Below are 230,686 nucleotides of genomic sequence, written 5' to 3'. Positions count from 1 at the left end.
AAATCGGCTTCATTCCGCTGACCGATTGCGCCTCGGTAGTCATCGCCAGCGTGATGGGTTTCGACAAAAAATACGGCATCAAAATCACCCCCAGCAAGGAAGCCTCCTGGGCCGCCGTGCGCGACAAGCTGGTGAACGGCGAACTGGATGGAGCGCACGTGTTGTATGGCCTGATTTACGGCGTGCAAATGGGTATCGGCGGACCCAAGAAAGACATGGCCAACCTGATGACGCTGAACAACAACGGCCAGGCAATTACGCTATCCGACCAGCTCAAGAGCAAAGGCGCGGTGGACGGCGTCAGCCTCGCCAGACTGATCAAGGCCGAGCCGCGCGAATACACTTTCGCCCAGACATTTCCGACCGGCACACACGCCATGTGGCTGTATTACTGGCTGGCGACCTACGGCGTCAACCCGTTCACCGAAGCCAAGGTGATTACCGTGCCGCCGCCGCAAATGGTAGCCAACATGCGCGTGGACAACATGGACGGGTTTTGCGTGGGCGAGCCGTGGAACGCCCGCGCCATCCATGACAAGATCGGTTTTACCGCCGTCACCACTCAGGAAATCTGGAAAGACCACCCGGAGAAAATTCTCGGCACCAGCGCCGAGTGGGTCGCCAAACACCCGAATACGGCGCGCGCCCTGATCATGGCTGTGCTGGATGCCTCACGCTACATCGACACCATGAGCAACCGCACCCAGGTCGCCAAAATCATCGCCGACAAAGCCTACGTCAACACCGATTTCGACTCCATTGAAGGCCGCATGCATGGCCAGTACGAAAACGGCCTGGGCAAAAAATGGCAAGATCCGAACTACATGAAATTCTTCAACGACGGCAAGGTGAACTTCCCCTATCTCTCCGATGGCATGTGGTTCCTTACCCAGCACAAGCGTTGGGGCCTGCTGAAGACCGACCCGGACTATCTGGCCGAGGCGCAAAAGGTCAACCAGATCAAGCTCTATACCGAGGCCGCCACCCAGCTCAAGATTGCCGTGCCGAAGAGCCCGATGCGCTCCGCCAAGCTGATCGACGGCGTGGTGTGGGACGGCACGGATCCGAAGAAATACGCCAACGGTTTCAAGATCAAGGCTTAGTCCCACAAACATTCAAGGAAATAATCATGACACCCGAGCAAATCACGCTGGTCAAATCCAGCTGGCAACAGGTTCTGCCCATCAAGGACACCGCCGCAGGCCTGTTTTACACCCGGCTGTTTGAACTGGACCCCTCCTTGCGCAGCCTGTTCAAAGGCGACATGGCCGAGCAGGGGCGCAAGCTGATGACCATGATCAACACGGTGGTCAACAGCCTCGACCAGCTGGGACCGATTCTGGGTGCCGTTGGAGACCTGGGACGACGCCATGTCGGTTACGGGGTGAAAGACCATCACTACGACACCGTGGGAGAGGCATTGATCTGGACGCTCGGCCAAGGCCTGGGCGAGGGCTTCACGCCGGCCGTAAAGCTGGCCTGGGTCAACGCCTACACCACACTGGCCACCGCCATGAAGCAGGCTGCGTGCGCTACGACATGACGCCCGTTATTGCCCCGGCTGATCACTCTGACAACCGTCATATGCGCGCGGCAAACAGCAATTAAGGAGATTCACCATGAGTGCTATATACGGAACCCTTCAACACAGTCCGACCGCTGAGGAAAACTCAGCACCGACTGTGCTTCAACCTACACAACCCGAACCCAGCGTGACCAAACCTGCGTTCAACGCCAGGGAAAAGCTCGGCGCCGTGTTGCGCGTCTTGATCCCACCCTTGTTGGGCATAGCAGCCTTTCTTGGCATCTGGGCACTGATCGCACAGGAAACAAGCAACCTGCCCGGCCCCTACAAAACCTGGATTTCGGCGCAGGCATTATTCGCCCATCCGTTTTATAACAATGGCCCCAACGACCAGGGTATCGGCTGGAACATCCTGTATTCGCTCTATCGGGTGGGCCTGGGCTTTGGCATAGCCGCCTTGGTCGGTATACCGCTGGGCTTCATGATCGGCCGTTTCAAATTCCTTGCAGCGATGACCGCACCCATCATCAGCCTGCTGCGGCCAGTATCCCCGCTGGCATGGCTACCCATAGGCCTGCTGGTATTCCACCGCGCCGAGCCGGCCTCGATCTGGGTTATTTTCATCTCCAGCATCTGGCCGATGGTACTCAACACTGCAGTCGGCGTGCGTCAGATACCGCAGGATTATCTCAACGTCGCTCGCGTGCTGAATTTGTCCGAGTGGAAGATATTCAGCCGCATCCTGTTCCCCGCCGTGGTACCCCACGTACTTACCGGAGTGCGCCTGTCGATCGGCATTGCCTGGCTGGTGATCGTCGCGGCTGAAATGCTCACCGGCGGCGTGGGCATCGGCTTCTGGGTATGGGACGAGTGGAACAACCTCAACGTCGCACACATCATCATTGCCATCTTCGTGGTCGGCATTGTCGGCCTGCTGCTGGAACAGATACTGGTACTGATTGCCAAGCGCTTTAGCTACGAATAAGGAAACCGTCATGGAAAAATTTGTACAGCTGGAAAAAGTGGACGTCACGTTCCCCACCAAAAAAGGCGCATTTCACGCGTTGCACAATATCAATCTGAACATCGCTCAGGGACAATTTTTTACCCTCATCGGCCACTCCGGCTGCGGCAAATCGACCCTGCTCAACGTGGTGGCCGGTCTGCAGGATGCCAGCAGCGGCATGGCGCTCTGTGCCGGACGCGAGATCAAGGGACCGGGGCCGGAACGCGGCGTGGTATTCCAGAATCATTCGCTGTTGCCCTGGCTCACTTGCCACGACAACATCTACCTCGCTGTGGAGCGCGTGTTTGGTCGCCAGGAAAGCAAAGCCAGACTCAAACAGCGTACCGTTGACGCGCTGGCTCTGGTCGGGCTTGCCCATGCCGCGCACAAACGCCCGCATGAAATCTCCGGCGGCATGAAGCAACGCGTCGGCATTGCCCGCGCGCTGGCGATGGAACCAAAAATACTGCTGATGGACGAACCGTTCGGTGCGCTCGACGCGCTGACCCGCGCACATCTGCAGGACGAGTTGATGAAAATCGTTGCCGCCACTCAAAGCACCGTCATCATGGTGACCCATGACGTCGACGAAGCGGTGCTGCTGTCCGACCGCATTGTGATGATGACCAACGGTCCGGCTGCCACCATCGGCGAAATCCTCACGGTGGACTTGCCACAGCCGCGCGACCGCCTGGAGCTGGCCAACAACGCGCATTACCATCACTTGCGCGCGCGCGTGCTGGAGTTCCTGTACCAGCGCCAGATGCGGCCTGCAGCCTGAATCTAGCCGGGTGCTGTCGATGCTTCGAGCAACGCCATAACCAGTACCTGCCGCGCATGGCGTGCATCACGGCGCGACGACGCGTTGTGCCTGTCGCATCAGCAGCGGCATTGCCATGCGGTTGATAAAGCCAGGCAGGCGCATCGGTTTGAGCAGCATTTTCACCGTCATTTCGTAAGGGTAGTCGGCGCGCGCCCAATGTCCGGCGGTGTGTTGGAAGTGCTGAAAATCTTTGGGGCTGAATTTCTGTCCCGGGTTGCGTACCTCAAATGCGTTTTTTACTGCCAGGTAGGCATCTTCCTGACCGATCTCGCCCAATCGCTCCCGCAGTACACGTGCCACTTGCCAGCGTGACGGACGCTCTATCTCGCGATAGCGCAGGAAAAAATGGTAAAAATATTTGAAATGTCCCACTTCGTCGCTGCGAATATGCCCTACCAGTGCGGTCAGCACGGGTTCCGGACTGATCTTGTGCAATAAGCCATACAGGCCCGAGGTGCCGGTTTCCACAACACAGCGCGCCACCATTTCCAGCGCCCGCGTGGGCTCCAGCAGTTCGGGTTTGCAGAACGGACGATAATCCGCGCAGAAACCATCGAACGCAGCCTGCCAGTCAAACGCAGGCCATACCGTTTCCACATAGCGGCGCAAGGCACGGCCATGCTGCAGTTCCTCCGGTTCCCAGCGCTCGCTCAACCATTGGGTGACTTCGGTATCGCCCTCCATATGGCCCAGCAGATTGTGGGTGAATAAATCAGAAAAACTCTCCACAAATGATGCGCCCGCCAATACATAAAACCACGTCTCTTCGTTGACAATGTTCTCGTGCGCGATGCGATCATATGCAATCTGGTCTAACGACCATGGATGGGGTGCGCCAAAGGGTAGATGTGTATCCGGGTCTGGCATATTAAACTCACCTGTTTGTTGTTTATTGTATGAGGTCTGACCAAAACGGGTGTCTGAGGTTCTATTGTCTAACAATAGCCAATGCTACGGCCTCAGCAACTTTGATGCCATCTACGGCAGCAGACAAAATCCCGCCTGCGTATCCGGCGCCCTCGCCTGCCGGATACAGGCCCTGCGTATTGAGGCTCTGATAGCCTTCGTTGCGGGTGATGCGTATGGGTGACGAGGTGCGCGTTTCCACGCCGGTGAGTACCGCATCATGCATGGCAAAACCGCGGATTTGCTTGTCGAACGCCGGTAGTGCCTCTCGTATTGCCGCAATAACATAATCCGGCAAGCTGCTGTCCAGCGTACCCAGCTTCACGCCCGGCGTGTAGGACGGCAACACCGTACTGAATTCGTTTGACGCGCGCCCGGCAATAAAATCGCCCACCAATTGCCCCGGCGCACAGTAATCACGGCCGCCCAGCTCAAACGCTTGCGTTTCCCAATGGCGCTGAAAAGCAATCCCGGCCAGCGGATGACCAGGATAGTCGTCGGGGGTGACGCCCACCACGATACCCGCATTGGCGTTGCGCTCGTTGCGCGAATACTGGCTCATGCCATTGGTGACCACGCGCCCCGGTTCGGAAGCCGCCGCCACCACAGTGCCGCCCGGGCACATGCAAAAGCTGTATACCGCACGGCCATTTTGCGCATGATGGACCAGCTTGTAGTCGGCGGCTCCCAGTTCAGGATGGCCGGCGCGATCGCCAAAACGACAGTGATCTATCAGCGACTGCGGATGCTCGATGCGAAATCCCACCGAAAACGGTTTGGCCTCGATATGCACACCGCGCTGGTACAGCATTTCAAAGGTATCGCGAGCACTGTGTCCCACCGCCAGCACCACATGGCGTGCAGCGATGTGCTCGCCGCTGGCCAGCGTCACGCCGCGCACCTTGCCATCTTCGATGTCCAGATTATCCACGCGGCATTGAAAGCGTATTTCGCCCCCCAGCGATTCAATCGTGGCGCGAATTTTTTCTACCATGCCGACCAGCCGGAACGTGCCGATATGCGGCTTGCTGACAAATGCAATCTCCGGCGGCGCACCCGCCTTGATGAATTCGGCGATCACCTTGCGTCCCAAATGTTTGGGGTCCTTGATCTGGCTGTAGAGCTTGCCGTCCGAAAACGTGCCCGCGCCGCCCTCGCCGAACTGCACATTGGATTCCGGATTCAGCACCCCATTGCGCCACAAGCCCCAGGTATCCTTGGTGCGCTCGCGCACCGCCTTGCCGCGTTCCAGGATGATGGGGCGAAACCCCATCTGCGCCAGAATCAGCCCGGCAAACATGCCGCACGGCCCGGTGCCGATAACCACCGGACGCTGAGTTGGATGCGCCGCAGCCTGGGCGACAAAATGGTAGCTGGTGTCCGGCGCGCGCGCGATCTGCCGGTCATTTTTCAGGCGGCGCAGCACCGCCTCTTCGTCTTTGACCTCGACATCCAGCGTATAGGTAAAGGTAATCAGCGGGCGCTTGCGCGCATCATGCCCGCGTCGAAATATCGTGTAGCCGAGCAGCGCTTCGTCTGCGATGCCCAAGCGGCGCAGTATTTCCGCCCTGAGGGCGGCTTCAGGATGGTCGAGCGGGAGCTTGAGTTCGGTGATACGCAGCATGTGTTGCCTTCAATCAGGAGCCAATAGGCCATTTTACCGTGCAACGGCAGACGGCACGCAGGCCTTGCCTGGGGTAAAATAAGCTTTTGATTAGATTGTAAATTACGCATGGCCATCCAATGGTATCCCGGACACATGACCGCGGCGCGCAAAAAGGCCGCCGAAACCATGGCGCAGACCGACATGGTGATCGAGGTCGTCGACGCACGCCTGCCCGAAGCCAGCAGCAATCCGATGATTGCCGAATTGCGCCTCGCACGTCAACGCCCATGTCTGAAAATCCTCAACAAGGCCGATCTGGCCGACCCGGCAGCGACGCAAGCCTGGCTCAAATTCTACAACGCCCAAAAGGGCGTCAAGGCGGTGGCACTGTCATGCAAAAAAGCTGCCGATGTCGCCAAAATCCCTGCGCTTTGCCTGGCCCTGGCACCGCACCGCGGCACGCCGATCAAACCGCTGCGCATGATGATCATGGGCATCCCCAACGTCGGCAAATCCACCTTGATGAACGCATTGCTCAAACGCCGTGTAGCCAAGGTGGGCGATGAACCCGCGGTGACCAAAAGCCAGCAGCGGCTGGTACTCAACGACAGCATGACGCTGATAGACACCCCCGGCATGCTGTGGCCGAAAATCGAACACGAACGCGACGGCCTGATGCTGGCAGCCAGTCATGCAGTGGGGCGCAACGCGGTGATCGACGAAGAAGTGGCTACGTTCCTTGCCGACAGCCTGGTTGCAAATTACCCGGCCCTGTTGCAGGCGCGTTATGGCTTTACGCTGGATGAAATGGATGGCGTCGGCGTCATCGAGGCCATCGCCAAACGCCGCGGTTACCGTTTGAAGGGCGGCGAAGCCGACCTGGAAAAAGCTGCGTTGACACTGTTGCAGGATTATCGTGACGGCTCGCTGGGACGCGTCAGCCTGGAAACCCCGGAGCAGCGCAAAGCCATGCTGCTGACTGGCACAGAGCCAGAACAGGTCGATGAAGATGAACTTGGACGAAATGCGGACTGAAACCGCTGCCGCCGTGGACAGAGAGGGTACTGAGCAAATTCAAGGCAGTGCTGTTTGCCTGCGCTGGTAAAACTGGCGGCGCTCTTCTCCTCCACAAACCCAAAATAGGCACCAAAAATATGGATATTAAAAAAACGGCTATTCTAATTATTGTGGCATCAGCGGCTTTAATATCCTGTTCAAAAACAGCAGATCATCAGCCTAAAAATGAAGATTCAAAAGCGGTGCATGCAAAACAAATTCTTGAGGACATTACCCGCTTTGAAAACGCTTATAACGCCGCAGATGTCAATGCAATCTCAAATGAACTAAACGCCGTCCTTAATAAACCAATAGCCTCTGATATTGCCCTACCGGATAAGGCATTAAAAATTGCCTCAAGAGTTAGGGCTATAGAAAAAACCTTGGGGAAATTCAAGCCTGAAACACCTGAAGTAATGGATATTCATCTTAATGCACTAGAATCGCTGAACAAAATAGCCATTATTCATGATCGACTTGCAGGTTTGCTGGCTTCTATGAATAGCGATTTGGCACAGGCTAATAGCATATTACGCCTGGATAAAGACGAAATTAGCAACCACCGTAATCAGCTCATTAATATTCGACAAGATTTATCCAGGCTTGAAACTGATCTGCATAACAATATGGAAGATCTTAAAAGCGCAACAATAGTATTCGATGCAACATTTTCACAGATTGCGTACTTGACCAAACAACAGCAACAAAATATTAGCGCCGCAGAGTTGCCTACAAACAATGATTGAATGTAATGGATGCGGTCATCTGCCACGGGGGTTGAACTACCAACCAGCGTCAAGACTCAACCAGTCCAGTGTTTTATGCCCAATGCAACCCACGAAATTATTAGTATCAGGAATTTGACGTCATTCAAGATCGGGGGAAAAAATCCTCACCGGCATGATTTTCGAAGCATTCCCACCATCCTGCAAGACTCCAGTGACGACGCATAGGAGCACTGCGGCCTGAAAATTCCGGAATCGAAACACGCCATGTTGCAAGGGTTATTAGCCTTTCCGCCGGATGCGGCGGCCGATCATTACTCTGCCCGACGCTTGAAATTTTTCAGCGCAGCCAAATCTACGATGTGGGAAGGCAGTCCATTGACTGCCTGATGATCAACCTGAAAAGAAGGAGTTTTGAAATGGCAAATATTTCCCGTTACGGCCCTTTTGATTTCACTGTCGAACCATTCGATGACCTGTTCCGTGGCTTTTTCCGCCCGGTGCGCGCTACCAATAGCGAGGCCGTCGTACAAATCAAGATGGATGTGAAAGAAGATGAACAGGGCTACACCGTGCATGCCGATGTACCCGGCGTGAAAAAGGAAGACATTCACGTCACCATCGATGGCAACCAGGTCTCGCTCAGTGCTGAAGTCAAGCGCGAAACCGGGAACAAGGATGGTGAAAAACTGTTGCGCTCGGAACGCTACTTCGGCAAAGCCTATCGCAGCTTTACCTTGGGCAACGACATCGACGATGCGGCCGCAGAGGCGAAGTACCATGATGGCGTGCTGGAGCTACGCTTGCCGAAAAAGGCAGCAGCCTCCGCAAAACGGCTGGAAATCCATTAAAGCATTTTCATTTTCCAGGCGGCGTTAGCCGCCTTTTTTATGGATATGGGGTTTCGCCTCACGAACATAGTTCGGATTTAATCTTGTCTTTGTGGCTATCGCTCCCATGTCGAACGCATGATCCCCTTTTCCATCCTCGATCTATCTCCAATCACCGAAGGCGGCAACGCTGCCCAGTCGTTTCGCAACACGCTTGATCTTGCCAGGCACGCAGAGCGCTGGGGTTACCAGCGCTTCTGGCTGGCCGAGCATCATGGTATGCCCGGCATTGCCAGCGCCGCGACCGCTGTCCTGATCGGGCATGTCGCGGGCGGCACCTCGACCATCCGCGTCGGTGCCGGCGGGATCATGTTGCCCAACCATTCGCCTCTGGTGATCGCCGAACAGTTCGGAACGCTGGAATCGCTTTCCCCGGGACGTCGTCGAACTGATGGATTTCTTCGCGGCGACGCAACGGCACGCGGTTCGTGCCGTTCCGGGCGCGGGGCTCAATGTACCGATATGGATTTTGGGCTCCAGTCTTTTTGGCGCACAGCTGGCTGCTGAGCTGGGTCTGCCCTATGCATTCGCGTCGCATTTTGCGCCCGCACAAATGATGCAGGCGCTTGCCTTGTATCGCGCCAATTTCAAGCCGTCTGCCCATCTGGAGAAACCGTATGTGATGCTCGGCTTCAACGTGTTTGCGGCAGATTCGGAAGAGGACGCGCAATTTCTCGCCACATCAATGCAGCAAGCATTTGTCAGCCTGCGCAGCGGCCATCCCAAGCGTCTGCCGCCACCCGAGAACGGCTATATGAATCGCATCGGTCCCCCGGAACGGGCCCTGCTGGACCAGGTTCTGTCATGCTCGGCAATTGGCTCCAGCGACACAGTAAAGCTTAAACTGGAAGCGTTCATCGAACAAACCGGGGCGGATGAATTGATGATCACGTCGCAGATCTTCGATCATTCTGCGCGTCTCAGGTCATATGAAATCACCGCCAAGCTCCGCGCAATGCTGCGGTGACAACCCTCCCTCAACCTGGGCTCCCGCTTCTCACTATCAGAGGGCATACGCGAAACACTGGATGCTGGACTTTTGTGCCCAACATGACATTGTCTCGGATATCGAACTCATCAACATGGCGAATTTATAAAAAACACTGATCTGCTTTTTGGAGAAGAATGATGAAAACAGGATTTATCGGACTGGGGAAAATGGGCGCAGGCATGGCCTCCCGCCTGTGTCAGGCAGGATACGAGCTGACCGTCTACAACCGATCTGCAGAACGGATGCAGCCGCTGATTGCGGCAGGGGCCAGGGCCGCGAAAAATATTGCGGAAGTTTGCGATGCCGATGTGGTATTCACCATGCTGGCCAATGATGCCGCGCTGAGTGAAGTGACGCTGGGCCCTTCCGGCATTCTGGAGCATCTCAAGCCCGGCGCCATACACGTTTCCTGCAGCACCGTAAGCGTCGCCTTGTCCGCACAGCTTGCCGAGGCGCACCGTGAAAAACAGCAGGGTTTTATTGCGGCGCCTGTATTCGGCAGGCCGGATGCCGCCGCAGCCGGTAAGCTTTTCATGGTCGCGGCGGGCAAACCCGAGCTCATCGCAAAGATCCAACCATTGCTGGACATTCTGGGTCAGCGTACTTTCATCGTGTCAGATGATCCTGAAAAGGCGAATCTGGTGAAGTTGAGTGGCAATTTCCTGATTGCAACGGTGATCGAGTCGCTGGGCGAGGCCATGGCGCTGGTGGAAAAAGGCGGCGTAGATCGGCATCAGTATCTTGATCTGCTCACCTCCAGCATATTCAATGTACCTCTGTACAAGAACTACGGTGGCATGATTGCCGATCGCCATTTTGAACCTGCCGGGTTTGCCGCTCACCTGGGCCAAAAAGATATGCGACTGGTTCTGGCCGCAGCCGAGGATTTGAAAGTGCCGCTGCCTTTTGCCAGTATCTTGCGCGATCGTTTTCTGGATTTGGCGGCTCATGGCGGTGATAATCTCGACTGGTCAGCCGTAGGCAGTCTTGCTGCGAAAGATGCGGCGATCATTTCTGGTTGAGTGTGTTGCGAAATTTTTAATGAATTTTCACCATGGCGCCAACACTTCGACTGCTTTTTTAATGTTCGTGGGGAGTATTTGCGTTGCACCAGATTCTGCAATACCTTAAAAAACACGGCGAGAAACTAGACTCGGAGATCGCCCATGACACAGGCATCTCACTGGCGAACGTGCGCCTCTCCGTATCAAAACTAACAGCCAGTGGGGCGGTGATCGCGTGCCATTCGATTCGGTTTGAAAAAGGCAAGAAGAGTGAGGCGACGCTCTGTCGAGTGGCGGGATATATTCCGCCTGCAGCCCCTGGAAGAAAACCGAAAGCGTAGAACAAAGCGGTGGGCGTGGAATAGACCGTTTACCAGTCATAATGCCTTTCGAGGAAATCGCCCCGTCTGCTTTGGTCGAGTTTCTGTCGATGAATCACTGCCATTGAATAGCGGCTTCTATCAACAGCAGGCGCGCATCGGTTGTGATTTTTTACCTCGCCAATGACGCTTCATGGCAAGGTGCAACCCTTGGTGATTGCATCAAATCGAGCCGTTACGGTCAGTCAGGCCAACCACTTCACATAATCGAGGACTGTGCATAATCGGCCTAAGCGGTCAGATGCGCTGAACTCAAGAACCGCCATGGCGAGCGTCCGCTTTCCTGATCTACGAATGCGTACTGTCGACCCGGAACTGTGCCTGTCACGGTCTACAGGCCCACCGTCCGTTTCGGAGCGTAAGTAGGCTTGAATCCACAAAGAGAGTGTCCTAAAAAATCACCCCGAGACTTTTGGAATCACTGTGGTCCCTAAATCTGCCAAATCATTTTGATCATCGATTAGCTCGATTTCCGGCTCGGAGATTTCTGCGCCAGAAACGAAAAAGTGATGATCTCCGACTTCTGACAGGTACTTACCAAGAAATACACGCGCATCAGCGATGGACGTGTAGTACTGCCGGAAAGCGTATGAAGCGGCATCCGCAACCCCCCGGTTAGGTGGGATCGGAATTTCTATCTCGAGATAGCGAGATCCAACATCCTCCCGGTTCGTTTGCATGAAGACAACCCGCTTCCATTGATCCCGAACCACTTTTAGGGTCATCGCCCATAGCAGGTAAAAGGCATCAAAATCTGCATTGGACCCGGGTCTTAGCACAATCACTTCTTTCGTCGTAACGACTTGCTCCTGGCCGGGCATTAACATGCAAAAGTCACCGATATTCTTAGAGGTTCGTTCTGGGCAAATAAGATCAAATGCCCGGAGTCCTGATGAGGGACCCCGCCAAAAAGCTTCGGCAACAGATTTCGGGACACGGTTCGTTGGATTGATGTTCACCATCCCAGCCCGTAAGTCCGATACTTTAATATACGGAACTTTGCCCACACGTTGATCATGAGAGGGAGAGCCGTGTCCGTTCCTGATTTCGATGATCCCTTTCTTTGCAAGTTCGCCGATGGTAGCGGAGCTGAATCCAGCAAAACGTTCTTCCTGCATGGCTTCCCGGAATCGTTCGATGTGTCGGGATTCGTAGTACGCAGGTACCGCTAGTCGCATACTTACATCTGCTCGAGGGACAAAACGTAGCGTTTCCGTGATCTTTCCAGTCACAAGTGCTTCGACATCTTCGAGAAGCTGATCGTTAATTGCATCTATTGAGGCTCCCGTCTCGGGGTCAATTGTTTGGATTCGCTTACCGGTAGCTGGGTCGATCTTCGGCAGTAGCCGTCCCCCCTTGGTCAGTCCGCAAGTGGGGGCAGTTGAAACCATAATTTTGTCGTCAGAGAACCAAGATGGGCGGTGGGTGGGCATCATGCCTCCTTTATTGGGTTTATGTTATCAGCGTCACAAACTTCCTCGGCCCCATGGCCGACTTTTTCAAATATGTAGAAGTTGGTCTTGGCTCGGCAGAATTCCTCAAATGCTTCCATTGGGATGTTTATCATTCCGCGTAGCTCGAAGCGATTTTTGAGCCACCCAGGCAACCACCGATAAGAGAAGCTGAAAAAGTATGTTTCGGGAAGCACAATCCCTACACGACCACCAAGCTGCAGAAGTCGGTGCGCTAGCTCCAAATAGACTAGCCCGATTTCGAGATCGCAGTAGTCCGTCGGGCCTTTCATTGCAGCGGCGACCGAGATTGTGTATTTCGACGCGCGGCAGTCCGCACCCTTAACTTTCAGGTTTTCACCAAACGGTGGATTGGTAATTACTACAGTGAATTGTTCATAAACGTCGGGGGTATCGTTACCAGTGTTGTCTGGTTGACTTAGTTCCTGAGCAAGTTTCGGGTATTTTGTCGCCCAGTGATGTACTCGCACAGCGTCTCCAAGGAGTGCGTGTGTGGAGCCATCGCGCATCGCAACCATGATGGCTCGAGTCAGCTTAATGCCGATATCATCTTTATCCACTGCATACAGGTTGTCGTTGGCCCATTTCACCATGTTCCAAGCTTCTGCCTCACTAGGAAATTCACGGTCTGTTACTTGGCGCAAGGTTTCTACAATGAATCCGCCAGTGCCGCATGCCGGGTCAATAACTTTGTCTTCGGAGGTGATATCCATTGCCATGACAGCGGGACGGACGATACGAAGCGGGGTTAGAAACTGACCTTCCGCGCTCTTTAAAGCTTGCGTCCTGAAAATTTGGAAGGCTTTGGCAAGAAGATCCACGTGATCACCGAGGATGCGAAAAGGTGCTAATTCAGCAACAACAGCAAATATCGTTTCACTGCTCAATAGAATTACGTCTCTATCGCTTGGCAGGAAGATTCTGGTTCTCTGCTTATCAAAATACGCCTTAAATTGGTCCCGGATTTCCTTCGCAGTTAAGGCGACCTTAGTTAGATTGTCCCCGTAGATTCGGAAGCTGACTGGTTTGTCCTGATTTGCAGAACGGCTGGAAATAGCGTCACTTTCGAGTTTCGTTAGAATGATGTGAAGGAGTTCCCGAAGCTGCTCTTCTCTGCGATTTACGTTGGCATCGCTCACTACCGTGGTTGCTACAAGTCTTTTTAATGCCCCTGTCAGCTCTGCTTCGGTAGGGATTCGTAATGTGTTCCATGTCGGGGGAGTTGTTGGGGGTTGAGTAAGGTCGTCACTAGGGTGAGGCAGCGCGGCGCCTTGTTCAAAAACCCATTCACAAGTATGTCGCTTATAAATCGCAAGGCTTTGGGATCCATTGGTCCAGTACCCCATTTTTGCCATTGGTTCCGCGCTGAGGTAGCGGACAAGTTGTGAGCGTCCAGCATCGATATTTGGAGCCTTGAACTCAAAGATAATTTGAAGTGCGTGCCATTCGCCACTATCGTCCGCAAACGCTACCAAGTCAGTGCTACCGCATATTTCAAATTTTTGACCGCGTTCGCGTTTGGTTAGGTCGTGCGGCGTTGCCGGAACTGGCCATTCCGGCTTCCAGCGGAGGCGCGTCTCAGCCCACCCCAATTGCCGAAGATCGCGGATTACCCTCTGACGAACGGATTCCTCGGGCTTGAGCCCGGCATCGGTAGCTGCTCCAGATAGTACTTTTTTCTTCGCCATATATAATCCATCAATAAACTAATGAGCAGCTCATTATTGCATATTTTTGCCGGAATCATCAACAAACGAGTTACCCATTTTTAATGATCTCAGCTGAAATGGCTTGCAGTACTGATTCCTCATACCAGAAATATGGCGCACCTGTTTTCACTACTGAAATTTTCGGTGTCACAGCGGTGGCCGTATTGGGTCGATTTACGTCAATCCCCTTGCCACCACTGTATGGCCGCTCGAAGTCAGCAAGAACAGTCGAACTGGATTGCTTGACCGTCTCTTGCTGGCCGATAGCGCCAGTTGGGCCATGGTTCCACAAGCGGACACAGGAAGACTACCGGTGTCTCTCTGCAACCGTCAGAAATGGCCGAAAAGCAGAATTCACTGCGGCCACGATGACTGATCACCCCTGACGCCAAGCGAGCCAACATCCGAGCAACGCTGAGTTCCGATTTACACAATCGGAGCCGACGGTTTCTATCGGGGCGTTTTCAATACCGGCTACCGAATACCTTTTTATTCAGCGCGCAAAACTTCCCGCAACAGCGGCACCGTAATCGGCCGTTTGGTTGCCAGTGAATAGTGGTCGAGCGTATCCAGCGCCGCCAGTAATGACGGGAGGTCGCGCCGCCAGTGGCGCAGCAGGTAGTCCGCTACGCCGGGTTGCAGGTCGAAACCGCGCCCGGCTGCGTGGGTGGTCAACGCCTGGACTTTTTCCGCATCGGTCAGCGCCTGCACCTGATACACCAGTCCCCAGCCCAGACGCGTAGTCAGGTCGATGCGTAACTCAAGTTGAGCGGGCGCAGCGTTGCCCGCGACCAGGATTCGCCCATGGCCTTCGCGCACCGCATTGATACGGTTGAACAGGTCGATCTGGGCGTTGGCGTCGAGGGTGTCGACATCATCCACCGCCAGGAAATCGGCCGGGGTATCTGCCGCATCGGCAAACGCTGACGCAGGGAGGTAGTTCGCCTCCAGCCCGCATGTTACTGCGGTAGCCACTGCCGCCTGCAACAGGTGCGTCCTGCCGCTGCCGGGTGCGCCCCAGAGATAGAGTTGGCGCTCATTGCCCTGCCCCGCCGCCTGCTCGCTTACGGCATGCAGCAATTCCGCATTGCAGCCCATGACAAAATTGCCGAGGCTGGGGGCGGGTGGGGCAACGATGTCGAGCAGCAATTGTTTCATGCGCCGCATTTTAACAGGCATCGCGCGGGGTTCTGGCATGGCCGTGCAAAATCTGCTTGACATAGTGTCTGTGCAACACTATCTTGTCGGTGTATTTTGTACACCATGGCCAATCATCCAATGAAACCGTTTTGCTATGACTATCCACACCCGGCGGTCACCACCGACATCGCGCTGTTCACGATTCGTGAAGAGCGCCTGGCGGTATTGTTGATCCGGCGTCGTGCCGCGCCTTTCCAGGGCTGCTGGGCGCTGCCGGGCGGCTTTGTCGAGATGGACGAGTGCCTGGAAGACTGCGCCCTGCGTGAACTGGCCGAAGAAACCGGGGTGACGGGCGTATATCTGGAGCAGCTCTACACCTTCGGCAAACCCGACCGCGACCCGCGCGAGCGCATCATCAGCGTGACCTATTACGCGCTGGCGCCCAGCGAAATTCTCTCGCCGGTGGCGGGATCGGATGCGGCGGAAGTCGCCTGGTTTGCGATGGATGCACTGCCGGAACTGGCTTTCGACCATCGCGAGGTGATCGCGCTGGCCCAGCAAAGGCTGCGCGCCAAGCTGGATTATTCCACTGTGGCATTTGGATTCATGCAAGAGGAGTTTACTCTGGGCGAATTGCAAAAAGTCTACGAAACCATACGCGGCGAGGCGCTGGACAAGCGCAATTTCCGCAAGCACATCCTGGCGCTTGATTTAATCGGCGAAACCGGCACCAGCCGCCGGGTCGGTAACCACCGCCCGGCAAAACTCTACCGCGTGCAGCACCCCGGCGCGGTGCTTTATATCAAGTGAGGCCGACCATGAAGATCATGCCCCTGATCCAGATGCCCAAAGCGCCCAATATCATTGCGCCTCCGATGGTGGAAGAGCAGCTTACCGACAGCGTGCGCGCAACACTCATCGCGCGCATCAAGCAGCTGATGCTGCAGCAAAACGCGGTGCTGGTGGCGCATTACTATACGTCTGCAGACATACAGGATCTGGCTGAAGAGACCGGCGGCTGTGTTTCGGATTCGCTGGAAATGGCGCGTTTCGGTCACGCCCATGCCGCCCGCACGCTGATTGTCGCGGGGGTCAAATTCATGGGCGAAACCGCGAAAATCCTTAACCCGGAGAAGCGTGTGTTGATGCCGGATCTGCAAGCCAACTGTTCGCTCGATCTGGCCTGCCCTGCCGATGAGTTTTCTGCATTCTGCGATCAGCACCCGGAACGTGTCGTGGTGGTGTATGCCAACACTTCGGCTGCGGTAAAAGCACGCGCCGACTGGGTGGTGACCTCAGGCACGGCGGTCAAGATCGTCGAGCATTTGCATAAACAGGGTAAAAAAATCCTGTGGGCGCCGGACAAATATCTCGGTGATTATGTGCAAAAAACCACCGGCGCCGACATGCTGTTGTGGCAGGGTGCGTGTGTCGTGCACGAGGCATTCAAGGCCGAAGCGCTGCAAAAAATGAAGCTTGCTCACCCGGACGCCGCGGTGCTGGTACACCCGGAGTCGCCCGCCGCAGTGATTGCGCTGGCCGATGTGGTGGGCTCCACGACGCAGTTGATCCACGCTGCGCAAACCCTGCCCAACCAGACCTTTATCGTTGCCACCGATAATGGCATTTTTCACAAAATGCAGGCGGTTGCATCCGGCAAAATCTTCCTCGAAGCTCCAACTGCGGGAACAGGCGCGACCTGTATCAGTTGCGCACATTGCCCATGGATGGCGATGAACGGACTGCAAAAACTGGCACAGGTGCTGGAATCCGGGGATAACGAAATCCATATTACCGAGCCGGTTCGCAGCCGTGCCGTGCGCTCTATCCAGCGTATGCTGGATTTTGCCGCGGAGCAGCAGATTGCGCCTCGGATGCGCGGGGCGGCTTGATTTGGCACATCCTCTGCGTGTTCCGCGCTGGCATTTCATCGCCGCGCCGCTGCTGGGTGCGGTCAGCGTATTCGGCTTTGCGCCGTTTTATGCGTTTGTCATTCCCCTGTTCAGCTTGGCCGGACTGATCTGGCTATGGCGACACCAACATAGCGCGCGTCAGGCAACGCTCAGCGGATTTTTATTCGGACTGGGCTATTTCGGCAGCGGCGTGTCCTGGATATACATCAGCCTGCATACCTACGGGGGCATGTCAATGCCGCTGGCAGTGCTGGCGACGACCCTGTTCTGTGCGTTTCTGGCCTTGTTTCCCGCCGCTGTAGGCGGCTTGCAGCACGGTTTGCGCAATGCCGGCGTTGCGCGCTGGCTATTGGCTGTACCCGCACTATGGGTAGTCGGGGAATGGGTGCGCGGCTGGATTTTTACCGGTTTTCCCTGGCTCGCCATCGGTTATTCGCAAGTACCGGCCAGCCCGCTGACGGGTTTCGCCCCGTTGCTGGGTGTGTATGGCGTATCGCTGATACTGGCGCTCAGCGCAGCGGTATTGGCGCTGGGGCGCTTGCGCTATGTGCTGATGGCCGCAGCGCTGTGGCTGGCGGGTTGGGGTTTGGGTCAGATTCACTGGACACAGCCTGTTGGTGCGCCAGTCGCAGTGAGTCTGTTGCAGGGCAATATTGCCCAGGATATGAAATGGCAACCGGAAAAGGTGGTCAGCACACTGCGTGATTACCGCGAAATGGTGGCTGCCAGTCCGGGCCGGCTTATCATCCTGCCGGAAACCGCCATTCCGGTATTTTACGACCAGGTACCGGCCAGCTATCTGAATGATTTGGCAGAAACTGCGCGCGCCCATGGTGGCGACGTGCTGGTAGGAATGCCGGAACAATTCCCGGATGGCCGCTACTTCAACAGCGTGCTGAGCTTTGGTACCGCATCCACGCACACTTACCGTAAATTTCATTTGGTGCCATTCGGCGAATACATCCCGATGAAATGGCTATTCGGATGGATTATCAATGTGCTGCATATCCCGCTTTCTGATTTCGCACGCGGCGATGCCTATCAGGTACCGATGCCGGTGGCGGGCCAGCACGTGGCCATGAATATCTGTTACGAGGACGTGTTCGGCGAAGAAATCATCCACCAACTGCCGCGCGCCACGTTGCTGGTGAACGTCAGCAATGATGCATGGTTCGGCGATTCGGTGGCGCCATGGCAACATATGCAGAGTTCCCAGATGCGCGCACTGGAAACCGGGCGCTACATGCTGCGCGCCACCAATACCGGCGCGACGGCCATCATTGATACACGGGGACGAGTGTTGCAGGAGCTGCCGCTGTTCACCCGCGCTACGCTGAATGGTTCAGCTCAGGGGTATCAGGGCGCAACGCCATTTGTGGATTGGGGTAATCATGCCGCGTTGCTGCTATGCGCTTTGATGCTGGGAGCGGCGGGGATAATAATGTGGCGCAAAGCTGCGCAACGGTAAGCCTACGCGACTGGCTTGATCCGCGTGGTGTTGCGTCCGCCGCGCTTGGCTTCCAGCAGAGCGCCGTCCGCGCGGATAAGCGCCTGGTTTTCCGCGGAATCTTTGGGGCTGTATTCACTCATGCCGCCACTCCAGTTAAGGCGGTGCAATACACCCGGAGTCAGTTCCAGTACGGCAGGCAAATTGCCGCGCAGACGTTCCGCCAGCTCTATCGCACGGGGCAGGGGCGTATTCGGAAAAATCACGCAGAACTCATCTCCGCCCAGGCGCGCCACGAAATCACTGGCGCGCAGATGTAGCTTGAGCACCTTGCCAAACTGGACGATAAGTTGATCCCCCGCATCGTGGCCGTAGGTATCGTTTACATATTTAAAGTTGTCGATGTCGATAATCAATAGGCTATGTACCTGGCCTTGCGACAGGGTTTTGAATAGCTCGCTTTGACGGGTTTCGAAGCTGCGCCGGTTATATACCTGCGACAGGTGATCCAGGCTGGCTTGGGATTCCGTCTCTTTTTGCTTGCCCACGGTGAGCTGTGCCAGTTTGACCAGCATCGCCAGCGGTTTCTCAAATTCGATCAGATTGACCTGGTATGCAGAACGCACTCGTTGCCTGCGGATATCTGTCATCAGATTGACAATAGTGTTGAGATCTTCGCTGACCCAGTTACGTAAACGCAGGTACACCAGCCACACCATGGCTGTCAGCAGCACGGACAATACCAGCCATACGGTAAAGTAAGTCAGGAGTTCGACCAGAGGCTGAGGACTGGCTTTCCATAACTCGAGCTTCCACGGCGTTCCGGCCAGGGTAATTTCCCGCATCGCTGGCCCGTTCTTGAGGCTCTCGTCACCACGCCGCCGCACAACGGTATAGGTGTCTGGATGGGTGTACTGGCGCAATTCCAGATAACCTCCAGGCAATGGCAAGTTATCGAACAGGTCTTGCAGATGTGGCGCATCCTGAGTCAGGATGACGTGGCCCAACAGCGTCGTGCCTTCTAGCACCGGCTCGGAGACTGTCAGGCTCATGCTGGCGGCGGTGGCAGGTTGCGCTTCCGGGCCCGCCACAAAACGCGTGTAGGCTTCCGGCAACACCAACGCATCTCCGGTCTGGCTTACCACTCCCGGTTCTGGCACCAAAAAGATTTGTGCACCTGGGTGGAGGGCATAAAGATTGGCCGCTTGATTTCGGCAAAGATCCTCTGCACCGCTCTTTAAACAGGCTACGGTCTGCGGATGTCTGGCAATCAGTTTCGCAGCCTGGTGAACATCCTTGGCCAAGCCCTCAATCTGCTGGGCAATCACCAAGCCTTCTGCCTGCGCGGATTCTGCGTGACGTGCCGGGCTCGAAACCCAATACACTGACAGCATCGTCAATATCAGGGTTATCTCGAGCGCAGCAAAAAGCGCAATGCTGAATCGCGCTAAAGAGGGTTTCATAGTAAGGGGTCTGCTATCCATCCGGGTTAATGCCAACTTGTTATTGGCCTGCATTAGCGGCCAGCTGTTAATTTGTTCTGGAACTTAACAGCAATTAACGTGCCTGGCGTTTTGGTTGCCGATGATCAATATATTCCCACGCCCCTCAACGTGAGAATCAGCTCGTCGCCTTAGTGCCGTCCGGTACTACCAAAACCTCCCGCTCCGCGTTCGGATGCAGAAAACTCTTCCACAATATTAAATGCAACTTGCACCACCGGCACCATCACCAGTTGGGCGATCCGTTCCAGCGGGTTGACAATAAAAGGCTGATGACCACGATTCCACATGGAAACAAACAGTTGTCCCTGGTAATCCGAGTCAATGAGCCCTACCAGATTGCCGAGTACGATGCCATGTTTATGGCCCAGACCGGAACGCGGCAGGATCATCGCAGCCATGTCTGCTCGACCAATATGGATTGCCATACCAGTTGGGACCAACTCGGTTTGGCCTGGGGCCAGTTCCAGTGCCGCATCGATACAGGCGCGCAGATCTATGCCGGCGGCACCGGGCGTTGCATAGCCGGGTAAGTCATTGTTTAGTCGTGTGTCGAGAATCTTGACATCAATTTGGTGTGGCATGGCTTCCCTTGGTTTTGTGTAAATACAGACGGGCTATATGGGCGATGAGTTGGCGTGCCAGCGTCAGTTTGTCGGCATGTGGCAGCAAATGCTTACCCTCATCGTCCAGCAGCAACAATTCGTTGTCGTCGCTGCCGAGCGCATCCTGGGCGCGGTTGACGACTAAAAGAGGCAAGTTTTTGCGGTGGCGTTTGGCTTCGCCATTTTCCGGCAGATTTTCGGTTTCAGCTGCAAAACCGACGCAAAATGGGGCGTCCGCACGGTTCGCGATCTGCAGCAGAATATCGTCATTGGGTATTAAATCGAGCGTAAGAGTTTGCTCGCTTTTTTTTATTTTCTGGGTCGCGCAGATGGCCGGGCGGTAATCCGCCACCGCGGCCACGCTAATAAAAATATCCGCAAGACCTGCCGTGTTCATCAATGCCTGCCCCATTTCTTCGGTGCTGGTTACCGACAGGCGGGTGACGCCCAGCGGCGCTTCCCGGCATGTGGGACCACTTACCAGCGTCACTGTAGCCCCGGCTTCATACGCTGCGCGTGCGACCGCATAGCCCATTTTGCCGGAGCTAAGGTTGGTGAGCGCTCGCACAGGATCGATCATTTCCAGCGTGGGCCCTGCACTCACCAGCACGCGCAGGCCGGCCAGCAGCTTGGGCTGGAAATACGCGCTGAGCCCTGCCAGCAATTCAGCCGGCTCCAGCATCCGTCCCGGACCGGTTTCTCCACACGCCTGTTCGCCTGCAGTTGGCCCCAGCAAGGTGACGCCATCCGCTTGCAACTGATGAATATTCCGCTGAGTTGCCGGGTTTTCCCACATTTGCCGGTTCATCGCGGGCGCCACCAGGAGTGGGCAAGCGCGCGCCAGGCACAGCGTTGACAGCAGGTCATCTGCCAGACCATGTACCAGCTTGGCGATAAAATCGGCACTGGCCGGGGCAATCAGCACGGCGTCTACTGCCCGCGTGAATTCGATGTGCGCCATGCCGTTATCCACGCCCGTTTCCCACAATTGGGTGAGTACCGGCTTGCCGGACAGCGCCTGGAAGGTTAGCGGGGTTACAAACTGCGTGGCAGCGGTGCTCATTACCACGCGCACGTCTGCGCCCGCCTTGACCAGCAGGCGCGTCAATTCGGCTGCTTTATACGCGGCCACACCGCCGGTGATGCCCAACAGAATGCGTTTGTGTTGCAAATCCGGCATGATAGCTTTGCGCCTATGCGCTGATGGTTTGAACAATAAGCACATTTTACGGGATTAGGGGGATGAATGGCGATTCGCGACTGGCCGGAGGATGACCGGCCCCGGGAAAAACTCTTGCAGCGCGGCGCGCAGGCGCTAAGCGATGCCGAATTGCTGGCCATTTTCCTGCGCACCGGCGTGTCGGGCAAAAGCGCGGTGGACATGGCGCGCGACCTGGTGCATCAGTTCGGTAGTCTGACCCGCCTGTTTGCGGCCAGCCGTGGCGAATTCTGTGCCGTCCACGGCCTGGGTGACGCCAAATATGCTCAACTGCAGGCGGTATTGGAAATGGCAAGGCGCGCACTGGGTGAATCCATGCGTCAAACCGATGCGCTCGCCTCTCCTGGCGCGGTGCGCGATTACCTGCGGCTAGCTCTGGCGGGCAAATCCTACGAAGTTTTTTGCGTGGTGTTTCTGGATACGCAAAACCGCGTGCTTGCCGTCGAAGAGCTGTTTCGAGGCACTCTCACTCAAACCAGCGTATATCCACGCGAAGTGGTCAAGCGCGCATTGGCACACAACGCTGCCGCGTTGATCCTGGCACATAACCATCCTTCCGGCGTTGCCGAACCCAGCCGGGCCGACGAGAGCCTGACCCAAGCGCTCAAAGCCGCGCTGGCACTGGTGGATGTAAGGGTTATTGACCACTTTGTAGTGGGCAGCGGCAGCGCTGTATCATTTGCAGAACGCGGATTGCTTTGACGTTGACGATCTAAATGTGGTATAAATCGCGTTTTTCCGAATTCCGTAGGGAGGTCATTATGGCCCGTGTATGTCAGGTTACCGGCAAGGCGCCGATGTCGGGAAACAACGTTTCCCACGCCAACAACAAGACCAAGCGTCGTTTTCTGCCCAATTTGCAGTCACGCCGCTTCTGGCTTGAAGAAGAAAACCGTTTTGTACGCCTGCGCGTTTCGACCGCTGCGCTGCGTACTATCGACAAAAAGGGCATTGAAGTCGTGCTCGAAGAAATGCGCGCCAAAGGCGAGAAGGTTTAAGGAGTAAAACATGGCCAGCAAAATCCGCGAAAAAATCAAACTCGAGTCCACCGCAGGGACCGGACATTTTTACACCACCAGCAAGAACAAGCGCACCACGCCGGAAAAGCTCGAATTCATGAAATTCGACCCCAAGGCACGCAAGCATGTGCTGTACAAGGAAATCAAGCTGAAATAAAACCAGCCTGCTCCATAAAAAACCCGCTCTGGTAGCGGGTTTTTTATGGTCTGTGCGCGCACTTACTCAGGAACAAAGCCCCAACAAAAAGCCCGCCATAATACTATGGCGGGCTTTTTGTTGGGGCAGGAATACTGGAGTGAATAAGCTGCTCAGGCGTAGCAGCGCAGTTTACGCGAGAACTTTTGCAACGACTCAATACCACTGGACTCGGCACGATGGCACCAGTCCTGCAATTGGGCCAGGAGCTGTTCCTTGGTGGCGCTGGAACGCGCCCACAGTGCTGCCAGATCCTGACGCATGGCATATACCGTGGCCAGCTCCTTGCTCTGGTTCAATACTTCCGACAGGCTCGCCTTATCCTGCTCGCGCATATCCGCTGCATCAAGATGCAGCCAATGCTTGACCTTCTTCGCCATGCTGCCGTCATTAAGTTGCGGCAGTGAAGCTTTGAGTTTGAGCACCTCATCCGCGTACACGGTTTTTACTGAACGGGTAAACCGCGTCAATACATCGTAGCGATGGGTGATGATGGCCTGCAGCGTATCCAGGTCGCAGACTGCCTTGCCTTTGGTCATGCGCACACGAGGTGCAACCTTCTTGACTTTGGCCAAACCAAAAATTTCCATGATGCGGATATACATCCAGCCGATGTCAAACTCATACCATTTGTTGGACAGTTTGGCCGAGCTGCCGTAGGCATGGTGATTGTTGTGCAACTCCTCGCCGCCAATCAGGATGCCCCAGGGCAGAATGTTGGTGCTGGCGTCTTCACAAGTGAAGTTGCGATAGCCCCAGAAGTGTCCAATGCCGTTGATAATGCCGGCGGCAGTTACCGGGATCCAGGCCATTTGCACCGCCCAGATGGTCAACCCGATTGGGCCGAACAACGCCAGGTTAATCAACAGCATCAGTACGATGCCTTTGCCGCTGTAACGCGAATAGACATTGTGTTCTAGCCAGTCGTCGGGTGTGCCGGACCCGTATTTGTCCATTGTTTCCTGATTTTTCGATTCGGCGCGATAGAGTTCGGCGCCTTCAAAAAACACTTTTTTCAGGCCGAGCACTTGCGGACTGTGGGGATCTTCAGGGGTTTCACACTTGGCGTGGTGTTTGCGGTGAATTGCAGCCCATTGCTTGGTGACCATGCCAGTACTCAACCACAGCCAGAAACGGAAAAAGTGACTGACAATAGGGTGCAGCTCCAGGGCGCGATGCGCCTGATGGCGGTGCAGATAGATCGTGACGCCGGCGATGGTGACATGGGTCAGCGCCAAGGCGACCAAAACATAACACCACCAAGGGAGATGCCCCACCAGACCGTTTGCTAATAAATCCATAGTTTCACTTACCTCAAATGAATGACTGCGTGCCGCAGCGAGGAAGACATAAATTCAAGTCAAGGTAATCTTATCCTGATATATATCATCCACTGCGTAATATAACAGAAATACTCCTATCACATTAGGCCTTTTGTTTCTCGTGCTTAATGATGTTAATGTCGCGGCGCGGATACGGGATTTCAATCCCGCCAGCCCGGAAATTCTTCCATATTTCCATATACAGCTCGGAACGCAGATTGGCCTGCCCTCCTTCCGGGTCAGAAATCCATATACCCAGCTCCAGATCAATGCCACTCTCGCCAAAGTTTTTTATCAGAACCCTGGGGGCCTCCTTGCTATCCCCTTGCAGCACGCGGGGATGATTTGCCGCCGCCGCTGTCAATATTTCTATTGCCCGCTCCAGCGGGCTCTCATAGCTGATCTGGATGGGGATCGCCATGCGAATATCGCGCTTGCTGAGCGAATGGTTGACTATGGTTGAGATAATCAGCGTTTCATTGGGGATCAGGATTTCAGTGCCATCCAGCGCTTTGAGCAAGGTATAGCGCGTGTTGATCTGGCTCACCTCTCCATAACCCGTGCCCACCGTGAGCATGTCGCCCGGGCGAATCGAGCGATCCAGCAGAATGATGAACCCGGATACATAGTTACTGGCGATTTTCTGCAGACCCAGACCGAGTCCTACACCCAGAGCCCCGCCAAACACCGACAGCACGGTGATATCAATGCCCACCACCGGCAATGCAATCAACACGCCAGTAATAATCAGCAGGGTACGGGTCGCCTTGATCAACGCCAGGCGCAGATTGAGGTCCAGACGGCTCACGCGCATCAGACGAGTCTCGACGAACTGCGCCAGCCACAGTGCGCCAACCACCGCGAGCACAATGAGAATAATCGCCTCAAGCAGCAGCAGCAGCGAGAAATGGTGGGCACCTGCGTCAAAGGAAACGCTATCCAGCCCATGCAGGATGCGCGGCAGCAGGCCGGTGATATGCAGCGCCAGTCCAATCCAGATAAGCCAGGCGATCAAGCGCTCCCAGGTCTTGATGGCTTCGTTGCTGCGCAATGCATAGCGCAGCATATACACCAGGGTGCGCACCAATACCAAGGCCCCCAGCAGCGGCACGGCAATATTCAACACATGCACCGGCTGCCATGTCTCAAGAATCTCTCGCCCGATCAGTATCAGCACCAGCATAAGCAGCGGCGAACCAATCCGTTTCAACCCTTCCAGACCGAGGCGCCAAGATCCGTGGGCGTGCGTCAGCCGCGGGAAAATCCAGCGCATCGCGCCCCAGCCCAGCAAACCACATGCGGCGAGAACAGCGAACTGCCAACCCAGTTCGTTGCGGTGGGTTTCGTTGAGCAGCTGGAATAACAGGTTTTCGAGCGGTGCGGGTCGGGTCATGGATTTAACGCTGTTGCGTGTTCGCGGTGGTAACGCCAATTAACGGCATAAGCCTGTGCCAGCGCCGGGTTTCCGCGCAATATGAGCAGGTTTTCTGCGTTGCGGTACTGCGCCGCATGGGTAAAATTATAACTGCCGGTAATGACCACCGGCGCGCTATTCGCGTCGATAATCATGATCTTGTTGTGGGCACTGGCATGCCCGGCATCCAGATAAACCGGCACACCGGCCGCAGCCATATGCCTCACCACACTGGTGGAAATTCTATCGGTTTGCTCGCTATCGGCGATCAGCGCCACGTCCACACCGCGCCGATGCGCCGCAATCAGCGCATCGGCAATGGCGCGATGGGTAAAACTGAACGCCTGGATCCGAATCTGCCGACGCGCATCACGTATCGCGGCAATCACCAGCGCCGACGCGTCGTCGCCCGGCGTAAACGCTACCTGCACCGTGCCCACTGCAGGCAGCACAGGCGGCGTGCGATTATCCTGAAACGCCCAACTGGCATGGCTGCATGACCATAGCGCTAGCCAGACGATGGCTTTACACATGTCAGCTCGCTTCCAGTACCGCTGCAAAAAAGCCATCGGTGCCGTGCTCTGCCGGGTTAAGCCGCAAATAGTCGCCGGTGTCGAGCGCTATGTGTTGCTGCTGCAGAATTTCCGCTGCATTTTTCAGCACAAACCGCGGATTGGCCGCAATAAACGCTTCGACCACCTGTTCGTTTTCTTCCGGCAGCAAACTGCAGGTGGCATACACCAGCCGCCCGCCCGATTTCACCAGGCGCGAAGCAGCAGCCAAAATTGCTGCCTGCTTGGCAGACAGCTCGGCTACGCTATCCGGCGACTGACGCCATTTCAGATCGGGGTTGCGGCGCAGCGTACCCATGCCGCTGCACGGTGCATCCACCAGCACGCGGTCAATCTTGCCGGCCAGGCGCTTGATGCGGGTGTCGTTTTCACTGGTAATCAGTTGCGGCGTGAGGTTGGACAAACCGGAACGCTTGAGCCGCGGTTTGAGCTTGGCCAGGCGCTTTTCCGACACGTCGAACGCATACAATCTCCCCGAGGAATGCATCAGCGCGCCCAGCAGCAGCGTTTTTCCCCCCGCCCCGGCACAAAAATCCACCACCATCTCGCCACGGCGCGGAGCAACCAGATAGCCCAGCAGCTGGCTGCCTTCATCCTGGATCTCGAATTTTCCTTCCAGAAACGGTTTGTATTTGGCCAGTACCGGCTTGTCGGCCAGCCGGATGCCGATCGGGGAGTATGGCGTGGCGGTTGCAGTGATGCCGGCCGCGTTGAGCACGTCAATCATTTCGTCGCGCTTTGCAAGCAGCGTGTTGACGCGCAAATCCAGCGGTGCCGGTCGCAACAGCGCCTGGGCCAGGCGCGTCGCCGCCGCTTCGCCATAGACTGCCAACAAGCGCTCCGCCAGCCAATCCGGCATATCCCATTGCACCGCCAGCGGTTGCGTCGCCAGGTCCAGCGCCTTGATCTGCGGCACCATGTCCAGCTCCGGACCGCGCAGATGCGGCTCCAGCTGGCGCATGTTCATGCCCTGCACGCGCACCAGCCAGGCCAGCGCCAACTGCCGGGGCGTGCCTTTGCCAGTCGCAGTCTCCAGCGAGCGCTTGCGGCGCAGCACGCCAAACACCAGTTCCGCGATAAAGGCGCGATCCTTGTTGCCCAGCATCGGGTTTTCGCGAAAATAACGGCTCAATACCGCGTCAGCTGGCGCATCCAGAGGCAACACCGCACGTAGTGCGGTAATGGCTTGTTCAAGAGGGAGATGGGGATAAGACATGGGTTTTACGGGTTCGACATTGCCCTGCAGTTTAGCGGAAACGGCTGGCGTCGACCACGCCAAGCGAGACACGCAGTTTGCCGCAAGGGGTTAAATATCAGATAATTCCGCTGTTTATCCCTGCCTCGCTCTTTTTAAAGCGACTTACGACTCTGAGGTGCACCTTGAAAGACCTGCTCGCCTGCAATCTGTGGCTGTATAAAGTTTTCCCATTTCTGCGCTGGTGGCCGATAGTCAACCGCAATACTACCAAGACAGACCTGACAGCGGGCCTGACCGGGGCAATGATCGTGCTGCCGCAAGGCGTGGCGTTTGCCACCATTGCCGGCCTACCACCAGAGTATGGTTTGTATGCGGCAATGGTCCCTGCGGTAATTGCCGCGCTGTTCGGGTCCAGCTGGCACCTGGTGTCGGGTCCGACCACTGCCATTTCGATAGCCGTGTTTGCCTCGATCAGTCCTTTGGCCGAACCCGGATCGGCACAGTTCATCAGCCTGGTACTTACCCTTACCTTCCTCACCGGAATCTTCCAGCTCATCATGGGCCTGGCGCGCATGGGCGCATTGGTCAACTTCATTTCGCACACCGTGGTGATCGGCTTTACCGCGGGTGCAGCGGTGCTGATCGCAGCCAGCCAGATCAAGCACTTCCTTGGGCTCAACATGGCCCGGGGCTTGCCTTTCCACGAGATTCTGCATCAGGTGTTTCTGCAACTGGACAAAATCAATCCTTACGTCACCGCTGTGGGTGTCATCACCCTGCTCACCGGCATCGTGGCGCGCAAACTGATGCCCAAGCTGTACATGATTATTGCCATGGTGGTGGGTAGCGTGGCCGCTATCATCATCAACAACCTGGCAGGCGGTGCCGAAGCCACCCACATCAAAACTGTCGGCGCGCTGGCTGCCCACCTGCCACCGTTCACTCTGCCGGATTTTTCGCCCACAGCCATCAGCCAGGTGATTTTCCCGGCGCTGATTGTGACCATGCTGGCGCTGACTGAAGCGGTATCGATCTCGCGCGCCATCGCGGTGAAATCCGAGCAACGCATTGACGGAAATCAGGAATTCATCGGCCAGGGCTTATCCAACATTTTCGGCAGTTTCTTTTCCAGCTATGCTTCCAGTGGCTCGTTCAATCGCAGCGGCGTGAACTATGCTGCAGGCGCAAGAACCCCGTTGGCTGCGGTGTATTCTGCACTGTTCCTGATCCTGATCCTGATGCTGGTGGCATCACTCGCCGCCTACCTGCCGACGGCGGCGATGGCCGGTATTCTGTTCCTGGTGGCATGGGCGCTGATTGACTTCCACCATATCCATTCCATTTTCCATACCAGCAAACAGGAAACGGCGGTGCTGGCGGTGACGATCATCGGTACGCTGATTGATCTGGAAAAAGGCATTTTCTTCGGCATCATGTTGTCGCTGATGCTCTATCTGTACCGCACCTCACGTCCGGCGCTGGTGGATGTGATGCCAGATCCGGAACCGGACAGCTACCATTTTGTCGCTGCGGATAGCCGCCCAGAATGCCCGCAACTCAAAATGATCCGCCTGCAAGGCTCGATTTTCTTTGGCGCGGTTAACCACGTGCAGCAGGCCTTGCAACGGATTGACGAGATTAACCCACAGCAGAAACACGCATTGATTGCTGCCGGCGGCATGAATTTCGTAGACGTGGCCGGCGCAGAAATGCTGGCGCAAGAAGCCAAGCGCCGCAACAAAATTGGGGGCGGACTGTATTTCTACCGGATGCAAAATGGAGTGCGCGATCTACTGGTAAAAGGTCATTATTTGAACGACATCGGCGAAGACCATATTTTCCCCACCAAATCGCGCCCGATCGACGCGATCTATTCCAAGCTCGACCCGGAAATCTGTCGCGCCTGTACTGCACGCATTTTCACGCAATGTAATATTGCGCTACCCAATGGAGAGCCACGCACATGATCCGCAAAAATCCCAGCGGTGATCTTCCCGTCATTCACGAATCCGCGTTTGTCGACCCCACCGCGATTATTTGCGGCAAGGTGCACATCGGCGAAAATGTATTTATCGGCCCCTATGTAGTCATTCGTGCCGACGAGGTGGATGACAGCGGCAATATGGAACCGATCTCCATCGGCGCCAATTCCAACATCCAGGACGGCGTCGTGATCCACTCCAAATCCGGCGCGCGGGTGCAGATCGGCGAACACACCTCCATCGCCCACCGTTCCATCGTGCATGGCCCATGCGTGGTCGGCGACAACGTCTTCATCGGCTTCAACTCGGTGTTGTTCAACTGTGTAGTGGGCAAGCGCTGCGTAGTGCGCCACAATTCAGTAGTGGAAGGCTGCGAACTGCCCGACGGTTTCCACATCCCCTCCACCACCAACATCCATGCCGATTCTGATCTCAGCAAAATCGAACAGGTCGGGTTCCGCGAAGAAGACTTTTCCGAAGATGTGGCGCAGACCAACATCAACCTGGTGAAGGGTTACAAAAAGCTGCAGAACGAATTCTGATCAGCCCCGGTTACGGTCTGCGAATCGACACGCAGATAGTCTGGTTGGCTGTATTCCTTGTCAGTCTACTTGGCTAGCCCCTGCGCGTTGCTGATCCCCGTCAGGATGCCTTGCATGAGCGCAGAAGGGCTGGGCGGACAACCTGGGACGGCAATATCCACCGGGATCACGTTGGACACGCGCCCGCAACTCGCATAACTTTCTCCGAATACCCCCCCGGTACAGCCGCAATCACCGATTGCCACCACCAGTTTCGGCTCCGGCATGGCTGCATAGGTGCGCTGCAGGGCCGTTTCCATATGCCGCGAAACCGGGCCGGTAACGAGCAGCATGTCTGCATGCCGCGGGCTGGCGACAAAATGAATGCCGAGCCCTTCCAGGTTGTAATACGGGTTGCTGAGAGCGTGGATTTCGAGTTCGCAACCGTTGCACGAACCGGCATCCACGTGACGAATCGCCAGCGCGCCGCCAAAGCGCCTGAGGATTTCATCCTGCAAGCGCTGGGCAGTGCAGCGCAATGCGTCGTTACTCTCCGGCGGCGTCTCGGTTTTTATGCCCGACCGTAATATCTGTCTAATGATCTTGTGCATGATTCCTCATAAATCGTGCCCGCTATAACTCAAGTTGAACGATTTATTGATGAGCGGAAAATCCGGAACGATATTGCCCATCACCGCGTGCTCGATCAGCGGCCAGTTCTGCCACGACGGGTCATGCGGATGCAGGCGGCGGATGCGATTGTCTGCTCCTGTTTCGAGCGCGACAAAGACCTCGCCGCGCCAGCCTTCCACCCAGCCCACGCCAATCGCGTTGTCGGGGGCTTTTGGCAGCGCCGTGAAAATCGCGCCGCTCGGCAACCCCTTCAGAATCAGACGGCAAAGGCGTATTGCCTCGTTCACCTCGTCAAAGCGAACCGTCACCCGCGCCGCGACATCGCCGTTGCGGTGTGTCGCCATCTGCACATCCAGCCTGTCATAAGGCACCGCCGGAAACTGCGCACGCAGATCCCAGGCCTGTGCGCTCGCACGCCCCGCCAGTCCGCACAGCCCTAGGCCGACGGCCAGTTCCGGGGCAACCCGGCCGGCCCCGATAAAGCGATCCTGCAGCCCCGCGTGGTCGTCGTAGATGTTGTGCAAACGGCTGACGGCCTGATCGAGCACGTCGAGCTCGGCCATCAGTCGAGCGCCACCGCTTTCATCCAGATCGCTTATCACGCCACCGGGAACAATGCTGTCCATCAGGTAGCGGTGTCCGAACAGCGCCGCGTTGCTGCGCAGCAGGTCTTCCTTGAGACAGGAGAACTGTGCCAGGCCAAAGGCCAGACCGGCATCGTTGCCCAGTGCGCCCAGGTCTCCCAGGTGGTTGGCCAGCCGCTCGCGTTCCAGCAGCAGGGCACGCAGCCACAGCGCCCGCTCGGGCGGCGTCCTATCCACCGCGCTTTCCGCCGCCATCGCGTAGGCCCATGCGTAGGCGACGGTGGAATCGCCACTGATCCGCCCCGCGAGCCGCGCCCCGCTCTCCAGCGTCATCGCCTCAAACAGCTTTTCTACGCCCTTGTGGGTGTAGCCCAGGCGCGGTTCCAGGCGCAGGATTTTTTCGCCTATCACCGAAAAGCGGAAATGGCCGGGCTCAATCGTCCCGGCGTGCACCGGCCCGACTGCAATCTCGTGCACGCCGTCGCCTTCCACAGTGACAAACGGGTAATCCTGCGCTGTGGCAGGGTGCACGGTGCTGCCGTCGAAATCCTTGCGCAACGGATACTGGTCTGCTGGCCAGGCGCTGTGCCGCAGCCACGGACGCGCATCCTGCGGGTTGTGCGGATAAATGCCGAGCAAGTCGCCGAGCGCGCGCTGCATGCGGCTCGCCACCGGGAAAATATCGTCAATGCCAGGATACGCTTCATGGTCGGCGGACAGCGTCAGCCACACCAGCCCGGAACGGATGACCAACGCCGCGTGCACGACAAAGCCACGCCGCAGTTCGCGTCGATCGCTTCCCCACAGCGCGACCAGACGCCCGCCCTTGTCATGCACCTGCTGGCAGACCTGACGCCATGCTGCGGCATCCACATCGCCGTGCCACACCGGTGCCGCACCGGGAAGCGGAGACAATGCAAGGTCAAAATCTTCGATACGCATGTGGCTCCTTCAACCAATCAACCGCGCTGCCTGGCGGTACCAGTCGGCAAGATACGGCGGGATATACAGCCCGAGCAGCAACACCAGGGCAAGATGCACAAATACCGGAATCAGCGCGGGCGGATGCGGCAAACGCTGGCCCGTCGTTTCACCGAACACCATTTCCTGCACCCGGGTGAAAATGGCCGCGAAGGCGACCCCCAGCGCGACCAGCAGGAACGGCGTGGCCCAGGGATGCTCATGCATGGCAGTGGTAATAATCAGGAATTCACTGGCGAATACGCCGAACGGCGGCATGCCGAGGATGGCCAGGCTGCCCAGCATCAAGCCCCAGCCGATGGTGGGATTGGTATCGATCAGGCCGCGGATGTTTTCGATCAGCTGCGAACCCATTTTCTGTGCCGCATGCCCCACTGTAAAGAAGATGGCGGACTTGGTGAGCGAGTGCACCGTCATGTGCAGCAACGCGGCGAAAGTGGCGACCGCGCCACCCATGCCGAACGCGAAGGTCATCAGGCCCATGTGCTCGATCGAGGAATAGGCGAACATGCGCTTGACGTCTTTTTGCCGCGACAGGAAAAACGCCGCAACCACCACGCTGAACAGGCCGAACCCCATCATCAGGTTGCCGGCCAGGTGCGATCCGAGCGCCCCATCCACCAGCACCTTGCTGCGCACCACCGCGTACAGCGCGACGTTGAGCAGCAAACCGGAAAGCACTGCGGACACCGGCGTCGGACCTTCGGCATGGGCATCCGGCAGCCAGTTGTGCAGCGGCGCCAGCCCGACTTTGGTGCCGTAGCCCACCAGCAGAAAGACAAATGCCAGCGACAGCACGGTAGGTTCCAGATGGCCTTTCACCTCGTTGAGGTGGGTCCACAGCAGCGCGTTGCCGCCGGCGCCGAGTAGTTTTTCCGCCGCGAAATACAGCAGGATGGTGCCGAACAGCGCCTGCGCGATACCCACGCCGCACAGGATGAAGTATTTCCACGCCGCTTCCAGGCTGGCCGGGGTGCGGTACAGGCTGACCAGCAGCACGGTGGTGAGGGTGGCCGCTTCCATCGCCACCCACAGGATGCCCATGTTGTTGGTGGTCAGCGCCAGCAGCATGGTAAAGGTGAACAGCTGGTACATGCTGTGGTAGAGGCGCAGCATGTTCGCCGACAGCTTGCCGTGGTGCTGTTCGATGCGCATGTATGCGCGCGAAAACAGCGCAGTGGTGAATCCCACGAAGGCAGTCAGTGCAACCAGGAAAACGTTGAACGAGTCGATGAAGAACTGTTCGCTGAACGCCGTCATTGGCCCGCCGTTGACGATGCGGACGGTGAGAACGACAGCGGCAATGAAGGTGGCCAGACTCATCAGCGTATTGAGTTCATGCGCCCAGTGCTTGTGGCCGAACAGGGCCAGCAATATCCCGCCGCACAGAGGAACTCCCAATAGCCAAAGAATTTCCACCTCAATCCTCTTTCAGTTTTTCCAGATTTTTAATATCCAGACTGTCGAAAGTTTCCCGGATCTGGAAGAAGAAAATGCCGAAAATGAAGGTTCCCACCAGCACGTCAAGCGCGATGCCCAGCTCGACCACCATCGGCATGCCGTAAGTGGCACTGGTGGCGGCAAAGAACAGCCCGTTTTCCATCGCCAGGAAGCCGACCACCTGAGCCACGGCCTTGTGCCGGGTAATCATCATCAGGAACGACAACAGTACGCTGGCCATGGCGATGCCCAGGGTGCTGCGGGTAATGGTGTCGGCCAGTTGCGAAATGGGCGCCGCCAGGTTGAAGGCGAAGATCACCAGGGCGATGCCGACCAGCATGGTCGTCGGGACGTTGATCATGGTTTCCACGTCCCACTTGATATTGAGGCGGATAATCAACCGGTGCAGTATCCAGGGTAGCAGGAACGCCTTCAGTACCAGGGTTAAAAAGGCCGAATAATACAAATGCGGCTGGTGGGTAGAGTACGCCACTACCGTGGTACTCAGCGCCAGTATGAACCCCTGCCAGGCGAACAAGTGGATCAGGGAAAGAATACGCCGCTGCGACAGCATGGCGAAGGCGATCAACAGCAGCAGTGCCGCCAGAAAATTAATCAGTTGTCCGGTAAATGTAGCCATCGTTTACAGCTCCAGCATCAGCATCCCCAGAACCGCAAGCAGAAAGGCGGTTCCCAGGAATTCCGGTGCGCGAAAAATGCGCAGCTTGGCCGACAGGGTCTCCAGCAGGGCGAGCCCGGCGCCACCCAGCAGCAGCTTAACGAACAGCACCGCCAATGCCAGCGGTACGGCGTTCCAGTCACCCGCACTGGCGATACCCCACGGCAGAAACAAGGCGATCCCGATTGCACTGTAATTGCTCAGTTTGATTGCGCTTGCCCATTCGATCAGCGCCAGGTGACGCGCCGAATATTCGAGAATCATGGCCTCGTGGATCATGGTCAGTTCCAGATGGGTGGCGGGATTATCGACCGGGATGCGGGCGTTTTCGGCCAGCGCCACCATCGCAAAAGCCACGGCGGCGAAGGCGAGACTGGGATAAAGCACGAATTCCCGGTGTGCGAGCGCCTCGACGATGGTGGTGAGCGAGGTGGAATGGGCGATCAGCGCAGGCGTGAAAAGTATCATCAGCAGAGCCGGTTCCGCCAGACTGGCCACCAGCATCTCGCGCCGCGCACCCATACTGCCGAACGCGGTGCCGATGTCCATGGCCGCGAGCGCCGCGAACAGCCGCGCCAGCGCGAACAATCCCACCAGCGCGATGACGTCGGCAGCCGCGGCAAATGGCAGGTCCGTCGCCACCATCGGAACAATGCTCGCGACCAGCACCATGCAAGCGAACTGGATATACGGGGCGGTGCGGAACAGGGACGATGCATTGTCCGCCAGTACCGCGTCTTTATGGAACAGCTTGTGCAAAACCCGGTACGGCTGCAACACCCCGGCACCGCGCTTGTTCTGTAGCCAGGCGCGGCATTGATTGACCCAGCCCAGCAGCAGCGGTGCCAGCACCACGATGAGCAGGGTTTGGAATAGCTGGGAGAAAATGGAAGAGATCATCGGGTAAACAGCAGCAGGAACAGCAGCGTGACAAGGCTGTACAGCAGATAAATGTGGATGCGGCCATGCTGTAATGTGCTCATCTTCAGGGAGATGCGCTCGACCAGCCGCGCGATGGGCAGGTAGAGCGCGTACCACAGCTTGTCCTCCGCCTTGCCCTGATAATGGGGGTGCGCATCGAACGGACTCGGCATCTGGCGCTCAATGCGGAAAAACGGCTCGAAGATCTGTTTGATCGGCTGCCCGAAGCCTTCCGCCGTATCCTGCATGCGCGCCGTTTGCTGCGGATAACCGCAATCCCAGGCCGGACCGCGCCGCATGCGCCCATGGTAGAGTTTGCGCACCAGCACGAAAGTCAGCAGCAGCAAGGCCAAGATGCCGAGCAGAAACAGCAGCGGACTGTAGCTCGCGTGTTCAGGGGTCGTCGCTACGACGAACAGCCAGCCGGACTGGGCCGCCGTAGCGCCTACTGTATGTCCGGTCAGCAGCCGGGTAACCTGATCCAGCTGCAGCAGCACGAACACCGGCGCCAGGCCGAGCGCAATGCAACCCAGCGCAAGCCAGCCGAGGCCAATCCGCTCCAGCCAATTGGCATCGTGCGCGGTGGCCAGCCTTGCCTCGCGCGGCTGGCCGAGAAAGATCACGCCGTAGAACTTGACCATGACATAGCCCGCCAGTGCGATGGCGAGCACCACCGCCGCTGCCTCCACCGGCACCAGCATGCTCAGGTAGGAACTGGGCAGGCTCGGGGTCGCCAGAAACGCCTGCAGCAACAGCCATTCCGAGACAAAACCATTGAGCGGCGGCAGCCCGGCCATGGCAAGGGTGCCGATCAACGCCAGCCATGCGACCCAGGGCATGCTGCGGATCAGGCCGCCCAACTTGCCCAGACTGCGTTCCCTGGTCGAGTGCAGCACCGTGCCGGTGACCAGGAACAGGAGGCTTTTGAAAAACGCATGGTTGAGGCAGTGATACAGGGTCGCCGCCAGCGCGAGGGCGGCAAGCGCGCCCAGCGCATAGACATGGAAAATCAGCGTCAGCCCGATGCCCACCAGAATGATGCCGATGTTCTCGATCGAAGAATACGCGAGCAGGCGTTTCATGTCGGTCTGCACCGCCGCGAACATCACGCCGAACAGCGCAGTCAGCAGGCCCAGCAACAGCGCCAGCACGCCCCACCACAACAGTTGCGTCTGCAACAGGTCGAAAGTCACACGCAGCAATCCATAGATCGCCGTCTTCAGCATCACGCCGCTCATCAGCGCGGACACTGGCGACGGCGCGGCTGGGTGGGCCTCCGGCAGCCAGACATGGAGCGGCAAAATTCCCGCCTTGGCGCCGAAACCGAACAGCGCCAGAAGAAATGTCGCGCTTGCCCAGAATTCGCTCAGATGGCTGGTGCGCATAGTCGCGAAAGTATAGTCGCCATGCCCACCTTGCATGACGCCAAAACTCAACAGAATGCCAATGGCACCGAGATGGGCGATCAACAGGTAAAGAAAACCCGCGCGGCGGATTTCGGGAACCTTGTGGTTGCTGGTGACCAGGAAGTACGAAGACAGCGCCATCGTTTCCCACGCCACCATGAACAGATACGCATCGTCGGCAAGCATCACCAAAGCCATCGCGGCGAGGAAAAAGTGATACAGGAGGCCGTGCATGCCGGGTGACGTGCCCTCGTCTTTACGGAAATAGCCGGCCGAATAAATCGAAATCCCGGCTGACACGGCTCCGAGCAGCACCAGGAAAAATGCCGACAGGGCGTCCAGCCGCAGGTGAAAAGGCAAGCCGGGCAGCCCCAGCACCAGGACGGCCGTCTCCGGCCGCGCCGCCATGCCGATCAGGCCTGCACCTGCCAGGATCAGCCCGCCCACTGCACCCAGCGGAAACAGGACGTGCCCTACAAAACGCAGACTCAGCGGGGCGAACAGACCGAGCACTCCCAGCGCGATCCAGAGCACGATGACGCCGAGCATCACATCTATCGGCAAGGGACTAAACAGGATCGCTGTAAGACTGTCCATAATCGGCTTCGACAATAGCACCATCTGCGTGCCCCTGTCACCCAACGCATGGCGATCAGGTCACGGCAGTACGCCACACCCCGGCTAGGCGCCGGTCGCTTTCAGCGCGTCCGGATGCCAGCCCAGCAGCGCCAGCAGCACGAAGAACCCCAGCACATAGCCTACCGGCACAAACCAGCCCTGCCTGATCCATTGCCAGGTGTTTTTGGCCTCAGGAAAGCCGTTGCAGATGGCCACCCCTGCGGAGGAACCGAACCAGATCATCGAACCGCCATAACCCACGGCGAACGCCAGCATGCCCCAGTCGTAGCCGCCCTGCTTCAATGCCAGCGCGGTGAGCGGAATGTTGTCGAACACGGCGCTGACGAAGCCCAGGCCCAGCGTGGTATGCCAACTGGGCAGCGGCAGTGCGGCCACCGGCATGAGTGACGCGGCCAGCACCAGCGCGATCAGGAACAGCGTTCCCTTCCAGGCGTTTTTCGCCTCGGCCCAGGGGATGGGATGGAACAGGCCACCGATCAGCACTGCGATCCATGCCCCCAGCGCGGGGAAATCCACCAGCACATTGCCCGCCACCGCACCGCCGATAATCAGCCCTGCCACCAGCACCCGCGTCAGCACCACGACACTCAGAATCCCAAGTTCTTCAGCATCCACATGCACACCGCTGCGCGGGTCGGCCTGGATCGGCTGATAACGATGCTGGGCGCGGCTGGCAAACACGCCCACCACCAGCAGCGCCACGCTCGACGCAATAAATGCATCGGCAACGTGCAGCGCAGGCACCCCCGCAATCCACATCATGGTGGTGGTGGTATCGCCCACCACCGAACCTGCGCCGCCGGCATTGCTGGCCGCGACGATCGCCGCCAGATAGCCCACGCTGACGCGACCGTTGAAAACCTTGCGCGCCACCACGCCGCCCAGGATGGCGGCAGCGATGTTGTCGAGAAAAGTCGACATCAGCGCCACCAGGATCAGCAACACAAAGCCGCCCTTCCAGTCATCGGGCAGGATGCGCGGCATCAGGTCGGGCACACCGGAATCTTCGAAATGCTTCGCCAGGATCGCAAAGCCCAGCAGCAGGCCGAGCAGATTCAGCACCAGCTTCCATTCGTGCAGGAAATGCAGCGCCAGCGCATAGTCCTGCGCCAGCCATTTATACGCGCCAATCGCTGCCAGCCCGGCCAGCGCGATGGGCAGATTGTGGCGGTGCAACACCGCCACGCCCAGCAGGGTAAGCGCGAACAGGATGAATTCGACGGGAATGCCGGCAATCATGTTTGGTTAATGCGGCTGGATGTTGCCGTTAATGCCATGCCCTTACTTGGCGGGCGTGGACTGGTACAGGAATGCATCGGCAAAAAATTCGTCTTCCGGCAGGCCGTGCTGGAGAAAGGTTTTATGCGCAGCATCCACCATCCCCGGTGCGCCGCAGGCATAGACCTGGTAGCCGGACAAATCCGGGAAATCCTGCAGGATGGCGTCGGCGACCAGCCCGGTACGGCCAGGCCAGGCATCCTCCGGAACGGGCTCGGACAGTACCGGAATGAAGGTGAAGTTGGGGTATTCCTGCTGCCACTGGCCGGGCAGCTGCGGCATGTATAAATCGCGTAACTGGCGTGCCCCCCAGTACAACACCATCTCGCGGTCAACGTGGTGATGGAAGGCATGTTCGAGCATGGCTTTGACTGGGGCAAAGCCGGTACCTCCGGCCATGAAGATAATGGGTTTGCCACTGTCTTCGCGCAGGAAAAAGCTGCCTAGCGGCCCTTCGAAGCGCAGGATGTCCTTCTCTTTCATGCGCGTAAAAATATGCTCGGAGAACTCGCCGCCCGGGATATGGCGCACATGCAGTTGCAGGTAGTCGTCGTTATGCGGCGCATTGGCGAGCGAGAAACTGCGGCGCTTGCCGTCCTTGAGCAAAATATCGATATATTGTCCGGCGAGGAATTGCAGGCGCTCGTTGGCGGGCAGTTTGAGGTGCAGCGCCATCACATCATGGCCAAGCCGCTCGAGCTTGTGTACCCGGCACGGCAGGGTTTTAATCTGGATGTCCTTGGCTGCGCCGACTTCGCGGCACTCGATGCTGATGTTGCTGAGCGGACGCGCTACGCAGAACAACGCCTTGCCTGCGTCGATATCGGCGTCGGACAGCGCGCCGGACTGGTATTCGCCATAATCGATCTCGCCCGCCACCAGCTTGCCCTTGCAGGTACCGCAAGCGCCGTTGCGACAGCCGTAGGGCAGCATATAGCCTTCGCGCAGCGCGGCGGCGAGTATGGTTTCGTCGTCATCCGCATGAACAATGTGACCGCTGGGTTGAATGGTAATCTGGTAAGGCATGTACTTCCTCTAAAATACGCTAATGGCAAATATACTGATCATCGGCTGCGGCGATGTGGGCTTGCGCACCGCACGATTGCTGGCGCCCCAGCACCGGCTGTACGCGCTGGCGCGAACGCCGCAATCGGCGCAGCACCTGCGTGAAGCGGGCATTACCCCTATCCCCGGCGATCTCGACGATCGTGCCAGCCTGACGCGTCTGGCGGGTATCGCGGACTGGGTGCTGCACTTCGCCCCGCCGCCCGCACACGGCGTGCACGATATGCGCACGCGCAAGCTGTTGTCGATGCTGGGGAAAAGCCGAATTTTACCACGCCGACTGGTGTACATCAGCACCAGCGGTGTATATGGCGACTGCGCTGGGGCATTGATTGACGAGACGCGCCCACCCCGTCCGCAAAATGTGCGTGCGCGACGGCGCCTTGATGCCGAGCAGCAGGTGCGCCGCTGGGGACGACGCAATGGGGTAGCCACCAGCATTCTGCGGGTACCGGGAATCTATGCTGGCGGGCGACTACCGATCGAACGCCTGCAACGCGGCACACCCGTGCTGTGTGCCGAAGACGATGTATTCACTAACCACATCCATGCCGATGACCTGGCACAGATTGCGGTTCACGCATTATTTCGAGCACGCGCCGGGCGTGTCTTTCATGCCAGCGATGATAGCCAGCTGTGTATGGGGGATTATTTCGTACGGGTAGCGGCGGCCTTCGACCTGCCTGCGCCGCCACGTGTCACCCGCGCCGAGGCCGAGTCCACACTGCCCGCGCAACTGCTGTCTTTCATGCGCGAATCCCGGCGTATGGCGAACAGGCGTATCAAGTCCGAGCTGAACGTCCACCTGGCTTACCCGGATATTGACGCCTTCCTAAAAACACAACGCCCCGCCGGTTAAACCGGGCGGGGCGTTACTGGATGTTACCGTTTATTTTTGCAGACTGTCACGGATTTCGCGCAGCAATAATATCTCCTCTGGAGGAGCTGCTGGCGCGGCAGGCGGTGCCGCTTTTTGCAATTTGCTCATCGCCTTGATTGCTACAAAAATAGCCAGCGCAATGATGACGAAATTGACGACAGCATTGATAAATAATCCGTATTTAATCAGTGGAGCGCCTGCTTTTTCTGCCAGTTCCAGGGTGGTGTATGCGGTATTGCCCAAGTTGATGTAGAGCTCCTTGAAGTCTACGCCGCCGACCAATTGGCCGATGATCGGCATGACAATATCTTTGACCAACGATTCCACTATCTTGCCGAAGGCGCCGCCAATAATGACAGCAACCGCCAAATCAACCACATTGCCTTTCATGGCAAATGCTTTGAACTCGTTGATAAAACTCATAGTCATCCCCCCTCGTTTAATTATTTTGGTGACCTATCGGATTCCTGCCAGTAATCCTAGCAGTATTTTGCTCATTGTGTGAAATTTCAGGTCCATCATGTACTTCCTGAATAAACAAAAAGGCAACCCGCAGGTTGCCTTTTTGTCCGCATTAACGCACGTATCAACTATGCTTGCGCAATTTCTGGATAGCCGCAATCTGCGCAACCGCTTCGGCCAACTCTACCTGTGCCTTGGCGTAATCCATTTCCGAAGCGCGGTTACGCATGGCTTCTTCAGCATGGCGCTTGGCTTCCAGCGCTTTGGCCTCATCCAGATCGTGGCCGCGAATAGCGGTATCGGACAGGATGGTCACCACGTTAGGCTGCACTTCCAGCATACCGCCGGAAACATAAATAACTTCTTCCTCTGCAACGTCAGGCTTTTTGATGCGCACCGTTCCGGGCTTGATGCGTGTCAGCATCTGGGTATGTCGTGGGTAAATCCCCACTTCACCCATTTCTGCCGGTACCACCACGTATTCCGCGGTGCCGGAGAACAATTCAGCTTCTGCGCTGACGATGTCTACATGAATGGTCATGGCCATAAATCTCGCTTCCCTGTGTTCGCTCATCCGGCGCAGACGATGCCTGCGCCGTGGCCGGTATTACTAGATGGTCTTGGCTTTCTCGACCGCCTCTTCAATGGTACCAACCATATAGAACGCCTGCTCGGGCAGGTGATCGTATTCACCGTTGACAATGGCCTTGAAGCCGCTGATGGTGTCTTTCAGCGACACATACTTGCCGGGTGCCCCGGTAAACACTTCAGCCACGAAAAACGGCTGCGACAGGAAACGCTGGATCTTGCGCGCACGCGCCACGGCCAGCTTGTCTTCGGGGGCCAGCTCGTCCATACCCAGAATCGCGATAATGTCGCGCAATTCTTTGTAACGCTGCAGCACCGACTGCACGCCGCGCGCTACGCTGTAGTGCTCTTCACCCACCACCAGCGGGTCCAGCTGGCGCGAGGTGGAGTCGAGCGGATCCACGGCCGGGTAGATACCCAGTTCGGCAACCTGGCGCGACAACACGACGGTGGCATCGAGGTGGGCGAAGGTGGTCGCCGGCGACGGGTCGGTCAGGTCGTCCGCCGGCACGTACACCGCCTGGATCGAGGTGATGGAACCCTTCTTGGTGGAGGTGATGCGCTCCTGCAGGCGACCCATTTCTTCCGCCAGAGTGGGCTGATAACCCACCGCAGACGGCATACGGCCCAGCAGTGCGGATACTTCGGTACCGGCCAGGGTGTAGCGGTAGATGTTGTCGACGAACAGCAGCACGTCGCGGCCTTCGTCACGGAAGTATTCGGCCATGGTCAGGCCGGTCAGGGCGACGCGCAGACGGTTACCAGGCGGCTCGTTCATCTGGCCGTAGACCAGTGCTACCTTGTCCAGCACGCCGCCGTCTTTCATCTCGTGGTAGAAGTCGTTACCTTCTCGGGTGCGCTCGCCCACGCCGGCGAACACCGAGTAACCGCTGTGCTCCACCGCGATGTTGCGGATCAGCTCCATCATGTTCACGGTCTTGCCCACGCCGGCGCCGCCGAACAGGCCGACCTTGCCGCCTTTGGCGAACGGGCAGATCAGGTCGATCACCTTGATACCGGTTTCCAACAGCTCGTTGGATGCGGCCAGCTCGTCGAAAGCCGGTGCCTTGCGATGGATGCCCCAACTGGTTTCGTTGCCGATCGGACCCATGTCGTCGATGGGGTTGCCCAGCACGTCCATGATGCGGCCCAGGGTTTTAATCCCGACCGGCACCGAAATTGCGGCGCCGGTACCGCTCACCAGCATACCGCGGCGCAGGCCGTCGGTAGTACCCATGGCGATGGCGCGCACGATGCCGTCACCCAGCTGTTGCTGGACTTCCAGCGTCAGCTCGGGGGTGTCCATTTTCAGTGCGTCATAGACCTTGGGCAAGCTGTCGCGCGGGAATTCCACGTCAACCACCGGGCCAATGATTTGTACGATTTTGCCTTGACTCATCGTCGTTCCTTGAAATAACAAAATTGCTTAAACGGCCGCGGCACCAGCCACGATCTCGGAGAGTTCTTTGGTGATCGCGGCCTGACGGGTCTTGTTGTAGACCAGCTTGAGCTCTTCGATCACGTTTTTGGCGTTGTCTGAGGCGGCCTTCATCGCCACCATGCGCGCACTTTGCTCGCTCGCCATGTTTTCAGCCACCGCCTGATAAATCAGCGCCTCAATGTAACGCGTCAACAGGCCATCCACTACCGATTTGGCATCCGGTTCATAGATGTAGTCCCAGTGGTGCACCGGCTTGTCACTTGGTTCGGCAGCCAGCGGCAACAACTGGGTAAGCGTCGGTTCCTGTTTCATGGTGTTGACGAAGCGGTTGTACACCACATAAAGGGCATCAATCCTGCCTTCCATGTAGGCATCCAGCATCACCTTGACCGGGCCGATCAGCCGTTCCATATGCGGCGTATCGCCCAGCGCAATCATGTGTGACACCACGTTGGCCCCGGTACGCTGCATGAAGCCCAACCCCTTGTTGCCAATTGCGGTGACATCCACACCCAGCTTGGCCACATCCCACTGCTTCATCTTGTTCACTACCAGACGCAGCACGTTGGTGTTGAGGCCGCCGCACAGGCCTTTGTCGGTGGTGACCACGATCAGGCCGACGCGCTTTTCGTTCTCGCGCTTGACCACGAACGGGTGCTTATACTCCGGGTTGGCTTGGGACAGGTGGGCAGCCACGTTGCCGATTTTCTCGGCGTACGGGCGCGCAGCGCGCATGCGTTCCTGAGCCTTGCGCATTTTTGCAGCCGCCACCATTTCCATGGCGCGGGTGATCTTGCGCGTGTTTTCCACGCTCTTGATCTTGGTGCGTATCTCTTTTCCGGCAGCCATGATTGCTTCCCGATCAGTAGACGGCGGAGGACTTGAATGCCTCGATAGCCTTGGTCAACGCCGCTTCCGTGTCGGCTGTCATGTCGCCGCTGCTCTGGATTTTTTCCAGCAGGTCGCCATGCTTGCCTTTGACGTAGGAGGCCAGCGCAGCTTCAAATGCCAGCGTTTTCTTCACGTCCACGTCATCCATGTAGCCTTTGTTCACGGCAAACAGGGTGAGCGCCATTTCTGCAACGTTCATCGGCGCGTACTGGTTCTGCTTCATCAGCTCGGTCACCAGCTTGCCGCGTTCCAGTTGTTTGCGAGTCGCTTCATCAAGGTCCGATGCGAACTGTGCGAACGCCGCAAGTTCGCGGTATTGGGCCAGCGCCAGGCGCGTACCGCCGCCCAGCTTCTTGATCACCTTGGTCTGCGCGGCGCCACCGACGCGTGACACCGACAGGCCGGCGTTAATTGCAGGACGGATACCGGCGTTGAACAGGTCGGTTTCCAGGAAGATCTGGCCGTCGGTAATCGAGATCACGTTGGTCGGCACGAACGCGGACACGTCGCCGGCTTGCGTCTCGATCACCGGCAATGCGGTCAGCGAACCGGTTTTGCCTTTGACGGCGCCGCCGGTGGCTTTTTCCACATAATCGGCGTTGACGCGTGCGGCGCGTTCCAGCAGGCGCGAGTGCAGGTAGAACACGTCGCCGGGGTACGCCTCACGACCTGGCGGACGGCGCAGCAACAGGGAAATCTGGCGGTACGCCCAGGCTTGCTTGGTCAGGTCGTCATATACGATCAGCGCATCTTCGCCGCGATCGCGGAAGTATTCGCCCATGGTGCAGCCCGCATAGGGCGCAATGTATTGCATCGCAGCAGAGTCGGAAGCCGTCGCCGCGACGACGATGGTGTGACCCATGGCGCCGTGCTCTTCCAGCTTGCGCACGACGTTGGCAACCGATGACGCCTTTTGTCCCACGGCGACATAAATACAGGTTACGCCGGTGCCTTTCTGGTTGATGATGGCATCCACCGCGACGGCTGTTTTGCCGGTCTGGCGGTCGCCGATGATCAGTTCGCGCTGACCACGCCCGATGGGCACCATCGCGTCGACCGATTTCAGACCGGTTTGCAGCGGCTGGGTCACCGATTGACGCGCAATCACGCCGGGCGCGATTTTTTCGATGGAAGCACTGAGCTTGGTATTGATCGGGCCTTTGCCGTCGATTGGCTGGCCCAGTGAATTCACTACGCGCCCGATCAGCTCGGGGCCGATGGGCACTTCCAGAATACGGCCGGTGCACTTGACCGTGTCGCCTTCTGTAATGTGTTCGTATTCACCCAGCACCACGGCACCAACGGAGTCGCGCTCCAGGTTCAGTGCCATGCCGAAGGTGTTGCCGGGAAATTCCAGCATCTCGCCCTGCATCACGTCGGACAAACCGTGAACGCGGACGATACCGTCTGTAACTGAAACGACGGTGCCCTGGGTACGCAGCTCGGAAGCTGTAGCCAGGTTCTGGATTTTGCTCTTGATGAGATCGCTGATCTCGGTGGGATTGAGTTGCATTGTGGCTCCTAGACGGAATCTCTTAACGTGTTAGCGCGTATGCCATGCCTTGCAGCTTGCCGCGTACCGAAGCGTCATACACTTCGTCACCCACGGCAACAACAACGCCGCCAATGAGCGCGGGGTCAACATTTACGCTGGCGTTGATCTTGCACTTGAAACGGCTCTCCAGGCGGGCAGACAATTCGGCTAACTGGGTTTCGCTCATGGCAAACGCGCTGGTGACTGTCGCATCCAGCACGCCTCCCTCGCTGGCTTTAAGCGCCTCAAACTGGGCAACGACTTCGGGCAACACACTGATGCGGCCATTGTCGACCAGCAACCGGATAAAATTGCCGGCTTCTGCTCCCAGCCTGTCTCCACACACAGCGAGAAATAGCCCGCTGAACTGCTCTGCGCTGACTTTGGGGTCGGCTGCCAAGCGGCTCATTTCAGGATCTGTGGCCACTGCGCTGGCCAGTGCCATTTGTTCGGACCAGGCGTCCAGCGCGCCAGCCTGTTTGGCCAGACTGAAAACAGCTTCAGCATAAGGACGTGCGATGGTTGCGATTTCAGCCATGGCTACAGCTCGTTCTTGATTGCATCGAGCAAATCGGCGTGGGCTTTGGCGTCGATTTCACGGCGCAGGATTTTCTCTGCGCCGGCAACTGCCAGCCCCGCCACTTGTCCGCGCAACGCTTCTTTGGCGCGCACGGTTTCTTGCGCGATGCTGGCTTGTGCGCCAGCAATCATACGGTCAGCCTCAAGCTTGGCTGCGCCTTTGGCTTCTTCGACCAACTGTGCTGCACGCTTGTCTGCCTGGGCAATAATTTCTGCCGCTTTTTGCTTGGCTTCATGCAGGTTTTCGACAGCGCGTTTGGAGGCCAGCTCCAGCTCGTGCTTGCCGCGTTCACCTGCAGCAAGCCCGTCGGCAATCTGTTTCCTGCGCTCGGCCAACGCATTCATGATAGGCGGCCACACAAATTTCATGCAAAACCATACAAACACGAAAAATGTGATGGATTGCCCGATCAGGGTAGCATTGATATTCATGCCAGAACCTTTCTACGGTTAGTATCCAGCTTAGCCAGCCACTGCAAACAGCACATACATGGCCAGACCAACAGCGATCATCGGCACCGCGTCAACCAGACCCATGACGATGAAGAACTGGGTGCGCAACATGGGGATCAGTTCGGGCTGACGGGCAGCACCTTCCAGGAAACGGCCGCCCAGAATACCGATGCCGATCGAGGCACCCAGAGCGCCCAGGCCCATCATCAGGGCACCGGCGATGTACAGCACTGCGTGGATCATGTCCATTTGTTACTCCTCCGACTAAAGTTAAAGTGATTAAAGCGAAACTGGTGATTAATGGTGCTCTTGATGCGCCATGTCCAGATAGACGATGGTCAACGTCATGAAAATGAATGCCTGCAAGGTAACAATCAGGATGTGGAACACGGCCCAACCCCACTGTAGCGCGCCACCGAACAGGCCGATGCCGAGCCCGCCTCCAAACATCAGCGCGATTAGAATAAAGATCATCTCGCCTGCATACATATTGCCGAATAACCGCAACGCCAGTGACACCGGCTTGGCGATCAGGTTGACGCCCTCGAGGAAAATATTGGCAGGCAGCCCCAGCTTGCCGAAGGGCTGCAGGGTCAACTCGCCCACAAAACCACCCACGCCCTTCATCTTGATGCTGTAGTAGATCACCAGGAAAAACACCGCGATGGCCATGCCGAATGTCGCATTGGGATCGGTACTGGGCACCACCTTGAAAAACGGCAAGCCCGCAAGATGTGCAAGCTGCGGCACCCAGTCGACCGGTATCAAATCCATCAGATTCATTAACAGAATCCAGACGAAAATGGTTAATGCCAGGGGTGCCACCAGCGGGTTTTTGCCCGAGAAGGAGCCGCGTACACTGGTGTCGATGAATTCAACTATCCATTCGACAAAATTCTGCAAACCATCCGGCACACCTTTGCTGGCACACTTCGCCACCAGCCGGAACAGGAACAGGAAGAACACACCCAGCACCAGCGATACGCCCAGCGTATCCAGATTGAACGCCCAAAACCCCATGGCTTTGGCTTCCTGCGCGCTGTGTGCCAGGTGCCAGTGCTCTTCGCCAGGCAACTTGCCATACGTCAGGTTCTGCAGGTGATGCTTGATATATTCCGAAGAAGTGAGTGCTTCAGTCGACATAGCGCTACTCTAAAAATTAATCTTCAATGTGTCCGTCCTAGTCTGATCGTAACGCCGACCAGCCAGGCCAGTTGTCCCAGCACGAATCCTGCAATCATGACCGGAGGGTCAAGCTTCAGAACACCCATGCCGAGTGCTAAAAAAAACACTACCAATGCAAATCGTTCCAGGCCGGTGCGATACAGCATGCGCAAATCCTGCTGCGCATCCGTGTCAACACGCCGTTCCGCGCCCCGCATGCGCCAAGCCAGCAAGCCGCTGTTTGCCAATGCAACCAAACCGCCGGACGCCACAGCCATGGCGCTTGCTTGTCCGTACACCAAGTAAACCAGTATCGCTGCCACCAGCAGCACCCCGCCTTGCACCAGCAAGGCCAGGCGAATGTCAGAATCAGGCTTTTGGTGTTGCGGAATTATTGTGCGCATTCAAGCCACAGGTAAGCATGCCAACCTGTAAATAGACGCGGATGATACCTTAATTAGCATACCTAATGCAACGATTAGGTGGTTTGATGTTGTGGCGAAGAAGTATGTTGCATATTTACAAATCGTCTACAAATTTTCCTGTCGCCCAGGCGCGGTTGGCTAGAGCTTGCTGAGTATGCCTTCCAGCTGTTCATGGCTGGCGTATTCTATTGTCAGCTTGCCTGCACCGCCCTTGCGCGACTGGATATTGACTCGCGTACCCAGACGATCCGACAAATTTTCTTCGAGACGCTGGATGTCCCGGTCTATTTTCTTGATGGCCGTGATGGGCGGATTGAGCAATTGTCCTACCAGGCGTTCCGTTTCTCGTACCGAGAGTTGCTTTTGCACAATCATGTGCGCGGCTTCATTCTGCTTGGGGTGAGTAAGCGCCAATAATGCCCGTGCATGCCCCATATCCAGTTGCTGCTCCAGCACCATGGCCTGAACCGGTTTGGCCAAATTGAGCAAACGCAGCAGGTTGGTTACTGCGCTACGCGAGCGCCCTACCGCTTCTGCCGCGGCCTGGTGGGTCATATTGAACTCATCGATCAGACGCTGAATGCCTGTAGCCTCCTCCATCGGATTAAGGTCTTCGCGCTGGATATTTTCTATCAATGCCATCGCCAGCGCGGCTTCGTCCGGTACCACCTTCACGACCACTGGCACCGTGCTCATGCCGGCCAATTGCGCCGCACGCCACCGCCGTTCGCCCGCAATGATTTCATAACGCTCTGCACCCACTGCCCGTACCAGAATCGGCTGCATCAGACCCTGGGACTTGATCGAGTCCGCCAGCTCGCGTAACGAAGCCTCGTCCATTCTAGTGCGCGGCTGATACTTTCCTGGCTGCAGTTGGGTTACCGTCAAATTGCGCAACTCGCCCGGCAGAGCCGGGGCATCTTCCCCTCCCAGCAGCGCATCCAGCCCGCGTCCTAAGCCTTTTAATCTCGCCATTTATTCAACCCCATCTCAAGTTAGTGTGCGCTTACTTAGTCTCAAGGCTGCGCTGCAGCATTTCTTCTGCAAGATTTTGGTACGCTAGCGCGCCCTTGGAATTGCGGTCATACGATAATACCGGGCAGCCATGGCTGGGCGCTTCCGCCAACCGGATGTTGCGCGGGATCACTGTATCGTAAACCTTGCCCCCAAAATGCTGTTTGAGCTGATCAGAAACCTGTTGGGCAAGGGTGTTGCGCGGATCGAACATGGTGCGCAGTAAACCCTCTATTTCCAGCTGCGGATTCAGGCTGGCGCGTACTTTTTTAATCGTATTGACCAGATCGGACAGCCCTTCCAGAGCATAATATTCACACTGCATGGGAATCATCACTGCATCAGCGGCAGTCAGCCCATTCACGGTAAGCAGGTTAAGTGCCGGCGGGCAATCTATCAATATATAGTCATATTCCGCCACCACCGTGGACAGCGCTTTTTTAAGCCGGGTTTCGCGGTGTGGCTGATCAACCAGCTCTACCTCCGCCCCCGCCAGTTCGCGGTTGGCCGGCAGCAAGTCAAACTTGCCGCTTTCCGAATGCTGGCGCACTTCCGGCAACGACGCCAGCTCCAGCAGTACATGGTATACGGTATGCCGCAAGCTGCGCTTATCCACGCCGCTGCCCATGGTGGCGTTGCCCTGCGGATCAAGGTCTATCAGCAAGACGCGTTGCCCCAGGGCGGCCAGGCTTGCCGCCAGATTTACCGCCGAGGTGGTTTTTCCGACACCGCCTTTTTGATTGGTTATTGCCAGAATTTTTGCCATTACACCGCTTTCAGGATAATCAGATGACGTTGCGCACCCAGCCCGGGGACGGTCAATGGCACGACCCGCTCCACTTCGACTCCGGCCGGCAATTGCGCCAGTTCCTCGTCCGGGCACACCCCCTTCATGGCATACCAGCGCCCGTTCGTAGCCAACAAGTGGCATGTACACGCAATGAAATCCGCAATCTCGGAGAATGCCCTGGAGATCACGCCATCAAATTTTTGCTCCAGACGGATATCTTCCACACGCCCTGGGGCCACGCGTACGTTGCTCAAACCCAGCTCTATTACCGCCTGTTGCTGAAAGCTGGATTTTTTGTGGTTGCTGTCAGACAGCGTGATTTCCCAGTCTGGGCGAGCAATTGCCAAGGGAATTCCGGGCAAACCCGCGCCACTCCCTACATCCAGCAAGCGATCTGCGCAAAGGTGTGGCAACACGGCAAGACTGTCCAGCAAATGGTGGGTCAGCATTTTTTGAGGATCGCGTAACGCCGTCAGATTATGCACACGGTTCCATTTCTGGATCAGGCTCAAGTACTGCATCAGCCAGGATAACTGCTTTTCGTCCAGCGCCAACCCTAGCGAACGCGCGCCCGTTTCCAGTTGCTGATACGGGGTCATGCGTAATTTTTATGTTTTATGGAGGCGCCGGTCCGCTTCAAGTGCACCAGCAATACAGAAACCGCCGCAGGGGTTATCCCGGAAATACGTGAGGCATGTCCTATGGTTTCGGGCTTGTGGCGATTCAGCTTTTGCTGTGCCTCGACCGACAAACCGTGCACCGTGCTGTAATCCAGATCGGGAGGCAATGGCCGCCCCTCCAAGGCACGACCACGCTCGATCTCGTCATGCTGGCGTTCAATATAGCCCTGATATTTGGCCTGGATTTCTACTTGTTCAATCACTTGCGGGTCATTTGTAACCGCGCTCGTGTCGGACAAGCTTAATATTCCTGCATAGTCCACATCCGGGCGACGCAATAACTCATAGAGACTGTATTCATGTTCTATCGGCTTGCCGAGCACACGCAGCGCATCTGCCTCGGCCAACGTTTCCGGGCGCACCCACACGCTGCGCAGGCGCGCCAGTTCGGCCTCAATGGCGTCGCGCTTGCGCATGAATGCGTCCCAGCGCAAATCATCAACCACACCCAGCCTGCGCCCCGCCTCCGTCAAGCGCAGGTCGGCATTGTCTTCGCGCAGAGACAAACGATATTCCGCGCGGCTGGTAAACATCCGGTACGGCTCGGTGACACCCCGGGTGATCAGGTCATCCACCAACACACCCAGATAAGCTTCGTTGCGCTGCGGGCACCACGCCGTGCGCTCCTGTACGTACAATCCGGCATTGATACCGGCCAGCAAGCCCTGCGCGGCAGCCTCTTCGTAACCTGTCGTGCCATTGATCTGCCCGGCAAAAAACAAGCCTTGAATAGCCCTGGTTTCGAGAGAGCTTTTCAGTCCGGTTGGATCGAAATAATCATATTCAATGGCATACCCTGGTCGCGTCACATGCGCTTTTTCGAAGCCCTTGATCGAACGCACCAACGCCATTTGCACATCGAACGGCAAACTGGTCGAAATGCCGTTCGGATATACCTCATGGGTCGTCAAGCCTTCCGGCTCAACGAATATCTGGTGCGATAGCTTTTCCGCAAATCGCACCACCTTGTCTTCAATAGACGGGCAATAGCGCGGTCCAACCCCGGCAATAACGCCTGTGTATAACGGGGATCGATCCAGCCCGTTGCGAATAATTTCGTGCGTCTCTTCCGAGGTATGAGTAATCCAGCACGGCAATTGGTGCGGATGTTGACTGGCATTGCCCAGAAACGAAAACACTGGCGCCGGGTCGTCGCCGGGCTGTATTTCCATAACCGAATAATCCAGGCTGCGCCCGTCCAGGCGCGGCGGCGTGCCGGTCTTGAGGCGCCCCACCGGCAACTTCAGCTCGCGCAGACGATGCGCCAGGCTGATTGCGGGCGGGTCGCCTGCACGCCCTGCCTGATAATTGGATTGCCCGACATGCACCAAGCCCGCCAGGAACGTTCCCGCCGTCAGCACCACAGCGCGCGCATGAAATATCAGCCCTAACTGGGTTTTTACTCCATCAACGCGATCGCCGGTCACCAGCAAATCGTCCACTGCCTGCTGAAACAGCCACAAATTCTGCTGATTTTCCAAACGCCTACGTATCGCCTGCCGGTACAGCACCCGGTCGGCCTGGGCGCGCGTCGCGCGCACCGCTGGGCCTTTGGATGAATTCAGGATACGGAACTGGATGCCGCTCTCATCCGTCGCTGCTGCCATGGCGCCGCCCAGGGCGTCCACCTCTTTTACCAAATGACCCTTACCGATACCGCCGATTGACGGGTTACACGACATTTGCCCGAGCGTCTCGATATTATGTGTAAGCAGCAGTGTTTTTTGGCCCATGCGCGCCGACGCGAGCGCCGCCTCGGTGCCCGCGTGACCACCACCAATTACAATTACATCGTACCGTTCTGGGAAATTCATGGATTTGTTCTGCTTGACGCAAGTACACAAGACTCGGAATGATACGCCGAACCCGCATAAAGGTTAAGTTTGTTTCACGTGAAACATTGGGGGGTTTGGGTTTTTGAAAGCCTCAGCCAAAAACCGGGCCGCCATATCGAGCCTCGCTGCACAATATTCAGCCGCCCGATGCTAAGCCCTTGGGGGCTCAATGATCGCCCAATGCGGCGCATTATGGTCGGTTCTGGGGATTTCCCCCTATTTTCCGATGCAGAAACGGCTAAAAATTTCTCCCAGCAAATCATCGGCGCTGAATTCTCCGGTTATGGCGGATAGGGCATTCTGTGCCAGCCGCAATTCTTCAGCTAAAAATTCCAGCCTATCGCCAGACTGACTGGCTTGTTCGATATGCCGGGCTGCCTGGGCCAGAGCATCCAGATGTCGATCACGCGCCATAAACAAGCCTTCGCCTTCCGGTTGCCATCCGGCAATTTTAAGGAGCTCTGTGCGCAAAGCTTCCACCCCCTCGCCGGTCTTGGCCGACAGATACAGATCGTTACCCTGCTTGCGGTGGTGTTCCTGGTTAAGATCGATTTTGTTATGAATGGTTAAAAGCGGCAATGTGTTTGGCAGCGCAACGATAATCTCTTGCTCTGCCGCAGTAATGCCGTGTTGTGCGTCCACCAGCAACAAAGCTACGGACGCTTGGCGTATCGCTTCCCAAGTACGTGCTATACCGATGCGTTCGATTTCATCCTCGGTTTCACGCAACCCGGCCGTGTCGATAATATGTAGCGGTACGCCCTGTATCTGTATGGTTTCGCGCACGGTATCCCGCGTCGTGCCGGCGACTGGCGTGACAATCGCCACATCCTGCCCCGCAAGCTGATTGAGCAAACTGGATTTGCCTACATTGGGCTGCCCGATCAAAACCGCCTGAACTCCCTCGCGCAATAAACTGCCCTGGCGTGCTTCCTTGCGGGTTTTTTCCAGTGCGGTTTGTATTGCAGTCAATTTGCCAAAGGCGTCTGCCGCCTTCAAAAAATCGACATCTTCTTCGGGAAAGTCCAGTGTGGCTTCTACTAACATGCGCAAATTGATCAGCGCCTCCACCAATTCATGAATGCGTCGCGAAAACTCTCCGGTCAACGAACGCAAGGCACAGCGCGCCGCTTCTGTAGATGCCGCGTCAATCAGATCCGCCACGCTCTCGGCCTGGGCCAAATCAAGCTTGTCGTTTAGATAAGCGCGCCGGGTAAACTCCCCAGCCTGCGCCGGGCGTGCCCCCAATTCGAAACAACGTGACATGATGAGCTGCAATACGGCCGGGCCGCCATGTCCCTGCAACTCGAGAACATCTTCGCCAGTAAATGAATGGGGTGCAGGAAAATACAGGGCAATGCCCTCATCCAGGACATCCCCCTGGTTGCCGCGAAAGCGACATAGCTGGGCTATGCGCGGTCGTGGTTCTTGCCCCAGAATGGCTTTTGCAAGCGGTGCGAGTTGGCTTCCGGAAACACGCACTACGCCTATGCCACCGCGACCGGGCGCGGTGGCAACCGCAGCAATGGTGTCGTTATCCTTGCTTGCCATGGCCGGCTTTGGCGGCCTCGACACGACGGGTGATGTACCACTGCTGGGAAATGGATATCAGGTTATTCACCAGCCAATACAACACCAGTCCTGCAGGGAAGAAGAAGAAAAATATGCTGAACGCCACCGGCATAATCATCATGACCTTGGCCTGAATCGGATCCGGCGGGGTGGGGTTCAGGCGCGTCTGGATCAGCATGGTAATTCCCATGATAATCGGTAGTACATAGTAGGGGTCCGGTGCAGACAGGTCATGTATCCACAACACGAATGGCGCCTGGCGCATTTCCACGCTTCCCAACAGCGTCCAGTACAGTGATATAAATACGGGTATCTGTACCACCACCGGCAGACAGCCGCCGAGCGGATTGATTTTCTCGGTTTTGTACAAGTCCATCATGGCTTGGTGCAGCTTTTGGCGATCATCGCCATACTGCTCCTTGAGCCGTTGCAAACGCGGCGCCAACCCGCGCATCTGCGCCATGGATTTGTAGCTCTTCGCAGAAAGCGGGAAGAACATTATTTTGATCAGTATGGTCAGAATAACGATCGACCAGCCCCAGTTGCCAACATATTGGTGGATCTTCTGCAAGGTCCAGAATATGGGGGCCGCGATAGGCGTAAGCAGGCCGTAATCCACCACATAATCCAGGCCGGGCGCCAAGGCGGTCAAGGTTTTCTGTATCTGAGGGCCTGCGTATAACGGCGTTGAGAAACTCAAACTGGCACCCGGTTGCACACTACCCTCGGGCATGATGACGCCGGCACTGTATAATCCATCGCCGGCCGGCTTGGTGTAGAACTCGCGTTTAGGCCCGTTCTTGGGCAGCCATGCGGAGACGAAGTGGTGCTGAACCATGCCGATCCAGCCGTCATTGGAATAGCGGGGGTAGTCCTGCTCCCCCTTGTCTATTTGTTTGAACTCCACCTTTTTGAATTTACTTTGCTCGGTATATAACGCCGGGCCCGTGTAGGTGTGAATAAAATGTGATTCGCCTTCCGGCGCTTTGCCATCGCGCAGAAGCTGGAAATAGGCATAAACAGGTATGACAAGTTTGCTCGGGTTGGCTATTTGATAACCCACATCGATTTCGTAACTGTCTCGATGAAACGTGTAGGTTTTGGTAACCTTTACGCCCGTGGCAGGGTCAACCCAGGTCATCGGCACCTGGACTTTGTCTTGTCCAGGCGCCAAGGTGTAATTACCCGGGGTCAGCTGGAACAGGGTTTTATGGGTCGGCAAGTCGCTCCCGATCAACCCGGATTGTGCAATGTATTCATGCCCGGGCGTTTGTTCCAGCAACCGCAAAGTCTTGTTTTTGTCTACTGCGTCCTGGTATCTCGTCAAATCCAGACTGCGTAAATCCCCGCCATTTGCGTCTATTTCTGCGCGCAATACATCCGTGGTCACCACCGCCCGGGGACCATTGACCAAGCCGGGTGCCGCCGCAGAGGGTGTTGGCGCCGGCGTCACATGCTGTTGATCCAGGGTCGGCACCGGCGCTACGCTGGCAGTAGTTGCCTGTGTCGGTGCGCTAACCGTAGCCACGGGTTGGTCGTGCTTCTGCCAGTTCTCCCATAACATCAACAAAGAGAAGGAAAATACAACAAACAGAATTAGTCTTTGGGTATCCATTTTGGCTTTGATAGTTTAAGGGACAGGATCATAACCACCCGGATGACGCGGATGGCAACGGGATATTCGGCGCATCGATAACCAAAATCCCTTGGCCACTCCATGCTTGGTGAGCGCCTCGACGGCATACTGGGAACAGGTTGGCGTGAAACGGCAATGCGAGCCTAATAGCGGGCTGATCGCATATTGGTAAATCTTGACCAGGTATATCAGGAGCCGAGACATCGTTTGGATTTATGCAGCAATTGAAGTAATTCTTCGCGTACTAGCAAGACATTGGACCTGTCGAACGGTTTCATGATGCGCACAATAATATCCATGGCCGGGATGTCTTGCTGATTCGTGCGAAAGACTTCGCGTACCGTGCGCTTGGCTAGATTGCGCGCTACGGCCGTACGCAATTCTTTTTTTCCAACAACGATTCCCAAGCGCGCATGGGTCAATTGATTGGGCTTGGCATAAACACGAACAAAATTACCGCTCTGTCCGCAACGGAAATTAAAAACGGATGAATATTCATCCGTTTTCAACAGCCTTGATTGCCTAGGAAAACGCCAATCTTGCCTTTCGGCTATTTCTGCATTATTGGCTATAATTCCGGACTTAAACAGCGAGGCGGGCACGGCCTTTGGCGCGACGAGCGCGGATGACCGCGCGCCCACCTTTGGTTCTCATGCGAACCAGAAAGCCGTGTGTGCGCTTGCGGCGGATTACGGACGGTTGATAAGTACGTTTCATGACAAATCCTAGGTAAAATGATTCTGTAAAACACGTGATTAGACTATTTTATTGCGCCTCCTGTCAACCTGTAATTATCTAGACTACCTGTGGATAAGTTTCCCCCTCGGGGTTAGAATCTGCGTTCAGTGTTTTTCAGGCAAGCGCCCCCGCAAGCACCAAAGCTTCTATGCACCATCAATTACCCCCCATTTATATTTATGAATGAGTTTTGGCAGAGCTGCCTAAACCATCTTGCCGAAGACCTGCCGCCGCAGCAATTCAATACATGGATCAAGCCCCTCAAACCGGCGCTGGACGAGGACTCCTTTCGGCTGCTGGCCCCCAACCGGTTTGTGCTCGACTGGGTAAAGGAAAAGTTTCTGGCTCGAATAGAGGCTTTAGCGCTCGCTTACTTTGGTGAACCTACAGAAATTAATCTCGGTCTTGGTGAGCCGACGTTTTCCATGCCAAGATCTGTGCCTTCCGCAGTCGCTGCGGTAATTGCGCCCAACACGAGCCCACCCGAATCACCCAAACGCCTCAACCCAACGTTCACGTTCGATAGTTTCGTTACTGGAAAGGCTAACCAGCTTGCCCGCGCAGCGGCGATTCAGGTCGCTGAAAATCCCGGTACTGCCTATAACCCGCTATTTATTTATGGCGGGGTGGGTCTTGGTAAAACTCACCTGATCCAGGCCATCGGCAATGTGGTGCATACTTACAACCCCGCTGCCCGTATTAGCTATATCCATGCGGAAAATTATGTATCCGATGTAGTGCGCGCCTATCGGCATAAAACATTTGATGATTTCAAGCGCCATTATCATTCGCTGGATTTGTTGCTGATTGATGATATTCAATTTTTTAGTGGCAAAGGCCGGACGCAGGAAGAGTTTTTCTATGCGTTCAACGCACTCATCGAAGCACGTAAACAGGTCATCATTACCTGTGATACCTATCCCAAGGAAATCGCAGGTATGGAAGATCGCCTGAAATCCAGATTTGGCTGGGGTTTGACTGTTGCTATCGAACCCCCTGAATTGGAAATGCGCGTGGCAATCCTTCTTAAGAAAGCTTTGGCTGAAGGCGTCGTGCTAGAAGAAAATATTGCGTTTTTCATCGCCAAGCAAGTCCGTTCAAATGTGCGCGAATTGGAGGGCGCACTTAAACGCGTGTTTGCCTATGCCAGGTTTTCGGCCCGCGGCATCTCTCTGGATTTGGTGAAAGAGTCACTGAAAGATTTGCTGGCGGTACAAAGTCGTCAGGTTTCCATTGAAAATATCCAGAAAACCGTGGCCGATTTCTACAAAATAAAAGTAGTGGAAATGTATTCCAAAAAACGTACCCGGTCCTTGGTTCGCCCTCGACAGATGGCAATGTCTCTGGCAAAAGAATTGACATCGCTGAGCCTCCCGGACATTGGTGATGCCTTTGGCGGGCGTGATCACACCACGGTTTTGCATGCGTGCCGTAAAATTGTAGAACTCAAAGAACAAGATGCTGCCATGAGCAGGGAATATGCATTGCTGCTACAGGTGTTAACAAGTTAGTGGGCAAGTTGTGCACAAATTGTGAATAAGTCGATAAATATCCTTTTAGGAAAACTTATCCACAATTTGCCTATGCGTCATACTGGGTTTAGCCGCATATTAAATAGTTATCTATCTTATTGATAGAACAACATAAATGTATCTTATACAGAATTTACGCAACCTTTAACTATTACTATTAAGGTTATATATGTTATTACTAGAAGCAGAACGCGATACTTTGCTTTTTCCCCTACAGATAGTGACCGGAGTAGTGGAAAAACGCCATACACTCCCGATACTGTCGAATGTTTTAATTGAAAAAAATGCAGGTGTGTTGGCCATGACGGCCACAGACCTGGAAATCCAGATACGTACCTCGACCCAGGCAATCGCAACGGAAGATAATTTTGCTATTACCGTATCCGCAAAGAAACTTCTGGATATTTGCCGTGCACTTCCCGACAAAGCCAATCTTCGTCTTGAGGTCAATGAAGGACAAATACAAATCAAGGCAGGCAAGAGCCGATTTAATTTGCAAACATTGCCTGCCGTTGATTTTCCGGTAATTGAATCAAACGGAGAAACAGAAAGCCGCGCCAGTCTTCCACAAAAAACACTAAAACACCTGATCTCCAGAGTTCAGTATGCGATGGCACAACAGGATATTCGTTATTATCTGAATGGTATGCTGCTGGTTTTAAATGGAAAAACGATTATGGTGATTGCCACGGACGGCCATCGCTTGAGCTTTGCTTCCGCAGAAATGGAGCAAGAAAGCCCACCCCAGGAGATTATCGTTCCACGCAAAACCGTGCAGGAATTAGGCAAACAGTTAGCGGATAGTGATGATCTGATTCAAATAGAAGTCCGTAAAAACCAGGTCGCATTCAGTTTTGCTCGCATAGAACTGGTTTCCAAAGTAATTGAAGGAAAGTTTCCAGACTACAACCGCGTGATTCCAAACAATCACACGAACGTGCTCAAGGTATCGAGACTGGCGCTATTGCAGGCGTTACAGCGAGTAGCCATTCTCTCCAACGAAAAATTCAGGGGCGTGCGCCTGGTATTAAATCCAAACGAATTGCGCATTATCTGTAATAACAATGAGCAGGAAGAGGCACAAGAAGAGTTGGAGGTAGAATATCAGGGTGCGGCTATAGACATCGGTTTCAATGTTTCCTATTTGCTGGACGCGTTGAATAATTTGTCTTGCGACGCGGTTCAATGCCTGTTTGGAGACGCAAACAGCAGCATGCTGCTGGTACAACCGGACGATGCCAGCTTTAAATATGTCGTAATGCCAATGCGCATTTAATGTTGATGTTCCACGTGAAACACCGACCAACGCAAAGAAAGTACCTGTCATGAGCAATGAGTATGATTCCAGCAGCATCAAAATCCTGAAAGGATTGGATGCAGTACGTAAACGCCCGGGAATGTATATCGGTGACACTTCTGATGGGACGGGTTTGCATCACATGGTGTTTGAAGTGCTTGATAACGCTATCGACGAAGCGTTGGGCGGGTATTGTGATGACATCAAAGTCATTATCCATACGGACAATTCTGTTTCTGTGGCGGACAATGGTCGCGGCATACCCACAGACATTAAACAGGATGATGAATTCAAGCGATCCGCGGCCGAAATAGTAATGACGGAATTGCATGCGGGCGGAAAATTTGACCAGAACTCCTACAAGGTTTCGGGCGGGTTGCATGGCGTAGGCGTTTCTGTCGTCAACGCGCTATCCGACTGGCTCAAGTTGCGCATCTGGCGCAATGGCAAGGCGCACCAGATGGAGTTTCATCATGGCGTGGCCGTTGCTCCTTTGGTAGAGGTAGGTCCGTCGGAGCGCCACGGTACTGAAGTGCATTTTATGGCTTCGATAGAAACATTTGGATTGGTTGAGTATCACTACGATATTCTCGCCAAGCGTATTCGTGAGTTATCTTTCCTGAACAATGGGGTCAAGATCGAACTTGTTGATCAGCGAGACGGGAAAAGTGAAAATTTCGCCTTTTCTGGCGGCGTGATGGGATTTGTGCAGTACATGAACCGCTCCAAGAGCGTGCTGCACCCCCATATTTTCCATGCGGTGGGCGAAAAGGACGGCATGATCGTAGAGGTCTCCATGCAATGGAATGACTCCTACGCGGAAACCGTGCAATGTTTTACCAACAATATTCCTCAACGTGACGGTGGTAGTCATCTGACCGGCCTGCGTACCGCGATGACGCGTACACTTAACCAGTACATTGAGCAGAGTGAACAGGCGAAAAAGGCCAAGGTAGAAACCGGCGGTGACGACATGCGCGAAGGTCTGACTTGCGTGCTTTCGGTAAAAATACCCGAACCCAAGTTTTCGTCGCAAACCAAGGACAAGTTGGTCTCATCCGAAGTGCAGCCAGTGGTGTCGGAGATAGTCAGTCAGAAATTGAACGAGTTTCTGCTGGAAAACCCGATCGATGCGAAAATCATCTGCGGAAAAATTGTGGATGCCGCCCGTGCGCGCGAGGCCGCCAGAAAGGCGCGCGAAATGACGCGCCGCAAGGGTATTCTGGATGGCATGGGTCTGCCGGGTAAGCTTGCTGATTGCCAGGAAAAAGATCCCGCTCAATCAGAAATCTATCTGGTCGAGGGGGATTCCGCCGGCGGTTCCGCCAAACAAGGACGCGACCGCAAGTTCCAGGCAATCCTGCCGCTCAAAGGCAAGATACTTAACGTCGAGAAAGCCCGTTTCGATAAACTTATTTCCAGCCAGGAAATTGCCACCCTGATCACCGCACTCGGCACAGGTATCGGCAAGGATGAATATAATGCCGACAAGTTACGTTATCACCGCATCATCATCATGACCGATGCGGATGTGGACGGCTCGCACATCCGTACATTGTTGCTGACTTTTTTCTACCGCCAGATGCCGGAACTGGTGGAGCGCGGCCACATTTACATTGCTCAGCCGCCTCTATACAAGGTCAAGCACGGCAAGACCGAGCGCTACCTCAAGGACGAGCATGAGCTGAAGGAGTTCTTGCTTGCGGAGGCGATCAAGGACGCACGTCTGATTACCGCCGAACAGAACGGCACTGAAATCCACGGCGAAGCACTGGAAAACATTGCCAAATCTTACCTGCTGGCGGAAGCGGTCATTGAGCGCATGAGCCGCCTGATTGATGGTGCAGTCATGCACGCGTTGATGGAGATTGCTCCGGTCAGCCTCAGCAATGCAGACGATGCACAGCGCGCGGCCGTAGCATTAACCGCCGCAGTGGGTGATTCGGCAGTCGAAATTAACGCGGAATACGATAGCGAATCCGAGCAGCATACGCTCAAAATACTGCGTCGCCATCATGGCAACATTCAGGCCACGCGTCTGGATGCCGATTTCGTAGCCAGCGGAGACTATGCGCAGATACGCGATACCAGCCAGGTGTTACAACATCTGCTGGGAGTGGGCGCCCGGGCCATGCGGGGCGAAAAGGCGCAACCGGTATCCAGTTTCAAGCAAGCGTTGGAATGGCTGCTTAATGAAGTGAAACGCGGCTTGGCAATTCAGCGCTATAAAGGCTTGGGCGAGATGAATCCGGGCCAGCTATGGGAAACCACCATGGATCCTACCGTACGTCGACTGATGCGCGTGCAGATTGAAGATGCGATCACCGCCGACGAGATTTTCATTACGCTGATGGGAGATCAGGTGGAGCCACGCCGTGCCTTCATCGAGACCAACGCACTGGGCGTCCGCAATCTGGATGTCTGAAAGTGCACATTGGCAGCCAAGCTTAACGCCTAGCCGTGTTCGTTAATCCAGGTCCAGATGTCATCAAGGCGCTATTGCAGCGCGCAAAGAGTATTGCCATGGTGGGTTTGTCGCCCCAGCCAAGGCGGCCCAGCCACGGCGTGGCGCGCCACATGCAGCAATTTGGTTATCGCGTGGTGCCGGTGCGGCCGATGGTGCAGGAGGTCTTGGGCGAAAAAGCCTATTCCAGCCTGACCGAGCTGCCTTTTCCGGTGGATATCGTCAACGTGTTTCGTGCTGCAGAACATATACCCCAACTCGTTGAAGAGTGTATTCAAATTGAATGTCCGGTAATCTGGATACAACAGGGCATTATCCATGAGCAAGCTGCGCGGCGGGCTAATCAAGCAGGCCTGATCGTGGTCATGGATCGCTGTATTTACCGAGATTACCTTGAGCTGATGATCTGAGACAAAAACGGGATGAAACTTCGCTTTAGTAAAATGCACGGTGCGGGCAATGATTTTGTCGTATTCGATGCAATCCACCAACAGGTCGAACTGAACGCCGAGCAGGTGCGATTCATAGCTGACCGTCATTTTGGCGTGGGTTGTGACCAATTGTTGCTGGTGGAACGTCCGACACGCAAAGACGCTGATTTTCGTTATCGCATCTTTAATGCCGATGGCGGAGAGGTAGAACAATGCGGCAATGGCGCGCGTTGTTTTATGCGCTTTGTGCATGATAAAGGCCTGTCCCAGGAAGGCGAAATCCGCGTTGAGACCGCCTCCGGAATTATCCGCCCGCGTCTCGAAGTGGATGGGCAGGTTACCGTCAATATGGGCGAGCCGCGTTTCGATCCAGACCAGATACCGTTTATAGCCAGTAAGCAAGCGCTAACTTACGAGCTTGTGCTCGAAGATGAGGTGGTGGAGATTAGCGCCTTGTCCATGGGCAATCCGCACGCCATACAATACGTAGAGGATATCGAGACGGCAGCGGTTGCAAGACAGGGAGCACAGATCGAGGCGCATCCAGGTTTCCCCAATAAAGTGAATGCAGGCTTCATGCAGATCGTGGATCGCCAGAATATCCGTCTGCGAGTGTATGAGCGTGGTGCAGGCGAAACCCTCTCATGTGGCACGGGCGCGTGTGCTGCGGTGGTCGCTGGCATCAGCCGAGATTTGCTGGATCCTACGGTGCAAGTTGCTACGCGCGGCGGGGTGCTCACTATTCACTGGGCAGGCGGGGGTATGCCCGTCTGGATGACAGGCCCCGCAGAGAATGTATTCGAAGGCGAAATTGATTTAGGATAAACCTATGCAGACTGAAGACATCGCCCGCTATCTTGCGGGCCATCCCGAATTTTTTGATCAACATCCGCATTTGCTGACGGACATCCGCGTGAGCCATCCGTTTGATGGGCGCGCGGTATCCATCGCCGAACGGCAGATACTCAATTTGCGGGAAAAATACAAGCTGCTGGAAACAAAGTTGGCGGAGTTGATTAAATTCGGCGAAGAGAACGACGCGATTGCTGAAAAAATGCACCATTTGTCACGGGCATTAATGACGGTACGCGAATTGCCGACCCTGCTGCAAGTACTCAAGCTCAATTTGCATGAGGATTTTGGCATTCCCCATGTAGCATTACGTATTTGGCATGGCTCGGCATCGCTAGCGGAATTCGCCGCCGTCTCCGAAGCGGTTAAAAACTGGTCGGCACAAACCAGCCAACCACATTGTGGTACCGTGCCCATGGACGAGATGGCAGACTGGTTTGCCGGCGCCAGCCTGCTGCGCTCGTTTGCAGCGGTACCCTTGCAGGCTGAACACAGTATGGGTGTTCTGGTGCTGGCTTCGGAAGATGCGCAGCGGTTTTACCCGCAAATGGGCACGCTCTATCTGCAGCGCTTGGGTGAACTGCTCGCTGCGGCCTTACAGCGCCTTTTGCCGTGACACCAGCAGCCCTGCTCGAAGCTTACTTGATGTATCTAAGCAGCGAGCGCGGGCTGTCCCGCAACACACTCGAAAACTATGCGCGCGATATGCGCGTATTGTTCGCAAAAATGGGTACAGTCGACCTGGACGCGTTACAAACCCAGGATATCCGTCGCATGCTCGCAGGACTGCATGCGCAAGGCCTGTCCGGCAAAAGCCTGGCGCGCACACTTTCTGCCTGGCGAGGTTTTTATCATTATCTGGTAAAGCGCCACGGGTACACCCACAACCCTTGCGAAAGCTTGCGTGCGCCGAAATCGCCAAGGGCATTACCCAAAGCGCTATCTCCCGATCAGACCAGGCAACTGCTTGAGACGCAACCGGACACAACGCTCCTTACACGCGACCGGGCAATATTGGAACTGTTTTATTCCTCCGGCCTGCGTCTTTCAGAGCTGGCCGAACTCAAGCTCACCCAGCTTGATTTGACCAGTGGTGAAGTAACGGTTACCGGCAAGGGCAACAAAACCCGTATCGTGCCAGTGGGCACCCGCGCAACGCAGGCGCTGGTCGAATGGCTGGAACAGCGGCCGACAGGCACGGACTATGTTTTCCCGGGTCGCGGAGGCGCGCATCTGGGTCAGCGCGCCATAGAATTAAGGATGAAGCAGTGGGCAAGCCGCGCTGGGCTGGAGGCCAACCTTCATCCCCACGTTCTGCGTCATTCTTTCGCGTCGCACCTGTTGCAATCTTCCGGCGATCTGCGCGCGGTTCAGGAAATGCTCGGCCATGCCAGCATTAGTACCACGCAGATATATACCCGCCTGGATTTTCAGCATCTCGCCAAAGCCTATGATGCCGCCCATCCCCGCGCCAAACGTAAAAGCTGAGCGTGCAGATACCCCCCGGTAAATCAGGAAATCAACTTTCATGTTCCCCACGCCCATACCAGTAAGCTTACTGACCGGATTCCTCGGCAGCGGCAAGACTACGCTGCTTAACCAGCTGATCCGGCAGTTGCCGCGCAGCGCCATCATCATGAACGAATTCGGCGAAATTGGCCTGGACCACCAGCTTTTGCAAAAAACCGACGGCCCGTTGGCGCTGTTATCAGGCGGCTGCATCTGCTGTACCGTGGTGGGCTCGCTATCGCCGACGCTTAAAAACCTGTTCATGGCATCCAGCCGGGGCGAAATTCCACAATTCGAGCGTGTCATCATCGAAACCACCGGGATAGCCGACCCGGCGCCGATACTTGATACCCTGATCAACGAGCGCTGGATAGCCGCGCGCTTCCAGCTCAACAGTGTAGTTACCACGGTGGACGCAGTACTGGGTGAGCAACAGCTGGACAGTTACTTCGAGGCAGTCAAACAAGTGGCGGTGGCGGATCGTTTGCTGCTTACCAAAACCGATCTGGCTGACCAAGCTGCCTGCACTGCATTGCAAATGCGTCTGGCCACACTCAATCCAGGCGCACCCATTATCACCGTGCAGCACGGGCAGGTTGATGCGGCGCTGATTCTCAACGCCGGTCTATACGACCCGTCCAGCAAAACCAGCGACGTCAACAAATGGCTGAATGCAAGCCACTATCGGCCGGCCGCGGCTACCACGCTGATCGGCAGGCCGCGCGCGGAGGAAGCGGTACACGATAACCGTATCCGCTCATTCAGCGTAACCTTCGCTGAGCCGCTGGAGTGGATGGGAATTTACGCCGCGCTGCAAATGCTCCTCAGTTTCCGCGCCAAATCGCTGCTGCGCATGAAGGCGATTGTGAATCTGAAGGGCAAGGACAAACCCACCGTATTGCATGCGGTGCAGCATGTGCTTTATCCTCCCGCAGAACTGCCGGAGTGGCCGGACGAAAGCCGCCAGAGCCGCTTCGTATTCATCGTGGCGGATATGGACGCCGATATGGTTCAGCACATGCTGAGTGAATTCCACAGCGCCTACGCCAGCGGGCAGCTTCCGATTCCGGCTGACCCGGCTTCCTGAACGCGTGTGCTGCCATCGTTACCTGGCAGCTGGTGGCAGCTGGATATGTCGACAGAATAAGCTAAAACGCATTCGATTCTATTTGAGATTCGCCATCCTGATTGTTCCGGCGCTGGCCGTGTCGGGCTTAGCCGTGGGCGCGGTTGACTTGTCCTTGGGAGCAGTGATTGGGTGGGCCACTGCATAGGCGCGTACGACTGCAAGACCGTTGCAGGTGAGTTCGCACGCTTGATATTTGTTATGCTTAGCGCCTATCATTAATATATGGTTCAAATACATGCCGGTCATCATCTCCCGAGACATGCCTCACGGCAGCAGCGCGTGCGTTAGCAAGGTACTTTAAAATTGGATTTTTCGTTTTTTCGCAAAGACAAGAGTAAGCCGGCCCCTGCCAAAAAATCAGGCAAAGCCGAAGCGATTGAGGCTATTAATCAAGCGCCGCTGACAGAGGAGCACTTTAATTCCGCGCCCCTGCAAGGTGGTATTGATGTGGTAGAAACCGGTGCCAAGCTTGCCCCCGGCATCGAAGAAGCCGCAATGCTTTATGCCAGTGATCGTGCCGATGAGGCCATCGTCCTCCTCAAAACCCATCTTGCCGGCGCCGATGCCGGCGATGCGCAATGGCGCATGTTGTTTGACCTGTACCGCATGACCCGGCAGCGAGAGGCGTTTGATCAATTGGCGCTTGATTACGCGGTAAAACGCGAAACCTCCCCGCCGGTGTGGGTAGATGAGGCAACGACAAGACCGCAAGGAAAAAACATTTCCGCAGAAGCGACGAAATCCAGCGGTCAGCTATTCAGCCTTAAAGGTGCCCTTGACGAAACCAGTGCCGACCGCATCACTCTGCTGCAGAGCGCTGCAGGGCAAGGTGCGATTCAGCTGGACCTGTCGGGTATCAGTTCAGTTACCCCAGCCGGTAGCCAGCTACTCAAGGATGCGTTGGCGCAGCTGCAAAAAAAACGTGCTCAGCTACAAATAGCCAGCGGCGCACTGATCAGCCTTCTTCAGCAACATACCGGGGATGTTGCCCAGCACGAACCCGCGCACTGGCTGCTTTTGTTACAGCTATATCAGGTGCAGGGAAAACAGGATGAATTTGAAGACCTCGCAGTTGACTATGCGGTGCGTTTCGAAGTTTCCCCGCCATCCTGGGAAACCCCTGCCGAAGTGGCGCAAAGTATTGCTCCGGTAGCGGCTGAAGCCGCCGAAAGTGCCTCGGCTAACGCGTTCGCGATGCATGGCGTAATCAACGGCGGTAGTACCGCGCTGTTTGAGGAGTTTCGTGCATTCAGTACTGCACGCAAAGAAGTAGAGCTGGATCTGGCAGATGTGCAACGCGTCGAATTCGCCAGCGTCAATTTGTTCATGGAAGCGTTAATGCATCTGCTCCAGGCCGGCAAACGTGTGCGCATCATTGGCGGCAATGAAATGGTCAACGTCGTCCTGATCGTCATGGGTGTGGACGAGATGGCTGAAGTCATGCGACGTAAGGCCGGTTAAATATAAACGCAGGATAATGACCGCGCGGGGTTGAGAAACCAGCCATCGGCCCCAACTAAGTTCCTGTCATGTTCCACCCATCGCAAGAAAATTCACTGTTCATCGCAGAAAGCTAACTTATGGAGCAATATCGCGGCACGACCATCCTATCGGTTCGGCGCGGCAATCAGGTCGCACTGGGTGGAGACGGCCAGGTTACCCTTGGCAATATCGTTATCAAATCCACCGCGCGTAAGGTGCGCCGCCTGTACCAGGAAAAAATTCTGGCGGGATTTGCCGGCGGCACCGCCGATGCATTTACCCTGTTCGAGCGTTTCGAAGCCAAGCTTGACCAGCACCAGGGCAATTTATTGCGCTCGGCAGTGGAACTGGCCAAGGACTGGCGTACCGACAGAATCCTGCGGCGTCTGGAAGCCATGCTGGCGGTGGCCGATAGCGAACACTCACTCATCATTACCGGAAACGGCGATGTGCTGGAACCTGAATATGGCATTCTCGCCATCGGTAGCGGCGGCGCCTATGCCCAGGCTGCCGCACGCGGATTGCTGGAAAATACCGATCTGCATGCGCGCGATATTGTAGCCAAGTCTCTGGCGATTGCCGGTGATCTGTGCATTTATACCAACCAGAATCATGTGATCGAAGTGCTTGAATAAACCATGTCCCAGATGACCCCGCAAGAAATTGTCCACGAACTCGACAAACACATCATCGGTCAGGATGCGGCCAAGCGTGCTGTAGCCGTAGCGTTGCGCAACCGCTGGCGGCGCGCCCAGGTGGAAGAACCGTTGCGCCATGAGATTACTCCCAAAAACATCCTGATGATCGGCCCCACCGGCGTCGGCAAGACTGAAATCGCGCGGCGCCTGGCACGGCTGGCCGATGCCCCGTTTATCAAGATAGAGGCGACTAAATTTACCGAGGTGGGCTATGTCGGGCGCGATGTCGATTCCATTATTCGCGACCTGATGGAAACCGCGATCAAAGACCTGCGCGAACTGGACATGGCCAAGCACAAAATGCGCGCTGAAGATGCCGCCGAGGAACGTATACTCGATGCCTTGCTGCCGCCGGCCCGAGACGTCGCTTACCATCTCGATGCCGAAACCAGCGCCAAACCCGAAGATTCCGCCACGCGCCAGAAATTTCGCAAGATGCTGCGCGAAGGGGCGCTGAATGACAAGGAGGTCGAGATCGAGGTTGCCGCCATGCAGGCGAGTGCGCAGATATTCGCGCCGCCCGGGATGGAAGACCTGACCAGCCAGATTCAGGGCATGTTCCAGAATATGGGCGGCGGGCGACGCAAAACCCGCAAGCTGAAAATTGCCGAGGCGATGAAGCTCATCACCGAAGAGGAAGCTGCGCAAATGGTGAATGAGGAAGACATCAAGCAGCGCGCGCTCGCCAGTGTCGAGCAAAACGGCATTGTGTTCCTCGACGAGATCGACAAAATCACCAGCCGAAATGAAGGCAGCGGTGGCGAAGTCTCGCGTCAGGGCGTGCAGCGCGATTTGTTGCCGCTGGTGGAAGGCACCACGGTTACCACCAAATATGGCATGGTCAATACCGACCACATTCTGTTCATCGCCAGCGGTGCTTTCCATCTGGCCAAACCGTCGGATCTCATTCCGGAGTTGCAGGGGCGCTTCCCTATCCGGGTTGAGCTCGACTCGCTGTCGGTTGGCGATTTTGAAGCGATCCTCACGGCCACCGATGCGTGTTTGACACGTCAGTACCAGGCGCTGCTTGCCACCGAAGGCATGCAGGTCAGCTTCACTCCGGATGGCATTCGCCGCCTCGCAGAAATCGCTTTTCAGGTCAACGAAACCACAGAAAACATCGGCGCACGACGCCTGCACACGGTGATGGAGCGCTTGCTGGAAGAGGTTTCGTTCGATGCCGGAAAATATACGGGTCAATTGGTCAACGTGGACGCTGACTTTGTGGATGCGCGCCTGAAAAACCTGGCGGTGAGCGAAGATCTGGTGCGCTACATTCTATAAAAGCTTGATTCGGGTTTTTGCCGGTCTATCCGGGGGCGGCACCGTACCAAAACTCATCGCATCAACGCGACAGACTTGACTTGCACCCATACCGATTTGCCGGGGGCCAAACCCAGCGTTTCAGCGGAGAGTTTGGTGACACGGGCCAGTAGCGGCGTGTCCCCAACCTGTATGCGAACCAGGGCAAGGCTGGGATGGGCATCGTCGGCCAACGCGACAATGTTGCCGGGCAGCTGGTTGAGAATGCTGGTGTGGTCTGGGCGCACCAATGCCAGGCTCACGTCGCGCGCCAATATTCTTACCCGTACTGGTTCCCCTATCGCGCCACCCGTATCCCGCACCCACAAGCTGCCGCCGGCAAAATCTGCGCGTAGCAGATGCCACGCTTCGTCGCGTGCTCCCACATTGGCGTCGATCACCACGCCGGCATCTTCACCCAGGCGAATCGGCAAATCGAGACGTGCCAGGGTTTCGCTCAACGGGCCATTTGCAAGGGCACGGCCGCCGTCCATGACGACGATATGATTGGCCAGTCGGGCGACTTCGTCTGGCGCATGGCTGACATACAGGATCGGTATTTCCAGTTCGTCGTGCAGACGTTCCAGAAACGGCAGTATCTCCTGCTTGCGCGCCAGATCGAGTGCGGCAAGCGGTTCGTCCATGAGCAATATTTTTGGGCTTACGCTCAATGCACGGGCGATGCCTACCCGCTGACGTTCGCCGCCGGAAAGCGTATCGGGTTTTTGCGCCAATAACGCACCGATGCCCAGTAATTCGATGGCCTGCTCCAGCGAAACGCGCCGTTCTGATGCCGGCACCCGTTTCATGCCGTATTCCAGATTGCGGCGTACATCGAGGTGGGGAAAAAGGCTGGCTTCCTGAAATACATAACCCAAAGGGCGCTGGTATGTGGGAAGGAAAATCCGCTTGGCGTCGTCTTGCCAGACCGTGCCCTTGACTTGTAAAAAACCATCCGGGGCGCGCTCAAGTCCGGCAATGCAGCGCAACAGTGTTGTCTTGCCGGAACCAGAAGGCCCGAACAGCGCAGTGACGCCGCGCCCGGGCAGCTCAACATCGACATCCAGAGAAAATCCGCTGTAATCGAGCTTGAAGCGGGCGCGAATAGCCGAATTCATTTGCGTCGCCCGGTAGGATTAAGCGTGTACAGGCCCAACAAGACGAGGAAGGAAAAGATCACCATGCCCGCAGCCAGGCCGTGCGCGCGGCCATATTCCATCGCCTCCACCTGGTCGTATATTTGCACCGATACCACGCGGGTTTTGTCCGGGATATTGCCGCCTATCATCAGCACGACGCCAAATTCTCCCACCGTGTGCGCGAACCCCATCACTGTGGCGGTAAGGTAGCCGGGTTTGGCCAGGGGCAATACTATAGTGAAGAAAGTATCCAGCGGCGAGGCGCGTAACGTAGCGGCCGCTTCGGCATGACGTTCATTGACGGCCTCGAACGCATTCTGTATCGGCTGCACCACAAAAGGCAGCGAGTAAAAAACCGAGGCGACCACCAATCCCCAAAAAGTAAAAGGGAGTAGTCCCAGCCCAAGGAATCGGGTGAAATGACCGACCGGGCCGTCAGGGCCCATCGCAACCAGCAGATAAAAACCCAGCACGGTGGGCGGCAGCACAATCGGCAAAGCGACCAGCGCCCCGGCTGGACCTTTCCACCACGAGCGTGTGTGCGCCAGCCACCATGCAATGGGTGTGCCGATAACGATCAGGATTGAAGTGGTGAGCGCGGCAAGTTTGACGGTTAACCAAACAGCGGCGAGATCCGGATTATCAAAATTCATAAATCAGGCCGAAATATATTTGAACGCACAATTCTATAGCGTGTAACCGTATGACCTGATCACGTCCTGGGCTTGCTTGGATTTGAGGAATTTAACCAAGTCACGCGCAGCCGGGTTGATCTTGCCTCTGGTTAAAATGACTGCGTCCTGACGAATGGGGTGATACAGGTCTGTCGGGACCACCCATACAGAACCGCTGGTCAGCTTGCCGTTCGCATACACCTGCGACAATGCGACAAATCCAAGTTCGGCATTACCGGTACTGACAAACTGATAAGCTTGGGCAATATTTTCCCCTTGCACGAACTTGGGTGAAAGCGTACTCATCAGACCGATCTTGCTTAAGGTTTCCATTGCGGCCGCGCCGTAGGGCGCCAGTTTTGGTGCCGCCAGCGCAAGATGAGCGAAAGCGCCTTTTTTCAGTACGGCGCCTTCATTATCGACAAATCCGGGTTTGGCCGACCATAGCACCAACGCCCCAATAGCATACGTAAAACGGCTCGCAGGCACAGCGAGCCCTTCTTTTACCAACTTGGCAGGCGTTTCATCGTCTGCAGCAAGGAGCACGTCGAAAGGCGCACCGTTGCGGATTTGGGTGTACAGTTTTCCGGTAGAACCAAACGACAATTCTGCTTGGTGGCCAGTGGCTTTTTCAAAAGCGGTGGCGATGATTTTCATTGGAGCGGTGAAGTTGGCAGCCACGGCGACCAGAACTTCATCTGCATGCGATATGGCAGGCAAACCAAGAGCCACCAGGCCGGCAAGCAGTGCGTAATTAAAACGACGGGTAATCATCCTGGAATCCCAAATGCTCAATTAAGCCTTGTACGATTATGCGAAAAATACCGATATATATTTCATGATATAGCGCCACCATTTACGGGTCAAACTCGGAGTATGCCCCGGATCGTGCCTGTTCCATCGGCATCTTATAAATCATCGATATGGCGCCATAAAAAGCGCCGCTAAACTTGTGTGACACATATCGGTAGAATATTGCGATAGCTTATATAAACTCAGGAGACCAGCATGGCCACCCGCGATACCCTTAGTGCTAAAGAGGCATCCTGCAACAGCCCGGAAGACTGGGCCGCTTTGGCGCATGAGGCGCTGACCGAACCCGCCGACGCTGAATACGCGAAGAAGCTGGTGGATGACATTGCCGGGGATTGTCAGTTCACCAAAGATCTGGTGGCGGTAGCCACGGTATACAAGGCCCTGGGAGACGATGCACAAGCAGCCGAGCTCATCCAGCAGGCCGAGGACTACTGCATGAGCGGCGAGGAACAAATCGCGCTGGCCGAAGGCAAGTTCAAGGTACTGGGCGACAAGGCCGGAGCAATAGCCGCCTACGAACAGGCGCTGAAGGAGACCGCCAATGTTGCGCCACTGCTGGGGTTGGCGAAAACGATGCTGGCTGTGATCGGCGATAAGGACTTTGCCAAAAAAATCTATGCCAAGGCTGAAGCGAAAGTGGAAACGGTCGCCGCAAGGGCAGCCGAATACGTCAAGCTGGCGCAGGCTGCTACCGCAGACCTGGGCGATGCGGACTATGTTACTGAGCTGTACGCGCGTGCCGCGACCAAGCTCAGCGCGCCCGCCGACCTGCTATTGCTAGCCAATTCCATGAACGATCCGGCGCGCGCCAAACCGCTCTACACCAAGGTACTGGAAGGCAGCGGCGATGTGCAAAGCCTCGCCAAATTGCTGGAAGCCGCACAAGCCGCCAACGATGCGGATTTCGTCAAACTTATCCTGGAAAAAATGGCCGGGCTGGCCACCACTACACCCGAGTTGCTTTCTCTCACGGACGGTTTCATGGCAGTCGGAGACAAAGCTAACGCCAGCAAGACACTGGATGCCGCCGAGGACAAGGTAACCAGCGCAGATGAAATGCAGAAGGTGGTGGACGCCACGGGACGTCATTTCCCCGAAGATACGGCACGCCTGGAGCGTGGCAAACAAAAACTGGAAAAACGCATCGCCAATCAGGCGCGCTATGTCGAATTCCAGACGCTGGAAAATGCCTTATCCAGCGTCAAAGCCACCTTGCATCTAGCCGACCGGGTAGCCGTCGAACTGGCGGATCCTTCCTATGCTGCCAAACTGCTCGACCGTGCAGAAAAAATGCTGGCGGAAGAGCCGTTCCAGTTCAGCCGCACCCAGCCGCTCATCGTCGCAGTGGATAAGCACACTGACGACACTGCCTGGCTGACGCGCCTGCTGGACGAATCGGCTGCCAAAACGACCGATTTCATCTGGTTCAAGGAAGTCGCACACACCGCAGCGCATCTGCCCCATCACACGGAGCTGGGTCGTGAAAAGGCGCGCGCTTATTTAAAAGACTGGGAAGCCAGACTCAAGAGCGGCCAAGCCGGTGTGTACGACTACACCAAGCTGGCGCAAGCCGTGATCACAGACCTAGGTGATGCCGCGTGGGGGAATGCGTTGCTAAATGACGCGCGCGCCTGTGCCAAAGATCACTATGCCCTCGCCCACATCGGTCATCTTACGGCTCAGGCAGGCGACGCTGCGGGCGCGGAAGCCCTCTACCTGCAAGCCGCTGCGCTGTGCACCTCCGGTGAGGCCGCTCTGCAATTGCTTGATCGCCTTAAATCCTACGAACTTCCTGAAGCGCAATTGCGCAAGATTTATGAAGCCTGCGGTAAAGCGCTTACTTCCCCCGCCGACAAGCTGCGCTGGGTGGAAGGCATCACCGAATGCTTCCGTGACAAAGCCTGGGCTGCGCAAGCATACGGCGCGATAGAGAGCCAGTTTACGGGTGCAGACAAAATGCGTTTCCATCAATCACGCATGAGCCGCGTGGGCGATGAGTTTTATCCTTACCGTCGACATGCTGCATAAATTGACACATCCAGTGCGCGCAGGTAATTTGCAACCATGACAGCAAACCTTCAATACTGCGCTGCACTGTGCACCCCCCAACGACTGTGGCTGTGGAAACATTCCACTGCTGCGGTCGCTTTCTATTGATTTAACTCAGAAAACAATCGCAGGTCTTTGCTGCGATTGTATTGCCCGCCTGGACCTGCGTTTACCGAAAGGGTCTATGTGGAAAACTCAATAAAGCATGTTGCGATACAACACCATGCAATAACTGGCGGGCTGCTCGCCTTGCTGGCAGCAATAGGATTCTCGGCCAAGGCCATTTTAGTCAAGCTGGCGTACGCGGCCCATGTGGATGCGATCACCTTGCTGGCGGTGCGCATGGCCTTCTCGGTGCCGGTATTTCTGGCCGTCGCCGTATGGACAAATACCCGCAAGCAACAGACTGCATTGACTGTGCGTGACTGGTTCGCAGTGGTTGCGCTCGGGCTTATCGGCTACTACCTCGCCAGTTATCTGGATTTTCTTGGTTTGCAGTATATTTCGGCGGGATTGGAGCGCCTGATCCTGTTCCTCTACCCGACCATGGTCGTGGTGCTGAGCGCATGGCTGTACCGGCAATCCATCAAGCCACGCGAGCAGTTCGCTTTGCTATTAAGTTATGCCGGTATCGCGCTAGTCTTCGTACACGATGCGGGAATGCGCGGGAACGGCATATCGACTGGCGCCCTGCTGGTATTTGGCAGCGCATTGGCCTACGCAATTTACCTGATCGGCGCGAACCACACCATTGCACGTATTGGCGCTACCCGCTTCACAGCCTATGCAATGACCGTAGCCAGCGGCGCCAGCATCGCGCAATTTGCGGTGACGCATCCGCTGAATGATTTGATACTTAACGAACGAGTCTATTATCTGGGGCTGGCAATGGCAGTCTTTTCTACCGTGCTGCCTGCATTTTTGATTTCCGCCGCCATGCGCCGCATCGGCGCCGGCAAAACGGCGCTGATTGGGGCAATCGGGCCCGTGTCCACGATCTATTTGGCCTGGGTGTTTCTGGGCGAGAGGGTGTCTCTCACGCAAATTGCCGGCTCGGCACTGGTGCTGGCGGGCGTGCTGGCAATCAGTATCCAGCGCAGCGGGCGTTGAAACGAGGCAGGTTTACCGGCGCACCGGGCGCTTCGCCAGCTTGCGTTGCAACGTGCGTCGGTGCATGTTCAGCGCACGTGCGGTAGCAGAGATGTTGTTGTCGTTTTCACCCAGCACGCGCTGGATGTGTTCCCATTCCAGGCGTTCCACCGAGGGGGGGTGCGGGTTCAATGCCACATGGGCATCGCCCCCGCCACGCTGCAGGGCAGCCACGATTTCGTCGACTTCTGCGGGTTTGGCGAGGTAGTGCGTGGCGCCGAGCTTGATTGCTTCGATGGCGGTGGCAATGCTGGCGTAGCCGGTAAGCATGACGATGCGGGTGTGCTCATCTAGCTGCTTCAGGCGAGCCACCAATTGCAGACCGGATTCACCGGGCATTTTCAAGTCGACCACGGCGTATTCGGGCGGGTTTTGTTCGGCCAATTGCAGCGCATCTGCAACACTGGCAGCGCCGCTAACCGTGAAGCCGCGCCGGTTCAGTGCCTGCGTCAATACCTCGCGAAAGGTGGCGTCGTCGTCGACCAGCAACAGGCTGGGGCAATCTGCGGTCATGGTGTGCGCGGCTGATGCAGAGGCAGACATACTACGATGTGCGCGCCGCCGCCTGCGCGCGGCAGCATGCGCACGCTGCCACCCAGGCGCTCGATGCTGGCGTTGGCCAGGAACAAGCCCAGGCCGACCCCCCCCTGCTCCTGTTTGGTGGTAAAAAAAACTTCGCCGGCACGGGCCGCCGCCTCCTGGTTAAAGCCTTGCCCGCGGTCAAGGATGTCGAGTGTCAATTCCTGGTTATCCCAGCGCGCTTCCAGTTCCACCGCAAAGGGCGCGGCGTCTGCAGCGTTGTTGAACAGGCTGAGCAGCGCCTGGCCAAGCGTTGCCTCGGCCAGGATATTGGGTGCAGGACGCACACCTTCCCAGCGAGTTTGCAGGCCGATCGCCGGGCGCACCAGTTGCCATTGCGCCACCAGCTCATCGAGATAAACGTCTACCGCCAGCAGGCGCGCGTCTTCGGCACGCCCGGCGCCACCGGTGGCCGTGAGCCGGGTGAGAATCGCTTTGCAGGCTGCGACCTGGTTGCGCAGGATGTGCAGGTTGGCGGCCAATGCCGGATCACCGCCGTGCTCGTATTGCAACTCCCCGGCAACCACTGCCATGGTGGCCAGCGGAGTGGACAATTCGTGTGCAGCGCCCGCCGCCAGGCAGCCCAGCGCCACGATTTGTTCGTTGCGCAAACCGGTTTCGCGCGCCTCGGCCAGCTCCCGCTCCCGGCCGCGGATCGAGGCGGCCATGCGGCCAATGAAGAAGGTGATCAATACCGCGCTGGCAATGAAATTGAGCCACATGCCCGCCACATGCAATGCAAAGGCCGCAGCGTCGTGCGGCATGTTCAGGGACAGATAGAAAAACATCAGAAAGCTGTATGCGGCCACGCAAATCGTGGTCAGCACCCATGCATAAAGCACTGGCAGGGTAATGGCCGCGACGATGATGGGCAACAGATACAGTGAAACAAACGGATTGGTCGAACCGCCGCTATAGAATAACAGCGTGGTCAGCGCAGTTACATCCACCAGCAGTTGCGCGAAAAACTCCATGGCGGTGACCGGCCAGGGCTGTTCCAGGCGCACCCAGGTGGCCAGGTTGAGCAACGCAAGCAGGACGACCACCATCAGCATTGGCAGCAGCGGAAGCCGGATGTCGAGACCAAAGTTGACGCCGGTTATTGCCAGCGTCTGCCCGGCAATGGCATACAGCCGCAGCACAAACAGGCGGCGCAACATGCCGGCGACGGGAACGGTGCGAAAACGGTTGGTAAATGTCATGGCGTGCCATTGTACGCCGCCAGCGTGCTGGATCGCAGCGACAATTGGTCGCAGGCAAGGGGTGCGCCATGCCGGGTAAACTGGCTTTAATATGAGCTGACAAAGGAGGAATCATGCAATATCTGGCAGGCATTATTCTGGCAGGAGTGCTGGCCTTAGCAGGTGCGCCTCCGGTGTTGGCGGACAGTTTGCGAACGGGCGCGGCAGCACCGGCGTTCACCGTGACGACGCTGGATGGTCGCGTCCTTAGTTTGGCCAGCCTGCAAGGCAAAGTGGTATTGCTGCACTTCTGGGCGACCTGGTGTCCGCCCTGCCAGGTGGAAATGCCTGCGCTGGAGCGGTTCTACAAGCAGCACCACGATGAGGGTCTGGAGATTATTGCTGTCAGTGTTGAAGACCGCAGCGATGAAGCCAAAGTACGTGCGGCAGCGGCAGCCTACACTTACCCGCTGGCCTTGATCTCCAACGCCACAGTGTCAGGCTATGGGCGTATCTGGCGTTTGCCGCTGACCTTTGTGATTGACCGCGCTGGCGTACTGCGCAAAAGCGACTGGTCAGGCGAGCAACCCATCACCGCAACCAGCCTGGACGAATATGTCCTGCCCTACCTGAAAACGCCGCTCACAAACTGAAGTTCAGTCCTACTGAAGCGTTCCAGCGCGGAGCCAGTTGCAGACCTTCAACATATTGATACAGCGGCACCTGGATGAAGCCGTAAATTTTGGTGGACTTGCTGATGGCGGCAGTAAAGCCAGGGCTCAGGTAAACCAGCTTGCCGCCGGTATTGTCAGGATCCGCATTCAAGCCGGTATCGCGTTGGCGCGTCTGCGCATTGATTTGCAATTGCGGCACGATATTGCCGAACTCCATGTAACGCACCCCCGCATTCAGGTTGAGTGCATTGCCCGGGCGGTAATCATCCAAGGTTTTGATCGGCGCCTGAAAAATGCCCTGCGCAAACCAGTCCCAGCTTTTATTCAGCGAGCCATAGCGATAGACGCCGAGGATAATATCTGTGCTGCCGCTGCCCGGTTGCAGGCTGCGATCCAGTGGCGTGCCGGCGCCAGGACCGCTGGAGAAGTTGTAATCATGCTTGCCGGTGGGTAATTTCAGCCCGAACTGGATGCCGGTATCGCCCTCCGGAAAAAAGCCCTGATAACGCGCAATCAGCTTGATGTCGCCCACGCTTTGGGTATGCGAGTAGGTGTTGTCGGTATCGCCCGCGCCCAGCGTGCTGTGGTTGCGATCGATGTAGGGAACCTGCAGGTTGAATCCCCATGCGCGGCTGGGCGAATAATCAAGCCCCAGCGTGTAGTAATGATTGGTGGTTATTCGCTCGGTCTCCCCCACGGTGCCGTTGGCCAGCGCTGCTGCCACGTCGGCACTGCTGGCCGTGCCGCTGCCGTGACGGAGCTGATTCTGGTTGATATAGTCGTAACGCAAGTCCACCCGCACCCCCGGTGTGCTAGCTAGCCCCTGATTTTCCCAATCCGAACTCAAGGTGCACCCACAACTGGAACACGCCAGTGCCGATGCAGGTGTGAGCAGCGTGGCACAGATGATCAGGCTGCGGATTTTGCTGGATTGGGTGGCCATCATGGAGTACTCCCTGTGTTGTTAGAATGGAATCTTTGATGGCTGGATATTAACTTGTCGGGCCGTGTGCATGATATGTGACACGGTGTCGCACCTGCTTGATATGCGACAATTAGCCACACTCCAGCGTCTTTCCTTGCTCTGCACTATGCGCGTATTTTATTGAGTGTTTACGAGGCTACAATCCGAAGCTTGAATTTCAATTGAGGATATCAATCATGAAACAATTTGCAATGCTGGGCTTGGCGCTACTGGCGCAGAGTGCAATGGCTGCTGACGTGAAAGTGGAGAATATCTGGATGCGTGCCACGGTACCGGGCCAACAGGTGGCCGGCGCTTACATGGACATTACCAGCCCGGAAAATGCCAGGCTGATTGGCGCCCAGAGCCCGGCGGCCGGCAATATGGAAATACACCTCATGCGCATGAATCATGGCGTGATGGAAATGCGCGAAGTCAAGACACTGGCATTGCCTAAGGGCAAGACAGTGAAATTGGCTCCAGGCGGTTTTCACCTGATGCTGTTTGATTTAAAACAGCCATTCAAAACCGGAGAGGCGGTGCCGATCAAGCTCACCATCGAAACGGCGAACAAAAAGCGTGAAATTGTGGAGGTCACCGCCCAGGTGCGTGACCCGAGCGGCCAGATGATGCATTGAGGCTCAGCGCGGCACCACCGCCGAACCCATGCGCGCCTGGATGATGGCAGCCCGGTGCAATAACCCTCGTGCATTGCGATGGGTATCGTAGTAGCGCGGATTAGGCACCATGGCGGCGAGCTTGGCAGCCTGCGCTGGAGTCAGCGCTGCTGCCGAAGTGCGATAATAATAATGCGCGGCTGCCTGCGCACCGAATACGCCATTGCCCCACTCGATGACATTCATGTATATCTCCAGGATGCGGCGTTTGGGCATCATTTTTTCCAGCATTACCGTGATGATGGCTTCCTCCAGTTTGCGCCACGGCGTGCGGCTGCCCGACAGAAACAGATTCTTGGCGAGTTGCTGGCTGATGGTGGATCCACCGGCAACGATCCGGCCTTTTTTCAGGTTTTTTTCAGCCGCGTACTGGATACCTTCCCAGTCAAAGCCATCGTGGCTGAGGAAACGCGCATCTTCCGCCGCGACCAAGGCGCGCTTGAGATTGCCGGATATTTTTGCATACGGTACCCATTTGTGGCGCAGTTCCGCATCCGGGTTGTTCTGCTGCAGGATGTCGAGGCGTTCATCCATGAATGCGCTGTTGGCTGGATTGTGATCCACCCACCACCACACATGGGCAAAAATCCACAACTGATAGCCCAGCACTAGCAATAGCAGCCCAAGCAGCCCACGTCGTAGCCATTTTCCCATTATGAGTGCTGACGCAGCATTGCTATGACCGGCGCAGTTGTCGGACGCACCTTGCGCCAGACATAAAAGGCTTCCGCGGCCTGCTCGACCAGCATCCCCAGGCCATCCGAGTACTGGCCCGCGCCGTGACTGCGGGCATGGGCGAGAAACGGGGTTTCACCGATGCCGTACATGATGTCGTAGGCCAGGCTGTCCAAAGCATAGAGATCGGCGGGCAATGGCACCTGTTCGCCCGACAGGCTGGCCGAAGTGGCATTGATGACCAGATCAAACTGCCTGCCTGGCAGAGCGGCAAAATCGCAAGTCTCCACCACACCATAGGGTGAAAATTGATGCTGCAGTATTTGCGCTTTATTCAGGTTGCGGTTGGCAAAGACCAGGAGCGCCGGAGATTCGGCTAGGAGCGGCAAGGCGATACCGCGTGCCGCGCCACCTGCGCCTATGATCAGAATCCGTTTCCGCGCAATGTTAAAGCCGAGATTGCGTGTGATGTCTGTCACCAGCCCGGCACCGTCGGTATTGTCGCCCTCGATACGCGCGTCGGTAAATTTCAGGGTGTTGACCGCGCCCGCAAGCCGCGCGCGTTCGGAGATCTCGTCAGCCAACGCAAAAGCCTGTTCCTTGAACGGCACGGTCACGTTCGCCCCGGCACCGCCCGAACGACGGAATGCATTGACCGTTTCAGCGAAGCCGTCCAGTGGCGCCAGGAGCCGCTCGTAGACGATATCCTGGCAGGTTTCACGGGCAAAAGCGGCGTGAATGAGTGGTGATTTTGAATGCTCGACCGGGTTGCCGATCACGGCATAAAGCTGGGGCATGGCGGATTACTGAAATTAAACTGGGCAGATTCTAGCGGGATAATGACCGATTAGCGATGTTTCCATGGCAAATCGGCAGTTTTCCAGCCGCTATCCTGTCCGCGTTTGCCGTCCGTGCTCTTGCAGCCTTCGAAACCTTCCAGCACATTGTAAACTTCAGTGTAGCCTGCGTTGAGGGCAACCAAGGCAGCTTGATGAGAACGCTCTCCGCTACGGCAGATAAACATGACCAACGCTTCCATATCCACCTGCTGTTTGAGTTGCTGCAAGAAGTACGGGTTCTGTACCCAACCCGGATAAGCTTGCCACTCCAACTGCACGGAACCGGGAATTTCGCCGACCAGATCCCATTCCGCATGCGAGCGCACGTCCACCAGACGGGCGCCGGGGGCCTGGTGCCAGATCAAATTGGCCTCGACCGGGGTCAGCGCACCTGCGTAGGGCAGCCCGGCCAGTTTGCCGCGTTGTTGGGCGTGTTTGAGAATATGGCTAATGGTGGGCATGGCGAGGTCCTTGTTGTGTTGTTGGATTTTGATTTCAGTATAGTCAGAATCGTGCGGACAGGACTCGCCGGCGCTGTATGCACTAACATTGGGCATTTAGATAAGGATTTGCTCCAAAACAGGGCGTATTTTTTGTTTCAGAGATGAAAGCGCTTGTGGCACAATTGCCAATCTTGGGCGGCTGTTCTATGCAGACGTCCGGCACATGGCAATGTCAGCTACTTTGTTTCACCTGCTGAATAGACGATGGCAGGGATTTATTTTGCTGGCATGTTTTCTGCTCAAATATTGCCCCAGCAGAAAAGTGCACCCGGTTTTTATGCAAACGCAACTCAATGAGGAGATTTAAATGGCGGTCGCCGATGTAATGAAAATGGTCAAAGAAAATGATGTGAAATTCGTTGACTTTCGTTTTACCGATACCCGTGGCAAAGAGCAGCATGTAAGCGTGCCAGTGAAACAGCTCAACGAAGAAAAATTCACCGACGGCCACGCTTTCGACGGTTCTTCCATCGCCGGCTGGAAAGGCATCCAGGCTTCCGACATGATCCTGATGCCGGATCCGGACAGTGCCCGCATGGATCCTTTCATGGACGAATCAACGTTGCTTCTGACCTGCGACGTGATTGAGCCGACCGATATGAAAGGCTATGACCGTGACCCGCGTTCCATCGCCAAGCGCGGCGAAGCCTACCTAAAATCCACGGGGATTGGCGACACTGCTTATTTTGGCCCAGAGCCCGAATTCTTCATTTTTGATTCCGTGAACTGGCATACCGACATGTCCGGCACCTCAGTCAAAATCAATTCCGAAGAGGCGGCCTGGAGTTCTGGCGAAAAGTACGAGGGCGGCAACATGGGCCATCGTCCAGGCGTAAAGGGTGGTTACTTCCCGGTTCCTCCTGTGGATAGCCTGCAGGATATCCGTTCCGCCATGTGCCTGGCGCTCGAAGACATGGGCGTGCCGGTAGAAGTGCATCACCATGAAGTTGCTACCGCCGGCCAGTGCGAAATTGGCACCATGTTCAGCACCCTGACCAAGCGTGCCGACTGGACTCAGATACTCAAATACGTGGTGCAAAACGTTGCCCACGCCTACGGCAAAACCGCGACTTTTATGCCCAAGCCTATCGTTGGCGACAACGGTTCCGGCATGCACGTGCACCAATCCATCTGGAAAGACGGTAAAAACCTGTTTGCCGGTAATGGTTATGCCGGGCTGTCCGAAACCGCCCTGTACTATATTGGCGGCATTATCAAACATGCCAAGGCGCTGAACGCCATTACCAACCCGGGCACCAACTCATACAAGCGTTTGGTACCTGGCTTCGAGGCTCCGGTAATGCTGGCCTACTCTGCCAAAAACCGTTCTGCCTCGATTCGCATTCCGCATGTCGCCAGCGAAAAAGCACGCCGCATCGAGGTGCGCTTCCCGGATCCTTCCGCTAATCCTTACCTGGCCTTTACTGCGCTGATGATGGCGGGTCTGGATGGCATCCAGAACAAGATTCACCCAGGCGACGCTTCCGACAAAAATCTGTACGACTTGCCGCCGGAAGAAGAAGCCAAGATTCCGAAGGTATGTCACTCTCTGGAGATGGCGCTGGAAAATCTGGACAAGGACCGCGAGTTCCTGACGCGCGGTGGCGTATTCTCCAATGAGATGATCGATGCCTACATCGAACTGAAAATGGAGGAGGTCACGCGTTTCCGCATGACTACCCATCCGGTCGAGTTTGAAATGTACTACTCCCTGTAAATCGGGGCCGTTGCGTTAAAAAGGGCGGGTAAACCCCGCCCTTTTTTTGTGCATCAATTGTTTGCGGCCTTCATTTGCCATAAACTCTCCGTTGTCCTGGCCGTTATAGTGTGTATGTCTTTTACCTGTTCTGGATATGAAAGCCGCCCTACTCATCATTGGTCTGATCGTCAGTCTTCCCGTCCACGCAGAAATTTACAAATATGTGGATGAATCTGGTCAAGTCACCTATACCAACCTGCCCAGGCGAGGTGCCAAACGACTGAATCTGGAGCCCGCGGAAACCACTGCAGCGCCTGCGCGCAAAAAGGAAGCCAGCACGCCGGCCAATTTCCCGCGCGTGGATAGCAATACGCAACGTAAGCGCGATGATTTGCGGCGTAGTGTATTGCAGGATGAGTTGCTCACCGAAGAACGCAATCTTGCAGAAGCGACCGCCGCGCAAAAGGCGGGTGAAGCGCTGCGCAGCGGCGAACAGGCTGGCAGTGCAAGCTGGCGCGCACGCACAGATAAATTGCGCGATATCGTCAAGCGCCATGAAGACAATATTCGCGCATTGAAAAAAGAGCTGGCCAGCATAAAATAATTGCGCGTTGCATTCCTGGCGCGTTAGTTGCTTGTTAAGGTGAATGCATTCACTCAAACTACCCCAACCCAGCCCTTCACGATGCATGTCATAGACAGTCAGTTAATGGGTCTGGAGTACTTGGCCACTGCCGTGCTGGCACTGGATGCGGCACGCCAGGCATGTTATTTGAACCCCGCTGCAGAAAATTTGCTCGGGCTTTCCGCCAGTCAGGCGGGCGGCCTGTCGCTGGATACCTTGTTCAACTCGCCGAAGCAGTTACACACGGCGCTCGATTACGCGCTTTCACACAATGCCAGTTTTACCGAGCATGAGCTGGTCCTGGAAGTGAACACCAATCGCCTGCAGGTGAGCTGCACGGTGACCCCGCTGGAAAATGCGCCGGTGGCATTCATGATCGAGTTCCACCCCATGGATCAGCAACTTAAAATTGCTCGCGATGAACGCATGCTGCTGCAACAGCAGGCCAATCGCGAACTGATCCGCAACCTCGCGCACGAGATCAAAAATCCACTGGGTGGCATCCGCGGTGCGGCGCAGTTGCTGGAGCATGAGCTGCCCAAGGAAACCCGGGAATATACGCAGGTTATCATCCAGGAGTCCGACCGCCTGCAATCCCTGATGGATCGCTTGCTTACGCCACATCGTTTGCCTCAAATCAGCGCGGTAAACATTCTGGAAGTATTGGAACGGGTACGCAGCCTGGTGTTGGCGGAAACGCAGAGCGGGCTCACTATCCGGCGCGACTACGACACAAGCATTCCTGACATTACCGGCGACCGTGAGCAGCTGATCCAGGCCACGCTCAATATTGTGCGCAACGCAGTTCAGGCATTGCGCGGGAAAGGCGAGATTGTGCTGCGTACGCGCATTGCACGGCAGGTGACCCTGACCATGAAGCGTCATCCGCTGGCGGTGCAAATCCAGATTATCGACAACGGTCCGGGAATCCCGGAATCGATACGCGAACGCATTTTTTATCCACTGGTGTCGGCCCGCGAAGGCGGCAGTGGTCTTGGCCTGACGCTGGCGCAAACGTTTGTGCACCAGCATCAAGGCACCATCGAGGCGGATAGCCGCCCTGGCTATACCTGCTTTACCCTGCTGTTGCCACTGGGGCAACAGCAGCAAAGTTAACTGACTATAAATTATGATGAAACCTGTCTGGATTATCGACGACGACCGCTCCATTCGCTGGGTGTTTGAAAAAGCGCTCAAGCGAGAGGAGATCCCTTTCCTCAGCTTTTCTTCGGTGCAGGAAGCCGAGGCTGCACTGGAAAAAGACTCGCCGCAAGTGGTGGTGAGCGACATCCGAATGCCTGGCGCTTCCGGGCTTGATTTGCTGCAGCAGCTCAAAACACGCTATCCGCGCCTCCCGGTTATTATCATGACCGCCTACTCGGATCTCGAATCCGCCGTCGCGGCTTTTCAGGGCGGCGCATTCGAATATCTGCCCAAGCCATTCGATGTGGATCACGCTATCGAGCTGATTCGTCGCGCCATCGACGAGAGCCAGCGCGAAGATGAAACTGCCGCGCCCAGCGAGGCGGTGCCGGAGATACTCGGTCAGGCGCCCGCCATGCAGGAGGTATTTCGCGCCATTGGCCGACTCTCGCAATCGCACACCACGGTGCTGATTACCGGCGAATCCGGCAGCGGCAAGGAGCTGGTCGCGTCGGCCCTGCACCGTCACAGCCCGCGTGCAGCCAAGCCCTTCATTGCGCTGAATACCGCAGCGATCCCCAGGGATTTGCTGGAATCCGAATTATTCGGCCACGAGCGCGGCGCCTTTACCGGTGCACAAGCCCAGCGTCGTGGCCGGTTTGAGCAGGCTGACGGCGGTACACTGTTCCTGGATGAAATCGGCGACATGCCCCCCGAGTTGCAAACCCGTCTGCTGCGGGTGCTGGCGGATGGACAGTTTTATCGCGTGGGTGGCCATCAACCGATCAAGGTGAATGTACGGGTGATTGCTGCCACCCACCAGGATCTGGATAACCGGGTAAAAGAAGGCCTGTTCCGGGAAGATCTCTACCATCGCCTGAATGTAATCCGGCTGCGGTTGCCCGCGCTGCGCGAACGCAGTGAGGACATTCCCATTCTGGCGCGGCATTTTTTGCAAAAAACGGCACGCGAACAAGGCGTGGAACCCAAAAAGCTCTCTGATGCGGCACTCAAGCATCTGAGTCACCTGGCGTGGAGCGGCAACGTACGCCAACTGGAAAATGTCTGCCATTGGCTCACCGTGATGGCACCCGGGCAGAATATTGATGTGGCTGATTTGCCGCCCGAGTTGCTTGGCTCAGGGGGTCAGGCGCCAGCTGGAGGCAACTGGGCGCAGTCGCTAGCGCGCGAGGCGGATGCTGCCCTGGGGCGTGGTGAAGTGGGGATTATCGAGGGGCTCACCCAGGAATTTGAAAAAACCCTGATCACCGTTGCGCTCAAGCACACCGGCGGTCGGCGCATCGAGGCGGCCAATCTGTTGGGTCTGGGGCGCAATACCCTGACACGAAAGATTCAGGACTTGGGTCTGGAAGGCAAAGACACGCCCGGGGAATAATCCGGCCGCACAACCTGAAGAATATGTTCAGTAAGGGTTTCAGGAAATACGGCCCAGCGCATCGGGTTTGAGCACGACGACAGTTTCAGCATTGACCTCGATCAAGCCTTCGTCACGTAGCTTGGACAGGATGCGCGACAGTGTCTCCGGCTGGATACCGAGTAGCGAGGCGATGGTTTGTTTGGATGCCGGCAGTCGAATCGTGCGGGTATCGGCACTTTTTTGCGCCGGTTGCGCCAGCAGGTACTGAGCAAAGCGTTGCACGCCGGTTTGCAGCGTGAGGCGATCGATTTCCGTCACCAGGCCGTGCACGCGTCGACTCATTGCAGCCAGAAGCGCCAGGCATAAATCCGTATTGCCGCGCAGCAGACCCATGAAAAAACCGGCATCGAAGGCAATCAGCCGCGTCGGTTCCAGAGCCGCTGCGTGGACCGGGTAGCGCCCGCCCATGAACATCACCGCCTCGGCGAACAGATGCTCGCGTCCGATCAGTTCCATGACGTGTTCCTGCCCATCTTCCGCAAGCAGAAACAACTTCATCGTCCCTGTTTTGACCAGATAAAACCGGTTGCCCGGATCATTTTTTGCGAACAGCGGTGCGCCGGCGTCCAGCTCGCGCCAGCACGCACGCTCCGCGATTTGTGCAAGCAGCTCTCGATCCAGATCGCGGAACAGGTAGGCGAGGCGGAAATCCTTGATATCGGGTGTAGTCGGCATGGGCGTTTGATCTAGATCAAGGTGTTAACAAAACAAACCCGCTACGCTGATCTCAAGTTGGATTGGAGTACCACTATGCATAAGCGCAATCGCTGGTTTGTAACTATTTCTCTCATGTATGGCCTGCTCGGCGGCTTGGTTGCGCTGATCCATTTGAGTTTCCCGGGACTGATCCCCGGCAACGTGGCGCGCATGCACGGCCACATCATGCTGCTCGGCTTCATCCTGATGATGATCTACGGCGTCGCCCTGCATGTGCTGCCGCGCTTTTCCGGTAATGCACTGTATTCCGAGCGCATGGCGAACTGGCAGCTCTATCTCGCCAACGCCGGATTGCCGCTCATGATAGCCGGATGGCTGACCATGCTCAATTGGCTGGTGCTGGTGGGCGGCGCGATTGTTTATTCCGCCATTGTACTGTTCGGCGTCAATATGCTGTTCACCGTCAAGCCTCATGGGCCCTGGAGGTAAATCATGTCCGAACACCGTGGCTGCGAACTGCCGGAAGACCTCTACTACGATCTGGATTACGTCTGGGTGCGGCCGGAAGAAGACGGCACCTACACCATCGGTCTCACCGACCCGTCGCAGACCATGTCGGGCAAGGTCCAGTATGTATGGATCAAGGACGTCGGCACCCATCGCGAATGGAAAAAACCCTTGGCACGGATCGAGTCTGGAAAATGGGCGGGCGGTATTCCAGCGCCATTCCCCGGCGTGATCGTGGCGCGCAACGAGACGGTATTGGCCAACCCCAACCTGATCAACATCGATCCCTACCACGACGCCTGGCTGGTGCGCATGAAGCCGGACGACCCGAGCACCGCGTTGACCCATCTCACCACCGGCAACGCCGCACAGGAAGCGCTCAAGGCGTGGATAGAGCGTTATGACGTGCAGTGCATGCGCTGCCAGGATTAGGAACAAACATGAAAGTCGAATTGCTGGTTTCGGAATGGTGCGCTTCCTGCCATCAGTCAGAAAAAATCTGGCGCGAGGTGGCCGAAGAAAAGGATATCGAATTCGCGGTGCTGGATATGGGCCAGCCAGAGGGGCGCGCCCTGGTGAGCCGGCTGCGCCTGAAAACCATCCCGGCGGTGGTGATCGACGGCGAATTGAAGGGCATCGGCGTACAAACCTTTGCCGAAGCGCGTGCCTGGGTGGCGGCCGCACCCGCCAAGCAGAAAACCGATATGCAGCACGCTGGCCTCACGCTGTCGCTGGATAATCGCCTGTTCATGCTGGGGGCCATGGTCTATCTGATGCTGGGCGGGCTGGGGCTGGCCATTAATGGCACCCTGCTGACCGACGGTCCGGCGCGCCCGGTGGCGCTGCATCTGATCACGGTGGGCTTCATGCTGATGCTGATATATGGACTGGCCGCGCATATGCTGCCGCGGTTTACCGGCAATCCTATCCTGATGGGGGTGTGGCCCTGGCTACAGATGGGGCTGGTGCATGCCGGGTTGCTGGCTTACAGCGCTGGTTTCCTGTTGGGTGTTTATCCGGTGGTCATCGCCGGCGGTGCGCTGATCTGGCTGTCGCTGCTGGTTTTTTCGGTGCGCATCTGGCCGGTGCTATGGCCCAAGCCGCGCAAGAACGGCATGGTCATCCCGCTACATATTCAACCGGGGGAGTAGCAAGCCATGCAACTTATGCCCAAACCAGCGCCAGGATTCGATGACCCGTTAGGCCTGCTGCGCGCCTGTCATGAGCGCATCCTCGGCCATTGCGATACGCTGGAACGGCTGGTATCGCATTTGCGACAACACGGCACGGATCAGGATGCGCAGCTGGCAGCGGCACGCATTCTGCGCTATTTCCAAGTGGGAGCACCGCTGCATCACGAAGATGAAGAGCGCGATCTGTTTCCGGTACTGCGCGCTCATTCCGCTTTTCCGGCCATCCAGCACCGGACGCTGGAAAACCTGATGGCCCAGCATCGCGAACTGGACAAACTATGGATACAGCTGGAGGCCGCTTTGCAGGTCATTTCCGCAGGCGCACCAGCCGACCTCACTGTGCAGCCCTTCGTGTCACTGACGCGCGCGCATATTGTCGTGGAAGAGCACGAAGTCTTTCCGCTGGCCGAGCGTTATCTGGATGCGGCGGCGCTGGCCGCTCTGAGCCACTCGATGCAAGCGCGCAGGCAAACGTAACGCAATACGGCTATCCGCTATCCAGCCAGTTCTGCCACTACCGGCGCATGGTCGGAGGGGCGTTCCAGCTTGCGCAGGTCCTTGTCCACGACGCATCCGGTACAACTGGGCGCCAGGGTGTCGGAGAGCAGGATATGGTCAATGCGCAGCCCCATGTTGCGTCGGAACGCCGCCATGCGGTAATCCCACCAGCTGAAGGTCTGTTCCGGCTGATCGAACAAGCGAAAGCTGTCTTTCAGCCCCAGCGCCAGCAGTTCGCGCCAGGCCGCGCGCTCCGGTTCGGAGACCAGTACCGAACCCGCCCATGCCGCCGGGTCGTGCACGTCACGGTCTTCAGGGGCGATGTTGTAATCGCCCAGCACGATCAGTTTCGGGTAGCGCGTCAGCTCGTCCCGGAGCAGCCTGGTGAGTGCCTGCAGCCAGGCCAGCTTGTATTGATACTTATCTGAATCTACGCTTTGACCATTGGGTACATACACGCAGATTACCCGCATGCCATCCACTGTGGCAGCAAGGACGCGTTGCTGCAGATCATCGTAACCCGCAATGCCTGCGGCCACGTCCAGCAAGGGTTGCTTACTGAGAATGGCTACCCCATTGTAGGTTTTTTGTCCTGCATACACGACCTGATATCCGGCGGCCGCGATTTCGGCGCAGGGAAATTTTCCATCCTCCAGCTTGGTTTCCTGCAGGCATACCACGTCGGGCTGACGCGCAGCCAGCCAGTCAAGCAAATGCGGCAGACGAACCTTGAGGGAGTTGACGTTCCAGGTGGCTATTTTCATAAATGGCGTAAATTATTTTCCCTGCCTCAAACCGCGCTTTTCCGAGGCTATTTTTTAGGCGCTGGTGTCTGGGATGGGCCTGTGGCAGAAGCGGGATTGTTTACTGCTTTGTCGGGAGTCGCAGTATCGGTTTTGCGTTCGCGCAACGGCAGGTTCGACTTGGGGTAGCCGCCCTCGTCCAGTGCCGTATTCCAGCGATTGGGATCGAAGCCTTTAACGTGCTGATTGCCAACCTTGAGCACCGGCACCTCCATCACGCCAACCAGCTTCATCAATTCGTCGGCATCGGTTTTTTGATTCTGCGGATCTTTGGCGGCGTAGGGAATGCCGCGTTTGTCGAGCAGCTTGCGCGCCTCGTCGCAGAGCGGGCCACACTGGCCCGCATAGAGGACAACAGGGTTTTTCGCCATGGCCTGCTGGAGCGGGTAAGATGCCTGCCCGTCGATCACGTTGCTGCCGATGGTGCGTTGCTCGGATTTTTTCACGCCTGCGGGAGGCGGCTGGTCGCTGTATTGAACCTGGCCGTTTTTATCCACCCAGCGATAAACCTGGCTGGCATAAACGCTGGTGGCGCACAGTAGCAAAACCATTGAAGCCGCAAGTTTACGCATTGCTTGTCCCCCTTTATGTATTCAAACCATGCCGTTGTGGCGCAGCAAGGCGTCGATGGCTGGTTCGCGCCCACGGAAGGCAACGAACGATTCCAGCGCCGGGCGCGAGCCGCCCACACCGAGAATTTCGCTCCAGAAGCGGTGGCCGACGCTTTCCGACAGCACGCCGTTTTCCTCGAACAGGCTGTAGGCGTCGGCGGACAGCACCTCCGCCCATTTGTAACTATAGTAACCCGCCGCATAGCCGCCCGCGAAGATGTGCGAAAAGTTGTTGGGAAAGCGGTTGTAATCGGGTGGTATCAGTACCGCCACCTGCGCGCGGATTTCCTGCAGCAATTGCAGCGCGGTCTTGCCGGTTGCGGGGTCGAAGTCGTCGTGCAGACGCATATCGAATAATGAAAACTCGATTTGGCGCAAGGTCTGCAAGCCGCTCTGGAAATTCTTCGCGGCGGTCATTTTATCGAACAGCTCGCGTGGCAGCGGCGCCTTGCTGTCCACATGCCGGGTCAGGTGTTTCAATACCTCCCATTCCCAGCAGAAATTTTCCATGAATTGCGACGGCAGCTCCACTGCGTCCCATTCCACGCCATTGATGCCGGACACGCCGAGGTCTTCGATTTTGGTCAGCAGGTGGTGCAGGCCGTGGCCGAATTCGTGGAACAGGGTAATCACTTCGTCGTGGGTGAATAGCGCCGGTTTGCCGCCGACCGGAGCAGAGAAATTGCAGGTGAGATACGCCACGGGGGTCTGGATGGCGTCGTTTTTGCGGCGCCGGGTCAGCGCATCGTCCATCCACGCGCCGCCGCGTTTATGCTCGCGTGCGTACAGGTCGAGGTAGAACTGCCCGATCAGGCTGCCGCTGCGGTCGCGAATGTCGAAAAATTTCACATCCGGGTGCCAGGTTTCGGTCTGGGAAGGACGGATGTCCAGGCCGTATAGCGTTTCCACCAGTTTGAACATGCCGGGCAGCACCTGGGTTTCCGGGAAATACTGCTTTACCTCCTGGTCGGAAAACGCGTAGCGCGCCACGCGCAGCTTTTCGCTGGCGTAGGTCGCATCCCAGGCCTGCAAATCGGCCAGCCCCAGTTCGGCGCGGGCGAATTCGCGCAGTTCGTCCATGTCGCGCTGGGCGTGGGGTTTGGCACGGGCGCCCAACTCGCTCAGAAACTCTTTGACCTGCTGCGGCGTTTCCGCCATCTTGGTGGCCAGCGACTCTTCCGCATAACTGGCGAAGCCCAGCATGGTGGCGTCTTCGCGGCGCAAGCTGACGATCCGGTTGATCAGATCGGTGTTGTCCAGGTCGGGCGGGCCGAACTCGGACGCGCGGGTGACGTAAGCCCGGTAAATCTGCTCGCGCAGCGCGCGATTGTCCGCGTACTGCATCACCGGCATGTAGGAAGGGGCATGCAGGGTGAGCTTCCAGCCCGGCTTGCCGTCGTGCTCCGCCGCCTCGCGCGCTGCCTGTTTCACGTCGTCGGGCAGGCCGGAGAGCGTGGCTTCATCGTCGATGAACAGGCTGAACGCATTGGTGGCGTCGAGCAGGTTTTCCTCGAATTTGGCTGACAGCTTGGCCAGCGCTTCCTGAATCTCCAGAAAGCGTGGTTTCTGGTCTTCGGGCAGTTCGGCGCCGCCCAGACGGAAACCGCGCAGTTCATTCTCGATGATTTTTTTCTGCGCCGGGTTCAGGGTCATATAGCCCGCGCTGTCCTTGAGCGCCTTGAACTTGGCAAACAGCGCCAGATTCTGCGACATTTCAGCGTAATACTGAGTAAGTTTGGGCAGATTGGCGTTATACACCTCGCGCAATGCGGGGCTGTTCATCACGCTATTGAGATGCGATACCGGCCCCCATGCCCGCGACAGACGCTCGTTGGCGTCCTCCATCGGCTGCACGAAAGTCTTCCAGGTCGGCGCCTCGGCAGCGTTGGCGAGCTGTTCTACCAGCGCCTTATTCTCGGCCAGCAGCGCATCCACGGCGGGCGTGACGTGTTCGGGTTTGATTTGCGAAAAACGCGGCAGAGCGGAAAAATCGAGCAAAGGATTCATGGCGCAACCTGTAAGAAATTCAGCACAATATAATAACCGTTTTCAAATGCGAGATAACACTATGTCAGGACAGCTCCCAGCACAGAATGTTCAAGCCTTTCGCGGCATGCTGCCGCGCGTTGGACGCGGCAGCTGGATTCACGACAGCGCGCGCGTCATCGGCGACGTCGTCCTCGGCGACAACGTCTCGATATGGTGCGGCGCCGTCATCCGCGGCGACGTGAACAGCATCCGCATCGGGGCCGGCACCAACATCCAGGACAACAGCGTGCTGCACGTCTCCCACAAGACCGAGCGCGACCCCATGGGCGCCCCGCTGATGATCGGCGCCAATGTCACCGTCGGCCACAGCGTCATCCTGCATGGCTGCACGATAAGCGATGAATGCCTGATCGGCATGGGCTCCATCGTCATGGACAAAGTGATGATCGAGCCGCGCGTGCTGCTCGGTGCGGGGAGTCTGGTACCGGAGGGCAAGGTGCTGTCAGGCGGCCACCTCTACATCGGCCGCCCCGCCAAACTGATACGGCCGCTGACCGATGAGGAACTGGCCTACTTCAGCTACTCTGCGGAACATTACGTGAAGCTGGCGCGGGATTATCAGCAAGGCTGACATTGCGGCGTGCCCGGCGCCTCAGGCCATATTCAGGTTTGCGGAATTTCGATTTTGACTTCGAGAACCTCGAGATTGTCCTGGCGTTCCAGGCTGACCTTGATATCGTCGGCGCCGATCTTCACGTATTTGGAAATCACCGCCACCAGTTCCTTTTGCAGCGCCGGCAGATAATCGGCGGGCGCATGTCCGCCGGCACGTTCGTGCGCGATGATCAGTTGCAGGCGCTCCTTGGCGACCGACGCGGTTTTCTTTTTTTCCCCAAGCAGGAACGAGAGTATAGACATCATGATTACCCCCTTATTTATTGCCGAAGAGGCGTTTGAGCAAGCCCGGCTTCTGGTAGTCGGTAAAGCGTAACGGCTTGTCTTCACCGAGGAAGCGGGCAACCACGTCCTGATACGCCATGGCAACATCGGTACCTTCCAGATGCACCGCCGGCACGCCCTGGTTCGAACCGTGCAGCACCGATTCCGATTCGGGCACAACGCCGATCAGTTCAATGCGTAAAATTTCCTGGATATCAGTCAGCGACAGCATTTCGCCTTCACTGACGCGTTTCGGGTTGTAACGCGTGATCAGCAAATGCTCCTTGACCGGATCCTTGCCTTCGATCGCGCGTTTGGTTTTGGACGACAGCATGCCGAGAATCCGGTCCGAATCGCGCACCGACGACACTTCCGGGTTGGTGACGATCAGCGCTTCGTCGGCGAAATGCATGGCCAGCAATGCGCCTGATTCAATACCCGCGGGCGAATCGCAAACGATGTATTCGAAGCCCATCCCCTGCAGATCGGTGATCACTTTTTCGACACCTTCATGCGTCAGCGCGTCCTTGTCGCGTGTCTGCGACGCCGGCAGGATGAACAGGTTTTCGCACTTCTTGTCCTTGATCAACGCCTGGTTGAGGTTGGCTTCCTCCTGGATCACGTTGATCAGGTCATACACCACGCGGCGCTCGCAGCCCATGATCAGATCGAGATTGCGCAGGCCGACGTCGAAGTCTATGACCGCTGTCTTGTGACCGCGCAATGCCAAACCCGCAGCGAAGCTGGCGCTGGTGGTGGTCTTGCCGACGCCGCCTTTGCCTGAGGTCACCACAATGATTTTTGTCATACCTTGCCCTTGTTAAATGGTTGGATTGGAGACGTGAGCCGTTGCATGCTCAGGTGAGGCGCAACGGCTCAATGATTAATTTTTCCTGATTCAGTCTGACCTGAACCGGTTTGCCCAGCACATTGTCGGGCAAAGGGTTTTCTGCTGTTCGGTAGATTCCTGCGACGGCAATCAGTTCGGGCTCAAAGCAGGTACAGAAAATACGCGCCTCATGGTCGCCGTGCACCCCGGCCAGAGCGCGGCCGCGCAATGGCGCGTAGATGTGGATACTGCCTGCCGCGATGACCTCGGCGCCGAAACTGACCAGGCCGAGCACCACCAGATCGCCGGGGGCATAAATCTGTTGACCGGAACGCAACGGTTTGTCGATCACCATGGTGGTGGCGGCTACCTTGGCAGTGCTTTCGCTTACGGGAGGCGGAGATGGCGGTGTTGCGGGTGGCGCGTCAGGTGCATCGGGCGCAGCGGCCGGTTTGCTGGCATCGCGACGCTCGCGCAATTCAACGAAGGGCAGGTTGCCCTTCCCCGCCCATTCCTGCTGCGCTTCGGTGGCGACGATGCCGATCGGGCGCAAGCGGAATTCGTTTAATAGCGCGGCGACGTCGTCGACCGGTATCCGCTCGTTTTCAAGACGTCGCAGATCGATGGCGACCACATCGTTGGCGAAAAATCCGGGCGTCGCCTCATAGCGGCGCGCCAACTCGGCGCGAAGCTCCGAGAGATCGGTTGATTTGACGATGAAAAGAAGGGTATCGACGGTGCTGTTGCGCAGTTCAAAATAAGGCAGTTTTTTGTGCGACATAAGCTGTATGCAGTAAGTTTTGCGTATTTTACCGCGTTCAGGGTGCCCTTGTTAGCCACATTTACATCCCCGTTCCACTTGCCGGGGCAAGTGTAAAAAATTATTCGCCGTGAATGTCGGGACGATTTACCAGGGATCGAATAATGTCTCGGGCGCATCCAGCTGCCCGCCATTGGCTTGATGAAGGCGGGCTACGCAGATTTCCTGCCCTACTTTCGGTTGGCAAAGAGCTCATCATAGGCCGACGGCGAGAAGCCCTGAACGTGCTGGCCGGATGCGACCAGCAACGGTATGCCCTTGCCGCCGCCAGCCTGGACGTAAGCAGTCATGCCTTCGCGGGTATCAATGTCGAAATCCTGGTACGCGATATTTTTGCTTGCCAGGTAGGCCTTGGCTTGCTTGCAGTATCCGCACCATTTTGCCGAGTACAAAACAACGCCGGCCGATGCAGCAGTCGCTGGCGAAGCTTGCGTCCGGCGTAACTGCTCGGCATAGGAGGAGGCCGAAGCCGGCAATGCCGTGCTCGGCAGGTTGGTGAACTGCATGGTCTTTTCGATTCGAGCCCCGACCGGCGGGTGATCGCTGTAGACAACCTTCCCGTCAGGCCCGATGGATTTGTACAGACTCTGTGCGACAGAAGATGTCGTCACCGCAATAGCACAAAGGAGAAGAAAAGTGATCTGGGAGATATATCTCATGAGCCGGGCCTATGGTTGGGGTTGAATTAAGTGACCTGTTAAGTTTGACGTGCCCGATTGATTCGCTAGCTTGCGCATTACAGACGCATCCAGCGAGCCCATGAATGACTCGACTGAGTCGGTATAGCCCCCTGCGGCGCCTAACTGTTGATTGATTTCCTTGTGTGATAAATCCTGCTCCAAAATACTGGCACGCACCTTTAAAGATGCGGCCTTGGCGGCGAATTCGTGCGCCTGCTGGCATGAGTCGCTACGGCGAGTTGAGCACACCGTCAGAAATGGGAACGCATTCGCAGCGAGCGCATGATAGGGTGACACTTTTTCCCAATAGCTGGCATCGCTACCAAAGGCTTGGTCATAAAGGCGAAGGTGCCGCGCTTCCATGGTCTGTACAACATCGAGGGCGGCACTGTCGAGAGAGATCGTGCCTAACCAGGGGCGCGCGCCCATGCGCAAGGCCATTGTTGGCGATGCGGCCAGGAGGGCGACAAGATGCGCCCCAGCTGAATGGCCCATCAGAATAAACTTCGTGGGATCGCCTCCCCAGCTAGCCGCCTTGTCTTGGGCTGTGGCCAGTGCGTGCGCGATATCCTGCGCTTGTTGCAAAGGATCGGCCTTGGGAAGCAGACGGTAATTGGTCGAGATGAAAATAAATCCCCTGGATACCCAGCGGGTCATCTTGTTTTCCACTACGGTTTTTGAGCTTTTGTCGCCGCGGTGCCAGCCACCTCCGTGAACCATGAAAATCACCGGAGCGCCTGCCGCCTGTCTGGGTAGATAAACGTCCATACGCTGTTGTTCATCTTTGCCGTAGGGCACATCTCGCAACAGTTGCATCCCAGCGGGTAGAGGCACACTGCCGGAAGCATCGTCATGCTCAATGTTTCCTGAGTGTTCAGCTAAATAGCGTTCCATGATGCGGTCACGTATCGACCCCGCATATGCCAGTTGTCCCATGAGTACCAGTGCGATCGCCAATGAGAAGGCGCGAAACAATCTGTGCGGTTCGTCAACTGGCAGCATTCTTTTCCCCTTCCCTGAATCAAACTTGCTGAGGCGTTCGTTTAGCTGACTGACCCCTGCGAACTAACGTTGGAATGTGTCGTTATGCGTCATGGTCGCTTGGGCCGACCCAAAAAAGGGGATTGTGCGCTACCTCAAATTTTATCGCGGCGCCAAGATCGCGAACATCCAGGGTAATCATGCCAATGCGAGGTTTCATGATACCGACTCCTTTGATATGTATTACCAGCTCAGTCGCGGTGTGATGATCGTGCGATGTGGGTCAGGCGCAGGATGATGAGTTGCCCCGCATTTTTTCGCCCAGCTTCGCAGCAAACCGTTCCCTGTTGATTACGAACCGTTCGTGCCGTCCTTTAGAAATTATATCCACCCCGTCGTGAGCCTCCACGGCAAAAATAAGTTTTCTTCCCTCGACAGCGGTCAACTCTACGGTAGCGGTGACCTCAAGGCCCGGTGGCGTGGCGGCTTCATGGCTTACGTCAATGTGCGTCCCGACTGTTTGTTCGTCTGGCCAATCAATATGCGGGTTGATCGCCTTGATACAGGCCCATTCGAGCAAACCCACCAGGAAACCGGTGGCAAAGACTTCAGGCATCGCCACAAACTCTGCGGATTCCGGATACAGCGCCGGTACGGTTTTCGATATCGGCACGATGAACTTGTGTTCGTAGCGGATGCCGGGTTGCAGGGTGTCTTTCAATGGAACCTCCTGTCGCGCATCAGTCAGATGGCGTTTTGTTTTTCAAGAATGACCAGAACGATTCCGCCGAGAATAGCCAGCGAGGCCAATACCAGGCGCAAGGATAGGGGCTCGCCAAGCAACATGATGCCTCCCAACGCCGCAATGACCGGGACACTCAGTTGCACGGTGGCGGCACTCGTGGCTTTCAGTGCCGGCAATACTGTATACCAGATGGCATATCCTATTCCGGAAGCCAGCGCGCCTGAAGAAACCGCGTACCAAAATCCGGCAATATCCCATGAGGCGCCGTTGAGCATGAGTGCGCTCAGTATTACCGAGATAAGTGCAGCGCGCAGGAAATTACCCGCTGTTACGCTGGCGGGATCACCCGCACCTTTCCCGCGCAAGGAATAGACGCCCCACGCCACCCCGGCACCCAACATCAATATGGAACCATACAGGGGCGGTGCCGAAAGACCCGGCAGCAACAGGCCAACAATTCCTCCGAAAGCGAGCACCAATCCGACGAGTTGCAGTCTGCGCAGGCGTTCCCCGGCCCAGATGCCATGGCCGATCATCATCGCCTGCACTGCACCAAACAGCAGTAGTGCACCGGTCGCCGCAGGCAGGCTCACATAGGCAAAAGAAAAGCCGGCGGCATAAATAAACAACGCAACAGCCGACAGCCAGTTACCCTCGCCGCCAGGCGTGATGCGCCGCATTTTCACCAGCAGCCAGAGCATCACGGCGCCGGAGATCAGACGAATGGTCGTGAAGCTGGCCGCATCGATACTGGTGTGTTTGAGGGCCGCCCGGCATAGCAGCGAATTGCCGGCAAACGCGATCATGGCGAGTACGGTCAGGGCAATTGTGCGTGTAGGCGGCATGGGAAGTTTTAAAGTCATAAATCGACAGTAGGGGTATTCAGTTCACCTGGACTCAATATTGAGGATTCTGCCATTTCTAACCAGACCATGGTTTTCTTCCGACATTTTTGCGGCTCTAAGCATTGGCTGTGTTGGCAGGGGCGTTTATGCCAACTCTGGCACCTCAGTGCGATTGACTGAACCCGTGCGAACTACGCAAGCGCCTGTACTCGAGCCAAGTGAGAATGATCACGAAGAGATCAAGGAATGAAAGCACCAGGAGCCAGACTGAATGGGTGAGAGAATAGCGATAGACCTGATAGATCAGGAACAGCCCAAACGCCACTATCGCAATCGGATAAGCCCAAAATTTCTTTTGCCACAGGGCCCACACCACGCCGATCTTGACCGCTCCGTGCCATAACAGAAACACCGCAGCGAAGGCCTCGGTACCCATGGAGAGGTGCTGAACAGAACGCATGATCAAGCCGGCAATCAAATCATGCGGATCCTCGCTCAACTCATGTTGGGTAAGCGCCCGCAACAGCCCGTGGATCTGGGCGGGATTAACGAAGAACAGAAGGATGCCGCCGATAATTTCGAGCACGCCATCCACGGCTTTGCTTATCACGCCGATATCAAAGAGGGTATGGACTATCTGGTTTCTGCTGCGTACGGTCATAACGGCTCCGGGTTGGGTCTGGTGACGCCACGCGGTATCGATGTGTCATCGATAGTTGTTCGCGCAATCAGGTTTCTCAACATAGCATTCTTCAGCCCTACGCTGAATCTTCATACGCCTTGACCAGCCGGCTCACCGTCGAGTAGTGAACACCGAAGTGCCGGGCGATCGCTGCCATGGTGTGCTGACCTGACCGGTACGCGCGTGCCATTGCCTCGTTGCGGTCATAGCGCCGCTCGAAATCCGCCAGGGGCTGGGTCAGCCCGCGCCGCTGCGCACGCGGTATTTCATCCAGCGCCGGTTTCTTTTCGATTTGCATCTGCATCTTTTCCACGAAGGCGTCCGAGCCCAGATAAATCTGACCCCGCAACTGTGACCATATGCTCGGCAGCCGCGCACCTTCATGCACGAAGGCCACGTATTTCCGGATCGCGCGGCTGCGCTGCCGCCCGAATTGCGCTAGGATCCAGTCGGTTTGCAACCACTCCGGCGCAGGCGCCTGAGCGCAGGTGGCGAGGTAGCTGCTCCACGGCCAGGCTTCAAGCCGCTTCACCATCCCGGCGCGCAGCGGATTGAGCACGACGTAGCGCGCCAGTTCCAGCAGGTAGCTGTCGCGTTCCACCAGGATGGCTTTGTACCGGCCCTGAAACACATGCCCCACCCGTCCGTGCAGGCGGTTGAAGCGTTGCGTATACACCCCGTTGAGCTGGCGCATCCCCTGTGCCAGGTTGGCTTCCGGCGTTTCAATCAGCAGATGATAGTGATTGCTCATCTGGCACCAGGCGTGGCACACCCAGTTGAAGCGCATGCAGATCTGCCCCAATACTGCCAGCCAGGCTTCCCGGTCAGCGTCCGACAGGTAAATATCCTCCCGGCCGTCACCGCGCGAGGTCACGTGGTAAAGACTGCCTGCCAGTTCGAGTCGTAAGGGGCGTGCCATGGGAGGAGTATGGCAGAGGGGGATGTGTTAATGCAAGACCTGACCCCGGCTCCTGACCCCGGCTCCTTCACTAAACTAAGAGTATTGAGACCTGACCCTGATATTCCTCGGGCATTATTTTTTGAACTCCATTTTGAACGTATATCCTTTGGAGTTCAGACATGAGCTAAATGCGGTATTGCGATTATTTGAGTTTGCGTCCTCAGTTACTGTGGCAGGTGGAACATAGTTCCCGCCAGTTGTAGTGCAGTTCGTATTGTATCCGTAAGAGGTGCAGTTTGTTTGAGCCGAAGTCTGATAGCCAACGCCAATAGTTCTTTGAACCATCATGACAGGATACATTTGCGCGGCTTGTTGCTGGCATTCGTAACGATCCTGATTAAACTCAGATTCAGTAGTGTTGGGGCGTGTCCACCCAACAGCACAACCGGCAAGTAATATGACGCAAAGGCCAACGGGAAGGAATGCAATTCTCGATATTTTTAGCATTAAGGACTCTCCTATGGATAAACATAACGTAGTAACAAGCGCTGCGCGGCTTAATCGCGCAGCGTCCGTGTTGACTGCCGGGTTAGCCCGGTTTTTGAACAAGATATAGGCCCTCGACGACGTCAACTACGGTCTTCACTGCGTCCTTCGCCGCAGATTTGCATTGGAACAAAGTCTCCTTGCTCATCTGGGACTTTTTTGGATGCATGTAATCATTTCCATAGTCTCGAAGCTTGTCCATTCCTTTCGAGAGGGCCGGAACATGCGGAGTTAGATCCTCGATTAGATCAGCCAGCTTCTTCGTCCTTCCTTTTGGATCTCGCCCCACGGCTGGCCAAGTTGGAGCGATGTCGAATTTGTGAATGTTATCGAGGACTGCATATTCCAAAATTGCGCGGGAGAGCGCAAGCACGGACAGCCAGCAACCGAAGACGTATGCGCGATTGAGTTCTTCGATGCGGAGCCGAACATGGCTAGGTAGCAGGACATCTTTTTTGTGTGTGCGAATCGGAGCCAATTCACGTGCGCGATCCAGCCATGAGTCAGGATCGAAGGAAATCAATGACGAGTCAATAACCTCGCAAGCAGTGTCAGGGTTGAGCCAGCTATCAAAGTCCCTATCGGGATTTCGATCAATTAGCTCTCGAACTTGTTCGATGCCAGTTTCAAATGTTTGATTCACGGGGCAGGTAACGTGATCAAGTTCATCAAGTAGCTGGCGAACAAAGGCTCCATCTGGGTCAAGGCGATCTAAGGCTTCTTTCAGTGCACTTACACGTGGGTCTACTTGGTCACGGATATAAAAGAGAATTGAATGCGGGACGTACTCCTGAGGTTGCCCTTCCTGTAACAGTTTTCGTCTTTCGAGGTTTCGCACTCTGTCTATTGCTCTGAGCACACGTTCCGCGAGTGGAACGTAGGCAAGGCGTTGACTTTCGCTAGGACGCCAATCGCACGCCGAATTAGGGTCACACAACGTGAGGAGTTGCTCGAAGTTCTGTTTTATCAGAGCAAGTTCAGCGTGATAGTTCATTTCGACTCCCGGAAGGGCTAACGTAATATATGGGCTCTCTAAAAAGCGCCGGCAGAGCACCACAATTCAGCCTCCCCGGTTGCTTGACAAGGTGCGAGACAGGTTGCGGGGCGGGCCAGTGCGGGGCCGACCTGGATTCTACCTCCGCCTCTGCCCATTCTCCTCCCCCTCAAACACCACATGCCCCTCCACCAACGTGGCGTGCACCCGCCCCTGCATTTCATAACCCAAAAACGGTGTGTTCTTGCCCTGACTTTTGAGTATGCTGGAGGCGACTATCCACGTAGCTTCAGGGTCGAACACGCAGATGTCCGCGGCATGGCCGATGGCCAGGTGCCCGGCGTCGAGGCCGAGGATATGGGCGGGTTGATGGGTGATGCGCGCCAGTGCCTGGCTGAGCGGAATGCCGTTTTCGCGTGCCCATTTCAGCGTCAGTGGCAGCAACAGTTCCAGCCCGGTGGCGCCGGGTTCGGATTCGCCGAAGGGCATTTGCTTGCCGTCTTCGTCCACCGGGGTGTGGTCGGAGCACAGCGCGTCCACGGTGCCGTCGGCGAGTGCGGCGCGGATCGCGTCGCGGTCGCGCAGGCCGCGCAGCGGGGGCACGAGATGGTGGTTGGTGTCGAAATAGCCGATGTCCATTTCACTGAGGTGGACGTGGTTGATGCCGACGTCGCAGCTTACGTTGAGGCCTTCGGCCTTGGCGGTGCGCACCATCGCCAGGCTCTCGGCGGCGGAAAGACGGCACAGGTGCACGCGCGCGCCGGTTTCCCTGGCCAGCAGCAGGATGGTGGCGAGCGCCACGGTCTCCGCACTGGTGGGGATGGCGGGCAAACCCAGGCGCGTGGCGACGAAGCCGTCGTGCGCCACACCGCCTTTGGCGAGGTAGGCGTCCTGCGGGCGCAGCCATACGGTGAAGCCGAAGGTGGCGGCGTATTCCAGCGCGCGCACCAGCACCTGGGTGTCGGTGATCGGGGCGTCGGCCTGGGAGAAGCCCACGCAGCCGGCGTCGCGCAGCTCGGCCATTTCGGTAAGGCGCGCTCCTTCCAATTTCTGGGTCAGCGCGCCGATCGGATAGACGCGTGCCTGGTTGAGATTCTGGGCGCGGAACTTGAGCATCTCCACCAGGCCGGGTTCGTCCAGCGGCGGGTCGGTGTCGGGCGGGCAGGCCAGGCTGGTGATGCCGCCGGCGCACGCGGCATCCATTTCCGATTCGAGCGTGGCCTTGTACTCGAAGCCCGGTTCGCGCAGGCGCGCGGCGAGATCGACCAGGCCGGGGCAGACGATGCAGTGGCTGGCGTCGATCACGCGGTTGGCGTGGAAGTCCCTGGGTGCGCTGCCGATGGCAGCGATTTTGCCGGCTGCGATATAGAGGTCGGCGTGGGTGTCGAGGCCGTGCTTGGGGTCGATCAGGCGACCGTTCTTGATGTGGATTTTCATGATTTTTTCAGCTTATTCATTAACGAGCCTTTGGTATCCGAACCCCAAAAATTGGAACATGGTAGGGCAATAACCAACGGGCATTGCGCCGAATGCATGCGGTGCAATGCGCTGCGCTTATTGCACCCTACCAGGCGGCGCTCAACCAGCCCCCAGCGCAGTGCTGAATTATTCAGGGACAATCTCAATTCCCCGCCAGAATGCTCATTACCGCCATGCGCACGGCGATGCCGTAAGTTACCTGCGGCAGGATGACCGATTGCTTGCCGTCGGCCACGGCCGAGTCGATCTCGACGCCGCGGTTCATCGGGCCGGGGTGCATGACGATGGCGTCGGGCCGGGCCAGCGTCAGCTTGTCCGGGGTCAGGCCGTAATATTTGAAATATTCCTGCGCACTGGGCAGCAGTGCGCCGCGCATGCGCTCGTTTTGCAGGCGCAGCATGATGACCACGTCGACGTCTTTCAGCCCCTTCGCCATTTCGTGGTAGACATGCACGCCCAACTGCTCGACGCCGGTGGGCAGCAGCGTCTTGGGGGCGATCACGCGCACTTCGGGCACGCCCAGCGTGGTCAGCGCGTGGATTTGCGAGCGCGCCACGCGCGAGTGCAGCACGTCACCGACGATGGCGACGCGCAGGTTGTGGAATTCACCCTTGTATTTGCGGATGGTGAACATATCCAGCAAGCCTTGGGTGGGGTGGGCATGGCGGCCATCGCCGGCATTGACGACATGGATGTGCGGCGCCACGTGGCGCGCAATCATGTGCGCGGCGCCGCTCTGCGCGTGGCGCACCACGAACATGTCGGCCTGCATGGCGGCGAGGTTGTCCACGGTGTCGAGCAGGGTTTCGCCCTTGCTCTGGCTGGAGGCGTTGATGTTGAGATTGATGACGTCGGCGGACAGGCGCTTGGCGGCGATTTCGAAGGTGGTGCGGGTGCGCGTCGAGGGTTCGAAAAACAGGTTGAAAATCGCCTTGCCGCGCAGTAGCGGCACCTTTTTGACCTCCTGCTCGCTGACTGCGATGAAGCCCTCGGCGGTGTCCAGGATGTGGGTGAGGATGGCGCGCGGCAGGCCGTCTATGGTCAGCAGATGTTTGAGCGCGCCGTCCTGGTTGAGTTGCGGGTTCAGGGTCATTTGAGATCAACCAGTTTGAGCTTGAGGCGGCCCGCGTCGTCGCGGACAAGGTGGATATGCTGGTGCGCTGGGACGCTTGCCGTGGCGCCGACAAAATCCGCCATGATCGGCAGTTCGCGGTCGCCCACCCGGTCCACCAGCACGGCAAGGCGGATGCGCGCCGGGCGGCCGTAGTCGAACAGCGCGTTCATGGCGGCGCGCACCGAGCGGCCGGTGTAGAGCACGTCGTCCACCAGCAGGATGTCGCGCCCTTCCACCTCGAACGGCAGGCGCGTCGGCTTGACCTGCGCGTGCAGGCCGATGCGGTCGAAGTCGTCGCGGTAAAAGGAGATGTCGAGGTCGCCATGCGGCATGTCCGGGTCAAGCAGCGCGTGCATTTGCTGTGCTGCCCACACGCCGCCGGTGTACATGCCCACCAGCACGGTGTTGGGCGTTAGCGTGGGTTTGATTGCCGCCGCCAGTTGGGCGACGAGCGTTTCTGCGTCAGGCAAGGTAATGATGGGCATGATCGGGTTCGTCGAAATAATGTTGCAGGATGTGCTGGGCGGCGACCTGGTCGAGCACGGATTTTTGCCGGCGCCCGCGTATGCCGGATTCGTTCAGTGTGGAGCTGGCCGCAGCGGAACTGTAACTTTCGTCTACCAGCGCCACGTTCAAGCCGAAGCGTCCCTTGAGGCGCTGGGCGAAGCGCAGGCAGGTGGGGGCAAATTCGTGGGCGCTGTCGTCGCCGCGGTGCGGAATGCCGACCACGGCCAGCGCCGGCTGCCATTCCTCGATAAGCTTGCCGATGCGGGCAAAGCGCGCGTCGGTGGTTTCAATGGCGATGGTTTCCAGCGGGTGAGCAAGTTTCAGTTCCAGCGTGCCGACGGCCACACCGATGCGTTTCAGGCCAAAGTCGAAGCCCAGCACGCTGCCCGAACCCATCAGGCGTGGCCCGCGTCGTCCGACAGCATGGCAAAGTCGATGCCGAGAATTTTCATCGCCGCATTCAGGCGCTCTTCCACCGGCAAGTCGAAAATCACCTGCGGATCGGCCTTGACCGACAGCCAGGCGTTTTGCCCGAGTTCGTCTTCCAGCTGCCCCGGCGACCAGCCTGAATAACCGAGCGACACCATCAGCTTGTCCGGGCCGTGGCCGCGACCGACTGCTTCGAGAATGTCTTTGGAGGTGGTCAGCCCAAGGCGCTCGTTCACCGCCATGGTCGACTGCCATTCCCCGGCCGGCTGGTGCAGCACAAAGCCGCGCTCGGTCTGCACCGGGCCACCGTAGTAGACGGCCTGCCCGGCCAGTTCGGTGCGTTCCAGCTCGATGCCGATCTGGTCGAACAATGCCGCCATATCCAGATCGGTAGGCCGATTCACAATCACACCGAGCGCACCTTCCTCGTTGTGCTCGCAGATATAGGTCAGGGTTTTGGAAAAATTGGGGTCGACCATGTTGGGCATGGCGATCAGGAAGTGGTCGGTAAGGTTAACGGTTTGCATGTGAATTCAATTGTAACGGCCTAGCGCATCAATCACAATTTAGCCTGATAAATACTTTTCAAAATAGCATGCCCGAATTTGACACTGCGCTGGTCTGGTTGCGCCGCGACCTGCGGCTGGACGACCACGCCGCGTTCTATCATGCCCTGAAATCGAGCCGCGCCGTGATACCCGTATTCATTTTCGACACGGACATTCTCGATGCATTGCCCGACCGTGCCGACCGCCGTGTGGAATTCATCCGGGAGAGCTTGGACGCACTCAAGCTGGAGCTGGAGGCGCATGGCAGCAGCCTGATTACGCGTTATGGCCGGGCGTGCGAGCTGATTCCGCAACTGGCGCACGCATTGAATGCCCAGGCCGTATTCTGCAACCGCGATTATGAGCCTGCCGCCATCGCCCGCGATGCCGAGGTGGCCGAACAGTTGTCACAAAACGGCCGGGTACTGCGCGCGTTCAAGGATCAGGTGATTTTCGACACCGATGAAGTGCTCACCCAGGCGGGCAAGCCGTTTGGGGTGTTTACGCCCTACAAGAACGCCTGGCTGAAAAAACTTTCACCGTTTTATCTCATGCCTTACCCGGTGTCGCGTTATCTGGAGCGGCTCGCACCCATGCCGCCGCAGCCGCTGCCCAGCCTCGACAGTATGGGGTTTTCGCGCACCAATCTGGACGCGCTGGGCATTCAGGCCGGCAGCGCCGGAGCGCAGCGTCTGTTCGAAGATTTTATCGGGCGCATGGGTCGCTACAAGGCGGCGCGCGATTACCCGGCACTTGAAGGGTCGTCCTGTCTTTCGGTGCACCTGCGCTTCGGCACCGTATCCACCCGCCAATTGGTGACCACAGCAGACGGCAGCGGTGGAGAAGGTGCGCAGACCTGGCTGTCGGAATTGATCTGGCGCGAGTTTTACCAGCAAGTGCTTTGGCACCATCCGCGCGTGGCCGCCGGGCATTCCTACAAGCCGGAATTCGACGTTATTGCCTGGCCGAATCCCGCGGGCCATTTTGCCGCCTGGTGCGAAGCGCGTACCGGCTACCCGCTGGTCGACGCCGCGATGCGCCAGCTCAACCAGACCGGCACCATGCACAACCGCCTGCGCATGGTGGCGGCGTCGTTTCTGGTGAAAGACCTGCATGTGGACTGGCGTCTGGGCGAACGCTATTTCGCCGACCGGCTGATCGATTTCGACCTCGCCGCCAACAATGGCGGCTGGCAATGGGCGGCCTCCACCGGCTGCGACGCGCAACCGTGGTTCCGTATTTTCAACCCGATTACCCAGTCGGAAAAATTCGACGCCGAGGGCAAATTCATCAAGCGCTACCTGCCTGAATTGGCGGCCTTGCCTGCGCGGTACATCCATACACCATGGTTATTATCGGAGGATCTTCAGCACGCGTATGGGGTGACGATAGGCCGTGATTACCCGGTCCCGATTGTCGACCACGCTGCCGCGCGGGCACTGACACTTGCCCTATACAAGGCAGCCGGAAAAAACCGAATGCCCAAATAAAAAGGGCGCAGCCTGCGCTGCGCCCTTGATGTTTATTACTGATCCGGAATTTAAGCTTCCTTGTGGTAGGCAACCACTTTTTCCACTTCGTTTTTCGAGCCGAGGATGACCGGCACGCGCTGGTGCAGACCTTCCGGCTGGAGTTCGAGGATGCGTTCGCGGCCGGTGCTGGAAGCACCGCCTGCCTGCTCGACGATGAAGCTCATCGGATTGGCCTCATACAGCAGGCGCAGTTTGCCGGCCTTGGCGGGGTCTTTGGTGTCCTTGGGGTACATGAAGATGCCGCCGCGGACCAGGATGCGGTGCACTTCGGCCACCATGGACGCGACCCAGCGCATGTTGAAGTCGCGCGCACGCGGCCCGGTCTTGCCTTCCAGGCATTCCTGCACGTAGCGCTTGACCGGAGCTTCCCAGAAACGCTGGTTGGAAGCGTTGATGGCGAATTCCTTGGTGTCGGCGGGAATGGTCATGTGGGGGTGGGTGAGAATGAACTCGCCGATGTCGCGATCCAGCGTGAAGCCATTGACGCCGTGGCCGGTGGTCAGCACCAGCATGGTGGAGGAACCATACAGCGCATAACCGGCGGCAACCTGTTTGGTGCCCGGCTGCAGGAAGGACTCGGCAGTCGGCGCATCGCCTTCGCCGGGGCAGCGCAGAATGGAGAAAATGGTACCGACGGAGATGTTGACATCGACGTTGGACGAGCCGTCCAGCGGGTCGAACACCAGCAGGTATTTGCCGCGCGGGTACTGGCCGGGAATCTGGTAGACGTCGTCCATCTCCTCGGAGGCCATGGCGGCAAGGTGGCCCGCCCACTCGTTGGACTGGATGAAGATTTCGTTGGTGATGACGTCGAGCTTCTTCTGAGTTTCGCCCTGCACGTTTTCTGAATCGAGGCTGCCCATCACGCCGATCAGCGCGCCTTTGTTGACGGCATTGGAGATGACCTTGCAGGCCGTGACGATGTCATTCAGCAGCGAAGTGAAATCACCGGTCGCGCCCTTGATCTGGCGCTGCTCTTCGATGATGAACTGGGTGATAGTGGTGCCGATATGCATGGCCAAAGCCTTTCCAGAATATTCAAAAGTACTAATTATATCAGATTGATGCCGGAAGCTCAGTCGTTGCTGCTGCTGAGCTGGTCGCCAGGAATGAAATTCCAGGTGCGTGTGATGCTGAGGATGTCGGCCTTGTTGCGAATTTCTTCCGGGAAGGGTGAATACGGTGCCGCGCGCCTCACGATCGCAACCGCGGCCGCATCCAGTATCTTGGAACCGGAACTGCGCGTGACCTCCACGTCGTCGAGGCTGCCGTCCGACTTGATCGATACGGTGAGCTGCAGCTTGCCGTAGAGTTTTTGCGAGCGCGCCGCTTCCGGATAATGCTGGTTGCCGATGCGTTCCACCTTGATGCGCCAGTCCTCAATATAGCGCGCAAACGCGTAGCTCTGCGTGCGTGCGCCGACAAACATGCGCTTCGGGCGTTTTTGATAAGCGCTGTATTCGCGCGAGATTTGTGCTTCCAGTTTGGCCATTTCCAGGCTGCGCGCGACCAGACTGGTGGGGCGTGGGTCGGCCTCGGCCGGCTTGGTTTCGGCAGGCGTCGGTTCATTCTGCATATTGGGCAGGCTTTGCTCCGACTTGAGCTGGGTCATGATCTGGCGTGCCTGTGCTTCCAGCTGTTTGACACGCTGTTCCGCCTGATCTGCGCCGGATTCGCGCTGATCCACTGCGGAAGAAGGTAACGGGCTTTTGGCGCGGCGGTCGAGATCGGTGTTGCCGCCGCCTTCCAGGTTGGCCTGCGCCAGGGCGTCGGCCTTGAGCGGCTTGCGGGCGGATTTGCTGTTGACCAGTACCACTTCCAGCGGCGGACTGAGGAAGTTGTCCTCGCGCACCGACGGCAATTTGAAGCTGAAGCCGAGCAGGAACAGATGGATGCCCAGGGAGGCCAGCAACGCTATGCCCAGCAGCGGCGTGATGCCGAGGCGTGAAGGGAGGGAGGGCAAATGGGATGGCGTGCTCATGACCGGTATTTTAGCCCGGATTATTGGGCTGCGGGCTCCGTCGCATCGGGTGCAATGTCCAGTCTGCGCTGGAAACTGCACAGCAGTTCCACGTCGAACAAGTCCACGCCGTCCACCTTCAGGCTGACGCGGCTACCCGGCGGCAGTTCCGGCAATGAATGCACGCGCGTCACGAACGGCAAGCCGTCGAGGCGCACCAGGTTTTCCTTGATGACGCCCGCGTTGATTTCGGTGATGCCTTCCTGCACCAGCCAGCGCAGGCACCAGTAGCGCTCCATGTTGCGCTGGAAGTCGTTGTAGGCGTCATAGGCCACTTCGAAATCGCGCAATGCGGTGTACAGCACCTCGGATTTCGCTGCATAGGGCGGTTCCACGCCCTGTGCCAGCGCCATGATCTGGCGCTGGTTGACCAGATCCACATAACGCCGCAGCGGAGAGCTCGCCCAGGTGTATTGCGCCACGCCCAGGCCGACGTGCGGCCCGGGCTTGGTGCTCATTTTCACCTTGCCGTTCTGCTGGGTGCGGTATAGCGCCATGGTGTCGGTTTCCGCCAGCCAGCGCCCCCATTCCGAATTCACATAAATCATCAGCTCGGACACTACGCGGTCGATCGGATTGCCGCGCACCCGGTCGGTAATGCTGACGCGGTCGTTTTCCACCTTGAAGTTGTAATCGGCGCGCTGCACCACGTTGGGGTCGGGGGTTTTGCCGCGCGCGGCCTCCAGCGCACCGGAAAAATGCCAGAGCATGTCGAGTTCGGTCTTGAACGGGTAATCGACGCTGTCGTTGGCGATGCTGCCGGTATGGAAGTGCGGTTCCAGCGTCTCATGGCGCAGGTTGGCAGCGATGTGGACTTGCTCCAGGCGGGTTTCCTGGTTCAGTACTTTCCATTCGCCGTCGCTCACTTCCACGTACATGGACAGCGCCGGGCAGGTGTGGGTCTCGCCCAGGGTGTAGTGGTGAATGGCGTCATCCGGCAGCATGGTGATCTTGCCGCCGGGGTAATACACCGTGGACAGGCGGTGCGCGGCGATTTCGTCGAGCGCCGAGGCCGGCACGATGCCCAGCGCGGGCACGGCGATATGGATGCCGACGCGCCAGTTGCCGTTGTCCAGACGCGTGACTGAAAACGCATCGTCGATCTCGGTGGTGGCCGCGTCGTCCATGCTGAATGCCTGCACCCCCGCATCCGGCAACTGTGGCGGATCGGGCAGCTCGTGCGCGTCGCCGAAACCGGTGCCGCGCGGAAAGTGTTCGCGCAGGAACGCACCCAGGTGGTAATCGTGGCTGGAAGGAATCGCGCCGCAGCGATCCAGCAGTTTGACCGGAGTCAGGCTGGTCGCCTTGCAGGCTTCGTCCAGGGCTTTCCATTCCAGCTGATTTTTGTCCGGCGCATAGAGCAGCATGTCGAGATGCGCGGCGAATTCTTCCGGCAGCTCGTACGCGCTCAGTTGCGCAACATAACGTGCCAGTAATTCCGCCTCGCGCTGCTTGCGTTCCACGCCGGCCTTGGCGGCAGCCAGCGCTTCAGGCGGCGCGGATTTGTAGCGGCCGCGTCCCTTTTTGTAGAAATACATCGGCGCTTCGTGCAAACGCATCAGAATGCCTGCCGCTTCTGCAGGCGTGGGTTCGTGGCCGAAGTATTCGCGTGCCAGATCGGTAAAGCCGAATTCCTCGCTGCCCGCAACCTCCCACAGAAAATCCGTGTCGGCCTCGTCGCGGACGACATGCGCTGCGTCCATGAATTCAGCTGGCGCCGGTGCGTTAAAACGCATCATTACCGTGACGGCTTTCACCTTGACGCGCTTGCCGTGCTGGGTGTCCACCTGCAAGGATGAATCGTTGTCAGTAATGATGGTGCCGGCCTTGAAGCTGCCGCTTTCTTCGTAAAGTAGATACATATTGAGTAACGCGAGGGGCATGCACCCCTGCGTTCAGAACTCCAGAATGGTTTCGATATATTGAGGGAAGCTTTGGAAACCGTGATCGCCTCCCGGCACGACAATCTGCCGGCTGGCAGCGTAATAGCTCACCGCAGCGCGGTAATCCAGCACTTCATCACCGGTTTCCACCAGCAGCAACAGATTTTGCGGGCGCAACGGCGCCGGCTTGTCGAGGGCGGCCAGTTCATCCAGATGTTGCTGGGTAAACAGGTACTCCTCGCCGGTGTGGTAATTTTTTAGGGGGCCCAGCACGCTTTTGAGCTCGTTCTGTACATGCACTGCGGGGTTGATCAACGCGGCCTTGACGTCAAACTGGTCCGCCAGCCAGGTGGCGTAAAAACCACCCAGCGAACTGCCAATGAGCTTTACCTGTGCGCGCGGCAATGCCGAGATCAGGTCGGACAACAACGCGATGGCCGCCGCCGGACGATGCGGCAGGTCGGGACAGGCGAATTCCGCACTGCGGCCACGCGCGTCAAGCCAGGCCTCAAGCTCGCGCGCCTTGCCCGAACCGGATGAGCTATTGAAACCGTGGATGTAAAGGATCATTGCGCGGGCGGAGTGACGAATTTAATCGCACATTATAAGGCAGGGCTGGTCGCCGCCGTGCAAAGCAGGTTAAATTGCAACGATGAAACGGTTTTCTCTATCTGCCCCGACGCGCGATCGCCTTGATTGGCTGAGCCAGATTGGCTATGTGTCTGTGCAACTATTTCTGCGCAACGAGCTGGCCAATCATGCCGCGGCGATCTCGTTCTACTTTTTGCTGTCCATTGTCCCCATTGTGTTGCTGCTGTTGTATGCGGCCAATCTGCTCACCCAGTTGCCGCAACTGGCGGCGAATATGCCGCTGCTGTTTGTGGCCCTGTGGGATCAGCTCAATCTGGGTGCGCTCAAGGCGCTGGGTGCGCTGCCGGAACAAACGCGCGCGGTGGCCAGCGGCGCCAGTCTGCTCACCCTGGTGATGGCCTCGCGTGGCCTGTTGAACGCTTTGCAAAGTGCGTTCCGGGTGATTTTTGCGGGTGGCAAGCGCAGTTTCTGGCAGGCGTGGCTGATGTCGCTGCTGGCCATGCCGCTGGCGTTTGCCTTGATTGTGCTGGCGATCGTGGCACAGCGCATATTGTCCTATCTGTCGCGCATGGAGCTGCTTGGACACCATCTGGCGGCCAATCTCGGGCTGGCAGGCGGCGCGATTACTTTTCTGGTGCTGTGGCTGCTGGTTTTTACGGCGTACTGGCGTATGCCCATCCCGCGCCCGCCGGTCAGGCTGGCAGCGCTGGTGAGCCTGCTGTGCGCGCTCAGCGTCCTCGCCCTCAAGTCCGCGTTTGGCTATTTCGTGCGCCTGGACAACTACCAGGCGATCTACGGCACGCTGGGTACGGTGGTGTTTTCGCTGATCTGGGTATATATCGTGGCGGTGATTTTTCTGCTGTGGGCGCAGTGCCTGTATGCGGCAGGCAGGGTGGATGTGATGGGTCTGGAAAAACTGTTTCTGGCCAGAAGCGGCAAACAGACAACCCTGGCTGATCGCTTCCTGTTTGGCCGCTCGCAACGCCTGCCGCGCAAATACGGCCAAACGTTCGCATCGGGCACGACCATTATCCGTGAGGGCGAGAGCTCTCAACTCACCTACTTTCTGCAGTCCGGGCAGGTGGCGATGATGAAAGCCATCAATGGCCAGCCGGTGAAAATCACCAGCCTGAGCGCCGGGCAGATGTTTGGCGAAATGGCCTACCTGCTGGGCGAACCACGCACCGCGACAGTGGTCGCTGAAACCGAGGTCTTCCTGATTGCATTTCCACCCCAGGTGCTGGAGGAATTGATGGCGACCAGTCCGGCGCTGGCGCGGGAAATTATTGGTGCGCTGGCGCAGCGACTGAAGCAGATGAATCAGGTGCGGGCCGCATAAAGATTATTCTTGCAGAAGTTCAAAATCGTGCTTGGTTACGCCGCAGTCCGGACATGCCCAGCTGTCGGGAATGTCTTCAAAACGCGTGCCGGGCGCAATGCCTTCGTCCGGGATGCCGCGCGCTTCGTCGTACACATAGTCGCAGATCATGCATATCCACTTGCGCGTCAACGTTTCGGTTTCAGTCATTGCGTTCATGGTGTTTTCTTGTAAGGAGTAAGGCAGGACAGGATTTTGTCGAAAATTGGCTGCAGCTCGGTTGCAATCTGGTCTAGCAGGGCATTGTTGTAGGGGGCGAACACCGCGCCCGGGCTGCGCATGGCAACCCAGGTTTTGCCGCCCGCTTCGTAAACATGGATACGCAGCGGAATGTCTATGCCGGCGCGTTTGTCCGCCTGCCAGACGCGCACCGCAAAATCCGGGCGGAATACCTCCAGAATCTGGTCGGACGGTACAGTCAAGCCGCGCTTGGCGGCGTTGGCCTGGCCATTGATATGCGCCACCAGCCCCATCGGTACGGCGAGAATGGCTTCGGTAAGTTTGGCCGTCGTGGTATCAACATCGAGGCTGACACTGAAAGTGATCATGGGGTCCCTTAATGTTTATGTGTTGCGTCTATACGCTGCATGCGTGGTTGCCGCTGTCGATGTCGTGCAATTCCTTGCGTAAATGCTTGATGGCCGGCGTGACGATGGCGACAAAGTAGGCTTCGCGCACGCGTCGCTGCGCGGCGTTGCTCACCAGATAACCCTTGGCACCGAGATGCAGCATGGCAGAGTTGGCTGCCTTGAGCGACAGCTCGCTGCCCAGCAGACGCATGGCGATGGTGTCGCGCTCCTGGCTGGTGTCGGGCGAGGCGTCGATTTCGTCCGCCAGACGATAGCAGGCTGCGCGTGCGCCAAGCAACGCCGCTTCGATATCCTCGGCCTGGTCATCGAGGAAACGGTTTACGTGGCCGTGGGTTTTGTTGGAACGCTTCATCATGGCCACGCAGGCATCCACCAATCCCAGCCCCATGCCCATCTGCATCAGGATAAAGGCGGATTTGGTGCGCGCGCGAAAGCGCTCGAATTCATTCGGGTGCGATACCACGACGGCGTCGGCGATGAATACATTCTTGAACTGGCAGGCAAACGTGTTGGTGCCTTCCATCGCAATAAAATGCGCATTCTGGTTGAGGGTCAGACCGGGGTAGTCGCCGCGCACCAGGGCGATCATCAGCCCCGGCTCGCCTGCCACGGCTATGCCGACATGGAAATAGTGATCCACGCCGATGTTGGATACCCACGGCAGCGTGCCATTCACGCAATAGCCGCCGTTCACGCGCACTGCCTGAAGACGGTTTTCCTCGATGGCAACGCAGGATTTCATTGCATTCGACTGGCCCGTGCCTCCCAACACGTCGCCCCTGGCGATTTGCGGCAATACGCCGTTACGAATCGCAATATTGCTGCTGTTTTGCAGGTACCAGGCACAGGCATTCTGCGCCCATACCAAAAAGCCGGTGGCAACGCATTCGCGCGATACGTCCTCGATGACCCTAACCGCGTTTTTCAAACCCCTACCAGTGCCGCCGAACTGGGGCGCAACAAGCGCACCAAAGCCGCCGATAGCGCCGAGCCTGTGCAAAAATTCGCCCGGATATTCACCCTTGAGATCAATATCCAGCACGTGTGGGCAAAGATGGTCGCGGATCAGCGCAGTAATACCGGGGAGAGATTCATCCGTACCGGCTTCATGCGCGTACTCCATCATTTCTATTTGCATCTCAGCTCCTTAGTCGCCACCTGACTGCCGTGGTGATGTGCTTTTTCAATCGTGCTATCAGGCCAGGGCCACTGCCACGTTTACCGGATTGCGCAGGGTGTTGGCTACGGGAGACCATTGATTGGCATGGGCGACGAGCGCTTGCAGCTCCGCGTCGCTGGCATCGCCTTCCAGATGCACCTTGACGCGAATATCGGTCAAGCCCAGCGTTTTGTCCGGTGATGTGTCGCCCACGCCCCACACCGCCGTGACGTTGATATCGCCTTCCAGCTCCAGCTCGATTTTTGTAAGCGTGATGCCGCGTGCCACCGCATTGGCGTGCAGACCTACCGACAGGCAAGAGCCCAACGTGGCCAGCGCCGCTTCGGAGGGATTGGGCGCGGTGTCATCACCCAGCAGGTTGGGCGGTTCATCAATCACATGGGCGGGCAGGTCGCGCACGAAATTGAGGTTGCGGAATTTGCTCTCGCACACCGTTTTCGTTTTCAGCGTGACCACATTGTTTGGATTGGCTTTGCCTTTTTGCGCCAGCGCATCGAGCCCGTTTTTATCAATCGGGGTCAGCGTGGTAGTCATTTTCAGAGCGGCAACTTCGGGCATGGTTTATTCCTCCTCGCATTCAATGAATAGTGGCGGCCTGTAGGGCACACCGACATCAATGCAAGCGCCATGCCAGGGCAGTATGCGTAAACTAATGCAATGATTTCAAATATTATTTTTACAATATGGGAAATTGAAGCGGTCACGGTGGTGCACAGATTGTTAACAATTTGCGCGACAGCTTTCCCGCATGCCGGTCAGGCAATTTCCAGGCGCTGGATCCGATAATTCAGCTGGCGCAAAGTCATGCCGATTCGCTGCGCGGCACGCGATTTGTTGCCGTTGCATTGCGCCAGTGCCTGCACGATGCTGTCACGTTCACCGGACTGCACTGCATGGTAGGGCCGCAAACTGTCCGGGATTGCGGATACCGGCGCGGTAACTGGCAACGCCAGGTGTTCACCGGCCGATTCAGCTGCAATGACCGCAGCCACCTCCGCTGCGCCGATCAGCCGGTTCTCGGAGAGCAGCGCCAGCCGTTCCAGCACGTTGCACAATTGCCGCACATTGCCTGGCCAACTATAAGCGGCCAGCCGCTCCAGTGCCTCCGGCGCAATATTCACATTGCGCTGGTAGCTTTGGTTGATCTGGTTCAAGTAATAGCGCACCAGATGGCGGATGTCCTCCGGACGCTCCTGCAGAGCGGGTAGCCGCACCGGGATCACATTGACTCGATAAAACAGATCCAGCCGAAATTTTCCGCGGCTTACCAGCTGCTGCAAATCCTGATTGGTGGCGGCGACGATACGAACATTGATCGTGGTTTCGCGGCGCGCGCCAACGCGCTGAATGGTGTTCTCCTGCAATACGCGCAGCAATTTGACCTGCATCGCCAGCGGCATGTCGCCAATCTCATCAAGGAACAGGCTGCCACCGTTGGCTTGCTCGAAATAGCCGGGGCGGCTGCTGGTGGCGCCGGTAAACGCGCCTTTCTCGTAGCCAAACAGCTCGGACTCGAACAGATTTTCCGGTATCGCGCCACAGTTCACCTTGATGAACGGATAGTCGCGGCGTGCACTGGATAGGTGCAAGGCACGCGCAAACAGCTCCTTTCCGGTGCCGGATTCCCCCAGCAGCAGAACTGTCGCATCGGTTTGCGCCACCTGCTCCACCTGTTTTAATGCACGCCGTAGCGGCATCGATTCGCCCACAATGCCAAATGCGCCCAGGCTCGACGGATTCTTGTTCAGCGCCCATTTGAGTTCGCGATTTTCTGACTCCAGGCGCGCGGTGCGTTCCTGGATATAACGGTTGAGCATGATTACCTGTGCGATCAGCGTGGCGACAATTTTCAGTATTTGCAGATCGCGCGCCAGCGGCCGTGGACGGTCCCGTAGCCGGTGCACGCCCAGCACCCCCAGTACCTGGCCACCCTGCTCCACCGGCATGGCAATGAACGACACCGTTTCGTGCGGCAGATGCTCGCGTTCCACGCTGCGAAACAGGAATGCCGGTTCGTTATCCACGTCCTGGATAATCATCATTTGTCCGCTCTGCATCACGCGCCCGGTGATCCCTTCACCAGGCTGGAAACGGCCGCGTTTCATCTCTTTGGCGGATAAACCGTAGGCGTGGGCGATATACAACTCTCCACTATCGATATCAGGCAAAACCACACGTCCACGATTCAAGCCGAGCAATTCGGACAACAAATGCAGAATCTCTCGGATGACATAGTTCTGGTCCGGGCTTTTACCCATTAGTGCGGAGGCCTCGCGCATCACCAGCAATTCTTCATCCACCAGGATTTCCGGTAGGGGGCGATGGGTGGACTGAGCTTTAGACATGGACGCGCTTCCTCTGGAAATAACAATTTGTCTACACAATGTAAGCAAAAATCGCGCACATATTGTGCGGGCGTTTTTAACAATTGGCGCAGCAGGGCCTGGAAAGACGATTTGTGAAGCTGGCACGTTTGCTGCTCAAGTTGATTCACCACTGAATCAACAGAAAGGGGATCAGCATGAGCGGCCAAGTTTTGATCGAACCAGCGCAACTCCAACAGGCAATGACTGCCGAGCCTATCGTGGTGATCGACACGCGTGATCCGGGCGCCTACGCCAGCGGACATATTCCGGGCGCAATTAATCTGCGCGAGATTTTTACCTATCTCGCCACCTCCGACCACGAAGGCCTGGAGGCCATGCAACATAAGTTCGCCGAAGCATTTGGCGCGGTGGGCCTGTCCGGCAAGGAAACCGCCGTGGTCTACGAAGACACCATGAACACCGGTTTTGGACAATCCTGCCGGGGGTATTTTTTGCTCAAATATCTGGGTTACCCCAAGGCTAGGGTACTGCATGGCGGGTATCAGGCCTGGGTCAGCGCTGGCTTGCCAACCACCACTGAGCCTACCCTGCCAACCCCCGCCCAATTCCCGCTTGCCTGTGAGCCGGGTGCTGTAATGGTGGACAAGGATGAAATGCTGGCTGCACTGAATGATCCGTCGGTGATCAAGCTAGACGTGCGTGATGTGGACGAATGGATCGCTACCAGCTCCTCGCCTTACGGTCCGGATTTTTGTCCGCGCAAGGGCCGCATCCCCGGCGCGCGCTGGCTGGAATGGTACCGGCTGATGAAACCGGTAGATGAAGGAATCGTATTCAAGGCACGCGATGAAGTACTGGCGGAATGCCAGACCGTCGGTATCCACCCGCACTCCAGGGTCTACGTTTATTGCTTCAAGGGGGCGCGCGCTTCCAATACTTTCCTGGCCTTGAAAGAGGCGGGCGTGCATGACGTGAAAATTTACTTCGGTTCGTGGAACGAGTGGTCACGCGATCCGGCGCTACCGATAGAAGAAGGTTTTCCGGCTAGCTGAGCCGGACGTTGCTTTTACCCACCACCGCCAACATCAATCAATAACATCAGGGAGATATCCATGTCCGGTTTTGACGATCCGTTTGATCCTAATATCCAGCTCTCCGCCCAGGGTTGCAGTTGTGGTCGCCATGCCAGCCAGATCGAGCACCAGCAGGACGAAGACGCTCGTATCGGCCGGGTGGTCGAATCCACAGTCATGCGCGCACTGTTTCCGCATGACGAGACGCGCCGTAACTTTATTCGCGCGGTGGGGGCAGGCACTGCGCTGGCGGCGGTCTCTACTTTTTTTCCGCTATCTGCCGCCAAGGCGCTGGCTGCAGACCGTGCACCCCTGGAAAAAACTGACCTGAAAATCGGATTTGTTCCCATCACCTGCGCCACGCCCATCATCATGGCCGGGCCGATGGGCTTCTACTCGCGCGAGGGTTTGAATGTTTCCTTGCTCAAGACAGCGGGCTGGGCTGTGGTACGCGACAAGGTAATGAACAAGGAATACGACGCTTCGCACATGCTCTCTCCGATGCCGCTCGCCATCAGCCTGGGGCTGGGCTCGCAGGCACAGCCGATGGATGTGGCGGCGATCGAGAACATCAACGGCCAGGCCATCACCCTGCATGTCAAACACAAGGACAAGCTCGACCCCAAGCAGTGGAAAGGCTTCAAATTTGGCCTGCCGTTCGACTACTCGATCCACAATCTGCTGCTGCGTTATTTTCTGGCTGAGCATGGCCTGGATCCGGACCGGGACGTGGAACTGCGCATCATGGCGCCGCCGGACATGGTGGCCAACCTGCGTGCCGGCAACATCGATGGTTTCCTCGGGCCGGAGCCTTTCAACCAGCGCGCGGTGTACGAGGAGGTGGGCTTCATCCATACCCTGTCACGCGACATCTGGGACGGCCATCCGTGTTGCGCCTTCGGCATTTCAGAGGGCTTCGCCAAGGCCCACCCCAATACTTTTGCGGCGTTGTTTCGCGCCATTGCCAGCGCCACCGACTATGCCCACAAGCCGGAAAACCGCGCCGATATCATCAAGGCCATCGCCCCGGCGAATTACCTCAACCAGCCCATCCCGGTGCTGGAACAGGTAATGACCGGACGTTTTGCCGACGGTTTGGGCAAGGTGCGCAACGTGCCCGACCGGGTCGATTTCGATCCGTTCCCGTGGCCGTCCATGGCGGTGTGGATGCTGACCCAACTCAAGCGCTGGGGTTATCTCAAAGGCGAAGTCAACTACCAGGGAGTGGCGGAAAATGTGTTTCTTGCCACCGATGCGCGCAAGCGTCTGAAAGAGATGGGTCTGCCTGCCCCTGCCGGCAACTACGCCAAGTACACCATCATGGGCAAGGTGTTCGACCCGGCCAAACCCGAGCAATATCTGAAGTCGTTCAAGATCAGCCGGGCATGATCATGATCAAGTCGCTGAATTTCAAGGCGCTGATTGTATCCGTGCTGCTGCTAAGCGCCGTGCTGCTGGGATGGTATCTGGCCACCTTGCCGCAGGCAGCGGATACAGCCGCTGTCGACCCGGAATACGCGGCGCTGATGGGGGGCGCTGCAGTGAAGAATTCGGGGATGCCGACACCGGCTGAATTGGGCCATACCCTGCGCGAAAGGCTGTCGGATCCGTTCTATGACCATGGCCCCAATGACAAAGGCATCGGCATCCAGCTCGCCTATTCGCTGGCGCGCGTGCTGGCAGGGTTTGCGCTGGCCGCACTGGTGGCCATTCCGCTGGGTTTTGTGGTGGGCATGTCACCGTTGATGCAGCGTGCACTCAACCCGTACATTCAGTTGCTCAAGCCGATTTCGCCGCTGGCATGGATGCCGCTGGCGCTCTATACCATCAAGGACTCGTCCGCTTCAGCGATTTTCGTAATTTTCATCTGCTCGCTGTGGCCGATGCTGATCAACACTGCCTACGGCGTGGCATCGGTCAGGCGCGACTGGCTCAATGTCGCCAAAACGCTGGAGGTGTCTGCGCTGCGCAAAGCGTTTCGGGTGGTGCTGCCCGCCGCCGCGCCTACCATCCTCACCGGCATGCGCATTTCCATGGGGATCGCCTGGCTGGTGATCGTGGCGGCGGAAATGCTGGTGGGCGGCACCGGCATCGGCTACTTCGTGTGGAACGAGTGGAACAACCTGAGCCTCACCAATGTCATCTTTGCCATCCTCATGATCGGCGTGGTCGGCATGCTGCTGGACCTGGTATTCGCCGGCCTGTCGCGGCTGGTGGCGTATAACGATTGAGGATGGCGAAACCATGCAAACCGATTTTTTGAAAGTTGAAGCCTTGAGCCGGATCTATCCGGGCAGCCGTGGCCAGGCGCCGCTGGTGGTGTTCGAGAATGTACATTTCAGTATCGGCAAGGGCGAATTCGTCTGCATTATCGGCCACTCAGGCTGTGGCAAATCCACCATTCTCAACGTGCTGGCCGGACTGGATGAGCCCAGCGCCGGCGTGGTGATCATGGATGGACGCGAGGTAGCCGGCCCCAGCCTGGATCGCGGTGTGGTGTTCCAGGGCCACGCGTTGATGCCATGGCTGTCGGTGATGAAAAATATCGAATTCGCCGTCAAGTCGCGCTGGCCGGACTGGCGAAAAGACAAAGTGCGCAGCCACTGCCAGCAGTTCATCGACCTGGTGGGCTTGACCGGTGCCGAGCACAAAAAGCCATCCGAACTCTCCGGCGGCATGAAGCAACGCGTCGGTATTGCGCGCGCTTTTTCCATCCAGCCTAAAATGCTGCTGCTGGATGAGCCCTTCGGCGCGCTCGATGCACTGACCCGCGGCGTGATTCAGGATGAGTTGTTAAAAATCTGCGCCGCCACCGGGCAAACCGTGTTCATGATTACGCACGATGTGGACGAAGCCATGCTGTTGTCCGACCGGATCATCCTGATGACCAACGGTCCGCGCGCCCGCATCGCCGAGATCGTGGTGAATACGCTGTCGCGCAACCGTACGCGCAATGACGTGCACAAGGATCCGCAGTACTACCGCATCCGCAACCACCTGGTGGATTTCCTGGTGAGCCGCTCGCGCGAGATGGCGCAGGCGCCCGCCGCAGACAGCGACCCACGCCACCCGCCCGAAGTCAGGCCGGGCGAAGAAATGGATGATCAGGGCATAGCCAAACCGCCGCCTGCGCAAAAACAGCCCGCCATGCACCTGGTGTAATGATTCGACAACCCGATAAGGAGAAACCATGCAACGCACCGAAGTCACCGAATTGATCCTCGCCGCCAAGCTCAAAAAAGGCCTGAAATGGGTGGATATCGCCAAAAAAATCGGTTTGAGCAAGGAATGGACAACCGCCGCGCTGATGGGGCAAATGACCCTGGACAAGAAGCAGGCCGGCATCATCGGCAAGCTGCTCAGCCTGCCGCCGGAAGCCGTGGACGCGCTGCAAATCGTGCCCTACAAAGGTTCGCTGCCCACGGCCATCCCTACCGACCCGCTGATCTATCGCTTTTATGAATTGATCAATGTTTATGGCACCAGCATCAAGGCGCTAATCCACGAGGAATTCGGCGACGGCATCATGAGCGCGATTGATTTCAGCATGGATATCCAGCGCGAGGTCGACCCCAAGGGTGACCGCGTCAAGATTGTGCTGAACGGGAAATTTTTGCCCTACAAGACGTACTGAATTGCGCGGTTCAAGCCGACTTTTCCATGGGTGCTTCACCTCGCAGCGCGGGGTGATCGGCAATCGGGCGGTCGAGGAAATAGCCCTGCACGAGGTCGACCCCGAACCGGTTCAGCAATTCGAGGGTGGCCTCGTCCTCCACGAACTCGGCTACGGTGATCTTGCCCATTCCTCTGGCCACGTCGGCAATGGATTTAACGAACAACTGATTGTCAGGGTCGTTGGGCAGGTCGCGAATGAACAGACCGTCGATTTTCAGCGTATCCACCTTCAGGTATTTGAGGTAGGCAAACGACGAGAAGCCGGTGCCGAAGTCGTCCAGGCAGGTCGCACAACCAGTCAGATGCAGTGCCTCGATGAAACGGCCCGCGTCAAGCAGGTCACCAATTGCCGAGGTCTCGGTGATCTCTATCAGCAAACGGCGCGGATCGACGCCATGCCGGACGAGGGTGTCCTGAATATAGCCGGGCAATGACGGGTCTGCCAGGGAGCGTCCGGACAGATTGATTGCCAGGGCGCGCAGCTTGAGGTGACGTGCCAGGACGGTGACCGCTTCGTTAATGACCCAACGATCCAGTTCGAGAATCTTGCCGGATTTTTCGGCGATGGGGATGAATAGTGCCGGCATGACCAGCTCGCCGGGCTTTTCCTCGTCAATCATGCGTACCAGCGCCTCGAGGTGCGACAGGGTACGATCGGCGGTGTGATACACGCCCTGAAAATGCAGCCGGAACAGGTTTTTTTCGAATGCATGCGATAGCCGCTCATTCCAGGTGAGGCGGGCCACCATTTCCTTGCCCATATCCAGCTCGGGACGGTACACCTGCCAGGTGTTCTTGCCGCACGCCTTGGCCTGGTACATGGCGGTGTCGGCATGGGCGATCAGCCCCTCGATGGTGGTGCCATGTTGCGGATAGAGCGCAATTCCCAGACTGATCGTGACGTGCAGATGCTGTTCTTCGAAAATGAGCGGGAGCCGGGCAATGGCCTGCACGACACGTTCCGCCAGATCTTCAGCCTGTTTCAGATCGGAAATCTGCGGAATCAGCAGCGCGAATTCATCACCTCCCAGCCGGGCGAGGACTTCATTGCGACGGATCAGGGTGGAAAGCTCCGTGGCAATACGGATCAGCGTGGCGTCGCCCGCATAGTGTCCGAAGGTATCGTTAATGTACTTGAATTCATCCAGATCGAAGAATAGTAATGCCCCCTGGGTACCTGTGCGTTCGGCTTCAGCAAGCAGTTTTTCCATTTCTTCATGCAGGCGGTGGCGGTTGAACAAGCCGGTGAGCGAGTCACGTTCTGCGAGATAGACGAGCTGCTGCGCGGTTTGCTGCTCCTGAGTGACATCCTCGAACATCCATAAATGGCCGATAAATTTCTTTGTTGCGTCATACACCGGGTGGCTGAGCCGGGTAAGCAATCGACCATCCGACAAACGAATTTCCGTGGCAGGGTGCTCTTCGGGGGAATCGGCCGATGCCGTCATCAGGCTGACGAGCTGGTTTGGATCGGCCAGCATGCAGCCAGTCTGGGCGATCGCCTCGGCAGGCGACTTGCCATGCAAGGACAGGTCCGGGGGCAGACGCCAGATATGCTGAAACGCCGGGTTGTAATAGATGATGCGGTTGTCCGTATCGGCAAATAGAATGCCCAGTTTCATGGCGTGCAGTAATGCGATCAGGCGTGCCTGCTCTTCATGCAGTTGGGCCGTGCTTGCCGTCAGCGCCCCAATCTGTCCGGCAATGGCATCCGCCATGGAGTTGAAGGCATGGGTCAGCGCGCCGACCTCATCATTGCTGCGCATCGGCAGGCGGATTTCCAGCTGTCCTTGCGCAAAGGCATCGGAAGCGCGGGTCAAACTGGCAAGGTGACGCGTCAGCCAGTATCCGAGGCCAGCCAGCAGCAAGGTAGACAAAAGGATTTCCACCCCCGCAATCAATATGCTTTGTTGAACCAGGTGGGAGCGTGCTTCGGATAGAAACCGCGTTGAGACGCCATAGTATAGAGTGCCGTATTTTTGCCCGGCGAGCATGATTTGCGTGCTGGTATCGAACTGATCTGTGCGGGCATGGCTAAACTTCGTTGCCGCCATGGATGTTGGCAATGCCCGGCCTTTTTCCCAGCCCGAAGATGCCACGATAAGTCCCGAATTGTCTACCAGTACGGCGTAAACGATCCCGTCCTGGTGCTCGCTTTCGGCAAGAATCTCATGCAGGGTGGCGTAATCCCGTTGAGCCAGCGGTGCAGCGAGGGCTGCATTGAACAGGGTATTGAGTTCCGTGTAGCGTACTTGTGCCTGGTTGAGCAGGCTGTCCTGGCTCAGGCGTACGCTGTTGACCACCAGCAGGGTCAGCATCACCACTTCCACGATCAGTGAGAGTATGACCAGCTTGGAACGCAGCGACAGGCCGCGCGGCATATTCAAAGACAAGGCTAGTGGTCCAGATGTTGCTGAAGATAGCGGGTGTAGGGATCGAGAGACTTCATCTCCTCGGGCGTGATTTCACGCATGCCCAGATAACCGGTCACTTCGAAGAACTGCTTGCCTTCGGGCAGGGCTGGAGAAAAAGCCAGCAGCGCTGATTTGAGCTGCGGGACTTCGCGCGCCAGACGTGGATTTGCCAGCCACATGAGACCCGGTATCTCCGGGAGACGGGTATAAACCTGGAGCCCCTCCTTGATATTCGCCGGCATCTGTTTCCAGCCCGCTGGGGAGATGATGGCCAGGGCGCTTTCTCCACTCAATACTGAATAGCCCGAGCTGTTATGGCTGGGTGTTTCCAGCAGACGGAAATCCGACCCCTCGCGTATCCCCTGCTCTTCCAGCCAGGCCAAGGCTTGACCGGTAATCAGCGCAAAGCGATCCAGAGTGGCAACTGTACGGCCGTGCAAATCCCGAATGGATTTGAGCGGGGCAGTTAGGGAGGTCAATAGTATGGCCCGATTCGCTGCTTTATACGTTGCCAGCGGGATATAACCGCTCTCGATTTGTGCAAGCCGTCCCAAGTGTGCGGCGGTCACCACGATGTCATATTCGCCCGCCATCGTGCTTTTGTGGAAAGCCGTGAAATCCGTTGCAGTCACCAATTCAACCGGGCGTTTTAACGTCTGCTGGAGATAGATACGAACCGGCTGATAGTTATTGAGCAGGACACGCGGACTCAGCGTGGGCAATATACCCACAACCAGCGTGTTTCCCTGCGCAACACCCAGAATGGGCCATAGTGTCAGCAGGCAGGCGAGTAGCCAGGCTTTACCAGATATAAACTTTCCCATACCCCATCCCTCCTCGATACCTGCGGATTTTTCTGTTTCTCGGGGCAACGCCATTAAATGCTATATCGGTTTTTGGCCGTCGAACTTGAAGCCGATGGAGTGGGCATCGTTTCCGGCAGGTTACAGAGACAAGGCCGTTATCGCGTGGCCAAACGCTCCAGCAGCTTTTCATGGATGCCGCCAAACCCGCCGTTACTCATTACCAGCACCTGGTCGCCAGGCCGCGCCTCGCTGACTATAGCTGCAACCAGAGCATCGAGATTGTTGTGTACCCGGGCGGTATCCCCCATCTGAGCAAACACTGTATCGGCGTCCCAGCCCAGATTGGCGGCGTAGCAGAACACCTTGTCTGCATCCTTCAGGCTGGCGGGCAAGGCGTCTTTCATCGCGCCCAGCTTCATGGTGTTGGAGCGCGGTTCCAGTACAGCGAGAATGCGCGCCGCGCCCACCTTGCGGCGCAGGCCGCCTACCGTGGTGGCGATGGCGGTGGGGTGGTGAGCAAAGTCGTCATACACGGTAATGCCATTGATGGTGCCGCGGACTTCCATGCGGCGCTTGACGTTTTCGAAGCGTCCCAGCGCCTCGCACGCGACTTGTGTGGAAACACCGGCGTGGCGGGCGGCGGCAATGGCGGCCAGGGCATTGTGTACGTTATGCGCCCCCATCAGTCCCCATTCCACCCGGCCTTGCGGCTTGCCGTTGAATTGCACGTCGAAGCTGGCCTCGCCGCCGCTGGCAGTCCAGCCGTCCGCCACGCCCAGCCATTCCAGCGGGGTCCAGCAGCCGCGCGCAATGACGCGGCGCAGGCTGTCTTCGCTGCCATTGGCGATGATCCGTCCCTGTCCCGGTACGGTGCGCACCAGGTGGTGGAACTGGGTCTCGATGGCGGGCAGGTCGGGAAAGATGTCGGCGTGATCGAATTCCAGGTTGTTGAGGATCGCGGTGCGCGGGCGATAGTGGACGAACTTGGAACGCTTGTCGAAAAATGCGGTGTCGTATTCGTCCGCCTCGATCACGAAAAATGGCGATTCGGTCAGGCGTGCAGAGATGCCGAAATTCTGCGGGATGCCGCCTACCAGAAAGCCCGGTGTCAGGCCGGCGTCTTCCAGTATCCACGCCAGCATGGAGGTGGTGGTGGTTTTGCCGTGGGTACCCGCGACGGCCAGCACCCATTTGCCGTGCAGCACGTTTTCCGCCAGCCATTGCGGGCCGGAAATGTATGCCAGCCCGCGATCGAGTATCGCTTCCATCAAGGGGTTGCCGCGCGTGACCACATTGCCGATGACGAATACGTCGGGTTTGAGATCAAGCTGGGCGGGATCGAATCCTTCGATCAGTTCTATGCCCAGTGCGCGCAACTGGTCGGACATGGGCGGATAGACGTTGGTGTCGCAGCCGGTAACAGTGTGCCCGGCGGCGCGGGCAATGGCGGCAATGCCGCCCATGAAGGTGCCGCAGATACCCAGAATGTGCAGATGCATGGAATCGCTATCGTAAAAATTGGTTCGGTTAAAAGTTCAGCTGAGCCCTGCGCCGTCGCTAATCGTGCCCTTGCCTAAATCCACCAGGATATTGCGTCCCGGCATCAGCGTGGCGACCGCCAGCAGGAAGATTTCGACGAACTCGTTACGTTCCTCCTCAGGCAGCTTGGTGACGCGGTTGAAGGTGCCGAACATGGAATCGTGAAACGCGGCGATGTAGAGAATGCGACGCTTGTTTTCGGCCACGTCGTCGGGATCGGCGCTTTCCGTCACTTGTGTGATGACCACTTCGCCCAGCTTTTCGCGGATCGACCGGAACAGGTGATGGATATACTCGGCCGCGCTCTGGCGGCCTTTATCGTCTTGCAGGGTAAGGTCCGCGCTCACCATCTCGCCGGATCGGGTCTTCAGGGTAACGCGTTTTTCCTGCGGCGGAACGGGTGGCGCATTGGGATTGATGATGAGGCTCATTGCTGTCCTTTTTCGGGCAATTGTGCATGATAGCCTGTTCAGCGGGCATAAAAAAAGCCGCAACAACGTCGCGGCTTTTAATTGTACTACCCAATCTCACCCGAACAGCTTGCCTTTGAGCAATGCCATGCCCTGTTCTACCAGATCGCCCGATGGTACCTTACCATTGGGCGTGAGCTTGTCGACAACGCCGGGCAGCATTTGCGCCAGCCCTGAGGACAGGGCGTCTGGCGAGACGCCGGCCTGCGCGGCGAGTTCCTGAATCTTGCTGCTGCCCAGCGCCTGCTGAATGGCTTCGCCGGAAACCGGCTGGTTTTCACCGGTACCGACCCATGAGGACACGGCGCTGCCCAGCCCGCCTTGAGAGAGTTGCGAAATCAGGCCGGCCAGTCCACCGGATTGCTGATTGTTGACCAATCCCAACACTACGCTCATCAAGCCACTCTGGCTCTCTTCTCCACCGACCATCTGACCCTTGACCATATTCAGTGCTTCGTCAAACAGTCCCATGTTTGCTCCCCTTTATGCGGTTGTATGAGGCCTTCGCTTTAGAACAGTTAAAACGTCGTGAATAAAAACTGTTGCACTTATCTGGCCATACGCACCAACAAACGCCATTGATGCATGCCCAGTCCGAGCAGAATCAGCACGGTGCCGAGCCATACGTCGGCACCGGGGCGTTCGCCGTTGAGCGTCTGCCCGAGCAGCAGCGCGCTTACCGGCGTAATCAGGGTAATCAGCGCGACCTGACCGGCTTGCAGATGTTTGGTGACGTAAAAATACAAGGTAAACCCCGCCACCGAGCCGAAAATCCCCAGGTAAAGCGTGGACAGCCCGGCACGCATGCTCCACTGCGGCACCTGTCCGAACAGCACCAGCCACAGCGGCAGCAGCAGTCCCACCACCAAAGTCAGTGCGCCCGTGGTCAGCGCCAGCACAGGTAGCGCAACACCGGTACGCTTGACCCATACCAGGCTGGCAGCCTGTATCGCCACCGCACACAGGATGGCCGCAATCCCGGGCAGCGCCTGCGCACCTATTTTTGCACCTGCGCCAAAAATGACGACCAGCCCGGCCAGCCCCAGCACAATACCCGCCAGTTTGGCCGGGGTCAGGCGTTCCGCGTCGTTTATTACCATGCCGATCAGCCCGGTAAATAACGGAATCAGGCCAAACAACACGGCAATCAGACCGGACGGTACATAGCGCGCACCCCAGTACACCAGCAACATTGCCCCAAAAATGCCGGTACCGGCAGCCACATAGGCATTGAGTGCGGCACGCGAGCGCACCATGCTGATGCGCAGCACGCGCATCAGAACCAGGCACGCCACCAGGCCGATGAGCATGCGCACCAATAACGGAAACATGAAGTCCGCCCCCACCCCGCTCCATTGGATAGCCAGCGGGGTGGTAGACCAGATCAGGATTACGCCCAGATAGGCGGCAGGGATAGACATGGTATTAATCGGGCGTAAATATTGCTTGTAATTTTGGGTGCCAGGCAGCATATCAGGCATGAGCAGTTTCACTATGGAGGTGCATCATGATTGTATTCGACATCGAATCCGGACGCATTGACGCCCCCAGTTTTAATCATCCTTCCACCGTGCCGGTGCAGTCCGGGACTGACGTAATGCGGCACGATATGACTTTTGCCGTACCCCGCTTGATGACGCTGGAAGAAGCAATATGGATAGAGTCGCAGCATACCGGCGCCAGTACCCGGGCGAGAATGTAAAACTTATCGACAGCCATATTGTGCCGATTTCGGTGAGCTAATCTCGTCATTATTGACGATGCGATTGATATGTCCCGCTTTAGTAGGCCAAGCGGGTGGTTTGAGCTATTGAAAATAGCATTGTTTATGCTTCCACACCCCGTACTTCAGAGCGTTGCGGGATATTTCCGCCCTCGGAATCCTGCCCGACATCACATTGCTGTCATTTTTGCGAGATATTTATTCCCACCCGCTTTCCTTGCAAACGACTGGGACGGGCACGTGCGCGCCACCCGGTTTCCGATTAATATTTACGCATGGAATTCTTTGCCACGACTATTATTCCCGCCTCGGCTGCTGATCTGCAGCGCCGTCTGACGATCAGCGAACTGCCGCACTGGTGTGCGTCTGTCGAAAAGGTGCTGAGCGACGCGAAGTCGAGCGGTGAAATCTATTGCGTGTGGGGGACGTTCCATACGCACCGCGAGGATTTGAGTCATGGCGTGCGCTTTTCGTTGCCCGGTTGTCCCAATGCCCTGCAATGGACCGTGACCACCGGGCACCTACCTAACCCGCAGCATACCGTGATTCATCTCACCATCAACCGTACCGGACAGGATCAGGACTTCATCGACTCAATTCAGCAGTTCGTGGATGACTGGAAGACCGGGCTAGAGGCGCATTGGTAATCAGACGTGGGCCACTCAAGAACCAATCGGCGCCGGTTCAACGTGGGTGCAACCACTTGGGCAGACGTTCATAGGGATTGGTCTTGACTGACGGGTCGATGGTACCCCCGTGTTTTTGCAGGCGGGTGTGCAGCCGGCCTGACTTCAGACTGTCGAACACGTCGGTGCCACCACCTTCGAAGTCGCCGCCGATGAAGATCTGAGGCAAGGTGAAAGATCCGGTGCGCCGCTTGAGAACCTCGAATATCTTGATGCCGCGGTCGCCTTGCTGATAGGCGACCGAATCGAGATCAATCGAGGTATAGGCGATGCCATACTCCGAGAACACCTTGCGGACCGCGTTGCAGAACTCGCACCACTCGTAGGCGAACATGACGACAGGCCGGTCCGGGTCGCGCAATATGGCATCGACCTCGCTGGTGGCCGCTTCGTCCAGGGCATCCGCCGTTTCCACTGGCGCCGGTGCGGCTGCCGGGGTGACATCGAATCGGAATCCCGGCGTCGACCTCGACAGTTCAATCTCCTCCTCGGTCATCTCGACGGCAATATCGTCGAACAGCGGTGTGGAAAGGTAGCGCTCGCCGGTATCGGGCAGCATGCACAGGATGTTGGCGCCCTGCGGCGCGGCTTGGGCGACCTGCAGCGCACCCGAAAAAGTGGCGCCCGCAGAGATGCCGACGAAGATGCCTTCCTGTCGCGCCAGCGACCTGGCACAGCGCAGCGCGTCCTGGCCGTCGATCAACACAAAGTCATCAATGCGGCTGGCCGCAGTGACCTGTTCCACAAGTCGGGGGATGAAGTCCGGGGACCATCCCTGCATCAGGTGCGGCCGCGATCGGAGATGGCTCGCGCGGTGGGATCCGTCGTCGTGCCTCGCCTGCGCGATGCCGCTGGCCAGCATGGCCGAATTATCCGGCTCGCAGACGATGATCTGCGTATGCGGGCTTTTCTCCTTCAGCACTCGCGACACGCCGTTCAGCGTGCCGCCGGTGCCGAAACCGGTGACCCAGTAGTCGAGCGAAACATCGGCGAAGTCCTCGAGGATCTCCACGGCGGTGGTTCGGGCGTGGATCTCCGCATTGGCCGGGTTCTCGAACTGGCGCGGCTGCCACCAGCCATGCGCCCTGGCCAACTCCTCGGCCTTCGCCACCATCCCCGAGCCCTTCTGGGCGGCCGGCGTCAGAACGACCCTGGCGCCGAGAAATCGCATCAGCTTGCGCCGCTCCACGCTGAAGTTCTCGGCCATGGTGACGACCAGGGGATAGCCCTTCTGGGCGCAGACCATGGCCAGGCCGATGCCGGTATTGCCACTCGTGGCCTCGACGATCGTCTGTCCGGGCTTGAGTTCTCCGCGCCGTTCGGCGTCCTCGATCACCCCTAGGGCCAGCCGGTCCTTTACCGACCCCATCGGATTGAAAGACTCCACCTTGACGTAGAGGTTGACGCCCTTGGGACCCAACTTGTTGATGCGAATCACCGGCGTGTTGCCGATGGTGCCCAGAATGCTGTCGTATCGCTTGCCCATGGCTGTTCTCCCCGGGTTCTTGGTGGCTGCCGGATCTTGTCGGCGGCGTTGGCATCCACTATATAGCTCCTTTATAGCGCTTTATAAAACATGACTCCCTTGCCCATCCTCGCCCAATGTTCAAATTGATGGGCACGCCAAAAAAGGGGTGCCCCACCCGAATGCAGCGATCCATTGTCATACGCGAATGATGTTGCCCTTCAGCGAGTAGAGAATGGCGATCACGTCATTTTTCGTGCCCTCATCCAGTCTATGTTTGTTCATTGCGCCGACAATGTCATCCATCACCGCCAGGTACTCCTGCTCACTGATGTTCATGCCTTTATGTGCGGCGAGCATGTCCTTGCCCGTGTAGGGTTCCGGACCGCCGGAGCCCGCGCAGAAAAATTCGCGTGCCATCCGTTTGGCGTGTTCCATGTCTTTGATGTTCTCGAAGCGGGTTTTGACGATGGGGTTATCCAGATGTGCAGCAATGACGTCGTCCACGAGGCGGGCAATGCCATCAGCTCCGCCCAGACGTTGATAGAGTGTAGTAGTCATGATGAATTCCTTTCAGTTTTACAGGGCTGTATGAGAAAAATAAAGTAGCTGTTGCAGCCGGGTGCAACTACTGACCAGCCTTGTTTCAGGTCTCCCCACGCACGAGTCGGATGTCAACTTCCCGCGCAACATATTTCCATCTTGCTAACGTACGCAGTTCGGCAACCGGCCAGCAGAACACCGCCTCGTTTACATACCTACCAGCTGGGCGGTATAGCCTGCTGCCCGGGCCTGCTCCAACAAGGCCGCAGTGCTGGTTGTTTCCGTGTCATAGGCGATCACCAGGAGATGCTCCTTGCCGGCGTTAAACTTTGGCGAAACGACCCCCTCGACCTTTCGCAGTGTGTTCTCGAGAGAGGTGCGTGCTTCTTCACTCAGAGACTCATTGATGTGAATCATGACATCGCTAATATTCATTTTGTGGCTCCTTATTGCGGTGGGATGTCTATGGCTGTATCCGCGCACTACTTGCGCCGGATGACTACCTCCAGGTACTCGCTCGGGGCCTCCAGCGTGCCATCGGTCGCGCGATTGAAGCGTTCGGCCAGAGCGATCAGGTCGGTGGCGAGCGCTTCCTGCTTCTCGGCGTCGAGCGCCCCGAACGCCTTGTGCATCGGACCGTAGAAGGTGCGAAAGACCTCCAGCCAATGGGCCGCGCTGCGGTAGCGGAACACGAAGTCCCTGCGTTCGATCACGATCGAGTCGAGCCGCTCGCCGAACAGCTCGCGCAGCCGCGCTTCGGTACCCCAGAGCGCGGGCGACTTCACGCCGGCTGCCGGGGGCACATATTTGCCCATGGTCTTGAAGATTTCGCCGACAAAACTGGCCGGTGTCCAGTTCGCGAGGCCGATCCTGCCGCCAGGTTTGCAGGTGCGCGCCATTTCCGCGGCCGCCTTCTCCTGGTCGGGCGTAAACATTACGCCGAAGGTGGACAACACCACATCGAAACTGTGGTCTTTATATGGCAGATTCTCGGCGTCCGCCGGCTCGAACTGCACCGGCAGGCCATCGGCGCTCGCCCGGGCGCGTCCGCGCTCGAGCAGCGCCGGAACGTAATCGGTCGAGACCACGTCGCACCAGCGCCGTGCGGCGGCAAGTGTCGCATTGCCGTTGCCGGCGGCGACGTCGAGCACGCGTTCGCCGGCATGCAGGTCGAGCGCTTCGCACAGCGACTCGCCGACGATCTGCAGCGTGGTGCCGACGACGGCATAATCGCCAGCCGACCAGGCCAGGTGCTGCTTGTTCTTCACGGCAGCAAGATCAATGAGGGGGGTGGAAGTGGAAATAACTGCTGACATGGCTGTACTCCTTTTTATGAGGTGGACTGGGATTTGTCTGCGTGTAGCATCGCGGTCCTGTTGCGCAACATCGGAACCGCCTGGTGCTTACCGGTAGACACGCCCATTTCACCCCAGGAGAGAGGGTACGGGGTCCCGCAAAGCGGGACAAAAAGCGGGACAAAAGCGCGGACTAAGCTGCTAGACTTAAATGCGCAGGATGTAACGGAGGGCCAAGCGGCATGGAGGACCAGACACATTCATTTGGTTACTGGCTGCGGCGCCGCCGCAAATCGCTGGATCTTACCCAGGAGGCGCTCGCCCAGCGGGTCTGCTGCTCGGGTTTCACCATCAGAAAGATCGAGGCCGACGAGCGTCGCCCTTCGCGGCGACTCGCGGAAAGACTCGCCGCATCGCTCGCCATACCCGAAATGGAGCGGCGCGATTTCCTCGATGCGGCACGTGCGCTGCACGCCACGAGCCATCTGCAACTGGACCGCGCGCCGGTCGGTACCGGTGCGCGTGCCGCTGCACCCGCCGCACCGATTCTTCCCCTGCCCGATTCGGCCATTGGCGCTGCGAGCGATACCACGCCCTTCGTCGGTCGCAGTAACGAGTATGGCCTACTCATCGGACTCATTGCGCGGCTCACCGCCGGCGCCGGGTACACCGTCCTGATCGAAGGCGAGCCGGGAATCGGCAAGAGCCGTTTGCTGCGCGAGGTCACGCGCTATGCGCACGCCCAGGACTTGCCGACGCTCGCGACGAACTGCTACGAGATCGAACGCGCGATGCCATATCAGCCCGTGATTGGCCTCGTGACGCGCGCGCTGGACCGCGTGTCGGACGCGGCGTTGCGCGCCATGTCGCCCGTGTCGCTCGCCGAACTCGCCGCCCTGGTGCCCGAGGTTGGCGAGCGTATTCCGGACCTGCCGCAATTGTCGAAGGATTTTCCCGAGGCGCGACAGGCGCGCTTGTCGCGTGCCGTGGATCAACTGCTCGAGGCATCGCGAGGCGGTCGCCCGGCTGTTTTCATGGTGGACGACATCCAGTGGGCCGACGATGCCAGCGCGCAAGTGCTGCATTATCTCGCGCGCCATGCCGCGCAGCGCGCGGTGCTTGTGATCTACGCCTATCGTGACGAGGCTGTCGACAGCGACGAGCGGTTCGCGCAGCTGGTTGAGGGCTTGCGCCGCGACACCGATGCACGCCGTGTGCCACTCGCCCGGCTGGATTATGCCGATACCGAGAGCCTGGTCGCGGCGCTTGCCGATGCGAACCTCGGCATACCCGGCCTGGCCGAGCGCCTGCATCGCGAAACCGAAGGCAATCCGTTCTTCCTGATGTCGATTCTGCAATCCTTGAGCGATGGCGAGACGCAGCTGGAATCCGCGAGCAGCGCGCCGGGGTTGCTCCCCGACGCGTTGCGAGCCGCCGTGCGCGTGCGGCTCGCGCACGTGCCCAAAGCGATCCGACCGCTGCTCGAAACCGCCGCAGTCCTCGGCCGCCGCTTCGACTTCGATACGCTTCTCGATGTCACGCGCGAGCCGGAAACGCCGCTGCTCGACGCGGTGGAGGCGTTCGTCAAGCGCCGTTTGCTGCGCGAGGAACCGGAGGGCGGCGTATACGACTTCAGCCACGACAAGCTTCGCGAGGTGCTCTATCGTGACATCGGCGGTGCACGGCGCAGGCTGCTGCATCAGTCGGTGGCGGAGGCTCTGGAACGCCGCGGTGAGGACGCAACGCACGAACGCGATGCCGAGCTGGCGGAACACTACGAGCGCGCACACGTCTGGTCGAAGGCGCTCCATTACCTGGTCCTCGCCGGAGAACACTCGCAGACGCTGTTTGCGATGCGCGATGCCTTGCACTGGCTGGATCGCGCGGTCGCGCTGTTCGAGGCGCACCCGGAATCGCTGGACGCGCGGCAACGTCTTGCGATCTACGAGCAGCGCGGTGCGGCGCGCGCGCAGGCCGGACAGACTCAGGGTGCCGTCGCCGACATGCGCCGCGTCATTGATGTGTTGCGTGCCGGCGGCGAACGCGCCAAGACGCGTGACGCGCTGATCCAGCTGGGCATGGCCTATCGGCGCGCAGATCAATATGAAGCAGCGACGGCGTGCCTCACCGAAGCGCTGACCGAGTCTCGCGCAATGAACGATGAGCGCCATGCGGCCGACACCCTTTATCACCTTGGGACGGTCGCGTGGAGCACCGGGCAGAACGATCAGGCAATCGGATTCCACCAGCAGGCGGTCGATATCTGCGAGCGCACGGGTTTCACCGATCTCGTCGCGGTGCAGGCTTATCATGGCCGCGGTGAGGCGCACTTCGCGAACGCGGAACCCGCGGCGGCGATCGCATGCTACACCCGCTCTCTCGCGCTGGCCCGCGGCATCGGCGACAAGAGTTACGAGTCCGAGAACCTGATGATGATCGGGCACGCCTGCATCGGGACCAGGGGGCTCGGTGACTACCCGCGCGCCACGGCAAGCTTCGAGGCGGCGCTCGACATCGCGCGTTCCGCAGACCTGCAGTGGCACTTTGGTCCCACACTGCTCGGGCTCGATCATGCCCGGGCCTGCACGGGCCGTTACGGCGAGGCGTGGACTGGTATGCAAAAGACCCTGCACTGGCTCGAGAGTCTCAGTCAGGTGCGCTACCAGCTCATCGCCTGCGATTGCATCGGTCATCTCCTGCTCGACCTCGGCTTGAACGAGCTGGCGATCGAACATCTGGAACGCGGACTCACGCTCGGGCGCGACACCGGCATCCTGTTCTGGCGCGCCGCGATCGACACACACCTTGCCGTCGCGCGGTCGAGGCTCGGGAAAAAGCTTAGTACGCGGGCCCTGCAGACCACGCTCGAACAAACATGCCGCACTTCAGAGCGCTACATGACGGTCCGGTGTCTTGACGGGTTGGCGGAGATCGCACTCACGGCGGGCGACGCGAGCCGCTGTCGCGTGTATGGTGACGAACTGCTCGCAATCGCCGAGCCGAACGGCCTGCGCGAGCTCGAAGCGGTGGCGCGACGTTGGCGCGGGGAGGCGATGTTGATGGAGGAAGAATACCGGGAGGCGCAGGCAGAATTGTCCCGCGCCGCGGCGCTGGCGCAGGATATCGGCCGTGTGCGACTGCAGATGGATGTGCAGGCCGCGCTGGCTCGTCTGCTTGCTGCGCAGGGTCAGCGCGATGCCGCGCAGTGTCACGATGCCAAGATGCACGCAATTGCAAAGGGCATCGAGAAAAGTCTGGAATACTCCGGGCTCGAGGCACGGCTCCGCATGAACTGACCGCCAGCATCTCTGACACGGCCGGTAACGCTTTTTTTAAAGCGGCCTCAAAAGCAGCCGTCTTTATACTTCGCCGTCGTAGCCCAAATTTGGCGCCAGCCAGCGCTCGGCGGTGGCAATATCCCAGCCCTTGCGCTGTGCATAATCCTCGAGCTGGTCGCGATCTATCTTGGCGACAGCAAAGTAGCTGGATTCCGGATGGGAGAAATAGAATCCCGACACGCTTGAAGCGGGCAGCATGGCGAAGCTTTCAGTCAGCTGCATACCGGTGTTTTCGGTGGCGTGCAGCAGTTCGAATAACGGTGCTTTTTCGCTGTGCTCGGGGCACGCGGGATACCCTGGCGCGGGACGAATGCCGCGATATTTTTCATCGATCAGTTCTTCGTCGCTGAGTGTTTCGTCTGCGGCGTATCCCCAGAATTCGCGCCGTACACGGGCGTGCATGCACTCGGCAAAAGCTTCTGCGAAACGGTCGGCGAGCGCTTTGAACAGAATGGCATTGTAGTCATCGAGATCTTTTTCGTACGCTGCCACACGCTCGTCCATATCGAGCCCTGCGGTGACGGCAAAGGCACCGATGTAGTCTTTTACGCCGGAGTCCCTGGGTGCGATGAAGTCGGCTAGACACATATTGGGTCGGCCCGGCGGCTTTTCCATTTGCTGGCGCAGGGCATGGTAGGTCATCGCCACCTGGGTGCGCGATTCGTCGGTGTAGATTTCGATGTCGTCGCTTACGCGGTTGGCCGGGAACAGGCCGATCACGCCGTTGGCGTGCAGCCAGTTTTCGTCGATGATGCGTTTCAGCATCGCCTGCGCATCGGCAAACAGTTTGCGCGCTTCTTCGCCCACCACTTCATCGTGCAGGATTTTGGGATAGCGTCCGTGCAGCTCCCAGGTCTGGAAGAACGGGGTCCAGTCGATATAGCGGGCGATCTCCGCCAGCGGGTAATGCGTGAATACCTGCACGCCCAGCTGTCTGGGTACCGGTGGCGTGTAGGCGTTCCAGTCGGTGACCAGCGCGTTGGCGCGCGCCTGCGCCAGCGTGGCGCGTTTGGACTGGGCACGCTTGCCCTTGTGGCTTTCGCGGATGCGGATGTAATCGGCCTTGACCTCGGCCATGTAGGCGTCGCGCAACTCCGGGGAGAGGAGTTGTGTGCACACCCCCACCGCACGCGAGGCGTCTTTCACATACACCGTGGCGCCACTGTAATGAGGCTCGATTTTAACCGCGGTGTGGGCCAGCGACGTGGTAGCGCCGCCGATCAGCAACGGCAGCTTCATGCCGAGGCGTTCCATCTCTTTGGCGACGTGGGCCATTTCCTCCAGCGAAGGGGTGATCAGACCGGACAGGCCGATGATGTCGGCCTTTTCATCGACTGCGGCTTGCAGTATTTTTGCGGCGGGCACCATCACGCCCAGATCCACCACGTCGTAGTTGTTGCACGCCAGCACCACGCCGACGATGTTCTTGCCGATGTCGTGCACGTCGCCTTTCACCGTGGCCATGATGATCTTTCCTTTGGCCTCGGCAGCCACGCCGCTCAGCAGCTTTTCTTCTTCGATGAACGGAATCAGATGCGCCACCGCCTGTTTCATCACGCGCGCCGATTTCACCACCTGCGGCAGGAACATTTTTCCCGCGCCGAACAGGTCGCCGACCACGTTCATGCCGTCCATCAGCGCGCCTTCGATGACGTGGATCGGGCGCGCGGCCAATTGGCGGGCTTCTTCGGTGTCCTCGATGATGTAGGTGGTGATGCCTTTCACCAGCGCATGGGTGAGGCGTTCGCCGACCGGGGCTTCACGCCAGGACAAATCTTCCACCTGTTCCCTGGCCGAGCCCTTCACGCTGTCGGCAAACTCCACCATGCGCTCGGTAGCGTCGGGGCGGCGGTTCAAAATCACATCCTCGACATGTTCGAGTAAATCGGCGGGAATCTGGTCGTACACACCCAGCTGGCCGGCGTTGACGATGCCCATATCCATGCCGGCCTGGATCGCGTAATACAGGAATACGGTGTGGATCGCCTCGCGCACCGGTTCGTTGCCGCGGAACGAGAACGACACGTTGGATACGCCGCCGGAGATTTTCGCAAACGGTAAGGTGCGCTTGATCTCGCGCACCGCTTCGATGAAGTCCACCGCGTAGTTGTTGTGCTCCTCGATGCCGGTGGCGACGGCGAAAATGTTGGGGTCGAAAATAATGTCTTCGGGCGGAAAGTCGAGCTGTTCGGTGAGGATTTTATAGGCGCGGGTGCAGATTTCCACCTTGCGCGCGCGGGTGTCGGCCTGCCCCGCTTCGTCGAACGCCATCACGATCACCGCCGCGCCGTAACGCCGGCACAGTTTGGCGCGTTCGATGAACTCGGCTTCGCCTTCCTTCATCGAGATCGAGTTGACGATGGACTTGCCCTGCACGCATTTCAGGCCCGCCTCGATCACCGACCACTTGCTCGAGTCGATCATGATCGGCACGCGCGCGATGTCGGGTTCCGAGGCGATCAGGTTGAGGAAGCGCACCATCGCAGCTTCCGCGTCGAGCATGCCTTCGTCCATGTTGATGTCGATGATCTGCGCGCCGGCTTCCACCTGGGTGCGTGCCACCGCCAGCGCCTCGTCGTACTGGCCGTTGATGATGAGGCGCGCGAACATCTTGGAGCCGGTGACGTTGGTGCGCTCGCCGACGTTGACGAACAGGTCGCCCTCGCCCAGATTGAATGGCTCCAGCCCGGAGATGCGCAACTTTTTCTCGATATCGGGGATCACGCGCGGCGGATAAATTTCCACCGCCTCGCGGATCGCCTGGATATGCGCAGGCGTGGTGCCGCAGCAGCCGCCGATGATGTTCAGCATTCCGGCCTGCGCCCATTGGCGGATCTGCGCGGTCATTGCTGCGGGTGATTCGTCGTATTCGCCAAACGCGTTGGGCAGCCCGGCGTTGGGGTGGGCCGAGACAAAGCAGTCCGCCTTGTTGGATAACTCCTCGACATACTGGCGCAGTTCGCTCGCTCCCAGCGCGCAGTTCAGGCCGATGGACAATGGCCGCACATGGCGCACCGAATTCAGGAACGCCTCTGTGGTCTGGCCGGACAGGGTGCGCCCGGAAGCATCGGTAATCGTGCCGGAAATCATGATGGGCAAACGCAGCCCGTGTTCGTCGAAATATTTTTCGACCGCAAACAGCGCGGCCTTGGCGTTGAGCGTGTCGAAAATGGTTTCCACCATCAGGATGTCCACGCCACCATCCACCAGGCCGCGCGTCGCTTCGGTGTAGGCGACGACCAGCTCATCAAAACTGACGTTGCGGAATCCGGGGTCGTTCACGTCCGGCGACATGCTGGCAGTACGGCTGGTGGGCCCCAGGATGCCGGCGACAAAACGCGGTTTGTCAGGAGTTTTGGCCGAGTACTCATCCGCTGCACTGCGCGCCAGTCTGGCGGCCTCGACGTTAAGCTCGTAGACTAGATCCTGCATATGGTAATCCGCCATCGAAATGGACGTGGCGTTGAAGCTGTTGGTCTCCAGGATATCCGCACCCGCCTCCAGATAGGCCGCGTGTATGGCGCGAATAATGTGCGGTTGAGTGAGCGCCAGCAGGTCGTTGTTGCCTTTCAGGTCATGGGCAAAATCGGCAAAGCGCGCACCGCGATAGTCGGCCTCCTCCAGCTTGTAGCTCTGGATCATGGTGCCCATGGCGCCATCAAGGATCAGGATGCGTTTTTTGAGGGCGGCGAGGAGTAAATCGGTGCGTGTGGTCATGACGGTGTATGGTACGGCGGAAAGGCGGTTATGATACGTGGAATCAGTGGCTTAAGCCAATGCGGCTGGATGCCTTAGCACCATTTACGTTCAAGGAGTTGCCCCATGCAACATCTCAGCCCGAAAGAAGCAGACGCTTTCCTGCAAACCCATCCGGATGCGGTATTCATCGACGTGCGTTCGGAAATGGAGTTCCTGTTCATCGGCCACCCGAAAGATAGCATCCATATCGCCTGGAACGAATTTCCGGACTGGGATGTGAATCCGCACTTTCTTGCCCAGGTGCGGCGCGCGACTTCGGTCGACCGCCCGCTGGTACTGATCTGTCGCAGCGGCAACCGTTCCGCTGAAGCCGGGCAGTTTCTCGAGCAGCATGGCTACTCTGAAGTTTACAACGTGCTGCACGGTTTTGAAGGCCCGCTCGACGATCATCATCACCGCGGCAGCCTCTCCGGTTGGCGCTTCGAGGGCCTGCCCTGGGAACAGTGCTGACTGACACAAAAAAGTCACTTTCCAAGCCCACCATGTTGGGCTACCATGCGCGCTGTTATTTAAAGCGGAGATGCTTTGTGGGTACTAGTTCAGGTGACAGTTGGCGCCAGTGCATAACTGGCGATTGCCCGGTTAGATAACCCGCAGAACCTCTTCTGCCGCTATCTCGCCGAGCGCGAGAAGCGGTGTCAAACACCGGTCATTCCCTGACCGGCTCCCTTGCATCACTTCGCACCGACCCTGCTTTGCGTGGCCATACATTCATGTTGGCGCATGGCTTCGAACTCGCCTCATCGTTCTCCTTTGGAATGCAATGGCCACGGTAAGCTGCGAGACAGCCTGCTGCGACATAATGCGCTAATTCAAATTTGTCGTTTGAATGGAAAAAAATGAATTTCAATATTCTGAAAGAGGTTTTTGCCGGCTTCATTCGCAGTCGCGCCATGAGCCGGCACTTCCGGCGGCTTGTCCTTCTCGATGCGCTCACCGGCACGGGTGTCAGCAAAGAAGTGCCACATTCGCTGGCACAGACCCTGACGGGCGCCGCCAAAAGCGACGTCGATGCGTTGCTGAACAGCCTTGGCTCGCATGCCGACGGCCTGAGCGAAAACGAGGCCGAGGCTATCCGCGAGCGCGTCGGCGCCAATGAGGTTGAGCACGAAAAACCCATGCCGTGGTGGCTGCATCTATGGCACAGCTATCGCAATCCGTTCAATCTGCTGCTCACCATTCTTGCACTGGTGTCCTACCTTACCGGGGACATGAAGGCGACTATCGTCATTTCGACCATGGTGGTGCTGTCCACGCTGTTGCGTTTCTGGCAGGAGTCCAAATCCAACAAGGCGGCGGACAAACTGAAGGCGATGGTGAGCAACACGGCCACCGTGATGCGCCGTGATCCGGCCGAAGAGGCTGCCGAGGACGCACGCAAATACTTCAACGCAGTCCTGCATCCGAAAGGTCCGCGCAAGGTCGAAGTGCCGATCAGGCAACTGGTGCCGGGAGATCTGGTGGTGCTGTCGGCGGGCGACATGATCCCCGCGGACCTGCGCGTGCTGACCGCCAAAGACCTGTTCCTGGCGCAGTCGGCAATGACGGGTGAATCGCTGCCGGTGGAGAAGTACGCCAACCCACGTAACCCGGAGGCCACCAATCCGCTGGAACTGGACAATATCCTGTTCATGGGCACCAACGTGGTGAGTGGTTCGGCAACGGCCATCGTGGTCACTACCGGCAGCCACACTTATTTTGGGGCGCTGGCCCAGCGCGTGACCACCACCGACCGCGCGCCGACCGCCTTCCAGGCCGGGGTGAACAAAGTCAGCTGGCTGCTGATCCGCTTCATGTTCGTGATGACGCCGTTGGTGCTGTTCATTAACGGCTTTACCAAGGGCGACTGGGTCGAGGCGTTCCTGTTCGCGTTGTCGGTTGCGGTGGGACTGACTCCGGAAATGCTGCCGATGATCGTCACTGCCACTCTGGCCAAGGGCGCAGTGGTTCTGTCGCGCAAGAAAGTCATCGTCAAACGCCTGGACGCGATCCAGAACTTTGGCGCGATGGACGTGCTGTGCACCGACAAGACCGGTACCCTGACCCAGGACAAAATTTTCCTGGCTCGTCACACTGACGTGTTCGGCGAGGTGTCGGATCAGGTGCTGGAGTATGCCTATCTCAATAGCTATTATCAGACCGGCCTGAAAAACCTGCTCGACGTTGCGGTGCTGGAACACGCCGAAGTGCATCGTGAACTCAACGTCGCAAAGCACTACCGCAAGGTGGACGAAATCCCTTTCGATTTTCAGCGGCGGCGCATGTCCGTCGTGGTGTCAGAACGCGACGATCACCACGAGCTGATCTGCAAAGGCGCGGTGGAGGAGATCCTCGGTGTGTGCAACCGGGTGCAGCATGGCGATGCGATCGAGCCGCTCTCGGCTGAACTGCTGGCGCAGGTGAATAGCCTGACCGCCGCACTCAATGAAGAGGGCCTGCGCGTGGTGGCGGTCGCGATGAAAGAAACCCCGCCCACCCAGAGCGTTTACAGTGTGGCGGACGAATCCGGCCTGGTCCTGGTGGGCTATATCGCCTTCCTCGACCCGCCCAAGGAATCCACCGCCCCTGCACTCAAGGCGCTGCAGGCACACGGTGTCGCCGTGAAAGTCCTGACCGGGGACAACGAGCGCGTCACTGCCAAAATCTGCCGTGAAGTCGGCTTGCCGACGCAAGGCGTGATACTGGGCAATACGATCGAGGCAATCAGCGATGCCGAGCTGGCGCTCGTGGTCGAACAGCACAACGTGTTCGCCAAACTCTCGCCTGCACACAAGGAGCGCATCGTGCGCGCGCTCAAAGCCAATGGTCATGTGGTGGGTTTCATGGGCGACGGCATCAACGACGCGCCCGCCTTGCGCGCCGCCGACATCGGCATTTCAGTGGATACCGCAGTGGACATCGCCAAGGAGGCTGCCGACATTATCCTGCTGGAAAAGAGCCTGATGGTGCTGGAAGAAGGCGTGATCGAAGGCCGCAAGACCTTCGCCAATATGCTCAAGTACATCAAGATGACTGCCAGCTCGAACTTCGGCAACATGTTCTCGGTGTTGGTGGCGAGCGCCTTCCTGCCGTTCCTGCCAATGCTGCCGCTGCATCTGCTGGTGCTGAACCTGCTCTACGATATCTCGCAGACCGCCATACCCTTCGACAACGTCGACGAGGAGCAGGTCAGGCTGCCGCAACGCTGGAATCCGGAGCATATCAGCCGCTTCATGGTGTTTTTCGGGCCGGTCAGTTCCATCTTCGACATCGCTACTTATGCCCTGATGTGGTTCATTTTTGGTGCCAACACGGTAGCGCATCAGACCCTGTTCCAGTCGGGCTGGTTCATCGAGAGCCTGCTGTCGCAGACGGTGATCGTGTATATGCTGCGCACCCAGAAAATACCGTTCATCCAGAGCCGCATCGGCTGGCCGCTGCTGGCAACGACGATGGCTGTGATGATGGTCGGGGTGCTGTTGCCGATGGGGCCGTTCGCGCATTACTTCAGGCTGCAAGCGCTGCCGCTCGCCTACTTTCCGTTCCTGGTCGCCATCCTGTTCGCCTACGTGCTACTGATTCAGGCAATGAAGCGGTTCTATACGCGCCGCTACGGCTGGCAGTAAGCAAGGGCTTGCCGGCTATAACCCCAGCCGCTGCCAGATGGTCGTGGTGAGCGTTGCCTGGTTCATGGTGTAGAAGTGCAAGCCGGGGGCGCCCGCCTTGAGCAGGCGCTCGCATAAATCGGTCACCACATCCAGACCGAAGGCGCGGATGGATTCGATGTCGTCGCTGTAGCCTTCCAGCTGCTTGCGCATCCAGCGCGGAATTTCTGCGCCGCAGGCGTCGGAGAAGCGCGCCAGCTGCGAGAAATTACTGATCGGCATGATGCCTGGCACGATGGGAAGGGTGACTCCCAGCGCGGCGCATTCGTCGACGAAATTGAAATACGCGTCGGCGTTGAAAAAATACTGGGTGATCGCGGAATTGGCGCCCGCGTCCACCTTGCGCTTGAAGTTGAGCAGATCGTCACGCGCGCTGCGGGCTTGCGGATGGTATTCCGGATACGCCGCCACTTCGATGTTGAACCAGTCGCCGGTTTCGCTGCGGATGAATTCCACCAGTTCGTTGGCGTAGCGAAACTCGCCGGTGCTGGCCATGCCCGAGGGCAGGTCGCCGCGCAGTGCCACAATGTGGCGGATACCATGGGTCTGGTATTGCTGCAGGATGGCGCGGATATTGTCGTGGGTGGAGCCAATACAGGACAGGTGCGGTGCGGCTGCGTAGCCGGCGCGCTGGATGTCGAGCACGGTTTCCAGCGAATGGTCGCGGGTGGAACCGCCGGCGCCGAACGTTACCGAGAAAAACTTGGGTTTCAGCAAGGCCAGCTGGTCGCGCGTGGCGCGCAGCTTGTCCATGCCTTCCGGCGTTTTGGGCGGGAAAAACTCAAAGCTGAAAGTACGCTTGACCATATTCAGGTTTAATCCTTATTGCCGGGTATGAAAGCCGAGAGCACCCAGGCAATCACGCCATAGAGAATGGCGCCGACAAATGCAGCGCCGAAGTTGGTGACATGAAAGCCCGGCAGCAAACTGCCGGCCAGCCAGAACAGCAGGCCGTTCAGCACAAAATAAAACAGGCCCAGCGTCAGCAGCGTAATCGGCAGGGTCAAAATGGTCAGCACCGGGCGCACCACGCTGTTGATCAAACCCAGTACCAACGCGGCCACCAGGGCCCAGCCAAAACTTGCCACCTGGATGGCCGGCAGCAGGTACGCGACAGCCAGCAAAGCCACGGCATTCAATAACCACAGTAACAATAGACGCATTGTCGTGCTCCGGTTCGTAAAGTGTCTGCCGTCGCCTTTGATCCGGCTTAATAGCGGTAATGCGCCGCCTTGTACGGACCGTTCTTGTCCACGCCGATATAGGCAGCCTGCTTCTCGGTCAGTTCGGTCAACTGCACATTCAGCGTTTTCAGCTGCAGGCGCGCCACTTTTTCGTCTAGGTGCTTGGGCAGCGTGTACACGCCTACCGGATAGTCGGCGGTACGGGTAAACAGCTCGATCTGGGCGATGGTCTGGTTGGCGAAGGACGAACTCATCACGTAGGACGGGTGGCCGGTGGCGCAGCCCAGATTCACCAGGCGGCCTTTGGCCAGCAGAATGATGCGTTTGCCGTCCGGGAAAATCACGTGATCCACCTGCGGCTTGATTTCTTCCCACTGGTATTTTTCGATGCCGGCGACGTCGATCTCGTTATCGAAGTGGCCGATATTGCAGACGATGGCCTGGTTTTTCATTTTCACCATGTGGTCATGGGTAATGACATTGTAGTTGCCGGTGGCGGTGACGAAGATGTCGGCCTTGTCCACGGCGTAGTCCATGGTCACCACGCGATAGCCTTCCATGGCTGCCTGCAGGGCACAAATCGGGTCGATCTCGGTCACCCAGACCTGCGCGGACAGTGCACGCAGCGCCTGCGCCGAGCCTTTGCCGACGTCGCCGTAGCCTGCAACCACCGCGACCTTGCCGGCAATCATCACATCGGTGGCGCGCTTGATGCCATCCACCAGCGATTCGCGGCAGCCGTAGAGGTTGTCGAACTTGGACTTGGTGACCGAATCGTTGACGTTGAAAGCCGGGAATTTCAGCTCGCCGCGTTCAAACATCTGGTACAGACGATGCACGCCTGTGGTGGTTTCCTCGGTCACGCCCTTGATTTGCGCCAGGCGCGTGGAATACCATGTGGCATCGATCGCCAGCTTGGCCTTGATTGCTGCGAACAGCACACGCTCTTCTTCGCTGCCCGGCTTGGACAGTACGCCGATGTCGGATTCGGCACGGGTGCCCAGATGCAGCAACATGGTGGCGTCGCCGCCGTCATCCAGGATCATGTTGGAATAGCCGCCGTCCGCCCATTCAAAAATGCGATGGGTGTAATCCCAGTAGTCGGTCAGCGATTCGCCCTTGACCGCAAACACCGGCGTGCCGGTCGCGGCAATCGCCGCCGCCGCATGATCCTGCGTGGAAAAAATATTGCACGATGCCCAGCGCACTTCGGCACCCAGCGCCTGCAGGGTTTCGATCAGCACTGCGGTCTGGATGGTCATATGCAGCGAACCGGTGATGCGCGCACCCTTGAGCGGCTGGCTGGCGGCGAATTCCTCGCGGATCGCCATCAGGCCGGGCATTTCGATTTCGGCGATGTTGATTTCCTTGCGTCCCCAGTCGGCCAGCGACAGGTCGGCAATAATGTAATCGGGGGTAGTACTGGAATGGGTGACGGCGTTCATCACGCCCTCCTTTCTGTAATAAAGACCAAAAAAGCAAGACGTGAGCGCGGTTTCAAATTGAAACGCCTTGAGCCTGGCGGGATGGATACCCGTCGCAACGCTCCTCAAGGCTGGTTGGTAATTCTACCGCAGAGGGCGGGTCGAGCGCAGCATTTTTTGCTGCGCTCCCCTGAACGGCTTACAGGCAGGCATCCGCGCGCAGTGCCTCGGCCTTGTCGACGGACTCCCAGGTGAACTCCGGTTCGTCGCGACCGAAATGGCCGTAGCTGGCAGTGCGCGTATAGATCGGGCGCAGCAGGTTGAGGGTCTGGATAATCGCCTTGGGGCGCAGGTCGAAGTGCGCTTCCACCAGCTTGGCAATTTTTTCGTCGGCGATTTTGCCGGTGCCAAAGGTATTCACCATCAGCGATACCGGGCGCGCCACGCCGATGGCATAGGCCACCTGCACCAGGCACTTGCTGGCAAGACCGGCGGCGACGATATTCTTCGCCACATAGCGTCCGGCATAGGCGGCGGAACGATCCACCTTGCTCGGATCCTTGCCGGAGAATGCCCCGCCGCCGTGCGGCGCTGCGCCGCCGTAAGTGTCGACGATGATCTTGCGGCCGGTCAGGCCGGCATCGCCCATCGGACCGCCGATGACGAAGCGGCCGGTGGGGTTGACCAGATAGCGCACGTCGTTTTTGAGCAGATCGCCGGAAATGACCGGCTTGATGATTTCCTCGATCACGGCTTCTTCAATTTGCGCGTGGGAGACGTCCGGGTTGTGCTGGGTCGAGACCACCACGGTGTCCACGTGTTGCGGGACGCCATCCACGTAGCGGATGGACACCTGGGATTTGGCGTCCGGGCGCAACCACGGCAGACGGCCATCCTTGCGCAGTTCGGCCTGGCGCTCCATCAGGCGGTGCGCCAGGTAAATCGGCAGCGGCATCAGCGAAGACGTTTCATCGCAAGCGTAACCGAACATCAATCCCTGGTCGCCTGCGCCCTGGTCGAGATCAAGGCCTTCGCCCTCGTTGACGCCCTGGGCGATGTCTGCCGACTGCTTGCCGAAGGTGGTGAGTACGGAACAGGTGTGATAATCAAAGCCGATTTCCGAGCTGTTATAGCCGATGCGCTTGACCGCCTCGCGCGCCACCTGGTTGTAATCAACGGTGGCGTGGGTGGTGATTTCACCGGCGATGACCACCAGACCGGTAGTGACCAGCGTCTCGCAAGCTACACGCGCGTGAGGATCCTGAGTTAGAATCGCATCCAGTACCGCATCGGAAATCTGGTCGGCGACCTTGTCCGGATGACCTTCTGACACGGATTCCGAGGTAAAAATAAATTCTTTCATGGCACCATTCCCAAATCGCAATAGGCGAGGATGGTAGCAAACTTTAGCTGCGCCCGACACCATTCCCTATCATGACGCAATTTCTGCTCCGCTTGTTTGCCCGCCTCCCGCTACGTTGGTGGCACGTTGTGGGCGCGCTGGGTGGACGCCTGACGTATCGTTACAACGCCCGCTACGCCGCACGTCTGGCGGACAATTTACGGCAGAGCGGCATCGTTGCCGGTGCGAGCGAATACCAGACGCTGCTACGCCAGTGCGCAGCGGAAATCGGCAAGGGCGGCGCGGAAATCATCCCGATCTGGCTGCGTCCTTACGAGCAGACTTTAAAACTGGTGCAAGACTGCCAGGGCTGGGAGCATGTCGAAGCTGCCGTCAAACAAGGCAAGGGTGTGCTGGCGATGACCCCGCATCTGGGCTGCTTCGAGATTGTCAGCCTGTACTATGCGGCACGTCTGCCGATGACGGTTTTGTACCGTCCGCCGCGCCAGCAATGGCTGGAAGGCATCATGCGCGCCGGACGCGGGCGCGGCAAAGTCAATCTCGCCAAAACCGATGTCAAAGGCGTGCGCGCGCTGCTCACTGCGCTTAAAAAAGGTGAAGCGGCAGGCATTTTGCCCGATCAGGTGGCCAGCAAAGGCGAAGGCGCGTGGGCGAGTTTTTTTGGCCGCCAGGCCTATACGCCGACGCTGGTCGCGCGCCTGCACCAGTCCACCGGTGCGGTGCCGCTATTGATGTTCGGCGAACGCCTGCCCAAGGGGCAGGGCTATCGCATCCACATCGAGCCGCTTAACGCCGATCTGACCGGCAGCAAGGAGCACACCGCCGCGCAACTCAACGCCGCCCTGGAAGCACTGATCCGCAAGTATCCGGCGCAATACCTGTGGAGCTACAACCGCTACAAGCGCCCCGGCGGCGTTGAGCCGCCACCGGAGCAGTAGGCGTATGTCCCATATCGGCATATTTTTTCTGTGGCTGGTGCACTGGCTGCCGCTGCCCATGCAGGCGGCGCTGGGCAATCTGCTAGGCAATCTGCTGTATCGTTTTGCCGGCCGGCGCCGCCGCATCGGCGAAATCAATCTGCAATTGTGTTTTCCGCAATGGCCTCAGGCTCATCGCAATGCAGTGCTGCGCGCGCATTTCCGCTGTGCCGCACGGGCTGCGCTGGAGCATGGCATTCTGTGGTGGTCGCCCGTTAAACGGGTGAAGCGCCTGGTGCATTTTGCCGGGCTGGAACATTTCCAGCCGCTGCAAGGCCAGCCGGTGATCCTGCTGGCGCCGCACTTTGTTGGTCTGGACATGGGGGGCGTGCGCTTCACTGCCAGCTATGCGCCGATAGTATCCATGTACAGTCGCATGAAAAATCCCCATTTCGACCGGCTCATGCTGCATGCCCGGACCCGTTTCGGCAGCTCGAAAATGTTTTCCCGTCACGACGGCGTGCGTCCGCTGGTGCGCGAGGTGCGCCAGGGCTTGCCGCTGTATTACCTGCCGGATCAGGATTTCGGCGCCAAGGATGCTGCATTTGTGTCATTTTTCGGCGTTGCCGCGGCCACGGTGACCGCGCTGCCGCGCATCGCGCGCGTGGCGGGCGCCCGCGTGGTGCCCTGCGTCACGCGTCAGTTACCCGGCGGCAAGGGCTATGTGGCGCAGTTTTACCCGGCCTGGGACAATTTCCCGAGCGAAGATGTGGAAGCCGATACCCGGCGCATGAACGCCTTCATCGAAGACCGCGTGCGTGAAATGCCCGAGCAATATTTCTGGCTGCACAAGCGCTTCAAGACACGGCCACCGGGCGAGCCGAAACTGTATCCATGATTGCTCCAGTCTGGCACATTGCCGCGCTGCAAGCCGGCCAAGCCGAGGCACTGGGCGCGCTGGCACGGTACATCTGGGAACGGCATTATCCGGGCATCATCAGCCAGGCCCAGATAGATTACATGCTGGATCAACGCTATGGCGCTGCGCTTGTCCGGCAACAGCTTGTCCAGCCCGGCCACTGGTGGAAAGTGGCGCAGAATGACGCCGGGATGATAAGTTTTGTGCATTATTTCCTGGATAGCGACCCGCAACGCATCAAGCTCGACAAGCTCTATGTGCACCCTGCCTGGCAGCGCCGCGGTGTAGGCGCTGCGCTGCTTGACAGCGTCGAATCCGAGGCGCGCAGACAAGGCCGCACCACCCTCACGTTACGCACCAACAAGCACAACCACACCGCGCTCGCCGCGTATCAGAAATACGGTTTTGTCGTCACGGCGCAGGTGATCACCGAGATAGGCGCAGGGTTTGTGATGGATGACTACGTGCTGGAAAAAACGCTGGATTGAGAAAAGCTTACCCGGATCAGGGTGCCGCGGCCCGCTGGCGGTGCGAGGATTTCCAGCGTGGCGTCGTGCACCCGCGCAATTTCCTGCACAATCGCCAGTCCCAGACCGCAGCCGTCACCCGGGCTGCCTTCGACCCGGTGAAAACGTTCCAGCACCTTGTCGCGCTGCGACTCGGGGATGCCGATGCCGTTGTCCTCTACTTCCAGCACCGCAGCGCCAGCCTGAAGGCAGCGCACGGTGACGCTGCCGCCCGCCGGGGTATAACGCAGGGCGTTGTCAATCAGGTTGGCGAGCAGTTCACGAATCAACAGGGGCTCGCCCACCAGGGATGTGTTCTCCATATCGAAGCCGAGATCAATTTGCCGCTCCATGGCGCGGGGCACCCATTCGCGCGCAGCATCTTCGACTACATTGCGCAGATCCAGCGGCTGCATGGCATCGGGCGACATGGCACCGGGCTCGGCGCGCGCCAGCGTGAGCAGCTGGTTGGCAAGATGCGCGGTGCGCACGGTGGCATCCAGGAGATGCGTGAGCGTAGCGCGCAGTTCAGCCGACATGGTGCCGCGCAAGGCAAGCTCAACTTGCGTTTGCAGTCCTGACAGCGGCGTGCGCAACTGGTGCGCAGCGTTGGCCAGAAAGCGCTGCTGGCCATTCATGGAATCGTTGAGTCGCGCCAGCAGCGCGTTGAGCGAGGCGACCACTGGCCGTACTTCGTCGGGTGCATGATGTTCGGGTACCGGGCGCAGGTCGCGGTGCGAGCGCGCGGCGATTTCTTCCTGCAGGCTTTGCAGCGGTGCGAGGCCGCGGCGGATGCCGAACCACACCAGCAGCACTGCAGCCAGTGCAATCACCACGGCCGGCGCGAGCATCTCGGCCAGAATGCCGGCCAGGTGATGGTCGCGTTTGTTCAGGGTTTCCGCCACCTGTAAATAGGCGCTGCTGCCATTGGGCAAATGCATCTTTAATGCGGCGATACGGATATCGCGTCCGCGAAACGCGCTGTTGTAGAAAAACGGTTTGTCGCTGATCTGCGCCGGTACCGGCAAGTACAGGTTGCCCGCCAGGCGCGTGCCATCGGCGGCGACAAGCTGATAGTAGATATTGTCGTAGGCATTCACCAGCAGCAGGTCGCGGGCACCGGGCGGCAGGTTCAACACCGGTTTGCCGTTCACTACCTGGATATACTGCGCCAACGCGAGCATGGGATCGAGCAGCTCCTTGTCGTAGGCGTCATTGGCGGCATTGCGGGCCATGTAAAAAGTGCCCACTGACCCCAGCGCCAGCAGCACCAGCAGCGGAATCAGAAGCCAGCCCAGCAGCAGGCGTCGCAGGCTACGGGTGTGCATTTTTCGCTTCTTCGAGCAGATAGCCGAAGCCGCGTATGGTGCGAATCTTGATATCGGCAGGCTCCAGCTTGGCGCGCAGACGCGACATGTACACCTCCACTGCATTGGTGCTGATTTCTTCGTCCCAGTTGCATACCGCCTGCATGATCTTGTCTTTGCTCAGCACCTGCCCCTGGCGCATCAACAGATATTCCAGCACGCCCCATTCACGCGCGGTGAGCCCGAGCTGGCTATCGCCCAGCCACGCCCGGTGCGCCAGCGTATCCATGGTGAGACGCCCGCAACTGAGTTTGGCGCTTTGCGCGTGATGTCCGCGCCGCAGCAGGGCGCGCACCCGCGCTTCGAATTCACCCAAGGCGAATGGCTTGACCATATAGTCATCCGCACCCAGGTCGAGGCCGCGCACGCGATCGGCCACCGCATCCCGTGCGGTGAGGATCAGCACCGGTACGGTAAGCCCGCGTTCGCGCAGCTTGCTCAGCACGGCAAAGCCATCCTGACCGGGCAGGCCGATATCCAGTACGACCAGGTCATAATGTTCGGCGCCCAGTGAAAGTAAGGCTTTTTCGCCGCTGACCGCGCGATCCACGGCATAGCCAGGCAATGCCAGCGAAATCGCCAGTCCGGCGGCAAGGAGTTCGTCATCTTCTACTATCAGAATACGCATGGTTTTTTCCTTGAGCTGCGTGATAAATGCGCTATTTAAGATTAAATCACCGAAACACTGGCAGCAGCGGCTTCGAGGTAAACAACGTGCCAGATGGCGATGCCGCCGACAGACACTGCCGCAAGCTGGCACTGGGCAGTATCATGTCTGGCAGGCCTGCGAAGCAGGCAATGATCCCGGCTTAGCCTTGCAGGCATCTGACGGAGAACATAAAAAAAGAACGAGGATGTGTTACACGCAGCGAATTTTGAGGCTGTTGAGCTTTATTTGCCAGCTGCAAAAACCGATAGGACAGCCGATGAATACCGGCATCGGGTCATTACCGGGTTATGAAAATCAGCACGCTGCAACTGAAGTGGTATCCAGTTCATCGGCAGGGAGCGGCCGGCTGAAGTAGTAACCCTGATATTCGTCACAACCCTGACCGCGCAGGAAGGCAAGCTGGGCTTCGGTTTCGACGCCTTCTGCCACCACCCGGATACTGAGCTGGTGCGCCATCACGATGATTGCTGCAACCATGCCCTCATCGTCCGGGTCTGTGGTGATATCGCGTACAAAAGACTGGTCAATCTTGAGCTTGTCGATGGGGAAACGCTTGAGATAGCTCAAGCTGGAATAGCCTGTGCCGAAGTCGTCGAGCGACAATTCAATACCCAACGCCTTCAGCTCGCACAGAATGCCAATGGCTTCTTCCGGGTTTTCCATGATGACGCTCTCGGTGACTTCCAGTCCCAGCCAGTGCGGATCCACGCCGGTTTCCTTCAGCACTTGAGTGAAGGTTTGTACCAGGTGTTTCTGGCGGAATTGGCGCGGCGACAGATTGACCACCATTCGCTGTAGCGGTATCCCCTGTTCGCGCCATTGTTTAAGCTGATAACAAGCCCGCCTAAGCACCCAGTCACCGAGCGGTATAATCACGCCGGAGTCTTCGGCGATGGGAATAAACCGGGCCGGGGAAATCAGCCCCAGTTCGGGATGGTTCCAGCGTACCAGTGCTTCGGTAGCAACGATACGGCCATCCGCAATATTCACCAGGGGCTGATAATGAAGCAGCAACTGGTTGCGATCAATGGCCTGGCGCAGACTGCTTTCCAGCAGCAAGCGTTCAGCGGCTGCCGCATTCATTGTCTGCGCGAAGAACTGGTAATTGCTACGCCCCGCTTCCTTTGCATGGTACATGGCCGTATCGCTGTTCTTGAGCAGCGTTTCGACATCCTCACCATCCTGCGGATAAACCGCGATGCCGATGCTGGCGCCGGTGCGCAAGTCTTGTCCGTTGATAACAAATGGCGCTGACAGGGCGCTGAGTATTTTTTGCGCCACCACAGCAGAATCCTCGGCAGCACTCAGACTTGCCAACAGCACAATGAACTCATCGCCCCCCTGCCTGCCAACCGTATCTTCCGCCCGTAAAGACTCGATGAGCCGTTGGGCGACTCTTTGCAGCAGTTGATCTCCCACGTTGTGTCCGAGAGTATCGTTAATGCTCTTGAATTTATCCAGATCGATGAACATGACAGCAAACTGAGCATCGGCGCGCCGGGCCCATGCAATGGTTTGCTGAGTCCTGTCCTGGACCAGACGCCGGTTGGGTAAGTCGGTGAGCGCATCGAAATGCGCCAGATGAATGATTTTTTCCTCGGTTGCCTTGCGCTCGGTGATGTCGCGCATGATGCCAATGAACATGCGTTGCCCATCCAGGCTAAACTCTGAAACCCGCAACTCCATCGGAAAAGTCTCGCCATTACTGCGCTGTGCCGCCACTTCGCGTGCGGTACCGATTACGTGGGATTCGCCGGTCTGAAGATAGCGCTCCAGGTATTGATCGTGCTCGCTGCGGTAAGGCTCGGGCATTAGTATGGATATGTTTTCGCCAAGAATGTCTGCGCTGCGATAATTGAACATCCGTTCCGCACCCGGGTTGAACAGTTCAATCCTTCCATTGGACGAGATACTGACGATGCCTTCATCAACATTGTCGAGCAGCATCCGCACGCGGTTTTCACTGTCGCGCAAACGTACATTCGCCGCGCGCGCTTCCCGTTCCGAGCGCACCAATTCTGTCACCAGCGGGGTCAGCAGCCAGCGCAGCAACAATAGCGCTATAGCGAGCATGGCGACGATTAGCGGCAACAGATAACGTAGCTGGCTCCAGATCGGCGCATACAATTCAGCGCTATCCATTTTCAAAACCATACCCAGCCCTAAATCGTCGACCGGGCTATATGCCGCTACCACCTCCTGATGGCGGTAGTCCTGCGCAATAACGAATCCGGTTTCTCCCTCCAGGGCATGGGTCATGGGTAATGGCGCGCCTGTCGGTGATCTTTTGGCTAAAGTGAAGATGTGATGAGTGAGTGTTGTGGGAAAGCACTGCATTTGATTGGCTCCCGTGGATGCACACAATGCCAGTTCCGCAGTTTTGCCCGAACGCTCCACACTCTTGAACATGCTGCTCAACGTGGGTAATGGTGTTTCGGTGATCACCCGTCCGACGACGCGCCCGGCTTTCACCATGTTTACATCCGTGCGCAAAAAAAACTGGTTGCTGTACAGGATTTGCGTGTGGCCGACAGTACTCACCGGAACGCTGAGTGCGGGCTTCCGCAAGAAAGCCCCGGCATGGGCGACCTCTTTCCCTTGCGCATCGAATAACGAAATTGCCGTGAGCCCGGTCGAAAGAAAGGATTGGGCAGCCTTGGTAAGCACGGTTAGCGTTGCGTTATCTCCAGAATGCGTGTTCGCGTACTCTATTTGATTAATCAAAAGAGGGCGCGTGGCAACCGTCAGGCCTTTCTCAAAGCCGCCCCGGATTTCCGATTGAGCGATATCGACGTGGTTTTGCAGCGATGTCTGAAGAGTTTGTCTGAGCAGATTCTCGGCATGGCGTTGCATGATGTAAAACACCATCATGCCGACCAGAATGGCGACTGCAACCAGGATCGTCCCGGCAACAAGCCCAATTCTTTGCTGATCAATTTTTTGTTGTGACATGTATCTTGGAGTAGGTCGGCAAGAGACGCGATACGGCACAATGGCGCATACGAAGCACTGTTTTCGCCCGGCACCCGCAAACTGAGTGGCTAGCCTTTTTCAACTTATCATGGAAATGATTTTAAAAACAATACACCACCATTACGGAAGATACCGGCTGTATGGATATCGATGATTATTTATCGTGGGCCGGTGCCGTCATAGAAATCACGCCGATACACATCAAGCGGCGGTCTTGGTACGCTTGGCGGCTGTTTTCGGTTTAGCCTTAGGCTTGGCTTTGGCGGCAGGTTTCTTGCGAGTAGCCGGACCTTTGGCAGCACGGGCGGCCAGCAGGGGAAGCGCCTCTTCCAGCGTACAAGCTTCCGGATCGGCATCCTTGGGCAGGGTGGCGTTGATTTTTCCGTGCTTGACGTACCAGCCGTACTGGCCGCTATGCAGAGTCACCGGTTTGTCGTCTTCGGGATGGTTGCCCAGCGGTTTGCCGGCGGGTGCACCGCCGCGCGGCTCCTTTGCCATGGCCAGTATTTCCAGCGCACGCGCCAGTTCGATGCTGTAAACATCGTCAGCCTTGGGAATGGATTTGAACTTGCCATCGTGCTGCAAATAGGGGCCAAAACGGCCAATGTTGGCGACAATAGGCAGCTGGGTGTCGGGGTGCAGACCCACTTCGCGCGGTAGTGACAATAGTTTCAGTGCAGTCGGCAGATCGGCCAGCTCGGTAGGTAGGGTTTTTGGCCACGACGCGCGGCGGGGTTTGATTTTTTTGTCTTCCGGCGTGGCGCCGACCTGTACGTACCAGCCGTAGCGGCCATTCAGCAACAGGATATCCTGACCGCTAGCCGGGTCAGGCCCGAGCACAACGGGGCCATCCTCATTGCCGCCGTGCAGGGGACGTGTGTAATCGCACTCAGGATACGCGGAACAGCCGATGAATAGACCGCGCTTGCTGGCCTGCAGGAACAAACGCGCGCCGCACTTGGGGCAAGGCTCATCGGGGATCGGGCAGCCGCGCTCCACGTCGGCCTTGGCGGCCAGGGTGCCGGAAAATTCCTGCCAGAAGTCATCCAGCAGCGGGATGTATTTGAGCGTGCCGTTGGACACGTCGTCAAGCCGGTCTTCCAGTTTGGCGGTGAAATCGTAGTCCACGTAGTGGGTGAAATGGGTGGTGAGGAAGCAGTTCACCAACTGCCCGATCGGCGTGGGCATGAAGCGTTTCTTGTCGAGAATCGCGTATTCGCGGTCCTGCAGTGTGGAGATAATGCTGGCATAGGTAGAAGGGCGACCGATGCCGTATTCTTCCAGGGTTTTCACCAGGCTGGCCTCGGTGTAGCGCGGCGGCGGCTGGGTGAAATGCTGCTCGCCGGAAAGCTTGTCCACCGGCACGGTTTCACCTTCGGCCAATACCGGCAGCTTGGCTTCTTCCTCGCTCTCCTCGTCGTCCTGGTTTTCCTGATAGACGGCGATGAAGCCCGGGAACACCAGGGTCTGGCCGGTGGCACGGAACAGATTGTCGGGGCCGCCCACGGCGATATCGAGGCTCACTGTGTCAAACTGCGCCGGGCTCATCTGGCACGCCAGGGTGCGTTTCCAGATCATTTCGTAGAGACGTGCCTGGTCGATGGTGAGGAACTTGCGCACCGATTCCGGTGTGCGCGAAATGGCGGTAGGGCGAATCGCCTCGTGCGCCTCCTGGGCATTCTTGGATTTGTTGCGGAAATATACCGGTGCCGCAGGCAGGTAACCGGCGTCGAAATTTTTAGAGATATAGTCGCGCACGTCTTCGATGGCTTCGCGCGCCAGATTGACCGAATCGGTACGCATATAGGAGATCAGGCCGACCGCGCCGCCGCCGATATCGATACCCTCGTACAGTTGCTGGGCGGTGCGCATGGCGCGATCAGTGGTCATGCCGAGCTTGCGTACCGCTTCCTGTTGCAGCGTGGAGGTCGTAAACGGCGCAGCCGCGCTGCGTGATTTGCGTTTCTTTTCCACGCGCGTAACGCTGCCGGTTTCGGCATTGGCGAGGGTGTCGAGCACCGCCTGTTGCGCGTCACCCGTAGCGATACTGAACTGGTCGAGCTTTTCGCCCTGGTACTGCACCAGGCGTGCAGAAAACGCCTGCTTGCCCTTGTGGCTGTCTAGGTGAATGGTCCAGTATTCGCGCGCCTGGAATTTTTCGATCTCCAGTTCGCGTTCGACAATCAGGCGCAGCGCCGGGCTTTGTACGCGTCCGGCGGACAGCCCCGGACTGATCTTGCGCCACAGCAGCGGCGACAGATTGAAACCCACCAGGTAATCCAGCACACGCCGCGCCTGTTGCGCATCTACCAGCGGCATGGCGATTTCACGCGGATTGTCGACGGCATGCTGAATGGCGCTCTGGGTGATTTCGTGAAATTCGATGCGCGCGATAGGTTTCTTCGGCGTGATCTTTTTCTCGCGCAGGATTTCCGCGAGATGCCAGGCAATGGCCTCTCCCTCGCGATCCGGGTCAGTTGCCAGCAGGATGCGATCTGCTTTTTTTGCCGCACGCACGATGGCGTCTACGTGTTTTTCGTTGCGCTCGATGAGTTGGTACTTCATGGCGAACTGGTTGTCCGTATCCACCGCACCGGTTTTCGGTACCAGGTCACGCACGTGACCGTAGCTGGCGAGGATTTCGTAATCCTCGCCGAGGTATTTTTTCAGGGTTTTTGCCTTGGAAGGCGACTCGACAATAACGAGAAATGACATGTGTATCAGTGCGCCGCGGGGGCGTTAATGGATGGAGAGGTTATGGCCATCGTTAAACAGCATATCCTCGAGTAATAAGTAGTCCTGGTTTGGGTTCTGGCTCCACAGCACCATCAGCGCGATCCACTTGATTTTGTCCGGAGTGATTTCGTCTTCATCCAGAGCCAGAACGCGATCGATCACCCATTCACGCTGCAAGGGGTTGAGTATGCCAGCCTGTTCCAGGAATATCAGCAAACCCTGACTCTCGGTATCCAGCCGGTCCTGCTCCAGTTCGGCGTAAAATCGGGTGGCCTGGCTGTGAACCAGACTCGCCGGGTATTCTGCACTGTTGAGTGTGCTCAGATCCGAGAACCAGTCCAGCGCATGGTCGATTTCATCGCCGTTGAAACCGGCGGCAGTCAACTTGAGCGCCAGCGCATCGCGATCCGGAGCCAGTTCAACATGCGGGTAATTTTCAAATAGGTAAATTAGGATTTCTAACATTATCTTTTTTAAACAATACGTTGGTAGAAACCACCAGGGAGTGTGGCGACATAGCCCTGAAGCTCCCTTTCCAACAGCATGGCGGAAAGCCTATCAGGCGTCAACCCGCAGCGCTCGGCCAGCACATCCAGGCTGACGGGTTCAAAACCCAGCGCAGACAGCAATGGATCATCCCCTGTAGCGCCAGGGGCAAGGGAGGGAATGGTAACTTGCCAATGCAATTCATCAAGCACGTCCTGCGCCGATTCGACCAGTTTGGCGCCTTGTTTAATGAGCGCATGACAACCGCGCGCCACGGGTGAATGGATCGAACCGGGGATGGCAAAAACTTCTCTGCCTTGTTCTGCCGCCAGCCTTGCTGTAATGAGCGAGCCGCTTTGCAAAGCGGCCTCCACGACCAGACAGCCCAGGCTCAGACCACTGATAATTCGATTGCGGCGTGGAAAATTGGCGGCAATGGAGGGCGTTCCGATGGAGAATTCCGAGAGCAGCGCTCCGCCCTCGGCCAGTTGATGGGCAAGCGCCTTGTTGCGTGCCGGATAAACGATATCCAGTCCGGTACCGACTACCGCCAGGCTGCCCGCTGCGCCAGCCAGTCCCCCGCGATGCGCAGCAGCATCGATACCCAGCGCCAGACCACTGACGATGGAAAGCCCGGCCTGCGATAGCGCGCTCGCGAAAGCTTCGGCGTTGGACGCACCCTGAGGCGTGGCATTGCGGCTCCCGACAATGGCGAGCATCGGTGCACCGAGCAATTCGCGGCGGCCTTTCAGGTACAACAATGGCGGAGGATCGGGGATTTCCAGAAGACGCGACGGATAGTCGCTGTCAGCCAGGGTAACCAGATGATTGCCGGGCGCATCGAGCCAGCGCAGAGCCGGCTTGATGGCTGCGTCATCCACGCCGGCGGATAGGCGTTGGATAACCGGCTGGGAAAGATAGGGTTTCAGGGCGCTGCCAGAAGCAGCGTAGATTTGCTCCGGGCCGCCAAATGCGGCCAGCAAAGCCCGGTAGGATTGCCCGCCCAGCCCGCGCGTGTGCGCCAGACCCAGCCAGGCGCAGCGCTCAGCCCGGTTCAAGGATTGCGCACAGTGTCCAGCAGGTTAACCGGGCGATGGATCTCCATCACCAAGGCGTAAGACACCTTGTCGAACACGCGGTATACCATCAACAGCCCGCTACGCGAGTCAGGAAGCTGGATTTTGTCCACAATGTTGCCTTTTTTGTACACGGCCAATACCGTACCGACATCCAGGTTGTCGCGACTGCCCTTGTTGAGCACCACAGTGGCATATTGCCCGGCTTCGGATACCCCGCCATAGATCGAGATTACCCGGCCCTGAATATTGGACGCAGGAGGGTGGGGAATATAGCGGAACGAGTAGATATCCTCTGCGGGTTTAAGCTTGTCGCCGGCCTGAATTTCTTCAGTAGAGCGAGTAATCAGAATCTTCTGCGGATCACCCGGCGTGACGGTGTGCGCGTCGCCCAGGTATTCAACTTGATATCCCAGAGTCTCTTGGGTGTCAGGATCTTTGAGCGCCTTGCCGGGGCGTAGAATTTTCCAGTTGCGGGTATCGTCTTTGCCGCCGGTAGCGTAGGCCTGATCACCGGTTCCAAGAACCATGCGGTCATCCTGTGAACCAATGATGCGCGGAGCGTCGTTGAGTGCGCCTTCGTCCATTACAAAGGGCTGGCTGATGAAAGCACTCACCGCTGACGCCGGGATCGACGGAACGCCTTGTTCGGCTTCTGATTCAGCGTGAACCTGCGGGGACAATTTCACCGTGTCCGATTTTCCCGTCTTGAGCAATGAAAGTCGCGGGTTGGCGCCGCTTCTGTCGAGCACAATCACGTCACCCGGATAAATCCAGTGCGGATTCTTGATTTCTTCCTTGTTCATACCCCAGATTTGAGGCCACTTCCATGGATCCTTGAGGAATTTTCCGGAAATGTCCCACAAGGTATCACCCTTGACCACAACATAGCGGTCCGGGGCGTTAGCCTGCATCTTGAGTGTGTCGGCATGGCTGGAAAGAGCCATAAAACCAGTTAAAAACAACGATAAAGCGAGCTTGCGCATGGTATCCCCTTGGCGCGGATTTTAGTTTAGACCTTGTCTATCCCAAGTGCCGTGTAGTAATGTGGCGTCTTCCTGTTGTAGCTTGTGTTTTAACGGCCGATTCGGCAATTAATTTAGGGACTTGATCTGGATTCTGCATGGAATGGTTTATGCAGGCAAGCAATTATGGCGCTATTAAACATTATTCACTACCCTGATCGGCGTTTGCATACCGTCGCCAAACCTGTCGCGCAAGTTGATGAGCGCATCCGTAAACTGGTCGCCGACATGGCGCAAACCATGTATGCCGCGCCTGGTATCGGCCTGGCGGCTACCCAGGTCGACGTGCACGAGCAAGTGATTGTGATCGACATTTCGGAAACGCGCGACGATCTGCGCGTATTCATTAATCCTAGATTGCTTAAGGCCGACGGCAGTGCAGTCCACGAAGAGGGTTGTCTATCGGTACCCGGCATCTACGATAAGGTCACTCGCGCCGAGCGTATTACAGTCGAAGCGCTGAATACTGAAGGCGCTTCTTTTACGCTTGACGCGGATGGTTTGCTGGCAGTGTGCATTCAGCATGAAATGGATCACTTGCTGGGCAAGGTATTCGTGGAATATCTGTCCAGCCTGAAACAGACCCGCATCAAGAACAAGCTCAAAAAACATCTGCGCGAAACCATGTAGCGCAGACCTCGCCGTTATTCACATGCATATCATTTTTGCCGGGACTCCGGAATTCGCACGGGTTGCGCTGACCGCGCTGCACGCGGCCGGCCATACGGTCGCGGCGGTGCTGACGCAGCCGGACCGGCCTGCCGGACGCGGCATGAAGCTCAAGGCCAGCCCGGTCAAACAGGAAGCGTTACGGCTGGGCTTGCCGATATTGCAGCCGGCCTCCCTGAAGACGCCCGAGGCTCAGGATGCGTTGAGCGCATTGGATGCCGATTTAATGGTGGTCGCCGCCTACGGTTTGATCCTGCCGCAGACAGTTCTGGACATCCCGTGCCACGGCTGCCTGAATATCCACGCCTCGCTGCTGCCACGCTGGCGTGGCGCCGCGCCGATCCAGCGCGCCATTCTGGCAGGCGACACCGAGACCGGCATCACCATCATGCAGATGGACGCCGGGCTGGATACCGGCGCCATGCTGCGCCGCGACGCCATCCCGATCGCGCAGGACGACACCAGCGCCAGCCTGCATGACAAACTCGCTACGCTGGGCGGGCAGGCCATCGTTGCCGTACTTGATCAGATGAGCAAGGGCGCACGCGTGCCAATACCTCAGCCGGATGAAGGTGCGAGCTACGCTGCCAAAATCAGCAAAGCTGAGGCTACGCTGGATTTTAACCGGCCGGCCACCGAGCTGGCGCGCGCTGTGCGGGCATACAATCCCGCGCCGGGCGCAACGACCCAACTGCATGGCACGTCGCTCAAAATATGGTCAGCGCATGTTGTCGATCACTGTGGTGTTCCCGGCAAAGTCATTGCAACTGCAGCGCACGGTATTGTGGTTGCCTGTGGCAACGGTGCGCTATGTATTACCGAGGTGCAGCCCGCCGGCGGCAAGCGTCAATCCGTCAGCCAGTTTTTGGCGGGCCATCCGCTATCAAGCGATACACAATTCGGCGATTGAATTTTGCGCTATGCGCACCATCTAACCAGCGTCAATTTCGACGGCTGACAAGGAATCGGACAATGTTTGGCAACTGGTTAAAAACTTCCATACTGATGGCGGGCATCGTCGTTCTGTTTGGTACAGTGGGCATGTTGCTGGGCGGGCAAAAGGGCATGCTGATTGCGTTGCTGTTCGCAGGGGGAATGAACGTATACGCCTACTGGTTTTCCGATCAGATGGTATTGAAAATGTACAACGCCCAACAGGTCGATGCCAGTGCCGCGCCAGAGTTCTACGGGATCGTGGCGGAACTGGCCCAGCGCGCAGGGCTGCCCATGCCCAAGGTATACATTATTGACGAGGCGCAACCCAATGCATTCGCCACCGGACGCAACCCGGAACACGCGGCAGTAGCGGCGACGACCGGGATAATTCAGTTACTCAGCCACCGCGAGCTGCGCGGCGTGATGGCGCATGAGCTTACTCACGTCAAACACCGCGATATCCTGATATCCACCATGTCAGCGACGGTAGCGGGTGCCATTGCTGCGCTCGCGCAATTCGGCATGCTGTTCGGTGGCGGCAGTAACAATGGTGAACGCAACGTAAACCCGGCGGTAGCCATCCTCATCATGGTCGTGGCGCCCCTTGCGGCGATGCTGATCCAGATGGCGATTTCACGCGCGCGTGAATTCGGTGCGGACCAGGGCGGTGCGGAAATTTCCGGCGATCCCGAAGCGCTGGCTTCCGCATTGCGCAAAATCGAGGCATACGCGCATGGCACGCCCATGCAGGCTGCAGAATTGCACCCGGAAACCGCGCAGATGATGATTATCAACCCGCTTTCCGGGGATGGCATCAAGAGTCTGTTTGCAACCCACCCCGCCACGGATGAACGCGTGGCACGCCTGCTGGCGATGCGCGGCCAAATGTAATAGTTGTAATAATGGCCCCGCCCGACCCATCCATACCATGTCGGGTTGAAGAAAGTGGGCGAAGAGTGCGCTATTGAAAAAATGGCCTGCTGAATTCAGCCTGATATTTTCGCGTTTCACCCGCCGGTTTCGCGCTGACGTTAAATTTCAGCGTGTCAGGAGGTGTAATCCGGAACTCGCCGAGATAATACACAGCACTGCCCTCTTTCACTGTGCGCATGTCAATTTCGGCCAGCTGGGAATTGAGATTGACCACCGTAGCAGTAATTACCGCGGACACGGGCTCGGAAACCCCCAGCTTGTTTTTGCGCAGTACTGCGATGGTCAGCAACCCGCGGTTACGGCTGCGTTCGATGTGGTAATTTTTCGCCACCTCTGGTTGCAACTCATCGGTGGGCATGGCGTTGTAATGGATTTCAATATTGCCGTATTTTACAACCTGTTCGGCCGGATTCGTCTGTGCGGCATGAGCAGCGAAAGGTAATGCCAGCAGGCTGGCGACCAGGGTGAAGTTAGCGAATATATTCATGCGACACTCCTTTTATGATTATGGTATTGCTACCAATATAGACAAAATTCCTTGGATGACTAAGGAAGCTTGTTTGCTGTCACGTCTGATCCCTTTGTGGGTAGGGTTTGTAACCATGCCCCAATATCATCGAGCAGTTTGCCGGTGGCAATATTGAAGGCGGTGACCGCCCCCGCTGCATTGTAGGTCGGCGCGGGGACATTCTGGATAAAAAGTTTGCGTGCAATCAATGTCCGGGTACGTAAATCTGTGACTTCAGCACGTAATTCCACATGGGCGCTGCCGGGCGCGGTGCTGGCCTGATGATAAAAGGCCAGCAAGCTGGTATCGAGCACCCAGTTGCCCTTGATGCCGCTGCCGCTGGAGGCGACTGTCGCGAAAATGTGGTCCGCTTCCAGGCGTGTCAGCAACAGTTCGCCAAGACGCTTGCCGGGACGATCAGCCCAGCGTGCATACTGATACAGCCCCAGTGTGCCAGGGGCACGGCTAAAAGCAATGCTGTCCGTGTTATAGAAAGCATTGGTTGCGGTGTCCAGCACCAGCAGGGTGCGTGGGTTGATGGCCGTAGCCGGGGTGGCGTTGCCACCATCCTCAAGCACGTAGGTAGTGATTTCGGAGGCTTTGTTGTTACCCGTCAGGCTGAAACAGCCGCTCAGGCTCAGTGCCAACATCCCGGCAATCAGGTAGCTTTTCATGTTTATTTTTCTCCCGGTCCGGGTTGCTGTTTGCCGGTGCCAAACAGAATGCCGCGCGGATTGGACAAGCGCTGTCCGGCAGTGCTGACGGAGTCGGCGCTGCTGCGCAGATCGCGGCTGACACTGGTGAATTCCAGCGTGCCAATTTCTGCCAGCCCCTGCAAACGATTGGATACGTCAGTAGTCTGGCGTTGCAGGTTTTCCATGGCACTGGAGGCCTGATTGATCGCACCGTCGGCATTCTTGCTTACACTCTGGATGCTGATCTCGGCACTGTTGGCAGCCCGGGTAATGCTGACACCCGCCACGCGAAACTCCTCGGCGGCATCATGTACGCTTTTTATTGCCGCGGTAAGCGCCTGCTTGTTGTCGGCCAGATTGGTAGAGATCACCTGCAAATTTTGAATGGTGTCGGAGATGCCTTTGCGATTGTCGTCGGACAGCAGCAAATTCATCTTGTCCAGTACCAGCGCGCCATTTTCGGCCATTTGCGAGACTGCATTGGCAACGTTATCCAGATCCGATTTGCCTTCGGCAATGACCGGATAGTGCTCATTCGGCAACACTTCGGTCAATAGCGGGCTGCTTGCGTCAGGGTTGCGGATTTCGATGGTTGCCAGTCCGGTCACGATGTTGCGCTTGACCAGCGCCTCGGCGTTGCTGCGTATCGGAGTGTCCTGAGCCACCTTGACATCCATGCGCACGGCATCCTGTCCGCCGCCGGCGAACTGGTAGCTATCCACCACGCCGACCTTGATGCCGCGCATTTTGACGGCGCTGCCTATATCCAGGCCATCCATGGATTGGTGACTGAAATAAATCGTGTAATGTCGATAAGAGACTCTGTCGGCTCCACCTGCCAGCCACAGCAGCCCGATAACCAGCAGCAGTGCGGCGATCAGCACGATCGTGCCGACCAGGGTATAGCGTGCTTCCGCTTCCATCAGAGCTCCTCTATCCGGGCACGTGCAGAAAAATAATCACGCAGCCATGGATCGTTAATTTTTTGCAACATCGCCACCGTTCCGTCAGCAAGCACCTGATGATCCGCCAGCACGATCACACGATCAATAATGGATAAGAGTGTATCCAAGTCATGGGTAATCAGAAAGACGGTGAGCCCCAGCCCATCCGACAGCACGCGGATTAGCCGGTCAAAGGCGCGCGCTGAGATCGGATCCAGGCCGGAAGTGGGCTCATCCAGAAACAGCAGCTCCGGATCCAGCGCCAGCGCGCGCGCCAGCGCGACACGTTTGCGCATCCCGCCGGACAGTTCGCTGGGCATTTTAGTCGCGGTGGATTGCGGCAGCCCGGCCAACCCCAGCTTGAGCCGCGCCAGACGCAGGCATTCGGGCTTGGGCAGAGGCGTATGTTCCAGCAGAGGCACTGCCACGTTCTGCTCCACGGTTAACGATGAGAACAGCGCGCCGTCCTGAAACAACATGCCAAAACGCTGGCGCAAGCGATTGAGTTGCGCGCCATCCGCCGCCCACACGTCCTCGCCAAACAGGCGTGCCGTGCCGGCTGTCGGTTTGATCAAGCCGACCAGCTCCTTGAGCAGAACCGATTTACCGGAACCACTACCGCCAATCAGCGCGACCATTTCGCCCCGATTCACGCTTAAGCTCACTCCGTCATGCACGCTTTGCGTGCCAAAGCGGGTCACGATGTGATCAAGCTCGATAACCGGTTGCGCATCCATCAAAATCCCAGTTCGACGAAAGCAATTGCAAACAACGCATTGATAATAATCACTGCGACGATGCTTTGCACCACGGTAGACGTGGTATTGGCACCTACACTGCGGGCGTCGCGCGCCACGCTAAGCCCCATGCGGCAGGCAATCACGCCGATAAACAGCGCAAACACCGGGGCCTTGACCAACCCCTGCAACACGGTTTGTATGGGCAGCACCTGATCCAGACGGGCAATGAATGCGGACGCCCCGATTGACAGCTGGCGCTCTGCTACCAGCATTCCCCCCAGGATACCCGCAACATCGCCGATAAACACCAGCAGCGGTAATGCCAACAGCAGCGCCAGAATGCGCGGCACGACCAGCACATTGTAAGGCGACAGCCCCAGCACGCTGATCGCGTCGATCTCATCGTTCACCTTCATCGCCCCGATTTGTGCGGTCATCGCGGCACCGGAACGTCCCGCCACCAGGATGGCGACGATTACCGGGGACATCTCGCGCGACATGGCCAGCGCTACGCCGTCCACCACAAAAATGCTGGCGCCATATTGCTCGGCCTGAATGCCCAGCAGGTAAGCGAACACCACGCCCATCAGGAACATCATGATAAATGCCAAAGGGATGGCATTGACGAAGATTGCCTCGATTTGTGCGACAAACTCTTTGCGACGAAACGCACCTGGGTGGCGCACCAGTTGCAGCATCTGGTAGCTTAATACACCGACAAAACTGACCGTGCCGCGCACATGCTGCCATGTCTCCACAGAAACGCGTCCGATATGCGCCAGCATACCGCCTCGGGCAGGCGGAGTAGCGACCATGCTATCGGCAAAATTGCGCTGCACGAGTTCATACACCGCTGCATGGGCAGCAGAAAAATTCACCGGGGTGATTTGTTGCGGATCAGCCCCCGCGGCGCGCATGGTCTCGAGCAACCGTAGCGCGCCGCTGGTGTCCAGCGCGGTGAGATCGGCACCATCGAGCGCTACAGCGCCGGCTGGCAATGCTGGCAGCGGCGCCAGTGTCAGGCTTGCCAGGTTTTGCAGCAGCCAATCGCCCGACACTCGCACTACCACGCTGTTCGCTTGTCGTTCCGAGCTAATCAGCGGGGTGGTCATGGCTTATTGCCCGCGCTCGAAACGATACACCGCCAGGCTGCCGGCCAGGTTGGGCAGGATATGCACCGGTGCGCCTGCGGTCATCACCACGCGCTCGCGGATGTGGAAACCCAGTTTGACGCACAGCGCTTCGAAATCATGCATGGTGCACAGATGCACGTTGGGCGTGTCGTACCACTGATAGGGAATGTCGTCAGACACCGGCATATGGCCGCGCAGCACTTGCAGGCGGTTTTTCCAGTAGCCGAAATTGGGGAAAGTGACGATGCCTTCTCGCCCCACACGCAGCATTTCGCGCAGAATGGCCTCGGTATGGCGCATGGCCTGCAGCGTTTGCGACAGGATGACGTGATCGAAGGAGCCGGATTCAAACACCGACAGCCCGGATTCCAGGTCGTTCTGGATGATGTTGATGCCGTTCTTCACCCCGGCCAGGATATTGGCATCGGTCAGCTCCACCCCATAGCCGCGCGCCTGACGCGTGTCCTGCAAAAATTTGAGCAGGCTGCCGTCGCCGCAACCGAGGTCGAGCACCTTGGAACCCGGTTTGACCCAGCTGGCAATGGTCTGGAAATCATGGCGTGTCATGACGCGACCCTTTCCATATAGGCGCGTACCAGGCTGTGATAATGCGCATCGGGCATCAGAAAGGCATCGTGGCCATGGCCGGAGGTGATCTCGGCGTAACTCACGCGGCATTCGTTATCCAGCAGCGCCTTGACGATTTCGCGCGAACGTTCCGGCGCAAAGCGCCAGTCGCTGGTGAATGACAGCACCAGAAAATCCGCCTGCGCGGGTTTGAGGGCATCCGACAATTTGCCGCCGCTGTGGTGGGTGGGATCGAAATAATCCAGCGCCTTGGTCATCAGCAAATAGGTATTGGCGTCGAAACTTTCGGCGAACTTGTCGCCCTGGTAGCGCAGATAGGATTCAATCTCGAATTCCACGTCGTAGCCATAGTTGAATGCGCCGGAGCGCAACACGCGGCCAAACTTGCTGCCCATCACATCGTCGGAAAGATAGGTGATGTGCCCGAGCATGCGCGCCAGCCGCAGGCCGCGCCGGGGGCGGGTATCGTGCGCGTAAAAATCGCCGCCGTGAAAATCCGGGTCGGTCAGTATCGCCTGGCGCGCCACATCATTAAAAGCAATGTTCTGCGCGGTGAGTTTGGGTGCCGAGGCGATCACCAGGCAATGGCGTACGCGTTCGGGGTGCTTGATGCTCCAGTGCAACGCTTGCATGCCGCCCAGCGATCCGCCCATGATCACGGCAAACTGTCGTATACCCAGACTGTCCGCCAGCCGGGCCTGGCTTTCCACCCAATCCTCCACGGTCACCAACGGAAAATGCGAGCCGAACGGCTGGCCCGTGATCGGGTCAATTGAAGCCGGGCCGGTAGAGCCGTGGCACCCCCCCAGATTATTCAGCCCGATCACAAAAAAGCGGTCGGTGTCGATGGGTTTGCCTGGCCCCACCATGTTGTCCCACCAGCCCGGTTTTTTGTCTTGTTCGGCATACACGCCCGCCACGTGATGGTTGCCGGACAAAGCATGGCACACCAGGATGGCGTTGCTTTTATCCGCATTCAGCATGCCGTAGGTTTCATATACCAGGTCGTAGCTGGGCAGCACCGCGCCGCTTTTAAGGGTGAGCGGGGTGGTGAAATGGGCGGTCTGGGGTACGACAATGCCAACAGATGAAGCAGGCTGCATGTCTGGTTATAATTTAGCGATGTTAGCGAAGATTATAGCCGCATTCCGCCCCGATCCCACAGCCTTGCGCGCACGCTTTTTACAGCGTTTTGCAGGCAAGACCATTATTGTCCACGACGGCCTCAGCATCGGTTGGGTGAGCGAGTTGAATAAAGAAGCCGGCGGCGGCGCGCATTTTCGCATCGATGCACGCAATGTGCCAGACCGTAAACCCACCCCGATTGAATGGGTGGTGCACCAGCACATTCTGCCGCATAGGTTGCCGCTGCCCTTATTGGTCAAGGTGAGTACCGATCAGCTATTGATTCGCCATCTTACCCGCAACCATGCGCCGGTTCACCCTTCCGAAATCTACTGGATGCTGGGTGAGTTTCCCGAACGCGCTCACCTGGTTCTGACCGTCGGAGGCAAGGGCTTTGCCGTCACGCGCGGGATACCGGTATCAGATAATGCGGTGGACTTTGATGTTGCCTTCACCGAGCCCGAGTAAATTAACCTGCTCATCCAAAATCGCCATGATGTTCTAGACTGGCAATAGGGGTCTTCCCTTTACCAAGGAGAGAGTCATGGACAAAATCGTCATTCAGCCTGGTCTACATGGAATAGCGCTGCCCGCTATCGATCGCGTTGCCGACTATAGCCGTCCGCTGTTGTGGTTGCGCCAGGGCTGGCGCGATATGCAGCGTACCCCGTTACTGAGTCTCGGGTTTGGCGCCTTGTTCGCGGCGCTGGGCTACGCGCTGGTGCGCTTTGCCTGGGGCGGGGTGCAGACCGGGATGACGCTGACCAGCGGATTCCTGCTGGTTGCGCCGTTCCTGGCGGTAGTGTTCTATGATCTCAGCCGCCAGGCGGAACACCACCATGCGCCGCGTATTGCGCATATTCTCAAACCGTTGCGCGCCAATGGTGCGTCAATCGGGTTCTATGCGCTGCTGCTGGCATTCATTTTTAGCGTGTGGGAGCGGCTCTCAGCCATAGTGGTAGGCTTATCCGTATCTGGCGATCAGGTGAGCTTTGCAGGTTTCCGCGCGCTGCTGGCAGGTTCCGGACAGCTTGGCATACTGCTGCCCTATGCGGCAGTGGGGGTCTTGCTTGCAGTTCTGGTATTTGCGTTGAGCGTCGTATCGCTACCCATGATGTTGCACCGCAAGGCTGATCTGGTCACGGCGCTGATGACCAGTTTATGGGTGGTACGGACCAATCCGTTATTGATGCTGGAATGGGCGCTCATCATTGTTGCGCTGAGCGTGTTGGGTTATGCCACGTCGTTTGTTGCCATGGTGGTGGTATTCCCGCTGATCGGCCACGCTACCTGGCATGTCTACCGCGATCTGGTGGAACGCTGAAATGAAAAACGCCCCTTGCGGGGCGTTTGGTATTACCGGCAGTCCGATGAACACCGGGGCAAGCCTTCGGGACCATACGGCTGCCGGATTGTTTACTCCAGTTTCTCACCGTGCAGGCTGATATCCAGACCTTCACGTTCCTGGTCTTCAGTGACACGCAGGCCAATGACCATGTCTATTATCTTCAGGATGACGAAGGTCACGACTGCGTCATAAACGATGGTAACCCCCACGCCCTTGGCCTGAATCATGAGTTGCGCCACATTGCCTTCAAGCATGCCGGCGGTACCGCCGATGGCTTTAACAGCGAACACACCAGTCAGCATCGCGCCCACAATACCGCCGATGGCATGTACGCCGAAGGCGTCGAGCGAGTCGTCATAACCCATCATGTTTTTCAGGTATACCGCAGCCCAGAAGCACACTATGCCCGCAGCGATTCCGATAAACAACGCGCCGGACGGACCGACAAAACCCGAGGCCGGGGTGATGGCAACCAGACCGGCGACCGCACCTGAGCAGATACCCAGAACGCTTGGTTTGCCCTTGGCCATCCATTCAACAAACATCCAGCTCAACGCTGCAGCGGCAGTGGCGATCTGCGTCGCGGCCATCGCCATACCGGCACGGTCGCTGGCGGCAACGGCTGAACCGGCGTTGAAACCGAACCAGCCCACCCACAACAATGCTGCGCCAATCACTGTCAGCACCAGGTTGTGCGGAGGCATAGGTTCTTTGCCATATCCCACGCGTTTACCAATCACCAGTGCGGCTACCAAGCCTGCCACACCCGCGTTGATATGCACTACTGTTCCGCCGGCATAATCCAGCACGCCATCGGCACCCAGCCAGCCTCCCGGACCCCATACCATGTGTGCAATCGGTGCGTACACAGCAATCAACCAGGCGGTTATAAACCATAGCAGCGCGGAAAACTTCATGCGCTCTGCGAACGCTCCGACAATCAGCGCCGGGGTGATGATTGCAAACGTCATCTGGAAGGTCATGTAAGTCGTTTCAGGAATGGTCGGCGCCAAGGCGTTCACGCTATCCAAACCCAGACCTGACAGGAATACCCGGCTCAACCCTCCCATGAACCCGCTGCCTGGGGTAAATGCCAGACTGTAGCCGATGATCATCCACAGCACCGTGACCAGGCAGGTGATTGCGAAGCTCTGCATCACCGTGGCCAGCACATTCTTCTTGCGCACCATGCCGCCGTAGAACAAGGCCAGACCCGGGATGGTCATCATGAGCACCAATGCGGTGGAGGTCAGCATCCAGGCATTGTCGCCGGAGTTGATGAACGCTGCCGGGTTGGGCGCAGCAGCCGGAGCGGCAGCGGCGGGGGCGGCAGTGGTCGGAGGTGCCGCCGCCGGTGCGGCCGCGGCATCAGGTGCCGGAGCCGCTGCCGGGGCAGCAGCGGACGGTGGGGCCGCCGCGTCGTCTGCGCTGGCCATGCCGGACAAGCCCAGCGTGCACAGCATACTGATTGCAATGAGCCATTTCTTCATGTTGCTCTCCCTTAAAGTGCTTCAGGTCCGGATTCGCCGGTGCGGATACGCACGACTTGCTCCAGGTTGAATACGAAAATTTTGCCATCACCGATCTTGCCGGTGTGTGCGGATTTCTCGATTGCCTCGATCACCTGATCCAGCAGGTCGTCCGCAATCGCCGCTTCGATTTTGACTTTAGGCAGGAAATCCACAACGTATTCCGCACCGCGATACAGCTCGGTATGCCCCTTTTGCCGCCCAAAACCCTTTACCTCGGTCACCGTGATGCCCTGCACGCCAATGGTGGACAGCGCTTCACGTACCTCGTCGAGCTTGAACGGCTTGATGATTGCCGTAACGAATTTCATGTTATCTCCTTGGTAAGGACGCGGCAGCCGGGTGCCGCCGCGCCGAAACGGGCTAGATGCTCAATTAGAAAGTCTTTGATATAGCAGCTACGAAATGGCTGTCACCCAGGTTCTTGTTGCCATTTACGCCGGTAATTTTGTAGCCGGCATCCTTGGCATTGGTATCTGTGTAATAGGCGGTCGCGCTCCAGCCTGAACCAAGGTCTTTAGTCACACCCAGTTTCCAGTCGGTGTAGGAGTACAAGCTGTCGTTTGAAACGGCGCCAGTCGTAGCAGTCCCCGTGTATTTCTGCTCACCGACGTGGGCATTAAGAGTCCAGGTGTCGACAATAGGCACGTTGGCGGACAAATCCAGATAGTAGGAACCGTCCGCGTTATCCACCCCGAACAATCCCGGAGACACGACATACGACACTTTGCCGGTCAGCCACTTATAAGACAGAGCGCCATAAACTTCTGTGGTATTAGGCTTAACCGCGCCAGCAGCCAGCGTGGGATAACGACCTGGGTAGTAATATTGCAACACGCCTACGTCATAACCAATGTCACCAATGGTGTTGCGGTAGCCGCCATAGAGATCCCATTCCATGCTGACCGAGCTGCCCGGAACTGCATCCGAGTACCAGCTGATGTTGGAACCCCAGGTACCCAGATACAAGCCGCTTGAGTGCGTAAAATCAGCGCCGCCCTGAATGGCCGGATCCCGTGCAGTTTGCGTAATGCCGCGATAAACATACTCACTGGTCAGGCCAACGTTCGCGGTCAGGGTATAGGCAGGCGTGGGGGCGGGGGCAGCATCGGCGGCGAACGCAGGAATCGCAGCACAGGCCAGGGCGACGGCCAGAGCGGTTTGAGTGAATTTGTGCATGAGTCTTTTCTCCTTAAAAGGCTTCAAAATCGCAACATTGCAAAATTGCGACAATCCTATAGCATGCTTCGTGCCATATTTATTATTTATATAAAACATATAGTTATTGTTTTTTTACGGTAATCCGTATTTTTGTTCGCACTAAAAATGTGCATTAATATTCCTTGATGCACTGCACCGGAGCATGATGGATTAGGCCATTTGGATGAAGAAATCATCGGGCAGTCCTGCATCAAGGTTTGGAATTCAACGCCTGCTTATTTGGTACACTGACCGATGTCAATGTAAGGAGAACATCGGATGCTGCCCAATCAGAAACTGCTCGACGAAATCGGCGGGAAAATCAGCCAGGCAATCAGCAATAGCCCGGCCAGGGACATAGAGAAAAATATCCGCGCGATGATGCAGAGTGCGCTGCAAAAGCTTGATCTGGTGACGCGCGAGGAATTCGACGTGCAACAGGAAGTGCTGCTGCGCACGCGCGAAAAGCTCACCGAACTGGAAACCCGGCTGGCGCAACTGGAAGCCCTGGCGCCCGCCCCGGATCACCCGCAACAGCTGGAACCCTGACCGCTGCGAATGGGCATCGCCGTCCTCCACAGCCGGGCGCTGTCCGGCATGGACGCACCCGAAGTGGTGGTGGAAGCGCATCTCGCCAACGGCCTGCCCAGTTTTACCATCGTTGGTTTGCCCGAGGCCGAGGTGAAAGAAGCCCGCGACCGGGTGCGGGCCGCGATCCAGAACGCACGCTTCGAATTCCCGGCGCGGCGCATCACTGTCAATCTCGCCCCTGCAGACTTGCCCAAGGAATCCGGGCGTTTTGATCTGCCCATCGCGCTCGGTATCCTCGCCGCCTCCGGGCAGATCCCCGCCAATAAGCTGAAAGACTACGAATTCGCCGGCGAGCTGGCCCTGACTGGTGAACTGCGCCCGATCCGCGGAGCGCTGGCGATGACTCTGGGCGCGGTTTCCAGCGGGCGGGCGTTTATCCTGCCCAGCGCCAGCGCACTGGAAGCCGCTCTGGTGGAGGGTGCCGTCGTCCACCCCGCCGACTCGCTGCTGGCAGTCTGCGCCCACCTTGCCGGACAGGCCTTGCTGCCATTGCAAGCGCTGCTGCCAGTGGCATCCGTACAAGTACATTACCCGGATTTCAACGAAGTCAAAGGCCAACTCGGCGTCAAGCGCGCACTCGAAGTCGCCGCGGCCGGCGGCCACTCGGTGCTGATGGCGGGACCGCCGGGCACCGGCAAGTCGATGCTGGCGGCGCGCTTTCCCGGCATTCTGCCTGGCATGAGCGAACAGGAGGCCATCGAATCCGCGGCATTGCTTTCCTTGAACGGCGGCTTTCGTATCGAGCACTGGAAACGCCGCCCCTACCGCAGTCCGCACCATACCGCGTCTGCCGTGGCGTTGGTGGGTGGCGGCGGCAACCCGCGGCCGGGCGAGATTTCACTGGCGCACCACGGCGTGCTGTTCCTGGACGAGCTGCCCGAATTCCCGCGCAACGTGCTTGAAGTGCTGCGCGAGCCGCTCGAATCCGGTCGCATCACCATCTCGCGTGCCGCGCGCCAGGCCGACTTCCCGGCGCGCTTTCAATTGATCGCGGCGATGAACCCGTGCCCGTGCGGCTACCTCGGCCATCCGGCAGGCAAGTGCCGCTGCACGCCGGACCAGATTGCGCGCTATCGCGGGCGCATCTCCGGCCCGCTGCTCGACCGCATCGACATCCAGATCGAAGTCCCCGCACTGTCGCACGACGATTTGTTGCGTCAGCCCGATGGCGAAACCAGCGTCGCGATTCAGGCCAGGGTGGAGGCCGCACGCGCCCGCCAGATTGCGCGCCAGGGCAAGCCCAACGCCGAGCTCGGCACCAAGGAAATCGATACCCACTGCGCACCGGATGCGGCTGGCGAAGCGCTGCTGAAACAAGCCATCAGCCGCCTCAACCTGTCGGCACGTGCCTACCACCGCGTTCTCAAAGTCGCGCGTACGGTGGCTGACCTGGCGGGTGACGAGCGCATCGCCCCGCGCCATATTGCCGAAACCATCCAGTACCGGCGCTTTACCGGCGGCTGAGCCTGCGTGCAGCAACACACCCGATTTTTCGGGCTATAACGAAAAGCACGGGGAGTAAAATATGGACGAAACACCAAAATCGTCGAGCTGGTGGCAAACCCTGCCCGGCATCCTGACCGCCACCGCAGGCATCATCACCGCCGTCAGCGGCCTGCTGGTCGTGCTGTATCAATCGCCGCTGTTCAAACCCGATGTCAAGCCAGAAAGCGCGCACGGTACTGCAGCCAGCGTCACATCATCTGCGCCAGATGCCACACCGGCCGACCCATCCGTCAATCCATCGCCAGACGCATTGGCATCCGTGCCCCGTGCGCCTGACACTCACACCCCCCAGACATCCGCTGCACGCATCAATCTGCTGGACCCAGACAAGGGCGGCCACCTTGAAGCCGCCTCAAACGACGAATGGAACCGTACCATCGACGGCAAGGAAGCGTCTATCTCGCTCGAGGTAAATCAGACGGGTGTGTACGGTTTCAAGAATGGGCGCAGCGCCCGTTTCGACACGTTTACCGTGCTGATTCCTGCGACCGATATCTACAATGTCAGTGAAATCGAGCTGTCCTATGGTAATGAGTCACCGACCGGCGCATTCGAAACCATCGGCCGCTTCAAGCCGCAAAATCTGAAGCTGTTCAACGCACCCTACCAGGCATTCGCCTTCCCGGCCGTCACCGCCAGATATTTCAAAGTCAAGCTGTTATCCGGCAAGGGCGGCTACGCCACTGCCTATGAATTCCAGCTATTCGGCACGCTGAAATAGACGCGCTACTCGGAAATTCAATGCCATAGGCCAAATGGCCTATGGCAAATGACGCATAGCCGTACTCGGCAGCATCACCTATAAAACCCTGACATACCATAAATGCTGCACGGGCATCCACAGTACCGGGCCCGGTGACAGCCAGCGAGGGGAGTAGGGCGCATGACACGGCCAGATTGGTTTTCCGGAAAAGGGTTAGCGGGCTGCGCGATGCCGCCGGTCAGATGGCGGTTGCCGTGCAAGGCGGCAATTGCGCTGCGCCAGGCGTTCGACATGCTTTGCGCATTAGATCCACGCCCAGGCCACCCGGACACACGGTTAAAGTCGGCAAAGATGCCGAGGTCATCCTGTTCAGCCCGCAGGACGAGCACAGCAAGGTCATCGACCACATGTTGAACAGGATGGCCGGCTAAGCGGGCAGGCACCGGCAACCGGCCTGGCAATTCATTCAAGCCGAAACCGCCGTGAAACCAGCTTGCTACCGGGCGAAAGATGCAAACAATCGAACGCGCTCCTGCTTTGCTGCTTTTTTGCTTTGAGGGACAGCTAGATGAATTCATCCAAACCAGTCCGCTGGATTGCCGTCTGTGTCATTGCAGGGTTCGCGGTGGCACTCTGGTTTTCTCAACCTGCCCACGAGGCACGCGCCACGCTGCCGAACCAGCCCACTCCAAGCGCCGCCGTCCCGCCTGAAGCCACTGCCCTGCCGGAGGTTGCTGCGTCATACAACGACGCCGCTTTCCACGCCGCCGGAACCAGGCTGTCGCCGTCCGCCCGCGCCGGGCGCGAAATCTGGTTCAAGGCGACCGCAGGCAATGCGCGTTTCCATACCTACACCTTCCAGCAGCGCATCACCGCGCTGATCGACTGGTACGGCGTGCTGCGCGGCGACCAGCGCGACACCCGCTTCAAAACCTGGGGACTGATCAATGATCCGGGCTGCTGTACGCCGGGTTCGGCTGGCTGCCCGGCCAAAAGTTATGAGGAAACCTACGGCTTCGACTGGTGTCCCGGCGACCAGACTCTGCTGAAGTTCGTCGGCAAAGCCGGCTACCGTGACCCGGCGTGCGACTTCAAGGATGCCGCGGCCACGTCCAGCGACCCCGCAGGCCACCGCGACGGTCGCGAGGACAGCTGCAACCTCGCCTTCGGCACCTCCACCGGCGCGCTCGGCTTCCGCAAATTTCCCAACCCGCGCTTCGATCCGGTCGCCTGGAAAAAACTCAACGGCAGCCTCGGTACCTGGCAGGGCTACGACCGCAAGCTGTCCAGCGACCCCGCCCGCGCCGACTTCAAGCTGCGCAAACTCGCCGATGCTTCAATCGAACCGCCGTTCCTGATCGGCACCTCCTGCGCTTCCTGCCATGTCGCCTTCGACCCGGCCAAACCCCCGCTCAACCCGGCACACCCGAAATGGGAAAATATCTCCGGGCTGGTCGGCAACCAATACATCCGCATCTCCGAATTGCTCATTTCGGGCATGCCGCACGACGATCTGCTGTGGCAGACTTTTGCCCACGCGCGTCCCGGCACCTCCGATACTTCGGCGATCCCCAACGATCAGGTCAACAACGCCGGCACCATCAATGCGCTCATCAATATCGCGCAGCGTCCCACCTTTGCGGGCGAACAGGTCAAGCGCTGGCGCAAGACGGCTGCGTGCCCAACGGGCACAAAAGCATCCAGCTGCTGGTGCGAACCCGGCAAGCCTGGCAAATGCTGGGAAAACAGCCTGCAAGCCGAAACCGTACACCACATCCTCAAAGGCGGTGAAGACTCGATCGGCGCGCTGGGTGCGATCCAGCGCGTGTATTTCAACATCGGTTCGTGTTCCGAGCAGTGCTGGGTCAATCACCTTACCGACCTGCGCCAGCTCGATCCGCAGGCGCGCAATTTCGGTCAGACGCCGTTCGACATCGGCCAGTGCCGGCGCGACTGCCCCAACTTCCGCGCGGTCGAAGACCGGCTACAGAATATCCTCGATTTCTTCCTGACCGCGCCTGAAGGCCATGCCAGGGACTTGCGCGAAGCGCGCGCAAACCAGCGCCAGACACCTTACGCCGAGGCTGATCTGGAGCGCGACCTCGACCACCGTTTCGGCAAAAACGCGGTGTCGCGCGGCCAGCAGGTATTCGCCACCAACTGCGCGCGCTGTCATTCCAGCGGCAAGCCGCCGTTCGAGGCGGTAAATTTTCGCGCCCTCGACAGCAAAACAGGCCTGCGCGCCGACTGGCTCGGCAACGACGTGCCGACGCCGGTCACCGAAATCGGTACTGACCGCTGCCGCGCGCTGCATTCCAATCACCTGCGCGGCCATGTCTGGGAACAGTTCGCCGACGAAAATTACTTCGCCCGCAAGACCGTCTCCGGCATTCTCGAACCGCACGACGGCGGACGCGGCTATTACCGCAACATTTCGCTGCTGAACCTGTGGGCGCACGCGCCGTTCCTGCACAACAATTCGGTCGGACCGGAACTCTGCGGTTGGGGCGGCGACAAGGCCAATCCCTACGAGCAGTACCGTTCCAGTTACGTCGATACGTCCAGGCCCGGCAACCCGCCGCTGGCCAGGGACAAACAGCCCGCGTGCTGGCAATACGACACCTCGGTCGAAGGTCGCTTCAAGCTCTATGTCGCGTCGATGAACGACCTGCTCAGCCCCTCCAAACGCATCCCCAAGGCGCTCAAGCTCGACCAGGACATCGTGCTCGACATCGGCCCGCGCATCTTCGACGGTAAGGAAGAAAAGCGCGTAACCGGCTTCACCGTACGCGTACCGGCGGGCGCCAGCGCAGGCAATGTTGGCAATTTCCGCCACAAGGAATTCATCGGCGATCTGGTGCGCGCAAAACTTGAGCCCGCCGAACTCGACGCGCGCCTGGCCAAAATATTGCCCGCGCATGATGCGAAACAGGTCGCATCCGAAATGCGCAACATCGGCAAAGCCATCGTCTCCGACCCGAATCGGCTGGTCGAACTGGTGAAGGCAGCGCGCGCCCGTACGCCCGCGCTGTGGCAAGTATATTCGTCGTGCAACGTCGAAATCGAAAACGACGGCCACCGTTTTGGCGAAGACCTGTCAGAGGCCGACAAGAACGCCCTGATAGCCTTTCTCGCGACGTTTTGAGGAGGAAACCATGCCTGTCCGCGCTGTTTTTTTCGCACTGGTGTTGAGCGCCACGCTGGGGGGGTGCGACCAGATCAAAAGCTGGTTCGCAGGCAAGCCCGACATCGTCTACGCGCCTTATGGCAAGGATTATGCGAGCAAGCCTGATCTGGCGCAGGTCGAGTACGAACACCCGATTCCATTGAAAGAACTCATCAAGGTCACCCCAAAATATCTGGCCGGGCTGAATCAGGAACAACTCGACCAGCTTTACGCGCGTCTGGGCTCGGGGCCAATTCCGAATGGTCCGTTCGACGGCGAAATCGTATTCACGCGCGGCGGCACGGGCAAGCTGCGCGCCGCCGAAATCGTCGGCGGGCTCGCCGGCCTGGGGCTGAACGTCAAGGGTAAGCTGCTGGAAACCGCGGGCGAAACATTGTGGAAAGGCAAGGTGTTCTACCGCGACGAAAAAGTGCTGCGCAACCGTATCGAAGACCTCGCCGTGCTGCGCCCCGTCATCGGCCCCGGCGACATCCCGAAAATCGCCGTTGACGGCAAGGATGCCTGGCTGCTGTTCCCCGCCAAGCTCTACTGCGGGCAAAGCCTGATCGACTCGCGCCGCGAATCCATCATCATCGACTACGCCTTCACCGACGACATCCCCGGCTACCGCGAACGACCGGATTTCCTGGCCGGGCGGCGCGGCCTCAAGGTGCGTGATGAAATCCGCATGGTGCGGCCCGGCCTGTATCTCGGGCGCGCCTACATGGATCACGCCTTCATTCTCAACTTCGTGCTCTACAACAAGGATCTGGACCGCGCCGGGCGCGCCGAATTCGAGGCCGGCCAGGTCAGAGACACGTGCTGGGGCGGCACGCAGAAACGCATCGTTGCGACCCGCTGAGGACACCGCCATGCAAACGCTTGCCGACATCGACTTCGCCGCGCTGACGCAAAACAGCTTCCACCCTTCGCCCAGCGCGTGGGAAGACCAGGTGTTCTACTTTTTTCTGGTCGACCGGTTTTCCGACGGCAAAGAGGCGGGCTATCACGACCTCGCGGGTAATCCGGTGGCGGGCGGCGTCACCCCCCTGCTTAGCCCCGCCGAGCACGGCAATGCGGTTGGCACCGAGCCTGCCGCAGCAGCCTGGCGCAATGCCGGCGCGCGCTTTGTCGGCGGCACCCTGAAAGGAGCGGCAAGCAAAATCGGTTATCTGAAGCGGCTCGGCGTGTCCGCGCTATGGGTGAGCCCGGTGTTCAAGCAGCCGCCGTGGAGCGACGCCTACCACGGCTACGGCGTGCAGGATTTTCTGGCCATCGAACCTCGTTTCGGCAGCCGCGAAGACCTGCGCGAACTGGTTGATACGGCGCACGCGCATGGCATCTACGTCATTCTGGATGTCATCCTCAACCACGCCGGGCCGGTGTTTTCCTATGCCCCAGACCGCTATCCGACCGAGCACGGCATGGACCCGCGCTGGGACGGCAACGCCTATAGCGTCCGGGGCTGGAACGACGCCAGCGGTATGCCCACGCTGGCATATGGTGCGCCGGTCGCCGACCCGGACGCCGCCGTCTGGCCACGCGAACTGCAAGCGCCCGAGAGTTTCACCCGACTCGGCCGCATCAATAGCTGGGACTGGTACCCGGAATATCTGGACGGCGATTTCTTCGATCTGAAAGACATCCATCTCGGCGCGGGCGAGATCGACAGTTTCCGGCCGTCGCTGGCGCTGCGCACCCTCACCCGCGCCTATCAATACTGGATCGCCTACGCCGACCTCGATGGCTTCCGGGTCGATACAGTCAAGCACATGGAGCCCGGCGCAACACGCTATTTCACCGCCTGCATTCACGAATTCGCGCAATCGATCGGCAAGGAAAACTTCACCCTGATCGGCGAAATCACCGGTGGCCGCAGCAACGCCTTCGCCCTGCGCGAAGCGACTGGTCTCGACGCTGCGCTAGGCATCGACGACATCCCCGACAAGATCGAATACCTGGTCAAGGGGCGGCGCAATCCGGCGGACTACTTCGACCTGTTCCGCAACTCGTTCGAGCTCGGCAAGGACAGCCACACCTGGTTCCGCGACAAGGTTGTCACGCTTTACGACGACCACGACCAGGTACGCAAAGGTAATAACAAGGCACGCTTCTGCGCCGACGGTGGCACACCGCTCGCGCTCAATGCGCTGGCATTGAATGTACTCACGCTCGGCATTCCGTGCATCTACTACGGTTCGGAACAGGGACTGGACGGCGCGGGCGACAACGACCGCTACATCCGCGAGGCAATGTTCGGCGGCGACTTCGGCGCGTTCCGCTCGCGCGACCGCCACTGTTTTGACGAAACCCAGCCGCTCTACCGCGAACTCGCACGGCTGATTGCGGTGCACGGGCAACATCTGGCGTTGCGGCGCGGTCGCCAATACCTGCGGGCGATTTCCGGCAACGGCCAGGATTTCGGCGAGCCGCAGATGTTCGGCGGCGTGCTGCGCTCGGTGGTGGCGTGGTCGCGGTTATTCACCGAACGCGAATGGCTGTGCGCGATCAACACCGACGCCGACGGCAAGCGCGCCGCATGGGTGGGGCTGGATTTCACGATCAGCCCGCTGGGCAGTCGCCTGGTCTGTCTGTATTCGTCTGACCCGGCGCAAATCGGCAGCGAATTGGTGGTCGCCGCGCCGCGCCCCGACTGGCGTGCGGTGTGGCTCGAGCTGCCCGCCGCCAGCTGCGCGGTGTACGGGCCGACGGCCTGATGCCCAATGCGCGCTGCCTCTGCCCCTATCTGTTCATTATTGCCATGTGCCTGACATTGAGCCCCGCTTGGGGTACGTCGGCGCAACCGCTGGTACCCACGCAGCCCGACCTGCCGCCGCTTGGGCGCTCGCGATTCGACCTGCTCATCGGCAACGCGCCGGTGCCGTTTCCTTATGCCCGCCTGGCGCAGAAAATCCAGTCACAGATGCAGGCCGACCCGGGCGGCCTGCCAGCGCTCAAGACCACGTTGATCCCGCTCGGCCGATCGCTGCAAAAGAACGCCGGCGCACCGGATTTTTTCCGCTTCCCGCGTGTGGTCGCTGCCGCCGACGGCCTCAACAAAGCGGGGGTCGACCCGCTGCAAGACCGGCTGTTCCTCGGCTTTCACGAAAAGGGCGAGGTGGTCGAAGTCATCAGCTACAACGACGACGCTGCGCGCTTCGAATTCCAGATCGTGCGCGATTACGCACCGGGCAAAATACCGCAGGTTTTCTACGCGCGGCGCAGCCTGTGCCTGGCCTGCCACCAGAACGCCGCGCCCATCTTCGCACGCCCGTTGTGGGACGAAACCTCCGCCAATCCGGCAATCGCCCGTCGTCTGCGTGACGCACGCAAGGATTTTTACGGCATCAAGCTCTCCGGCACCGACATCGCCTATTTCATCGACGCGGCGACCGAGCGCGCCAATTTATTCTCGGTCTGGCAGACGCTGTGGCAACAGGGCTGCGGCGCAGGCGAAACCGGCGATCGCTGCCGCATGGAAGCGTTTTCCGCTGCGCTGGATTACGCCCGCAATGGCCGCCTGCCCGCCGCCAGCGCGTTGCCGACGCTGGCGCGCAACTGGAAAATCCGTTGGCCGCACGGGCTGCCCATTCCCAATCCCGACCTGCCCAACCGCGACCCGCTGGCCGCCTTGCCGGATGCAGCGAACGACCCCCTGCTACCGCGCCTGCCGCTAGAAATATGGCACGCACCGGACAAAACCGCCTTCATCGTCGGGCTGGCCGGCATGCTCGACGCTGCCGTCGTTAAACAATCGGCGGTCAAACGATTGGGACAGCGCGATTTAAGCGCCGCGCTCGAACGCCTGCGCGCACGCGGCGAACTGGCCGCAGGTCCGTTCAACCCATCGCTGCTGCATGCCGTGCTGGCCGAGTTCGACATGCCGCACAAGCCGTCGCTGACCCGATTGCCGCCTGCACGCATCGAAGCCGGCGTGCGCTTCACTGGCGCTCACGCCCTGTTTCGCACCCAGTGCGGCCTGTGCCATGACAGCACGGCGAATTTTCCGCCGAATTTTTTGCACGGCGACGACGCTGCCGTCAGCGCCCGTCTCGATCACTGTGCTGAGCGGATTTTTTATCGCCTGAGCCTGTGGCATGTCACCGCCGCGCGGCGCAGCAAATCGCCCATGCCGCCGCCCAGCATCCTGGCCACGCGCGGCATCGACGTAGCAACCTGGGCACGCTCACCTGCCCTGGCGACGCTGCTGGAAGACGTGCGCCTACGCATCCGCGCCCAGGGCGGCCAACCCGAAACCCTGCTTGCACGGCCGTTCGGACAACTGCGTGCCTGCCTGCCCCCCACCCTGTCCCAACCACAAAGGATGCCGCATGAATGACCAGCCTGTTTTTCGTTTTCAAGCCGCCACTGCGCTTGTTTCAGGCGGGCACACACTGATAGGCGCCGCGCGCCTGGCTTACAGCAATGCCAATGAACAGGAATAAGCTCATCGTGGTAGTTGCTGCCGCGCTGCTCATTGTCGGGACGTGGCTGGCTTACGACGTCTTTCTCAAACGAGGACAGGAAGTCGATTGCGGTAATGGAGACCTCCGCCATCAGATCGATCTGCGCGATTTCACCACCGATTACTGGGCCTATGCGGCGGCGTTCGAGCTAAGCCTCGCGGATAAGGGCAAGCTCGCGGCCAGGCTAGACCCCAAACAGTTGCAGGCATTATCCGAAGGCATGCAACAAGGCAAGGAATTCCGCAAGTTTGTAGTGGCAGGCTACAACAGTTGCGCCATTGGCAAGATGCAATACGCCGAATACGGCGCCCGGTTTCAGGCGCTGGACAGCCTGGCCAGACAGATCGATTCCTTTGCCGGGCAGCCAGCGCAAGACCCGGCACGCCTGGCGGAACTGGTGCGCCAGTACATCGCCATGTCCCAGTCGCTCGGGGGTACAAGTCCATGACAAGTCGGCACTTACCTGCTGCCACGGCGGCTTCCCTTTGCCTGTGCCTGATCACTGCAGTGTGGGTAGCGCCCGCCCAGGCCGCCAGGAAAATCACCTGCAGCAGCGACGACATCCGCTACGAGATTGACGTCAGGCAACTGTCTATCCAGTACTCGGCAACCGGCCTGGAAGCCACGCTCAGCGGCCTGAGCGTACTCGGCGGGCGGGTGGCCGTTGCGCCCAAGACCTTGCAACAGGCCGCTGCCGCCACCCAAAAACTCAACGAGTTCGTCAAGGCGCTGGCAACCGGCTTCAACAGTTGCGCCATCAGCAAGAAAGCCTATGAGGAAGGCATCAAAGGTTTGCTCCCGGCCATGCAGTCGGACGGCAAGACGCTGGAATTCCTGCGGCAGGGTCTCCTCGCCGACCGGAAAGTCGATGCGGCACAACTGGAAAGAACACTGGCTGACTACAACAACAAACTGGAACGCCTGGCCAGGATCAGCGGCAAGAGCATCGACTACGAGCGCATTGGGGCCATCGTGGACGAGCAATTGGGTAAACATACCGAAAGCATTCTGCAAGGCCAGAAGACGAGCCAAGACGCGATCCTCGCCCGCCTGGATCAGTTGGAACATGGCATGAAGCTACCGCCGCCGCCCACGCCGCAAAAGGTCAAGACTGAAATCAGCGCCGTCAAACAGCAACTGCTGGAAAAGGCTGACGAAGAGGCGGCTGCTCACAAACAGCGGCTTCTGGCGAAGTTCGACGAGGCGGAGGCGGCCTACAATCAGGGGTATGCATTACTGGAACGCTACCGCTTTGCCGAGGCTATCCCGCACCTGAAAAAGGCACTGGACCTGGTTAAGCTGCCAGATTTCTACCTGGCCCTCGCTACCGCCTATGCCCAGTTATCCGACTTCGCGAAAGCAGAGCACATCGTGCGTGAAGGCTTGGCGCAGTTTGACGAAGCCACTGCCCCCTTGGCTGTGGCGCAGTTGAGTACAGTCATGGGGGTGGTGGTTATCGGAATAAAGGGCGACCTGGAAGGGGCGCTCGTCCATTTCAGGCGGGCGCTGAAGATCGACGAGAAAGTGTTCGGACCCGAGCATTTTAGCGTCGCTAATGATGCCGGTTACATCGGGCAGATTCTCATGGCCAAGGGCGACCTCGACGGGGCGCTCGCCTATTCCCAGCGGGCGCTGAAGATCGACGAGCAAGTGTTTGGGCCCGAGCATGCAAACGTTGCTGCTGTCGCCAACAGCATCGGTCAAATTCTCAAGGCCAAGGGCGACCTCGACGGAGCGCTCGCCTATTCCCAGCGGGCGCTGAAGATCGACGAGCAAGTGTACGGCCCCGAGCATGCGAGTGTTGCCACTGTCGCCAATAGCATCGGACAGATTCTCATGGCCAAGGGCGACTTGGATGGGGCACTCGCCTATAGCCAGCGGGCACTGAAAATCGATGAGCAGGTGTACGGACCCTCGCACTTTAGCGTCGCTACTGATGCCAACAACATCGGGCAGATTCTCATGGCCAAGGGCGACCTCGATGGGGCGCTTGCCTACTCCCAGCGGGCACTGAAGATCGACGAGACCGTGTTCGGCCTGGAGCATTTTAGCGTCGCAGCCATTGCCGCCAGTATCGGACAGATTCTCCAGGCCAAGGGCGACCTTGACGGGGCACTTGCCTATAGCCACCGGGCGCTGAAGATTGTCGAGAAGGCGTTCGGCCCGGAGCATTTCAGTGTCGCCACCATTACCAATAACATTGGGCAAATTCTCCAGGCCAAGGGCGACCTTGACGGGGCATTGGCCTATGCCCAGCGAGCGCTGAAGATCGACGAAAAATTGTTCGGCCCCGAACATCTCAGTGTCGCCAGAGATGTCAACAACATCGGGCAAATTCTCCAGGCCAAAGGCGACCTCGACGGGGCGCTCGCCTACACCCGGCGGGCACTGAAGATCGACGAGACCGTGTTCGGCCCCGAACATCCTAGCGTCGCCATTGACGCCAACAACATCGGACTGATTCTCAAGGCCAAGGGCGACCTCGACGGGGCGCTCGCCTATTCCCAGCAGGCACTGAAAATTGACGAACAGGTGTTCGGTCCTGAGCATCCCAACGTCGCCATCCGCGCCAACAACATCGGGCAGATTCTCCTGGACAAGGGTGACCTCAGCGACGCGTTCGCCTATGCCCAGCGGGCGCTCAAAATTCTCACCCGAATCTACGGCCCGGATAACCCATCGACCAGGACGACCGCTAGAAATATGGAGAAAATCCAAACCAGAATGAATGAGAAAAAAGCGAGTGCGCCATGAATAAACGCCTTCCCTGTTCGCGCCGATTGAAAATCTTTGTGCTCATTCCCGGCGCACTCGTTGCCGCCTTCGGCCACACCCTTTTCATACGCAACTACGGCACGGAAAACGACGCCGCGTTGCCCCTCGTTTTCCAACACGATAAGCGCCTCTGACCATGCCCAGCGAAATCACCCATACCAGCCGCCCGGTGCCGCGCGCCAATACCGGCTCTGCAGTGCTGAACTGGCTCGCCGATACGTCCACCTTCCTGTTGCAGATGGAGCGGCGCATCGACCCCTGGCTGCGTCCACCGTTCGACGCGTTGCTGCGCGATCCGCTGGCGCGCCTGGTCACGGCCTTGATTAACTGGCAGCGTCGCGATGAAGGCCTGCAGCTCGCCGAGGAAAAACCGCTGCCGGGTGAAACGGAATATCTCGATTCGATCATCACCACTTTCGAGCAGCAGATGCGCGGGTTGTGGAAACCCGGCGGCATGGAGCGCGGCGGCAACACCAAGACACACGGCATCGTGCGGGGCGAGTTCATCGTGCACGACAATATTCCGCCGGCGTTCCGCCACGGCATTTACGCCAGGCCGTACAGTTTTGCTGCCTGGGTACGGTTTTCCGGCCCCGGCCCCTACATCACGCCGGACATCGACGACGTCGGTTTCATGAGCATCAGCATCAAGCTGATGGGCGTGCCGGGTGCAAAGCTGATGGACGAAGAACAGCACACGCTGGACCTGTTCGGCGTCTCCACGCCGACCTTCGTCACGCCGGATACCCGAGCCAACGCACACTTGCAGCGCTGGAGCCTGAAGAACGCGTCGCTATTCCATTTCCTTAATTTCAAACGCCCGCACATGCTCGACCTCATCATGCAGGCGCTGTTCATCAAGACGCAGAGCAGTCCGTTCGAGGCACCCTACTTCAGTTGCGTGCCGTATCTGCTGGGCGAAGGCCAGGCGATGCAATATTCGGTGTGGCCTAAATCGAGGCAGCGCACGCCGATTCCGCGTCTGCCGTTGCGCCCGCCCGACGACTATCTGCGCGACGCGATGGTCACGGCGCTGAACCAGGGCGACGTCGAATTCGACATCCGCCTGCAAAGACAAATCGACCCATTCCGGATGCCGATCGAGAACAACGCGGTGTTGTGGCCGGAGAAGCTTTCGCCGCGCGTTTCGGTGGCCACGCTGCGTCTCTACAAACAGACATTCGATTCCCCGGCGCAACTGGCATTCGCCAAAAAGCTTTCCTATAACCCGTGGCACACCATCGCCGAACACCGCCCGCTGGGAAACCAGAGCCGTGCCCGCCAGCGCATGTATTTCGAGTTGTCCAGGCTGCGGCATACGCTGAACGCAGTGCCGCACTATGAGCCCACTGGCGATGAGACGTTCGAGCAGCCGCCATGACACCGCAGACCCAATTCATGATCCTGGCGCCGATCATGCCGGCACGCGAGGCTGAGCTGCGCCAGTTGCTCGCTTCGATGAACCACGCACCCGGGCGCGTCAACCCGGACAACACGCTGATCCCGTTCGCGCAGTTCGACACGCTGCATGTCGCACGCCTGCTGATCCTCGACGATCAGACGACCGCAGATGTAGGCGTCCATGGGCTGCCGGTACCCGCCTATCCGCTCTATTTCGCCTTGCTCGGCGACATCGACGGCAATGAAAACGCCTTCCTGCAAGAGCTGGCACGGCGCGCAGCGGTCGGCTTGAGCATGCTGTTTTCCTGCTGCGAAGGCTTCACCTCCACCGCCGACCTGGTGGCCTGGATGAAACGGCACCGCAGCCCCGCCATCGCCAATTACGTGAACTGTCGCGGACGCACGCTGTGGCAGGTGCGCGAAGAAGCGGCGCTGCGCGACGCGCTGGAAAACTACCTCACGCGCCATGCATCTGCGCTCGAAAAAATGCCGCCGCGGGAAATACACGCGCAGCTCGCCGCTTTTATCAAGGAAGAGACCGCCATTAGCCGCCTCATGCTGTCCGCCGAGGAGCCAACGCCGCTGGGGTGGTGGATAAAAGACACCCTGCACCTGATCGGCCTGCCCGTGCTGCTGTTACTGGCCTTGCCGCTGCTCATCGTGGCCGCGCCGTTCTATCTCCTCCGCCTGCGCCAGCTGGAAAAAACCGATCCGGCGCTCTACCCCAGCGTCGATCAGGCCTGGTCCGACGCGCTGGCGCTCGGCGAAGATCACGATGTCACCAACCAGTTCAGCGCGATGGGCAGCCTGAAGCCCGGCCTGCTGCGACTGCTGACCACCCTCGGCGTACTCCTCACCGTCAACTATGCTGCACGGCACCTGGTCCGCCCCGGCCGCCTGGGACGCATCCGTTCGATCCACTTCGCGCGCTGGGTGTTTATCGGCGGCGCCAAGCCCTGGGCGCTCGTGAAAACAGCGCGCCGCGCGGCGTTTTTCAGCAACTACGACGGCAGCGTCGAGAGTTACATGGACGATTTCATCAACAAGGCCGGTTTCGGCCTGAATGCCTCGTTCAGCAACGCTATCGGCTATCCCAGAACCAACTGGCTGGTGCTGGACGGCTGCGCCGACGAATGCAAATACAAGGAATACCTGCGCCGCCATACGCTGCCGACGCAGGTCTGGTACAAGGCTTACCCCGGTCTGACCGCAATCGATCTGGAACGCAACACGCGTATCCGCTGTGGCCTGGAATCCGCGTCGATGAGCAACGAGGAGATTAGCGCATGGCTCGCCCTGCTATGAACCAGGTCGATTACGCCGACGTGCAAGGCCTGCTGCGCTTTGGCTACAAGCACATGACGCAGGCGCGCTATGCGCTGCTGCGGATAAAAAACGCCGCCGCCGCGCGCGCCTGGTTGCGCACGGCACCGGTCAGCAACGCAATGCTGATGAACCCGCCGCCGACCACCGCGCTGCAAGTCGCGTTCACCGCGCCGGGCTTGCGCGCGCTTGGCGTGGCCGAGTCGGTGATCGCCGGTTTTTCGCACGCATTTCGCGGCGGCATGACGCAGGAAAACCGCGCACGCGAGCTGGGCGATGTAGCAGATAACGCACCCGAATACTGGCACTGGGGCGGCCCCGCAAACGAGGTGCATCTGGTGGTGATGTTTTTTGCCGATCCGCAAGCCTTCGATGCGTTTGTGCAAGCCAGTACCGGCGACGTCTGGAACGAGGCATTCGCCGAAGCGCAGTGGCTCCACACCGAAAATCTCGACGGCGTCGAACCCTTCGGCTTCGCCGACGGCATCAGCCAGCCGCAACTCGATTGGGAATCGCAGCAGCAAGCTGCCCATATCCGGTATGACTACAGCAACGTGGTTGCGCTCGGCGAATTCCTGCTGGGCTACTGCAATGAATACGGCAAGCTCACCGACCGACCGTTGCTCGATCCTGATGCTGCAAACACCGACCTGCTGCCGGCGCTGGATGCGCCGGCTAAAAAAGACCTCGGCCGCAACGGGACCTATCTGGTGATGCGGCAACTGGAACAGGATGTGCGCGCATTCTGGCAATTCGTCCATCGGCAGGCAGGCGGCAATGAAGCCGAAGCGCAAATGCTGGCGGCGGCGATGGTGGGGCGGACGCGCGCGGGCGATGCGCTGGTGCCGGTTCAGCAACAGCCGATTCCCGGGACAGGCACGAACCCGGAGCAGATTCGGCAAAACCAGTTCACGTTCGATCACGATCCGTCTGGCGCGCGCTGCCCGTTCGGTGCGCATGTGCGACGCGCCAATCCGCGCAATACCGATTTCCCCGGTCGCCCAACAAGCCTGCTGAAAAAACTCATCACCGTGCTGGGGTTCGGCCCGCAGGGTTTCCGCGACGACCTGATGTCGTCGGTGCGCTTTCACCGTATCCTGCGGCGCGGCCGCGAATATGGCTGCGAACTGAAACCGGAGGATGCACTGGCGCCCGCGCCGCCAGATGACCCCAGGCGCGGCCTGCATTTCATCTGCCTCAACGCCAATATCGCGCGCCAGTTTGAATTCATCCAGAACGCATGGATGGCGAGCAGCAAGTTTTCCGGCCTGACCGGCGAAACCGACCCGCTGCTCGGCAATCACCAGCCCGTTCCCGGCTGCCCGGTGACCAGCGTGTTTACCGTGCAGCGCGACAATGCCCTGCGTCAGCGCGTGACCGGGCTGCCGCAGTTTGTCATGGTGCGCGGCGGGGCGTATTTCTTCCTGCCCAGCCTGCGTGCGTTGCGCTACATCGCCCGCGCAGGCGATCAATGAAGCCAGGGGTCGCGTTTCTGTCGTTAGGCCAAATGGTCTAGGCCATAGGATGCATAGCCAATTTGGCTGCGTCGCCTATAAAACGCAGACACATCCATAAACGCTGCACGGGCATCTGCTGTATCAGCCGCCGTGACAGCCAGCGAGGGAGGTAGCGTGCATGGCACAGCCAGATGCGGTTTTCCAGAAGTGTTATAGCTGGTTTCGGGATAGCGTCAGTCAGGCGGTATCGGCGCTGCCCGCCGCCGATCAGGCGGCTGCCGAACAGCGCATCTGGCAGATGCTGGGGCTGACCAACGCCAACGTGCCGCTGCCCGCCAACCCGGATATCAACGATTTCAGGGACACCGGCGCGACTGCCGAATCGCTGGCGCTGGCAGCGCAGATCGTCGCCGAGTCGCTGGCGGCGCTGGATAACATCAAACAGGCAGTGGACGCACTACAGGGCGGCAATCCGGCGGCCGCGCTCGGCGTCATCGCGCCGATCCTGCGCCAGCTGGAACAGTTGCGCAGCGTGGCAGGCGGACGCTATCCGAGCGCGTTCAGCCTCGGCAAGATACTGCTCACGCTGTCCGGCGATGCGCAGACGGGCGCGTCCGCCGGACAGCGCGCGCAAAAGCTCGCAACGCTACTGGGTGCGAGCGCAGCGCAGAGCACCGATACTCAGGCCGCATTGGGTCTCGTCACCCTGCTTGGCGGCAGCCTGCTCGACCGCTCGTTTGCCGCACCCAACCCCGGTTTTCCGCTGCCGGGTCTGCCTGCGCTGGCGCCCAATCTGCCCAAACTCAATCTCAACGCGCCCGGCCTTGGCGGCACGCTGGAATTCAGCAGCGCCCCTCCCGGCATCAGGGCAGCGCTCAACCTGGCCGTCAATCCGGCAGCCAGCGTCGGCGGTTTCAAAATGAGCCTGACGTCAAGCGCCGGCGTCAGCGTGTTCGTACCGGTACTGCCGCCCGGCCAGGTACAGGTCAGCGGCGATTTCGGGTTCACCCTCAGCCTGAGCCACGTCGATCCCAACGGCGCGCTGGTGATCGGCAGCGATGAATTGGGCGCCAAACTCAGCATCGGCGAACTCGGCATGGCGCTCACCCTGAGCAACGCCGCGCCCGCCATCAGCGTGTTCGCGCGCCAGGGCAAGGCAACGCTGAAGCCCAGGGACGGTTTCCTCAAATTGATCCTGGGCGAAGGCATCGCGCTGGATTTCGCAGTCGAAGCCGAGGCCGACAAATTCGGCACGCTGCGGCTGAAAAACGGCAGCGGCCTGAAAGCCAGCCTGCCGGTGCCGACGTTGCCGACCGGGCCGTTCCAGTTGCAGCTCATCAATTTCGGCATTGCGCCCGACAACGGCAGTTTCCTCAAGCTGCAAATCGAGCTGTCGGCGTCGTTCGGCGTAGCGCTCGGTCCGTTCCAGGCGTCGATTGACCGGCTCGGCGTGCTGCTCGATGTGGACGCCAGCGCCCCCAGTCTGGGATTCGAATTCAAGCCGCCCAACGGCGTCGGTCTCTCCCTCGACGCGGGCATCGTCAAGGGCGGCGGTTATTTGTTCATCGACCCCGCCAGCGGCGATTACGGCGGCGCGCTGGAACTGAAACTGATGGCCATCGGCGTCAAGGCCATCGCGCTGATCAGCACCAAAACGCCCGCCGGGTATTCTCTGCTGCTACTGATCTACGGCCAGTTTCCGGCGATCCAGCTGTCATTCGGTTTTACCCTCACTGGAATAGGCGGCCTGATCGGCGTGCAGCACACCGCCAGCCCGACCGCGCTGTCGCAGGGCATATCGAATGGCGCGCTCGACGCAGTGCTGTTCCCGGCCAACCCGGTCGGCGATGCGCCGAAAATCATCAACACCCTGCGCACGCTGTTTCCGGTCAAGGCCGGCGGCTTCGTCATCGGCCCGATGCTGGAGCTCGGCTGGGGCACGCCCAGTCTGGTGACGGTGCGGCTCGGCCTGCTGATCGAAGCCAACCAGTTCGTCATTCTCGGCCAGGCCATTGTGCAGCTGCCGCCGCTGGTCAGCGCCGATCTGGCGCTGCTCTATCTGCGGCTGGATTTCGTCGGCTCGGTGGTATTCGACCCGCTGCGCATCGCGTTCGACGCCAAGCTGGTGAATTCGCGCGTGGCCTTCATCTCGATCACCGGCCAGTTCGCGTTCCGCGCCGAGTTCGGCAGCCACCCGACTTTCCTCATCAGCGCGGGCGGCTTCCACCCGGCGTTCAAGGAAATCCCGTCCGACATTCCGATGCCGTTCGACCGCGTCGGTGCCAGCTTCGACATCGGCTTCGTCGGCATCTCGTACAAGGGCTATTTCGCGATCACCTCGGCCACCGTACAGGCCGGTTCCGAAGTGCGCGCCTGGGCCGACATCGGCATCGCCAGCATCGAAGGCGGCTTCGGCTTTGACGCCATCTGCTATCTGCAGCCGAAGTTCTATTTCCAGATTGACCTGTACGCCTATCTGGCGGTGCAGGTGTTCGGTCTGGATTTCGCCTCGATCCGCCTCAGCGGCCAGCTCGCCGGGCCGGGGCGCTGGCACATTGCCGGGCGCGCCGAAGTCGAAACGCCGTGGCCGCTGCCGGATTTTTCCATCAACATCGACCAGGCCTGGGGCACCGACCGCGATACCCCGGTGGTGACGGTGAAGGTCGCCGACCTGCTGGGCAAGGAAATCAGCAGCATCGCCAACTGGAGCGCGCAACTGCCGGCCAGTGGCGAGGCCTTCCTCACGCTGGCCGATGTGAAAACAGACGGTGCGCTGCTCGCGCATCCGCTCGGCAGCCTGGCATTCCAGCAAAAACTGGTGCCGCTGGAGCTGCGCATGAGCAAGGCCAGCGGCAGCCTGATCGACGGTGCCAACGAATTCCGCGACCCGGTGCTGCAACTGGTGCAGGGCGCAGCCGCCCCGGCCAGCAAGGCGTCCACAGTGCGCAGCGACTACTTCGCCGCTGCGCAATTTCTCGACCTGTCGCAGGACGAGCGCCTGTCCAAACCTTCGTTCGAAGCCTACCCGGCCGGTTACCAGCTACGCGAAGACGGCTTTGAGCTCGATACCCTGATCGAAGTGGAACTGGGCTACGAAGAGGCCGATCTGGGTGAGCCTGAACCGGTGCCACGCAACCGGCGCCTGTTGAGCGAGGTGGCGTTTCTGCAATCGAAGCACGGTGCATTGATGCAGTTCGGCTCGGCCGGGCTGTCCGGCCTGCGCGACACCGCGCGCCTGCAACCGGCGCAAAGCACCGCGCTCAAGGTCAACCCGGTGCCGCAAGTGCTGGCAAGCAAGGACAGCCTCAGCGCTGCGCCCGCCGTGGCGCTGCAAACCAGCGTGTGGCAGGCCGAACAGCTGCGCCGCTACACCCCCGACGTCAATGCGGCGCGCATCCAAATAGCAGAATTAGCGGAGTTGACAGTATGAGTATCCCCTACCGTTTCATGCCCTGGGCGCGCAGCGGCCTGGCACGTTCGCATGGCAATGCCGACAGCAACGCTGCGCTCGCCGCGCGTCCCATGGTCAAGGTCGGGCTCACCCTGCAAGCCAAACAGGACGGCAATCCTGCCGCCGCCGTCGCGGGCAGCATCAATCTGGCGCTGTACGGGCCGGGCGACATCATCGGCATCGACCCGCGTCTGGTGGTGCGCACCGATCCCAAGCCCAACAGCACCAACTTCGAGCCCAATTACCTCGCCATCATCGACTTCGACCCGCCCGATTTCCCCTGGCTGCTGACCCCGGCGCATGCCAACGTCAACCACCAGTTGCGCCCGTGGCTGGTGCTGGTGGTGGTCGAGCGCAGCCAGGTCGCGCTGCCCGGCCTGAAGCCGGGCGCGCCGCTGCCGTCGATCACCCTGACTGCCGCACAGGTGGCGACGCAACTGCCCAATCTCGATGAATCCTGGCTGTGGGCGCACGCGCAGGCGGTGTCGCAAACCCACGCCGCAGCCGATCTGGCCGCCGAATTGCCGGCCCAGCCCGCGCAAAACATCTCGCGGCTGGTGTGCCCGCGTCGGCTGGAGCCGCGCAAGAACTATCTGGCCTGCGTGGTGCCGGCGTTTGACGCCGGGCGGCGGCGCGGCCTCGGCCAGCCGTTGCTGGGCGACACGCTGGAACCGGCGTGGAACCACGCCAATCCCATCGACACCGAGCTGCCGGTATACACCCACTGGGAATTTTCCACCGGCCCGCTCGGCGACATCGAAACCCTGGCGCGGCGCCTGAAAACCCCGGCGCAGTATCAAAACGACCTGCCGCTGCTGGCGCAATTGCGCCACATCGGCGAGCAGCCGGTGGCAGTAGACGCCGAGCGCCTGCTGTTCGAGGGCGGCACGCCGGGGCAAACGGTATTCGAGGGCGCGATGGTGTCGCTCGACTTCACGCCGGACCCGGCCGACGGCATCTTCGCCGACAAGCTTGCGGGCATGCTCAACAGCGGCGACGCGCTGGCCGCCGACGGCACACTCAAGCCCGAGAGCGTGCCGACGCTGTCGCCGCCGCTGTACGGCGAATATCCGGCCAGGCGCCACCGCGTCGCGCCGGACTTTTTGAGCCAGCACTGGTTCGACCAGCTCAACCTGCAACCGCGCTACCGGCTGGCGGCGGGTTGGGGCGCGGAGATCGTGCGCCAGAACCAGGACGAATTCATGCAGGCGGCGTGGGCGCAGGTGGGCGAAGTGCTGGCCACCCAGCGCGCGCTGTCGCTCAGCCGGTTTTCGCACGACGTGCTCAAGGCGCTGCAAACCCGCCACCTGGATAAACTCGCCGACACGCGCCTGCTGGCAGTGCTGGCACCGGCGCGCGCACGGCTCAAGCTCGATGTCGGCAACAGCCTGTATGGCCGGATCGACAGCACCAGCCTACCCGATGAATTATTCGATGGCGCGATGCGCCGCCTCACCAGCACGCGCCGCGCGACGCTGCGCATGGCGCAATGGCGCGAGCGCGATCTGGCGCTCACTCCCATCCCGCAGCAAGTCGCCGGTCTGGTCACGCGCTTTGCCAATATCAGCAACAATCTCGCCCGCCTCGACCCCAACCGCTTCGTGCCCGACGGCATCATGGGCAGCCGTTCCTACGACGCCATCCCGCTGCCTGCCGACCTGAACAGCCTGGTCGATCTGGCGCCCTACACCGGTCTGCCTGGCAGCCTCAGCGGTGCCGAGCTGGCCCGCATCCAGCAGGCCAATGTCGCGCTGCGGCGCCAGGCCGTCGGCCTCAAGCCGCGCGCGCCGCTGATGGGCGACGTGTGGCACCAGGGCATCCTCACCGAAACCCATCACCAACGCCTGGCGCAACTGCAACAGACGAGCGCGGAACCGCTGCGCGGCGATTTCGCCCAGCTCATCCGCCAGGCCAGCAAAAACGGTGCCGAAGGTCTGCTGATGACGGTGCAGGCGGGCGGCGCAGTGCAGGCGCAGGCGCTCAAGATTGATGGCCGCAACGGCAATCTGAAAACCACAGGCAGCGCGTTCAGCCCCGGTGCGGGTAGAAAACTGCGCAGCGTACGCATCGCGCCCGGCAGCGTGGCGGCGGTGCCGGTCCAGGCGCTGCGGCTGTACGGCAACAACGCCGTGTTCACCAGCCTGCCGCCCGGCACGCTGGGGCAGGGCGACGCGCCGGTGCCCATCCATCTCGACGCGCCCGGGCAGTTCGGCGCAGCCAGTGTCGGCGCGGTACCCAGCATCACCCTGCCGCCTGCGGTCAAGGAGCGCGCCGTGCTGCACCGTTATTCCGAGGCGTTCAAGGACTATCAGAAACTCTGGCGCACACCCAACGAGCTGGCGCAGATCGGCATCCAGCCGGTGAACTTTGCGCTCACGCAAGCGGCGCAGCAGACGCGCGCGCGCATCGACCCGGCGCTCACCGTACCGGCGCGGCTCGCCAGCATGCTGGCGCTGGGCGAGCAAAGCGTCGCCTGGGCGCGCGGCAGCGGCTTGAGTAACAGCTACATCGCCGAGCGCTTCGACCTGGCGTTTGCCGATCTGTTGCGCTACGTCATACCGCCGCGTTTCGACCGCATCATGGCGTATCCGCAGCTGCCGTTTCCGCTGTCGAAAAAACTCGAAACGCTGGCACCGGAGACCTTCCTGCCCGGCGTCGGCGCGCTGCCTGACGACTTCATCATGGCGGTGCAAACCAACCCGCGTTTCGTCGAGGCGCTGCTGCTCGGCGCCAACCACGAAATGGGGCGCGAGCTGCTGTGGCAGGGCTTTCCCACCGACCAGCGCGGCACGCCATTCCGCAATTTCTGGCAGCGCCTCGACGGCAACGCCGACATCGAGCCGATCCACCACTGGCTGACGGCAGCACAGCTGGGCGAGCAGCCCGGCAGCAAGGCCATGCTGGTGTTGCTGATCCGTGGCCAGCTGCTGGAGCGCTTTCCCACGCTGTCGATTTACGCCTATCCGAAACTGGCCGGGCAGGCGCGTCCCAGCGGCAGCGTGCCGCCCACGCCACCTGGCCAGCCAGACACAGAAATGGCGCCGGACAGGATGGAAATGCCGGTGCTGAAAGGCCATCTGGGCAAGGACATCACTTACCTTGGCTTCGATATCAGCCCGGATCGGGATCCGGCCATTGCCAATCCCAAAGACGACCTGCGCTACATGGAAAACTTCTACTTCGTGCTGGAAGAGCAGATGACCGAACCGCGCTTCGGCTTCGACGAGCCCGACAACAAAGGCCAGGCCGGGCAGGGCTGGCTCAGCATCGACTGGAACGAAGTCGGCGTCGCGGGCGGGCAGTATTTCGGCAGCGCCAATCTGCGCCAGGCGCTGCCGCTGACGCCGAATCGACCCGGCGACTGGATCGAGCCGCCGCATGCCGCCACCGTCGCCAACGCCCTGCTGCAACGTCCGTTCCGCGGCTATTACGCCGGGACGGCGCTGAAAATGCCCAAGCCCTGAGGAGCCCGCCATGCCGCGCCTGCAACTCGACCTCACCGCCCTCACCGAACAACGTCTGAATTTATCGAGGTTGCAAGCCCAACAGCGCGCGCTCGACGCGCAACTCGCGGCGCAACAGGCGGCGCTCGACGCTGCGCTGCGCGACGGCGCGTCGCCCAATCTCACCGAACCGCTGCGCGTCCAGCTGACCGAGGCGCAGGCCACCCGGCGCGCATTGGTAGCGCGTCAGCGCGAGGCGCAATCCGGCATCGACCGCCTCGCCGACGGCCTGCTGGGCGAGCGTGACCCGGCGCTGCTGGTCGAGGCGCTGGACGCGGCGCACCCCATCGCGCTGCTGCCGATGCGGCTGGAAACGCGCTATGTCCCGGCCTTTCCGCAGATCCCCGACAGTCTGCGCATCCGCGTCTACCCGGACGACATCAACATCGTCCAGCACACCGCCGCGCTGACCGACGCCGAGCGCGCGGCCGGCATGGCGTACTGGCAGACGCTGTTTGCCCACGACAGCGCCGGCGCCGAGCGGCTCAAGCGCGATCTGGCGCAGCTCGCCGGGCGCAACCGCTGCGCCTGGATACTACGCCTGCTGACGCCGGACAACGCCGTGCCGCAAGGCGAAGAAAACGTCGCGCCGCAGTTTCCCGACCCGCCGGGCATCGACGCGCGTGCCCGGCAGGCGCGCGCGCTGCTGCTGCCGGACCGCTGGTGCGCCATCGGCTACGCTGCCGGGCGGCGCGAGGTGTTCCGCGTGTGGGGATCGCGCATCCCGGACGAGCTGCGCCTGTCGCCGGACTTGCTCGCGCTCGACCAGCCCGAGGCAATACTCGACACCAGCGGCGAACGCGCCTGGCTGGCGGATTTCGACGCCGCGGTGGCCAACGGCATGGCGCTCGAAGTCAGCCAGCAGGCGGTCGATGTGTTCCTGCGCCAGCACCACGACGCACGCGGCTTCAGCCTCGCCAGCGATACGCTTGAACGCTTATTGATCGTCGGGCTGGAGTGGAGCAAGGACGCCGCCACCAGCGCCGCCGAGCTGGCCGAACTGCTGGCGGCGCAGCGCGATTCGAGCGGGCTGGCGTTCATGCCGTCGGGCACGCCGACCAACAACACCGAGGCCGCGCCGTCCGGCTACAGCGTGGCGGAAGAAACCGCCGCGCCCGATACCGCCGCGCCGCCCGCCGAACAGGACGCGCTGCAACTGCTGACCCACGCGCTCGGCCTTCCCGCCGACCGCCTGCCTGCCGACAACATAGTCAACGCCCACCTGGCCGAACAACGCACCGCGCTGCACATGATGAACGCGCTGTGGCGCGGCACCTTCGGCCACTACCTGATGGAATTGTGGAATCCGGCGTATGTGGAAAAGGACGCCGACCGCCTGCTCAAAACCCCGACGCTGTATGCGCTGCGCGACTACGCCGAAACCTACCTGCGCCCGGGCGGCGCACTCCCGGTGCTGCGTGTCGGCAAACAGCCCTACGGCGTGCTGCCGGTGCTGGGCAAGCGTTACACCGACCGGAGCGACCCGGCCTTGCATCAAGGCATCAACAAGGTACTGGGCGTGCTGCGCCCGCTGTGGGACGTCGCCGTGCGCGACAAGGTGCCGCTGCTGCGCGACGGCGATGTCGAGGTGGCGCAGGCCATCCTGCAAACCGCGCCGTGGTCGCAGACCGCGTATTACCGCGACGAAAATCCGGTTCAGATGTGCTTGAGCCCCAGCCCTTTTGTCGATGCGCAGACGCCCAAGCAACAGCTGATCCAGAGCCTGCTGGCCGCGCTCGGCATCCAGGCCAGCGCCCGCTACAGCCTGCCCATCAATTGCAGCAACTTCCTGCCCGATCCGCCGTATACGCCGGGCGACCTGGCCGGGGTGCCTTGGGTGCTGGCCGACGCGCAGGATGAACGCAAGGAAGCGCCTGCCGCCAGCTATTTCAGGGATTTCAAACCAGAGCAGAACTATCTGGCACAGATGGCGGACGCGCTCAAGCCGCCGCAATCCACCTACAAGGACGTGATCGGAAAAAACCAGTCCGGCCCGGCGCTGCTGCAGGCGCTGCTGGCGTGTTCAGTGGATCTGGAGCATGGCGACGCAGTGGTTGCAAACGGCAAACGCAGCCGGGCATTTATCCAGTCGACAAATAGCCTGTCCATTCAGGTGAACATCGAAGCGCCGCTGGATACGCACGCCAGTTTCAGCGTCAGCACGCCGAAACAGCTCGCCCATGTCGCCATCCCCGCGCTCACCGGCCAGGCCACGCTGGGCGAACATGTGCTGCAAACGCTGGCGATGCAGCCGCTGACCCTGACACCGGGCAACGCGGTGAAAGCCGCCGACCATTTTCACGACGCGCTCAAAGCGCTGTTCGAACCGCAGCGCGACCTCGGCGGCGTCAAGCTCAGCCTTGACTATCTGGCCGGGCGCAGCATCGGCGAGCTCAATACCGCGTTCCGCACCACGCTCGACGCGTTCTCCTATCGGCTCGACGCCTGGTACAGCGCGCGCGCCAATTACCGGCTGAAACAGTTGCGCGACACACAGGCCGAGGGCACGTATGTCGGCGGCTATGCCTGGGTGGAGGGGCTCAAGGCCGACCGCCGTCCGGACAGCGACGGCTACCTGCTGGCGCCGTCGCTGGCGCAAGCCGCCAGTGCCGCATTGCTGCGCAGCGGCTTTGCCGCCAACCACGAGCAGGGCGCATTCAATATCCAGCTCGATTCGCTGCGTACCCAGCGCGCCCAAGGCATCCTGCAAGGGCTGACGCGCGACCAGCCGCTGGCCGCGCTGTACGGTTACCGCATCGAGCGCGGCCTGCGCGATGCGCAGCTCGGCAAGCTGATCTGGCCGCTGCGGCTGGCGTATCCGTGGCGCGGTGATCAACCCATCAGAGAACCGGCGGAAGCGATTGGCGCGCGCGATGTGGTTGACGGTGTGGCGCTGCTGGCAGCGTGGCAGCTTGACCGGCAGGCGGTGCTGCGCCACCTGCAACAGACCATCGACAAGTTCGTCCAGAACCCGGCGGGCACCCAACCGACACCCGATGAATGGAACAACAAAGTGGCTGCCGTCATGCAGGACGCCATCGACTTGGCCGACAGCGTCGCCGACCTGCTGCTGGCCGAAGGCGTACACCAGATCGTGCTGGGCAATTTCGAACGTGCTGCCGCCAGCATGGCGGTGGCCGACAAGCAGGCGCTGCCGGTCGAACCGCAGGTGACGCGCACGCCGCGCGGCGGCGCCAGCTACACCCAGCGCGTCGCGCTGCTGTGCCCGCCGCCCATGCAAAGCAACTGGCCGCAGGACCGGCACGCGACGGTAGAGCCCGGCCTCAATGCCTGGCTGGCGTTCATGCTCGGCGACCCGGCGCGCTATTCATTTTCGGCGCAGGTATACCGTGGCCTGGATGAAACCGGCAAGCAGATTATCGACGCGCAGCCGGTCACCGCTGATCTGGTCGAACTCGGCTATGCGCCGCTGTCGCTGGTGCTGGCCGCCACCACGCTGACGCCGTCCGGCCTGAGCGGCAGTGCCGATACCGGGCTGCGCGGGCGACTGGTCGCCGTGCTGTCGGGCAAGGTCAACGACCCGGCCAGCGTCACCGGCATGGATATCCAGCAGCAGGGGGCTGCGCTAGGCCAGCTCGGACTCGGACATCTGGAGGCGCTCGCCACCACGCTGCGTGCGCTGCTCGACAACGCCCGCCCGATCACGCGCAAGGATGTCGTGGTGCCAGATGACAAGCTCGAACCCGCGACCAGCGAAGGCGAATACCCCGGCGTCGATCAGGCCGAACTGGCGACGCGCGCGACAGCGCTGGTCAATGAATTTGTCGCGCTGAAAACCGCGCTCGCCGCCAGCGCCGACGCCTCTGCGCTACTGGCTAATCTGGCCGCGCTGGACGATTTTTTGCCGCCGCAGGCTTGGCCTCAGCAGGTGATCGCCATCGACGCGCCCGGCGCCGACACGGCGCAGCGCGACGCCCGCGCCGGGGTCGCAAAAACTGCGCTGAACAGCCTGCTCGACGCCAAACTCGAACAGATCAATGCGCCCATCGCTCTGGCAAAGGACCAGCCCGTAGCGACCCACGGCCAGTTGGTACAACAGTCTATCAATCAGGTAAAAACGCTGCTGGGCAAGGATTTCCCGCTGTTGCCACGCTTCAGTCTGGGGGCGTATGTGGGCGGCTTCAACGCCTCGCTGGCCGAGCAGGACGCACTCAACCACCACGACGAATGGCGCGTGCCGGGCTGGATCGCCGGGCTGGCGCGGGTGCGGCCGGGGCTGGATCGGTTCGCGGCGACGCTGAGCGCGCACGAGGCGCTGGTCGAGGTCAGCGCCGCGCAGGATTTCAGGCTGGTGCAGTACCCGTATCGCCCCGGACAAGTCTGGGCGGCACTGCCCGAGGCCTGGCGCGCGCCCGAGGGCACGCCACCCGGCCTCGACAAGATTCCGGAAGAGCTGCGCGATTACGTGGCGCAGCAGGCGGGCGCGCCGTATCACGACATCAACCGCGCAGCGCCCGATCTGGCGCTGGCGCTGCACACGCCCGGCGGCCTCGAGGCGCAAACGCCCGACCGCACGCTGTGCGGTCTGGTGTGCGACGACTGGCCGGAATTCATCCCCGACCCATACCAGACTGCGGCCATCAGCTTTCACTACGACGCGCCGGGCGCGCGCCCGCCGCAGGCCATCCTGCTGGCGCTGCCGCCGACTCAGCAACAGGAAAACTGGGCGTTCGACGACGTACTCGACGTGCTACACGAAGCCTGGGATCTGGCGCGGCTGCGCGCGGTGCGCCCCGGCGATCTGGGCAGCGGCCTCGGCACCCTGTTGCCGGGCAATTACCTGCCGCAAAGCTACGCCAACGAACTGCCGAGCGTGCGTTTTCTGGAAATGCAACGGCGCAAGTGGCGCAGCCTGGTAAGCGCCGACGCCACGCTCAAAGTTATTCCGCTGGGCAAATAGGAGACGGCCATGGCTTACATCCTCGACAAGGCGTTCGCAGTCAACAAGGACGTATTCACACTGGCGCAGAAACAGCCGTCGATCACCGGTTACACCCGGCTCGAAACCCTGCCCACCGCCGTCAGCATGAAAACCGGGCTGCAGGCGCCGCTGGCCGACCCGCTCTGGCTGCTGGCGCGACAATGGCAGTTCAACGAATTCCAGGGCGAGGACGCGGGCACGCCGCTGAAGCTGCGCTTTGCCGTGCAGGGCGCGCCGATTGACGCATTCCGTTCCGGTACCGATGTTCAGCCGCAGCCGTGGCAAGCGCTCGATGGCGTGCCGCTGGAAACCCGCGTCGAGGCCGAGCCGGTGTGGGCCACCCACCCGCGCCTGCGCGGCGAGGCCGGGCTGCAGTTGCTGCGCATGAGCCCGCCTGCGTTGCGCACCGCCCTGCTGCAAAATTATCCATTGAGCCTGTCGGCGCCGACCGCTACTGAGGCCGCCGCTGACCAGGCCGGGCTGCTGTGGTCGCAGCTGTTCGACCGGCGCACAGTCGATGCCAGCGCCCTGCGCGCGGATTTGCAGCCACTGTTGCTCGATGGCGTGCTGACCGGTGTGCCTGCCGTGCTGGGTAACGACGCCGCCACGCAGGCGCTGTTGCAGACCTGGCTCGACTGGTACGACGCGCTGGTGTACGAGGGCGCCGCGAACAACCCGGCGTGGCAGCGCGAACGCATGGAATACGCGTTTGCGCTGAAAAGCGGCAACATTGCGCTGGACGCCGCCGAATACACCGACGGCCATCTCGACTGGGATGATTTTATCGCCACCACCGCCCCCGGAGATGCAGCGCAGGTACACACCTTCAGCGTGGCGCAGCGCATCCCGACGCCGGTGCGTTACCCCGGCATGCCGGCCGAACGCTACTGGGAATTCGAGGACGGCCAGGTCAACTTTGCCGGCGCCGAGGCGGGCGCCACCGACTTGGCGCGCATGTGCGTCACCGAGTTTGCGCTGAGCTTCGGCAACGACTGGTTCATGGCGCCGGTGCGCCTGCCGGTGGGCGCGCTGTACCGGCTGGAGAACGACGCGTTCGAAGTCGTCGACAGCTTCGGCATTCCCGCCACGGTGCGACCGATCCAGCCGCTCGGACAGACGCCGTGGCAGATGTACGCGCTGCGCGCCTCGCCGAATCTGGGGAACCAGTTGACTGGCACGCTGTTCCTGCCCGACAGCCTGGACGGCGTGCAGGAAGGCGCGGTACTCGAACACACGCTGCTGGTGCGCGACGAAATGGCGAACCTGGCCTGGGCCATCGAAAAAACCGTGCAGGGCGTATCCGGCGAGCCGCTCGACCGCGACCTGGAGGCCAAGGGGCTGGCGTTCAGCCAGCAGATCGAATTCCCGACAGCAGCCGACGCACAGGCCGTCGCACCGCAACTGATTTACCGGCTGGCGACGCCAGTACCCGCCAACTGGACGCCGCTGTTGCCAACGCGCAAAGGACTGGATTTCGCCGCGCCGCTCGACATTCAGCTGGCGCGCGCGGGCATGAAGCGCTTCTATCCCGACCCGGTGACGCTGGTCGCAGACGACCCGGACTACGACAAATTTCTTGCCAATCTCGACGCGCAGACCGACTTCATCACGCCGCTGGCGATTGCCGAAGACGCGCATATCAAGGCCTATATCTTCTACCCGCGCGGCTGGCTGCTGCGGCGCGACCCGAACCAGCCAATGGACATCCACGACACGCTACTGCTGGAAGAGGAAGAAGTGCCGCGCATCGGCGCCAGCCTGAAACGCAAATTCCAGTACGCGCGCAGCAGCGACGGTCGCAGCTGGCTGTGGATCGGCCGCAGCAAACTGGCCGGACGCGGCGAGGCCGCCAGCGGGCTGCGTTTTGACGTAGCCGAGAAACGTAAACCGTAAATCTGCCCAAGGAGAACCCGTATGGCCAAGTCACTTTCCATCCTGTGCGTACACGGCGTCGGCCACGGCGATGTCGACCCGAATCTGCAGGCGTCGTGGACGCAGGCCATCCGCGACGGCCTGCAGGCGTGGAGTCCCGAACTGGAGGTGATGTGCGATTTCCTTCAGTACGACGCGCTGTTCGACCAGGCGCCGCACAACCCGCTGACCTATGCCGCCGCATTTGCCAATGTGCTGGCGAGCGGCATCGTGCACGGCGTGGGCGACCTGTTCACGCGCGAGCGCGGGCTGTTCGAGATGCCGGAGCAGTTGCGCTGGAGCGCAGGCATGGTGGCGCAGTGGGTGAGCGACGAAAAACTGCGTGCGACGGCGCGTGACGCAGTGCTGCAAAAAATGCAGACGGGTGCTTACGATGCGGTGTTAGGGCACAGCCTAGGCTCGCTGATCTGCTATGACACCTTCCTGCGCAACCCGGCGGCGCTGAAGGGCAAGACCTTCGTTTCACTCGGCGCGCAGATCGGCAATCCCTGCGTGCGCGACGCTTTTGCTGGTCGGCTGGAATGCCTGAACAGCGCCAAGCAGTGGTTTCACCTGTACAACCCGGACGACCACGTGATGACCGCCGGGATCCGCCTGAACGCGGGAAATTTCGAGGAAATCGGCACCCAGTTCGACATCCCCAACGACCCGCTCAACCACGACGCTACGCACTACCTCAGCCATCCCAACACGCGCAGCGCAGTATGGCGCGTGCTGTCGGGCGCCAGAACCGAACGCGTCATGACGCGCGGCCTGGCGGCATTCCAGAAAGCCAGCGCCAAGCCAACGCGGCGTGCGCTGCTGGTCGGCATCAATGACTACCCGGATCCGGCCAACCGGCTGGAAGGCTGCGTCAACGATGTGTTCCTGATGAGTTCGGTGTTGCAGGAATGCGGCTTTGCCGCCGAGGACATCCGCGTGGTGCTGGACCAGCGCGCCACCGCCGACGGCATTCTTGAGCGCCTGCACTGGCTGCTTGACGGCGTGCAGTCAGGCGACGAGCGTGTGTTGTTCTACTCCGGCCATGGCGCGCAGATACCGGCCTACGGCGCCAGCGACGAAGTTGATCATCTGAACGAATGCCTGGTGCCCTACGATTTCGACTGGACGCCTGCGCGCGCCATCACCGACAAACAGTTTCTCGGCCTCTACAGCCAGCTGCCCTACGACAGCTACTTCGCCGCCATTTTCGACTGCTGCCACTCCGGCGGCATGGCGCGCGAAGGCAGCCGCCGCGTGCGCGGCATCACCCCGCCCGACGACATTCGCCACCGCGCGCTGAAGTGGAACGCCGCGTTGCAGATGTGGGAGGAACGCTCGCTCACCACCACCAACCGCTCGCTGGAACAGAACAAGGGCGCGGCGTATCTGGGCAGCAGCGGCGCGAGCTACCGGCTCGGCCGCGCCATCGGCCTGCGCGGGCTGACGCAACAGGATTACAACAGCACGCGCAAGGCACTCGGCCACCACGGCCCCTACCTGCCGGTCATCATCGAAGCCTGTCAGGAAAACCAGCTGTCGTACGAATACCGTCACGGCGTGCAGTCGTTCGGCGCGTTTACCTACAGCCTGGCAGAAACCCTGCGCGCCAGCCGCAGCCAGCGCGGTAATCCCGACTTCGTCACGCTGATCAAAAGCGTGAGTGCACGCCTGAAACGCCTCAAATACGAGCAGACGCCGTGTCTGTTGGGGCCGAAAAGCATTTTGAAAATGCCGATCCCGTGGAGCACCCAGCCCGCGCCCGCCAAGCGTGGCAAGCGCAAAACCAGTACCGGATCCGGCAACAGCTGATGTCTGCCGTACAGTCACAGGAGGAAACGAACCATGAACATTGCCGAATACGTCGCCGTCAGCAGCCGCCCCTACAGCGCGCTGTTACAGGAAATCAGGCTGTTTGGAAGGTGGTTTGCATCGCGCCAGCTGGCGTTCACCATGCAGGCGCAGACCCAGACCAACTGGTGCTGGGCGGCCAACGCCACCAGCGTGTCGCATTTCTACTGGTGGTTCCGGAACAGCTGGACCCAGTGCCGCGTCGCCAACGCCGAGCTGGCGCACAACGACTGCTGCAACAGCAGCGTGCCTGCGGCGTGCAACGTGCCGTGGTACCTCGACTGCGCGCTGACCCGCACCAACAACTTCGTCAGCATGAGCGCCACGCAGGCCGGGTTTGCCCAGGTGCGCGCCGAAATCGACGCCGGTCGGCCGGTCGGCGCACGCATCGGCTGGAGCGGCGGTGGCGGACATTTCGTGATGATCTATGGTTACAGTCTGGTTATCGGTCTTGAATACTTCGATATCGACGACCCGATTTACGGCAAGAGCCATCTCACGGTCGCCGATTTTTCCAGCAACTACCAGGGCAGCGGCAGCTGGACCCACACCTACTTTACCAAGAGCTTTTTCAAAATGCCGATCAAATACCTGATTGCCGACGAAGCCATCCTGCAGCGCATCCGCGAAGCGCGTCCGCTGCTGAGCCTGAAACAGGATCGGGCAGCCGCCAGCGAGCAACACATCCTCGACCAGCAGGCGCACGCCGCGCTCGGCATGGCGCAGCGCGTCTACAGCATAGGACTGGATGCGTTGCTGTCGGAACCCGCGCCACCACAACAGTCTGTGGGGTTGCGCGTGTACGAAATGCGTGGCGACACGGCGCAGGCGTTTTTCGACGTGAGTGAAGACACGCAACCGCGCGTGCTGCAAATGTCCGCATCGAAGTTTCACCTGGAGCCATTCACACGCGGCCTGGCGGTCGCCCTCAAGGCGGCGGAACAGCACGGCGAAGACAGCGAACTGCGCCTGTTGCGCGTGCCTGCGCTCAATTTCGAGGCGTTGTGGATCCATTCTGCGGACGACACCCAGGATCTGCTGGTGCCGCTGCACGCGGTCGGCAAATTGACTGTGAACCAGCCGGTGCCGCTGGATCAGGCGTTCGACGCGCTGCGCGAGGCGGCCCGTCCGCTGGCGCAGATGGACGACAGCATGGGGGCTTGAACGGTGCAATAAAAGCAGGACACTCGCATGGAATTAAGCAAAGGCATCGCACTGTTCGTTGGCTGGCTGTCCGGCGCACTGGCCGGCATCGGCGCGATTCTGTATGCCTGCGGCTACCTGCTGAGCACCGCGCAACTGCACCTGCTCGGGCTGTCCGGGCTGGTGAATTACGGCCAGGAGCGTTACGTCGAGGAGGGCGGGCGCTTTCTCGTCGACGTACTCGGTCTGCTCGGCGAAATCCTGCTCAATCTGCTCATCAGTGCCGGTTTTGTGGCGCTGCTGGTGCTGCTGGTACTGGCACCGCTGGGGTATTTCATGCGCCACCGTCTGGGGGCGGCGCGGGCGCGCTGGCACGCGCGTCTGGCACAGATACGCCAATCCGGGCCGGCACGGGCGCTGGTATTCGCCGCGTTGCTGGTGCTGCTGCTGGTGGGCAGCGAAGACCCGCAAAGCCTGAATGCGCCGCTGCAAATCTCCAACCTGCTGTTTGTGCAACAGCAGCCCGCGGCGGGGAGTCTGAGCGCTCTGCTGCTAAATGGCGACAGCGTTCGTCTCAAGGCCATTTTTGCCAACAGTTTGCTGATGCTGCTCAAGGCTGCGGTACTGCTGCTGCTGGCCTGGCGGGTGGCCGCGCCGTGGCGTTGGCGGCTGCTGTTGAGCGCGCCGTTTGTGCTGATTGTACTGCTCTACACGGTATTGCTGCCGATGCTCTACGGCGTGTTGCAGCGCCAGATCCGCCTGCCGGTCATCAGCCTCGATACGACCACGACCTGGCCCGGCAGCGGTGCTGAAAAACTGTTCCTGCTGAACCGGACCGAGCGCGATTTCGTGCTGTGGGATGCGCACGCCAGACGCGTGTTGTGGCTGCCCGTCGGCGCGGTGCGCAGCGCACAGATCCGCCAGATCGAAACGCTGTTCGCAGGCCGCGCCGCCATGCCAACGAGGAGAACGCCATGAGATCAGAGTCCGTAATATCACCGTTCACCGTATTGCTACTGGGGCTGCTCCTCGCCCTGACCGGCTGCGCAGGCGGCATATATAACAAAGAGCCCGCTCTGGGCGACCGCATCGGCACGCTCGGCGTGGCCGGCAGTCAGGTGTTCCTCAACGGCAACCGCGCCTTCGGCGGCGAGGCGATACGCGTCGGCGATACTGTCACCACCGGCAACGCCAGCAGCGGGCTGATTGAATTTGCCGACGGCGGCCTGTTCCAGCTGGATCAGGACACCGACCCGATTTTTCTCGTCAAGCGCCTGCAATCGGGTTTCTGCATTCTGTCCAGAATATTGCGCGGTCAGGTGTTCGTCGACAAACAGCAGTTCTGCATCGACAGCCCGGCGCTCGACGCCATCAACAACAGCCGCATCAATATCCGCGCCACCGCGCAGCAGACCGGTATCACAGTACTGCAGGGCAACGTCAACGTAGTGCGCCCGCAAGCGGCACGCATCCTGGCCGGCCAGCAATACGTGATGAACTTGCGCGGGGTCGCGCGCATGCGCCAGCTGGATCCAGCCGAGCTTCTGGAAACGGTACGCTGGCGCAACAATTACACCTTTTCTGGCTGGTGCTGCAAGGCGCAGCAGGTCACCCCCAGCGACCGCGAACAATGCGGTACCGGGCAGTTTTCCTTCGACCGCGCGCTGCTGGAAACGCAATGCAGGCCGCGTGACCCACCCCAATTCGATTTCGGCTTCGGCCTGCCAATGCATTCGCGTCCCAAGCCGGCTGCACCACCCACAAAGCAACCCAACTACATGCGGTAATTGCCCGCACGCCGCTTCGACGCAGGAGACGTGCATGAAAATCGAACTGTTTTTGAAGCTAGACGGCATCGACGGCGAATCCACCGACGACCGCCACCGCAATGAAATCGAGTTGCTGTCGTGCAACTGGAGCGAATCGCAGCAGCTCATCCACAGTGGGGGCGGCGGCGGTGCCGGCAAAGTGCAGGTGCAGGATCTGTACTGCAGCCTGCACAGTTGCACCGCCTCGCCCAGGCTGCTGCTGGCAGTGGCCACGGGCAAACGCATCAAGCGCGCCATTCTGACCGTGCGGCGAGCCGGCAAAACGCCACTGGATTTCTTGCAGTGGACGCTGGGCGATGTGGCCGTGAGCGCCTACCAGACCGCCGCCGAGCAAGGCAGCGGGTTGCCACCCACCGATCAGGTGAGCCTGCATTTCAACAACATCACGCTGGAATACCGGCCGCAACAGGCGGATGGCAGCTTGGGTGCCGCGATCACGGCAGGCTGGGACGTCACCAAAAACCAGGCCATTTGAGGCCACCACGAGGAGAACATCATGAACAAGAAACTTAAGCTGCACATGTGCATCGACCGCATCATTCCGATTGAGCACAAAATCGTCGCCGCCAGTCTGGCAATCACCGAAAATCCCGGCAACCAGCCCCGGATGCCGCGCGCGCTGGCTGGGGCTTCCATGCACCCGGCCAAGATGGCGCTGCTGGCCGGCAAGAAGTGGCAGAACGGGCGCGAACTCGGCGTGTATTTCATGGACGGCAGTGCCACGCAAAAGGCCAAGGTGCGTCAGTTCGCCACGCTGTGGGAGGCTTACGCCAACATCCGCTTCAATTTCAACGCCCGCCAGAGCAGCGCCGAGATTCGCGTATCGTTCGAGGCCGACGACGGTTCCTGGTCGGCGGTCGGCACCGATAGTCTGCACACCACGTATTTCAAAAAAAGCGAACCCACGATGAATTTCGGCTGGCTGCGCGACAGCACCGACGACGAGGAATGGCGGCGCGTGGTGGTGCATGAATTCGGCCACGCGCTGGGTGCCATCCACGAACACCAGAACCCCAAAGGCGGCATCAAGTGGAACCTGCAGGCGGTGTACGATTATTTCAGCGGGCCGCCGAATAACTGGAGCAAGGCGGACATCGACCACAACATCGTGCAGAAATATTCGCTCGATCAACTCAACGCCAGCAAGTTCGATCCCAAGTCCATCATGCTCTACAGCTTTCCGCCCGAACTGCTGCAAAGCGGCGTCGGCACCGCCAGTAACACCAAGCTGTCCACCGGCGACAAGCGCTTCATCCGGCGCATGTACCCAAAAGCTTGAACGTCTGTTGCCCGCATCAACCTTGCCACGGGAGGCCACCCCATGAAAATCATCAACCACCGCCTGCTAAACGACGACGGTACCGCGTGTCGCTACCAGCCCAGCCCCAGCGTCGGCGGGGTGCTGGCGGCGCAATATCTGGTGATGCACTTTACCGCCGGGCGCGACGCCGCCAGCAGCATCGCCTCGCTGTGCAACAAAGCCAGCAAGGCGTCGGCGCATGTGGTGATCGGCCGCGACGGCGGCGTAACCCAGCTGGTGCCGTTCAACCGCGTCGCCTGGCACGCCGGGGTGTCGCGCTGGCAGGGGCTGGAAGGCATGAACCGCTACGCGCTCGGCATCGAGCTCGACAACGCCGGGCGGCTCGACCGGGTCGGCAGCCGCTGGCAGGCGTGGTTCAAGGCGAGTTACCCGGATGACGAGGTGCTGGTGGCGAATCACAAAAACGATGCGCCGGGCACGCCGCCGTGCGGCTGGCATACCTATACCGAGGTGCAGATTGCCGCCGCGCTGGAAGTGGCGACGCTGCTGGTGGGCAAGTACGCGCTGCGCGATGTGCTGGGCCACGAGGACATCGCACCGGGCCGAAAAGTCGATCCCGGTCCGGACTTTCCGATGACGAGCTTTCGCGCGCGCCTGTTTGGTCGCGCCCAGGATACCGAAGAGGTGCTGACGACCACCACTGCACTGCATATCCGCGTCGGCGCAGGCGCAGGTTTCGCCGCCTTGCCGGTCAGCCCGCTGCCGCTCGGCACGCGCGTCGAAGCGCTGCAGAAACAGGGCAACTGGTGGCGCGTGGCGGTGCTCGACACAGTAGCGGGCGATATGGACGTGGAAGGCTGGGTCAACAGCCGTTTTCTGCGCGCAGCGACCTGACGTCGTTTTTTAACCTGTACATCAAAAAGGCCACCGCTCATGCCCGCCCCCCAGCCCGACCCAGCCGACCCGGATGCCCCCCTCACGCTGGCGGCGATGCTGCAACACGAGCGCGCGGTACTGGATGCGTTGCGCGTGCAGGACGGCACGCCCGCCAACGCGCCGCGTGTCGGCCTGGCCTTCTCCGGCGGCGGCATCCGCAGCGCCACCTTCAACCTCGGCGTGATCCAGGCGTTGGCTGAACGCAAGCTGCTGCGCGGCTTCGATTACCTGTCCACGGTGTCGGGCGGCGGCTATATCGGCGGCTGGCTGGCGGCGCTGATCCGGCGCAAGGGCAACGGCAGCGTGGCGGCACTCGAACCGCTGCTGGCGTGCGGCGGCGACGAGCTGACGGCGGTGCGCTTTCTGCGCAGCTACAGCAATTATCTGACGCCGCACAGCGGCCTGCTGTCGGCCGATACGCTGGGCGCGGTGGCGACCTATCTGCGCAATCTGTATCTCAATCTGAGCGTGCTGATCCTGAGCGTGGCGGCGCTGCTATTGCTGCCCAGGCTGCTGATTGCGGCACTGCCGCAGCTGGCCGGTCTGCAGCTGCCGGGGCTGGGTACGCTGCTGGAGTGGAGCGGGTTTCATTCCCTCAATGCGCTGCACCCGATCTACTTCGGGCTGGGTGGGCTGAGTCTGCTGGTGGCGGTGGTGATGACCTCATTCAATCTGGTGAGTACCGGGACGCCGCGCTGGTACTGTCAGCAAGGCTGGGTGCTGAGGCTGATCGTGTTGCCGACGCTGTTGGCCGCAGCCTTGTTCAGTTACGGCTTTTTTCTGCTCGGCGCAAAGCTCACCGCGCCGCCGCTGGAATGGATGAAAACCGCCGCACTGCTGTACGCGCTGCCGTGGCTGTACGGCCGCTTGCTGAGTCTGGTATTCGGCCAGGCAGAACGGCGCGAGCTGCTGCTGCGGCCGCTGCGCAGCAGTCTGGTGACGCTGCTCAGCACGCTGGCGGCGGGCGCACTGGGCGGACTGCTGTTTTATGCAGCGGTGCACGGCTTGCGCTATCTGCCCGCCGAGACGGCCGTGTGGTGGGCGGTAGGGCTGGGCACGCCGCTGATTTTGAAGATTTTTTCGCTGGTGGTGGTGGCGCACATCGGCTTCATGGGGCGCGATTTTTCCAACGCCATGCGCGAATGGTGGAGCCGGCTCGGCGGCTGGATACTGATCATCGGGCTGGCCTGGCTGGCTTTGTTTGTGGTCGCCATTTACGCGCTGCCGTTGTTGCTGTGGGCCAGCCACTGGGCATATGGCGGCGGCGCCGCCTGGCTGGCGTCCACCGTGACCGGGCTGCTGCTGGGCTCGGGGCCGGCCACTGCCAAACCCGGCAGTGTGTGGTGGAAGGAATGGCTGGCGAAAAGCGCGCCGTGGGTGTTCATCAGCGGCCTGCTGATCCTGCTCAGCGCGCTGCTGCAATATGCGCTGAGCGACGTGGATGGACGCGCACTGGCGCCTGGCAGCAGCGTCCAGGACTATGCCTACCATTGCCTTGCCGCCATGAACCAGGTGTCCGGCTGGCTGCTGCTGGGGGTGGCGCTGGCGTGTGTGGCCGCCGCTGCGCTGCTGTCTTGGCGCGTCGATATCAATCTGTTTGCACTGTATTACTTTTACCGCGACCGGCTGGTGCGCTGCTATCTGGGCGCCTCGCGCCAGCCTGAGCGTGCGCCGCAGCTGTTTACCGGCTTCGACCCGGCTGACGACCTGGCACTGGCCGATCTGGTGCAGCGCCCGTATCCGATTTTCAATACCGCCATCAATCTGGTCAAAGGCAGCGATCTGGCCTGGCAACAGCGCAAGGCAGCGGCGTTCAGCTTCACCCCCAGCCATTGCGGCTTCAGCCTGGCGACCACTGCCAGCAACACCGCAAAGTGCCGCGGCGGCTACCGCCCGAGCGCCGGATACCTCGGCCCGCACGGGGCTTTTCTCGGCACGGCGATGGCGATTTCCGGCGCGGCGGCCAGCCCCAACATGGGCTATCACAGCTCGCCCGCGCTGTGTTTGCTGATGACGGTGTTCAACCTGCGCCTCGGCCACTGGAGCGGCAATCCGTGCCACCCCAGCGCCTGGCGCGCCTATGGCCCGAAACTGGGCGGGCGCTACCTGCTGAGCGAACTGTTCGGTCTCACCGACAGCGATACGCCGTTCGTCTATCTGTCCGACGGCGGTCATTTCGAGAACCTCGGCATTTACGAACTGGTGCGGCGGCGCTGCAACTACATCGTCGCCATCGACGCCGGACAGGACGAAAAATTCAACTTCGACGATCTCGGCAACGCCATTCGCAAGTGCTACACCGATTTCGGCGTGCGCATCGACATCGACGTCAACGCGCTGCGCCCGGACTCCGCCACGGGTTTGAGCCTGTGGTCGGCGGCGGTCGGCCGCATTCATTATCCCGATGCGCCGGACGCCCAGCTGCTGTACCTCAAGCCCACGCTGGCATGCGATATTCCCTCTGACGTGTTCAACTACGCGGTCAGCAACCCCGGCTTTCCGCACCAGCGCACCAGTGACCAGGACTTTGACGAAGCGCAGTTCGAGAGCTACCGCAAGCTCGGCCACCACCTTGCGGCGCACGTGTTTGACGACGCCTATCGCGAACTGCTCGGCAACCATTACAATGCCGGACAGGATCTGCCCAACCATGAGTGGGCGGGATTATTCCGTATCCTGCGCGCCCACGCAGACGCAGACTTTCGCAAACAGGCCAAGATCACTACATGACATCACACGCATTTGAAGGCTGGCTGGAAGAAAAACGTTCCGTATATCTGTACCGTGCCGTAGCTGCAGCCGAATCCGGCACACCGCGACAGGCTTTATTCAGCGAGCTGGCTGAGGCGGCAGAAGGGCAGGCAAACCTGTGGGCTACGGAAATCCGCAAGGAAGGCGGCATTCCTCCCACCGCTTTTCATCCCGATATGCGCACACGATTGGTTGCCTGGCTGTTACCCCGGCTCGGTACGCGCGCCATGCGCCATGTTCTGGCAGCGATGAAAGTGCGCGGCATGTCGCTGTATTTCAAGCCCACTGCCACCCACGGCATGCCGACCTCGCTGGCCGAGGTCGGCACACGCCATCAGGGACACGGCGGCAACGGCAACCTGCGCGCAGCGGTGTTCGGCATCAACGATGGCCTGGTGTCCAACGCCAGCCTGATTCTCGGCGTAGCTGGCGCAGCGGTCAGCAGCCAGACCCTCGTGCTGACCGGCGTGGCCGGCTTGCTGGCGGGCGCGTTTTCGATGGCGGCGGGGGAATACATCTCGATGCGCTCGCAGCGCGAAATGTTCGAATACCAGATCGGTCTGGAGCGCGAAGAACTCGACCAGTACCCGCAGGAAGAAGCCGCCGAACTGGCGCTGATTTATGCCGCCAAGGGCATTCCCGAGGTCGAGGCCAGGAAACTCGCGGATACTTTAATCGCCGACCCGACTCGTGCCCTGGACACGCTGGCGCGCGAGGAACTCGGGCTCAACCCGGATGAGCTGGGTTCGCCATGGGGCGCGGCGATTTCCTCGTTCATTTCGTTTTGCGCCGGCGCGGCCATCCCGCTGGCCCCCTTTCTCGTTACCAGCGGCAACCCGGCGCTGCTGGCGGCGGTGGTGCTGACTGCGGCGTCGCTGTTTGCAGTGGGCGCCACGCTGAGCCTGTTCACCGGCCGCCACGCCATACTGGGCGGCTTGCGCATGCTGGCCATCGGTGCCACGGCAGGAGCGGCGACCTACTTCATCGGCAGGTTGATGGGCGTAAGTTTGGGCTGATTACGGTGCGCTTAAAACGCAGCATGGTTTTTCAGTTCACGCATCAGGCAGCACGCTTTTTGGCGGCGGACGCGTTCTCTTTCAGGCTGTCGCGCAAGCGCTTGCCCTCGTCCAGAAGATAGCGCTGATAGTCATCCAGATCGCCATCGAACGGTTCCACGCCGCCGCGTGTGACCAGCCAGAATTCATCACACACGGCACGCAATAGCGCGCGGTCGTGGCTGACCAGCATGACGGTGCCTTCAAATTCGTTGAGCGCCATGGCGAGCGCCTCGCGTGTGGCCAGGTCGAGGTGGTTGGTCGGCTCATCCAGCAATAACAGATTGGGGCGCTGCCACACGATCATGCACAGCACCAGGCGCGCTTTTTCGCCGCCGCTCATGGTGCCCACGGCCTGCTTGACCATGTCGCCGCTGAAGTTGAAGGTGCCCAGAAAGCTGCGCAGATCCTGCTCGCGCGCGTTGCCGCGGCCATTGACCGAAGTTTCTTTTACCAGCCGTATCATATGTTCCAGCGGCGTATCCGCGGGGCGCAATACGTCCAGTTCCTGCTGCGCAAAGTAGCCGATATTCAGCCCGCGTCCTTCAGTCAGCTCGCCGCCGGTGGCTGTCAAGGCACGCGCCACGGTTTTCACCAGCGTCGATTTGCCCTGCCCGTTGGCACCCAGGATGCCGATGCGCTGGCCGGCGAATACCGAACGGCTGACGTTTTCCACGATCACCGTGGGCAGTGCGCCGGGCGGCGCATCTTCCGGCGCGGGATAACCGCAGCTGACATTTTGCATGGACAGCATCGGGTTGGGCAGGTTGGCCGGTTCCTTGAACTCGAAGGTAAAGTCGGCGCTCGCCAGTAACGGTGCGATACGCTCCATGCGATCCAGCGCCTTGACCCGGCTCTGCGCCTGCTTGGCCTTGCTGGCCTTGGCTTTGAAGCGGTCGATGAACTTTTGCAGGTGCGCGATTTTGTCCTGCTGTTTGGAAAACGCCGCTTGCTGCAGCAGCATCTGCTCTGCAAGCATGTCTTCAAAAGTGCTGTAGTTGCCGCCGTAGCGGGTGAGCCGCGCATTGTCGATGTGCAGCGTCACTTGCGTCACCGAATCCAGGAATTCGCGGTCGTGGCTGATCACCACCATGGTGCCGGTGTAGCGCTTGAGCCAGGCTTCCAGCCACACCAGCGCATCCAGATCCAGGTGGTTGGTGGGCTCGTCGAGCAGCAGCAAATCGGACGGGCACATCAGCGCCCGCGCCAATTGCAATCTCATGCGCCAGCCGCCCGAAAAGCTGTTGACCGGATTATCCAATTCGCTGGTTTTGAACCCCAGCCCGAGGATAAGCGCTTGCGCCCGCGCCTGCGCATCGTGCGCGCCAGCGTCATACAGCGCCATGTAGGCATGCGCCATGCGATCGCCGTCGTCGCTGGCTTCGGCGGCGTCCACCTCGGCCTGCGCGGCAGCCAGCACCGTGTCGCCCTCGATTACGAAGTCGGTCGCGCTGTGCTCGGTCTCCGGCATGTCCTGCGCCACTTGCGCCATGCGCCACTGCGCGGGCATGGAAAAGTCGCCTTTATCTTCATGCAGCGTGCCGTTGAGCAGCGCGAAAAGTGTGGATTTGCCTGCGCCGTTGCGCCCGACCAGACCGACTTTTTCGCCCGGATTCAGGGTGACGGATGCGTTATCCAGCAGCACTTTGGAACTGCGCCGCAAACTGAGGTTTTTAAGAATGATCATGCGTACGGTATACCAGCCTGTTTGAAGAGTGCAGCAATAAAAAACGGGGCAGATGCCCCGTAATTTAGTGCGCAGATGACGCCTATAATACTTGTTTCAGCGACGACAGGCAGTAATCAATATTTTCCGCACGGCTGGTATGCCCCATCAGGCCGAAGCGCCACACCTTGCCCGCCAGGTCGCCCAGACCCGCACCGATTTCCAGATTGAACTCGTTCAGCAGGCGGGTACGTGCAACGGCGTCGTCCACGCCTTCGGGGATATACACGGTATTCAGTTGCGGCAGGCGGTAGTCTTCCTCCACCACAAATCTCAAGCCCATGATCTCGAAACCGTCGCGCAGCATTGCATGATTGTGGGCATGACGCGTCCAGCTGTTTTCGATGCCCTCCTCGGCCAGCATGACCAGAGCTTCGTGCAGGCCATAGAGTGGGTTGATCGGTGCGGTATGGTGATAAGTACGCTTGCCCTCGCTGCCCCAGTAACCCAGTACCAGGTTGAGATCGAGGAACCAGCTTTGCACCGGGGTTTTGCGGGCCTTGAGTTTGGCGATGGCGCGTTCGTTGAACGTCACAGGTGACAGGCCGGGGGTGCAGGACAGACACTTTTGGCTGCCGGAATACACCGCGTCAAGCTCCCATTCATCCACCATCAGCGGGATGCCGGCCAGCGATGTGACGGCATCGACAATGACCAGGGCGCCGTATTTGTGCGCAATGGCAGCCAATGCATGCGCATCGGAACGCGCGCCGGTCGAGGTCTCGGCATGGACAAATGCCAGCACCTTGGCGTCCGGGTTGGCGGCAAAGGCTTCTTCCACCTTGGCGGTATCCACTGGCGCGCCCCAGGCATCGTCCACCACCACCGGCACGCCGCCGATGCGTTTCACGTTTTCCAGCATGCGCCCGCCGAATACGCCGTTCTTGCATACGATGACTTTGTCGTCCGGCTCCACCAGATTTACAAAGCACATCTCCATCCCCGCCGAACCGGGCGCGGACACCGGCATGGTGAGCGCGTTTTCAGTCTGGAACGCGTAACGCAGCAGTTCCTTCATCTGTTCCATCATACCCACGAAAGCGGGGTCGAGATGGCCGATGGTGGGGCGAGCCATGGCATCGAGAATGCGCTGCGGTACATCGGACGGACCAGGCCCCATCAGCGTGCGGCGCGGCGGGATAAAGGAAGGAATATCGGGTTTTTGCATGATTGACCTGTGGATTATCGTTGGTGTATTAAAACACTGTGGCGGTAGCACAACGTTTGATTCTAACCTAACTCACACGCTACAAATACCATGTTAAACATGGGGTTGTTAATTTGACGTACTTGACACCGTAACATTGAGCGCGCGGCTCGAATGGCCGCAACCCATTTCAGGGCTGACAGAATGAGAAAAATTGCAATTGTTTGCATGGTGTTTATGGGCGCGTTCGCCAGCCCTTTTGTGCGGGCAGATGCAAGCCGAATCGAGGGCGTTGAACAAGCCGGCACGCCCGAAGAGATATGCCATCCGCATCCGGAACATGGCAAAAACCAGTATATCGTTGGCTACGGCAGCTTGCTGGAACGGGCCTCGCGCCAGCGCACCGCGCCCGCCGCCGGCGAGGCCGTGCCGGTGCGCGTGCAGGGGTTCCGGCGCGCCTGGATTGCACGCGGTTCATCCACGGGTTTCAGCACTACGTTTTTAGGGGTGTCGGCGGATGCGCGCTCCCCGATGAATGCCGTGCTTTTTTCCTTGCCGGATGAATCTGCAATCGCCGCCATGGACAGCCGGGAGAATGGCTATTGCCGGGTCAAAATCAGTGCAGCGCAAATCACCACGCTGGATCTATCGCCGCTCCCGGACGGCGAGCGCTGGATTTATGTGAACAAGCCGCAAAATATCGCGCCACCCTCCACAAGCTACCCCATTGTGCAGTCCTATGTGGATGTGTTTCTGTCCGGCTGCCTGGAAGTCGGGCGGGCGTTCCAGCTGGGTGATTTTGCGCACGAATGCATCGCCACCACGCATGGCTGGTCAAGCCATTGGGTGAACGACCGAATTTATCCGCGCCGCCCTTTTATTTACCAGCCCAATGCAGGCGCGATCGATGCGTTGCTGAAGCGTGAACTGCCGCGCCGTTTCCGCTCGATCCGGATCGAGTGAATAAGCGGCGCTAGAGTCAGGCAGACGGTGTTTGCATGAGCGGGCGCATCGCCGTCAACAAGCTGGAAAACAGCTTGGGATGGGCTTTTTCCTGCTCCGCCAGCAGCAGCTTCATGCTTTGGCGCTGCATCGGCATGGCGAAGCAGGCCGGGCAATTTTCAGGCACCACGGGCAGTGCAGCCTGTTTGGCGAAGGCGGCGGTCTGGCGTTCACGCACATACACGAATGGCCGGATCACGCGCACATCGCCGGCATCGTTGGTGTAATGCGCCTGCATGGTGCGCAGCTTGCCGCCGAAGAAGGCGGACATGAAAAAGGTTTCGGCCAGATCGTCCAGATGCTGCGCCAGCGCGAGTACGTTGTAATGGTTTTCACGCGCGACGCGATACAGTATTCCACGCCGCATTCTAGAACAGTAGGCGCAGAACGAGTCGCCGTCCATGTTGCGCTTGGCTTCTTCCAGTACCGGCTGGCTCTCGAAAAAATACGGCACACCCAGCTCCGCCAGGTAGGGTTTCAACACGCTGGGGTCGTAGTCCGGCGATTGCGGGTCCACAGTACAGGCGGCGAGTTCGAATTTCACCGGCGCGCGGCGTTGCAGATCGAGCAGCACATGCAGCAGCGACAGCGAATCCTTGCCGCCGGAAATGCCCAGCAGGATGCGGTCACCGTCGCGGATCATGGCGAAATCGCCGATGGCCTTGCCGGCTGCCGAGAGCAGGGAGCGCGGCGGTTTGACGGGCTGGATGGCAGGTTCGGTCATTTTCTTGAAAATCTTTTAGCCACAGAGAACACAGAGGGCACAGAGAGAATCGGCGCTTGCAGACAAGCCGCTTCGGTCATCCAGAACACGAGCCGCTTGCCCAAATGAAGGGTTTTCTCTGTGTTCTCTGTGGCAAATGGGTTTCATGACTTGGTCTCGTGAAATTGCAGGCGGTGCAGGTGGGCATAGGCGCCGTTTTTGTCCAGCAGTTCGCGGTGGCTGCCGATTTCGATGATGCGGCCCTGCTGCATCACCGCAATACGGTCGGCGTTTTCGATGGTGGACAGGCGGTGTGCGATGACCAGTGTGGTGCGGCCCTGCATCAGGGTTTCCAGCGCGGCTTGCACGTGGCGCTCGGACTGGGTGTCGAGCGCCGAAGTGGCCTCGTCGAGGATCAGCACCGGCGCATCTTTCAGCAGTGCGCGCGCGATGGCGATACGCTGGCGCTGGCCGCCGGAGAGTTTGACGCCGTTCTCGCCGACCATGGTTTGCAGGCCGTGCGGCTGTTCGCGGATGAACTCCATGGCGTGCGCGGCTTCGGCGGCGCGGATGATGTCGGCCTCGCTTGCACCGGCTTGCGCGCCATAGGCGATATTGGCCGCAATGCTGTCGTTGAACAGCACCACGTCCTGCGACACCAGCGCGATATTGGCGCGCAGGCTGGCCAGCGTGATGTCGGTAATGACGCGATCATCGAGCAGAATCTGTCCGGCATCCGCTGTATAAAAGCGCGGGATCAGGTTGACCAGGCTGGTCTTGCCGCTGCCCGATGCGCCGACCAGGGCCACGGTTTCGCCGGGGCGAATGGCGAGGTTGATATCGTTAAGCGCCGGGATGGGTTTGTCCGGGTAGGCCAGGGTAATGTGGCGGAATTCCAGTGCGCCGCGGGCGCGGCCAATCACCAGTGTGCCGGTGTCGGTTTCGGTGTCGCGGTCGATCAGCTCGAATACCACTTCCGCTGCGGCCAGACCGCGCTGCAGTTGTTCGTTCACGCCGGTGAGGCGTTTGACCGGCCCGAAAATCATCAGCATCGCAATCATGTAGGAGACGAAGCCGCCCACGGTGAGTTCGCCGCGCTGCGCCTGCTGGGTGGCGATATACACCACCAGCGCCACGCCCAGCGCAGCCACCAGTTGCACCACCGGGCCATTGGCGGCAGCGGCGGAAATGCCCTTCATGAAATAGCGCCGGGCGTTGTTTACCGCTGTTCCGAAGCGCTGCAATTCGTAATCCTGCCCGCCGAATATTTTCACCACCTTGTGCGCGCCGACCGACTCTTCCACCACGTGGGTAATCTCGCCCAGATTCTGCTGCGCCTGACGATTGATATTGCGCAGACGGCCGCTGACCGTGCGGATAATGAAAATGGCCAGCGGGGCGATGGCAATGATGATCAGTGTAAGTTTCCAGTTCAGCCACAACAGCCAGCCCAGCAGCCCGGCGATGGCGAGCGTGTCGCGCACCAACAGCGTCACTGCGCTGGTGGCGGATTGGGTGACCTGGGTGACATTGAACACGATATGCGCGATCAGCGTGCCGGTGGAGCTGTCGTCGTAAAAGCGCGTCGGCATCGCCACCAGCTTGCGAAACATCGCCGTGCGCAAGTCCATCACCAGCCGGCTGCCGACCCAGTTCATGCCATACGTCGCAGCAAAGTCGGCCAGCCCGCGCACCACAAACAGCGCAATCATCACCAGCGGAATCAACCGGATCATGTCCGGGTCTTTTTTGACGAAGCTGCCATCCAGCAGCGGTTTGAACAGCGCCGGGATGGCCGGCTCGGCCGCCGCTGTTACTGCCATCGCCAGCAGCGCTCCGGCAAACATTTTCCAGTACGGACGGACGTGGCGCAGCAGGCGCAGATAGAGGGCCACACCGGTATGAGGGATTGAAGTCATAAAGCCATTTTCAGTTTTCGTCCGCCGGCGACGCTGAATCCTTCGCGTTCGTAGAATGCCAGCGTGCGGTCAAATTGCGGCAGTTGCGGCGTGGTCACTTCCAGGCGTTTCCATTGCCTGGCGTGGCCGAACGTTCTGGCAGCCTGAATCAGCTGTTGCCCGACATGCTGTGAACGCAGTTCCGGACGTACATACAGTTCAGGGATGGTTCCGTAGGCGCCTTCGGCATACAGCGCAAAGCTTTCGCACAAGGTAAGGAATCCGACTTCCGTGCCAGCCGTTGCGTCGCGTGCGATTAGCACATGGTATTTCTCCTGTTCGAGAAATGTCCTGAGTCGAGCCGTGGTTTCTTCCAGGTTGAAATGGAAAGCCTGGTTGCCCGTGGCACGCATGATTTCATTCAGCAACTCGCCCACCATTTCAGCGACGACGGGCGCGTCGGCAGGGCAGGCATGGTCGATGCGGATGGAGGATTTCATTCGGGTTATTCCCCAAATACCTGCTGCGCCAGTCCCCATTTTGCCGCCAGTGTCTCGGTGGCATTCTGGATTTCCTCGGTTCTGGCCGGGTGGTTGTAGAACATGCCTGCGAAGCGCGCCAGCGCGTCGTCGTGGCCGAACTGCTGGGCGATGACGTGGAGCATTTCGCCGGCTTCGGCCCCCACCACTTCCGCGCCCAGCAATGCGCCGCTGTCCATGTCGGCAATCAGGCGCACGAAGCCGTCGGTGTCGTCCTGGCCGAGCGCACGCGGGTTGGTTTCGAACGCGGCAAAACCGACGGCGGGCTCCAGTTCGGCGTCTTCGGCATCGTCCTCGTTCATGCCGATGCGGCCCAGTTCGACGGCCGAGTAAACCAGCTCCGGCACGGCGCCGGCATCCCGCTGGCGCGAACCGGGGCTGAGGATATTGGCGATGGCCACAGCGGCATCGGCCAGCGCCTGGTTGGCGGTCATGCGCGGATTGGCGACATCGCCGATGGCGTAGATGTGCGGTGCGCTGGTTTGCAGATGGGCATTCACTGTGACGAAGCCCTTGGCGTCGAGCGTCACGCCGGCTGCATCGGCGCCCAGATTGTCGGTATGCGGACGGCGCCCGGTGCCGAGCAATACCCAGTCCACGGTTTCCACGCTGCCGTCGCCGAGGGTGAGTTTGACGCCGTCCGGCAGTATTTCCACGCACTGCGCGCGGCAGCCGGTACGCACCTTGATATCGTGCCGGGCCAGCGCTTCGTACAGGATTTTCAACGCCGGCTGCGAGTAGGCGCTGCTGGCCAGCGGCTTGCTGTTGGCGATCCACAATACGTCACGGCCGAGTTGGCTGAGGATGAACGCGAATTCAGTACCGATCACGCCGCTGCCGACCAGCGCCACGCGTTTGCCCGCGGGCGGTACATGGTCGAATAGATCATCGGTGGTCAGCACGCGGCCCGGGGTGAGCGGATAGGCGTCGGGAACCAGCGGGCTGGAACCGGTGGCGATGATGATGTGTTGGGCGTTAATGCTGGTTTCGCCGATGGCGACAGTGTGGGCGTCGACGAAGCGTGCTGCGCCATTGAAGGCGCTGATGCCGAGGCGCTTCATGTAGTCGGTGTAGCTGTCGCGCACGGTTTCCACGACTTTTTTCTGGTGTTGCCAGGCGCCGTCGAGTTCTGCGCTCAACGTCCCGCTGATGCCGCGTTTGGCAAAACCTTTGCTCGCCGCCACCAGTTGTGCGGTGTGATGCCAGTCCTTCTTGGGCACGCAGCCGCGGTTCAGGCAGCAGCCGCCCCAGTCGGCCTTTTCAATGATGGCGACGGACAAGCCGCGCAGGGTGGCGAGTACCGCAGCGCGGTATCCGCCCGGACCGGAGCCGATTACGATGAGATCAAATTGCTGCATGATTAATTCCTGTCGATCGAATTGCAAATAGCCATGCCGTCATTGCGCGAGTCCGCTGTCGCGGCACTCACTTCAAGTACGCCATAAACAGGGTCGCCAGACCCAAAAAGATGAAAAAGCCGCCACTGTCGGTGACGGCGGTAATCAATACGCTGGAGCCGACAGCCGGATCACGGCCGAATTTGTGCATCAGCACTGGAATGGCGACACCCATCACTGCTGCAAGCAACAGATTGAGCGTCATGGCACCCATCATCACCAGGCCGAGCGCCGGTTTGCCGTACAGCATGTAGGCAAACAGGCCGACCACGCTGCCCCAGATCAGGCCGTTCAGTGCGGCCACGCCGATTTCCTTGGTAAACAGTTTTCTGGCGCTGTCCGGGTGGATTTGTCCGAGAGCCAGCGCACGCACGATCATGGTAATGGTCTGGTTGCCGGAGTTGCCGCCGATCCCGGCAATGATGGGCATCAACGCGGCCAGCGCCACCAGTTTTTCGATCGTGTGGTCGAACATGCCGATGACGCGTGACGCGATGAAGGCGGTGACCAGATTGATGGCGAGCCAAGCCCAGCGGTTTTGCACCGACTTCCATACGCTGGAAAAAATATCTTCCTCCTCGCGCAAACCGGCGATGGACAGCATGTCGCTGTCGGACTCCTGGCGGATGTAGTCTACCACCGCATCCACCGTGAGACGGCCGACCAGCCGGTTGCGCGCATCGATCACGGGCGCCGACACGAGGTCGTAGCGTTCGAAGGCCTGGGCGGCATCGGTGGCTTCGTCTTCGGGACGGAAAGTCACCACTTCTTCCGCCATCACGTCGGCCACGTTGGCGTCGGGATCCTGCAGCAACAGGCGTTGCAACGGCATCACGCCGCGTACGGCGCCATCGCGATCCACCACGAACAGCTTGTCGGTGTGATCCGGCAATTCCTTCAGCCGCCGCAGGTAGCGTAGCGCAACTTCCAGCGTCACATCGGCGCGGATGGTGACCATGTCGTAGTCCATCAGTGCGCCCACGCTGTCTTCCGGGTAGGACAGCGTCGATTGCAGGCGCGCACGTTTTTGCGCATCGAGCGACTCGAGCAGTTCCTGGATCACGTCCTGCGGCAGGTCGGGCGCCAGGTCGGCGATCTCGTCGGTGTCCAGGGTTTCGGCAGCGGCGAGCAGCTCGTCGCTGTCCATGCTCTTGATGAGCGATTCGCGCACCGCGTCGGAGACTTCCAGCAGAATTTCGCCGTCATGCTCTACGCGGACCAGATCCCATACCAGCAAACGGTCATCGCGCGGCAGCGCTTCCAGTACGCGTGCCACGTCCGCCGGATGCATGTCGTCCAGCAGCGCATGCAGCTCGGCCAGGTGCTGTTTGTGTACCAGACCTTCCACCAGCTCATGGCGCGGCATATCCTGTTTATGCACCAGATTTGCCACCAGATGATGCTTGCGCAGCAACGAGACCACCTGATCCAGGTTGTCTTCGGTGCTGTCGTGGGCTTTGCGGATTTCCGGAGTATCGTCCATGGGCTTAGACGCGAATTAGGGGGTGTGGCTAAAGCCGTGATTGTACGGGAACTTGCATGACGCCTGAAAGCGCGTTGTCATTGTCAAAGGCGACAGAATTGAGCAGGCGGAGAAAGACGGGATGAAACGGACTCAGCGGGTACCGAGAATGGCCTGTTCGGCGTGCAAATTCTGCAGCATGTCCAATCCAAAGCGCAGCATGATTTCCGGGTCCGGGTGATGTATTTCTTCGGCGAGCTTGAGGAGAGCCGCCCGTCCGCTGAGTTCACCCGTTTCCAGCAGGCTGAGCAGACGTGCGCTGACCGGATTCAGTACGATAAAACGCATCCGGTCGGCCAGGTCGCGCAACATCAGCAGGTGGGTGGTTTGGGCAGGCGCCTCAATGGGTTTGAACTTCGGCCCGAGGCGATGGACTGGATAGGCATAGTTGAGTAGAGCCATCACCGGATTGAGTACGGGGCATCTTTCCAGCAGATCGGCGCGGCTATCGAGTCCGCTCAGATCCGCTTCGCGCGTGGAAACCGACAGTACCAGCTCCATCCATTCGTAATGCGCCAGTTCCAGCATAAACGGCGGGTAATCGGCGGCTGGCGTCCATTCATGTTGCAAAAACTGGATGAATTCGTCGGGTATCTGGCGGAAATAAGTCGTGTGGCTACGGTGCTGTGCCAAAAAGCTGCGCACCAGCCTGCCCCATTTGCGCTGGCCCAGTATCCGGCGCAGCACCGGAAAGCAGGCCAGCAGCGCGCTTTCCACACTGTTGTAGAGCAGTTCGCGATACAACGCCATGCGCCGGGCTTCAACTTTGCGCGGGCGTGGATGCGCCCGGGGATCGCGAAGGTGGGCGGTGAAGGCAAGCTGATAGCGCTGGAATGCCGGCAATTCAGGCGCTTTGGCGTCGCTCATGAAAGTGTTGATCCTAAAAACCGCAATTCAAGCCACAGAGAACACAGGACATAGAGATGAAGCGGTTTCCACCTATTTTCCGGTTCACCTGATGGGTGAAGTCAATATTCACGGCAACCAATTGTTTTTGCGCGTTGGGCGACAAGCCGCCCATCCCTGCGAACCTCGTTGTCTCTGTGAACTCTGTGTTCTCCGTGGCTAACTGATTTTTCAGATTGATGGCTGCGTTGCAAGGCGGCGATACGCTCGACTTCGCCGACCAGTTGGCTCAATGGGGGAATGTTGAAATCGCGTTCCAGCAGCGTAGGCAGCGTGCCGGCATGGCGGTATGCCTGATCCAGCAGGGCCCATACCGGCTCGACGACATCCGCGCCGTGGGTGTCCACCAGGAGGTCGGGCGCTTCCTGATAATGCCCGGCCGTATGCATATACACCACGCGCTGCGCGGGCATGGCGTGGATGAAGGCGCTCGCATCGAATTGGTGGTTGATGCTGTTGACATAGACATTGTTGACGTCAAGATGCAGCAGGCAATCGGCTTCTTCCAGAACGGCATTGATAAAGCTGGCCTCGTCCATTTCCGCGATGTCTGCCATCACATAAAAAGAGGCGTTTTCAATGGCGATCTTGCGTTCCAGGATGTCCTGGGCGCGACGGATGCGCGCTGCCACGTAAGTCACCGCCTCACAGGTAAACGGGATGGGCAACAAGTCATATAAATGCCCGTCATCGCTGCAGTAAGACAGGTGTTCGGTAAACAAGGCAATATCGTGCAGATCCATGAAGGCCTTGGTTTTGCGCAGCAGGACTTCGTTCAGCGCAGCCGGGCCGCCCAAGGATAGCGACAAGCCATGGCAGACGAACGGGTAGCGCTCGGTAAAGGGACGCAGGCGGCGGCCCAGTGCCCCGCCCAGATCGATCCAGTTTTCCGGGGAAATTTCGAAAAAATCAATCACGGAAGGAACCTGGGCTTCCAGAGCACTGAGTAATTCTCTGCGCAGCCCAAGCCCCGCGCCTTGCAGATTGAGCGGACTCATCTCGACGCGAAGTCGAAATTACATGGCGGCGGGCATGTCAGCTGCTTTTTTATCGGCGTCGTTTTTGCTCCCTCCCATTTCTTTATGGCTGCCTTTCTTGTCTTGCATCATTTTTTTCTTGCCGGAACACGCGCCTTCTTTGGTTTTCATGTGAGCGCTCCCGCAGTTGCCATCCATTGCCTTGCTATCTTTGGCCATGTGCGAGTCGGCTGTCATATAGCCCTTGTCCATACTTTGCATGGCAAACGGGTTTTGAGCGGCATTAACCACCGCGGCAGTGCTGAAAGCGGCAACAAAAGCGCTACCCAGGGCAATGTTCAGAATATTTTTTTTGCTGGCCATGATTATCTCCAAAAGTAAAAAAGCAATTCAATATGAGGCGCCAATTAGCCGGTGCGAATGCTCACCAGCAACGCGATAAAGTGTCTCGATCAGGATTCAAACCCATTCTCGGTTCACCTGCCTGTAAGTCGCGTGAACTTGAAATACCTTACAAGAAAATTCTTCCCGGCGCTGAATTTTTACCGCACCGCATACTCCAATCGCCATTCGCATTGAAGGGCCGATATATGCAATTAGTTGGAAGTTGCAGGAAAAGGTTCGCCGCAACAAGCGCTCCAAATCGCAGAGCCCCGGCGGGAAGTAGCGGTGGCAAGAATGATGTGCCGCTTTTTTGTTTCTCCCTGTGCAGTTAGAATCCAGACTATCCATTCAGAATCAAGCCACCATGCCGACCAGCAAATTTACCCCGGGCGATAAGGCCAATATCCTTTCCGAAGCGCTGCCGTATATCCAGCGCTTCTTCGACAAGACCATCGTCATCAAATATGGCGGCAATGCGATGACCGACCCCAAGCTCATGGAAAGTTTCGCCAAGGACGTGGTCTTGCTCAAGCTGGTGGGCATGAACCCGGTGGTGGTGCATGGCGCCGGACCACAGATTGGCGAATTGCTGAAACGCATTGGCAAGCAGAGCGAATTTATCCAGGGGATGCGCGTCACCGACGAGGAAACCCTGGACGTGGTGGAAATGGTGCTGGGCGGCCTGGTCAACCAGGACATCGTCACCCTGATCAACAAGCACGGCGGCAAGGCGGTCGGACTCACCGGCAAGGACGGCAACTTCATCCATGCCAAGAAAATGCTGGTGGAGAGCAAGGAAGAGCAAGGCAAAATGCTGGACATCGGCCAGGTGGGAGAAATCACCAGCATTGACCCGGAAATTATTCAGCTACTCGACTCGGGTGATTTCATTCCGGTGGTCGCCCCGCTGGGCACCGATTCGCAGGGCAACGCCTACAACATCAACGCCGACGTGGCCGCCGGCAAGCTGGCTGGAGTGCTCAAGGCAGAGAAGGTGGTGTTCCTGACCAATACCGCCGGCGTGCTGGACCAGGCAGGCAAGCTCCTTACCGGCCTCACACCCAGACAGATCGACGCATTGATCGAGGATGGCACGATTTCCGGCGGCATGATTCCCAAGGTGGGTTATGCAGTGGACGCGATCAACAGCGGCGTGAAATCCGCGCATATCATCGATGGCCGGGTCGAGCATGCACTGCTGCTGGAAATCCTGACCAAGGAAGGGGTGGGCACGCTTATCAAGCGCGCATGAGATTGTCGCCCACCTGCGCCTTGGCATACCAGGCATTCAGGCCGGCGTCGTCCAGATCGACATCCGGGAAATAATCGCGCGCGGTTATGGGCAGATACGGCCCATGCTTCACTTCAAAAATCACCCCGCCTGCATCCAGCGACAACACACCGTGCCAGACGCCGGCATCATGTTCCAGCGCCTGCACCGTTTCACCCAGCACGGCGCGTGCGATCACGGTGCCGCTGTCATCGAAGTGCAGCACCACAAAACGCCCGCGCAGCGCGGTGAGAAGTTCCCAGGTCTGCAGGTGGCGGTGCGGGCGGATGCAGGTATCCGGCTCCATCGCAATGGCCAACCGCTGGATCGGATCGTTTAAATCTTTGTGCAGATTGTAATTGGCTCGCTTGCGCGGCGAGAGTTGTGCCTGTTGCGCAAGCGTGTCGAGCATGGTGTTGTCGAGTTGTTTCAAATGCGTTTTCCTAATGCAGGGTATGGGCCGGACTGAACAGCGGGACGTCGTTGCGGTGGGCGCTTACGGTGAGAAACACCGCACGCGGCAAGGGTGAAAATTTTGCGGCTTGATGATTTTGATTGACCGCATCGTAGCACTCCGACTCGGCACCGATCAGCGCAGCGAAATAGACTTCGAGCTCCTGCGGATCGACGCGCAACTCGCCAAACGGATCATGTTCGTCGTACGGTTTCCAGAACAGCGCCGGATCCCAGTCGTGGTACTGGATTGCCGGGTGCAGGAACCAGTCTTTGAGTTTCATCTCCAGGCTAGTCATGACAGTCTCCTTGAAACGAGGATGGACTATCAATATAGACCGTGTCAGGCATACACGCGAGTTAACAGCGGCAACTCGTGACGGCGCGCATTGGCAGCCAGAAAATCGCCGCGCAGCATGTAATCGCCGCGCACCTGCGATTCGGCATTGAGCTCAGCCATGCACTCCGAGGGTTCGCCGATCAGCGTGGCAAACAGCACCTCCAGTTCGCGCGGCTCCACTTTCAGCGTGCCGAACGGATGGCGTGTGTCGATTTCTTTCCAGAACAGGCGGGGTTCCCAGTTATGGGCTTGTACGGCGGGTTCCTGATACCAGCGGATGAGTTTTTCTTCGAGCAGGCTCATGTGTATTTCCAGTAAAATCGGAAAACTCCGAAGAACCGATTATATGCCGAGGAAGCCATGCGTTACTGGTTAATGAAATCCGAGCCATCGGATGTGAGTATCGACGATCTCGCTGCGCTGCCCGCGCAGACGGTGGCCTGGTATGGGATCCGCAATTATCAGGCGCGCAATTTCATGCGCGACCAGATGCGGGTGGGGGACAAGGTACTGTTTTACCATTCCAGCTGTGCGGAACCGGGTATCGCCGGGCTGGCCGAAGTCAGTCGCCTGGCTTATCCGGATGAAACGCAGTTCGACCAGGCCAACAAATATTTTGACCCCAAGGCGACGCGCGAAACGCCGCGCTGGTTCAATGTGGATGTCAGGCTGGTGAAAAAAACCCGGCTGATGCCGCTCAAGGAAATCCGTGCAGCCCCCGTACTTGCCAGCATGCGCATCCTGCAAAAAGGTAACCGCCTGTCGATTACGCCGGTGGATCCTCGGGAATACGAATTCATCGTCAGCCAGTTGTAGTGCCGGGAATACCTTGAATCATGACAAGGCCGCGACTGTTCCATTACTGGTCATCCATGCCCGCGCAGCGGGTGCGGCTGGCGCTGGCCTACAAATGTGTCGATCATGAACTTGTGGCGCTCAGCCACGACGATGATGCAACTTTTTTTGAACTGGGCATAGCCCACGCCGATCTGGTGCTGTGTCTGGCGGACGGCAGCCTGCATAAGGATTCGCTGGCAATATTGCGCCAGCTGGATGACTGGGTTGGGGGCAAACCGATTTTTGACGGCCTGGTTGAAGCGGCAGCCTGGCAAGCGCTGCTGGATTGGCGGCAATCGGTCGAGCATCTGCTGGCCAGGCTGTATGCACCGGTTGCACCGGCGTTTGCCGATATTGGCGCTGACCCGGCGATACAGGCGGCCTATAAAGCGCAAATCGAGCATCGTTTTGGCATGAGCGTGGAAGCCTTGTCCAATGACCGCTACGATGGCTTCAACCAGTTTGCCGCGCAGTCCCGGCTGGCTGAGCTGGCGCGTCATTTGGGGCGCCAGCGCTTTTATGCCGGGGGTGCGTTCAGCGCCTGCGACCTGCTGCTGGCGTGCGACCTGTTTCCGCTACAATTGCTGGACGGCGTGACCATGCCTCTGGATTTGATGTACTACATCGAACGCGTCGAAAAGACTTGCGGGGCAAGCCTGCGCGACGGTCTTATCATGCAACACTAAGGGCTCGTTAATGAATAACCTGGACAAACGCTGGGGTCGATTTTGGCGCAGACCTAGGCGCAAGATGCGCAGTTGTGTCATTCACAACAAGTGGCTAGCAACACCGGAATGCGCCAAAAGCGGCCCCAGCCCGAAGGGTTGTTGCGTATTCGGGCGTCTGCGGCGTTGCGAGGCTTGCGAATGGAACAACCATTCGCCGCGCCTCGCGCCTTGCATCCATCCCGAATACGCAACAACGTTTGTCCAGGTTATTCATTAACGAGCCCTAGACAGTGTCGTCACGTGATATGTTAAAATAGTTTTTTACATAAACTGCGGTGGACGCGAATGGCTGATGCCTATCAACGACATGACATCTCCGATGCGGCGTGGGCGCTACTTGAGCCGCGATTGCCGGGGCGTAAAGGCGTGTGGGGCGGCATCGCACACGACAACCGACGATTTATCAATGCGGTATGCTGGATTTTGAGAACGGGTGCACCATGGCGGGATTTGCCGCCCTCGTATGGGGACTGGAAGAACACGCACCGAAGGTTCTGCCGATGGAGAGACAACGGCGTCTGGGAGGTATTGCTGGAGCAATTGATCGACGATCCTGATTACGAATGGCTGATGATTGATGCCAGCCATATCAAGGTTCATCCGCACGCCACAGGCGCCCGGGGTGGCAATCAAGCCATGAGCC

General features: G+C 58.8%; 215 protein-coding genes, 1 pseudogene and 1 riboswitch (1 of these 217 cut by a window edge). Of the genes and pseudogenes, 94 read left to right on the top strand and 122 right to left on the bottom strand.

Translation table 11 applies throughout. From position 1 onward, the window contains the following. The 4 genes from EI185_RS03730 to EI185_RS03715 form a co-directional block, all read left to right on the top strand. Positions 1–1,103 carry the 3' portion of a CmpA/NrtA family ABC transporter substrate-binding protein gene (locus tag EI185_RS03730; RefSeq protein ID WP_124703770.1) on the top strand. It extends 187 nt beyond the left edge of the window, so 1,103 of the gene's 1,290 nt are visible here — the last part of the coding sequence; the start codon falls outside the window, past its left edge; the stop codon is at positions 1,101–1,103. A gap of 26 nt (positions 1,104–1,129) precedes the next feature. Continuing rightward, a complete protein-coding gene (locus tag EI185_RS03725; protein ID WP_124703769.1) occupies positions 1,130–1,543 on the top strand; it encodes a globin family protein in 414 nt (137 codons plus the stop codon). A gap of 76 nt (positions 1,544–1,619) precedes the next feature. Continuing rightward, a complete protein-coding gene (ntrB, locus tag EI185_RS03720; RefSeq protein ID WP_124703768.1) occupies positions 1,620–2,510 on the top strand; it encodes a nitrate ABC transporter permease in 891 nt (296 codons plus the stop codon). A gap of 10 nt (positions 2,511–2,520) precedes the next feature. Continuing rightward, entirely contained in the window at positions 2,521–3,312 is a 792-nt protein-coding gene (locus tag EI185_RS03715) for an ABC transporter ATP-binding protein (protein WP_124703767.1), read from the top strand. A gap of 66 nt (positions 3,313–3,378) precedes the next feature. Here EI185_RS03715 and EI185_RS03710 read toward each other — a convergent pair whose 3' ends face one another. Beyond that, entirely contained in the window at positions 3,379–4,221 is an 843-nt protein-coding gene (locus EI185_RS03710) for a ferritin-like domain-containing protein (protein WP_124703766.1), read from the bottom strand. 61 nt (positions 4,222–4,282) lie between these two features. Next, on the bottom strand, positions 4,283–5,884 hold the full coding sequence (locus EI185_RS03705; protein ID WP_124703765.1) for an NAD(P)/FAD-dependent oxidoreductase: 1,602 nt from the start codon (positions 5,882–5,884) through the stop codon (positions 4,283–4,285). A 108-nt stretch (positions 5,885–5,992) separates the two neighbouring features. Here EI185_RS03705 and ylqF point away from each other — a divergent pair, with 108 nt between their 5' ends. From ylqF to EI185_RS03680, 5 genes and pseudogenes are all read left to right on the top strand, one after another. Next, positions 5,993–6,901, top strand: a complete 909-nt coding sequence (gene ylqF / locus EI185_RS03700) for a ribosome biogenesis GTPase YlqF (RefSeq protein WP_124703764.1) — start codon at positions 5,993–5,995, stop codon at positions 6,899–6,901. Positions 6,902–7,020: 119 nt separating this feature from the next. Further along, entirely contained in the window at positions 7,021–7,668 is a 648-nt protein-coding gene (locus tag EI185_RS03695) for a hypothetical protein (RefSeq protein ID WP_124703763.1), read from the top strand. Between the two features lie 398 nt (positions 7,669–8,066). Further along, positions 8,067–8,498: an Hsp20/alpha crystallin family protein gene (locus tag EI185_RS03690; protein WP_124703762.1), complete on the top strand. Its 432-nt coding sequence runs from the start codon at positions 8,067–8,069 to the stop codon at positions 8,496–8,498. 117 nt (positions 8,499–8,615) lie between these two features. Next, positions 8,616–9,504, top strand: a pseudogene (locus tag EI185_RS18325) (LLM class flavin-dependent oxidoreductase). Between the two features lie 158 nt (positions 9,505–9,662). Further along, positions 9,663–10,550, top strand: a complete 888-nt coding sequence (locus EI185_RS03680) for an NAD(P)-dependent oxidoreductase (RefSeq protein ID WP_223247648.1) — start codon at positions 9,663–9,665, stop codon at positions 10,548–10,550. A gap of 760 nt (positions 10,551–11,310) precedes the next feature. Here the strand turns inward: EI185_RS03680 and EI185_RS03670 are convergent. The 3 genes from EI185_RS03670 to hda form a co-directional block, all read right to left on the bottom strand. Next, a complete protein-coding gene (locus EI185_RS03670; RefSeq protein WP_124703760.1) occupies positions 11,311–12,348 on the bottom strand; it encodes a hypothetical protein in 1,038 nt (345 codons plus the stop codon). Further along, positions 12,345–14,072 (bottom strand): N-6 DNA methylase, encoded by a 1,728-nt coding sequence (locus EI185_RS03665; protein ID WP_124703759.1) that lies wholly within the window; start codon positions 14,070–14,072, stop codon positions 12,345–12,347. The genes EI185_RS03670 and EI185_RS03665 overlap by 4 nt, the downstream gene beginning before the upstream one ends. A gap of 510 nt (positions 14,073–14,582) precedes the next feature. Continuing rightward, positions 14,583–15,290 carry a DnaA regulatory inactivator Hda gene (hda, locus tag EI185_RS03660; protein ID WP_223247647.1) on the bottom strand — a complete coding sequence of 236 codons (708 nt, stop codon included), beginning with the start codon at positions 15,288–15,290 and terminating at the stop codon, positions 14,583–14,585. A gap of 66 nt (positions 15,291–15,356) precedes the next feature. Between hda and EI185_RS03655 the strand changes: the two genes are divergently transcribed. From EI185_RS03655 to lnt, 3 genes are read left to right on the top strand one after another with little or no spacing between them, the layout of a single operon-like run. After that, complete coding sequence (locus EI185_RS03655; protein ID WP_223247646.1) at positions 15,357–16,043, top strand: NUDIX hydrolase; 687 nt, start codon at positions 15,357–15,359, stop codon at positions 16,041–16,043. 8 nt (positions 16,044–16,051) lie between these two features. Continuing rightward, positions 16,052–17,125, top strand: coding sequence for a quinolinate synthase NadA (gene nadA / locus EI185_RS03650; protein ID WP_442267871.1), 1,074 nt, complete (start codon positions 16,052–16,054; stop codon positions 17,123–17,125). A gap of 1 nt (position 17,126) precedes the next feature. After that, positions 17,127–18,614 carry an apolipoprotein N-acyltransferase gene (gene lnt / locus EI185_RS03645; protein WP_306308268.1) on the top strand — a complete coding sequence of 496 codons (1,488 nt, stop codon included), beginning with the start codon at positions 17,127–17,129 and terminating at the stop codon, positions 18,612–18,614. A gap of 2 nt (positions 18,615–18,616) precedes the next feature. On the opposite strand, the gene EI185_RS03640 is transcribed toward lnt, so the two are convergent. From EI185_RS03640 to coaBC, 3 genes are all read right to left on the bottom strand, one after another. Further along, the gene (locus tag EI185_RS03640; RefSeq protein WP_189836264.1) at positions 18,617–20,056 is read right to left on the bottom strand and encodes a sensor domain-containing diguanylate cyclase; all 1,440 of its coding nucleotides are present in this window, start codon (positions 20,054–20,056) and stop codon (positions 18,617–18,619) included. Between the two features lie 170 nt (positions 20,057–20,226). Next, on the bottom strand, positions 20,227–20,679 hold the full coding sequence (dut, locus tag EI185_RS03635) for a dUTP diphosphatase (protein ID WP_124703757.1): 453 nt from the start codon (positions 20,677–20,679) through the stop codon (positions 20,227–20,229). Beyond that, positions 20,663–21,880 (bottom strand): bifunctional phosphopantothenoylcysteine decarboxylase/phosphopantothenate--cysteine ligase CoaBC, encoded by a 1,218-nt coding sequence (coaBC, locus tag EI185_RS03630; protein WP_124703756.1) that lies wholly within the window; start codon positions 21,878–21,880, stop codon positions 20,663–20,665. Before coaBC ends, dut begins: the two co-directional genes overlap by 17 nt. Positions 21,881–21,946: 66 nt before the next feature. Here coaBC and radC point away from each other — a divergent pair, with 66 nt between their 5' ends. Genes radC through rpmG form a run of 3 tightly spaced genes read left to right on the top strand, consistent with a single transcriptional unit; the run spans position 21,947 to position 23,095 of the window. Next, positions 21,947–22,621: a RadC family protein gene (gene radC, locus EI185_RS03625; RefSeq protein ID WP_124703755.1), complete on the top strand. Its 675-nt coding sequence runs from the start codon at positions 21,947–21,949 to the stop codon at positions 22,619–22,621. A gap of 59 nt (positions 22,622–22,680) precedes the next feature. Continuing rightward, positions 22,681–22,917, top strand: coding sequence for a 50S ribosomal protein L28 (rpmB, locus tag EI185_RS03620; protein ID WP_124703754.1), 237 nt, complete (start codon positions 22,681–22,683; stop codon positions 22,915–22,917). A 10-nt stretch (positions 22,918–22,927) separates the two neighbouring features. Further along, entirely contained in the window at positions 22,928–23,095 is a 168-nt protein-coding gene (rpmG, locus tag EI185_RS03615; protein ID WP_087445827.1) for a 50S ribosomal protein L33, read from the top strand. 152 nt (positions 23,096–23,247) lie between these two features. On the opposite strand, the gene EI185_RS03610 is transcribed toward rpmG, so the two are convergent. The 4 genes from EI185_RS03610 to EI185_RS03595 form a co-directional block, all read right to left on the bottom strand. Next, positions 23,248–24,435 (bottom strand): DesA family fatty acid desaturase, encoded by a 1,188-nt coding sequence (locus EI185_RS03610; protein ID WP_124703753.1) that lies wholly within the window; start codon positions 24,433–24,435, stop codon positions 23,248–23,250. A gap of 124 nt (positions 24,436–24,559) precedes the next feature. Then, positions 24,560–25,849: a mechanosensitive ion channel family protein gene (locus tag EI185_RS03605; protein WP_124703752.1), complete on the bottom strand. Its 1,290-nt coding sequence runs from the start codon at positions 25,847–25,849 to the stop codon at positions 24,560–24,562. Continuing rightward, a complete protein-coding gene (locus EI185_RS03600; RefSeq protein WP_223247645.1) occupies positions 25,846–26,403 on the bottom strand; it encodes a phospholipase D family nuclease in 558 nt (185 codons plus the stop codon). The genes EI185_RS03605 and EI185_RS03600 overlap by 4 nt, the downstream gene beginning before the upstream one ends. A gap of 1 nt (position 26,404) precedes the next feature. After that, a complete protein-coding gene (locus EI185_RS03595; RefSeq protein WP_124703750.1) occupies positions 26,405–27,658 on the bottom strand; it encodes an RsmB/NOP family class I SAM-dependent RNA methyltransferase in 1,254 nt (417 codons plus the stop codon). Between the two features lie 164 nt (positions 27,659–27,822). Here EI185_RS03595 and EI185_RS03590 point away from each other — a divergent pair, with 164 nt between their 5' ends. Continuing rightward, positions 27,823–29,607 (top strand): SulP family inorganic anion transporter, encoded by a 1,785-nt coding sequence (locus EI185_RS03590; protein WP_124703749.1) that lies wholly within the window; start codon positions 27,823–27,825, stop codon positions 29,605–29,607. Further along, positions 29,604–30,164: a gamma carbonic anhydrase family protein gene (locus EI185_RS03585; protein ID WP_124703748.1), complete on the top strand. Its 561-nt coding sequence runs from the start codon at positions 29,604–29,606 to the stop codon at positions 30,162–30,164. The genes EI185_RS03590 and EI185_RS03585 overlap by 4 nt, the downstream gene beginning before the upstream one ends. Before the next feature lie 65 nt (positions 30,165–30,229). Here EI185_RS03585 and EI185_RS03580 read toward each other — a convergent pair whose 3' ends face one another. The 8 genes from EI185_RS03580 to EI185_RS03545 all read right to left on the bottom strand — a co-directional run bounded on the left by EI185_RS03580 (position 30,230) and on the right by EI185_RS03545 (position 39,730). After that, entirely contained in the window at positions 30,230–30,754 is a 525-nt protein-coding gene (locus EI185_RS03580; RefSeq protein ID WP_124703747.1) for an NADH-quinone oxidoreductase subunit B family protein, read from the bottom strand. A 6-nt stretch (positions 30,755–30,760) separates the two neighbouring features. Further along, positions 30,761–32,302 carry a hydrogenase large subunit gene (locus EI185_RS03575; RefSeq protein ID WP_124703746.1) on the bottom strand — a complete coding sequence of 514 codons (1,542 nt, stop codon included), beginning with the start codon at positions 32,300–32,302 and terminating at the stop codon, positions 30,761–30,763. A 9-nt stretch (positions 32,303–32,311) separates the two neighbouring features. Beyond that, complete coding sequence (locus EI185_RS03570) at positions 32,312–33,760, bottom strand: hydrogenase 4 subunit F (protein ID WP_124703745.1); 1,449 nt, start codon at positions 33,758–33,760, stop codon at positions 32,312–32,314. Position 33,761: 1 nt separating this feature from the next. Next, entirely contained in the window at positions 33,762–34,421 is a 660-nt protein-coding gene (locus tag EI185_RS03565; protein ID WP_124703744.1) for a formate hydrogenlyase, read from the bottom strand. A 3-nt stretch (positions 34,422–34,424) separates the two neighbouring features. After that, complete coding sequence (locus EI185_RS03560; RefSeq protein ID WP_124703743.1) at positions 34,425–35,360, bottom strand: respiratory chain complex I subunit 1 family protein; 936 nt, start codon at positions 35,358–35,360, stop codon at positions 34,425–34,427. Continuing rightward, positions 35,357–37,384: a hydrogenase 4 subunit B gene (gene hyfB / locus EI185_RS03555; protein ID WP_124703742.1), complete on the bottom strand. Its 2,028-nt coding sequence runs from the start codon at positions 37,382–37,384 to the stop codon at positions 35,357–35,359. The genes EI185_RS03560 and hyfB overlap by 4 nt, the downstream gene beginning before the upstream one ends. Before the next feature lie 84 nt (positions 37,385–37,468). Next, a complete protein-coding gene (locus EI185_RS03550; protein WP_124703741.1) occupies positions 37,469–38,665 on the bottom strand; it encodes a citrate transporter in 1,197 nt (398 codons plus the stop codon). Positions 38,666–38,707: 42 nt separating this feature from the next. After that, the gene (locus EI185_RS03545; protein ID WP_124703740.1) at positions 38,708–39,730 is read right to left on the bottom strand and encodes a CDP-6-deoxy-delta-3,4-glucoseen reductase; all 1,023 of its coding nucleotides are present in this window, start codon (positions 39,728–39,730) and stop codon (positions 38,708–38,710) included. 22 nt (positions 39,731–39,752) lie between these two features. On the opposite strand from EI185_RS03545, the gene EI185_RS03540 reads away from it, so the two are divergent. After that, positions 39,753–40,628 carry an SDR family oxidoreductase gene (locus tag EI185_RS03540; protein ID WP_124703739.1) on the top strand — a complete coding sequence of 292 codons (876 nt, stop codon included), beginning with the start codon at positions 39,753–39,755 and terminating at the stop codon, positions 40,626–40,628. Between the two features lie 30 nt (positions 40,629–40,658). Here EI185_RS03540 and mscL read toward each other — a convergent pair whose 3' ends face one another. The 19 genes from mscL to rpmH form a co-directional block, all read right to left on the bottom strand. Continuing rightward, complete coding sequence (gene mscL, locus EI185_RS03535; protein ID WP_124703738.1) at positions 40,659–41,072, bottom strand: large conductance mechanosensitive channel protein MscL; 414 nt, start codon at positions 41,070–41,072, stop codon at positions 40,659–40,661. A gap of 163 nt (positions 41,073–41,235) precedes the next feature. After that, the gene (locus tag EI185_RS03530; protein WP_124703737.1) at positions 41,236–41,658 is read right to left on the bottom strand and encodes a F0F1 ATP synthase subunit epsilon; all 423 of its coding nucleotides are present in this window, start codon (positions 41,656–41,658) and stop codon (positions 41,236–41,238) included. Positions 41,659–41,721: 63 nt separating this feature from the next. Continuing rightward, the gene (gene atpD / locus EI185_RS03525) at positions 41,722–43,098 is read right to left on the bottom strand and encodes a F0F1 ATP synthase subunit beta (RefSeq protein ID WP_124703736.1); all 1,377 of its coding nucleotides are present in this window, start codon (positions 43,096–43,098) and stop codon (positions 41,722–41,724) included. A 27-nt stretch (positions 43,099–43,125) separates the two neighbouring features. Next, positions 43,126–43,989: a F0F1 ATP synthase subunit gamma gene (gene atpG / locus EI185_RS03520; RefSeq protein WP_124703735.1), complete on the bottom strand. Its 864-nt coding sequence runs from the start codon at positions 43,987–43,989 to the stop codon at positions 43,126–43,128. Between the two features lie 13 nt (positions 43,990–44,002). Then, entirely contained in the window at positions 44,003–45,544 is a 1,542-nt protein-coding gene (gene atpA, locus EI185_RS03515) for a F0F1 ATP synthase subunit alpha (RefSeq protein ID WP_124703734.1), read from the bottom strand. 22 nt (positions 45,545–45,566) lie between these two features. Then, positions 45,567–46,103 (bottom strand): F0F1 ATP synthase subunit delta, encoded by a 537-nt coding sequence (locus EI185_RS03510; protein ID WP_124703733.1) that lies wholly within the window; start codon positions 46,101–46,103, stop codon positions 45,567–45,569. A 2-nt stretch (positions 46,104–46,105) separates the two neighbouring features. Continuing rightward, a complete protein-coding gene (locus EI185_RS03505; RefSeq protein ID WP_124703732.1) occupies positions 46,106–46,576 on the bottom strand; it encodes a F0F1 ATP synthase subunit B in 471 nt (156 codons plus the stop codon). Positions 46,577–46,606: 30 nt separating this feature from the next. Then, complete coding sequence (gene atpE, locus EI185_RS03500; protein ID WP_124703731.1) at positions 46,607–46,846, bottom strand: F0F1 ATP synthase subunit C; 240 nt, start codon at positions 46,844–46,846, stop codon at positions 46,607–46,609. A 48-nt stretch (positions 46,847–46,894) separates the two neighbouring features. After that, positions 46,895–47,740 carry a F0F1 ATP synthase subunit A gene (gene atpB, locus EI185_RS03495; protein ID WP_124703730.1) on the bottom strand — a complete coding sequence of 282 codons (846 nt, stop codon included), beginning with the start codon at positions 47,738–47,740 and terminating at the stop codon, positions 46,895–46,897. A 23-nt stretch (positions 47,741–47,763) separates the two neighbouring features. Next, the gene (locus EI185_RS03490) at positions 47,764–48,165 is read right to left on the bottom strand and encodes an ATP synthase subunit I (protein WP_124703729.1); all 402 of its coding nucleotides are present in this window, start codon (positions 48,163–48,165) and stop codon (positions 47,764–47,766) included. Positions 48,166–48,324: 159 nt separating this feature from the next. After that, entirely contained in the window at positions 48,325–49,161 is an 837-nt protein-coding gene (locus EI185_RS03485) for a ParB/RepB/Spo0J family partition protein (protein ID WP_124703728.1), read from the bottom strand. Between the two features lie 31 nt (positions 49,162–49,192). After that, entirely contained in the window at positions 49,193–49,966 is a 774-nt protein-coding gene (locus tag EI185_RS03480) for a ParA family protein (protein WP_124703727.1), read from the bottom strand. Then, a complete protein-coding gene (rsmG, locus tag EI185_RS03475) occupies positions 49,966–50,589 on the bottom strand; it encodes a 16S rRNA (guanine(527)-N(7))-methyltransferase RsmG (protein ID WP_124703726.1) in 624 nt (207 codons plus the stop codon). Before rsmG ends, EI185_RS03480 begins: the two co-directional genes overlap by 1 nt. Beyond that, positions 50,586–52,484 (bottom strand): tRNA uridine-5-carboxymethylaminomethyl(34) synthesis enzyme MnmG, encoded by a 1,899-nt coding sequence (gene mnmG / locus EI185_RS03470; RefSeq protein ID WP_124703725.1) that lies wholly within the window; start codon positions 52,482–52,484, stop codon positions 50,586–50,588. The genes rsmG and mnmG overlap by 4 nt, the downstream gene beginning before the upstream one ends. 237 nt (positions 52,485–52,721) lie before the next feature. Continuing rightward, positions 52,722–54,056 (bottom strand): tRNA uridine-5-carboxymethylaminomethyl(34) synthesis GTPase MnmE, encoded by a 1,335-nt coding sequence (gene mnmE / locus EI185_RS03465; protein WP_124703724.1) that lies wholly within the window; start codon positions 54,054–54,056, stop codon positions 52,722–52,724. Next, positions 54,040–55,692 (bottom strand): membrane protein insertase YidC, encoded by a 1,653-nt coding sequence (gene yidC / locus EI185_RS03460; RefSeq protein ID WP_124703723.1) that lies wholly within the window; start codon positions 55,690–55,692, stop codon positions 54,040–54,042. Before yidC ends, mnmE begins: the two co-directional genes overlap by 17 nt. 15 nt (positions 55,693–55,707) lie before the next feature. Next, a complete protein-coding gene (gene yidD, locus EI185_RS03455; RefSeq protein WP_124703722.1) occupies positions 55,708–55,917 on the bottom strand; it encodes a membrane protein insertion efficiency factor YidD in 210 nt (69 codons plus the stop codon). Next, positions 55,902–56,354 (bottom strand): ribonuclease P protein component, encoded by a 453-nt coding sequence (gene rnpA, locus EI185_RS03450; protein ID WP_124703721.1) that lies wholly within the window; start codon positions 56,352–56,354, stop codon positions 55,902–55,904. Before rnpA ends, yidD begins: the two co-directional genes overlap by 16 nt. Next, positions 56,296–56,430 carry a 50S ribosomal protein L34 gene (gene rpmH, locus EI185_RS03445; RefSeq protein WP_124703720.1) on the bottom strand — a complete coding sequence of 45 codons (135 nt, stop codon included), beginning with the start codon at positions 56,428–56,430 and terminating at the stop codon, positions 56,296–56,298. The genes rnpA and rpmH overlap by 59 nt, the downstream gene beginning before the upstream one ends. 200 nt (positions 56,431–56,630) lie before the next feature. Here rpmH and dnaA point away from each other — a divergent pair, with 200 nt between their 5' ends. The 11 genes from dnaA (at position 56,631) to hslU (ending at position 69,129) form a co-directional block, all read left to right on the top strand. Continuing rightward, entirely contained in the window at positions 56,631–57,962 is a 1,332-nt protein-coding gene (gene dnaA / locus EI185_RS03440; RefSeq protein WP_124703719.1) for a chromosomal replication initiator protein DnaA, read from the top strand. A gap of 190 nt (positions 57,963–58,152) precedes the next feature. Continuing rightward, a complete protein-coding gene (gene dnaN, locus EI185_RS03435; protein ID WP_124703718.1) occupies positions 58,153–59,259 on the top strand; it encodes a DNA polymerase III subunit beta in 1,107 nt (368 codons plus the stop codon). Positions 59,260–59,308: 49 nt separating this feature from the next. Continuing rightward, positions 59,309–61,705: a DNA topoisomerase (ATP-hydrolyzing) subunit B gene (gene gyrB, locus EI185_RS03430; protein ID WP_124703717.1), complete on the top strand. Its 2,397-nt coding sequence runs from the start codon at positions 59,309–59,311 to the stop codon at positions 61,703–61,705. A 98-nt stretch (positions 61,706–61,803) separates the two neighbouring features. Then, entirely contained in the window at positions 61,804–62,154 is a 351-nt protein-coding gene (locus EI185_RS17935) for a CoA-binding protein (RefSeq protein WP_189836266.1), read from the top strand. Between the two features lie 12 nt (positions 62,155–62,166). Beyond that, positions 62,167–63,000, top strand: coding sequence for a diaminopimelate epimerase (gene dapF / locus EI185_RS03425; protein ID WP_189836262.1), 834 nt, complete (start codon positions 62,167–62,169; stop codon positions 62,998–63,000). A 4-nt stretch (positions 63,001–63,004) separates the two neighbouring features. After that, on the top strand, positions 63,005–63,643 hold the full coding sequence (locus EI185_RS03420) for a DUF484 family protein (protein WP_124703716.1): 639 nt from the start codon (positions 63,005–63,007) through the stop codon (positions 63,641–63,643). Then, a complete protein-coding gene (xerC, locus tag EI185_RS03415; protein WP_124703715.1) occupies positions 63,640–64,515 on the top strand; it encodes a tyrosine recombinase XerC in 876 nt (291 codons plus the stop codon). Before EI185_RS03420 ends, xerC begins: the two co-directional genes overlap by 4 nt. A gap of 40 nt (positions 64,516–64,555) precedes the next feature. Next, a complete protein-coding gene (locus tag EI185_RS03410; RefSeq protein WP_124703714.1) occupies positions 64,556–65,623 on the top strand; it encodes a CobW family GTP-binding protein in 1,068 nt (355 codons plus the stop codon). Between the two features lie 345 nt (positions 65,624–65,968). Then, complete coding sequence (locus tag EI185_RS03405) at positions 65,969–67,126, top strand: STAS domain-containing protein (RefSeq protein ID WP_124703713.1); 1,158 nt, start codon at positions 65,969–65,971, stop codon at positions 67,124–67,126. Between the two features lie 119 nt (positions 67,127–67,245). Then, positions 67,246–67,782, top strand: a complete 537-nt coding sequence (gene hslV / locus EI185_RS03400; protein ID WP_124703712.1) for an ATP-dependent protease subunit HslV — start codon at positions 67,246–67,248, stop codon at positions 67,780–67,782. A gap of 3 nt (positions 67,783–67,785) precedes the next feature. Next, positions 67,786–69,129 carry an ATP-dependent protease ATPase subunit HslU gene (gene hslU, locus EI185_RS03395; protein WP_124703711.1) on the top strand — a complete coding sequence of 448 codons (1,344 nt, stop codon included), beginning with the start codon at positions 67,786–67,788 and terminating at the stop codon, positions 69,127–69,129. Between the two features lie 53 nt (positions 69,130–69,182). On the opposite strand, the gene modC is transcribed toward hslU, so the two are convergent. Genes modC through modA form a run of 3 tightly spaced genes read right to left on the bottom strand, consistent with a single transcriptional unit; the run spans position 69,183 to position 71,734 of the window. Then, positions 69,183–70,265, bottom strand: coding sequence for a molybdenum ABC transporter ATP-binding protein (modC, locus tag EI185_RS03390; RefSeq protein ID WP_124703710.1), 1,083 nt, complete (start codon positions 70,263–70,265; stop codon positions 69,183–69,185). Next, complete coding sequence (modB, locus tag EI185_RS03385; RefSeq protein ID WP_124703709.1) at positions 70,262–70,939, bottom strand: molybdate ABC transporter permease subunit; 678 nt, start codon at positions 70,937–70,939, stop codon at positions 70,262–70,264. The genes modC and modB overlap by 4 nt, the downstream gene beginning before the upstream one ends. Before the next feature lie 33 nt (positions 70,940–70,972). Continuing rightward, on the bottom strand, positions 70,973–71,734 hold the full coding sequence (gene modA, locus EI185_RS03380) for a molybdate ABC transporter substrate-binding protein (protein ID WP_124703708.1): 762 nt from the start codon (positions 71,732–71,734) through the stop codon (positions 70,973–70,975). Between the two features lie 234 nt (positions 71,735–71,968). Between modA and EI185_RS03375 the strand changes: the two genes are divergently transcribed. Together EI185_RS03375 and EI185_RS03370 are read left to right on the top strand one after the other, a co-directional pair. After that, the gene (locus tag EI185_RS03375; protein ID WP_124703707.1) at positions 71,969–73,804 is read left to right on the top strand and encodes a tetratricopeptide repeat protein; all 1,836 of its coding nucleotides are present in this window, start codon (positions 71,969–71,971) and stop codon (positions 73,802–73,804) included. Between the two features lie 207 nt (positions 73,805–74,011). Continuing rightward, positions 74,012–74,935: a DMT family transporter gene (locus EI185_RS03370; protein WP_124703706.1), complete on the top strand. Its 924-nt coding sequence runs from the start codon at positions 74,012–74,014 to the stop codon at positions 74,933–74,935. Positions 74,936–74,947: 12 nt separating this feature from the next. Here the strand turns inward: EI185_RS03370 and EI185_RS03365 are convergent, their stop codons facing one another. Beyond that, positions 74,948–75,487, bottom strand: coding sequence for a response regulator transcription factor (locus tag EI185_RS03365; protein ID WP_124703705.1), 540 nt, complete (start codon positions 75,485–75,487; stop codon positions 74,948–74,950). Further along, on the bottom strand, positions 75,484–76,755 hold the full coding sequence (locus EI185_RS03360; protein ID WP_124703704.1) for an ATP-binding protein: 1,272 nt from the start codon (positions 76,753–76,755) through the stop codon (positions 75,484–75,486). The genes EI185_RS03365 and EI185_RS03360 overlap by 4 nt, the downstream gene beginning before the upstream one ends. 113 nt (positions 76,756–76,868) lie before the next feature. Between EI185_RS03360 and EI185_RS03355 the strand changes: the two genes are divergently transcribed. After that, positions 76,869–77,387, top strand: a complete 519-nt coding sequence (locus tag EI185_RS03355) for a TlpA family protein disulfide reductase (protein ID WP_124703703.1) — start codon at positions 76,869–76,871, stop codon at positions 77,385–77,387. On the opposite strand, the gene EI185_RS03350 is transcribed toward EI185_RS03355, so the two are convergent. After that, positions 77,377–78,354, bottom strand: coding sequence for a TonB-dependent receptor (locus tag EI185_RS03350; protein ID WP_223247643.1), 978 nt, complete (start codon positions 78,352–78,354; stop codon positions 77,377–77,379). The genes EI185_RS03355 and EI185_RS03350 overlap by 11 nt on opposite strands. A gap of 215 nt (positions 78,355–78,569) precedes the next feature. Between EI185_RS03350 and EI185_RS03345 the strand changes: the two genes are divergently transcribed. Continuing rightward, positions 78,570–79,010 (top strand): copper chaperone PCu(A)C, encoded by a 441-nt coding sequence (locus EI185_RS03345; RefSeq protein ID WP_124703702.1) that lies wholly within the window; start codon positions 78,570–78,572, stop codon positions 79,008–79,010. 3 nt (positions 79,011–79,013) lie between these two features. Here the strand turns inward: EI185_RS03345 and mtgA are convergent, their stop codons facing one another. The 3 genes from mtgA to EI185_RS03330 are packed head-to-tail and all read right to left on the bottom strand — an operon-like array spanning position 79,014 to position 81,024. Next, positions 79,014–79,703, bottom strand: a complete 690-nt coding sequence (gene mtgA, locus EI185_RS03340) for a monofunctional biosynthetic peptidoglycan transglycosylase (protein ID WP_124703701.1) — start codon at positions 79,701–79,703, stop codon at positions 79,014–79,016. Beyond that, positions 79,703–80,521, bottom strand: coding sequence for a shikimate dehydrogenase (aroE, locus tag EI185_RS03335; RefSeq protein WP_124703700.1), 819 nt, complete (start codon positions 80,519–80,521; stop codon positions 79,703–79,705). The genes mtgA and aroE overlap by 1 nt, the downstream gene beginning before the upstream one ends. A gap of 50 nt (positions 80,522–80,571) precedes the next feature. Continuing rightward, complete coding sequence (locus tag EI185_RS03330; RefSeq protein WP_124703699.1) at positions 80,572–81,024, bottom strand: rhodanese-like domain-containing protein; 453 nt, start codon at positions 81,022–81,024, stop codon at positions 80,572–80,574. 349 nt (positions 81,025–81,373) lie between these two features. On the opposite strand from EI185_RS03330, the gene glnA reads away from it, so the two are divergent. From glnA to ntrC, 4 genes are all read left to right on the top strand, one after another. Continuing rightward, positions 81,374–82,783 (top strand): glutamate--ammonia ligase, encoded by a 1,410-nt coding sequence (gene glnA, locus EI185_RS03325; protein WP_124703698.1) that lies wholly within the window; start codon positions 81,374–81,376, stop codon positions 82,781–82,783. A gap of 136 nt (positions 82,784–82,919) precedes the next feature. Next, complete coding sequence (locus tag EI185_RS03320) at positions 82,920–83,369, top strand: DUF4124 domain-containing protein (protein WP_124703697.1); 450 nt, start codon at positions 82,920–82,922, stop codon at positions 83,367–83,369. 81 nt (positions 83,370–83,450) lie between these two features. Further along, the gene (glnL, locus tag EI185_RS03315; protein ID WP_189836261.1) at positions 83,451–84,506 is read left to right on the top strand and encodes a nitrogen regulation protein NR(II); all 1,056 of its coding nucleotides are present in this window, start codon (positions 83,451–83,453) and stop codon (positions 84,504–84,506) included. Between the two features lie 16 nt (positions 84,507–84,522). Next, on the top strand, positions 84,523–85,929 hold the full coding sequence (gene ntrC / locus EI185_RS03310) for a nitrogen regulation protein NR(I) (protein WP_124703811.1): 1,407 nt from the start codon (positions 84,523–84,525) through the stop codon (positions 85,927–85,929). Positions 85,930–85,968: 39 nt separating this feature from the next. Here ntrC and EI185_RS03305 read toward each other — a convergent pair whose 3' ends face one another. Continuing rightward, positions 85,969–86,646, bottom strand: a complete 678-nt coding sequence (locus EI185_RS03305; RefSeq protein WP_124703696.1) for a Crp/Fnr family transcriptional regulator — start codon at positions 86,644–86,646, stop codon at positions 85,969–85,971. Positions 86,647–86,721: 75 nt separating this feature from the next. Between EI185_RS03305 and EI185_RS03300 the strand changes: the two genes are divergently transcribed. The 4 genes from EI185_RS03300 to EI185_RS03285 are packed head-to-tail and all read left to right on the top strand — an operon-like array spanning position 86,722 to position 88,805. Next, positions 86,722–87,117, top strand: a complete 396-nt coding sequence (locus tag EI185_RS03300; RefSeq protein ID WP_124703695.1) for a hypothetical protein — start codon at positions 86,722–86,724, stop codon at positions 87,115–87,117. A gap of 3 nt (positions 87,118–87,120) precedes the next feature. Beyond that, positions 87,121–87,567 (top strand): biotin/lipoyl attachment domain-containing protein, encoded by a 447-nt coding sequence (locus EI185_RS03295; RefSeq protein WP_124703694.1) that lies wholly within the window; start codon positions 87,121–87,123, stop codon positions 87,565–87,567. A gap of 8 nt (positions 87,568–87,575) precedes the next feature. Further along, positions 87,576–88,286: a thioredoxin family protein gene (locus EI185_RS03290; RefSeq protein WP_124703693.1), complete on the top strand. Its 711-nt coding sequence runs from the start codon at positions 87,576–87,578 to the stop codon at positions 88,284–88,286. Between the two features lie 6 nt (positions 88,287–88,292). Further along, positions 88,293–88,805, top strand: coding sequence for a hemerythrin domain-containing protein (locus EI185_RS03285; protein WP_124703692.1), 513 nt, complete (start codon positions 88,293–88,295; stop codon positions 88,803–88,805). A 17-nt stretch (positions 88,806–88,822) separates the two neighbouring features. Here EI185_RS03285 and xth read toward each other — a convergent pair whose 3' ends face one another. The 3 genes from xth to EI185_RS03270 are packed head-to-tail and all read right to left on the bottom strand — an operon-like array spanning position 88,823 to position 92,247. After that, positions 88,823–89,590 (bottom strand): exodeoxyribonuclease III, encoded by a 768-nt coding sequence (gene xth / locus EI185_RS03280; RefSeq protein ID WP_124703691.1) that lies wholly within the window; start codon positions 89,588–89,590, stop codon positions 88,823–88,825. 47 nt (positions 89,591–89,637) lie between these two features. Further along, on the bottom strand, positions 89,638–90,201 hold the full coding sequence (locus EI185_RS03275; RefSeq protein ID WP_124703690.1) for a glutaredoxin family protein: 564 nt from the start codon (positions 90,199–90,201) through the stop codon (positions 89,638–89,640). A gap of 21 nt (positions 90,202–90,222) precedes the next feature. Next, a complete protein-coding gene (locus EI185_RS03270) occupies positions 90,223–92,247 on the bottom strand; it encodes a M3 family metallopeptidase (RefSeq protein ID WP_124703689.1) in 2,025 nt (674 codons plus the stop codon). 61 nt (positions 92,248–92,308) lie between these two features. Between EI185_RS03270 and EI185_RS03265 the strand changes: the two genes are divergently transcribed. Beyond that, positions 92,309–92,860 (top strand): gamma carbonic anhydrase family protein, encoded by a 552-nt coding sequence (locus tag EI185_RS03265; RefSeq protein ID WP_124703688.1) that lies wholly within the window; start codon positions 92,309–92,311, stop codon positions 92,858–92,860. Positions 92,861–92,892: 32 nt separating this feature from the next. Here the strand turns inward: EI185_RS03265 and minE are convergent, their stop codons facing one another. The 15 genes from minE to EI185_RS03190 form a co-directional block, all read right to left on the bottom strand. Further along, a complete protein-coding gene (gene minE / locus EI185_RS03260) occupies positions 92,893–93,147 on the bottom strand; it encodes a cell division topological specificity factor MinE (RefSeq protein ID WP_124703810.1) in 255 nt (84 codons plus the stop codon). A gap of 13 nt (positions 93,148–93,160) precedes the next feature. Then, the gene (minD, locus tag EI185_RS03255) at positions 93,161–93,976 is read right to left on the bottom strand and encodes a septum site-determining protein MinD (RefSeq protein WP_124703687.1); all 816 of its coding nucleotides are present in this window, start codon (positions 93,974–93,976) and stop codon (positions 93,161–93,163) included. Between the two features lie 49 nt (positions 93,977–94,025). Beyond that, positions 94,026–94,778: a septum site-determining protein MinC gene (gene minC, locus EI185_RS03250; protein WP_124703686.1), complete on the bottom strand. Its 753-nt coding sequence runs from the start codon at positions 94,776–94,778 to the stop codon at positions 94,026–94,028. Positions 94,779–94,987: 209 nt separating this feature from the next. Next, positions 94,988–95,476: a glutaredoxin family protein gene (locus EI185_RS03245; protein WP_124703685.1), complete on the bottom strand. Its 489-nt coding sequence runs from the start codon at positions 95,474–95,476 to the stop codon at positions 94,988–94,990. A 9-nt stretch (positions 95,477–95,485) separates the two neighbouring features. After that, positions 95,486–96,499 carry an alpha/beta hydrolase gene (locus EI185_RS03240; protein ID WP_223247642.1) on the bottom strand — a complete coding sequence of 338 codons (1,014 nt, stop codon included), beginning with the start codon at positions 96,497–96,499 and terminating at the stop codon, positions 95,486–95,488. A gap of 262 nt (positions 96,500–96,761) precedes the next feature. After that, positions 96,762–97,199: a thioesterase family protein gene (locus tag EI185_RS03235; protein ID WP_124703684.1), complete on the bottom strand. Its 438-nt coding sequence runs from the start codon at positions 97,197–97,199 to the stop codon at positions 96,762–96,764. Positions 97,200–97,222: 23 nt separating this feature from the next. After that, positions 97,223–98,068: a DMT family transporter gene (locus EI185_RS03230; RefSeq protein ID WP_124703683.1), complete on the bottom strand. Its 846-nt coding sequence runs from the start codon at positions 98,066–98,068 to the stop codon at positions 97,223–97,225. A gap of 163 nt (positions 98,069–98,231) precedes the next feature. Next, the gene (locus tag EI185_RS03225) at positions 98,232–98,729 is read right to left on the bottom strand and encodes a DUF2127 domain-containing protein (protein WP_124703682.1); all 498 of its coding nucleotides are present in this window, start codon (positions 98,727–98,729) and stop codon (positions 98,232–98,234) included. Positions 98,730–98,826: 97 nt separating this feature from the next. Continuing rightward, positions 98,827–99,669 carry a transposase gene (locus EI185_RS03220; protein WP_124703681.1) on the bottom strand — a complete coding sequence of 281 codons (843 nt, stop codon included), beginning with the start codon at positions 99,667–99,669 and terminating at the stop codon, positions 98,827–98,829. Positions 99,670–100,240: 571 nt separating this feature from the next. Next, on the bottom strand, positions 100,241–101,191 hold the full coding sequence (locus EI185_RS03215; protein ID WP_124703680.1) for a hypothetical protein: 951 nt from the start codon (positions 101,189–101,191) through the stop codon (positions 100,241–100,243). A 138-nt stretch (positions 101,192–101,329) separates the two neighbouring features. Next, positions 101,330–102,628, bottom strand: coding sequence for a dihydroorotase (locus tag EI185_RS03210; protein ID WP_124703679.1), 1,299 nt, complete (start codon positions 102,626–102,628; stop codon positions 101,330–101,332). A gap of 184 nt (positions 102,629–102,812) precedes the next feature. After that, positions 102,813–103,763, bottom strand: a complete 951-nt coding sequence (locus tag EI185_RS03205) for an aspartate carbamoyltransferase catalytic subunit (RefSeq protein ID WP_124703678.1) — start codon at positions 103,761–103,763, stop codon at positions 102,813–102,815. Continuing rightward, complete coding sequence (gene pyrR / locus EI185_RS03200) at positions 103,760–104,260, bottom strand: bifunctional pyr operon transcriptional regulator/uracil phosphoribosyltransferase PyrR (RefSeq protein ID WP_124703808.1); 501 nt, start codon at positions 104,258–104,260, stop codon at positions 103,760–103,762. Before pyrR ends, EI185_RS03205 begins: the two co-directional genes overlap by 4 nt. Next, positions 104,247–104,687, bottom strand: a complete 441-nt coding sequence (gene ruvX / locus EI185_RS03195) for a Holliday junction resolvase RuvX (protein ID WP_124703677.1) — start codon at positions 104,685–104,687, stop codon at positions 104,247–104,249. The genes pyrR and ruvX overlap by 14 nt, the downstream gene beginning before the upstream one ends. Continuing rightward, entirely contained in the window at positions 104,687–105,247 is a 561-nt protein-coding gene (locus tag EI185_RS03190; RefSeq protein ID WP_124703676.1) for a YqgE/AlgH family protein, read from the bottom strand. The genes ruvX and EI185_RS03190 overlap by 1 nt, the downstream gene beginning before the upstream one ends. A 68-nt stretch (positions 105,248–105,315) precedes the next feature. On the opposite strand from EI185_RS03190, the gene EI185_RS03185 reads away from it, so the two are divergent. Next, a complete protein-coding gene (locus EI185_RS03185; protein ID WP_124703675.1) occupies positions 105,316–106,758 on the top strand; it encodes a cryptochrome/photolyase family protein in 1,443 nt (480 codons plus the stop codon). 50 nt (positions 106,759–106,808) lie between these two features. On the opposite strand, the gene EI185_RS03180 is transcribed toward EI185_RS03185, so the two are convergent. From EI185_RS03180 to EI185_RS03165, 4 genes are read right to left on the bottom strand one after another with little or no spacing between them, the layout of a single operon-like run. Then, positions 106,809–107,816 (bottom strand): class 1 fructose-bisphosphatase, encoded by a 1,008-nt coding sequence (locus EI185_RS03180; protein ID WP_124703674.1) that lies wholly within the window; start codon positions 107,814–107,816, stop codon positions 106,809–106,811. 59 nt (positions 107,817–107,875) lie between these two features. Next, entirely contained in the window at positions 107,876–108,781 is a 906-nt protein-coding gene (locus EI185_RS03175) for a TonB family protein (protein ID WP_124703673.1), read from the bottom strand. Between the two features lie 20 nt (positions 108,782–108,801). Beyond that, entirely contained in the window at positions 108,802–110,703 is a 1,902-nt protein-coding gene (locus tag EI185_RS03170; protein WP_223247641.1) for a ribonuclease catalytic domain-containing protein, read from the bottom strand. Positions 110,704–110,715: 12 nt separating this feature from the next. Beyond that, on the bottom strand, positions 110,716–111,273 hold the full coding sequence (locus tag EI185_RS03165; RefSeq protein WP_124703672.1) for a YqiA/YcfP family alpha/beta fold hydrolase: 558 nt from the start codon (positions 111,271–111,273) through the stop codon (positions 110,716–110,718). Positions 111,274–111,355: 82 nt separating this feature from the next. Between EI185_RS03165 and EI185_RS03160 the strand changes: the two genes are divergently transcribed. After that, entirely contained in the window at positions 111,356–112,633 is a 1,278-nt protein-coding gene (locus EI185_RS03160) for a YhjD/YihY/BrkB family envelope integrity protein (RefSeq protein WP_124703671.1), read from the top strand. Between the two features lie 3 nt (positions 112,634–112,636). On the opposite strand, the gene EI185_RS03155 is transcribed toward EI185_RS03160, so the two are convergent. From EI185_RS03155 to EI185_RS03135, 5 genes are all read right to left on the bottom strand, one after another. Beyond that, on the bottom strand, positions 112,637–112,831 hold the full coding sequence (locus EI185_RS03155) for a rubredoxin (protein WP_124703670.1): 195 nt from the start codon (positions 112,829–112,831) through the stop codon (positions 112,637–112,639). Next, entirely contained in the window at positions 112,828–113,220 is a 393-nt protein-coding gene (locus EI185_RS03150) for a DUF302 domain-containing protein (RefSeq protein WP_124703669.1), read from the bottom strand. The genes EI185_RS03155 and EI185_RS03150 overlap by 4 nt, the downstream gene beginning before the upstream one ends. A 28-nt stretch (positions 113,221–113,248) precedes the next feature. Continuing rightward, on the bottom strand, positions 113,249–114,400 hold the full coding sequence (locus EI185_RS03145) for an acyl-CoA dehydrogenase family protein (RefSeq protein ID WP_223247640.1): 1,152 nt from the start codon (positions 114,398–114,400) through the stop codon (positions 113,249–113,251). Between the two features lie 57 nt (positions 114,401–114,457). Then, complete coding sequence (locus EI185_RS03140) at positions 114,458–115,000, bottom strand: OsmC family protein (protein WP_124703668.1); 543 nt, start codon at positions 114,998–115,000, stop codon at positions 114,458–114,460. 197 nt (positions 115,001–115,197) lie between these two features. Beyond that, complete coding sequence (locus EI185_RS03135) at positions 115,198–116,787, bottom strand: sigma-54-dependent Fis family transcriptional regulator (protein WP_124703667.1); 1,590 nt, start codon at positions 116,785–116,787, stop codon at positions 115,198–115,200. Positions 116,788–116,963: 176 nt separating this feature from the next. On the opposite strand from EI185_RS03135, the gene EI185_RS03130 reads away from it, so the two are divergent. From EI185_RS03130 to cynS, 5 genes are read left to right on the top strand one after another with little or no spacing between them, the layout of a single operon-like run. Beyond that, complete coding sequence (locus EI185_RS03130; protein WP_124703666.1) at positions 116,964–117,821, top strand: sulfurtransferase; 858 nt, start codon at positions 116,964–116,966, stop codon at positions 117,819–117,821. A gap of 60 nt (positions 117,822–117,881) precedes the next feature. Then, positions 117,882–119,231 carry a CmpA/NrtA family ABC transporter substrate-binding protein gene (locus EI185_RS03125; RefSeq protein ID WP_124703665.1) on the top strand — a complete coding sequence of 450 codons (1,350 nt, stop codon included), beginning with the start codon at positions 117,882–117,884 and terminating at the stop codon, positions 119,229–119,231. Further along, positions 119,228–120,073 carry a nitrate ABC transporter permease gene (gene ntrB, locus EI185_RS03120; protein WP_124703664.1) on the top strand — a complete coding sequence of 282 codons (846 nt, stop codon included), beginning with the start codon at positions 119,228–119,230 and terminating at the stop codon, positions 120,071–120,073. The genes EI185_RS03125 and ntrB (EI185_RS03120) overlap by 4 nt, the downstream gene beginning before the upstream one ends. Positions 120,074–120,086: 13 nt before the next feature. After that, positions 120,087–121,004: an ABC transporter ATP-binding protein gene (locus tag EI185_RS03115; RefSeq protein WP_124703663.1), complete on the top strand. Its 918-nt coding sequence runs from the start codon at positions 120,087–120,089 to the stop codon at positions 121,002–121,004. A gap of 28 nt (positions 121,005–121,032) precedes the next feature. Next, entirely contained in the window at positions 121,033–121,476 is a 444-nt protein-coding gene (cynS, locus tag EI185_RS03110; protein ID WP_124703662.1) for a cyanase, read from the top strand. 10 nt (positions 121,477–121,486) lie between these two features. Here the strand turns inward: cynS and EI185_RS03105 are convergent, their stop codons facing one another. From EI185_RS03105 to EI185_RS03080, 6 genes are all read right to left on the bottom strand, one after another. Then, on the bottom strand, positions 121,487–123,910 hold the full coding sequence (locus EI185_RS03105; protein WP_223247639.1) for an EAL domain-containing protein: 2,424 nt from the start codon (positions 123,908–123,910) through the stop codon (positions 121,487–121,489). 2 nt (positions 123,911–123,912) lie between these two features. Beyond that, a complete protein-coding gene (locus tag EI185_RS03100) occupies positions 123,913–124,755 on the bottom strand; it encodes a phosphate/phosphite/phosphonate ABC transporter substrate-binding protein (protein ID WP_189836258.1) in 843 nt (280 codons plus the stop codon). Positions 124,756–124,892: 137 nt separating this feature from the next. Continuing rightward, positions 124,893–126,236, bottom strand: a complete 1,344-nt coding sequence (gene mpl / locus EI185_RS03095; RefSeq protein ID WP_124703660.1) for a UDP-N-acetylmuramate:L-alanyl-gamma-D-glutamyl-meso-diaminopimelate ligase — start codon at positions 126,234–126,236, stop codon at positions 124,893–124,895. A gap of 36 nt (positions 126,237–126,272) precedes the next feature. Further along, a complete protein-coding gene (locus tag EI185_RS03090) occupies positions 126,273–126,707 on the bottom strand; it encodes a hypothetical protein (protein WP_124703659.1) in 435 nt (144 codons plus the stop codon). Between the two features lie 96 nt (positions 126,708–126,803). Further along, a complete protein-coding gene (locus EI185_RS03085) occupies positions 126,804–127,217 on the bottom strand; it encodes a YidB family protein (RefSeq protein WP_124703658.1) in 414 nt (137 codons plus the stop codon). 77 nt (positions 127,218–127,294) lie between these two features. Further along, positions 127,295–128,167 carry a DMT family transporter gene (locus EI185_RS03080; RefSeq protein ID WP_124703657.1) on the bottom strand — a complete coding sequence of 291 codons (873 nt, stop codon included), beginning with the start codon at positions 128,165–128,167 and terminating at the stop codon, positions 127,295–127,297. Between the two features lie 86 nt (positions 128,168–128,253). Here EI185_RS03080 and EI185_RS03075 point away from each other — a divergent pair, with 86 nt between their 5' ends. After that, positions 128,254–128,448 (top strand): hypothetical protein, encoded by a 195-nt coding sequence (locus tag EI185_RS03075; protein ID WP_124703656.1) that lies wholly within the window; start codon positions 128,254–128,256, stop codon positions 128,446–128,448. A 296-nt stretch (positions 128,449–128,744) separates the two neighbouring features. Then, a complete protein-coding gene (locus EI185_RS03070) occupies positions 128,745–129,116 on the top strand; it encodes a hypothetical protein (protein ID WP_124703655.1) in 372 nt (123 codons plus the stop codon). A gap of 37 nt (positions 129,117–129,153) precedes the next feature. Here the strand turns inward: EI185_RS03070 and cysK are convergent, their stop codons facing one another. From cysK to EI185_RS03050, 4 genes are all read right to left on the bottom strand, one after another. Then, positions 129,154–130,641 carry a cysteine synthase A gene (cysK, locus tag EI185_RS03065; protein ID WP_124703654.1) on the bottom strand — a complete coding sequence of 496 codons (1,488 nt, stop codon included), beginning with the start codon at positions 130,639–130,641 and terminating at the stop codon, positions 129,154–129,156. A 177-nt stretch (positions 130,642–130,818) separates the two neighbouring features. Beyond that, complete coding sequence (locus EI185_RS03060; RefSeq protein ID WP_124703653.1) at positions 130,819–131,181, bottom strand: group I truncated hemoglobin; 363 nt, start codon at positions 131,179–131,181, stop codon at positions 130,819–130,821. Positions 131,182–131,370: 189 nt separating this feature from the next. Beyond that, positions 131,371–131,598 carry a hypothetical protein gene (locus EI185_RS03055; RefSeq protein ID WP_124703652.1) on the bottom strand — a complete coding sequence of 76 codons (228 nt, stop codon included), beginning with the start codon at positions 131,596–131,598 and terminating at the stop codon, positions 131,371–131,373. Between the two features lie 47 nt (positions 131,599–131,645). Next, positions 131,646–132,479, bottom strand: a complete 834-nt coding sequence (locus EI185_RS03050; RefSeq protein WP_124703651.1) for a class I SAM-dependent methyltransferase — start codon at positions 132,477–132,479, stop codon at positions 131,646–131,648. Between the two features lie 221 nt (positions 132,480–132,700). On the opposite strand from EI185_RS03050, the gene EI185_RS03045 reads away from it, so the two are divergent. Continuing rightward, entirely contained in the window at positions 132,701–135,754 is a 3,054-nt protein-coding gene (locus tag EI185_RS03045) for an ATP-binding protein (RefSeq protein WP_124703650.1), read from the top strand. A gap of 63 nt (positions 135,755–135,817) precedes the next feature. Here the strand turns inward: EI185_RS03045 and metH are convergent, their stop codons facing one another. Continuing rightward, complete coding sequence (gene metH, locus EI185_RS03040) at positions 135,818–139,513, bottom strand: methionine synthase (RefSeq protein WP_124703649.1); 3,696 nt, start codon at positions 139,511–139,513, stop codon at positions 135,818–135,820. Between the two features lie 105 nt (positions 139,514–139,618). On the opposite strand from metH, the gene EI185_RS03035 reads away from it, so the two are divergent. After that, positions 139,619–140,005, top strand: a complete 387-nt coding sequence (locus EI185_RS03035) for a rhodanese-like domain-containing protein (protein WP_124703648.1) — start codon at positions 139,619–139,621, stop codon at positions 140,003–140,005. Positions 140,006–140,394: 389 nt separating this feature from the next. After that, positions 140,395–143,160: a magnesium-translocating P-type ATPase gene (gene mgtA, locus EI185_RS03030; protein ID WP_124703647.1), complete on the top strand. Its 2,766-nt coding sequence runs from the start codon at positions 140,395–140,397 to the stop codon at positions 143,158–143,160. Between the two features lie 15 nt (positions 143,161–143,175). Here the strand turns inward: mgtA and metF are convergent, their stop codons facing one another. The 4 genes from metF to metK form a co-directional block, all read right to left on the bottom strand. After that, positions 143,176–144,006 (bottom strand): methylenetetrahydrofolate reductase [NAD(P)H], encoded by an 831-nt coding sequence (metF, locus tag EI185_RS03025; protein WP_124703646.1) that lies wholly within the window; start codon positions 144,004–144,006, stop codon positions 143,176–143,178. An 8-nt stretch (positions 144,007–144,014) separates the two neighbouring features. Next, complete coding sequence (locus EI185_RS03020; RefSeq protein ID WP_124703645.1) at positions 144,015–144,362, bottom strand: phage holin family protein; 348 nt, start codon at positions 144,360–144,362, stop codon at positions 144,015–144,017. A gap of 47 nt (positions 144,363–144,409) precedes the next feature. Continuing rightward, positions 144,410–145,828, bottom strand: a complete 1,419-nt coding sequence (ahcY, locus tag EI185_RS03015; protein ID WP_124703644.1) for an adenosylhomocysteinase — start codon at positions 145,826–145,828, stop codon at positions 144,410–144,412. A gap of 35 nt (positions 145,829–145,863) precedes the next feature. Next, positions 145,864–145,940: riboswitch (S-adenosyl-L-homocysteine riboswitch) on the bottom strand. Positions 145,941–146,006: 66 nt separating this feature from the next. Further along, positions 146,007–147,170 (bottom strand): methionine adenosyltransferase, encoded by a 1,164-nt coding sequence (metK, locus tag EI185_RS03010; protein ID WP_124703643.1) that lies wholly within the window; start codon positions 147,168–147,170, stop codon positions 146,007–146,009. A 71-nt stretch (positions 147,171–147,241) separates the two neighbouring features. Here metK and EI185_RS03005 point away from each other — a divergent pair, with 71 nt between their 5' ends. Genes EI185_RS03005 through EI185_RS02995 form a run of 3 tightly spaced genes read left to right on the top strand, consistent with a single transcriptional unit; the run spans position 147,242 to position 149,494 of the window. Next, positions 147,242–148,108 (top strand): lysophospholipid acyltransferase family protein, encoded by an 867-nt coding sequence (locus EI185_RS03005; protein ID WP_124703642.1) that lies wholly within the window; start codon positions 147,242–147,244, stop codon positions 148,106–148,108. 4 nt (positions 148,109–148,112) lie between these two features. Next, positions 148,113–148,985 carry an LpxL/LpxP family acyltransferase gene (locus tag EI185_RS03000; RefSeq protein ID WP_124703641.1) on the top strand — a complete coding sequence of 291 codons (873 nt, stop codon included), beginning with the start codon at positions 148,113–148,115 and terminating at the stop codon, positions 148,983–148,985. Beyond that, positions 148,982–149,494, top strand: coding sequence for a GNAT family N-acetyltransferase (locus tag EI185_RS02995; RefSeq protein WP_124703640.1), 513 nt, complete (start codon positions 148,982–148,984; stop codon positions 149,492–149,494). The genes EI185_RS03000 and EI185_RS02995 overlap by 4 nt, the downstream gene beginning before the upstream one ends. On the opposite strand, the gene EI185_RS02990 is transcribed toward EI185_RS02995, so the two are convergent. The 7 genes from EI185_RS02990 to EI185_RS02960 all read right to left on the bottom strand — a co-directional run bounded on the left by EI185_RS02990 (position 149,467) and on the right by EI185_RS02960 (position 159,806). Further along, positions 149,467–150,840 (bottom strand): sensor histidine kinase, encoded by a 1,374-nt coding sequence (locus tag EI185_RS02990; RefSeq protein ID WP_124703639.1) that lies wholly within the window; start codon positions 150,838–150,840, stop codon positions 149,467–149,469. The two genes, EI185_RS02995 and EI185_RS02990, sit on opposite strands and share 28 nt — an antisense overlap. Continuing rightward, positions 150,827–151,507: a response regulator gene (locus EI185_RS02985; protein WP_124703638.1), complete on the bottom strand. Its 681-nt coding sequence runs from the start codon at positions 151,505–151,507 to the stop codon at positions 150,827–150,829. Before EI185_RS02985 ends, EI185_RS02990 begins: the two co-directional genes overlap by 14 nt. Before the next feature lie 336 nt (positions 151,508–151,843). Continuing rightward, the gene (locus tag EI185_RS02980; RefSeq protein WP_124703637.1) at positions 151,844–154,501 is read right to left on the bottom strand and encodes a bifunctional diguanylate cyclase/phosphodiesterase; all 2,658 of its coding nucleotides are present in this window, start codon (positions 154,499–154,501) and stop codon (positions 151,844–151,846) included. A 222-nt stretch (positions 154,502–154,723) separates the two neighbouring features. Beyond that, a complete protein-coding gene (topA, locus tag EI185_RS02975) occupies positions 154,724–157,237 on the bottom strand; it encodes a type I DNA topoisomerase (RefSeq protein ID WP_124703636.1) in 2,514 nt (837 codons plus the stop codon). Positions 157,238–157,261: 24 nt separating this feature from the next. Further along, positions 157,262–157,723: a Smg family protein gene (locus EI185_RS02970; RefSeq protein ID WP_124703635.1), complete on the bottom strand. Its 462-nt coding sequence runs from the start codon at positions 157,721–157,723 to the stop codon at positions 157,262–157,264. An 8-nt stretch (positions 157,724–157,731) separates the two neighbouring features. After that, positions 157,732–158,802 carry a DNA-processing protein DprA gene (dprA, locus tag EI185_RS02965; RefSeq protein ID WP_223247638.1) on the bottom strand — a complete coding sequence of 357 codons (1,071 nt, stop codon included), beginning with the start codon at positions 158,800–158,802 and terminating at the stop codon, positions 157,732–157,734. Then, positions 158,799–159,806 (bottom strand): LysM peptidoglycan-binding domain-containing protein, encoded by a 1,008-nt coding sequence (locus EI185_RS02960; protein WP_124703634.1) that lies wholly within the window; start codon positions 159,804–159,806, stop codon positions 158,799–158,801. The genes dprA and EI185_RS02960 overlap by 4 nt, the downstream gene beginning before the upstream one ends. 165 nt (positions 159,807–159,971) lie before the next feature. On the opposite strand from EI185_RS02960, the gene def reads away from it, so the two are divergent. From def to htpX, 3 genes are all read left to right on the top strand, one after another. Further along, positions 159,972–160,475 carry a peptide deformylase gene (def, locus tag EI185_RS02955; protein ID WP_124703633.1) on the top strand — a complete coding sequence of 168 codons (504 nt, stop codon included), beginning with the start codon at positions 159,972–159,974 and terminating at the stop codon, positions 160,473–160,475. 22 nt (positions 160,476–160,497) lie between these two features. After that, on the top strand, positions 160,498–161,424 hold the full coding sequence (gene fmt, locus EI185_RS02950; protein ID WP_124703632.1) for a methionyl-tRNA formyltransferase: 927 nt from the start codon (positions 160,498–160,500) through the stop codon (positions 161,422–161,424). A gap of 62 nt (positions 161,425–161,486) precedes the next feature. Further along, positions 161,487–162,341: a zinc metalloprotease HtpX gene (gene htpX, locus EI185_RS02945; protein WP_124703631.1), complete on the top strand. Its 855-nt coding sequence runs from the start codon at positions 161,487–161,489 to the stop codon at positions 162,339–162,341. Positions 162,342–162,411: 70 nt separating this feature from the next. Here the strand turns inward: htpX and EI185_RS02940 are convergent, their stop codons facing one another. From EI185_RS02940 to metX, 7 genes are read right to left on the bottom strand one after another with little or no spacing between them, the layout of a single operon-like run. Beyond that, positions 162,412–162,870, bottom strand: coding sequence for a DUF4426 domain-containing protein (locus EI185_RS02940; protein ID WP_124703630.1), 459 nt, complete (start codon positions 162,868–162,870; stop codon positions 162,412–162,414). Between the two features lie 59 nt (positions 162,871–162,929). Next, entirely contained in the window at positions 162,930–163,565 is a 636-nt protein-coding gene (locus EI185_RS02935; protein WP_124703629.1) for an ABC-type transport auxiliary lipoprotein family protein, read from the bottom strand. Positions 163,566–163,567: 2 nt separating this feature from the next. Then, the gene (locus EI185_RS02930; protein WP_124703628.1) at positions 163,568–164,509 is read right to left on the bottom strand and encodes an MlaD family protein; all 942 of its coding nucleotides are present in this window, start codon (positions 164,507–164,509) and stop codon (positions 163,568–163,570) included. Beyond that, positions 164,509–165,267: an ABC transporter ATP-binding protein gene (locus EI185_RS02925; protein ID WP_124703627.1), complete on the bottom strand. Its 759-nt coding sequence runs from the start codon at positions 165,265–165,267 to the stop codon at positions 164,509–164,511. The genes EI185_RS02930 and EI185_RS02925 overlap by 1 nt, the downstream gene beginning before the upstream one ends. Continuing rightward, positions 165,267–166,382 (bottom strand): MlaE family ABC transporter permease, encoded by a 1,116-nt coding sequence (locus tag EI185_RS02920; RefSeq protein WP_124703626.1) that lies wholly within the window; start codon positions 166,380–166,382, stop codon positions 165,267–165,269. Before EI185_RS02920 ends, EI185_RS02925 begins: the two co-directional genes overlap by 1 nt. Before the next feature lie 3 nt (positions 166,383–166,385). Continuing rightward, positions 166,386–166,970, bottom strand: coding sequence for a methionine biosynthesis protein MetW (metW, locus tag EI185_RS02915; protein ID WP_124703625.1), 585 nt, complete (start codon positions 166,968–166,970; stop codon positions 166,386–166,388). Then, entirely contained in the window at positions 166,967–168,094 is a 1,128-nt protein-coding gene (metX, locus tag EI185_RS02910; RefSeq protein ID WP_124703624.1) for a homoserine O-succinyltransferase MetX, read from the bottom strand. The genes metW and metX overlap by 4 nt, the downstream gene beginning before the upstream one ends. A 19-nt stretch (positions 168,095–168,113) precedes the next feature. Here metX and EI185_RS02905 point away from each other — a divergent pair, with 19 nt between their 5' ends. Together EI185_RS02905 and EI185_RS02900 are read left to right on the top strand one after the other, a co-directional pair. Next, positions 168,114–168,584 carry a hypothetical protein gene (locus EI185_RS02905; protein ID WP_124703623.1) on the top strand — a complete coding sequence of 157 codons (471 nt, stop codon included), beginning with the start codon at positions 168,114–168,116 and terminating at the stop codon, positions 168,582–168,584. A 76-nt stretch (positions 168,585–168,660) separates the two neighbouring features. Further along, positions 168,661–169,440, top strand: coding sequence for a DUF2189 domain-containing protein (locus EI185_RS02900; RefSeq protein ID WP_124703622.1), 780 nt, complete (start codon positions 168,661–168,663; stop codon positions 169,438–169,440). Between the two features lie 92 nt (positions 169,441–169,532). Here EI185_RS02900 and EI185_RS02895 read toward each other — a convergent pair whose 3' ends face one another. The 3 genes from EI185_RS02895 to EI185_RS02885 form a co-directional block, all read right to left on the bottom strand. After that, a complete protein-coding gene (locus EI185_RS02895; protein ID WP_189836257.1) occupies positions 169,533–170,954 on the bottom strand; it encodes an ammonium transporter in 1,422 nt (473 codons plus the stop codon). Positions 170,955–170,965: 11 nt separating this feature from the next. After that, positions 170,966–171,304, bottom strand: a complete 339-nt coding sequence (glnK, locus tag EI185_RS02890; RefSeq protein WP_124703621.1) for a P-II family nitrogen regulator — start codon at positions 171,302–171,304, stop codon at positions 170,966–170,968. A gap of 64 nt (positions 171,305–171,368) precedes the next feature. Continuing rightward, positions 171,369–172,172 carry a TorF family putative porin gene (locus EI185_RS02885; protein WP_124703620.1) on the bottom strand — a complete coding sequence of 268 codons (804 nt, stop codon included), beginning with the start codon at positions 172,170–172,172 and terminating at the stop codon, positions 171,369–171,371. Between the two features lie 300 nt (positions 172,173–172,472). Here EI185_RS02885 and EI185_RS02880 point away from each other — a divergent pair, with 300 nt between their 5' ends. The 16 genes from EI185_RS02880 to EI185_RS02810 all read left to right on the top strand — a co-directional run bounded on the left by EI185_RS02880 (position 172,473) and on the right by EI185_RS02810 (position 196,496). Next, positions 172,473–172,742 carry an accessory factor UbiK family protein gene (locus EI185_RS02880; RefSeq protein WP_189836256.1) on the top strand — a complete coding sequence of 90 codons (270 nt, stop codon included), beginning with the start codon at positions 172,473–172,475 and terminating at the stop codon, positions 172,740–172,742. A 9-nt stretch (positions 172,743–172,751) separates the two neighbouring features. After that, positions 172,752–174,248 carry a YifB family Mg chelatase-like AAA ATPase gene (locus tag EI185_RS02875; protein ID WP_124703619.1) on the top strand — a complete coding sequence of 499 codons (1,497 nt, stop codon included), beginning with the start codon at positions 172,752–172,754 and terminating at the stop codon, positions 174,246–174,248. 61 nt (positions 174,249–174,309) lie between these two features. Continuing rightward, on the top strand, positions 174,310–175,011 hold the full coding sequence (locus tag EI185_RS02870) for a hypothetical protein (protein WP_124703618.1): 702 nt from the start codon (positions 174,310–174,312) through the stop codon (positions 175,009–175,011). Positions 175,012–175,187: 176 nt separating this feature from the next. Beyond that, positions 175,188–175,424 carry a hypothetical protein gene (locus EI185_RS18135; protein WP_124703617.1) on the top strand — a complete coding sequence of 79 codons (237 nt, stop codon included), beginning with the start codon at positions 175,188–175,190 and terminating at the stop codon, positions 175,422–175,424. A gap of 137 nt (positions 175,425–175,561) precedes the next feature. After that, the gene (locus EI185_RS02860) at positions 175,562–178,138 is read left to right on the top strand and encodes a cytochrome c (protein WP_223247637.1); all 2,577 of its coding nucleotides are present in this window, start codon (positions 175,562–175,564) and stop codon (positions 178,136–178,138) included. Positions 178,139–178,148: 10 nt separating this feature from the next. After that, complete coding sequence (locus EI185_RS02855; RefSeq protein ID WP_124703616.1) at positions 178,149–179,021, top strand: hypothetical protein; 873 nt, start codon at positions 178,149–178,151, stop codon at positions 179,019–179,021. A 10-nt stretch (positions 179,022–179,031) separates the two neighbouring features. Further along, entirely contained in the window at positions 179,032–180,876 is a 1,845-nt protein-coding gene (locus tag EI185_RS02850) for an alpha-amylase family glycosyl hydrolase (protein ID WP_124703615.1), read from the top strand. Continuing rightward, positions 180,825–182,498, top strand: a complete 1,674-nt coding sequence (locus EI185_RS02845; protein WP_124703614.1) for a hypothetical protein — start codon at positions 180,825–180,827, stop codon at positions 182,496–182,498. The genes EI185_RS02850 and EI185_RS02845 overlap by 52 nt, the downstream gene beginning before the upstream one ends. Positions 182,499–182,590: 92 nt before the next feature. After that, positions 182,591–183,073, top strand: coding sequence for a hypothetical protein (locus EI185_RS02840; protein ID WP_124703613.1), 483 nt, complete (start codon positions 182,591–182,593; stop codon positions 183,071–183,073). Then, positions 183,070–185,379 (top strand): tetratricopeptide repeat protein, encoded by a 2,310-nt coding sequence (locus tag EI185_RS02835; protein WP_124703612.1) that lies wholly within the window; start codon positions 183,070–183,072, stop codon positions 185,377–185,379. Before EI185_RS02840 ends, EI185_RS02835 begins: the two co-directional genes overlap by 4 nt. Continuing rightward, positions 185,376–185,534, top strand: coding sequence for a hypothetical protein (locus tag EI185_RS17930; RefSeq protein ID WP_189836255.1), 159 nt, complete (start codon positions 185,376–185,378; stop codon positions 185,532–185,534). Before EI185_RS02835 ends, EI185_RS17930 begins: the two co-directional genes overlap by 4 nt. 2 nt (positions 185,535–185,536) lie before the next feature. Further along, positions 185,537–186,781, top strand: coding sequence for a catalase family protein (locus EI185_RS02830; protein ID WP_223247636.1), 1,245 nt, complete (start codon positions 185,537–185,539; stop codon positions 186,779–186,781). Beyond that, positions 186,778–188,106 (top strand): hypothetical protein, encoded by a 1,329-nt coding sequence (locus EI185_RS02825; RefSeq protein ID WP_124703611.1) that lies wholly within the window; start codon positions 186,778–186,780, stop codon positions 188,104–188,106. The genes EI185_RS02830 and EI185_RS02825 overlap by 4 nt, the downstream gene beginning before the upstream one ends. Further along, on the top strand, positions 188,088–189,599 hold the full coding sequence (locus EI185_RS02820) for a Dyp-type peroxidase (RefSeq protein WP_223247635.1): 1,512 nt from the start codon (positions 188,088–188,090) through the stop codon (positions 189,597–189,599). The genes EI185_RS02825 and EI185_RS02820 overlap by 19 nt, the downstream gene beginning before the upstream one ends. A 160-nt stretch (positions 189,600–189,759) precedes the next feature. After that, a complete protein-coding gene (locus tag EI185_RS02815) occupies positions 189,760–193,011 on the top strand; it encodes a DUF6603 domain-containing protein (RefSeq protein ID WP_124703610.1) in 3,252 nt (1,083 codons plus the stop codon). Further along, positions 193,008–196,496 carry a hypothetical protein gene (locus tag EI185_RS02810; protein WP_124703609.1) on the top strand — a complete coding sequence of 1,163 codons (3,489 nt, stop codon included), beginning with the start codon at positions 193,008–193,010 and terminating at the stop codon, positions 196,494–196,496. Before EI185_RS02815 ends, EI185_RS02810 begins: the two co-directional genes overlap by 4 nt. Positions 196,497–196,557: 61 nt before the next feature. Here the strand turns inward: EI185_RS02810 and EI185_RS02805 are convergent, their stop codons facing one another. Next, positions 196,558–196,998: a hypothetical protein gene (locus tag EI185_RS02805; protein ID WP_124703608.1), complete on the bottom strand. Its 441-nt coding sequence runs from the start codon at positions 196,996–196,998 to the stop codon at positions 196,558–196,560. Between EI185_RS02805 and EI185_RS02800 the strand changes: the two genes are divergently transcribed. The 11 genes from EI185_RS02800 to EI185_RS02750 are packed head-to-tail and all read left to right on the top strand — an operon-like array spanning position 196,969 to position 214,175. After that, entirely contained in the window at positions 196,969–201,456 is a 4,488-nt protein-coding gene (locus EI185_RS02800; RefSeq protein ID WP_124703607.1) for a hypothetical protein, read from the top strand. The two genes, EI185_RS02805 and EI185_RS02800, sit on opposite strands and share 30 nt — an antisense overlap. A 9-nt stretch (positions 201,457–201,465) precedes the next feature. Beyond that, positions 201,466–203,370 (top strand): hypothetical protein, encoded by a 1,905-nt coding sequence (locus EI185_RS02795; protein ID WP_124703606.1) that lies wholly within the window; start codon positions 201,466–201,468, stop codon positions 203,368–203,370. Positions 203,371–203,391: 21 nt separating this feature from the next. Continuing rightward, positions 203,392–205,200: a caspase family protein gene (locus EI185_RS02790; protein WP_124703605.1), complete on the top strand. Its 1,809-nt coding sequence runs from the start codon at positions 203,392–203,394 to the stop codon at positions 205,198–205,200. 33 nt (positions 205,201–205,233) lie between these two features. Next, a complete protein-coding gene (locus EI185_RS02785) occupies positions 205,234–206,403 on the top strand; it encodes a papain-like cysteine protease family protein (RefSeq protein WP_124703604.1) in 1,170 nt (389 codons plus the stop codon). Positions 206,404–206,430: 27 nt separating this feature from the next. Beyond that, complete coding sequence (locus EI185_RS02780) at positions 206,431–207,360, top strand: hypothetical protein (protein ID WP_124703603.1); 930 nt, start codon at positions 206,431–206,433, stop codon at positions 207,358–207,360. Next, positions 207,357–208,169: a FecR family protein gene (locus EI185_RS02775; RefSeq protein ID WP_124703602.1), complete on the top strand. Its 813-nt coding sequence runs from the start codon at positions 207,357–207,359 to the stop codon at positions 208,167–208,169. The genes EI185_RS02780 and EI185_RS02775 overlap by 4 nt, the downstream gene beginning before the upstream one ends. Positions 208,170–208,203: 34 nt before the next feature. Further along, positions 208,204–208,686 carry an Hcp family type VI secretion system effector gene (locus tag EI185_RS02770; protein ID WP_124703601.1) on the top strand — a complete coding sequence of 161 codons (483 nt, stop codon included), beginning with the start codon at positions 208,204–208,206 and terminating at the stop codon, positions 208,684–208,686. A gap of 21 nt (positions 208,687–208,707) precedes the next feature. Further along, a complete protein-coding gene (locus EI185_RS02765; RefSeq protein ID WP_124703600.1) occupies positions 208,708–209,490 on the top strand; it encodes a zinc metalloprotease in 783 nt (260 codons plus the stop codon). A gap of 42 nt (positions 209,491–209,532) precedes the next feature. After that, complete coding sequence (locus EI185_RS02760) at positions 209,533–210,366, top strand: N-acetylmuramoyl-L-alanine amidase (RefSeq protein WP_124703599.1); 834 nt, start codon at positions 209,533–209,535, stop codon at positions 210,364–210,366. Between the two features lie 39 nt (positions 210,367–210,405). Then, on the top strand, positions 210,406–213,138 hold the full coding sequence (locus tag EI185_RS18130) for a patatin-like phospholipase family protein (RefSeq protein ID WP_223247634.1): 2,733 nt from the start codon (positions 210,406–210,408) through the stop codon (positions 213,136–213,138). Next, positions 213,135–214,175, top strand: a complete 1,041-nt coding sequence (locus tag EI185_RS02750) for a VIT1/CCC1 transporter family protein (protein WP_124703598.1) — start codon at positions 213,135–213,137, stop codon at positions 214,173–214,175. Before EI185_RS18130 ends, EI185_RS02750 begins: the two co-directional genes overlap by 4 nt. Positions 214,176–214,218: 43 nt before the next feature. Here the strand turns inward: EI185_RS02750 and EI185_RS02745 are convergent, their stop codons facing one another. Together EI185_RS02745 and EI185_RS02740 are read right to left on the bottom strand one after the other, a co-directional pair. Then, complete coding sequence (locus EI185_RS02745; RefSeq protein WP_124703597.1) at positions 214,219–215,901, bottom strand: ABC-F family ATP-binding cassette domain-containing protein; 1,683 nt, start codon at positions 215,899–215,901, stop codon at positions 214,219–214,221. Positions 215,902–215,983: 82 nt separating this feature from the next. Next, a complete protein-coding gene (locus EI185_RS02740; RefSeq protein WP_124703596.1) occupies positions 215,984–217,108 on the bottom strand; it encodes a pyridoxal-phosphate-dependent aminotransferase family protein in 1,125 nt (374 codons plus the stop codon). A 183-nt stretch (positions 217,109–217,291) separates the two neighbouring features. Here EI185_RS02740 and EI185_RS02735 point away from each other — a divergent pair, with 183 nt between their 5' ends. After that, complete coding sequence (locus EI185_RS02735; RefSeq protein WP_124703595.1) at positions 217,292–218,050, top strand: gamma-glutamylcyclotransferase family protein; 759 nt, start codon at positions 217,292–217,294, stop codon at positions 218,048–218,050. A 16-nt stretch (positions 218,051–218,066) separates the two neighbouring features. Here EI185_RS02735 and EI185_RS02730 read toward each other — a convergent pair whose 3' ends face one another. From EI185_RS02730 to EI185_RS02695, 8 genes are all read right to left on the bottom strand, one after another. Next, positions 218,067–218,813, bottom strand: a complete 747-nt coding sequence (locus EI185_RS02730; protein WP_124703594.1) for a PP-loop family protein — start codon at positions 218,811–218,813, stop codon at positions 218,067–218,069. Between the two features lie 143 nt (positions 218,814–218,956). Then, positions 218,957–220,711: a lipid A export permease/ATP-binding protein MsbA gene (gene msbA / locus EI185_RS02725; protein WP_124703593.1), complete on the bottom strand. Its 1,755-nt coding sequence runs from the start codon at positions 220,709–220,711 to the stop codon at positions 218,957–218,959. Next, positions 220,708–221,190, bottom strand: a complete 483-nt coding sequence (locus EI185_RS02720; RefSeq protein WP_223247633.1) for a GNAT family N-acetyltransferase — start codon at positions 221,188–221,190, stop codon at positions 220,708–220,710. The genes msbA and EI185_RS02720 overlap by 4 nt, the downstream gene beginning before the upstream one ends. A 5-nt stretch (positions 221,191–221,195) precedes the next feature. After that, a complete protein-coding gene (locus EI185_RS02715; protein WP_223247632.1) occupies positions 221,196–222,587 on the bottom strand; it encodes a dihydrolipoyl dehydrogenase family protein in 1,392 nt (463 codons plus the stop codon). A gap of 67 nt (positions 222,588–222,654) precedes the next feature. After that, positions 222,655–224,109 (bottom strand): magnesium transporter, encoded by a 1,455-nt coding sequence (mgtE, locus tag EI185_RS02710; RefSeq protein WP_124703592.1) that lies wholly within the window; start codon positions 224,107–224,109, stop codon positions 222,655–222,657. Positions 224,110–224,241: 132 nt separating this feature from the next. Next, a complete protein-coding gene (locus tag EI185_RS02705) occupies positions 224,242–225,015 on the bottom strand; it encodes an HvfC family RiPP maturation protein (RefSeq protein WP_124703591.1) in 774 nt (257 codons plus the stop codon). Between the two features lie 101 nt (positions 225,016–225,116). Next, on the bottom strand, positions 225,117–226,052 hold the full coding sequence (locus EI185_RS02700; RefSeq protein WP_124703590.1) for an HvfB family MNIO-type RiPP peptide maturase: 936 nt from the start codon (positions 226,050–226,052) through the stop codon (positions 225,117–225,119). Between the two features lie 18 nt (positions 226,053–226,070). Continuing rightward, positions 226,071–226,394 carry a hypothetical protein gene (locus EI185_RS02695; RefSeq protein ID WP_124703589.1) on the bottom strand — a complete coding sequence of 108 codons (324 nt, stop codon included), beginning with the start codon at positions 226,392–226,394 and terminating at the stop codon, positions 226,071–226,073. Positions 226,395–226,779: 385 nt separating this feature from the next. Between EI185_RS02695 and argB the strand changes: the two genes are divergently transcribed. Then, complete coding sequence (gene argB / locus EI185_RS02690) at positions 226,780–227,667, top strand: acetylglutamate kinase (protein ID WP_124703588.1); 888 nt, start codon at positions 226,780–226,782, stop codon at positions 227,665–227,667. Here the strand turns inward: argB and EI185_RS02685 are convergent. The 3 genes from EI185_RS02685 to EI185_RS02675 are packed head-to-tail and all read right to left on the bottom strand — an operon-like array spanning position 227,654 to position 228,781. Then, entirely contained in the window at positions 227,654–228,118 is a 465-nt protein-coding gene (locus tag EI185_RS02685; RefSeq protein WP_124703587.1) for a WbuC family cupin fold metalloprotein, read from the bottom strand. The two genes, argB and EI185_RS02685, sit on opposite strands and share 14 nt — an antisense overlap. Positions 228,119–228,128: 10 nt before the next feature. Beyond that, entirely contained in the window at positions 228,129–228,437 is a 309-nt protein-coding gene (locus EI185_RS02680; RefSeq protein WP_124703586.1) for a hypothetical protein, read from the bottom strand. A 44-nt stretch (positions 228,438–228,481) separates the two neighbouring features. Next, complete coding sequence (locus tag EI185_RS02675) at positions 228,482–228,781, bottom strand: hypothetical protein (protein WP_124703585.1); 300 nt, start codon at positions 228,779–228,781, stop codon at positions 228,482–228,484. A 57-nt stretch (positions 228,782–228,838) separates the two neighbouring features. Between EI185_RS02675 and EI185_RS02670 the strand changes: the two genes are divergently transcribed. From EI185_RS02670 to EI185_RS02660, 3 genes are all read left to right on the top strand, one after another. Next, on the top strand, positions 228,839–229,294 hold the full coding sequence (locus EI185_RS02670) for an EVE domain-containing protein (RefSeq protein WP_124703584.1): 456 nt from the start codon (positions 228,839–228,841) through the stop codon (positions 229,292–229,294). A gap of 20 nt (positions 229,295–229,314) precedes the next feature. After that, complete coding sequence (locus EI185_RS02665; RefSeq protein ID WP_223247631.1) at positions 229,315–230,001, top strand: glutathione S-transferase family protein; 687 nt, start codon at positions 229,315–229,317, stop codon at positions 229,999–230,001. A 327-nt stretch (positions 230,002–230,328) separates the two neighbouring features. Next, positions 230,329–230,686, top strand: a 358-nt coding sequence (locus EI185_RS02660; protein WP_124703583.1) for an IS5 family transposase, incomplete at its 3' end; no start/stop codon positions are given.

The sequence above is a fragment of the Sulfuriferula multivorans genome (genome assembly GCF_003851125.1).
Classification (GTDB): Bacteria; Pseudomonadota; Gammaproteobacteria; order Burkholderiales; family Sulfuriferulaceae; genus Sulfuriferula; species Sulfuriferula multivorans.
This window is presented reverse-complemented; position numbering and strand designations above follow the sequence as displayed.

Bases quoted from the DNA above. Each gene is read 5' to 3' on its own strand.
- EI185_RS03725 (WP_124703769.1), top strand. From the start codon at position 1,130: ATGACACCCGAGCAAATCACGCTGGTCAAATCCAGCTGGCAACAGGTT.
- ntrB (WP_124703768.1), top strand. From the start codon at position 1,620: ATGAGTGCTATATACGGAACCCTTCAACACAGTCCGACCGCTGAGGAA.
- EI185_RS03715 (WP_124703767.1), top strand. From the start codon at position 2,521: ATGGAAAAATTTGTACAGCTGGAAAAAGTGGACGTCACGTTCCCCACC.
- EI185_RS03710 (WP_124703766.1), bottom strand. From the start codon at position 4,221: ATGCCAGACCCGGATACACATCTACCCTTTGGCGCACCCCATCCATGG.
- EI185_RS03705 (WP_124703765.1), bottom strand. From the start codon at position 5,884: ATGCTGCGTATCACCGAACTCAAGCTCCCGCTCGACCATCCTGAAGCC.
- ylqF (WP_124703764.1), top strand. From the start codon at position 5,993: ATGGCCATCCAATGGTATCCCGGACACATGACCGCGGCGCGCAAAAAG.
- EI185_RS03695 (WP_124703763.1), top strand. From the start codon at position 7,021: ATGGATATTAAAAAAACGGCTATTCTAATTATTGTGGCATCAGCGGCT.
- EI185_RS03690 (WP_124703762.1), top strand. From the start codon at position 8,067: ATGGCAAATATTTCCCGTTACGGCCCTTTTGATTTCACTGTCGAACCA.
- EI185_RS03680 (WP_223247648.1), top strand. From the start codon at position 9,663: ATGATGAAAACAGGATTTATCGGACTGGGGAAAATGGGCGCAGGCATG.
- EI185_RS03670 (WP_124703760.1), bottom strand. From the start codon at position 12,348: ATGATGCCCACCCACCGCCCATCTTGGTTCTCTGACGACAAAATTATG.
- EI185_RS03665 (WP_124703759.1), bottom strand. From the start codon at position 14,072: ATGGCGAAGAAAAAAGTACTATCTGGAGCAGCTACCGATGCCGGGCTC.
- hda (WP_223247647.1), bottom strand. From the start codon at position 15,290: ATGCCAGAACCCCGCGCGATGCCTGTTAAAATGCGGCGCATGAAACAA.
- EI185_RS03655 (WP_223247646.1), top strand. From the start codon at position 15,357: ATGGCCAATCATCCAATGAAACCGTTTTGCTATGACTATCCACACCCG.
- nadA (WP_442267871.1), top strand. From the start codon at position 16,052: ATGAAGATCATGCCCCTGATCCAGATGCCCAAAGCGCCCAATATCATT.
- EI185_RS03640 (WP_189836264.1), bottom strand. From the start codon at position 20,056: ATGAAACCCTCTTTAGCGCGATTCAGCATTGCGCTTTTTGCTGCGCTC.
- dut (WP_124703757.1), bottom strand. From the start codon at position 20,679: ATGCCACACCAAATTGATGTCAAGATTCTCGACACACGACTAAACAAT.
- coaBC (WP_124703756.1), bottom strand. From the start codon at position 21,880: ATGCCGGATTTGCAACACAAACGCATTCTGTTGGGCATCACCGGCGGT.
- radC (WP_124703755.1), top strand. From the start codon at position 21,947: ATGGCGATTCGCGACTGGCCGGAGGATGACCGGCCCCGGGAAAAACTC.
- rpmB (WP_124703754.1), top strand. From the start codon at position 22,681: ATGGCCCGTGTATGTCAGGTTACCGGCAAGGCGCCGATGTCGGGAAAC.
- rpmG (WP_087445827.1), top strand. From the start codon at position 22,928: ATGGCCAGCAAAATCCGCGAAAAAATCAAACTCGAGTCCACCGCAGGG.
- EI185_RS03610 (WP_124703753.1), bottom strand. From the start codon at position 24,435: ATGGATTTATTAGCAAACGGTCTGGTGGGGCATCTCCCTTGGTGGTGT.
- EI185_RS03605 (WP_124703752.1), bottom strand. From the start codon at position 25,849: ATGACCCGACCCGCACCGCTCGAAAACCTGTTATTCCAGCTGCTCAAC.
- EI185_RS03600 (WP_223247645.1), bottom strand. From the start codon at position 26,403: ATGTGTAAAGCCATCGTCTGGCTAGCGCTATGGTCATGCAGCCATGCC.
- EI185_RS03595 (WP_124703750.1), bottom strand. From the start codon at position 27,658: ATGTCTTATCCCCATCTCCCTCTTGAACAAGCCATTACCGCACTACGT.
- EI185_RS03585 (WP_124703748.1), top strand. From the start codon at position 29,604: ATGATCCGCAAAAATCCCAGCGGTGATCTTCCCGTCATTCACGAATCC.
- EI185_RS03580 (WP_124703747.1), bottom strand. From the start codon at position 30,754: ATGCACAAGATCATTAGACAGATATTACGGTCGGGCATAAAAACCGAG.
- EI185_RS03575 (WP_124703746.1), bottom strand. From the start codon at position 32,302: ATGCGTATCGAAGATTTTGACCTTGCATTGTCTCCGCTTCCCGGTGCG.
- EI185_RS03565 (WP_124703744.1), bottom strand. From the start codon at position 34,421: ATGGCTACATTTACCGGACAACTGATTAATTTTCTGGCGGCACTGCTG.
- EI185_RS03560 (WP_124703743.1), bottom strand. From the start codon at position 35,360: ATGATCTCTTCCATTTTCTCCCAGCTATTCCAAACCCTGCTCATCGTG.
- hyfB (WP_124703742.1), bottom strand. From the start codon at position 37,384: ATGGACAGTCTTACAGCGATCCTGTTTAGTCCCTTGCCGATAGATGTG.
- EI185_RS03550 (WP_124703741.1), bottom strand. From the start codon at position 38,665: ATGATTGCCGGCATTCCCGTCGAATTCATCCTGTTCGCGCTTACCCTG.
- EI185_RS03545 (WP_124703740.1), bottom strand. From the start codon at position 39,730: ATGCCTTACCAGATTACCATTCAACCCAGCGGTCACATTGTTCATGCG.
- EI185_RS03540 (WP_124703739.1), top strand. From the start codon at position 39,753: ATGGCAAATATACTGATCATCGGCTGCGGCGATGTGGGCTTGCGCACC.
- mscL (WP_124703738.1), bottom strand. From the start codon at position 41,072: ATGAGTTTTATCAACGAGTTCAAAGCATTTGCCATGAAAGGCAATGTG.
- EI185_RS03530 (WP_124703737.1), bottom strand. From the start codon at position 41,658: ATGGCCATGACCATTCATGTAGACATCGTCAGCGCAGAAGCTGAATTG.
- atpD (WP_124703736.1), bottom strand. From the start codon at position 43,098: ATGAGTCAAGGCAAAATCGTACAAATCATTGGCCCGGTGGTTGACGTG.
- atpG (WP_124703735.1), bottom strand. From the start codon at position 43,989: ATGGCTGCCGGAAAAGAGATACGCACCAAGATCAAGAGCGTGGAAAAC.
- atpA (WP_124703734.1), bottom strand. From the start codon at position 45,544: ATGCAACTCAATCCCACCGAGATCAGCGATCTCATCAAGAGCAAAATC.
- EI185_RS03510 (WP_124703733.1), bottom strand. From the start codon at position 46,103: ATGGCTGAAATCGCAACCATCGCACGTCCTTATGCTGAAGCTGTTTTC.
- EI185_RS03505 (WP_124703732.1), bottom strand. From the start codon at position 46,576: ATGAATATCAATGCTACCCTGATCGGGCAATCCATCACATTTTTCGTG.
- atpE (WP_124703731.1), bottom strand. From the start codon at position 46,846: ATGGACATGATCCACGCAGTGCTGTACATCGCCGGTGCCCTGATGATG.
- atpB (WP_124703730.1), bottom strand. From the start codon at position 47,740: ATGTCGACTGAAGCACTCACTTCTTCGGAATATATCAAGCATCACCTG.
- EI185_RS03490 (WP_124703729.1), bottom strand. From the start codon at position 48,165: ATGCGCACAATAATTCCGCAACACCAAAAGCCTGATTCTGACATTCGC.
- EI185_RS03485 (WP_124703728.1), bottom strand. From the start codon at position 49,161: ATGGCGAGATTAAAAGGCTTAGGACGCGGGCTGGATGCGCTGCTGGGA.
- EI185_RS03480 (WP_124703727.1), bottom strand. From the start codon at position 49,966: ATGGCAAAAATTCTGGCAATAACCAATCAAAAAGGCGGTGTCGGAAAA.
- rsmG (WP_124703726.1), bottom strand. From the start codon at position 50,589: ATGACCCCGTATCAGCAACTGGAAACGGGCGCGCGTTCGCTAGGGTTG.
- mnmG (WP_124703725.1), bottom strand. From the start codon at position 52,484: ATGAATTTCCCAGAACGGTACGATGTAATTGTAATTGGTGGTGGTCAC.
- mnmE (WP_124703724.1), bottom strand. From the start codon at position 54,056: ATGGCAAGCAAGGATAACGACACCATTGCTGCGGTTGCCACCGCGCCC.
- yidC (WP_124703723.1), bottom strand. From the start codon at position 55,692: ATGGATACCCAAAGACTAATTCTGTTTGTTGTATTTTCCTTCTCTTTG.
- yidD (WP_124703722.1), bottom strand. From the start codon at position 55,917: ATGTCTCGGCTCCTGATATACCTGGTCAAGATTTACCAATATGCGATC.
- rpmH (WP_124703720.1), bottom strand. From the start codon at position 56,430: ATGAAACGTACTTATCAACCGTCCGTAATCCGCCGCAAGCGCACACAC.
- dnaA (WP_124703719.1), top strand. From the start codon at position 56,631: ATGAATGAGTTTTGGCAGAGCTGCCTAAACCATCTTGCCGAAGACCTG.
- dnaN (WP_124703718.1), top strand. From the start codon at position 58,153: ATGTTATTACTAGAAGCAGAACGCGATACTTTGCTTTTTCCCCTACAG.
- gyrB (WP_124703717.1), top strand. From the start codon at position 59,309: ATGAGCAATGAGTATGATTCCAGCAGCATCAAAATCCTGAAAGGATTG.
- EI185_RS17935 (WP_189836266.1), top strand. From the start codon at position 61,804: ATGGTGGGTTTGTCGCCCCAGCCAAGGCGGCCCAGCCACGGCGTGGCG.
- dapF (WP_189836262.1), top strand. From the start codon at position 62,167: ATGAAACTTCGCTTTAGTAAAATGCACGGTGCGGGCAATGATTTTGTC.
- EI185_RS03420 (WP_124703716.1), top strand. From the start codon at position 63,005: ATGCAGACTGAAGACATCGCCCGCTATCTTGCGGGCCATCCCGAATTT.
- EI185_RS03410 (WP_124703714.1), top strand. From the start codon at position 64,556: ATGTTCCCCACGCCCATACCAGTAAGCTTACTGACCGGATTCCTCGGC.
- hslV (WP_124703712.1), top strand. From the start codon at position 67,246: ATGGAGCAATATCGCGGCACGACCATCCTATCGGTTCGGCGCGGCAAT.
- hslU (WP_124703711.1), top strand. From the start codon at position 67,786: ATGTCCCAGATGACCCCGCAAGAAATTGTCCACGAACTCGACAAACAC.
- modC (WP_124703710.1), bottom strand. From the start codon at position 70,265: ATGAATTCGGCTATTCGCGCCCGCTTCAAGCTCGATTACAGCGGATTT.
- modB (WP_124703709.1), bottom strand. From the start codon at position 70,939: ATGAATTTTGATAATCCGGATCTCGCCGCTGTTTGGTTAACCGTCAAA.
- modA (WP_124703708.1), bottom strand. From the start codon at position 71,734: ATGATTACCCGTCGTTTTAATTACGCACTGCTTGCCGGCCTGGTGGCT.
- EI185_RS03375 (WP_124703707.1), top strand. From the start codon at position 71,969: ATGGCCACCCGCGATACCCTTAGTGCTAAAGAGGCATCCTGCAACAGC.
- EI185_RS03365 (WP_124703705.1), bottom strand. From the start codon at position 75,487: ATGACCGCAGATTGCCCCAGCCTGTTGCTGGTCGACGACGACGCCACC.
- EI185_RS03360 (WP_124703704.1), bottom strand. From the start codon at position 76,755: ATGACATTTACCAACCGTTTTCGCACCGTTCCCGTCGCCGGCATGTTG.
- EI185_RS03355 (WP_124703703.1), top strand. From the start codon at position 76,869: ATGCAATATCTGGCAGGCATTATTCTGGCAGGAGTGCTGGCCTTAGCA.
- EI185_RS03350 (WP_223247643.1), bottom strand. From the start codon at position 78,354: ATGATGGCCACCCAATCCAGCAAAATCCGCAGCCTGATCATCTGTGCC.
- EI185_RS03345 (WP_124703702.1), top strand. From the start codon at position 78,570: ATGAAACAATTTGCAATGCTGGGCTTGGCGCTACTGGCGCAGAGTGCA.
- mtgA (WP_124703701.1), bottom strand. From the start codon at position 79,703: ATGGGAAAATGGCTACGACGTGGGCTGCTTGGGCTGCTATTGCTAGTG.
- aroE (WP_124703700.1), bottom strand. From the start codon at position 80,521: ATGCCCCAGCTTTATGCCGTGATCGGCAACCCGGTCGAGCATTCAAAA.
- EI185_RS03330 (WP_124703699.1), bottom strand. From the start codon at position 81,024: ATGCCCACCATTAGCCATATTCTCAAACACGCCCAACAACGCGGCAAA.
- glnA (WP_124703698.1), top strand. From the start codon at position 81,374: ATGGCGGTCGCCGATGTAATGAAAATGGTCAAAGAAAATGATGTGAAA.
- EI185_RS03320 (WP_124703697.1), top strand. From the start codon at position 82,920: ATGAAAGCCGCCCTACTCATCATTGGTCTGATCGTCAGTCTTCCCGTC.
- glnL (WP_189836261.1), top strand. From the start codon at position 83,451: ATGCATGTCATAGACAGTCAGTTAATGGGTCTGGAGTACTTGGCCACT.
- ntrC (WP_124703811.1), top strand. From the start codon at position 84,523: ATGAAACCTGTCTGGATTATCGACGACGACCGCTCCATTCGCTGGGTG.
- EI185_RS03305 (WP_124703696.1), bottom strand. From the start codon at position 86,646: ATGCCGACTACACCCGATATCAAGGATTTCCGCCTCGCCTACCTGTTC.
- EI185_RS03300 (WP_124703695.1), top strand. From the start codon at position 86,722: ATGCATAAGCGCAATCGCTGGTTTGTAACTATTTCTCTCATGTATGGC.
- EI185_RS03295 (WP_124703694.1), top strand. From the start codon at position 87,121: ATGTCCGAACACCGTGGCTGCGAACTGCCGGAAGACCTCTACTACGAT.
- EI185_RS03290 (WP_124703693.1), top strand. From the start codon at position 87,576: ATGAAAGTCGAATTGCTGGTTTCGGAATGGTGCGCTTCCTGCCATCAG.
- EI185_RS03285 (WP_124703692.1), top strand. From the start codon at position 88,293: ATGCAACTTATGCCCAAACCAGCGCCAGGATTCGATGACCCGTTAGGC.
- xth (WP_124703691.1), bottom strand. From the start codon at position 89,590: ATGAAAATAGCCACCTGGAACGTCAACTCCCTCAAGGTTCGTCTGCCG.
- EI185_RS03275 (WP_124703690.1), bottom strand. From the start codon at position 90,201: ATGCGTAAACTTGCGGCTTCAATGGTTTTGCTACTGTGCGCCACCAGC.
- EI185_RS03270 (WP_124703689.1), bottom strand. From the start codon at position 92,247: ATGAATCCTTTGCTCGATTTTTCCGCTCTGCCGCGTTTTTCGCAAATC.
- EI185_RS03265 (WP_124703688.1), top strand. From the start codon at position 92,309: ATGTCAGGACAGCTCCCAGCACAGAATGTTCAAGCCTTTCGCGGCATG.
- minE (WP_124703810.1), bottom strand. From the start codon at position 93,147: ATGTCTATACTCTCGTTCCTGCTTGGGGAAAAAAAGAAAACCGCGTCG.
- minD (WP_124703687.1), bottom strand. From the start codon at position 93,976: ATGACAAAAATCATTGTGGTGACCTCAGGCAAAGGCGGCGTCGGCAAG.
- minC (WP_124703686.1), bottom strand. From the start codon at position 94,778: ATGTCGCACAAAAAACTGCCTTATTTTGAACTGCGCAACAGCACCGTC.
- EI185_RS03245 (WP_124703685.1), bottom strand. From the start codon at position 95,476: ATGAGATATATCTCCCAGATCACTTTTCTTCTCCTTTGTGCTATTGCG.
- EI185_RS03240 (WP_223247642.1), bottom strand. From the start codon at position 96,499: ATGCTGCCAGTTGACGAACCGCACAGATTGTTTCGCGCCTTCTCATTG.
- EI185_RS03230 (WP_124703683.1), bottom strand. From the start codon at position 98,068: ATGCCGCCTACACGCACAATTGCCCTGACCGTACTCGCCATGATCGCG.
- EI185_RS03225 (WP_124703682.1), bottom strand. From the start codon at position 98,729: ATGACCGTACGCAGCAGAAACCAGATAGTCCATACCCTCTTTGATATC.
- EI185_RS03220 (WP_124703681.1), bottom strand. From the start codon at position 99,669: ATGGCACGCCCCTTACGACTCGAACTGGCAGGCAGTCTTTACCACGTG.
- EI185_RS03215 (WP_124703680.1), bottom strand. From the start codon at position 101,191: ATGAACTATCACGCTGAACTTGCTCTGATAAAACAGAACTTCGAGCAA.
- EI185_RS03210 (WP_124703679.1), bottom strand. From the start codon at position 102,628: ATGAAAATCCACATCAAGAACGGTCGCCTGATCGACCCCAAGCACGGC.
- EI185_RS03205 (WP_124703678.1), bottom strand. From the start codon at position 103,763: ATGACCCTGAACCCGCAACTCAACCAGGACGGCGCGCTCAAACATCTG.
- ruvX (WP_124703677.1), bottom strand. From the start codon at position 104,687: ATGGGTTCGGGCAGCGTGCTGGGCTTCGACTTTGGCCTGAAACGCATC.
- EI185_RS03190 (WP_124703676.1), bottom strand. From the start codon at position 105,247: ATGCAAACCGTTAACCTTACCGACCACTTCCTGATCGCCATGCCCAAC.
- EI185_RS03185 (WP_124703675.1), top strand. From the start codon at position 105,316: ATGCCCGAATTTGACACTGCGCTGGTCTGGTTGCGCCGCGACCTGCGG.
- EI185_RS03180 (WP_124703674.1), bottom strand. From the start codon at position 107,816: ATGCATATCGGCACCACTATCACCCAGTTCATCATCGAAGAGCAGCGC.
- EI185_RS03175 (WP_124703673.1), bottom strand. From the start codon at position 108,781: ATGAGCACGCCATCCCATTTGCCCTCCCTCCCTTCACGCCTCGGCATC.
- EI185_RS03170 (WP_223247641.1), bottom strand. From the start codon at position 110,703: ATGCCCCTCGCGTTACTCAATATGTATCTACTTTACGAAGAAAGCGGC.
- EI185_RS03165 (WP_124703672.1), bottom strand. From the start codon at position 111,273: ATGATCCTTTACATCCACGGTTTCAATAGCTCATCCGGTTCGGGCAAG.
- EI185_RS03160 (WP_124703671.1), top strand. From the start codon at position 111,356: ATGAAACGGTTTTCTCTATCTGCCCCGACGCGCGATCGCCTTGATTGG.
- EI185_RS03155 (WP_124703670.1), bottom strand. From the start codon at position 112,831: ATGAACGCAATGACTGAAACCGAAACGTTGACGCGCAAGTGGATATGC.
- EI185_RS03150 (WP_124703669.1), bottom strand. From the start codon at position 113,220: ATGATCACTTTCAGTGTCAGCCTCGATGTTGATACCACGACGGCCAAA.
- EI185_RS03145 (WP_223247640.1), bottom strand. From the start codon at position 114,400: ATGCAAATAGAAATGATGGAGTACGCGCATGAAGCCGGTACGGATGAA.
- EI185_RS03140 (WP_124703668.1), bottom strand. From the start codon at position 115,000: ATGCCCGAAGTTGCCGCTCTGAAAATGACTACCACGCTGACCCCGATT.
- EI185_RS03135 (WP_124703667.1), bottom strand. From the start codon at position 116,787: ATGTCTAAAGCTCAGTCCACCCATCGCCCCCTACCGGAAATCCTGGTG.
- EI185_RS03130 (WP_124703666.1), top strand. From the start codon at position 116,964: ATGAGCGGCCAAGTTTTGATCGAACCAGCGCAACTCCAACAGGCAATG.
- EI185_RS03125 (WP_124703665.1), top strand. From the start codon at position 117,882: ATGTCCGGTTTTGACGATCCGTTTGATCCTAATATCCAGCTCTCCGCC.
- ntrB (WP_124703664.1), top strand. From the start codon at position 119,228: ATGATCATGATCAAGTCGCTGAATTTCAAGGCGCTGATTGTATCCGTG.
- EI185_RS03115 (WP_124703663.1), top strand. From the start codon at position 120,087: ATGCAAACCGATTTTTTGAAAGTTGAAGCCTTGAGCCGGATCTATCCG.
- cynS (WP_124703662.1), top strand. From the start codon at position 121,033: ATGCAACGCACCGAAGTCACCGAATTGATCCTCGCCGCCAAGCTCAAA.
- EI185_RS03100 (WP_189836258.1), bottom strand. From the start codon at position 124,755: ATGGGAAAGTTTATATCTGGTAAAGCCTGGCTACTCGCCTGCCTGCTG.
- mpl (WP_124703660.1), bottom strand. From the start codon at position 126,236: ATGCATCTGCACATTCTGGGTATCTGCGGCACCTTCATGGGCGGCATT.
- EI185_RS03090 (WP_124703659.1), bottom strand. From the start codon at position 126,707: ATGAGCCTCATCATCAATCCCAATGCGCCACCCGTTCCGCCGCAGGAA.
- EI185_RS03085 (WP_124703658.1), bottom strand. From the start codon at position 127,217: ATGGGACTGTTTGACGAAGCACTGAATATGGTCAAGGGTCAGATGGTC.
- EI185_RS03080 (WP_124703657.1), bottom strand. From the start codon at position 128,167: ATGTCTATCCCTGCCGCCTATCTGGGCGTAATCCTGATCTGGTCTACC.
- EI185_RS03075 (WP_124703656.1), top strand. From the start codon at position 128,254: ATGATTGTATTCGACATCGAATCCGGACGCATTGACGCCCCCAGTTTT.
- EI185_RS03070 (WP_124703655.1), top strand. From the start codon at position 128,745: ATGGAATTCTTTGCCACGACTATTATTCCCGCCTCGGCTGCTGATCTG.
- cysK (WP_124703654.1), bottom strand. From the start codon at position 130,641: ATGGGCAAGCGATACGACAGCATTCTGGGCACCATCGGCAACACGCCG.
- EI185_RS03060 (WP_124703653.1), bottom strand. From the start codon at position 131,181: ATGACTACTACACTCTATCAACGTCTGGGCGGAGCTGATGGCATTGCC.
- EI185_RS03055 (WP_124703652.1), bottom strand. From the start codon at position 131,598: ATGAATATTAGCGATGTCATGATTCACATCAATGAGTCTCTGAGTGAA.
- EI185_RS03050 (WP_124703651.1), bottom strand. From the start codon at position 132,479: ATGTCAGCAGTTATTTCCACTTCCACCCCCCTCATTGATCTTGCTGCC.
- EI185_RS03045 (WP_124703650.1), top strand. From the start codon at position 132,701: ATGGAGGACCAGACACATTCATTTGGTTACTGGCTGCGGCGCCGCCGC.
- metH (WP_124703649.1), bottom strand. From the start codon at position 139,513: ATGACCACACGCACCGATTTACTCCTCGCCGCCCTCAAAAAACGCATC.
- EI185_RS03035 (WP_124703648.1), top strand. From the start codon at position 139,619: ATGCAACATCTCAGCCCGAAAGAAGCAGACGCTTTCCTGCAAACCCAT.
- mgtA (WP_124703647.1), top strand. From the start codon at position 140,395: ATGAATTTCAATATTCTGAAAGAGGTTTTTGCCGGCTTCATTCGCAGT.
- metF (WP_124703646.1), bottom strand. From the start codon at position 144,006: ATGGTCAAGCGTACTTTCAGCTTTGAGTTTTTCCCGCCCAAAACGCCG.
- EI185_RS03020 (WP_124703645.1), bottom strand. From the start codon at position 144,362: ATGCGTCTATTGTTACTGTGGTTATTGAATGCCGTGGCTTTGCTGGCT.
- ahcY (WP_124703644.1), bottom strand. From the start codon at position 145,828: ATGAACGCCGTCACCCATTCCAGTACTACCCCCGATTACATTATTGCC.
- metK (WP_124703643.1), bottom strand. From the start codon at position 147,170: ATGAAAGAATTTATTTTTACCTCGGAATCCGTGTCAGAAGGTCATCCG.
- EI185_RS03005 (WP_124703642.1), top strand. From the start codon at position 147,242: ATGACGCAATTTCTGCTCCGCTTGTTTGCCCGCCTCCCGCTACGTTGG.
- EI185_RS03000 (WP_124703641.1), top strand. From the start codon at position 148,113: ATGTCCCATATCGGCATATTTTTTCTGTGGCTGGTGCACTGGCTGCCG.
- EI185_RS02995 (WP_124703640.1), top strand. From the start codon at position 148,982: ATGATTGCTCCAGTCTGGCACATTGCCGCGCTGCAAGCCGGCCAAGCC.
- EI185_RS02990 (WP_124703639.1), bottom strand. From the start codon at position 150,840: ATGCACACCCGTAGCCTGCGACGCCTGCTGCTGGGCTGGCTTCTGATT.
- EI185_RS02985 (WP_124703638.1), bottom strand. From the start codon at position 151,507: ATGCGTATTCTGATAGTAGAAGATGACGAACTCCTTGCCGCCGGACTG.
- EI185_RS02980 (WP_124703637.1), bottom strand. From the start codon at position 154,501: ATGTCACAACAAAAAATTGATCAGCAAAGAATTGGGCTTGTTGCCGGG.
- topA (WP_124703636.1), bottom strand. From the start codon at position 157,237: ATGTCATTTCTCGTTATTGTCGAGTCGCCTTCCAAGGCAAAAACCCTG.
- EI185_RS02970 (WP_124703635.1), bottom strand. From the start codon at position 157,723: ATGTTAGAAATCCTAATTTACCTATTTGAAAATTACCCGCATGTTGAA.
- EI185_RS02960 (WP_124703634.1), bottom strand. From the start codon at position 159,806: ATGCGCAAGCTCGCTTTATCGTTGTTTTTAACTGGTTTTATGGCTCTT.
- def (WP_124703633.1), top strand. From the start codon at position 159,972: ATGGCGCTATTAAACATTATTCACTACCCTGATCGGCGTTTGCATACC.
- fmt (WP_124703632.1), top strand. From the start codon at position 160,498: ATGCATATCATTTTTGCCGGGACTCCGGAATTCGCACGGGTTGCGCTG.
- htpX (WP_124703631.1), top strand. From the start codon at position 161,487: ATGTTTGGCAACTGGTTAAAAACTTCCATACTGATGGCGGGCATCGTC.
- EI185_RS02940 (WP_124703630.1), bottom strand. From the start codon at position 162,870: ATGAATATATTCGCTAACTTCACCCTGGTCGCCAGCCTGCTGGCATTA.
- EI185_RS02935 (WP_124703629.1), bottom strand. From the start codon at position 163,565: ATGAAAAGCTACCTGATTGCCGGGATGTTGGCACTGAGCCTGAGCGGC.
- EI185_RS02930 (WP_124703628.1), bottom strand. From the start codon at position 164,509: ATGGAAGCGGAAGCACGCTATACCCTGGTCGGCACGATCGTGCTGATC.
- EI185_RS02925 (WP_124703627.1), bottom strand. From the start codon at position 165,267: ATGGATGCGCAACCGGTTATCGAGCTTGATCACATCGTGACCCGCTTT.
- EI185_RS02920 (WP_124703626.1), bottom strand. From the start codon at position 166,382: ATGACCACCCCGCTGATTAGCTCGGAACGACAAGCGAACAGCGTGGTA.
- metW (WP_124703625.1), bottom strand. From the start codon at position 166,970: ATGACACGCCATGATTTCCAGACCATTGCCAGCTGGGTCAAACCGGGT.
- metX (WP_124703624.1), bottom strand. From the start codon at position 168,094: ATGCAGCCTGCTTCATCTGTTGGCATTGTCGTACCCCAGACCGCCCAT.
- EI185_RS02905 (WP_124703623.1), top strand. From the start codon at position 168,114: ATGTTAGCGAAGATTATAGCCGCATTCCGCCCCGATCCCACAGCCTTG.
- EI185_RS02900 (WP_124703622.1), top strand. From the start codon at position 168,661: ATGGACAAAATCGTCATTCAGCCTGGTCTACATGGAATAGCGCTGCCC.
- EI185_RS02895 (WP_189836257.1), bottom strand. From the start codon at position 170,954: ATGAAGAAATGGCTCATTGCAATCAGTATGCTGTGCACGCTGGGCTTG.
- glnK (WP_124703621.1), bottom strand. From the start codon at position 171,304: ATGAAATTCGTTACGGCAATCATCAAGCCGTTCAAGCTCGACGAGGTA.
- EI185_RS02885 (WP_124703620.1), bottom strand. From the start codon at position 172,172: ATGCACAAATTCACTCAAACCGCTCTGGCCGTCGCCCTGGCCTGTGCT.
- EI185_RS02880 (WP_189836256.1), top strand. From the start codon at position 172,473: ATGCTGCCCAATCAGAAACTGCTCGACGAAATCGGCGGGAAAATCAGC.
- EI185_RS02875 (WP_124703619.1), top strand. From the start codon at position 172,752: ATGGGCATCGCCGTCCTCCACAGCCGGGCGCTGTCCGGCATGGACGCA.
- EI185_RS02870 (WP_124703618.1), top strand. From the start codon at position 174,310: ATGGACGAAACACCAAAATCGTCGAGCTGGTGGCAAACCCTGCCCGGC.
- EI185_RS02860 (WP_223247637.1), top strand. From the start codon at position 175,562: ATGAATTCATCCAAACCAGTCCGCTGGATTGCCGTCTGTGTCATTGCA.
- EI185_RS02855 (WP_124703616.1), top strand. From the start codon at position 178,149: ATGCCTGTCCGCGCTGTTTTTTTCGCACTGGTGTTGAGCGCCACGCTG.
- EI185_RS02850 (WP_124703615.1), top strand. From the start codon at position 179,032: ATGCAAACGCTTGCCGACATCGACTTCGCCGCGCTGACGCAAAACAGC.
- EI185_RS02840 (WP_124703613.1), top strand. From the start codon at position 182,591: ATGAACAGGAATAAGCTCATCGTGGTAGTTGCTGCCGCGCTGCTCATT.
- EI185_RS02835 (WP_124703612.1), top strand. From the start codon at position 183,070: ATGACAAGTCGGCACTTACCTGCTGCCACGGCGGCTTCCCTTTGCCTG.
- EI185_RS17930 (WP_189836255.1), top strand. From the start codon at position 185,376: ATGAATAAACGCCTTCCCTGTTCGCGCCGATTGAAAATCTTTGTGCTC.
- EI185_RS02830 (WP_223247636.1), top strand. From the start codon at position 185,537: ATGCCCAGCGAAATCACCCATACCAGCCGCCCGGTGCCGCGCGCCAAT.
- EI185_RS02825 (WP_124703611.1), top strand. From the start codon at position 186,778: ATGACACCGCAGACCCAATTCATGATCCTGGCGCCGATCATGCCGGCA.
- EI185_RS02820 (WP_223247635.1), top strand. From the start codon at position 188,088: ATGGCTCGCCCTGCTATGAACCAGGTCGATTACGCCGACGTGCAAGGC.
- EI185_RS02815 (WP_124703610.1), top strand. From the start codon at position 189,760: ATGGCACAGCCAGATGCGGTTTTCCAGAAGTGTTATAGCTGGTTTCGG.
- EI185_RS02810 (WP_124703609.1), top strand. From the start codon at position 193,008: ATGAGTATCCCCTACCGTTTCATGCCCTGGGCGCGCAGCGGCCTGGCA.
- EI185_RS02800 (WP_124703607.1), top strand. From the start codon at position 196,969: ATGGCGTACTGGCAGACGCTGTTTGCCCACGACAGCGCCGGCGCCGAG.
- EI185_RS02795 (WP_124703606.1), top strand. From the start codon at position 201,466: ATGGCTTACATCCTCGACAAGGCGTTCGCAGTCAACAAGGACGTATTC.
- EI185_RS02790 (WP_124703605.1), top strand. From the start codon at position 203,392: ATGGCCAAGTCACTTTCCATCCTGTGCGTACACGGCGTCGGCCACGGC.
- EI185_RS02785 (WP_124703604.1), top strand. From the start codon at position 205,234: ATGAACATTGCCGAATACGTCGCCGTCAGCAGCCGCCCCTACAGCGCG.
- EI185_RS02780 (WP_124703603.1), top strand. From the start codon at position 206,431: ATGGAATTAAGCAAAGGCATCGCACTGTTCGTTGGCTGGCTGTCCGGC.
- EI185_RS02775 (WP_124703602.1), top strand. From the start codon at position 207,357: ATGAGATCAGAGTCCGTAATATCACCGTTCACCGTATTGCTACTGGGG.
- EI185_RS02770 (WP_124703601.1), top strand. From the start codon at position 208,204: ATGAAAATCGAACTGTTTTTGAAGCTAGACGGCATCGACGGCGAATCC.
- EI185_RS02765 (WP_124703600.1), top strand. From the start codon at position 208,708: ATGAACAAGAAACTTAAGCTGCACATGTGCATCGACCGCATCATTCCG.
- EI185_RS02760 (WP_124703599.1), top strand. From the start codon at position 209,533: ATGAAAATCATCAACCACCGCCTGCTAAACGACGACGGTACCGCGTGT.
- EI185_RS18130 (WP_223247634.1), top strand. From the start codon at position 210,406: ATGCCCGCCCCCCAGCCCGACCCAGCCGACCCGGATGCCCCCCTCACG.
- EI185_RS02750 (WP_124703598.1), top strand. From the start codon at position 213,135: ATGACATCACACGCATTTGAAGGCTGGCTGGAAGAAAAACGTTCCGTA.
- EI185_RS02745 (WP_124703597.1), bottom strand. From the start codon at position 215,901: ATGATCATTCTTAAAAACCTCAGTTTGCGGCGCAGTTCCAAAGTGCTG.
- EI185_RS02740 (WP_124703596.1), bottom strand. From the start codon at position 217,108: ATGCAAAAACCCGATATTCCTTCCTTTATCCCGCCGCGCCGCACGCTG.
- EI185_RS02735 (WP_124703595.1), top strand. From the start codon at position 217,292: ATGAGAAAAATTGCAATTGTTTGCATGGTGTTTATGGGCGCGTTCGCC.
- EI185_RS02730 (WP_124703594.1), bottom strand. From the start codon at position 218,813: ATGACCGAACCTGCCATCCAGCCCGTCAAACCGCCGCGCTCCCTGCTC.
- msbA (WP_124703593.1), bottom strand. From the start codon at position 220,711: ATGACTTCAATCCCTCATACCGGTGTGGCCCTCTATCTGCGCCTGCTG.
- EI185_RS02720 (WP_223247633.1), bottom strand. From the start codon at position 221,190: ATGAAATCCTCCATCCGCATCGACCATGCCTGCCCTGCCGACGCGCCC.
- EI185_RS02715 (WP_223247632.1), bottom strand. From the start codon at position 222,587: ATGCAGCAATTTGATCTCATCGTAATCGGCTCCGGTCCGGGCGGATAC.
- mgtE (WP_124703592.1), bottom strand. From the start codon at position 224,109: ATGGACGATACTCCGGAAATCCGCAAAGCCCACGACAGCACCGAAGAC.
- EI185_RS02705 (WP_124703591.1), bottom strand. From the start codon at position 225,015: ATGAGCGACGCCAAAGCGCCTGAATTGCCGGCATTCCAGCGCTATCAG.
- EI185_RS02700 (WP_124703590.1), bottom strand. From the start codon at position 226,052: ATGAGTCCGCTCAATCTGCAAGGCGCGGGGCTTGGGCTGCGCAGAGAA.
- EI185_RS02695 (WP_124703589.1), bottom strand. From the start codon at position 226,394: ATGGCCAGCAAAAAAAATATTCTGAACATTGCCCTGGGTAGCGCTTTT.
- argB (WP_124703588.1), top strand. From the start codon at position 226,780: ATGCCGACCAGCAAATTTACCCCGGGCGATAAGGCCAATATCCTTTCC.
- EI185_RS02680 (WP_124703586.1), bottom strand. From the start codon at position 228,437: ATGACTAGCCTGGAGATGAAACTCAAAGACTGGTTCCTGCACCCGGCA.
- EI185_RS02675 (WP_124703585.1), bottom strand. From the start codon at position 228,781: ATGAGCCTGCTCGAAGAAAAACTCATCCGCTGGTATCAGGAACCCGCC.
- EI185_RS02670 (WP_124703584.1), top strand. From the start codon at position 228,839: ATGCGTTACTGGTTAATGAAATCCGAGCCATCGGATGTGAGTATCGAC.
- EI185_RS02665 (WP_223247631.1), top strand. From the start codon at position 229,315: ATGACAAGGCCGCGACTGTTCCATTACTGGTCATCCATGCCCGCGCAG.